We start from the raw sequence: 193738 nt of genomic DNA, 5'->3' as shown, positions 1-193738 counted from the left end.
AGAAGCCACGAACGGGTCGTTCGTGCCGACCGGGACGGGGCCGCGCCCCGACGCTTCAGACCGTGAGACCCACGACGACCGCGGCCGCCCCCAGGCACGCGGCTCCGACGCCGAGGTAGAGCCCGCGCCCGATCCCGTCGGCCCGGAACATCGCGAAGGCGCCGACCCCGAGCCCGGCGACGCCGAGCAGGGCTCCGATGAGGCTGAACAATGGCGTGCTGCCCAGCGCACCCTGTGGCATCACCCGCGGCAGCAGGCCCGACCACGGCGCGAGCGCGACCAGCACCCCGATCGCCCCGAGCACCGTCCCGACCAGGCCCACCCGACCCTCGGTCCGGCGCTCCCACGGCAGCGGGCTCCGGACGGCGGCCGGCGTCCGCGCGCGGGCGGGACCGACGCCCGACGAGCCGTACGAGCCGGTCCCGAACGCCCCGGGCCGCACCGAGTTCGACGGTGGCCGCACCGAGAGCGGCCGGAGCGACGGTTCGGTGGCCGGCCGCTGCCGGGGCACCGCCGCGTCGCGGTCGTCCGCCCGACGGCGGGTGGCGTCCAGCTCCGATCGCCGCACCGGGGTGGTCACCGGCTCGTCGTCGAGGTCCGGCGACGACGGGCGTGGCGACCTGCTGACGTCCGACGGCAGCCGTGTGCCACCGCTGATGTCCGGCGACCCCTGCACCAGGTCCGGCGACGACGGGCGTGGCGACCTGCTGACGTCCGACGGCAGCCGTGTGCCACCGCTGACGTCCGGCGACCCCTGCACCGGCACCGCACCCGTCGTCGGGAACGCCGGGGGGAGGCGGCGGAAGCCGGAGGGCGGCGAGTCGAGCGACCCGCGCTGCTGCATCGGGACGTCGGCGAACTCGGTGGAGGGCGCCGCGTCGGGCGCGCGGTGCCGACCGCCCTCGCGGCGCGGCGGCGTGTAGGTGCTCGGCGGTCCGGGCTCCCCGGCCTCCCGGCCGTAGCCCCGGCCACCGGTGGCCCGGTGACGAGCCTGCTGTGAGTCCTGCGCCGGCATTCCCACCACTCCCCCGAACAGACGTACCAACGCCGCCACGTGCGCGACCCCGACCACTCTGTCAACGCAGGCACCCGCTGCGTTACCGGTTCCACCCACCCGGCCCAGCAGCACTGCCGGACCGGGGGACCCGCGATCGGGAACGCCGACGACACCCCCCGTAAACTGGGCGCATGACGCAGTCCCCCCGGGTTCCCGAGAAGCCGACGCTCGACGGCCTCGAGGACACCTGGGCGCCCGTATGGGAGGAGCAGGGCACCTACGCGTTCGACCGGACGGCGCAGCGCGCGGACGTCTTCTCGATCGACACGCCGCCGCCGACGGTCTCCGGGTCCCTGCACGTCGGGCACGTCTTCAGCTACACCCACACCGACGTGGTCGCGCGCTTCCACCGCATGCGCGGCAAGCAGGTCTTCTACCCCATGGGCTGGGACGACAACGGCCTGCCGACCGAGCGCCGGGTGCAGAACTACTACGGCGTGCGCTGCGAGCCGAGCCTGCCCTACGACCCCGACTTCACGCCGCCGGAGAAGCCGGGCAAGCAGCAGATCGCCATCTCGCGGCGCAACTTCGTCGAGCTGTGCGAGACGCTGACCGCCGAGGACGAGCAGGCGTTCGAGGCGCTGTGGCGCCGCGGCGGCCTGTCGGTCGACTGGTCGCACACCTACCAGACCATCGACGCCCGGGCCCGCGCGATCAGCCAGCGCGCCTTCCTGCGCAACCTCGACCGCGGCGAGGCGTACGTCTCGATGGCCCCGACGCTGTGGGACGTCACGTTCCGCACCGCGGTGGCGCAGGCCGAGCTGGAGGACCGCGAGCACACGGGCGCGTGGCACCGGATCGCCTACCACGGTGTCGACGCGCCGGTGTACATCGAGACCACCCGCCCCGAGCTCATCCCGGCCTGCGTCGCGCTGATCGCCCACCCCGACGACGAGCGCTACCAGCCGCTCTTCGGGACGACGGTGCGTTCCCCGCTGTTCGACGTCGAGGTCCCGGTCCTCGCGCACCCGGCCGCGGAGATGGACCGCGGCGCCGGCATCGCGATGTGCTGCACCTTCGGCGACCTCACCGACGTCCAGTGGTGGCGCGAGCTCGACCTGCCGAACCGCACCGTCATCACCCGCGACGGCCGCCTGCTGCGCGAGACCCCGGAGTGGATCACCTCCGAGCAGGGCCGTCAGCGCTACGAGGAGGTCGCCGGCGCCACGGTCTTCACCGCCAAGGAGAAGATCGTCGCGATGCTCGCGGAGACCGGGGAGCTGGAGGGCGACGTCCGGCCGGTCACCCGTCCGGTGAAGTTCTTCGAGAAGGGCGACAAGCCGCTCGAGATCGTCTCCAGCCGGCAGTGGTACCTGCGCAACGGCGGGCGCGACACCGAGATGCGCGAGGCGATGCTGCGCCGCGGCGACGAGCTGGTCTGGCACCCGGACTACATGCGCCACCGCTACGCCGACTGGGTCCGCGGGCTCAACGGCGACTGGCTGGTCAGCCGTCAGCGCTTCTTCGGCGTGCCGATCCCGGTCTGGTACGCCCTCGACGCGGACGGCGAGGTCCTGCCGGAGCAGGTCCTCACCCCGGACGACGCCGCGCTGCCGATCGACCCGACCACCGACGTGCCGCCCGGCTACACCGCCGACCAGCGGGACGTCCCGGGCGGCTTCACCGGCGACCCGGACGTGCTGGACACCTGGGCGACCTCGTCGCTGACCCCGCAGATCGCGGGCGGCTGGAGCGTCGACGACGACCTCTTCGGCCGCGTCTTCCCGATGGACCTGCGCCCCCAGGGCCACGACATCATCCGCACCTGGCTCTTCTCGACGGTGGTCCGCAGCTCGCTCGAGTTCGGCGAGCTGCCGTGGGCGCACGCCGCGCTCTCGGGCTGGATCCTCGACCCGGACCGCAAGAAGATGTCGAAGTCCAAGGGTAACGTCGTGACGCCGATGGGCCTGCTGGAGGAGTTCGGCTCCGACGCGGTCCGCTACTGGGCGGCCGGCGGGCGGCCCGGCGTCGACACCGCGTTCGACCGCGGGCAGATGAAGGTCGGCCGGCGGCTCGCGATGAAGCTGCTCAACGCCTCGAAGTTCATCCTCGGGGTGGGCGTCCCGGCCGGCGAGCCCGACGTCGGGTCGGTGACGGCGCCGATCGACCGCGCGCTGCTCGCGCGCCTCGCCGGCGTCGTCACGAAGGCCACCGACGCGCTGGAGCGGTTCGACTACGCGGTCGCGCTCGAGGTCACCGAGCAGTTCTTCTGGTTCTTCTGCGACGACTACCTCGAGCTGGTCAAGGCCCGGGCCTACGGCGAGTTCGACGACGCCGGCCGCGACTCCGCGCGGGCCGCGCTCGCGGTCGCGCTGCGCGTGCTGCAGCGGCTGTTCGCGCCGGTGCTGCCGTTCGTGGCCGAGGAGGTCTGGTCGTGGTGGCAGGAGGGCTCGGTGCACCGCGCCGCCTGGCCGACCACCGGTGAACTGCCGACCACGGACGGCGTCGACGAGGGCGTCCTCGACGTCGCCTCCGACGTCATCTCCGGCATCCGCAAGGGCAAGTCCGACCAGAAGCTCTCGATCCGCACCGAGGTCGAGTCGCTGTCGGTGTCCGCCCCGGAGGCACAGCTGGACGCGCTGCGCGTCGTGCTGGGCGACGTGCAGGCGGCGGGGCGGGTGCGGGACGTCGAGCTGGTCGCGTCCGAGGACGGCGAGCTGGTGACGCGCGTGGGCGGACCCGTGGAGACCGTGCAGGCCTGACGGTCCAGGCGGCGGGTGCCCCGCACCCGCCGCCGTGGACCGGGCTCTAGGTCTGGAGCTCGGACTGCGGGGTGATGGCGAAGCGGTACTCGTCGCCCGAGCCGTCCGCCTCGTTCTCCGGGATGCGCTCGACGTCGAGGACCTTGTCGTCCAGCGCGGAGGCGGCCATCGGCTCCAGGAAGATCACGGCGCCGCCGCCCTCGAGGACGGTGTCGTCCGCGGCCGGGTTCGGCGCGACGGAGAGCTCGAGGCCCTCGTCGGCCATGTTCGGCGTGGCCGCGATCCGGAGGCCGGACCCCTCGGGCATCTCGTTGGTCTCCAGGATGTTGGAGATCGCCTCGGCCGCCGTCTCCGTCAGTGCCAGCATGCCCCGTTACCATACGGATCACGGATAGGTCACGCACGTCGTCTTGCGCGCCGTCACACGGGTTGGTCCACCGGCCCGGCGCCCGGTCACGGAGGAGAGCGGCCATGGCACTCCCGGTCCCCGAATCGGCCGCCGGGACGCGGGAGGACATCCTCCGGATGCTCACCGGGGCGCCCGAGGGCCTCTCGGACCGTGAGCTCGCCGAGGCGCTCGCCGAGCTCCATCCCGGCATCGACTACAAGGCCGTGAACCACCAGTGCCGCAAGCTGGTCGGCGTCGGTGCCGTCGAGCGGGTGGGGACGCGGCCGGTGCGCACCCGCCTGCTGCCCGGAGGCCTTCCCGACGACGGGTCCTCGGTCGCGTCGGTCGCGGAGCGCGACGTGCCGCCGGCACCCGACCGGCCCATCCGGGACGACGCCGCGCCCACCGATGACCCTGGTGTGTCCCTCGCGCCGACGACCCCGGGGCTGCCGCCCGTCCAGGCCGGCGTCCTCGCCGCCCTCGCGGACGGGGCCGTGGACCCGGCGGGCCTGACCGACAACGAGATCGCCGCTGCCCTCGCCCCGGCGCATCCCGACGTCGACCCGAAGGCCTTCAACTACCAGTGCCGCAAGCTCGTCAAGGCCGGCCTCGTGGAGCGGACCGCGCGCTCGAAGGACGCCCCGATCCGGACCCGTATCACGGACGCGGGCCGCGAGGAGCTCGCCGGGCTCCCGGAGCCGGAACCGGCCACCGAGCCGGAGCCGGAACCCGCAGCAGAGCCGCAGCCGGAACCCGAGCCGGCCCCGCCCGCCGTCGGGACCGGGCCGTCCCGGCGGCCCCGGCACCGGCCGAAGGCGCCCAGCGACGACGTCGCCCGCATCCGGCGCTCAGAACGCGACGGCGACGACCCCGACGACCCCCCGCTGCGGTTCCTGCCCTTCTCCGCCTCGGCCACCGTCGTGCTGCGCGAGCGGCTGGCCCAGCGCGCCGCGCTGCGAGCGGTTCCGGAGCCGCCGCAGGAGGTCGTGCTGCCGGTCCGGGACGTGCTGCAGGGCTGGTCGCGCACGCAGAACGTGGCCGCGGCGGTGGCGTCGTGGCTCGAACGGCGGGGTGCCACCGTGCGGCGGGTGAGCGGGCAGGGCCCGGCCCTCGACCTGGTGGCGTCCCTGGACGGGGACGACGTGCACGTGGAGGTCACCGGCTGGCCGCCGGACGGGGCCCGGACCCACCCGAGCACCCTCGCCGCCGACTGGTTCCGCGCGGCGGGCTCGGCGGCGGTGCAGCGCCGGCGGGCGCACCCGCGCAGCCGGATCGTGGTCGCGTTGCCGGACACCCGCCGCTATCGCTCCCTCGCCGCCGACGCCGGGCCGGTGCTGGCCGACGCGCGGGCCGAGGTGTGGTTCGTCGACGCCGCGGGACGGGTGCAGCTCTCCTGAGCGGGTTGCCCACGCGTGGGCGCGGGTAGCTCCAGCGGACCACCACACGAAGGAGTCCGAGCATGTCCGCGGACATCACCGAGATGATCCTCGACGACCACGACTGGTTCCGTCGGCAATTCCTGCTCCTCGCGGAGCTGCGCGACCACACCGACCGTCTCGACGAGGCCACGAAGGTCTGGGACGAGCTGGCCCGCCACCTCGAGGTGCACGCCTCCGCCGAGGAGCAGCACTTCTACCCCTCGATGGCCCGCCGCGCCGACGACGAGGACGCGTCGGCCACCGAGGACGCGGTCGGCGACCACGACGAGATCCGCGCCGGCGCCCGCAAGGCCTTCGACGAGACCCCCGGCAGCGAGGCGTGGTGGAACGCCATCGACGAGTGCGACAAGGCGAACAACCACCACATGTCCGAGGAGGAGAGCGACGACCTCGCACCCTTCCGCCGGGTGACGTCGCTGCCGTTCCGCCAGGAGCTGGGCGCCAAGTTCGAGCAGTTCAAGTCCGAGCACGCGCACGCGCGCGGACTCGACTTCGCCGACAAGGACCCGGACGCCTACGTCGAGGCGGTCACGTCCTGACCCGGCTCACCAGCTGACGACGCCGGCCCCCAGGCCGGCGAACGCCGCGCTCACCTGGTCGGGGCCCAGCACGAGCACGCCCGCGGCCGCGAGCGCGGCGACCAGCAGGAGCACGACGAGCACGGGCACCGCCCCGCGCGGTGCCCGTCGCCCGGGTTCCGGCGGGATCGGCTGCGGCGCGGTGTCCGGTCCGCGCCGCGCGACGACCGCGGTGCTCCCCGAGGGCGTCCGGTCGCCGGAGCCGTCCGGGGCCTCGTGGAGGTCGGGCCGCCGCAGCGGTCCGGAGTTCCCGGGCGGGGCGTCGGAGGTGGGCCGCGCCTCGTGCGGACGGGCGTCCGCGAGCGCGGCGTGCCCCTGACCGCCACCGTTCACCACCGGCCGCGGGTGCGCCCCGCCGGCGTGCGTCAGCGGGGCCGCGCCGGTCCCGAACGCCTCGGGCGCACCGGGCAGGTCGGCCGGTTCCCGTTGCGCCTGGACCGGGGTGGACGGGAGCCGCGCGGCGGGGATGGCGGGCAGGTCCGGGCCGTCCGAGAGGCCCGAGAGCTCGGCTTCCTGTTCCGGGCGCTCCTCGGCTCCGACCAGGACCGGGGCATCCTCCCGCGCCGGGCGCGGCAGACCGCCGGGGGGCGTGCGGACGGCGTCCTCCGCCGACGGGGCGGGGCCGCCGGAGGCGCCGGTCGCGAGCGGACCGGACGGGGCGCCCGTCGTCCGCCGGGAGCGGATCGCCTGCGCGCCGGACGCGGCCCGCGCGGCGCGGGGCCGCACCGGCAGCAGGAGGGCGGCCAGGCCGAGGACGCCGTCGGTCGGAGCGCCCGGCAGGGCGAGGGCCGAGTCGGACCCGCCGACGAGGTCCGCGAGCCGGCGGGCCAGCGGGGTGGGCCGGTCGGCGAGCACGTGCACCGTGGCCGGCCCCGCGTCCGGACCCGCGACCCAGTCGATCTCGTCCACGGTCTCCCGGAGCGCGTGCTCCACGAGCTGGTCGAAGACGCCGCGCTCGAGGGTCACGACGTGGCCGTCGGAGGTCACGCGGGCCTCGTCCACGTCGGTGTCGGCCAGCCGGGCGCGGGCGCGGCGGACCTCGCGGCGCAACCGCGCCGCCGTGCCGCGGGCGTCGCCGTCCCCGCGGGCTCCCGGGCGCGGGCCCCCGTGGTCGCCCGTGGCGGGGTCCAGGGAGTGCAGCTGGGCGCGCACGACCCCCAGCAGCAACTGGTCGAGCCGGATGCCGGTGGCGACCGGGCCGCGGGAGCCGACCTCGGCCCCCTCCGCGGTGCGCCGCACGGGCCACGCGGTCAGACCGCCGTCGCGGGCGTCGAGGACCACGGCCCGCCCACCGACCGCGACCTGCGCGGCGATCCGGTCGCCGACCAGCGCCACCGGGCCGGGCAGCCACGTGGGCGCCGGCAGCCCGACGAGCGCCGTGGCCTCGGCGATCTCCTCGAACCGGCGTCGCTCGGTGTCCGGGGGCGTGGCCACGACCAGCCGGCCCGGCCGCTCGTCGCCGTCGAGCAGGGTGGTGAAGGCGTCCGCCAGGCGGTCGACGCCGTCGGCGCCGGCGTTCGGGCCGTCCCCGCTCTCGTCGTCCTCCGAGGGGGCGAGGGACGCCCTGCGGGGGCGCAGCGCGGCGCGGTCGGACCCCGCCGCACCCTCGGCGCCCCCGGGCACCCGGTCCACCTCGACCGCGACCAGCTCCGACGGCGTCACCTCGACCGCCATCACCCAGCTGTCCACCGCAGTCCTCCTCGTCGTTCCCACCCGGTCCCGCCCGGTCCTGCTCGCCTGCGAGCCCGACCCACGGTAGTGCGACCGGCGACCCCGGCCACCACCGGTGACGGCCGGCACGCCCGACGCCCCGCGCACCGGGACGGGCCGCCGAGGTCGGGCGATGGTCGGTGTCACACCCGTCGGGCATGCTGACGCGGTGCACGTGCCGGGCCGCCCGATTCGGGGACGCGCGCGGCCCGGCGGTATGACGCCGGCCGCGGGGAGGGGGACGTCGATGGGCGGAGGCGGCGCATGACGGGGGTGGGCGCGGCTCCGGTCGCCCGGCGGGGCGGGCAGGGAGGGCGGGGCGCCACCGTCGACGTGCACGCCTCGCTGCTGCCGCTGTGGCGCGGCCTCGTGCTCTACCGCGTGGTGGCGCTGGCGTACGCGGTGGCGAACGTCGTGCGCTTCGCCGAGGCCTACGTGCGCCCGGCCCTCGGCGTCGCGGTGGTCGTGTTCATGGCGGCCTGGACCCTGGTGACCTCGGTGGCCTACCTCCGCGGGGCGCGCCGGCTCGCGCTGGTCGACCTGGCGGTCACGGTCGGCACCACGATGACGACGGTCCTCGTCGACGACCCGGCCCGGATCGCCGCCGGGCAACCCGTGATCACCACCGTCTGGTCGGCCGCCGCGGTGCTCGCCGTGGCGGTCGCGTACGGGATCCGGCCCGCCCTGGGGGCGGTCGTGGTGTCGGTGGCGGCGCTGGCCTTCACCCGGCAGGCCCTGGACGCCGCGCTGCTCTCCGACGCCCAGCTGCTGCTCGTGGCCGGGGTCGCGGTGGGGTTCGCGTCGGTCGCGATGCGGCGCTCGGCGCAGCGGCTGCAGGAGGCGATCGCGACGGAGGCCGCGGCCGCGGAGCGCGACCGGCTCGCCCGCGACATCCACGACGGCGTCCTGCAGGTCCTCGCCCTGGTCCGGCGGCGGGGGCCCGAGCTGGGCGACCCGGACCTGGTGCGCGAGGCCGCCGAGCAGGAGGTCTCGCTGCGCCGCCTGATCACGCGGGGGCCGCCCGGCCTCGACGGCCCGGACGACGAGCCGGTCGACCTCGGCGCCGCGATCGGCGCGACCCTGCCGTCGCGGGCCGTGCTCGCGGTGCCGCCGGAGCCCGTCGACGTCCCGGGCGGGCTCGCCCGCTCCGTGGTGGCCGTCGTCCGCGAGGCCGCGGCGAACGCCGACGCCCACGCCGGGCCCGACTGCGGGCTGTGGGTGCTGCTGGAGGACGACGACGAGGCGGTGACGGTCAGCATCCGCGACGACGGGCCCGGCATCCCGGAGGGCCGGCTGGAGGCGGCCCGCGAGGAGGGCCACCTGGGCGTGGCCTCGTCGATCCGCGGGCGCACGGCCGAGCTCGGCGGCACGGCGGATCTGGTGACGGCGCCCGGGCAGGGCACGGAGTGGGAGTTGAGGTTCCCGAGATGACGGAGACACCGACGGCGGTGCGCGTGATGGTGGTGGACGACCACCCGATGTGGCGCGAGGGCGTCGCGCGGGACCTGGGCGAGCGCGGGTTGTACGTCGTGGCGACCGCGGGCGACGGAGCGGCCGCGGTCCGGATCGCGCCCGCGGTCCGGCCCGACGTCGTCGTGATGGACCTGCAGATGCCCCACCTCGACGGGGCCGGGGCCACCGCGGCGATCCTGGCGGCGCTGCCCGGGACGCGGGTCCTCGTGCTGTCCGCGAGCGCTGAGCACGGCGACGTGCTCGGCGCGGTCCGGGCCGGGGCCGCGGGCTACCTGGTGAAGTCCGCGCAGGTCGCCGAGCTCGCCGACGCCGTGCAGCGGACCGCGGACGGGCAGGCCGTGTTCGGGCCCGAGCTCGCGGGCCTGGTGCTGGGCGAGTTCCGCCGGCGGGACGCCGCGGCGAAGCGGGAGCCGCAGCTGCAGGCCTCCGGCGAGCCGGCCCTGACCCCGCGGGAGACCGAGGTGCTGCGCCTCGTCGCCAAGGGCCTCACCGCCCGCCAGATCGCCGACCGGCTGACGCTGTCCCACCGCACCGTGGAGAACCACGTGCAGAACTCGCTGCGGAAGTTGCAGCTGACGAACCGCGTCGAGCTCACGCGGTACGCGATCGAGCAGGGGCTCGACCGGGAGGGCTGACTGACATGTCATCCTTGACATGTCGAGACGAACAGGTCCAGGCTCACCGGTGTCCCTCCGATCCCGAGGAGCCCGCATGACGATCGCCGCCGACCCCGAGACGGCCCCCGACACGCCGCGCGAGGGCCGGTGGGCTCCCCTGGTCGGGCTGGCGTGGGACGTCGGGCTCCCCCTCGTCACCTACTACGTCCTCCACGCGCTCGGGGTCTCCGACTGGTCCGCCCTGCTCGTCGCGACCCTCGCCGCCGGCCTGCGCGTGGCGTGGGTGGCGGTCCGCGCCCGCCGGATCACGTGGTTCGCGGCGCTCATGGTCGTCGTGTTCGGCATCGGCCTGGTGCTGAGCGTCGTCGGCGGGGACGCGCGCTTCCTGATCCTCAAGGACTCCTTCACCACGGGCGGCGTCGGCCTGGTCTTCCTCGTGAGCCTGCTCGGCGTCCGGCCGCTGACCTTCTCGGCGTACCGGACCTGGCAGCCGAGGGAGGCCGCCGAGCTCGACGCGGCCTGGGACTCCGAGCCGGGCATCGGCCGGACGTTCCGGATCTCCGCCGTCGTCTGGGGCGTCGGGCTGCTCGCCGAGGCCGCGCTCCGCGTCCCGCTGGTGTACGCCCTGCCGGTCGACGTCGCGGTCGGTGCCTCCACGGCGCTGCAGGTGGTGACCTTCGTGGGTCTCGGCACCTGGAACGCGGTCTACGCGTACCGCGTCCGGCAGCGCTACGCCGCCTAGGCGTCCCGGGCGTCCCGGCCCTGCGACGCCTCGAGCCGGTCCAGCGACCACGCCGCCCAGGCGGCCACGGCCTCGTACTGGCGCAGTCCGTACTCGCCGGCGAGCCGACCGAACGGCAACGCGTCGGTCCCCTCCTGCTCGTCCAGTTCCGCCATCACCGGGCGGAGACGTGCCACTTCGGCCTCGCAGTACTCCGCGACGCCCTCCAGGTAGCGCCGCGCGTCGCCCGGCTCGAGGGCCTGGACCAGGAACATCCGCAGCACGGTCTCGTTGCGGACCGCGCCCTGCTCCGGCGGGTCGAGCAGCCAGCGCCGCAGCTCCGCGAGGCCGTCCCCGGTCAGGGCGTAGCTCTTCCGGCCGCGCGGCCCGGTGGACTCGACGGCGACGAGGCCCTCGTCGGCCATCCGCACCAGCTCCGGGTAGATGCGGGTGTGGCCCGCGTGCCAGGCGTAGCGGCCGAGGTCGCCCTCGAAGGCCCGGGAGAGGTCGTAACCGCTGGCGGGCGCATCGGAGAGCAGGCCGAGCAGGGCGTGCCGCAGCGACATGCCGGGCACCCTAGGCCGTCCGCGACATGTCAGCAACGACATGTCAATCGGGACAGGCGCGGGCGGCCGGTCGTCAGTTCAGGTGGGCCCGCCACACGCGGGCGGCCCGGTCGAGGTCGGCGCCGCGACGCGGGATGCGCTCGCGCCAGGCGTCGAGGAGGCGGGCGGCGTCGAGGTACTCGCCGCGGTGGCCCATGGTGGCGGCCAGCTCGACCACCTCGTCGGCCGTGACCCCGGGCAGGTGCAGGCGGGTCTCGAGGACCCGGCGCAGCTCCGGCACCCGCCCGGCGGTGCGGTGCACGATCCGCAGGTTGGTCAGCATCCGCACCAGCACGGCCTCGGTGGTGATCGGCACCAGGACGTCCGGGTGGAACGGCACCCCGGGGTTCGCGCCGGTGGCGGCGACGAACAGCGCCCGGCAGTCGGACTCGTCGAGCAGGGTGCCGGTGAACGGGTCGACGTACCAGGCCGAACCCTGCGGGTGGACCAGGAAGTGGCCGGGCATGCCGATCGGCTCGACCGTGAGCCCCGCCCGGCGCCCGACCTCGATCACGACGACGGCGAGCGTGATCGGGATCCCGAGCCGACGCTCGAGCACCTCGACCAGCGAGGAGTTCCGCGGGTCGTAGTAGTCGTCGCGGTTGCCCCGGAAGCCCTCCTCGGTGAACAGCCGCAGGACCAGCTCGTCGATCCCGGACACGCCCTGCGCGAGCCGGTCCAGCTCGGCGAGCGCGGCGTCGGTGTCCGCGTCCGGCCGCGCGAGCCGGGCGATCTCGAGGGCGGCGCGGTCGAGCGGCGGGTCGCCGGCCTCGACGAGCGCGGCGAACCGCGCCACGGCGTCGGCGGTCCCCCGGGGGTCCGGTGGACGCGACCGGTCCTCGGGGTGGTCGGGGGGCACCCGCGCATCCTCCCGCGACGGCGGCCGCTCCGCTCACGCAGGCGTGACGTCGACCGTCCCCGTCGTGCGGTCCCACCGCAGGACACCGTGCTCGAAGGCCTGCGCCCGGCCCGCCGAGGTCCCGAACTCCTCCCCGGTGGGCAGCCCGAGGTCCGAACGCTCCGCGCCCCGGGCCCGCCACGCCCCGAGGAGCGGGCCGGCGACCTGGTGGGTGCCGGTCTCGGGTGACCAGTACAGCGAGCCGTGGGCGAAGTCGGTGAACCGTCCGCGCCCGTCCGCGGTCGGCTGCTCGACCCGGTCCGGGTCGCCCAGGCCGGGCCGGTCCGCCCAGGCCGCGCGGACGTCGGTCCCCCCCGCCGCGACCAGCTTGTTCACCTCCGCGCGGATGGTGTCCATGGCGGCGAAGCCGGCGTTGCCCGGACAGGCGGTGTTGCCCACGTCGCGGTGGGCGAAGACCGCGTCGACGGTCGCGTCGCTGCCCTTGGCGAACTTCGAGGTGCCGCCCCCGTTCGACGTCAGCGTCACCTTCGCCGCCGCGTCCCGGTACATGCCCCCGAGCTTCCAGGCGGCGAGCTTCTCGACGGAGGTCAGCGTGGCCGGGGTGGGGGCGGCGTCGTTCAGGTTGCCCATCATCGCGATGCCGAACGTCTCGCGGTTGAACCCGCCCGCATGGGCGGCGACGACCGGCCGGTCCAGTCCGCCCGCGCGGCCCTCGAAGATCGTCCCGTACTTGTCGACCAGGGCGTTGTAGCCGACGTCGCCCCAGCCGTTCTTCGTGGCGTGGTAGGCGTAGATGCCCCGGACGATCCCGGCGGACTGCTCGGGGGAGTAGTCGTTCGACTCGGCGGTGTGGTGGATCGTCACCGCCTTCGTGGTCGGCGCGTACTCCGGCGGCCACGTCATCATCGACTCGTCGGCGCCCCACTGCGCACGGGTGACGTAGGCCGGGGCGGGCGGGGCCCCGTCCCGGGCGGCCGCGCGCTCGCGGGCCCGCGCGCCGATCGCGGCGTCGTTGCCGGTGCGGCCGGGGTCGATGCGCTGCACCGCGAGGCCCTGCGTCACGGGCTGCCCACCCCGGGACGCGCGCACCTCCACGGCCGTCCGGTCGCCGACCCACACCGGGTCCGTGCCGCCCTGCGAGCCCGCCGTCCGGGCCCGGGACCCGTCCCGCTCGTCGTCGTTCGCGTCCAACGGCAGCCAGGCGCCCCACGCCCCGCTGTCGTCGGTGGACCGGAGCGAGATCGAGTCCGGGTCGGGCCCCGTCCAGGTCACCGCCACCAGCTGCAGCGGCGTGGCCGACCGGGCCACCTGCGTCCCGGTGCCGCTCCGCCCCTGCGCCAGCGGCACCGGGGAGATCGACGGATCGGTCGCGTCCGCGGGGGGCAGGGTCGCCGCCGGGAGCGAGGTGACCGCGAGCGTGCTCGGCGGTGCCTGCTCGGTGACGGCGACCGCGGCCGGGGCCGCCACCGCGAGCGCGGTGAACGCCCCGAGCCCCAGGAGCACCCGGCGGAGCCGGCGGCGCGGCGGCGCCGACGGGGCCACCCGCCGTCGGGAACCACTCGTCGTCGACCACCGCGACGTCATCCGCCGTCCTCCCCTGCACCCGTCCGAACCGCGCCGGGGAGGACTCTGTCACCCACATGCACCTCAGGCGTGCGACGACGCACCACCCGCGTGGGTGATCTTCAGCCGGAGCGGTCCCAGAAGGCGACGTCGGCGTAGGTGGCGACCGAGCGGGTCGTGATGGAGTCCGCCCCGGCGCCGATGGGCCCGGAGACGACCGGGATGAGCTTGGTCAGGTTGAGCACCCCGCGTCGGCCGGCCCGGCTCGCGAGGCGGTAGCCGATGCGGCGGTCCAGCTGCTCGCGCACCTCGGAGGGCAGCCGCCGGAGCCCGGTGAGCAGGGAGACCTCCTGGAGGTCGATCCCGGTGCGCTCCGCGAGCTCGGAACCGTCCGGGCCGAGGACGCACAGCAGGATCGCGGTGCGCACCACCGGGTCGTCGATGTCGTGCCCGCGGGCGCGCGCGATCGAGGCGGCCAGGCGGGTGCAGACCAGGTAGAGCCCGGTGGCGCCGGCGGGCGCGGTGAGCAGCATCGTGGCCGCGCCGCCGAGGCTGGTCAGCAGGCCGGAGCTGGCGGCGAGCCGCACGTGCGAGGAGATCAGCCGCCGCACCGCGGCCTCGACGTCGCCGTCGGCCTCGGCCAGCGCGTCGTCGGCGACCCGCCGGGCGGGGTGCCACGGCCCGGCACCGCCGACCCCGCGGCGCAGGAGCTCCCCGGCGAGCCGCTCACTGCCGCGGTGCTCGCCCGCCGGCAGGGATCCGGGAGCGGGGATGTCGGGGTCCACCACACAGGTCAGCCTGTCACGGATCCCGGGCCCGGAACGGCCGACGGCCCGGCCACCGGGGTCCGGTGACCGGGCCGCCGCCCGGGTGGCGTCAGAGCACGTCCGCGACCAGCGCGTTCCCGCTCAGGTTCCCGTTGAGGATCTCGTTGCACAGGATGTTCGCCGCGTTCAGGCCGCCGATCGGGGCCTGGACGACGGCGGCCACGAGGCCCCCGCTCTCGCTCTGGTTGGCCGCGGTCGCCGCGCCGCCCTGCGCGGAGCAGGTCTGGCTCGGGGCGGGAGCCGGGGCGGGACGCTCGGAGCCCCCGTCGTTCTGGTGCGCGGACGCGAACGGCGCGACGGCGACGAGGCCGGCGGCGACGCCGAGGATCACCACGGCGGGCTTGCGGACGGTCATGTCGTCTCCTTCGAAGGTGTGGTGGTCGGCGCTCAGAGCCCGAGCAGGCCGAGCAGGTCGAGGCCCTCGCCGAGCACCGAGAGGTCGACGACGTTGCCGCTCAGGTTGTCGTTGAGGATCGAGTTGCAGACGATGTTGGCGGCGTTGAGCCCGCCGACCGGCGCCTGCGCGACGGCCCCGACGAGGCCCTCGCTGTCGCCGCGGTTCGCCGCCGCGGCGTCGCCGCCCGCGACCGAGCAGGTCGACGACGGGCCGGCGGGCTGCGGGGCGCCGTGCGACTCGGTGGCCGAGGCGAGCGGGGCGAGGCCGACGAGGCCGGCGGCCACGCCGACTCCTGCGATGCCGAGCTTCGTGATCATGGACGTCTCCGGTGCGCTCGAGGGGGAGCGGTGCCGCCGCAGCGGCGTCGTGCCCTCAACGAGGTCCGGACGGCGCCCGTGACCCTCCGCCACCGGAAGGCGGCAACAGTTCTCCACGTCGTGCTCGGACGGCCGCCCGTGCTCACGTCCGGACACGGACGACACCGCCCGTGATCACCGGTGTGAGGCCGCTGTGACGGACGGTGGATCTCCGACGACCGGTGTGGTCAGTTCGGGTTGGACGCAAGGAGATCGAGTGCCGCTCCGAGGTCGCCGGCCCACGGCTCGTCACGGTCACGCTGCGCGGCCCGTTCGAGTCGCACGTGCTGGGCGGGCGCCCGGCTCCAGGCCACGACCGCCGGGTCGACCCGCGCCCCGTAGTGCGCGTCGATCACCAGCTCCGCGAGGTGGTGGTCCGCACTGGCGGTGTCCTTGTACTCCCAGATGCCCAGCAACCGGGCCGGCCCGTCGCCCAGCCCCGAGGCGTCGTCGAGGAAGGACGTGGCGGTCGCGACGGGGAGGTCGACGAACGGGCCCGGGTGCCGGTCGAGCAGGGCGACCCACAGGGTGTCGACGAAGTCGCGGACCGCGGTGCACTCCGCGGTCGTCCAGGCGTCCCAGAACACCGCGATCCGCGCGAGCACCGAGTGCAGGTCGACCCGGTCGTCGCTCACCACCGCCCGGAGCAGCCACGGAGTGAGGGCCCGCACGTCGTCGGGCGCGCCGATCGTCGTCCCGAGCCCGAGCGCGAGGGAGAGCGGGTCCGCCTCCGCCAGCACCACCGGTCCCTGGCGGGGCGTGCAGCTCTCCAGGACGTCCCGGGCCGGGTGCGCGACGAAGGCGGCCTCGACCTGCCACAACGCCGCTGCCACCTCTGCCTCCACGGCGGGGATTCTGTGGGCTGACCAGGCGACACGCCGCACTGATCGGGCGCTTCCCACCTGATGGTGTCACTCTTCGTGTTCTCGCGTACGGCCGAGCGGGGAACGACGTCGGGGCCCGTCCGGGGTGGCACAGTGGGGGCGTGGAACGCACGCGTACCGATGTCGAGGTCGTGACGACGGCGGGAGCGGTGCGGGGCCGGGCCCGCGACGGACTGCTCTCGTGGCGCGGTCTGCCCTACGCCGCGGCGCCGGTGGGGCCCCGCCGGTGGCGGGCGCCCGCGCCCGTCGAGCCCTGGTCGGGGGTCCGGGACGCCACGGCCTTCGGGCCGGTCCCGCCGCAGGAGCGCACCGGCGAGTTCCTCGGCGCCGGGAAGCACACGCCGATGGACGAGGACTGCCTGACGCTCAACGTCCTCGCGCCCGCCGCACCGTCGGCGGGCCCGCGGCCGGTGATGGTCTGGTTCTACGGCGGCGCCTTCGTGGTCGGCGCGGCGTCGGCGACCACCTACCGCGGCGCGGGGCTGGTCCGTACCGGCGACGTCGTCTACGTCAGCGTGAACTACCGCCTCGGCGCGCTCGGCTACCTGGACTTCTCCGCCCTCTCCACCGACGAGCGCCCGATCGAGGCCAACCTCGGCCTGCGCGACCAGATCGCGGCGCTGGAGTGGGTCCGCGACAACATCGCCGCGTTCGGCGGGGACCCCGACGACGTCACCGTCTTCGGGGAGTCCGCCGGGGCCATCTCGGTGACGACGTTGATGACGGTGCCGTCGGCCCGGGGCCTGTTCCACCGTGCGATCGCGCAGAGCTCCGCCCCCGGGGTCGCGTACTCGCCCGAGCGGGCCGGCGCCTGGGGTGCCCGCTACGTCCGCGAGCTGGAGGTGGTGCTGGGGCGCGGAGGCGATCCGGTCGACCTGCTCGACGCCGCGTCGACCGAGCAGCTCCTGCACGCCGCCCGGCGGTTCCGGCACGTGGCCGACGAGACGCCCGGCGTCCTGCTCACGGCGCCCGTGGTGGACGGCGACCTGCTGCCGGAGGCCCCGCTGGACGCGTTCGCGGCCGGCCGCAGCCACCCGGTCCCCCTGGTCATCGGGACGAACGACACCGAGGGCCGGCTCTTCGAGCTGCCGGGCCTGCGGATGGACCTGATGCTCTCCGACCAGCGGGCCGACGCGGTGTTCGCGGCGACCCAGCCCGACCTGCGCGAGCAGGTCCTCGCCGCCTACCGCGGCACCCCGCACCGCCGGGACCTCGGGGGCGACTACCTGTTCTGGTATCCGTCGGTGCAGGTCATGGAGGCGCACAGCGCGGCGGGGAACGCGGTCTACGCCTACCGCTACGACCTCGCGTCACCGCTGCTGCGGCTCCTCGGCCTCCGCGCGACCCACGGCGCCGAGCTCTACGCCGTGTTCGGTCTCGTGGAGGCGACGGCGGTGCGGGTCATGACGATGCTCGGGGGCCGCCGGGCCCTCCGGGTCGTCTCGCGGAGCCTGCAGCGCGACTGGACGACCTTCGCCCGCACCGGGGCGCCCGCCTCGCACTGGCCCCGCTACTCCGCGGAGGACCGGCTGACCCGGATCGTCGACGCCCACGACCGCATCGAGTCGGACCCGCGCCGCGGCCGCCGGCTCGCCTGGGCGGGATACCGGGGATATCGGTAGCCGGGAGTCCGCCTCCCCACGTCGTCGAGTGCGACGTGGCGCAGGTCCCGGCGCCCCGGGACCTGCCTCCTGTCGCACTCGGCGCCGGGGTGGACGATGGCCGGCGTGCATGAGGTGACCGGCGCGGAACTCTCGCAGCTGCTGGGCGAGGGCGGGACGGTGCGCGAGGTCGCCGCCGACGAACCGGACCTGCACGGCCTGGACCTGTCCGGGGCCACCCTGGAGAACTGCCGGCTCACCGGGGCCGACCTGCGCGGCGCCGTGCTCGACGGGGTCACGGTCCGCGGCGGGTCGCTGGCGGGTGCCCTGCTGATCGACGCCGACCTCACCGACGCGGCGTTCGAGGCCGTGGACCTGTCGCGCGTCCGGCTCACCGGTGCCCTGCTGACCGAGACCCGGTTCACCGACTGCCGGATGATCGGCGCCGACCTCGCGGGGCTGCGCGGGCTCGCCGTGTCCTACCGGTTGGACCGCTCCACCCTCGGCCTCGCGAACCTGCAGGACGTTGTGTGGCGGAAGGTCACGCTGCGCGGGGTGGACCTCTCGGAGGCCGACCTGCGGGGCGCCGACTTGCGCGAGGCGGTGCTCACCGACTGCACCCTGCGCGACGTCGACCTCTCCCACACCCGGCTCGCCGGCGCCGACCTGCGCGGCGCGGACCTCGGCGAGCTCTCGGAGGACGCCCCGCGAACCCTCCGCGGCGCGATCATCAGCGAGGCCCAGGCCGCGGACGTGTGCCGGGCGCTGGGCCTCGTCGTCGGGTAGGTCGTCGGGTAGGGCCCGCTCAGCTACCGCTGCTGCGGGCCCGCTTGAGTCGCCCGTAGAACCGCAGCGTGATCGCCGCGGAGACGATCGTGATCACCAGGAAGACGATCGCGAGGATGATCTCGTCGACCGGCGTGAAGAAGATGACCGCGCAGAACAGCGAGAGCAGCGTCCCGAGGACGCCGATGCCGACGTTGAGCTTCAGCTCGCTCTGCTTCTCCGGGGTGGAGTCGGGGAGAGCGGCGGGGTTCCGGGCCTGCGTCGGGTCCATGGCTGCTCTTATACCCGGCCCGACGCCCCTGGTCACCGGTGACGTGCGAAGCCCGACGCCCGGTTGATCGGACGGGCGACGGCGGCGCGGACCGCCTCCGGTGAGCCGACCACCCGCACGCGGTCGCGGGCGCGCGTGACGGCGGTGTAGAGCAGCTCGCGGGTGAGCAGCGGGGACTCCGCCGGCGGCAGCAGCACCGTCACCCGGGAGTACTGGCTGCCCTGCGCCCGGTGGACGGTCATGGCGTTCACCCCGGACACGTCGCCGAGCAGGGCGGGCGGCAGCTCGAGGGGCACGTCGCCGCGCCCGAACACCGCCACGGTGCGGGCGCCCCGCGCCACGACCACCCCGGTGTCGCCGTTGTAGAGCCCCAGGTCGTAGTCGTTCTCGGTGACCAGCAGCGGCCGGCCCGGCCACCACACCGCGCCGGCCTCGCGGTCGGCGTCGACCCCGCCGTCCTCGTCGAGCCAGCGCTCCACCTGCGCCGCCCAGCGGCTCACGCCGTACGGGCCACGGCGGTGGGCGCACAGCAGGCGGTGCTCCTCGCCGGCGAACAGGGCGGCCCGGGCGTCGCCGTCCCGGGCGGCGGTGGCGACCTCGCGCGCCCCGGCGACGACCTCCTCGCGCAGGCCCTCGAGCCCGGCGGGCTCGCGCTCGGTGAGGTCCACGGACTCGGCGAACTCCAGCGAGGGCGCGGTCCGCAGGCACTCCAGGACCGCGTCGGGGTCATCGGCCCGGATCGCCCGCGCCAGGGCCGCGATGTCGGCGTTGTTGCGGTAGTTCCGGTCGAGCCGCACGACGCCGTTCGGGTCGGGGGTCGCGGTGCACCCGACGGCGGCGAGGGTCTCCGGTTCGGGTCGCACGGGGCCGAGCTCGGGGGCCGAGACCAGGTCGCCGAGCACCGCTCCCGCCTCGACCGGCGCGAGCTGGTCCGGGTCGCCCACCAGGATCACCCGGGCGTCGTCGCGGACCGCCTCGAGCAGGCGGGCCATCAGCGTCAGCGACACCATGGAGGTCTCGTCGACGATCACCACGTCGTGCGGCAACCGCCGGTGCCGGTCGTGCCGGAAGCGGGACGAGGTGTCCGCCCGCGGCCCGAGCAGCCGGTGGATGGTCGAGGCCTCGAGCACGCCCACGCGCTCGCGGTCGGCCGCCGGCAGTGCCTCCGCCGACACCGCCTCCCCGAGGCGGGCGGCGGCCTTGCCGGTGGGCGCCGCGAGCGCGATGCGGCAGGTCGGGTCCTGGTCGCGCAGCACGGCGAGCAGGCGCGACACCGTGGTCGTCTTGCCCGTGCCGGGACCGCCCGCGATCACCGCGGTCCAGCGCAGCGTCGCGACGGCGCACGCCAGCCGCTGGTGGTCGTCGGGCGCCGCGCCCGCGAAGAGCCGGTCGAGCGCGGCGCGGAGCCGGTCGGGGTCGACGGGGGGCGGGGTGGCGACCGCGCGGGCGGTGAGGTCGGCGTGGACCTCGTCCTCCTGGCGGCGGTACCGGTCGAGCCACAGCAGCCCGTCGTCGGTGCGCAGCGGGCCGCCGGGCGCGGTGAGCGGGCTCGCGGCCAGCCGCGCCGCCCAGGCCGCCGGATCGGCGGGCCACGGCAGGTCGGAGGTGTCGTCGAGGGTCCCGTCGTCGGTGAGCACCACCCGGTCGACGTCCGCGAGCTCCAGGCACACCGACCCGGCCCGCAGCGCCCGGACCGTCAGTGCGGCCGCGAGCAGCACCTCCTCGTCGTCCTCCCGCCCGAGCCGCCCGAGGCGGCGGGCCACCGCGGTGTCGGCCGGCGCGAGGACCCCGCGGGTGGTGAAGACGGCCAGCAGGCCGGTGGCACGGGCCGCGAACCGCACGCCCTCCTCGGCGGCGAACTCCACGCTCACGCGGCCACCCCCGCCCCGGACGGGACCCCGGCGAGCAGGTCGGACAGGGCGACCAGGAGCGCGGGCGGCGGCGACCAGCGCAACACCCCGCAGGTGGTGCCGCCGACCACCGGGGTCTCCGGCCCGCACATCCCGCGCAGGAACAGGTAGGCGACGCCGCCGAGGTGGCGCTCGGGGTCGTAGTCGCGGACCCGCCAGCGCAGGAACCGGTGCAGGGCGACCCCGTAGAGGAGGGCCTGCAGCGGGTAGTGCGCCGCGATCATCGCCGCCCGCATCTGCTCCGGGCCGTAGTGCGCGCTGGTCAGCGGGTCCGGGACGCCGGTGGTGGACACCGGGCCGAGCCAGTTCGTCTTGTGGTCGACGATCACGTACCGCCCGTCCGGGTCGCGCAGGACCGCGTCGATGCTGCCGGTGAGGTAGCCGCGCAGCACCGCGGCGGACAGGCCCTCCAGGACCTCGGCGTAGTCGGCGAGCGGGTCGGTCGCCGGCAGGTGCGCGCGGAGCAGCGCGGCCGCGGCCCCGAGGGTCACGGTGCCGGCGCCGGGCCGGTCGCCCCCGGCCAGCGGCAGCTCGAAGTCCAGCTCGGCGAGCCGGTCGCGCGGGAGGACGTCGCCGTAGGCCCACGGCCCGGACGACGCGGTCCCGACCGGGGTGCGCAGCGCCGGCTCCAGGGCGTTCGCGAGCCCGTCCGCGTCCACCCCGGCCAGCGGGCGGCGGGCCAGCGCCTCGCGGGCGGCCTCGGCGAGGGCGGACACGACGGCGGGCGCTGCGGTGTCGACCGTCTCCAGCACGGTGTGCACCAGCACCCCGAACGCGGCGCCGACCGGCAGGTCGGCCATCGGCGACGGCACGGCGGCCACGTCGGGCGCCGGGGTGACCTCGGCCGTCCCGGGCTCGGCCTCGTCGTCCAGCCGCATCTCCTCCGGCTCGGAGGTCGCTGCCTCGGCCGCCTGGGCGGCGTGCGCGTCCGCGGTCAGCGAGGAGTACGACGAGCGCCGCCACGAGAGGTCCAGCTCCCGGTCGAAGCGGGCGGCCGTGAGGCTGCCGTGCTCGCCGGCGTCCGGCATCCACTGCGGCGCCGACCGGCCCTCGACCGGCTCCACCGACAGGTGCGGGCCGGCGAACCCCGCGAGCTCCGCCGCCATGGTGGTGTCGTCGGTGAGGGTCACCACCGGGTCCGGCTCACCGCCCGGTCGCGCCCCGCGCAGCAGCCGGTTGAGCGCCGACGGCGCGGTCTGCGAGGACGGGGCCCACCAGGCGACCACCTGGCTGCGGGCCCGGGTGAGGGCGACGTAGAGCAGCCGGAGGTCCTCGCCGTCGTCCTCCCGGCGCTGCGCGGTGCAGTGCTCCATCCACGCGGGGTCGGCGGGACCGCCCACCGCACGCACCCGCGCGCCGTGCTCGTCGTGGTGGAGGACCTCCTCGGGGGACTCCCGCGTCCACCGGTCCCACCCGAAGGGGACGTAGACCACCGGGAACTCCAGGCCCTTGCACTTGTGCACGGTGAGGATCTGGACGGCGTCCGCGTCGGACTCGAGGCGGCGGGTGCGCTCCGGCCGGGCCTCCCGTCCGGTCCCCGCGGCCTCCGCGATGCGCAGCCGCAGCCACTCGGTGACGGCCACGACGCCGAGCCGGTGCGCGGACCCCTCGGCGTGCAGCACCTCCCCGACGTGGCGGACGTCGGTGAGCAGCCGTTCCCCGCCGGTGGTGGACAGCACGCGGCGGGTGAGGTCGGTCGTCGTCGAGACCGCCTCGAGCAGGGCGGCGACGCCGCGCTCGCGCAGCACCGCGCCCCACCGCCGCAGGTGCTCGCCCACCTCGGCGAGCACCGCGGCGTCCCCGCCGGCCCGGGCGTCGGCGTCCAGGTCGGCGGCCCGCCGGCCGACGAAGCAGGTCAGCGCGGCGGCCCGGACGCGCGTGACCCGCCCGGGCTGCTCCAGGGCCTCGAGCAGGGTCAGCCACTCGCGGGCCGCCCCGGTGGCGAACACGCTCGCCGCGCCGGCCAGCACGGCGGGCACCCCGGTCCCGACGAGCGCGTCGCGGACCAGGTCGGCCTGCGCGTTCGTCCGGACCAGCACGGCGAGGTCGCCGGGCCCCAGCGGGCGGCCGTCCCACGTCGAGTCGGCCGCGAGCAGCACCCCGACGTCGGCCGCGAGGTCGGCGACGACCTTCGCGCGCACCGGGGTGATCTCCGGGAGCCCGGTCCGGTGGTTGGCGCGCAGGCCCGCGCGCGGGAGGACCCGCAGGCGGAACGGGGTCGGGTCGGGGGCGCCCGCGAGCCGGGACCCGGGGTGGGCGGCGTCCACCGGGTGCACGACGATCCGGTCGTCGCCGAGCGCGGCGCCGTCGAACACCCGCGCCAGGGCGGCCAGGAGCCCGGCGTCGCTGCGGTGGTTGACGGCGAGGGTGGCGCGGGTGCCCGCCGTCCGGGCGGCGGCCAGGTAGCTCACGACGTCGGCGCCGCGGAAGGCGTAGATCGCCTGCTTCGGGTCGCCGATGACGGTGAGCGCGACGTGGCCGTGGAAGGCGACCCGCAGGATGTCCCACTGCATCGGGTCGGTGTCCTGGAACTCGTCGACCAGCACCACGCGGTAGCGCTCCCGCAGGCGGGCGCAGGCCACCTCGCCGAGGGTCGGGTCGGTGAGGGCGGCGTGCAGCCGGGTCAGCATGTCGTCGAAGGTGAACAGCCGGCGGCGGCGCTTGCGCCGCTCGACCTCGTCGCGGACCGCGAGCGCGAACCGCGCGCGGACGTCGGCGGCGCCCGTCGTCTCCCCCGCGGCCGGGGCGATCCGCGCGGTCGGGTCGAACACCGCGGCGCGGCCGAGCAGGAGCGCGGTGGCCCGGTCGAAGGGCGGGTCGCCCGCGGCCTCCGGGGCGTACGCGCGGACGTAGAAGTCGTCGACGACCTCGGTGACGACGTCGTCGATCGTCTCGACGAACAGCGCGTCGGCGTCGGTGTCGCCCTCCACGCCCAGCCCGGCCAGCATGTCCTGGCAGAACTGGTGCGTGGTGGCGATGGTCGCGGTGTCGAAGTGCGCGAGGGCGTGGGCGAGACGGTGCCGCCGCGCCGCCCGCTCGGCGTCGTCGACGTCGGTGATCAGGGCCGTGACCCGGTCGCCCGGCGGATCGTCGGACCGCAGCGCGCGCTCCACGGCCACGAACCGTTCCCGCACCCGCTCCCGCAGCTCGCGGGTGGCCTCCCGGCCGAAGGTCACGAGCATCAACTGGTCGAGCGTGGCCCGGCCCTCGGCGACGTAGCGGGCCGCGAGCGCCGCGATCGTGTAGGTCTTGCCGGTCCCCGCGCTCGCCTCGAGCACGGTCGTCCCCGTGGGCAGCGGGCCGCACACGTCGAAGGCCGGCACGTCCGTGGTCGTGGTCATCGGTAGTGCTCCTCCCGCCCGCGCTCGGCCTCGCGCAAGGGCTTCCAGAACCGCACCGCGAGCTCCCCGAACCGGGTCGACTCGACCGCGCCCGCCGGACCGGCGACGTCGTCGAGCGGGCGGTCGGGGCCCCACACCAGCACGTGCGCCGGATCGCCTGCCTCGCCGAAGCGCCCGGACCACTCCCGCCGCGCGGTGTCGAACGCCTGCTTCGTCGTCCGGCGGCCGCGTTCGCCCACGTAGCGCTCGGAGCACTTCGCGAACAGCGGCAGGGGCTCGCGCATCCCCTCGGCGTGCAGCGCGACGAGGTCGGCGAGCACGGCCCGGGCGTACACGGGGTCGAGCCCGGTGATCGTCGCTCGGGCGGTCGGCGAGTCCTGGCCGCCCTTGCCGATGGTGGTCGCCGAGAAGGACCGGTCGGGGTGCGCGGCGGCGAGCGCCACCAGCTGCACCCACGCCGCGGCCCGGTGCTTCGGCGCGAGCCGGGAGAAGCTCACCGCGGCCAGCGTGGAGCCGCGGACCCCGGGGACGGTCCCGACGACGAGCGTGCCGTCGTCGAGCCGGACGGAGACCGTGAGGTCGCGGGCGGGCTCGGCCCACAGCGGCTCGGCCGCCCGCCGCAGCTCCTCGGCCTGGCGGCCCACCGAGCGCAGCAGCCGGACGCCGAGCCGCCCGGGCGGCAGGCTCCCGCGCCGGCGCTCGGCCTCCATGCAGGCGGTGACGTCGTGGCCCGCGAGCCGGTCGGCCAGCAGGCGCTCGCCGATCGCCCACCGCGCGAGGGAGTCCGGCTCGACCGGGAGCGCCTCGTCGGGCTCCTCCTCCTCGCCGTGGGCGACCAGCGCGAGCCGCTGGCGCAGGAACGCCCGGACCGGGTGCTCGACGAACCGCACGAGGTCGGCCAGGTCGACCTCCGCGGCAGGGCGGGCGGGCAGCCGCGACTCCAGGAACACCGGGGCGGCCGTGCGGCCGGAGACCAGCGCCCGGGCGCCGTCGCAGGCGGTCGCGTCGAAGCTGAAGGGTCGCGCGCCCGGACCGGTCGTCCGGAAGTTGGCCGGGGCGAACGGGTGCAGCGGGTGGCGGCGGACGACGTGCTCGCGGGCGGGCCGGCCGCCGACGGTCGCGGTGGCGTCGAGGGTGTCGAGCAGCTCGCCGACCGGGACCGCGGGCGGGCGGGGCGCCCCCGTGCGCTCGTCGGCCCCGGAGTGCACGACGACGAGCCGCTCGGTCGCGGCCATCACGGCATCCAGGAGCAGCTGGCGGTCCTCCGCCGCGGCGTCGCGCTCGCCCACGCGCGGTTCGCGCGCCAGCACGTCGTCGCCGTCGGTGCGCGTGTCGCGGGGGAACACCTGGTCGTCCAGGCCGAGCAGGCAGACCACGCGGTGCGGGACGCTGCGCATCGGCAGCAGGGTGGCGACCGTGAGCGTGCCGGTGCGGAAGTTGGCGCGCGTGGGCCGCCCGGCCAGGTGGTCGGACAGGACGGCCCGCACGTCGTGCAGGGTCAGCGGCGGCGGGTCGGCGGCCCCCGACGACCCGGCCGACCCGCGGACCTCCGCCAGCACCGCCCGGGCCTGGGTGAGCTGCCAGACGTCCGCGGGCACGGTGGCGGTCAGCGCGTCCAGGGCCAGGGTCAGCGCGTCGAGCCACGCCCCGAGCGGCTGCTCGCCGCGCAACCGGCCGAGAACGTCGGCGACCCGGTCGACGAACTCGGCGAGCCGACCCACGAGGTCCGCGTCGCGCGAGTCGACCTCGTCGAGCGGGAGGGCCGAGTCCAGCCACACCTGCTCGTCGCCGGACATCGCGACACCCACGAGCAGGCGGTCGAGCCCCGCCTCCCAGGTGTTCTCCCCGACGCGGCCCAGCTTGTACTCCGCCCGGTGCTCGCGGTCGAGGCCCCACCGGACCCCCGCCCGCCCGACGAGGACCCGCAGCCGCTCGCACGCGTCGTCGTCGAGCGAGAACCGGCGGCGGACGGGCTCGCTCTCCGCGAGGTCGAGCAGCTCGCTCGCGGTGAGCCGCGCGTCGGCGAGGTCGAGCACGGTGCCGAGCACACCGAGCACCGGGTTGACCTGGGTGAGCGACCGGTCGGCGACCCGGACCTGCAGGCGGTGGCCGGGATGCCCGCCGTCCTCCGCGGAGCCGCCGAACGCGGCGGTGACCAGGGGCGCGAACGTCTCGACGTCGGGGCACATGACGACGATGTCGCGGGGCTCGAGGGTGGGGTCGTCGACGAGCAGCCCGAGGACCGCCTCGCGCAGGACCTCGACCTGCCGGTCGGGCCCGTGGCAGGAGTGCACGACGACGCTCCCGTCGGGCGGCAGGTCGACCCCGGCGGGCGCCCGGTCGTGCGCCAGGTCGTCCTGCAGCCGCCCGAGCAGCGTCGCGGGCGCCGGCCCGGGCGCGGGGTGGTACTCCTCGGCGGCGCCGGGCGGCAGGCGCAGCTGCAGCTCGCGGGCGTCGCGCGCCAACGACCGCAGCAGCGGGTGCGCCGCGGTGTCGGCCGTCGGGTCGTCCCGGCGGCGGCCGGCGCCGTGGCCGGTGCCGCGGACGGACTCCCACAGGGCCGGCGACGGGTGCGGCAGCCAGAGGTGGACCTCGCGGTCCGCCGCGAGGGCCTCGAGGACCGCCAGCTCCGTGGTCGACAGGCGGGTCGGGCCGAACACGGACACCCGGGCCGGCAGGTCGGCGGCCGGGGCGCGGGCGGGCACGTCCGGGAGGGTCTCGGCCGGACCGGGCACCCCGAGCCGGTCCCGCAGCCGACGCCAGAGCTCGGGCTGCCACGCGAGGTCCGCCGGGACGTCCTCGTCGTCCTTCGCGGCCCACGCACGCACCATCGCGGGCCGGTGCTCGGCGTACGCGTCGAACAGCCGCGCGAGGTGCCGGGCCGCCGCGAACCGGCGCCCGGCCCGGGTGCCGGCGGTGTCGCCGAGCACGCCGAGGTAGGTGTTCAGCGGGGCGAGCCAGGCCTCGCCCGCGCACGCGTCGATCGTCTCCAGCAGCGGCCAGACCAGCCGGTCCGGCGCCCACAGCTCGTCGTCCGGCAGGTGCCGGGCGGTGCGGACCAGCTCGGCGGGCGGCGGGAACACGACGTTCGCGCAGACCCCGTCGTCACCCGCGCGCGCCCCGAGGTGGTGGGACAGCCGCTGGGCGAGCCAGCGCTCCACCCCGCGCGTGGGCACGGCGACCACGTCGGGGGTGAACGGATCGTCCGGCGGCTCCGCCAGGACGTCCGCCAGCGCCTCCGCGAGGGTGTCCGCCCGTTCCGCGCGGTGGACCTGGAGCGCCATGTCCCGGCACGCTAGCCGCGCCCCCCGACAACCTCGGGGAGGACCCCGGGCACGGCGTGTGCGCCATCAGATGCGCCGTCAAGGGCAGCCGGAGGAGACCTTCACCCGCCACCAGCCCGCGAGGCGCCCCACGACGCCCAGCACCGGGCTCACCTGCCACCGGCAGCACCCGGGCAGGCCCAGGTCGTCGGTGGTGAGGCGGGTCCCGCGGTGGGCGTCCGGGTCGGCGTACATGCGCTCGAGCAGGTCCCGGTTCGCGGCGTGCCGGGCCCGGCGGGCGGTCACGGCCGCGCGGACCGCGTCCAGGCCCGCCACGAGGTCGTCGCGCACGCGCTCCAGCTCGCCCAGGTCCAGCAGCCGCGGACGCTCGGCCACCGGCGCCACCGCCGCCGCGGCCAGCACCTCCGGCGCCCAGTCGGCCTCGAGGACCTGCCGCAGCCGCTCCTGCAGGAACGCGACCTGCTCGCGCAGTCCGCGCCGGGAGGCGACCGTCTCGGGGCCGTCCAGTGCCTCGAGGGCGTCCAGGATCGCGAGTGCGACATCCGGGCGGGGTTCGGTCGACGTCACCGTGCGCTCCTCCCTGACGGGACCCCGGAGAGTGTGCGCCCCCGGCCGACCCGACGCCAGGTCAGGTCCCCGCGAGGTAGTGCACCGCCCGCCAGACCGCCTCGCTGACCTCCCAGCTCGCGACCCCGGGCACCCGCACCGCGAAGAGCACCACCTCCCGCGTCCGCGACCCGGGCACGAGCGGGCCCGGCGGGTCCCCGACGACGGGTGCGACCGGCCCGACCGTGTCCGCGACGACGAGGTCGCCCGCCGTCGTCGGGGACCCGTCCCGGTAGGGCTCCCCGGCGGTCGCCCGCACCTGCCACGGCCCGCTCGTCCGCGCGGCGTCGAGCGCCATCAGCGGCACCCCGACCTCGGCCAGGACCGCGAGCCGCACCGCGACGACCGGGTCGCCGGCCCGCAGCGCCCCGGTGACGACCACCTCGCGGGCGTCCCGCTCCAGCGCCGTCGGCGGCACGGTCGCGTCCAGGCCGGTCTGGCGTTCGAACGCCGGATAGGCCGCGTCGAGCAGGCGCCCTCCCCGCTCACGGATCCGCTCCGCGGCACGGAAGGTCCCGGAGAGCCGGCCCAGCCGCTCCCGGCCCGTCGCGGCGGCGGCGCGCGCGACGGTCGCGGTCGCCGTCCAGAGCTCGAGCTCCCCGAACTCGGCCACCAGATCGGGCGCGATCCGTCCGGCGGAGACGTCAGCCACGGCAGACTGGGATCATGAGCGACTTCAACGAGCAGGTCATCGAGGAGTTCCGTTCCCACGGCGGGCGCGTCGGCGGGCAGTTCGAGGGCGCTCCGCTCCTGCTGCTGCACCACGTAGGCCGCCGCAGCGGCGCCGAGCGACTGTCGCCGATGATGTACCAGCAGGTCGGTGACGCGTGGGCCGTCTTCGCCTCGAAGGCCGGCGCCCCGGACAACCCGGACTGGTACCACAACCTGCTCGCCCGGCCCGACGCCGCGATCGAGGTCGGCGACGGCAGCACGATCGACACCGTCGACGTCCGCGCCCGCGACCTCCCCGCCGAGGAGCGCGACCCGGTCTGGGAGACGCAGAAGCAGCGCTACCCCGGGTTCGCCGACTACGAGTCGAGGACCACCCGCACCATCCCGGTGATGCTCCTGGAACGCCGCTGACCGGCCCTCCCGCCACCCGTGCCCCGGGCCCGGGGACGCCGTGGCTACCGTGAGGTACCCGCCCGTCACCCGGAGCGCCGCCGGAGAGGAGTCACGCCATCGCCCCCCGTCACTCCTCGCGCCCGGCCCGGTCCCGCCCGCGGCGCGCCCCCGCGCTGCTCGCGGCGCTCGGGGTGCTCCTCGCGATGGGCGCGGTCCTGGCGCTGCTGACGACGGGCCGGCCCCAGGTCGTCCCCGCGGCGGCCGCCGCTCCCGCGGCGCCCGTTGCCCCGGTCGCGGCGCCGGTCGCGGCCGGGCCGCCCCCGGCCCCCGTCGTCACCCCCGCCCAGCTCTCCCGGTGCCCGGCCGCAGCCAGCGCCTGTGTCGACCTCGCCGCCCGGACGGCCTGGCTGCAGCGCGACGGCAAGGTCACCGTCGGCCCGGTCCCAATGCTGCCGGGCGCGGAGACCTTCGTCCGGCCTCCCGGACCGACCTCGTCGGCCACCCCGACCGGGTCGTTCCACGTGCAGCGCAAGGACGCGGACGCGGTGAGCTCCGAGTTCGGCGAGCCGATGAACCACGCGGTCTACTTCGCCCCGGGCGGGATCGCCTTCCACGAGGGCAGCCTGACGACGTCGTCGAACGGCTGCATCCACCTCTCCGCGGCCGACGCGACGACGTTCTTCGACCGCCTGCGCATCGGCGACGGGGTCACCGTCTTCTGATCTCCCGGCGCGGTGCGTGCGCGGGCTACCCTCCCGGGCCATCGAGCCGATCACCGCCGCCGACCTCTTGGCCCGCGCCCGCGGACGGGAGCGACACCCCGTCGTCGTGATCGACGGGTTCTCCGGGGCGGGCAAGACGACGCTCGCCCGCGAGCTGGCCGAGGCCGACCCGGGCGTGACCGTCGAGTCGATCGAGACGTTCTACCTCGGCTGGGACGGCCTCGCGGCGGGGCCGCGGCGGGCGTCCGAGCAGCTCGTGGAGCCGCTGCGGCGCGGGGAGGTCCCGGTCGTCTCGCCCTGGGACTGGCGGCGCGACCAGGTGGGCCCGTCCCGACGGTGGGTCGTGTCCGGGCTGCTGGTGCTCGAGGGCGTCGGCGCGGCCGCCCGGCCACTGCGCGACGCGGCGTCGCTGTCGGTGTGGGTCGACGCCACGCCGGCCGAGCGGGACGCCCGCCTGCGGGCCCGGGACGACTGGGCGGACTACGCGCCGCACCGCGCGGGCTTCGAACGACAGGAGCAGGCGCTGGAGGCGGCGGAGGGCACGCGGGCCGCCGTGGACGTGATCGTGCGGCGGGACGGCGGGGAATGGGTACGTTGCCGGATGTGACGGCCGAAACCATCGAAGCCGCGGCCAGCACCGACGCGGACCAGTGGCGCGAGGTCGAGGAGTGGAAGGTACGGGTCCAGTCCTCGAACCCGGTGCTCTCCCCGCTGCGCGACTCCGTCGGGGACGTGCGGGCGGGCCTCCAGGCGGTGCTGCGTCGCATCCCCGGTATCCAGCAGGTCGACGACGGGGTGCACGACGTGCTGCACCAGCTCGCCGCGGCCGGCGCGGGCGCCGGGGCGGCGACACTGCGCCGGGACGCGGTGTTCGCCCGGTTCCGCGACCTCGGCCACGACGTCAGCGACTTCAAGGACATCCGCCGTCTCGACGTCACCGTCGTCCAGGCTGCGATGCCGCGCCTGGACCTGGCCTACCCGGCGTTCGCGGCGGTGCAGGGCGGGACCACGTCGCTGCTCATGACCTCGGGCGCCTCGGCGGCCGCCGGCGGGTCGTCCCTGCTCGGGCTCGGCGGGTTGCCCGGCGTCGCGGTGATCGCGTCGTCCCTGACCGCGGACGCGCTGCTCACGGTCGCGGCCTGCACCCGGGCGGTGGCACACGTCGGCGCCTACTACGGCTACGACGTCACCAAGCGCTCCGAGCAGGTGCTGGCGCTGGCGATCCTCGCCGTCGGGCTGTCCAGCGACGCGGACGCTCCGGAGGCCTACGAGGAGGTCTCCTCGCTGATCACCCAGGCCGCGGAGGGCGGCAGGAAGAAGCGGCGCCAGCGCCAGCTCCGCCGCCTGGCCACCGCGGTGCACCAGCGCCTGCTCTCCCAGATCGGGCAGCGCGAGCTCGCCCAGCTCGTGCCCGTCGTCGGGATCGGGATCGGGGCGGTGCTCTCGGCGCGCCTGCTCGGGCGGGTCGTCGACGCCGCGGAGCACCTCTACCGCGAGCGGTTCCTCTACGAGAAGTACGACGTGCCGTTCGACGCCGAACCCCCCGACTGGGTCGCCGCGGACGCCGCCGCCCACGAAGCGATACTGCCGATTCACCCGCCGTCCATGTGATCTCCACGGCGTCGCCCACCGGCGTCCCTACCGTCCCGTCGCATGACCGCCGCGGCGCCCGGGTGCATGACGGACGGCGACGCGCGCGCGTGGGAGGCCGTCGAGCGCTGGCGGACGGCGACCGTGGCCGGCCCCGGCTGGTGGAGCCGGATGGGTTCCTGGGCGGTCACCGGTCTGCGGCACCTCCCCGGTGCCGGCCTGGTCGACCAGCTGGTCGAGACGAGCGTGGTCGGGGTCGTCGACTCGGTCGTCGGTGAGCCGTTGCGCGACGCCGGCCTCGCCCTCGGGTGGTGGACGGCGGGCCGGGCGGACCGGGTGGTCGCGGTGCTGGTCGCCGCCGGCCACGAGGTCGACGGCCTGGAGGACCTGCGGAGCCTCGACGTCGAGGTGCTGCGCGCGGCTCGCGGCCCGCTCGGTCGGGTCCACGTCGCCGCGGCCGGGCTCCGGGGCGGGCTGACCGGCGCCGCGGCCGGGGCCGCCGCGGGCGCCTCGAGCGCGGCGACCGGGCTGGCCGCGGGGGTCGCCGCCCTGGCCCTGGACAGCGTGCTCACCGCCGCCACCTGCGTGCGGGCCGTCGCGCGGGTCGCGGCCCACTACGGTTACGACACCGCCGAGCCCTCCGAGCGCGAGTTCGCCCTCGCGGTGCTGGCCGCCGGGCTCACCCCGGCCCCACCGGTCGTCGTGAAGCCCCTGCCCGCGATCGGCATTGGTCTCGGGGTGTGGCTGTCCTCCCGCCAGGTCGCCCGGGTCCTCGAGACCGCCGAGCAGCTCTACACCGAGCGGTTCCTGCGGGAGAAGTACGCGCTGGACGAGGCGCCGACCGAGCTGGTGGCGGTGTAGCGGACGCCCGTGAGGGGAGGATCCGGTCGCTCCGGCCGACCGAGGGTTCCCCTCAGGCAGGCGGGGCGGCGGGCAGCGGCAGGACCAGCAGTCGGCGGCCGTCGTCGGGGTGACCGGGCAGGTCGGCGACCCGGTCGGGCACCTCGATGCCGGGCGGCACCTCGTCGCGCAACGGGCCGACGACGAGCAGGTCAGCCCCGTCGGCCCCGTCGGCATGGTCCAGCGCGGGCACGGTGACCACGGAGTCGACCGGGGCCTGGCGCGCCAGCCACGCCGCCGCCCGCCGGTGCGACCACGCCGCCGCCCAGCGTCGTTCCCGCGGCGCCCAGGTCTCGTCGGAGGTGTCCGCGTCGAGCGCCTCGAGCAGCGCGGGCCATTCCGCGAGCCGGGCGGCGAGCGCGTCGGAGCGGCGCAGCTCGCGCTGCTCGACCCGGGCGGCGTCGACCCCTTCCGCCGCGACGGCGTAGCCGTCGACGTCCAGGCGCCGCAGGGCCGCGATCGTGGCCCGCAGCTCGGGCGCCTGCTCGGCGGGCAGGGCACCGTCGGCCAGCCGGGCCAGCACCTCGCCGAGCTCGCGGCGCGCGAGGTCGGCGCTGGGACGGGACGTGAGGCGGCGGCCGGTCGCGACGACCCGGCCCACCGCGGGGAGCGAGTCCGTGGGCGGCCGGACGTCGGCGGGCAGACCGACGAGCAGGCCGCGCAGCCGGCCGACCGCGTCCAGCACGTGCCCGATCCGCCGCCCCAGCTCCTGCAGCGACAGCAACCGGTGCACCATCAGCGCCCGCTGCTCGGCGGGGCGCACGACCCGGCCGAGGGGCGCGAGCGCGTCGGCGACGGTCGCCTCGATCACCCGCAGCCGCAGGTGGTGGGCCACCGCCCGGGCGCCCTCGGCGGTCAGCGGGTCCACGCGGTTGACCGCCAGCGCCGGCAGGGCGGACTCCACCGCCCGCTGCTGGTCGGACTTGAACATCCGCCGCGGCGAGCCACCCGCCGCCAGGAAGTCCGCGTAGGCCTCGAAGGCGTCCGCGGCCGGCCCCGGCTCCAGCGTCTCGTCCGTGACGCGGACCTGGGCCGGGCCGCTGCCGCGGTCGTGCTCGGCGACGTCCCCGACGGTGGCGAGGGCCGCGGCGGCCCGCGACCACGCCGCGGCGGCGCGACCGTCGAGCACCGCGTCCACCGTGGCCCGCGCCCACGCCGCGTCCTCGCCGGCGGGTCCGAGGCCGATAACGGTCTCGTCGATGCGCCGCAGGACCGGGTCCAGGGCGGGCGCGGCGTCCGGAGGGAGCCCGGCGAGGGCGGCGATGAGCGGGCGGGCCATCTCGCGGGCGAGGGAGCCGGCCGGGCCGGCGACGTCGAGCAGCTCCGCGGCGAGCTGCTCGACGTGCGGCTCCGGCGGCAGCTCGGCGGGCGGGGGCAGGACCTGGTGCCGGCGGGCCGGGTCCAGGGTGCGCTCACCGTGCTCGGCGACCAGGAGCCGGCGCAGGGCGGCCAGCTCGGAGGCGTCGAGGGGCGGCGTCGGCCCGGTCGCGGTGGGCGGGTCGAGCGGGTCGTCCGGTCCGAGCAGCTCGGACAGCCACGCGTCCTGCGGCGCGGCCGCCAGCTGGGCGGCGATCTCCTCGACGGTCCCGACGACGCCGGCCGCGACCCGGTGCGGCCGCAGCGGGGTCTCACCGAGCCGCTCGCGCCACGCCTGCGCGTCCGCGGGGGTCGGGGCCAGCACCCGGACCCGGCGTCCGTCGGCGCGCAGCCCGTCGACGAGGGCGGCGCGGTGCTCGTCGTCCAGACCGGTCACGACGAGGCCGTCGGTCCCGGCCAGGCGCTCCAGCACGGCGCGGTGCGGGGGCGGTGGTGGCCCGGGGCGCACGGCGGTGGTGGGCGCCGCCAGACCCGGGGCAGCCGTCGGGGCGGGATCGTCGTCCCCCGTCCCGGGCGCCCGTTCCGCCATCGCCGTCACTCCTGATCCACCTCCGGGGGGCTCAACGGCGCAGCGCCCGCCGCGATTCGGCTCAAGTTCATCATCCGACGGAACCGCGGGGGCCCCTCGCCACCTCAGGAGGGGGTGACGACGATGATCGGAGCCCGAGATGTCCCGAGACCAGGTCGCGGTGGCGGCCTCCCTGATCACCGAGCTCGCCCGCGGGGGTGTCGCGCCGGAGGCCGTGGCGCGGGGTGTGACCCTGCTCGCGGGCCGGGTGCCCGAGGCCGCGCTCGACCCCGGGGCCGACCGCGCCCTCCTCGACGCGGTCGACCCGCTGTGGGACCGCGGGTGGACCCCGCGCGACCTCGTGGAGATCGTCCGGCGCCGGCTGGGGGCCGCTGCGGTGCCGCTGGTCACCGACCTCGTCGCGGCCGACGCCGCACGCCGTCCCGCGACCTTCTCCACCGCCGGGGTCGACGCGCGGCGCTGGTGGGACGCGGACCGCCCCCTGGTCACGGCGTGGCGGACGTCCCGCGGCCTGGACCGCGCGGCGGCGGGCGCGGCCGTGCTGCGCCTCGTCGGGACCCTGCTGGTCCTGCCGCGGCTGCCGGTCGTGCCGGACGGCGGACCCGACACCACCGGCGTGGACCCGAAGGTGCTGGCCCGGGTCCGGGCCCTGCTCGCGAAGGCGGAGTCCACGACGTTCGCCCAGGAGGCGGAGGCCCTCTCGGCCAAGGCCCAGGAGCTGATGGCCCGGCACGCGCTGGCGGCGGCGGTCGTCTCCGAGGGTTCCGGGCCGGTCCCGACGGCGGGGGTGCGCCGGCTCTGGCTCGACGCGCCCTACACGTCGGCGAAGTCCAGCCTGGTCCACCAGGTCGCGGGGGCGAACCGCTGCCGGGCGGTGAGCCTGGACGCGCTGGACCTGGTCACGGTGGTCGGTCACCCCACCGACCTGGACACCGTCGAGCTGCTGGCGACCTCGTTGCTCGTGCAGGCCGGGCGGGCGATGGCGGCTTCGGCGGCCGGCTCGCGCACGCGGTCGTTCCGGCACGCCTTCCTGCTCTCCTACGCGACCCGCATCGGCGAACGGCTGCGGGAGGCGGGGGCGGCCGCCGAGGCCGAGGCACGCGCCGAGAGCGGCGACGCGCTCCTGCCGGTGCTCGCCGCGCGGGGCGAGGCCGTGGAGCGGACGGTCACCGAGCTGTTCCCGCGGCTGACGACGAAGCGGTTCTCGGTGGGCAACGGTGCGGGCTGGCAGGCCGGGCGGGACGCCGCCGACGCCGCGACCCTGCAGGTGGGGCGGGAGGCGCTGCCGGACTGACTGCGACCATCTCCGTCATGGCTGGGTCCAACCGGGAACGCCGCGCGGCCAAGCAGCGCCGCCGCGACCAGCGCCGCGGGGTCACGGCCCGGCCCGCCGACGCCGACCTCGGGCGCGGCCTGCCCGCCGAGACCCTCGAGCGGCTGCTGCGCCGCGCCGCCGCCGACCTCGCCGACGGCCGCGAGGAGGCCCTCACGGAGCTGCGCCACCTGCTCGCGGAGCACCTCGCGCGGCGCCGGCCCGAGATCCTCGCGGCCTGCGACACGGTGCTCACCGGCCTGCCCCCGACCGCGGACGGGGGTCTCGGCGCCGCGCTCGGCGGCGAGCGGCCCGCCTCGTCCTGGGCGGAGACGTCCGGCGTCACCACCGAGGAGGCAGCCGTGGCCACCGTCCGGGTGCTGGCGGCGCACGGGTCACGACCACGCCCTTGACCTGGACCATGGTCGAGGTCCACGGTCGTCCCATGACGCCTGGCGCCGGCGAGCTGTCCGTCGGTGAGGTCGCGGCGCGCAGCGGGGTGGCCGTCTCCGCCCTGCACTTCTACGAGCGCGAGGGCCTGATCGCGAGCCGCCGCACCGCGGGCAACCAGCGGCGGTTCCGCCGCGACGTGCTGCGGCGCATCGCGTTCATCCGGATCGCCCAGCGGGTGGGGGTACCGCTGGCCCAGGTCCGCGAGGCGCTCGACGGCCTCCCGGACTCCCGCACCCCGACCCGCGCCGACTGGGAGCAGCTCTCGGCGACCTGGCGCGCCGAGCTCGACGAGCGGATCCGCCGCCTGACCCAGCTGCGCGACGACTTCAGCGGCTGCATCGGCTGCGGCTGCCTGTCGATCGACCGCTGCCAGATGGTCAACCCGGGCGACCGGCTCGGGGAGGCCGGCCCGGGTCCGCAGGTGCTGCGTTAGCCGAAGCGCCCGGGGTGCAGGGCGCGGGCGAGCACCTCGATGCCCTCCACGAGCCGCGGCCCGGCCCGGACGACGTAGGAGGCGGAGTCGATCGGGACGACCGGCACCCCCGGGTACCGCCGCGCGACCGGGCCGGCCTGCGCCTGCGCCCCGGCGAGGTCGTAGCCGCACGGGCTGACGATCACGACCTCCGGGGGCTCCAGGTCCTCCCAGGCCACCGCCCGGCTGCGCCCGCCGTCCGCGGCGGCCGTCGGGACCGCTCCGGCCCGGCGGACGAGCTCGGGCACCCAGTGCCCGGGCAGGAACGGCGGGTCGGTCCACTCCAGCACCAGGGCGCGGGGACGTGGCTCGCCGGCGAGCGCGGCGTCCACGGCCTCGAGACGTCGACGCAGGTCGGAGAGCAGGGGTACGGCCTCGGCGCCGATCGCGGCGGCGAGGTCGGCAATGCCGGTGAGGACCTCGTCGAAGGTGTGCGGGTCGAACGAGTGGACGACGACGTCGGACAGGCCGATCTCGTCGAGCGCCTCGGCCACGGTGCGGCCGGGCAGCGCGCACACCCCGCACAGGTCCTGGGTGAGGACGACGTCCGGGGCGGCCGCGCGCAGCGCCTCCCGGTCGAGGTCGTACATGGGGAGCCCGGCGGCGGCGCGTTCCCGGACGGTGCGGTCGATCTCGGCGGGGGTCATGCCCTCGTCGAGGGCCGAGCGCACGACGACGGGCGCGGCGAGACCCGGCGGGTGGTCGCACTCGAACGTGACCGCGACCAGGTCGTCCGCGCGCCCGAGGGCGCCCACGATCTCGGTGGTGGCGGGCAGCAGCGACGCGATCCGCATGGTCGTCGACGCTAGGCCCTCCGCCCCCGACCGCGCTCGGGCCAGGTGTAGCGCCGGACGGAAGCACGTCCGCGCGGTGCTCGTCGCTCCGTCTCCTGCGGTGGGACGATCCGGACGTGTCCGACCTCCTGCTCGGTCTCCGGCTCTACGCCCGCGGCGCGGGCATGGTCCTGCGCTCGCCGCGGCTCCTGCGCCTCGGCGCGCTGCCCGCGGTGGTGACGGCGCTGCTCTACGCGGCCGCCCTGGTGGTGCTCGTCCGGTTCTCCGACGACCTGGTCGGTCTGCTCACCGGGTTCGCCGCGGACTGGTCCCCGGGCGCGCGGGGGGTGGCCGAGGTCGTCGTCGGGATCGCCGTGCTGGGGGCCGTCGGTCTGGTGGCGGTGCTGACGTTCGTGGCGGTGACCCTGGCGATCGGCGGGCCGTTCTACGAGAAGCTCTCCGAGATCGTCGACGACACGGTGGGGACGGTGCCCTCCGGGCCGGACCGGTCGTGGGCCGTGGCGCTGCTGCGCGGTGCCCGGGACGGGCTGGCGCTGGTGGCGATGTCGGTGCTGGTCGCAATCCCGCTGTTCGCCGCAGGGTTCCTGCCCGTGGTGGGCCAGACGGTGGTGCCGGTGGTCGCCGCGCTGGTGGGCGGGCGGCTGCTGGTCCTGGAGCTGACCGCTCCGGCCCTCGAGCGGCGCGGGATCGGCTTCGCGGCCCGACGGCGGGTCGTGCGTTCCCGGCGCCTGCTGGGCTGGGCCGTGGGGGTGCCGACCTACCTGCTGTGCCTCGTCCCGCTCGTCGGCATCGTCGCGATCCCGGTCGGGGCGGCCGCCGCGACGCTGGTGGCGCGGGAGATGCGCGGCGAGCCGACCGGTCTGCCGCCCACCCGCCCCGCGCGAGGGGAACCCTCACGCCACTAGAGCGAGGGATCCTTCCCCTCACGGTCGGCGGCGGCGAGCAGCTCGTCCATGACCCGCTCCTCGTCGACGGCCCGCCCGTGCTCGGTCATGACGCGCTGCAGGTCGGGGTCCCAGGGCGTCCGCGGCACCGGGTCGGTGAACCGCCGCAGCCCGGGGGTCACGGCGGCGAGGTAGTCGGGCGCGGTCATGTGCCACGGGACGACACCCAGTGCGGTGAGCCGAGCGGTGATCGCGACACCCGCCGGGTCCAGGTCGCCGTGGTGGCGGACCTCGGCGCCGGCGTCGAGCAGGGCGCGGATCAGGGTGAGCGGCGCCGTCGTCGGGTTGCCGAGGGTGCACAGCATCGGCACCGACAGCCGGCGCTGGACGGCGGCCTCGAGCAGACGCGGGTTCTCGACACCGAGCACGACCGTGCCGGGCGGGACCTCGACCCGTAGGTCCCGGAGGGTCAGCGTCGAGAGGTGGCTGGGCGCGCCGGCCGCGGTGGCGGCCCGGACGGCCGCCGGGACGCCGTCGCCGAGCAGGGGCAGGGCCCAGGTCAGCACCGGCGTCGCCACGAGGTCGCCGGGCAGGCCGGCCTCCTCCCACACGGCCGGGTCGTCCCAGTGGCCCCGTTCCGCCCGCAGGGCGAGAGCCTGGCCGACGAGCCGCCGCTGCGGTGTCCCCCGGTCCAGCGCGTGCGCCCCGTCCAGCACCCGCGCCGCCACCTCGGCCCGGCTGCGCAGCCCCGGCTCGCCGGCCGCGGCGAGCACGCGCGCGACCGTGTCGACGGCCGCCCGCGCCGAGCCGCCGTCGGGAAGGCCCGAGCGGACCGCCGCGATCCAGGCGGAGACCCACGGTCCGTCACCGAGTGCGTCCCGCGCGGCCTCGGCGAGCGCCTCGTCGCGACCCGAGCGCCGGTCGCGGTCGGCGTCGCGGGCCTCGCGTCGGCCCGTCGGTGGACAGCCCGCGGCCGTGAGCAGCGCGAGCAGGTCGGTGCCGTGGCGGTCGAGCGCGCGATCCAGCTGGGCGAGGTCCAGACGGCGGGTCGAGCGGCCCGGCACCAGGTCCCGGAGGCGGGCACGGACGGTCGGCGGGAGTCCGTCGGGGAGCGGGACCCAGCCCCGGTCGTGCAGGCCGCGCCGGTCGAGCGTCGCCGCGACGTGCTGCCAGAGCGGGACGAACTCGGGCTGGAGCAGGACGGGCGGGATCGGCACGAGCGCCTATCGCTCGGGAGTGGCGAGGATGCGGAAGAGCATGGTGTTCACGTCCGTGAGGACCTGGACGTCGACGTGACGGACGAGAGTCTGCAGCCGCGACTTGCGGAGGCTGCTGATCAGCCCCGGGGCCGCCCAACCGTCGCCGACGTCGATCCCGAAGCCGGCGTCGGGCTCGGAGCCGAACACCGGAACGATCACGACGGTCGGCTCGCTGCGGATCTCGTTGTAGACCGTCGACGAGATCACCAGGACCCGCACGCCCGCGTCGGTGTCCCAGAGATCCCCGCGGCGGGCGGCCGGCGGCGACGTGGTCATCGACCGGCGAGCTCGTCGAGATTCCCGTCGGCCCAGGCTTCGGCCCTGCGAACGTGCTCAGGACGGCTGACGAGCCACTCCTCGTGGGCGGCGCATCGACGCCGCATGTCCTCGCCGTCCACGAGGGACTCGATCCAGGCGTTCATCGACTGCGCGTCGCTCTCCGCGTACCGACGGACCATCTCGTAGACCTCGTCGGGGAGCCGGAGCGTGATCGTGCGCGCCATCGGTGCATGCTAGCAGGAGATGCTGTCACGAGATGCGTCTCACCAGCGGCGCCCCTGCCGTGCGTGCTCGTCCGCGACGCGCTCCCCGAGGGCCTCGATCCCCCCACGGATCATGCGCCCGTACCCGTCGTCCGGAAGAGCGCCCGTCGAGGCCCGCGCCCGCTCGAGGTGGTGGACGGCGCTCGGCAGGTCCCCGGCGCGGAGGTAGGCGTCCCCCAGGTTGAGGTGCAGCGACGGGTACATGGCCGCGACGTCGACCGGGGTCTCGTGGTCGGGCGGGATCGCGTCGGCCGCGTCGAGCGCCCGGAGGTCCCACCGGATCTCGTCGGCGACCTCCGGCTCCAGGTCGGCGGCGTAGTGGGCCAGCGCGCACCGGCGGAACGGGTCGGCCTGCACCGCCGGGTCGTGCCACAGCTGCGTCAGCCGGCGCCGTGCCTCGGCGGCCTCCCCGGCGTGTCCCTGCTCGACCGCGGCACCGATCTCCCCCATCACGTCCATGCCGTGCACGGTAGGACCACCCCCCGACACTCACCCTCCACCGACCGCCCGCCCGAGGAGCTCCCGGGCGGCGGTGAACGCCTCGCGCAGCTCGACCGGCTCGACCCGGCCCATCTCCGCGCCGAACGTCAGGTAGAGCCCGGCGAGCCCGGACCACGACCACGCCCCCATGGTGAGCCGGCAGCTCGTCGTCGTAACCGCCTCGACGACCGCTCCGCCGGGCGCGAACTCGGCGACGACCGCCGCGGGCAGGGCGAGGTCGACGTGGCCGAGGCAGGGCCACGGCGCGGGCCGGTCGCCGCGGTCGGGGGTGTGCCGGACGAACTCGACCGGCCCGCCCTCGGGCAGGGGTCGTTCGGCGAAGCCGGAGCCCGTGGGCGGGTGCAGCGTGACCCGGTCCAGCCGGAGGACCCGCCAGCGGCCCGCCCACAGGTCGAAGGCCACGAGGTACCAGCGCGCCGCCCACACCACGAGGTGGTGCGGCTCGACGCGCACGGCCTCGTCGTCGACGTCGAGACGGAGCACCTGCCGTCGGCGGACGGCCGCCCCGACCTCGCGCACCAGCCCCGCCGCGATCGGCTCGGCCGGGAACTCCCACTGGTTGACGACCGGGGTCACGGGCAGCTCGGCGTCGCCCCGGAGCCGGCGGGGCATGACCTGCCGGAGGGTCGAGAGGGCCCGCCGCGCGGACTCCTCGATGCCCAGCAGCGCCGTCGAGGCCGTCTGCAGCGCCACGACCACGGCGACGACCTGGTCCTCGTCGAGCACGACCGGCGGCAGGGCGCCGCCGGGACCGAGCCGGTAGCCCCCGCCGACCCCCTTGACCGGGTCGACGGCATAGCCCATCTCCCGCAGCACCTCGACGTCGCGGCGCAGCGTGCGCTCGGACACCTCCAGCCGCGCGCACAGCTCCGCGCCCGACCGGGTGCGCCCGGTGCCCAGCAGCGACAGCAGCCGGAGGGTCCGCGCCGAGGTGGTGGCCACGGTCCGGAGTCTCCCGGAGAACCGGTCATCCGGCGGCCGGTACGGCGGGCACGGTGCCGACATGACCACGCTCGAGGGCTCGCTGATCGACCACCTGAACCTGCCCGTGACCGACCTCGACGCCGCGATCGCGTTCCACACGGCCGCGCTCGCGCCGCTCGGGATCGTGAGCCTCCTGCACGTCCTGCCCGACCCGCCGTCGGGACAGAAGGCCATGCACGCCTTCGGCGTCGGCGCGAAGCCGTTCTTCTGGGTGATCGAGGCCAGGCGACGGGTCACCTACGACGACGACACCCACCTCGCGTTCACGGCCACCGACCGGGACGTGGTCGCCGCGTTCTCCGCCGCTGCGGTGGACGCCGGGGCCACGGTGCTGCGCGGGCCGGGCGTGTGCCCGGAGTACCACCCGGACTACTACGGCGCCTTCGTCCGCTCCCCGGACGGCGTCAACCTGGAGGCGGTGTGCCACCGGGCGCCGTGACCGCTACAGCAACGTCGGCTGCTCCTCGGCGTCCTCTCCCTCGACCACCGTGACGTCGGGGGTGTAGCGCGCCGCGGGCGGCAGCACCCGGACCGCGCCGTCGCCCTCGAGCGCCACCAGCCGCATCGAGACCAGCAGCCCCAGCACGTCGGCGGCGAAGCGGTCGCGGTCGGCCAGGGCCGCCTTGGACCAGTACCGGCCGTGCTCCGCGACCAGCTCGTCGAGCACCTCGCGCACCGACGTCCACGGGATCGGTTCCGGGTCCTCGGCGGGCCGGAACTGGTACACGAGCTCGCTGACCAGCAGCAACGCGGCGTGTGGCACGGTGCCGCCGGTCGGGAAGGCGATGTCGGAGCACCCGCCGTCGACGTCGAGGGCCGCGAGTCCCTCGGCGCGGGCCTCCACGACCAGGCCGGTGCGCGCCTCGATCCGCCGGCCCTCGTCCCCGGCGCGACGGCGCAGCTCGGCGAACCGGGGCGGGTCGAGGTCCGCGGCCAGGACCACCGGGTCCTCGACCAGCCGGCGCCGTGCCGCCGTCGCCGCCGACCCGCGCTCCCGGGCCCGGTCGACCAGCTCGTCCGGGGTCTCCGCGCCCACGACCGCCCCCGTCGGCAGCAGCGCCATCCGGTCCTGGCGCACCTCCAGCAGCGCGTCGGCGTCCGCGTCGTGCTCGTAGAGGGCGATCCCCCGGTCCAGCTCGCGCAGCATCCCCTGCGCGATCAGCCAGCGCAGCGCCGTGACGAGAGCCCGCCGCGACGCCGCGTCGGTGTCCAGCACGACACCCGCCTCCGCCGCGGCGGAGTGCACGGCGTTGACGAGGTCGCGCAGGCTCGTGCGGTCCGGCCCGGACGTCGTCGCCGCCAGGACCAGCGCCAACGCCGTGTACTCGGCCGAGGTAAACGGCCGCGGCGACGCCGAGGACGTGCGCAGCGGCCGGTCGGTGGGCACGTGCCCGGTCTTGACCAGCCGGGCGGTGTCCGCGGTGACGACGAGCCGGTAGTTCAGTTCCTGGGTGAACCACGCGTCGAGCGCGTCGGCGTGCCGGCGGATCGTCGCGACGAGGTCGGGGTCCGACTCGGCGGTCCGCCACGGGCGGGCGAGCAGCGCCCGCGTCGCCGCGACGAGCTCGCCGTCGCGCTGCGGGTCGGTCACGACGACGGCTCCACCGTCAGCGCCAGGCCCTCCACGCGCAGGGCACCGGCGTGGGTGGGCACCGTCGTGGCCGCGCCCGGGACGCGGCGGACCTCGCAGCGCACGCCGTCCAGCACCACGCTCCCCGTTCCCGACGACGGGTCCGGCCCCAGGTCCGCGACGGCGCGGGTGAGCACCCGCTGCAGCTCGCGCAGCGCCGGTTCGGACAGCCGGGCCGCGAACCCGTCCGCGCCCGCCTCGAGCAGTTCCGCGCGCGCCGCCGCGGCCCGCTTCTCGACCTCCGCCTTGCGCGCGAGCAGGTGGCGGCGCTCCTGCGTGCGGTCCTGCACCCGGGAGGTGCGGCCGCGGCTGGTCGTGTCGCCGCGCTCGCGCAGCGACACCGGCACCGTCGCCACCGGCGCGTCCCACCAGGAGACGGTCGGGTCGACGGGGTCGGTGTCGTCGCTCCCCGCCACGCCGAGGTGCCGCGCCCCGTAGAGCCCGAACGCGGCCGCGGCCAGCTCGTGGGCCCGGGGCGCGGAGGCGTGCGCGAAGAACCCGGCGAGCCGCAGGAAGTCCACCCGCCGCGAGGAGCCCGCCGTCCCGGTGCGGGAGAGGCGGGTGAGGTTCTGGGTCAGGGTGCGGACGGCGTCGACCGCGTCCCGCTCCAGCGTCTGCACCCGGCTCGGCCGGCCCGTCGTGGAGACGAACCACGACGCGAGGTTCTCCCAGTCCGCGGTCGCCGCGCCGGGCTCGCGGCGGACCCGCACCGACGACAGGCCGGCGGCGGCCACCCGGGCCGCGAGGCCGTCCGCGGCGCGCTCCACGATGGTCCCGACGGCGGGTGCGAGGTCGGTGAGCAGCGCGGCGATCGGGCGCGCCGCGCGGTGCAGCGTCTCCAGCCGTTCGCCGACGTAGCCGACGAGCACCTCGGAGAAGAAGGCGAACTCGTCCTCGTCGAGGTCGAACCGGGACTGCCACTGGTTGATGGCGGCGAAGAACTGGGTGATCTCGGCCGAGAAGGCGACGTGCGGGTCGAACACCGCGCGGACCGCCTCCGCGAGCCGGCCGGGCGGGGCGGTCGCGGCGTCGAGCCGGGCGAGCTCCTCCAGCGCGGTCCGCAGCTGGTCGAGCCGGCCCAGCGAGACGTCGCGCACGTCGTCGACCTGCGCCAGGACGCCCTCGACCAGGTCGTGCACCTCCTGGCCGACCCGGGTGATCAGGTAGCGGTCGCGGCGGCGGTAGTAGTAGTCCTCCACCGTCCCGACCTGCCCGACCGAGGCGGACACCTCGAGGTTGCCCCACGTCCGCAGCTGGTCGAGGCGGATCTTGACGGTGGCCTCGTCCAGGTCGTGGCCGGCCTCGGTCAGCCGGGCGGTGACCTCGCCGGGGCTCAGCTCGGCGAAGAACGTGCCCGCGAACACCGCCAGGATCCAGCGGTACTCCGGGGACTCGGTGACGTAGGAGAAGACGACCGGCCGGATCGTGCTGCTCACGCTAGGCACCCGTCCCCCGGGTCGAGCTCCGCTCCGCTGCGTCTCCCACCGACAGCTCGTGGCCGTTCCACCGGTAGTGCACCAGCGCGATCGCCCGCAGCTCCGGGTCACGCAGCACCTCGGTGATCGCGAGCTCGGGCACGTTCGGGTGGGTGCCCCAGAGCCGCTCGGAGGTGACGACGAAGTCCACGTCGAGGTCGACGAGCAGCCCGAAGAGCTTCGCGTGGTTGTCCTCGGAGACCTTCGCGAACGCGTCGTCGAGGAGCACCAGCCGGGGCGCGCCGACCCCGTGCGGGTCGTGGGCGGCGGCGCTCGCGGCGGCGGCGCTGGCCATCGGCAGCACCGTCACCAGCTTCTTCTCGCCCTCGGAGAGCGTGGTGCGCCGGGTCAGGAGCTCGTCGGAACGGCCGGGCCGCCGCAGGTAGATCCGCATCTCGTGCCACGTGCGGTAGTCCAGGACGTCGCCGATCACCGACCGGTAGGACGCCTCCGGGTCCGCCGTCCGGGCCTGCTCGACGAGGCGGCGCACGGCCTCGCGGACCTGGTCGTCCTCCTCGGGCGTGCGCAGGTCCGGGTGCTTGCCGAGCAGCGCCAGCGCGGTCGCGGTCTCGGGTTCGAGGTCGCCGCGCGGGCGCCACTGCAGCCGCACGCCGATGCCCTGGCTGGAGGTGACGCCGCGCAGGATGCGGTTCATCCGCTCCACCAGCTCGCCGGCCGCGAACAGCGCGTCCGCCACCTCGCGGGCGATCCGGCCGTGCAGCAGGTTGCGCAGCGCCTGGTCCTGCTGGGCGGAGAGCAGGCTCGTCGCCCGCCGCCGTTGAACCGCGACGCGGTGCACCATCTGCGCGAGCACCGCACGCGTCGGCCCGGTGACGTGCACCGCCAGCGGGGCACCGTCGGCGCCGCGACGGGACTCGATGTCCCAACCCGACGCCAGCCGGTCCCGGGTCTCGCGCAGTGCCTTCTCCAGCGCGTCCTCGGTGACCGGACGACGGGGCGCCGCGAGCCGGGTGCGCAGCGCGTCGACCAGCTCCGCGGCGCCGTCGACGGTGTCCGGGGTGACGGGGACGGGCCCCTCGGACCAGTCCGCTGCGCCGTCCGCGCCCTCGCCGTCCGGCACGAGCGGGCCGTTCGTCACGGTAGAAGGTGACGAGCCGCCCGTTCGTGTGGAATCGGTGGGTCCGGATCCGTCCGGCCGCTCCGGCCGCTCCGCCGCGGCCAGCAGCCCCGGCACCTCCAGCGCGTCGACCAGGCGGGCCCGCCCACCGAGGGCCGCCTTCTCCCGCTCGGTGAGCGTCTCGCGGGCGGACTCCACGCGGAGCTCGGCCTCGCGGACGGCGACGGTCGCGGTCGTCTGCTCCTCGCGGGCGGACTCCAGCCGGGCGGCGGTCCCCCGCAGGTGCGCGTCGAGCTCCGAGACCCGGGCGGCCACCTTGGCGGGCTCCTCGCCGAGCGCCGACTCGGCGGTCTCCAGCTCGGTGCGCACCGACGCCGCGTGCCCGGCGGCCGCGCGGTGGTCGGCGACGGCGCCCGCCAGGTCGGCGACCTCCCGCTCCCAGCCCGCGACGGCCTCCCGCCACGCGCGGACGCTGCGCCGGACCCGCTCACCCGCCGAGTCCACGGCGGCCAGCGCCCGCTCGGCGTCCGTGACGGCCTCGAGCAGGCCCTCGAGACGCGCGGGGTCGGTCGGCAGGCCCGCCTCGGACGCCTCCTGCTGCAGCCGGGCGGTCGCGTCGTCCGCCCGACGGCGCGCCTCGGCCGCCGCCGCCGCCCGCTCGGCCGCCCGCCCCTGCGCCTCCTGCGCGTAGCGCGCGGCGCCGGTGGCGGCGACCACCGCGTCGTCGACGGTGCGGGTGCCCGGCAGCTCGCGGACCAGACGGCGCAGCGCCTCCGCGTGCTCGTCGAGCGCCTCCGCCACCGTCCGGGCGGCCGCGAGCCGGGCCGCGGCGTCGGCCACCCGGGCGGCCAGCTCGGCCAGCCGGCGCGCCCGGGCCTGCTCCCGCGCGCCGGCGCCGACGTACTCGGCGGCCGGCTTGGTGTGCCGCCCCCGCAGCGGGCCCGCACCGAAGGACCCGTCGTCGGCCACCCAGAGCGCCGCCCCGCCCGGCGCCGTGCCCACCGCGGCCAGCACCCCCGCGACGACCTCGACCGGCACCGCGCCCGTGTCCACCGGGACGAGCCGGGCGCCGAGGCCGGCCGAGGAGGCCGGCCCCGCCGTCACGAGCAGCTCGCCCGCCGCGCCGCGGACCTCCCCGTCGCGCGAGACCCGTGCCGCGAGCAGTCCGGAGGCCTCGAGCGCCGCCTCGAGCCCCGCGCGGGCGTCGTCGTCCAGGTCGTCGGCGAAGTCGACGAGGGAGGCGAAGAGCTCGGCGTCGTCGACCTCCGGGTCGGCGCGCCACGAACCGCGCGGCAGCGGCAGCTCCGCGGCGGCCTCGACCCGGGCGTGCTCGGCGCGCAGCGCGCCCAGCTCGTCGTCGATCTCCCCGACCCCGGCCGACGCCCGGCTGCGCGCCGCCGCCAGGACGCCCGAGGCGTCGTCGGCCTCCCGCCGTGCGGCGCCGACGAGGGCGTCCGCGCGGGCGCGCAGGTCGTCGACCGCGTCCGGCTCCTCCTCCGTCGCTCCGACCGGGAGCCAGCCCGCGGCGCCGCCGGGCTCCGCGGGCGGCACCGCCGCGAGGTGCTCGGCGAACCGGGTCCGCCACGCCGCGACCGCCTCGACGTGCTCGTCGGCCGCGACCCGCGCGGCCCGCCGGGCGACGTCGGCCTGCTCGGCGGCCTCGGCGGCCCGCTCGGCCGACTCCGCGGACTCCGCCTCCGCGCGCTCGGCCCCCGTGCTCTCCCGGTCCGCCGCCGCGGCGCGCTCCCGCAGCTCCCGGACCCGCGTGCGGTGGGCGCGCAGGTCGTCCCCGACACCGACCAGCGCCGTGGGGAGGTCGGCGCCCGGGTCGTCGGCGCCGTCCAGCACGTCGACCGACGTGCCGCTCGCGGTGTCGTCGCGCAGTTCGGTGGCCAGGGTCGGCGGGTCGGGCAACCGCACGGGGGCGGACGCGCCCCGGGCCGCCGTCGCGACCCCGCGCAGGTGCTCGGCCACCCCGGCGAGGTCGGACTCGACCTGCCCCTTCGCGCCGGTCGCGCTCCCGGCGGCCGCCGTCACGCGGGTGAGCGCCCGGCCGCGGACGGCGTCGAGGGTGCCCGCGGCCTCGTCCGCCCGGGCCAGCTCGTCGCGACGGCGGACGAGGTCGGCGTGCGCGGAGTACTCCGGCAGGTTCACGAGGCCCTGCCGCTCGGAGGTCGCGCGGGCGTGCTCGTCGCTCAGCTCGCCGACCACGCGGACGGCGTCGTCGCGGGCCGTGACGGAGCGCTGCGCGGCGGCGCGGTCCCGCTCCACGCGCCTCCCGGCGGTCCGGGCAGCGTCGACGGCGGAGGCGGCGCCCTCCACCGCGGTCATGAGCACGCGGCGGGCGTAGTCGGTGTAGACCTCGACGACCCCGTCGAGCGCCTCCGCCGTCGCCGCCAGGTCGGTGACGTTGCGGCGGTGGTCCTCCAGGTCCTCGAGCGGCTGCGCGGCGTCGTTCACCGCGTCCTCCGGCACCGGGGGCAGGGCCTCGCGCAGGGTGCGCGGCAGGTCGGTGTCGATCCGGTCGCCGACGCGCGGATTCCGCACCTGGTGGAGCAGCCGGAAGTACGCCGTCGGGTCGGTGCCGCCGAAGAAGCGCCGGGCCACCTCGGCGCGGTACTCCGCGGTGGAGGAGAACACCTGCCCGCGGGTGCCGAGCTCGGCCCGCAGCGCCTCGACCGAGAACGGCACGTCGGCCTCGGTGAGGCGGAAGTCGATCCGTGCCCGCCGGTCGGTGGAGAACCACCAGGTGGTGACGCGGTCGGTGGACCGGTTCGCCCGGATGCCGCACCCCACGGTGCGGTACTCGTCCCCTCGCACGAACTCGATCCACAGGTAGCCGGTGCGCTGGGTGTCGTCGTTGTCCGAGAGCATCCAGGAGCGCAGCACCCCGCGCTGCTCGCCGGCCGCGTCGATCTTGCGGACGTCGGCCTCGAGCAGGAACGGCAGGAGCATGTTCATCGCCGTCGACTTGCCCGAGCCGTTGACCCCGCGCAGCAGCAGGCGGCCGCCGCCGAAGTCCAGCACCTCGTCCTGGTACTGGTAGACGTTCAGGATCCCGGCGCGCGACGGCTGCCACCTGGCTGGGGAATCCACCCGGAGGAGGGTACGGAACCGTCCTCAGGAGGCCGCGAAGGGCGACGGGTCGGCGTACGCCGCGAGGGTCTGACGGGCGGCGTCGGCGAAGCGGTGGTCCGCCCCGGCCGCCCCCACGGCGCGGTGCCACACCAGCGCCCGCGCGACGACGGCGGCCCGGCAGGCCAGCGTGCAGGTGGCCACCAGCTCGGCGTGCGGAGCGAGGTCGGAGAACACGTCGAGGTAGGCGTCGCGCACCCGGCGCACCACGGCGTCGTCTGGATCGAGCCCGAGCCTCCGGGCCAGTCCGCCCAGGCCGACGAGCATGCTCGCGAACGGGTGCGCGACGACGGCGTCGCCCCAGTCGTAGAACCGGCCGGAGCGCAACACGTTGTCGGCGTGCAGGTCCTGGTGGTCGACGGTGGCGAGGTCCGCGGCCGGGGCGGTGGACAGCGCCCGGGCCCAGCCGGCGACGGCGGCCCGGCAGGCCCCGCCGTCGGGAAGGCCCGTCGCGGCCACGGCCTCGGCGCACCGCGCGTCGAGGGCGCCCGGCGAGGCGTCCGGCAGCCCGAGCGCGACCAGCTCCGCGCGGTGCGGCGCCATGGCCCGCTGCAGTCGGCCGTACGCCGCGAACGCGTCCGCGAGATCGCCGGGGAGCCGCTCGGGTGGGCGATCGGCGAGCGTGGGCCCGCCGTCGGGAAGGAGGAGCAGGCCGCGGCCCTCGTCGAGGGCGAGAGGGACGAGGACCGCCTCGGGCACCGTCGCGGCGAGCAGCCGGTAGAGGCCGACCTCGGGCCGGGTCGCGGGCGTGGTGACCTTCAGCCACACCGGTCCGCCGTCGGCCGGCAGCCGCAGGACCGAGGCCCACGGCCGCTCCCGCGCCTCGACCGGACCCGTGAGGGTCACCTGGCCGGTCGCCCACGCCAGCTCCGCGGCGAAGCGCTCGTCGACCCCACCCATCGGACACCTCCCGCCGCCCCGGGAGGGATCATGCCCGGGTGCTCGTCGTGCTCCCACCCTCCGAGACGAAGGCGGCCGGGGGTCGCGGGAAGCCGCTGGACCTCGGCGCACTGTCGTTCCCGGCGCTGAACCCGGTGCGCGCCGAGCTCGTCGACGCGCTGGTCGCCCTCGCCGACGACGTCCCGGCGGCCCGCGCGGCCCTCGGGGTCAGCGAGCGCCAGGACGACGAGATCGAGCGCGACGCCGCCCTGCGCACCTCCCGGACGACGCCGGCGCTCTCCCGCTACACCGGTGTGCTCTACGACGCCCTGGACGCGCGGTCCCTGACGACGGGTGCCCGCCGCCGGATCGCGGTGTGCTCGGCCCTGTTCGGCCTCGTCATGGGCACCGACCCCATCCCGGCCTACCGCCTGTCCGCCGACTCCACGCTCCCCGGGCGCGGCGGGCTGCGCACCGTGTGGCGCCCGGTGCTGGGGCCGGTCCTGGCCGGGCTCGACGAGCACGTGGTCGACCTGCGTTCCGGCGGCTACATGGCGCTGGCGCCCGCGCCCGGCGCGACCACGCTCGACGTCGTCTCCGAGGCCGACGACGGGTCGCGGAGCACGGTCAGCCACGCGAACAAGTCGTTCAAGGGGCGTGCGGCCCGGCTGCTCGCCTCGACCCGACGTCGCCCGAAGGACACCGGCGGCGTGCTCGCCGTCCTCGCGGACGCCGGGCTGCGGGTGGAGCAGGCGGGCGAGACGTCCCTGCTGCTCGTCGTCCCGCGCTGACGGTGCACCTCCGGTGCCAGCAATGCGTCACTGCTTGCACCCAGTGCCAGGAAAGGCGGCACCGTCGCGGACGGCTCCCCTAGGGTGGCCCGCCGTGGACAGCCTCGCGCGGGTGGACGACTGGCCGGTCGAGCACGTGGCGATCGCCGTGATCACCGCCGACGGGGTCGCCGCCCACGGACCCACCGACCGCCGCTTCCGGCTCGCCTCGGTGACCAAGCCCCTCGTCGCGGTCGCCGCCTGGCTCGCCGTCGAGGAGGAGGCGATCACCCTCGACGAGGCCGCAGGCCCGGAAGCATCGACCGTCCGCCACCTGCTCGCCCACACGTCCGGCCTGGCGTTCAACGAGCACAAGGTCATGGCCGAGCCCGGGACGCGCCGGCTGTACTCGTCGGCGGGGTTCGAGGTGCTGGCCGACCACGTCACCGCGCGCACCGGCATCGACTTCCCCGACTACCTCCACGACGCCGTCTGCGCGCCGCTCGGGATGTCCTCGACGACCCTCGACGGGTCGGCCGGGCACGGCGCGACCTCGACCGTCGACGACCTGGTGCTCCTCGCCCGCGAGCTGCTCACCCCGTCCCTGCTGGCACCCGAGACGCTCGCCGAGGCGACCTCGGTGCAGTTCCCCGGTCTGGCCGGGGTGCTGCCCGGGCTCGGCTACCAGAAGCCCAACGACTGGGGGCTGGGCGTCGAGCTGCGCGGCCACAAGTCGCCGCACTGGACCGGCGCGGACAGCTCGCCGTCGACCTTCGGCCACTTCGGGCAGTCCGGGACGTTCCTGTGGGTCGACCCGGACGTCGGCGCCGCGTGCGTCGCGCTCACCGACCGCGACTTCGGGGACTGGGCGAAGGAGGCCTGGCCCGCGTTCACCGACGCGGTGCTGGCCGAGCTCCGTTCCTGACGGTGCCGCCTTTCCTGGCACTGGGTGCAAGCAGTGACGCATTGCTTGCACCGACTCAGACCAACCGCTCCCGCAACGCGCCCACCGCGTCGTCCACGACGGCGCGGGCCGCGTCGTAGCCGAACGGCTGGTTGGACAGGACGGCGACGACGAAGCGGCCCTGCGGGTCGAGGACGCCCGCGGTGTGCAGGTCGATCGAGCTCTGGAGGCAGCACAGCCAGCCCTGCTTCGCCGCGGCGCCGCGCTGGTCGGGCGCGAGCAGGCCGAAACCCTGGTCGAAGCCGTCCGAGGCGGTGGTGGGCGCGGCCGACATGGCGCCGAGCACCAGGTCGCGGTCGGCGGGGCCCATCGCCTCCAGCACGTGGCGGAAGACCGTGGTCATGTCGCGGGCGGAGAGCTGCACCTCGCCCCACTGCGACGGGTCGTCGGGCACGGCGGTGTCCTGCAGGTCGAGCCGCTCGACGACCCGGGTGATCCCGGCCTGCCCGCCGAAGCGGGTCCACAGCGCGTTCATCGACGGGTCGTCGCTCGGGCCCAGCGCGGCCCGGACGAGCCGACGGTCGCCGGCGGTCACCGTGACACGGCCCTCGGCGCCCCGGTCCAGCAGGTCGATCGCGGTGAGCAGCTTGGACAGCGACGCCGAGTTCATCGCGTCGTCGGCCTCGTCGTTGAGCGCCAGGGCCCCGGTGGCCCGGTCGAGCACCGCGATCCCGACGTCGGCGCCCCGTCGGGTGACGGTCGCGTCCGCGGCCTCGACCGCGGCCTGCGCCGGGGAGGGGGCGGGCGCAGCGGCGGTCGGTGCCGGGGCGGCGGGGGCGGCGGGAGCCGCCACGGGCGTGGGCGCGGGGGCGACCTGCTCGGTCTCCACCTGCGGGTCGAGCAGGCCGAGCAGGAACGGGCTCCCGACGACGAGCACGGCGACGACGGCCGCGGCCAGCAGCACACCGCGCGAGCGCCGGAACCCGGGTGTGCGCGACGGCGCGAGCAGCCCCCGCCGCGGGCGCGCAGCGCGGCGCCCGGCCTGGCGGGACCGCGCTCGAGTCACGGTCCGATGATGCCCGTGCCGCGATCCGGTCCGCGTCGCGGTCGACGAGGAACGTGAGGGATCGGACAGCAGGGTCATCGGCGTCGCTCAGGCGGCGCTGCGCAGGTCGGACACGACCCGCTCGGTGACCGCACGCTGCACGGCCCACTGGCGGTTCGGTCGGGTCTTGGTGGTCAGGCGCAGCGTCATGCCGGTCTCGGTGACCGACTGCACCCCCAGCACCCTCGGTGGTTCGAGCACGTCGTGGGCGTGGCCGGCCCCGACCGCCTCGCGGGCCGCCGCGGCCGCGACCCGGCCCGCCTGCTCGACGTCGGTCCCGAGGTCGAGCGGGACGTCGACGACCGCGACCGCGTGGTCCTGCGAGGCGTTGCCGACGCGCTCGATGGTGCCGTTGCGGACGTACCAGACGACCCCGGCGTCGTCGCGGACCGACGTCGTCCGCAGCCCGACCCGCTCGATCGTCCCGACGGCGTCGCCGAGGTCGACGTGGTCGCCGACCCCGTACTGGTCCTCGAGCAGCATGAAGATCCCGGAGAGGAAGTCCCGGACCAGGTTCTGCGCCCCGAAGCCGATCGCGAGGCCGAGTACCCCGGCCGACGCCAGGACCGGCGCGAGGTTCACCCCGAACCGCGAGAGCACCATCATGAAGGCGGTCCCGAGGACGAGGATGCTCGCGGCCGACTGCAGCACCGACGCGACCGTGCGGGCGCGCTGGGCACGGCGCGCGGACCCGAACGCCTCGATTCGCGCGGCGTCGCTCGTCCCGCGACGCCGACGCACCAGGGAGAGCAGGCCGGGGACGCCGGCCCCGGTCGCGACGTGGGCGATGACGCGGTTCACGACGAGCCGCACGAGGGCGGCGACCGCGACGATCACGACCACCGAGAACAGGACCGAGATCGTCGAGTCGGCGTCGCGGGAGAGCCACGCCACCCCGGTCCAGGAGTAGACGCGGGCGCACCAGGAGCCGGCGTCGGCGACGCAGTCCGGAGCGGGGATTCCGGGGGCCTGGGCGAGCACTGATCACCTCGGCGTGCAGATCGGGGAGCTTCGGGAGCTGACGTGCAGGCCCCGCCACGGTGCCGGACCACCGCGCGCGCACGAACACCGGGGGTGACCCGGCGTGGTCGGTGGGTGGGCGGGCCCCGACTCGGGTAGTGATTCGGACATGTCGGCCCCCCGCACCAGCTCGCCCCTGCTCGTGGGGGGCGCCGTCGCCGTCGCCGTGCCCGGCGTCGTGATGAGCCTCGGCGGGCTGTCCCTGACCCCACCCGTCGACGCCCTGATCTACGGCCTCGCGATCGTCGGGGCCGCCTTCCTGCTCTCGTGGGCGGCCGAGGCGGCGCAGGTGGACATCTCCGCCGGTCTCGCGATCGCGCTGCTCGCCCTCGTCGCGGTGCTGCCCGAGTACGCCGTGGACTTCGTCTTCACGATCCAGGGCGGCAACGCCTACGCCGAGTTCGGTCCGACCTGCCTGCCACCGGGCTCGACCGAGCAGTCCCCCTGCGGGCTCGCCCTGGCGAACATGACCGGGGCCAACCGGATCCTGGTCGGCGTCGGGTGGGCGCTCGTCGTGCTGCTGGCCGCGATCCGGCTGCGGACCTCCGCCGGGCGCTCCGGGGAGCTCGGCGACGGCGGGACGAATCACCGCGAGGGCCACGCCACCCGGGTCACGCTCAGCCGCACGGACTCGGTGCCGCTGATGTTCCTGCTGCTCGCCACCCTCTACTCGCTGACCCTGCCGCTGCGGGTCAGCATCACGTTCGTCGACCTGGTGGTGCTCGTCGGCATCTTCGTCGCCTACAGCATCCGGGTCGCGCGGGCCCCCGCCGAGGACCCGGACCTCATCGGGCCGTCGGCGTGGATCGGGGAGAAGGCCACCACGCCGCGGCGCACCTGGTACATCGGGCTGTTCGTCCTCGCCGCGGCGATCATCATCGCGTGCGCGGAGCACTTCGCGGACGCGCTGGTCGAGACCGGCACCGAGCTCGGCATCAGCCAGTTCTTCCTGGTGCAGTGGCTCGCCCCGCTGGCCTCCGAGGCGCCCGAGCTGCTGGTCGCCGGCCTCTACGCCTGGCGGCTGAAGACGACGGACGCGCTCGCCACCCTCGTCTCGTCCAAGGTCAACCAGTGGTCGCTGCTCGTGGGCACGCTGCCGCTGGTCTTCGCGCTCGCGGCCGGCTCGTTCAACGGCCTGCCGATCGACGTCGACCAGCGCGAGGAGCTGCTGCTCACCGCCGCCCAGTCGCTGTTCGCGGTGGCCCTGCTGGTGACGCTGTCGATCTCGGTGAAGGGCGCCCTGGCCCTGCTGGGTCTGTTCGTCGCCCAGTTCCTGCTCGCGGCGTTCCTGCCCGCGGCGCTGCAGGAGACCGAGCTGCTGATCCTCTCGGCGGTCTACGTCGTCCTGGCGGTCGTCCTCTTCGTGCGGCAGCGGAAGGCCCTGGTGACGCTGTTCCGCGACGGCCTGCGCACCCCCTACTCCGAGCTCACGAAGGAGAACGCGTGACGAAGCTGGCCGTGATGTGGGTGCACGGCGTCGAGATCGCGGACTCCCGCTTCGCGGACACCTCGATCGCCCTGCTGCGCGAGGAGTTCACCCGCATCGCCGGGGTGGACGCCGACGACGCCCTCGCGCTGCACACGGCGTTCTGGGCCCCGGAGTACGAGCGGCGCCAGGACACCCTGCTGCGCCGCATGGGCGGCGCCCGCGCCGAGGGGGTGTTCGACCTGCTCGACTCGCTCGGCGGCGCCGCCGACCGCGGGTCGGTCGGCGCGCTGCTCGGGCTGGTCGCGTCCGGCCTCGTCCGCAGCCTGCCGGGCACCCCGGACTTCCACTTCCCGACGCTGCGGTGGCTGATCGTGCACTACCTCGGCGACGCGATCAGCTACCAGGCGGGCGCGGTGGACCGGACGCTGTACGACGGCGTCCACCGGCACCTCGCGCAGTGCCTGCACGACCTCGCGGGCGAGGCGGGGACCGATGCCCCGTTGTGCGTGCTGGCCCACTCGCTCGGCACCGTGGTGGCGAGCAACTTCTTCTACGACCTGCAGGTCGCGGGCGGCCTGCACACCTCCGGCTCGGCGGGGGTCTCCCCGGAGGTGGCCGCCGAGCTGGACGACACCCCGCTCGAGCGGGGCGAGACGCTCGGGTGGTTCCACACCCTCGGCTCGCCGCTGGCGCTGTTCGCCCAGCGCCACCCCGACTTCGGGACGCCGCTCACGGTGCCCCACCCGGCGCTCGCGCGGCGCCACCCGCGGGTGGGCGGCGAGTGGATCAACGTCTGGGACCCCGACGACGTCATCTCCTCGCCGCTGCGCCCCCTCAACGACGCCTACGGCGACGCGGTGGCCGAGGACCGGACCGTGCACGTCGCCCCGTGGTGGCTCGGCTGGACCCCGCTGGCGCACCCGTTCTACTGGAACGACGTCCGGGTGATCCGCCCGATCGCGACCCAGCTCGCGATGGCGTGGCACCGGATGCAGGACGACGCCGCGCCCCGCTCCGTCACGGCCGGGTAACGCCCCACCCGTCATCGTCGATCTTCCGTACGCCCTCCGCCGCCGACGCCCGGGAGTCCTCGCCCATGCCGCGCCCACCGACCCCTCGCGAGCCGGGCCGGGTGTCGGTGCAGGTGGCGCGACCCGGGGGCACGACGGGCGACGGCGGGGTGCCGACGAGAGGCCGGCACCGCAGCCCCGACGCGGCCGACGGGGCCCCGGTCCTCGCGGCGGCCTCGCTGGTCGGCCCGCCGCGGCACCGGCGGGCCCGGCCCGGGTCCGCCGACGACGCCGCGGCCGGGCCCGGTGGCCTGCCGGCGCGCTCGCTCGCCCGCGTGGAGGCGGCCCGCGAGGCCGCGTCCCGGACCACCTCGGAGCGTCCGGGCGCGCCGGCCCCGACGAGCCCGACGAGCCCGACGAGCCCGACGAGCCCGACGAGCAAGACGGAGCCGCCCACCGCGCCGGCCGCCCCGACGGCGCCCGTGGTGGCCGCCGCACCGGTCGACGACGAGCCGGCCGAGGAGGCGCTGACCGACCTGGTCGCCCGCCCCGGTCGCAACACGTTGCCCGACGGCCCGGGGACCGGCCCCGCACCGGCCGTCGTCGGGCTGGTGGTCTCGGTCGTCGCCCTCGTCGCGACGCTCGTCACCGCGGTCGCCGCCACCCACGGCGGGACGCACGTGACGCTGCTCGTCGAACTCGGCCTCGCGGTGCTCGGGACGGCGACCGCCGCCCTCGGCCTCGGCCGTCAACGGCAGCGCCGGTCGCTCGCCGCGACCGGCGTGGTCGTGGGGATCGCCGCGGCCGCCGCGGGGGTCCTCCCGCTGCTCACCCTCTGAGCCCGGCGATCTTGCCGCGGAGCAGGTCCCGTTCCCGCTCGTTGCCGCAGCGCGCGACCGCGAGCTCCAGGGCCTCCCGCGCCTCGACGGGGCGCCCGAGGCGGGTGAGCAGTTCACCGCGCACGCTCGGCAGCAGGTGCGAGCCCGCGAGCTCGGCCGAGTCCGCGAGACCGTCGACGATCGGCAGGGCGGCGGCCGGGTCCTGCGCCATCGAGACCGCCACCGCGCGGTTGAGCTCGACCACCGGCGAGGGCGCGAGCCGCCCGAGGGCCTCGTAGAGCAGCACGATGCGCTGCCAGTCGGTGGCCTCGACCGACGGGGCCGTCGCGTGGCAGGCCGCGATGGCGGCCTGCAGGCCGTAGGCGCCGAGGCCCCGTCCGGTTTCCTGGGCCCGGTCGAGCGCGGCGCGCCCGCGACCGATCGCGGCGGCGTCCCAGCGCCGTCGGTCCTGGTCGGCGAGCAGCACGGGCTCGCCGTCGGGCCCGGTCCGTGCCGGGAAGCGCGCGGCGGTGAGCTCGAGCAGCGCGAGCAGGCCGTGGACCTCGGCGTGGTCGGAGACCAGGCGGGCCAGGACCCGGGCGAGACGCCGGGCCTCCGCCGCGAGGTCGAGGCGGATGAGGTCGTCGCCGGAGCTCGCGGACGACCCCTCGGTGAAGATCAGATAGATGACGTGGAGCACCGAGGACAGGCGCTCGCCGCGCTCGGCGGCCGGCGGCACCCCGAACGGCACCCCGGCCGCCCCGAGCGTCTTCTTCGCGCGGGTGATCCTCGCTTGCACCGTCGCGGTGGGCACGAGGAACGCCCGGGCGATCTCGTCGCTGGTGAGGCCACCGACCACCCGCAGGGTCAGCGCCACCCGGGCCTCCCGCGAGAGCACCGGGTGGCACGACACGAAGATCAGCGCCAGGACGTCGTCGTCGATCCGGTCGGGGTCGAAGAGGAGCTCGTCCGCCCCGCCGTCGACCGTGCCCGGCGCGGCGCCGCCCTCGCCCAGCTCGTGGGCGAGGGCGGCGTAGCGCTCGTCGCGTCCGGCGCGGCGTCGGAACGCGTCGATCGCGCGCCGCCGCCCGACCGTGAGCAGCCACGCCCCGGGCTCCCGGGGCACCCCCTCGCGGGGCCACGTCACGAGCGCCTCCGCCAGCGCCTCCTGCGCGACGTCCTCGGCGAGCGCGAAGTCGCCGGTGTAGCGGGCGAGCGCGCCGACGATGCGCGGGGACTCGATGCGCCACACGGCGGCGACGGCCTCCCGCCCCGACCGCCCGGTCCCGACGCTCAGAGCTGGCCCGTCGCCTCGCGCCACGCCCGCTCCTTCTGGATCCACACGTTGTCCTGCGGGAACTCGTCGATCGACGAGACGCGGCGGATCTCGGTCTTGAAGCCCGGCCCGGTGCCCGGCGCGCGCGTCGCCCACGCGACGGCCTCCTCGCGGGAGGCGACGTTGAGCAGGTAGAAGCCGCCGAAGAGCTCCTTGGTCTCCCCGTAGGGGCCGTCGGTGACCACCGGGGGCTCCGAGCCGTGGTCGACGACGACGGTCTCGGCCGGGTCCTCGAGGCCCTCGGCGGCGAGCAGCACCCCGGCCCGGAGCATCTCCTCCTGGAACCGGCCCATCTTCTCGAGCATCTCGTCCATGCTCACGTCGGCCATCGCGGCGTACGCCTCGTCGGTGGCGCGCATGATCAGCATGTACTTCATGGCGGTGTCTCCCTGCCTCGTGCGGGTCCCCGGCGGACCCTGACACCCCCAGGTCGAGCGGCCCGCCCCGGGATCGACACGGCGCCGGAGATTCTTCTCCGACGCCGTGTCGGGCGGGAGGGACCGCCCGCTACGCGGACGCCTTCGCCCGCGCCCGCTCCACCTGCGCCTTGCGGTCCTCGCTCGCCCGGCGGGTGAGCTCGGCGCCCGCCTCCGGGTCGCGCGTGAGGTTCTCGCCGCTCTGCGGGTCGAACACGTGGATCTTGCGGGTGTCGAACCAGAACTCGGACTCGCCGCCCTCCCGGATGCGCGAGGTCGAGTCGATGGACACGATCGCCTGGGTGCGCAGCTGGTCGCCGTCGAGCTCCTGGGCCAGCTCCTTGAGCTTCGCCGCCGCCGCCGGCGACGACTCGTAGGGCAGGTAGGCGTACTGCGAGTCGCCGAGCCACTCGGTCACGTCGACCTGCGCGGTGAACCGGGCGCCCTTCTCGAGGAGCGCCTCGTCGACCAGCGACGCGTCCTCGAAGAACTCCGGCCGGGCCCCGACCAGCACGAGGTCGCGGTCGCCGACCTTCGCCGCCCGCGTCTCGTCCAGCTGGATCGACCCGAACGGCGTGTCCAGCTTCCCGCCGGAGGCCGACGCCGGCAGGAAGTTCATCGGCGGCGAGCCGATGAAGCCGGCGACGAAGAGGTTCGCGGGCTGTTCGTAGAGCTCCCGGGGGGACGCGACCTGCTGGATGATGCCCTTCTTGAGCACGCAGACGCGGTCGCCGAGGGTCATCGCCTCGGTCTGGTCGTGGGTGACGTAGACCGTGGTGATCCCGAGCCGGCGCTGCAGGCGGGCGATCTCGGCGCGCATCTGGCCGCGGAGCTTGGCGTCGAGGTTGGACAGCGGCTCGTCGAAGAGGAACGCGTCCGCCTGCCGCACGATCGCCCGGCCCATCGCGACGCGCTGGCGCTGGCCGCCGGAGAGGTTCGCGGGCTTGCGCTGCAGGTGCTCGTGGAGCTCGAGGATGTTCGCGGACTCCTCGACCTTGCGCCGCACCTCGTCGTCGGGGACCTTCGCCAGCCGCAGCGGGAAGGCGATGTTCTCGTACACCGACAGGTGCGGGTAGAGCGCGTAGTTCTGGAACACCATCGACAGGTTCCGGTCGCGCGGTGCCTTGTCGTTGACGCGCGTCCCGCCGATGACCATGTCGCCGGAGGTGATGTCCTCCAGCCCGACGATCATCCGCAGCAGCGTCGACTTCCCGCACCCCGACGGCCCGACGAGGATCATGAACTCCCCGTCGGCGATGTCCAGCGACACGTCGTTCACGGCGGGGAAGCCGTCGCCGTAGCGCTTGACGATGTGGCTCATCTCGATCGCGGCCATTGGTTATCCCTTCACGGCGCCGTTGGTCAGACCGGCGACGATGCGCCGTTGGAAGATCAGGACGAGGACGACCACGGGGATCGTCACGATGACCGCCGCGGCCGCGATCGGCCCGGTGGGCGACTCGAACTGCGAGGCACCCGTGAACAGGCCCAGCGCGGCCGGCACCGGCCGGGACGCGCTCGTCGAGGTCAGCGAGATGCCGTAGACGAAGTCGTTCCAGGCCAGGAAGAACGCGATGATCGCGGTGGTGAACACCCCGGGCGCCGCGAGCGGCACGATGACCTTGCGGAACGCCTGCCACGGCGTCGCCCCGTCGACCTGCGCCGCCTGCTCCATCTCCCACGGGATCTCGCGGAAGAACGCCGACAGCGTCCAGATCGAGATCGGCAGCGTCAGCGACAGGTACGGCAGGATCAGCCCGAGCCAGGTGTCGTAGAGCCCGATCTCGCGCCACAGGTTGAACAGCGGCGTGACGATCGAGATCACCGGGAAGATCGCGACGGCGAGTGCGGTCGACAGGATGAGCTTCTTCCCCCGGAAGTCGAGCCGTGCGATCGCGTACGCCGCGAACATCGCGAGCAGGCAGGCGAGCGCCGTCGCGATCAGGCAGATCCCGAACGAGTTGCGCAGCGCCGGCAGGAACAGCTCCGCCGCGTCCCCGGTGAGGATGGTGTCGTAGTTCTCCGACGTCGCGGTCGTGGGCAGGAACTGGCCGTTCGAGATGTCCGAGGACGACTTGAACGACAGCGAGACGATCCAGGCGATGGGGAACAGGCAGTACACGACGATCAGCAGGCCGCCGATCCCCCAGCCGATCTTCTCCCGTGTGGACATCGCGCTCACTCCCCTCGGGCCTGGGACAGGTCGACCTTGAAGCCCTTGACGAACAGGGCGCAGATCAGGACGACCGAGATGAACAACAGCACCGACACCGCCGACCCGAGCCCGATCTCCAGGCGCGCGATCGTCTGGCGGTAGGCCAGGAACGAGAGCACCTCGGTGCCGTTCGCGCCCGCCGTCATGACGTACACCGAGTCGAAGACGCGGAAGGCGTCCAGGGTGCGGAACAGCAGCGCGACCATGATCGCGGCCTTCATGTTCGGGATCGTCACCTTGCGCATCCGCTGCCACCAGGTGGCGCCGTCGACCTTGGCGGCCTCCTGGAGCACCTCCGGGACCTGGGCGAGGCCCGCGAGCAGCAGCAGCGAGATGAAGGGCGTGGTCTTCCAGATCTCGGCGAGACAGATCACGAAGATCGCCGAGCCCGGGCTGCCGAACCAGTCGGTGTCCGAGGCGAGCCCGAGGAAGGAGAACCACGAGTTGACGAAGCCGGAGTCCGGCGCGAACGCGAACTGCCACGCGAACGCCGAGACCACCGTGATGACGGCGTAGGGGATGAGGATCGCGGCGCGCAGGATCGGACGCAGTGCCTTGAGCGCCTGCACCATCACCAGCGCGAGGGCGAACCCCAGGACGAGCTCGACCGCCACCGTCACCACCGTGATCAGCACGGTGACGCCGAACGCGTCCCACCAGACCGGGTCGGTGAGGATCACGCCGTAGTTCGACAGCCCGGTGAACGAGCGGTTCGCCGGGTCTGTGAGGCGGTAGTCGAACAGCGACTCGTAGAACGCCTGCAGGATCGGGTAGGCGGTGACGAGCAGCATCACCGCGAAGGCCGGTCCGGCGAGGATCCAGGCGAGGCGGGCCTCGGAGCGCGACTTGTCGCTCGCCGCGTGCTTCGGGGCCGACGGGGCGGCTGGTCGGTCGACGGTGGTCGTCACAGCAGCCTGTCCTTCCGCAGCACGCCGAGGATCAGGTCCTGTGCCGCCTGGTTGGTCGGACCGGGGACGATCGCCTCCGGCGGGTGGAACGTGCGCTGCAGACCGCCGGACACCTCGGCGTAGTACGCGGTCTGCGGGCGCGGCTTGGCCTGGGTCAGCGACTGCAGGATCACCGGCGCCATCGGGTACTTCGCGAGGACGGCCGGGTCGGAGTAGCTGGCGTAGCGCGCCGACGGGTTGCCGTTGCTCTCGAAGTAGTAGGCGGTGTTCTGCGCGCTCGTGATGCAGCCGGTGGCGTCGTAGGCGAGATCGGGGTGCAGGCTCGCGTGCCCGACGCCGAGGTTGATCCCGCCGTACGGCGGCGCGGACGGCAGGTCGGGCCGGGTCTGCGGGAAGAGCGCCCAGCCGTAGTCCGGCGGCACGTTCGGCTGGACCGACCCGTCCTCCACCGCGCTGGTCACCTTCGACCACACGAAGGGCCAGTTGACCATGAACGCGGCCTCGCCGTTCTGCAGCGACTCGGAGTTGGTGTCCTCGTCGCTGGTCGAGAAGGCGGGCACCGCCGCCGGGGAGGTCGCGAGCTTGCGCATGATGCGGGCGGCGTCCACCGCGGGCGGGTCGAGCAGGCCGAGCTGGACGAGCTTGGGGTTCGCCTCGCCCGGGTTCGTGATGATCTGTCCCCCGCCGGAGCGGATGAGGGCGTTGGTCCACACCATGAGCGACTCGGCGCGCCGGCCCTGGGCGGCGACCTTCGTGCCCTTCGCGGCGGCGGCGTCGATGATCTGGTCCCAGGTCACCGGCCGGGACAGGTCGAGGCCCATGTCCGCGACCAGCGACTTGCGGTACCAGAGCAGCTGCGTGTTGGCCCAGAACGGGACCGTCACGAGCTGACCCTGCCAGGACGCGCCCTCGATGGCCGAGGGGACGACGTCGGCGGTCGCGCGCGCGGCCACGGACGGCGGCATCGGGGCGAGGAAGCCCGCCTCGGCGAACTCCGGGATGTAGGGCGGGTCGAGGCTCATGATGTCGATCGACGAGTCGTTGGCCGCCAACCGCCGCACGAGCTCCTGGCGCTGGTCGGAGGACTCGCGCGGGAGCGTCGAGGTCACGATCCGATAGCGCCCGCCCGCGGCGTCGGTGCAGCGCTGTGCGATCTCCGCCTGCCCGCCGTCGTCCGGGTTGATGTACCAGGTCAGGGTGGGCGGACCGGCCGGCCCGCTCGCACACCCGCCCAGCAGGGCCAGCACGGACGCGACCAGCACGGCCGCGGCCGCCCCGGATCGTCTCCGCCGCCACCGTTGGAGGCGCATCACCGTCTCTCCTCGCAGCCGTCGTCCCGCCGTCGTGAAAGCGCTTGCGGTCGAACTTTGGTGACCCAGGTCTCAGGTGTCAAGGGCCCATACGGCACACGGGACCCCTTCCGTCACCCCGTGCACCGGGCCCGGCGCACAGGGCGATGAGCATGATGATCGATCCGGAAGCGCTTGCGGGGCCCTCTAGGCTCAGTGACGTGGTTCACCATGGTGGGCGGGCCGGCGGAGACGGGCGGGCGGGACTCGACGACGTCGCCCGGCTCGCGGGCGTGTCCCTGTCCACCGCCTCCCGGGCGCTCAACAACCACCCGCAGGTCGCCGCGGCCACCCGGGAGCGGGTGCTCGCCGCCGCGGCGGGGCTCGACTACGTGGTCTCGCCGGACGCCTCCCGGCTCGCCGGGCGCAGCTCGCGGGCCCGCGTCGCGGTCGTGGTGCCGCACCTGTCCCGGTGGTTTTTCGGTCGCCTGCTGGAGGGCCTGGAGGTGGGCCTGCGCGACGGCGACCCCGACGGCGGGGCGGGCGTGGACCAGCTGCTGTTCCTGGTCGGCGACGTCGCCGGGCGCCGCGCGTTCTTCGAGGACCTGCCGGCCCGACGGCGCGTCGACGCGGCCGTCGTCGTCGGCTTCGAGGTCGACGAGGTCGAGCAGCGCCGCCTCGAGCTGCTCGGGGTGTCGATCGTGTCCGCCGGTGGCCCGCGCGAGCCGTTCCCGTCCGTGACCGTCGACGACCTGCGTGCCGGACGCCAGGCCGTGGACCACCTCGTGCACCTCGGGCACCGGCGCATCGGGATGCTCGCGACCGCCGACCCCGCCGACCGCGGCCCCGACCTCCGCTCCCGCGCGTACCGGACCGCGCTCACCGACGCCGGCGTGCCCGACGACCCGGACCTCGTCGTCCGGGTCCCGTTCGGGCCGGCGGGCGGGGCCGAGGGGATGGGCCGCCTGCTGGGCCTGCGCCGGCCGCCGACCGCGGTGTTCGCCTACTCCGACGAGGTGGCGGCCGGGGCCGTGCGCGCGGTGCAGCGGGCCGGGCTGCGGGTGCCCGACGACATCTCCGTGGTCGGCATCGACGACCACCCGCTCGCCGGCCTGCTCGACCTGACGACGGTGGCGCAGCCGGTGCACGAGCAGGGCGTCGTCGCCGGGGGGATGGTGCGGGTCCTGCTCGCGGGCGGCGACCCGCCCCCCTCGCAGGTGCTGCCCACCCACCTGGTCCTGCGCGGCTCGACGGCCCCGCCGGGGGCAGCAGGGCGGGCGGAGACGTGAGCGACCCGGAGCTGCGCCTGCGCCGGCCCGGCCCGCAGTTGCTGGGCCTGCCGTGGGAGGTACCGCTGCGCGACTGGGACCCGGCCGAGGTCGCGCTGCGTGAGCTCCCGGTCGGGCCGAGCCGGCACCTCGTGCGCTTCGTCGTCGCCGACGGCGTCCTGTGGGCGCTCAAGGAGCTCCCCGTCCGCCTGGCCGACAAGGAGTACACCGCCCTGCGGCGGATGGAGGCGATGGGACTCCCCGCGGTCCGCGCCGCAGGACTGGTCGTCCGGTCGGTCCCGGAGGACTCGGCGGTGCTGGTCACCCGCTTCCTCACCGGCTCCTGGCAGTACCGCCGGCTGTTCGCCCGCCTGCCCCCGGACCGCGCCGTGCACCGCGCGCGGCTGCTCGACGCGATGGCGGGCCTGCTGGTCGAACTGCACCGCCACGGCGTGTTCTGGGGCGACTGCTCGCTGGCCAACACGCTGTTCTCCCGCGACGGGCAGGCGCTCGCGGCGCAGCTCGTCGACGCCGAGACCACCGAGATCCACGGGTCGCTCTCCGACGGGCAGCGGCAGATGGACCTGGACATCCTCGTCGAGAACGTCGCGTCCGGGCTGATCGACGTCGCGGCCGAGCTGGGCCGGCCCCCGGAGATCGAGCCGCGGCTGATCGAGGAGGCCCTGGGGGTCCCGGAGCGCTACCGGGCGCTGTGGGACGCGCTGCACGCCGAGCCGCAGTTCGCGTTCTCCGACCGCTACCGGGTGGAGAGCACCGTGCGCGGGCTCGAGGAGCTCGGCTTCGTCGTCGACGAGGTCACGCTCGCCCCCGTCGACGGCGGCGGGGTGCGGCTCCGGGTGGGTGTCGGCGACCGCCGCTTCCACGCCCAGCGCCTGCGCGAGCTGACCGGGCTCGACGTCGGGGAGGGGCAGGCCCGGGTCCTGCTCGCGGACCTGCAGGCCCACCGCGGGGCGCTGGCACGCGAGCAGGGGCGGGCGGTGTCCGAGGACGAGGCCGCCCCGAGCTGGCTGCACGACGTCCTGACGCCGGGCATGCGGCGGGCCCACGCGGCCGTCGGGCACGTGGGTACCGCCGTGCAGGCGTGGTGCGACCTGCTGGAGGTGCGGTGGCTGCTCTCCGAGGCCGCCGGGCACGACGTCGGCACCGCGGCCGCGCTGGAGGCCCTCGCCGAGAAGGCCCCCACCGACTCCGCCGCCCGCGCGCTCGTCGCCGACACCGCCCACGACCTCCCGGTGGTCGGGCCCGACCCCTAGTGCGCGGCCAGCCAGACCGCCGTGTCGGCCGGGAGCCGCCCGCCGTCGAGCGGGCCGCTGGCGAGCAGCACGCCGTCGTGGTCGGGCAGGTCGACGGGGTCGGCCGAGAGGTTGACGACGCAGCAGAACGCCGGCGAGCGGCGGAACACCAGCACCTCGTCGCCCGGGGCGGACACCCAGTCCAGGTCGCCCTCCCCCAGCGCCGGGTGCCGACGGCGGGTCGCGAGCGCCGCGCGGGCGAGCTCGAGGAACGAACCGTCCCGCCCGGTCTCGACGTCGACCGCGTAGTCGGCGAACCAGTCCGGCTGCGGCAGCCAGGGGGAGCCCCCGCCGTCGGGACCGAACCCGAACGACGACCCGGCGGCCGTCCACGGGATCGGCACCCGGCACCCGTCCCGGCCGCGGTCGGTGTGGCCGGAGCGCTCCCAGGTCGGGTCCTGCAGGGCCGCCTCGGGGATGTCGTCGACCTGCGGCAGGCCCAGCTCCTGGCCCTGGTACACGTACAGGCCGCCGGGCAGCGCGGAGTAGAGCAGGAACGCGGCCCGGGCCCGGCGGGTGCCGAGCTCGACGTCGACCGGGTCGGACTCGTCGAAGGTGACGTTGCCGTGCCGCTCGACGGCGGGCCGGCCGTAGCGGCTGGGCGTGCGGACCACGTCGTGGTTCTCCAGGACCCACGTCGCCGGGGCGCCGACCGCGTGCAGGTAGCCGGTGGTGACGTCGATCGACTCGCGCAGCGCGGCCGCGTCCCAGGGGGCGACCAGGTAGTCGAAGTTGAACGCCGTGTGCAGCCGCCCCGCCTCGACGTAGCGCGCGAGGCGCTCCGGGCTCGGCGTCCAGGCCTCGGCGACGAACATCCGGGCACCGTCGTAGGAGTCGGCGATGCGCCGCCACGACTCGTAGACGTCGGTGACGGCGTCGCGGTCGACGTAGGGGTGCTGCCCCGGGCCCGCGGAGTAGCCGCCCACGTCGTCCGGGTCGGAGAGGTCGGGCAGGTCGACGTCCTTGACCAGGCCGTGCGCCACGTCGATGCGGAACCCGTCCGCCCCGCGGTCGAACCAGAACCGCAGGACCGCCTCGAACTCGGCGGCGACCTCGTCGTTCTCCCAGTTCACATCGGGCTGGCCGGGCGCGAACAGGTGCAGGTACCACTGGCCGTCCTCGACCCGCGTCCAGGCCGGACCGCCGAAGTGGGAGTTCCAGTTGTTCGGGGGCTCCGCGCCGTCCGGGCCGCGGCCCTCGCGGAACACGAAGCGCTCCCGCGCGGGCGACCCGCGGCCGGCGGCCAGGGCCTCGACGAACCACGCGTGGTGGTCGGAGAGGTGGTTCGGGACGATGTCCGGGATGATCCGCAGCCCGTACTCGTGGGCGTCGGTGATCAGCTTCTCGGCGTCCGCGAGTGTCCCGTAGGCGGGCTCGATCGCGCGGTAGTCCGCGACGTCGTAGCCCGCGTCGACCTGCGGGGACGCGTACCAGGGATTGATCCACAGCGCGTCGACCCCGAGGTCACGCAGGTAGGGCAGGCGGTCGCGCAGGCCGGCGAGGTCGCCGATCCCGTCGCCGTCGCCGTCGGCGAAGCTGCGGATGTAGACCTGGTAGATGACGGCGTCCCGCCACCAGGGACTCTCGGGCGCATCAGGCGTCACGCTGCCCCAGCGTACGGACCCCGCCCCCAGGGACCGCAAGCGCTTGCAGCGACTCGGACCGGGCGATCTTCCCCATCGCGCGGCATGCTGGCGGGCGATGCGACAGCCCGGTCGAGCAGCACGTCTGGCGGCGGCCCACGCGCGCGACGGGTCGACCTGTCTCTGGTGCGGCCGCCCGCTGGACGAGCGCGTCGTCGCGACCACCGACCACGTCATCCCGAAGGTCAAGGGCGGGCCGTCGTGGTTGGAGAACGAGGTCGCGGCCTGCCGGCGGTGCAACGGGGAGCGGGGGCACCGGGGCGCGGTGGACTGGCTCGAGGAGTGCGAACGTCGCGGGTGGGCCCCGGACGTCGACCGACTGGTCCGGGTGCTCGACGACCTCTCCGCCGCCATCGCCGAGCGGGGCGGTCAGCGGCGGGCCCGCCCGCACCTCGACGCCCAGCTCCGCCGTCTGGCGAAGCGGCTCGACCGGGCCGCCTGAGCTCCGACCGGGTGCGGCTGTCAGCCGTACGCCGCGTCGAAGAACGCGAGTTCGAGCTCGACGGCCCGCGCGAACGCCTGCTCGTCGGCGCCCACCCGGTCGACCTCCGCCCGCAGGAACGCCACCCACGCCGCGAACGCCGGCCCGCGGTGCAGCGCGATCCACTCGGCGTACAGCCAGTCGGCGGGTTCGTCGCCCACCCGCTGTGCCCAGTCCAGGTAGAGCCATTCCGCGACGAGCAGCACCGTCATCGCCGTCGCGTAGTCGGCCGAGCGGCGGGAGCCGTCCATCAGCGCGAGGAAGCCCGACGTCGGGGCCAGCGGCTCGGCCGGCGCGTCGACGCCGAGCCGGGCGAGCGCGCGGGCGAAGTAGTCGTCCTCGTCGCCGGCCACGAGCCCGAGCTGGCGCGCCACGACCATCCGCGGCCCGGGCCGGTCGGCCGCGGCCACGGCGGCGCCGAGCAGGGCGACGAACGCGTCGAGGAACAGGGCGTCCTGGGCCAGGTACCGCGCCAGCACGGCGTCGTCGACCGTCCCGGCGCCGAGCTCGTCGACGAACCGGTGCCCGACCGCCGCGTCCCAGACCTCGGCGTGCCGGTGACGGAGTTCAGCGCTCGTGATCATGAGCCCACGGTGTGGCTTCTCTGGCGTCCAGTGCAAGCAGTGACGCATTGCTGGCACCGGGAGGTGCCCCGGACGTGCGACGGCCCGGACACCGCCGTGGGGGCGACGGCGGTGCCCGGGCCGTTCATGCGTCCTCCTCGACGAGGGAGTGTGCGAGGAGGAGAGGTCTCAGCGGTCGAACTGGTCGGGGTCCGGACCCAGCCGCTCGGCGCGCTCGAGCTCGCCGATCGAGGACATCTCCTCGTCGGACAGCTCGAAGTCGAAGAGCTCGAAGTTCTCCTGGATGCGCGACGGCGTCACCGACTTCGGGAAGACGATGTTGCCGAGCTGGACGTGCCAGCGCAGCGTGACCTGCGCGCCGCTCTTGTCGTGCTTCTTCGCGATGCCCTCGATGGTGGGCTCGTCGATCACGCCCTTGCCCTGGCCGATCGGGCTCCAGGCCTCGGTCGCGATGCCGTGGCGCTGGTCGACCGAGCGCATCGCCATCTGCTGCAGGTGCGGGTGCAGCTCGATCTGGTTGACCGCGGGGACGGTCTCGGTCTCGGCGAAGAGCCGCTCGAGGTGGTGCTCCTGGAAGTTCGAGACGCCGATGGAGCGCGTCTTGCCGTCGGCGGCGGCCTCCTCGAAGCCCTTCCACGTGTCGACGTAGAGGTCCTTGCCCGGGAGCGGCCAGTGGATGAGGTACAGGTCCACGTAGTCCAGGCCCAGCTTCTCGAGGCTCTCGTCGAGCGCCTTCTGCGAGTCCAGCCGGCCGTGGTTGGAGTTGTTGCACTTCGTGGTGACGAAGAGGTCCCCGCGGTCGATCCCGGAGTTCCGGATGCCCTCGCCGACCTCGGCCTCGTTGCCGTACATCTGCGCGGTGTCGATGTGGCGGTAGCCGATCTCGAGCGCCTTCTGCACGGTCTCCGCGGTCTCCGACGGGTCGATCTGGAACACCCCGAAGCCGAGCTGCGGGATGGTCGCGCCGCTGTTGAGCGTGATGCCGGGAACGTCGGTCATGACCGGCGGGTACCCGGGTCCGTCGGACTCCGAACGGACCCGGGCCGTCGATCGGGCGGGATCAGGCCGTGGCGAAGGCCCCGAGCGTGGCGTTCGGCTTCACGCCCGCGAACGACCGGTGCCACGTGCGGTAGTACGCGACCTCCTCGTCGCTGCGCAGCTCCCAGCCGTCCTCGACCACCGGCGGCTCGACGCCCTGCGCGTCCTCCTTGGCCTTCTCCTTCTCGACGAGCGCGGCGAGCACGTCGCCCGCGCCGGAGCCGTCGCCGAACTGCTCCTTGCCGCGCCACAGGATGTCGTCGAGGACCATGTCCTGGAACGCCTCGCGCAGCAGCTGCTTCTCGGTCCGTCCCTCGCCCTTGAGCTTCCACTCGGCCGGGATCGCGAGCATCTCCTCCATGACGGTCGCGTCGAGGAACGGCACGCGCGCCTCGAGGCCGTAGTTCATGGTGGTGCGGTCGCAGCGCTGCAGGTTGAGCTCGTGCAGCGTCTCGATGGAGCGCACCAGCTCGGCCTGCAGGGCGTCCGGCGTCGCGAACGCCGGGTCGTCGTGGACGTAGGAGTAGCCCGCGAACAGCTCGTCCGCGCCCTCCCCGGTGAGCACCACCTTGACGTGCTTCACCGCCTCGCGGGCCAGCAGCAGGTTCGGCACCGCCGAGCGCACGAGGGCCGGGTCGAAGTGCTCGATGACCGTGACGGCCTCGTCGAGGGCCTCCTCGAGGTCCTCCGCGGTGGGCACGATCTCGTGGTGGTCGGTCCCGAGGTACTCGGCGACCGCCCGGGCCGCGAGCAGGTCCCCGCTGCCCTCGGTGCCGACCGCGAACGTCGGCAGCGTCTCGCCCTTCTCGGCCGCCACCTTCGCGGCGACCGCCGCGACGATCGCCGAGTCCAGGCCGCCGGAGAGGAACACGCCCACCGGGACGTCGGACATCATGTGCCGGCGGACCGAGTCGGTCAGCACCATGCTCACGTGCGAGAGCACGGCCTCGTCCCAGTCCTTGTCCGGGGCGTAGCGCGCGGGGCGGACGTGCACCGGCACGGCGTCGGCGAAGCGGACCATCGTGCCCTCCGCGACGTCCACCCCGCTGCCGTCCTGGCCCGGGCTCCAGACGTACCCGGGCGGGAACGTCTCGACGAAGGGCTGGTCGGCCTCGTCGAAGGCCCGGAGCTCGGAGGCGAACAGCGTGACGCCGGGCAGCTTGGCCCAGTACAGCGGCTTGATGCCGATCGGGTCGCGGGCGACCACCCCGTGGCCGTCGGTGTGCGCCATCGCGAGCGCGTACATGCCGCGCAGGTCGTGCAGCGCCGCCGACCCGTCGCGCAGGACGAGGCGGAAGGCCGACTCGGTGTCGGAGTCGGTGGCGAACCGCACCTCCGAGAGCGCCTGCCGGATGTCGGAGTGGTTGTAGATCTCCCCGTTGCCGACCACGTGGGCCGAGCCGGTCTCGTCGGCGATGGGCTGCTTGCCGCCCGTCACGTCCATGATCGAGAGCCGCTGGTGGCCGAGCCACGCGTGCTCCAGCTGGACGCGGCCGGAGTCGTCCGGACCGCGGTGGTTGATGCGGGCGAGCATCCGCTCGCACTTGTCGGGGTCGATGTCACCGTACGCAGCAACGATTCCGCACACGAGCGCTCACGCTTCCTTCGTCAGGGTGCCTGACCACTGATACACGGGCCGCACCCGCGCATGCATGTGATCGGGGCGCTCGTCACGCATCGTTAACGGTCAAGGGCGGGTCACCGCCAGGCGAACACCGGCTGCTCGAGCCCGTCGACCCGGGTCGGACGGTCGTGCAGGGCCACCTCGGTGAACTGCAGGAGCACGGCGGCGGTCGGCGCGTGCACGCGGTGCCCGACGATCGGGAGCTGGACCACGGGCCGGTCGGACTCCGGGATCTCCAGGTAGTACGGCTCGACGTCGAGCTCGTCGAGGGTGACGTGGTAGAGCCGGGCCACCTCGTCGGGCGAGGGCACGAGCTCGTCCAGCGCGGCGCCCGTCGTCATGACGACGGGGGTGATGACGAAGCCGGAGCGCGTGGGGTAGTCGTCGAGCAGGCCCGCGACGTCCGTCGTCGGCAGGGCCAGGCCGAGCTCCTCGTCCAGCTCGCGCAGCGCCGCGGTGACCTCGTCCTCCCCGGGGTCCAGCGAGCCGCCGGGCAGGGCGAACTGTCCGGGGTGGTCACGCAGCCGCGACGTGCGGCGGGTCAGCAGGACGCCGGGCCCGCGCTGCGGGTCGTCGAGCACGACGACCGCGACCGCGGCCCGCCGCGGCGGGCGCAGGGCACCGTCCCGGGAGCGGACCTCGGGCAGGTCGGCCGGGTCGACCCGGCGTCGGGACGCCCGGGAGAACGCCTCGACGCGTGCGGCGACGAGCGCCGTGGTCCCGGCACTCCGACCCTCCGTCGCTCCGCTCACCCCCAGAAGATGCCGGTCGGGTCCGCGTCGACGATGTCGAGCAGCGGGGCCGGCGACGAGGCCTTGGTCTCGTCCGGGTAGCGGTGCCAGCGGCCGCCCGAGTCCGGCCAGAGCAGCACCCAGCGCTGGTCGGCGACGTCGAAGCGCAGCTGGGCGATGGGGGCCGTGGACCACTCGGTGTCGAGCTCGGGGAACACCGGGGCTCGCCGGCAGGACAGCGTGATCCGGCCGGCGCGCTCCGAGTAGGAGATCTGCACGGTGTCGCGCTGTGCGTCGGGCACCCGCGCCACGCACCAGCGGCGCACGATCGCACGGTGCTCGTCGGTCACCTGCACGGCGGCCCAGTCCCTTCTCCGGCGAGAGGCTCTCCCGGCCACGCTCCGTATCCCGTGGCCACGGTCTGCAGGGGTCACTGTGACACGACCACCCTCCCGCACGGGAGCCCCGTCTCCCCGTCGGGCCGCTCACGGTCCGTCGTCCCCGGCCCGGCGTCGGACCGCGCGGACCCGGCTGCCACGATCTCGACGTCGGTCACGAGGCGGACACGGAGGACGACCATGGCGGGACGGCGGGTCCTGGCGGGGTGGTGCGTGGTGGGCGCGCTGCTGCTCGCCGGCTGCGGCGGGACGGACGAGGCGGCCGGGCCGCCCCCGGTCGACCCCGCGGTGAAGTCGTACTGCGACACGGTCGTGCGCGTGCAGGCCGAGCAGACCTCGCCGCAGGCCGGGCAGGGCGGCGTGCAGGTGGCCGGCGCCACGGCGCGCCGGCAGGTGGACGCCCTCGTCGCCACCGCCCCGCCCGAGCTCGCGGCGGACTGGCGGACGGTGAAGGACCTCAACGACCGCGCCCTGTCGTCGCTCGACGCCACCCGCGGCGACCCGAACCGCATCGACCGCGCCGCGCTCACCCGCCTCGAGCAGCAGTCCCAGCCCGCGGTGCAGCGCATCAAGGACGTCACCGCCGCCCGCTGCCACGTGACGTTCCGCCCGTCCGCGTAGGTGCCTAGGGTCGGCCCCATGGCCGACCGCGTGAGCCGCTTCCCCGTCGTCGAGCTCGACGACCTCCCCGACGACCTGCGTGAGCGGGTCGGGGCGATCGCCGAGAAGTCGGGCTTCGTGCCGAACATCTTCCGGGGTCTCGGGCACCGGCCCCGGGAGCTGCGGGCGTTCCTGGACTACCACGACGCGCTCATGGACTCCGACGACGGACTGTCCAAGGCCGAGCGCGAGCTCGTCGTCGTCGCGACGTCCGGCGCGAACCACTGCACCTACTGCGTCGTCGCCCACGGGGCGATCCTGCGGCTGCGGACCAAGGACCCCGAGCTCGCCGACCACGTCGGTATCAACCCCTTCGGCGCCGAGCTCTCCGGGCGGCACCGCGCGATCGTCGACCTGGCCCTCGCGCTGGCCGTCGACTCGGCGTCGTTCACCGACGACGACGTCGACGCCGCCCGCGAGGCCGGGCTCTCCGACGACGAGATCTGGGACGTCGGGGCGATCACGGCCCTGTTCGCGGCGTCCAACCGGTTGGCACATCTCACCGCGCTGCGCCCCAACCCGGAGTTCTTCACGATGGGGCGCTCGGGGTAGCCCTGCGGCATGACTTCTGTGGCAGTACTCGGCACCGGGATCATGGGCGCCGGCATGGCGCGCAGCCTCCTGCGCGAGGGGCTCGACGTCACCGTCTGGAACCGCAGCCAGGACAAGGCGAAGCCGCTCGCCGACGACGGCGCCACCGTCGCCGGCACGGCGGCCGAGGCCGTCGCGGACGCCGACGTCGTCGTGACGATGCTGTTCGACGTCGAGCCGGTCCTGGCGGTAATGGCGGACGCGGCCCCGGCGATGCGCGACGGCGCGGTGTGGATGCAGGCCAGCACCGTCGGAATCGAGGGCACCCGCCGCGTCGAGGCGTTCGCGCGGGAGCACGGCCTCGACGTCCTCGACGCGCCCGTGCTCGGCACGAAGGCGCCGGCGGAGAACGGGAAGCTGGTGATCCTCGCGTCCGGGCCGTCGGCGCTGCGGGAGAAGGTCGCGCCGGCGTTCGACGCGATGGGGACCCGGACCCAGTGGGTGAGCGAGACCCTGGGCGACGCGAGCCGGCTCAAGCTCGCCGTCAACGCGTGGATCGGCGTGATGGTCAACGGCACGGCGCAGTCGATCGCGCTCGCCCGCGGTCTCGGCCTGGACCCCCAGCAGTTCCTCGACGCCGTCGACGGCCAGGCGGTCGACTCGCCCTACGTCCAGCTCAAGGGCAAGGCGATGATCACCGGGGACTACACGCCCTCGTTCGAGCTCGACGGCGTCATCAAGGACACCGACCTGATCCGCGACGCGCTCGCCGAGGCCGGGACGGCGACGACGCTCGCGGACGCGGTCGCCGACCGGCTGGCCGCCGCCTCGGCCGCGGGGCACGGCGCCGAGGACATGGCGGCCGTGGTCCACGGCTACGGCACCTGAGTCGACGACCGCCCGGGAACGAACGAAGGGCCCCCTCGCTCGATCTATTCGAGCGAGGGGGCCCTTCGTTCGAGCGCGGGCCCGTCGTCAGGAGCTCCGCGCCGACTTCGCCAGCCCGAGGGCGTAGTCGGGCATCCACTCGCCCGCCTTGGGCGAACCGCGGCACTCGCCGTCGGAGTCGCCGGGCTCCTTCACCCAGAGGAACGCCGCGACCCGCGGGTCGCCGGTGTCGCGGGTCGGCGGCGTGCCGAGCGCACGACCGGGCGGGTTGCACCAGGTCGGCTGCTGCGGGCCGTCGTACGAGCCGTTGCCGTTGCGGCTGGTGTCGATGACGAACCGGGCGCCGCCGAGCTGGTCGGAGACCCGCTTGCCGTAGGCCTCGACGTCCTCGGTGTCCTGGAAGTTGGACACGTTCAGCGCGAACCCGGCCGCCTGCTCCACCCCGGACTTGCGCAGGCCGTCGGCCAGCTTGCCGGTGTCGGTCACGAAGCCGGGGTTGCCCGCGTCGATGTAGACCTCGCCGCCGGCCTGGGAGAGCGTGCGGACCGCGTCGGCGAGCAGCGCCTCGCGACCCTCCTGCTCGCCCTGGCCCTCGCAGTTCGCGAGCGTCTGCGGCAGGGCGTCCGGCTCGAGGACCACGATGGTCTTCGTGCCGCCCAGCCCGGAGGCGAACTGCCCGACCCAGTCCTTGTAGGCACCCTCGTCGGACGCGCCGCCCTGCGAGTAGAGCCCGCAGTCGCGGTTGGGGATGTTGTAGGCGACGAGGACCGGCGTGCGGCCGGCGGCCTTGGCCTGGCCGACCAGGCCCCGCACCTCGTCACCGGTGTTGCCGTCGCTGCCGATCCAGCGGGCCACCGGCTGGCGGGCGATCTTCTCCAGCTCCGTGGCGTCCGCGGTGCGTCCCTGCTTGCGCCACTCGTCGACCTGCTTGGCCGCGGTCGACGCCGGGTCCACCCAGAACTCCGAGGCGGCCGCCGGGACGATCGTCTCGGGTGCCGCCTGCTCGCCGCCGGTACCGCCACCTCCGGAACACCCGGCGAGCGTGAGGGCCGCGATCATCGCGAGCGCGCCCGCGGCGATGTGCCTCCGTCGTGCCGACATCCTGCCGAGCCACCCCCGGTGTCCTCCGTCGCCGCTGGTGTCGCCCAGGGCGGTCGTGTCCTGCCGCTCAGAGTCCCATCCACGTCGATGTGACCCGCTCGCACCCCGGCTCCGGCCGTGGTACCCGTCGGTCTCCGCGCACGGCGGGAGACCGGTTCAGCTCGCCTCGGTCTGTTCCGGCTGCCGGAGCCGGTGCCCGTCGTCCGGTCGTCCCGCGGGCGGGGCGACGGCGGCGAGCGCGACCACCCGGACGGCGACCGTCGACGCGTGCAGCGCGCGCTCGCCCGTCGTCAGGCCGGCGTCGTGTCCGGCCGCATCGTCGCCGCCGACCGGTGAGGACCCGGTGTGCCGGGTCCCGTTCGTGCCGTTCCGGGCCTCGGTGCCGTTGCGCGCCGCACCGTTGGCCGCGGCCCCGTCCGGCGTCGGACGACCCGTGGCCGCCCGACGCTCCAGGGGCGTGATCTCGTTGCGGTGCACCGACGCCGCCTGCTCCACCGGGGCCTCGGGGGCGCTCCCCGGGACGGAGGCGGGACGCAGCCGCGGCCCCTTCGGGCGGGCCGGCTCTGGCCGGGCCTGGTCCGGACGGGGCTCGGGACGCGGCGGGGTCGCGGGCCGCGGGCGACCCGGGGCGGCCTCGGCCGCGGGACGGTCGGTTTGCGGCGGCTGACCGGGGGCCGGTGGCACCGGCTGTCCCGGCTGCTGCGGACCCGGACGGGGCGCGCCGGTCCGGGGGACCGGGGTGGGGCGCTTCGCGGGACCACCGGGCCGCGGCGCCGGCTGGCCGTTCTGCGTCCCCGGGGCGGGCGTCCCCGGCGCGGGCTGACCCGGCACCGGCTGGCCGTTCTGCGTCCCGGGCACCGGCTGGCCCGGCGTCGGCCCGGCGGCGGGGGTCGGACGCGGGCGCGGACCGCCCGGGGCCGGGGCGTCGCCGGACGGCCGGGACGGGGTCGGGCGGGGTCCGGGGGACGCGGGGCGCGGCCCGGGCGAGGGCGTGCCGACGGGCGGCGACACGGGCGGCCCGGCCGCGGCGTCGGGCCCGGGCTCGCCCTGGCGCACCCAGCCCCGCGGGAGGGCGCGGTACCGGTCCCCGGAGCCGCCCGGGTCCCGTCCGCCGACGAGCTCCGTCCGGGGCGCGGGGCCCGGACCGGCGGCGACGCCGGCACCGACCGGCTGACGGTCCCCGGTGCGGATCCAGCCCTCCGGCAGCTTGCCCACCAGGGGCGAGCGGAACGGCGCGGACGCCGGGCCCTCCGCGATCATCGCGTCGAGGGCGGCGCGCTGCAGCGACTCGGTGGTGATGCCGGTGTGGCCCGAGGACGTCCGGGTCGGCTCGGCGGTGATGACGGGCTGCCGGCCGACGACGCGCTCGACGATCCACAGGGCCGGCGGCGCGAGGCACGCGCACAGCGCCACGGCCGGCCACAGCAGGACCGCGGGGGTCGCGTAGCCCATGAAGATCGACGTGACGATGGCGCCGAGCAGCAGCACGGCCCACTGCAGGTGGCGCCGGAACGTGAGGATGTGGTCGGCGCTCGAGGAGAGGCCCTTGGGCGTGACGACGAACTTCGCCGGCAGCCGCAGCAGCGTCGCGATGAGCGAGGCGGCGAAGATCGGCGACGCGAAGATCGACATCAGCATGCCCTTGACGCCCGAGGAGCCCTCGGCCTCGTAGGGGCTGACGTTGTACCGTCGGTTCCGCAGGTAGACCCAGAGCTGGAACGCGGTGGCGTCGACGTAGAGCGCGAGCCAGAGCTGCACGGGCACGACCACGCCCTGCACGCCGAGCGCGAGGAAGAGCACCGCGTTGACCGCGCCGAGGATCCAGCCGATCGCCATCGACGGGTAGAACGTGGTGATCAGGATGTAGTGCAGCGCCCGGCCTGGGGACAGCAGCGGCAGGCGACGCCAGAACTCCGTGAGCAGGACCTCGAACGTCCCCCGGGACCACCGCATCTGCTGGCTGAAGAAGTCGCCCCACGACGACGGGCCCTCGCCGACGGCGAGCACGTCGGGGGTGTAGACGGACTTCCAGCGGGCCTTGGTCTGCGGGTTGCGGCGCACGTGGAACTTCAGGCCGGTCGCCATGTCCTCGGTGACCGAGTCCGAGAGCCCGCCGATGCCCTTGAGCGCGCTGATGCGCATGGCGTTGTTGGTGCCGACGAGCATCGCGGCGTTGTAGCGGTTCGCGGCCCGCTGGATCAGCGAGTGGAACGGGAACTGCTGGGACTCCGCCGCCCGCGTCACGAACGTCTCGTCGTTGGCGTAGCACTGCGGCCCCACGACGAAGGCCACGTCCGGGTCGCGGAAGTAGCCCAGGATGCGCTCGGCGTAGTTCGGCAGCGGCACGTGGTCCGGGTCGACGGACAGGAAGATCTCGTAGGAGTCCCCGTGCTCCGCGACCCAGGCGTTGTAGTTGCCGTGCTTGGTCTTCGCCTTGAAGGCGCCCTTCTTGCGGTTGTACTTCTCGATGCCCTTGCGGGTGAAGTGGTTGACGCCGAGCTCGCGGCACATGGCGCGGACGGCCGGGTCGTCCCCCTCGTCGAGGATCCAGACGTCGAGGATGCCCTGGTAGCGGATGCGCAGGGCCGCCTGCAGTGTCCCGCGGACGACGTCGATGGGTTCCTTGCTGGGCACGATCGTCGTCAGGAAGGCGATGCGCTGGTTCGCGACCGGTGGGACGGGCACCGGGTCGCGGGAGATCACCGAGGCCAGCGACAGGGAGAACACGTTGATCAGGCGCAGCAGCTCCATCAGGCCGATGGAGCCGATGACGACCCAGTTCGCGTAGGTCGCGAAGACCGGGGCGTTCGGGTCGATCCCGGGGCGGTGCGACGGGTGCAGCAGCCAGAGGAAGAAGAGGGCCTCGAACGCGAAGTTCAGGCCGGCGACGAGCAGGGAACGCCAGACGCGGCCGCTGCCGTGGACGGCGTCCACGCCGCGGTAGGAGACGCGGTAGTCGCGGCCGTCGGAGTCCAGCTCGCGGACCGGTCCGGCGAGCTGCGAGAACTCCTGGATGCGACGACCGACGACGAGTTCGCTCTCGTCGACCTCGTCGGCAGGTCTCTCGGCTAGAAGCGTCATCGGCCGTTTCGTCTCGAAGGCAGGGGCCGTGGGGAGCTGTTCGGGGAGCGTCCGTCAGGCCTCGTCGTCGTGGCGTTCGGCGCGCGGTTCCGCTGGTGGAGCCGCCGGCCGGTCGCCGTCCTCCCGTCGTCTGGTCGTCGCCGTGGTGGGTCGTGCGTCCGCCCCGCGCGCCCGGTGTCGGGAGAACGGTACGGGCATCACTGATCGTGCTCGTGACGGGGGACGGTCGAGCACACCCGGACGTTGCCCGGGTGCCGGAAATCGGGTCGGATCACCCGGTGGGGCGCGGCGGGAGATCGTGCCGGGTGAGCTCCAGCCCGCCGTCGTGCACGGACGCCGTCATGAAGGTGCAGGTGGGTTGGCGGCGCCGGTCGGTGGCCGAGCCCGGGTTCACCAGGCGCACGCCGCCGGGTGTCGTGGTGTCCCAGGGGATGTGGCTGTGGCCGAAGACGAGCACGTCGGCGGGGTCGTCGGACCCCGGCCCGAACCACGCGTCGCACCGCTTCTCGCGGCCCCGCGCGTCGCCGGTCTCGTGGATCACCGCGAGCCGCAGGCCCCCGACGACGAGCCGGGCCACCTCCGGCATCCGCGCCCGCAGCTCGGCGCCGTCGTTGTTGCCCCAGCACGCGAGCAGGCGCCGCGACCGGGCCTCGAACGCCTCGAACGTGGCGAGGTCGGTCCAGTCGCCGGCGTGCACGACGAGGTCGGCGGTCGCGACCGCGTCCCACACCGGCTGCGGGATCACCCGGGCGTGGGTGTCCGAGACGAGCACGACCCGGACGGCTCCCGTCACGGCCGCACCAGCGAGTGCAGCGCGACGAAGGCCACCGGCGTGTACGGCCCGACGACGACGGCGGGTCCCTCGGTGACGAGCCAGGTGCGGCTGCCGTCCCCCTCGGCCTCGACCCCGTGGTGCAGGACCAGCCGGACCGGCCCCACCCGCACCCGCCACGACCACGTCCGCGCCGCCTCGTCGACCGCCAGCACGTGGAACGGCACCCGCACCACCCCGACGGCCCGGACCACGCCCTCGAGCCCGGGGACCAGCCGCCGGGACGGCGCACTCACGCCGGTGAGCTGCGGGGCCCAGCGCGGCCAGGCGTCCAGATCGGCGTAGCGCTCCCACGCCTCGTCGGCGGGCAGCGGTCCTCGGGCGGCGACGGTGGTGCGCACGGTCCCGGAGATACCCGCCCGTGCGCTGGCCGCACGTGGTACCGCGACGTACCATCGCCGGCATGATCCGGGACACCGTCCGGTGGGCGGCCACGCACGGGGTCATGCGCGCTGCCGTGGCGCGTCAGGCCCGCCGGGGCAACGCCGACGCGGCCCTGCTGCTCGACCCCGAGCGGCAGGGCGACCCCTTCGCCCACTACGAGCGCCTGCGGGAGCACCGTCCGTTCGCCGAGGGCGCGTTCTCCCGGGTCACGGTGCACCACGCCGTGTGCACCGAGGTCCTGCGCAGCGAGGACTTCGGGGTGGCCGACCGGGACGGCGCCATGCCCGCGCCGGTGCGGCTCGCCCTGCGCCTGGCGGGCCCGCCGGCGCACCCCGGGCCGATCGACCCGCCGTCGATGCTGGCCGTCGACGCCCCGGACCACACCCGCTACCGCCGCCTCGTGACGCGCGCCTTCACCGCGCGGCGCGTCGCGGCGCTGCGCGGGCGCACCGAGGAGATCGCCGACGAGCTGCTGACGGACCTGCAGGACGGGTCCGGCCCGGTGGACCTCGTGCACCGCTACGCGAGCCTGCTGCCGGTGACGGTGATCTCGGAGATGCTGGGGATCCCGACCTCCATGCGCGAGCAGTTCCTCGCCTGGGGGGACGGCGCCGCGGCCGCGCTCGACCTGGGACTGCCGCGCCACCGCTGGCTGTCGGTGCAGTCCAACGTCGCGGCGCTGCACGACTGGATGACCGCCCACCTCCGTCGCCTGCGCGCGGAGCCCGGCGACGACCTGCTCTCCGGCCTGGTCGCCACGACCGACGACGACGGGTCGCAGCTCTCCGAGCACGAGCTCGTCTCGACGGCCCTGCTGGTGCTGGCCGCCGGGTTCGAGACGACCGTGAACCTGATCGCGAACGGCTCCCGCCTGCTCTTCGACCACCCCGGCCAGCGGGAGCGGCTCGCCGCCGATGACTCCCTCTGGCCGAACGCGGTGGACGAGATGCTGCGCGTCGAGTCGCCGGTCTCGCGGACCGCGCGGCGGGCCCGTCGGGACACCGAGGTCGCCGGCCGGGAGGTGCCCGCGGGCGCACTCGTGGTGACGGTGATCGCCGGGGCCAACCGCGACCCGGACGTGTTCGACCGGCCGGACGTGTTCGACGTCGGCCGGGCGAACGCCCGCGACCACGTGGCCTTCTCCAGCGGGATCCACTTCTGCCTGGGCGCGGCGCTGGCGCGCATGGAGGGGGAGGTCGCCCTGCGCGCCCTCTTCGAGCGCTTCCCCGACCTCGCGCCGGCCGGCGAGCCCGTGCGTCGCCCGACCCGCATCCTGCGCGGCTACCAGAGCCTGCCGGTGGTGCCCGGCGCGCCGGCCGGGCGGTCCGTCACACCGTGATCGGCAGCCCGAGCAGGGCGATGCCGGCCGGGGACAGGGCCACGGTGCTCGGCCGCCCGGGCGGCTGGGCGACCAGCCGGGCGAGTCCGGCCCGCAGCAGCCGGTGACCGGCGAACTGGTCGGAGCACGGGCGGCCGTCGACCATGAGGCCCTCGGCCTGGTCCGGACCCATCGTGCAGCGCCCCGCGGCCACCGCCATGAGGATCGCCCGGTCGCGGGGGGTCACGAGCGGTGCCGCGTCCTCCGGCGAGCGCCGCGCGGCCGGGACCGCCGGGGCCACAGGGGCCGCCGGGACCGCGGGCGGCGTCGGGCGGTGCTGGCGGGCGGCGGCGCTGCGGGGGCCGCGGGCGGCGGGGACGGGCACGGCGGACTCCTCGACGAGCAGGCGGAGCTCGGCGGGCGGTGGCAGAGCACTGCGCCGAACGGGCTATGTCGGGTGCATCGCGAGGACGTCCGGCGGCGTTAGGGGATCGCGCCGGACCGTCACCCGTTCGTGTCCGTGGGCCCGGAGGGAAGTTCAGGGTCCGACCCCGAGGTGCGGGGCTCGTCCGGGCGCGAGGGTGGGTCCATGAGCGAGCAGACGGGCACCGACACCAGCACCGACACCCCGCAGGACCTGCCGCCGTCCCCGGCGGACCTGCCCGTGGGCCACGACGACCGCGAGCACATCGTCGGCCTGCTCCAGGACGCGGTGAACCGCGGCCTGATCGACACCCTCGAGTTCGACCGGCGCTCCGGGCTGGCCATCGCCGCCCGCACCCGCCGGGAGCTCAACGCCCTGGTGCTGGACCTGCCCCTCGAGCACCCCGACCGGGCCCGCGCCCGGACCGAGGCCGAGTCCCGGGAGCGCCGCCGGGCCCCGCGCGACCCCTGGGCCGGCGGCGACACCAGCGGCACGGTCACGCTGCACGCCGCGCTCGGGTCGGTGAAGCGCCAGGGGGCGTGGGCGGTCCCGCGGCGCCTGGAGATCGACGGCTGGCTGGGGTCGGCCGAGCTGGACCTGACCGAGGCGGTCATCGACCACGACGTCGTCGAGATCGACGTGGACATGACCCTCGGCTCGGTGGAGCTGCGCCTGCCCGAGAGCGCGAGCGTCTCGCTGGACGCGGTCAGCGCGACCGCGGGCAGCGTCGAGGACAAGCGGCGCACCGGCGCCGCGGCCGGGCGCCCGCACGTCGTGGTGACCGGCAAGGTCGCCTTCGGGTCCGTCGAGGTGAAGGGCCCGAAGTGGTGGCGCTGACCCGACTCAGGTGAAGGCCGACAGGCCGGTGATCTCCCGCCCGACGATCAGCGTCTGGATCGTCTCGGTGCCCTCGAAGGTGTGCACCGACTCGATGTCGGCCATGTGCCGCATGACGTGGTTGTCGAGCAGGATGCCGTTGCCGCCCAGCAGGTCGCGGGCCTCGGAGAGGATCCAGCGCGCCTTCGAGGTGTTGTTCATCTTCGCGAGCCCGGCGATGGTCGGGGAGATGTCGCCCTGCTCGGCGAGCCCGGCGATCTGCATGCAGTAGAGCTGCATGCCGGTCAGCTCGGCGAGCATCTTCACCAGCCGCTGCTGGACGATCTGCAGCGCGGCGAGCGGCTTGCCGAACTGCGTGCGCTCGAGGGTGTAGCGCAGCGCGGCGTCGTAGCCCGCGGTCGCGTGCCCCAGCGCGATCCACGCGCACGTGCCACGCGTGGTCGCGAGGACGCGGCCGGTGTCGCGGAAGGTCTCCGCACCGGGCAGCCGGTCGGACTCGGGGACGCGGACGCCGTCGAGGCGGATGTCGGCCTGCCACACCGACCGCATCGACCCCTTGCGCGGGATCACGGACGCCTCGTAGCCCGGGGTGGTGGTGTCGACGACGAAGCCGTGCACGTCCCCGGAATCGGTGTTGCGGGCCCAGACCACCGTGCGGTGCGCGACCGACCCGTTGCCGATCCACCGCTTCGCCCCGTCGAGGATCCAGTCGTCGCCGTCCCGGCGCGCCGTCGTCTCGAGCGCCACCGAGTCGGACCCGTGGTCGGGCTCCGTCAGACCGAAGGCGCCGATCGTCTCCAGGCGGGCCATCCCCGGCAGGAACCGCGCCCGCTGCTCGTCCGACCCGAGCATGTCGATGGCCTTCATCGCCAGCCCCGACTGCACCGCGAAGAAGGTCGCGAGGCTGCCGTCGCCGCGGGCGAGTTCCATCGCCACCAGACCGCACGACAACGGGTCGAGCCCCGGGCAGCCGTTGCCCTCGATGTCGTCGCCGACGATGCCGAGTGCCGGCAGCTTGTTGATCACGTCCCACGACATCTGCGCCGCGTCCCAGGCCTCCGACGCCGCGGGCAGCACCTCGTGGTCGACGAACCGGCGCACCGCCATGAACGTGTCCCACTGCTTCGGGGTGAAGCGGGAGCGCACCGAGAAGTAGTCCGTGCCCAGCGCCTCGGTCAGCTGGTGCGGCGCTCCCGACGGGTCGGCGGTCGGAGTCTCGATGGCCATGGGGCACGTCCCTTCCCGACGACAGGTCGTGTCCCTCCTGTGCCCGGCGTCATCCCCCAGAAACCTGCGGCTTCCCTGGTACGACGGAAGGACCATAGAGTTGCCGATGTGAAGGAACTCCTCCGGGACCAACGCCTGACCACGGCGCGGCACCTCCGCACGCTCGATCTCGACGCGTGGTCCCGCCCCAGCCTCTGCACCGGGTGGCGCACGCGCGAGGTGCTCGCGCACCTGGTGACGCCGTTCGAGGTCTCGATGCCGCGGATGGCCGTGTCGATGCTCCGGCACCGCGGACCGTCGGGTGCGATGGACGCGTGGGCGAGGACGCTCGGACGGCGGGCGCCGGGTGACCTGGTCGACGTGCTCGAGGCGCACGCGGACTCGACCTTCCACCCGCCGGGCCTCCCCCTCGCCGCGCCGCTCGTCGACGTCCTCGTCCACACCCTCGACATCCGGTGGGCACTGGAGCCGACGCCCGGGGTCGGCCACGTCGACCCGGAGCACGTGCGGCCGGCTCTCGAGTTCCTGACGACGCCGCGCGCGGTCGGCGTCTTCGTGACCCGCGGCCGCCTGGACGGGCTGCGCCTGGAGGCCGACGACCTCGACTTAGGGTGGGGCGACGGCGAGACCGTCCGCGGCCCGGCGCTCGCCCTCGCCGCCGGGGCCTGCGGTCGTGCGCCGGCCTACGACCTGCTCACCGGCGAGGGACTCGAACGCTGGCGGTGACCGCCTCCCGCCCGACCGGGGAGCGGCGGGAGGGGCGGGAGCGACGGGGCACCGCGAGGAGCAGCAGGCCCAGGCCGAGAACCACGCCGTGGGCCACCCGGACCACCGGCGGGGCGAAGAACTGCGGCAGGAACGCGACCATCGCCACGGCGAACACCACGCCCGCCCGGTCGTGCACCGCCACGAGGACCGCCGCCACGGCGAGCGCGACGAGCCCGGTCGCGAACAGCGTGGCCGCCACCGGGGAGAGCCGGATCGCCTCCGCGGTCGTCACGAGCTCCTCGCCGCTCGTGCGCTGCCCGAGGACGTGCAGCGCGAGGGCCTCCGCGCCGTAGTAGGGCAGCACGAGCCCGGTCCCGACCCACCACACGACCTCGGTCCGTCGTCCACGCTCGCGCAGTCCGAGTCCGACCAGCACGAACCCGACCACGGCGGCCAGGTGCGCGACCAGCCACAGCGGCGAGGCGAAGGCCGCCGCGGCGCCTGCGGCCGTGAGGTCGCCCCTCGGGCGCAGGGCGGGGTAGACCACGAACAGCACCCCGGCGACGAGCAGGGGGACCCGACCCGACATCACGACCTCCGACCCGAAGAGAGCAGTGCTCACACAGTCTACGAGTGCGGTGCTCTCGTCAAGAGCATTGCTCTCGGGTCACGGGAGCTCCCTGCCCGCCCCCCTCGGGCGGGCAGGGGTCCGCGTCAGGCGATGTGGCGCCCGGAGATCGAGCGGGAGATGACGAGCTGCTGGATCTGCTCGGTGCCCTCGAAGATGTCGTAGATCTTCGAGTCCCGGTGCATGCGCTCCACCGGGTGCTCCCGCGAGTAGCCGGCCCCACCGAGGATCTGGATCGCCCGCTCCGTGGCCCAGACCGCGACGCGGCCGGCCTTGAGCTTGGACATCGAGCCCTCGCCCGCCTCGAAGGGCACGCCGTTGCGGCCCATCCAGGCGGCCCGCCAGACGAGCAGGCGGGCGGCGTCGATCTCGGTCTTCATGTCCGCGAGGGTGAAGGCGATCGACTGGTTGTCGATGATCGGGCGGCCGAACGTCTCCCGGCCCTTGGCGTACTCCAGCGCGTACTCGTAGGCGGCGCGGGCGATGCCGACGGCCTGCGAGCCGACGGTCGGTCGGGACAGCTCGAAGGTCTGCATGGCCGCGGAGCCCTTGGACTTCTGCCCCTCGCGGGCCTTCGCCAGGCGCTCGTCGAGCTTGTCCTTCCCGCCGAGCAGGCAGGACCCCGGCACCACGACGTCGTCGAGGAAGACGTCCGCGGTGTGCGAGGCCCGCAGGCCCATCTTCTTGATCTTGCGGGTGGACTCCAGGCCCGGCGTGTTCGGCGGGATGACGAAGCCGGCCTGACCCCGCGTCCCCAGCGACGGGTCGACCACCGCCTGGACGACGTGGATGTTCGCGATGCCGCCGTTCGTAGCCCACGCCTTGGCGCCGGAGAGCGTCCACTGGTCCTTGGCCTCGTCGTAGGTGGCCTTGGTCCGCATGGCGCCGACGTCCGAACCGGACTCCGGCTCGGAGGAGCAGAACGCGGCGACCTTGACGTCGTCGGCGTCGCCGTAGCACTGCGGGATCCACTCGACCATCTGCTCGGGCGTGCCCGAGGAGAAGATGCCGGCGACGGCGAGGGTGGTGCCGAAGATGGCCATCCCGATCCCGCCGTCGCCCCAGAACAGCTCCTCGTTGACGATCGGGAGCGACAGCCCGGTCTCGTCGCCCCAGAAGGACGCGAGCGTCTCGAAGTTGTAGAGCTCGATCTTGGCGGCCTCCTGCAGCACCGGCCACGGGGTCGCCTCGCGCTCGTCCCACTCCTGCGCGGCCGGGCGGATGACCTCCTCCGCGAAGCCGTGCGCCCAGTCGCGCAGGTCGGTGTGCTCCTCGGACAGTTCCATCGAGAACGTCATGACTCAGCGCACCTCACGCGGACGGGATCGTGAACATCTTCTGCAGGGCGGTGGCGAACCCGACGTCGCCGGAGACCTTGAGCTTGCGGGTCATGAACAGCGTGATCGGGTTGGCGTTGTTCGTGACGACCTTGAGGAACTCGACCCCGTTCATGAACAGCTCGGTGCGCGGCTCCTCGTCGAGGCTGGTGGAGACGGTGCAGACGCCGTGCTGCATCGCGGTCTGGTAGTCGTCGCTGCCGCCGCCCGGCGCCCCGGTGACGTGCCAGTGCACGACCTGGCGCTTCGAGCTCGCGCCCTTCGACGAGTAGAACTCGCTCATCCGCCCGAAGATCGCGTCGATGACCGGGCGGCGGGCGTCCGAGCTCATGATCGCCTCGAGCTGGGGCTTGCTCGCGCCCTTGACCAGGCGCGCGAAGACCGAGGCGTCCACGTTCTTCGCGCCCTCGGGCTCGGCGAGCGCGTCGCGCATCACGGCCACCAGCTCGTCGGAGGAGAGCTTCTTGAGGTCGACGCTGCGACCCAGCTCGTTGACGTCGATCTTCTCGGCCACGGTCTCCACTCCGGTGTGAGGGAAAGGGAAGGCGGTACCACCGGTCCCGCTTACCCTCGCTACTTTACGCAGGAGTAGATACGATGCAAGTGTGACCACCGGGACGAGACGCCGCCTCGCCCCCGAGGTCCGCCGCCGGCAGGTGCTGGACGCCGCCATCGAGGTCTTCTCCGAGGAGGGGCTGCACGGCGCGTCGATGGACGCGATCGCGGCCCGGGCCGGCGTGTCCAAGCCGTCGGTCTACGCGCACGGCGGCACCAAGGACGAGCTGTTCGCGGCCTGCCTGGCCCGCGAGGCCGACCGCCTGATGAGCACGCTGACCACGGCCGTCCTTCCCGACGCCGGGTCGGGCGGCGCCGACGCCCGGGCACGGCTGCGCCGCGCGCTGCGGGCCTTCTTCCGGGCGGTCACCACGCACCGGCAGGGCTGGACCGTGCTGTACCGGCAGGCCTCGGCGGGGGAGTTCGCCGGGCCGGTGGACGCGGCCCGGCGCGGCATCGTCGCGCGGGCCGCGGAGCTGCTCGCGGCGGAACTGGGCGGCTCGCCGGAGACCGCGCTGCCGGTGGCCCACACGCTCGTCGGGGCGGCGGAGGGCCTGGCGGACTGGTGGCTGGGCGCCGACCACCGCTCCGAGGACCAGGACCCCGCGGACCTGCTCGCCGACATGCTCGTGGCCGTGGTCTGGCCGGGCCTGGACGCGCTGCGCCAGGCCTGACCAGCCCTCGATCCCGCTCTCTAAGGCCGTCTAGAACACGCACGAGACGCACGCAGACGCCACGATGCTCTCCCTACCCGCCACCGCGATCGAGCCCCACCCGCGCGTCCGGATCGGGAGCTCTACGACACCGCGGTCCGCCGGTGGGCGTCCGGTGCGGCGGCGGCGGCCCGCAGACCGCTGAGGCCGACCACCACCGCCAGCAGCGCCAGGACCATCAGACCGGCCTCGCCGCCGAGGAACGTCCCCGCCCCGAAGATCGCCTCCGAGACGGTCGAGAGCACCGGTACCAGCAGGAACGCGACCACCGCGCCCACCACGCAGGCCGCCGCGGTCGCCCCGCCGCCACGGCCGGACGTCAGGCGCAACGACGCCGAGCACGACCCGACGACGATCCCGGCGAGCCCGAGGCCGAACGCCACCGTGTCCACCGCGCTCCCGGAGTGGCCCTGCACCCCGATCGCCACCCACTTCACCGACCAGCACGCAGCGCCGATGACGGCCACCGCGCCCGTGGTCCGGATCCAGCTCAGCCGGTCCATGTCGCCCACCCCTCGTCCGTCGGCGCGTCCGGCCGACCCGACGACCAGCCCACCCCGGGAGGCACGCCGCCGGGCAGGGTCACGGTGTCCCCAACCGGGCGGGACACCGTGACCGTGGCGCCGGGGGGATCCACTCGGTCATGCTCCGGGACGTGTCCTCCGCCGCGGAGCGTCGTCGCTGGCCCTGGGTGGTCGCGGGGGGCGCCCTCGCACTCTCCGTGGCCGGAGCGCCACTGGCGGTCGCGAACGGGGCGACCGCCGGCGTCTCGGACATCTATCTCGGCGACGCGATCACCGGGGCGGTGGTCCCCGCGGCCGGGGCGCTGCTGCTGGCCCACCGGCCCCGTGACCGCATCGGCTGGGTCCTGCTCTCGACCGCCGGTCTCGCGCTCAGCTTCTTCCTCGCCGAGTGGTCGGGCTTCGGGCTGCACACCGCGCCGGGCGCGCTGCCGCTCGCCGCTCTCGCCGGGTGGGTGTCCGAGATCGTCTGGATCCCGTTCCTCGGCCTGCTCACCCTGCTGCCCCTGTGGTTCCCCACCGGCCGCGTCCCCTCCCGGGCGTGGGTGCTGCTGCAGGTCGTCGTCCTGACGTTGTTCGTCCTGCTCCTCGTCGCCTGCGTGCTGCATCCGCGCCTCGAGGACGGGACCCCGAGCCCGGTGACGGGCCACCTGCCCGAGTGGCCCACCGACGTCGTGCGGGGGCTCACCACCGCGCTGGTGTTCAGCGCGGTCGCCTGTCTCGCGAGCCTGCTGGTCCGCTACGTCCGGGCCGAGCGGGCCGACCGCCTGCGGCTGCGCTGGTTCGCCCTCGCCGTGACCCTCGCCGTCGGGGTCACCTTCCTGCCGGGCGTGCCCGAGACGGTGGGCGACGTCCTCAGCGGGATCGCGACGAGCCTCGTCGCGGCCTCCGTGCTCGCCGCGGTGCTGGGCGGTCTGCACGGACTGGACCGGGTGGTGGACCGGTCGCTGGTGTTCGCCGTCACCGCGGCCGCGACCTACCTGCTCTACGTGATCGTGGTGACCTCCGCGGCCGGCGTCCTCCCGGAGACCGCGGGGTTCCTGGGCGTGGCGTCGGTCGCGCTCGCCTTCGCCCCGGCGCGGACGGCGATCGGGCGGGCGGTCGACCGGCTGCTCCACGGCCGGCGCTCCGACCCGCTCGCGGTGCTGGAGGCGGTCGGCAGCCGGCTGGACGACCCGCGGTGGACCGACGACGGCGGCGCCCGGTCGGCCCTCGAGACGGTCCGCGAGGCCCTGCGGGTGCCGGGAGCGGCGATCGTCGGTCCGGACGGCGGCGTCGTCGTCGCCGTCGGGGAGTCCGTGACCGCCGCCCGCCACGAGGTCCCGCTCCGGGCCCGCGGCCGGGTCGTCGGCGTCCTCGCGGTCGCGCTGCGACCCGGTGAGCAGACCCCCGATGCCCGCGACGCCGGGGTGCTCGAGGCCCTGGGCCGGGTGCTGGCCGGCACCCTGGACGCCCGGGCGCTGGCCGCCGACCTCCAGCAGGCGCGCGAGCACCTCGTCCGGGCCGGGGAGGACGAACGACGCCGGCTGCACCATGACCTGCACGACGGACTCGGCCCGGTGCTCTCGCACGCCGTGCTCGCGATCGACGGCCTGCGGCGCGGGATCGGCCCGGCGCAGGCCGACGCCGCGGGGGCCGACGCGCTCAAGAGCACGCTGCAGGACGCCGTCGTCGACCTGCGCCGCCTCGTGCACGGACTGCGGCCGCCCGCGCTCGACGACGTCGGGCTCGTCGCAGCCCTGGGCAAGCACGTGGACCTGCTGGACGGGACCGGCCCCGTGGTGACGCTCGAGGCCCGGGACGTCCCCGAGACCCTCCCGGCCGCCGTCGAGGTGGCGGCGTACCGGGTGGTCACCGAGGCGCTCGCCAACGTCACCCGCCACGCGGGTGCGACCGCGTGCACGGTCGCCCTCGTCGCGACCGCGGCGACGCTGCGCATTGAGGTCTCGGACGACGGCCGGGGCACCGTCACCACGCGGCCGGGAGGCGTCGGCCTGGCGTCGATGCGGCGCCGGGCGGAGGAGCTCGGCGGTGGGTTCGACGTGCGGTCCGCGGCCGGAGGGACCACCGTCGTCGCGACCCTGCCGCTGCACGAGGCGGGGTGACGGCGATGCGCGTCCTCGTCGTCGACGACCATCCGCTCTACCGCTCCGGGCTTCGGACGATGGTCGAACGGGTCGCGGGCTTCGAGTGCGCGGGGGTCGCCGCGTCCGGGGAGGAGGCCCTCGAGCGGTACGCGGCGACGGGGTGCGACGTCGTCCTGCTCGACCTGCGCATGCCCGGCATCGGCGGTCTCGAGACCTGCCGCCGCCTCCTCGCCCACCCGGACCCACCCGCCGTCGTCGTCCTGACGATGGTCGAGGAGGACTCGTCGGTGGTGGCCGCGTTGCGGGCGGGAGCGCGCGGCTACCTGCTCAAGGGCGCGGACGAGGCGGAGATCCTCGCCGCGCTGCGCCTGGTCGCGGCCGGCGGCACGGTCCTCGGTCCGGCCGTGGCCGCGGCGTCGCTCGCCCGCGCACCGGCTGCCGACCGGCCCTTCCCCGAGCTGACCGACCAGGAGCAGCGCGTGCTGGAGCTGCTCGCGGCCGGTCGGCCGACCACGGGGATCGCCGACCAGCTCTCGCTCAGCGCGAAGACGGTCCGCAACTACCTGTCGGCGATCTACGCCAAGCTGCAGGTCGACGACCGCTACGGGGCCATCGCGGTCGCCCGCGAGCGGGGCCTCGGCCGGTGATCGCGATGTCTACGGCCGTCTAGTGCGTCGACGATACTGGCGGATACGCCGCGATCGCCCTGGAACGAAGGACGCGTTCGTGGCTTCTGGATGCACGAACGCGTCGTTCGTTCCGGTGAGGACGACCCGATCTCAGCGCCGCGAGAGCCGTCGCACCGCGCGGCGCACCGGGTTCCGCGGGGCGCCCCCGCCCAGCACGCCGGACGCGCCGTCGGCGATGAGCGACGCGACCGTCTCGGCGGAGTCGGCCCGGTTGGCCCCGATGCCGCCGGACGCGCCGCGCTTGATCCACCCGACGACGTAGGTGCCCGGGCGCCCCTCGACCCGGCCCTCGGTGTGCGGCACCGTGCCCGTCGCCGGGTCGAACGGCAGTCCCGGCACCGGGCGTCCGCGGTGGCCGATGGCCCGGACGACGGTCCCGGTGGCGATCTCGTCTCCCCCGGACACCCGCACCCCGGTCACGTGGTCGGTGCCGAGGATCTCCTCGGGGGCCGCGTGGAAGCGCAGGACGACCCGTCGTCGGGCGTCGGGGGCGGCGGAGGACCGGGGCAGGTCCCGGAGCAGGCTCGCCGTCTCGGTCGGTGCCGCGGCGGCGATCTCGTCGGCGGTCCGCGGGTCGCGGTCGTCCACGACCACCTCGAGGTCGTCCCGGCGCAGGAGGCCGAGCAGCTCGCCGCGGGTCCACGCGGCCTCGCGGGGGCCGCGGCGGCCCAGCAGGACGACCTCGCGCACGGAGCTCGCGCGCAACGCGTCCAGCACCGCCGGGGCCAGCCCGCCCAGGGTGTCCGGGTCGGCGGTCAGGATGCGAGCGACGTCGAGCGCGACGTTGCCGGTGCCGACCACGACGACGCGGGGCCCGGCCAGGTCGACCGTGTCGGCGGCGATCTCCGGGTGGCCGTTGTACCAGCCCACCACCGCCGTGGAGGCGAGGTTGCCGGGCAGCTGGTCGCCGGGGACGCCCAGGTCCCGCGACTCGGCCGCACCCACCGCGTAGACGACGGCGTCGTACCGCCGGGAGAGCTCCTCGACGGTCACGTCCCGGCCGACCTCGACCCCGAGCCGCATCCGTACGCGGTGGTGGTCGTGGTACCGGGCGAAGTGCTCGCCGATCCGCTTGGTCGTCGCGTGGTCCGGCGCGACGCCGAAGCGCACGAGACCGCCGGCCTCGGTGAGCCGGTCGATGATCGTCACGCGCGCCGTCGTGTGCAGCAGGAGGTCCTCGACGGTGTACATCGCCGCCGGGCCGCTGCCGACCACCGCCACGTCGAGCCGCGGGAAGTCCGCCGGCAGCACCCGGTCGAACCGCACCGGGTCCCACGCGTGGAACAGCGGCGACCCCGCGAGCACCGCGGGGGCCTCGCGATCGGCGTAGTACGCGGCGTTGACCTCCGCGTACTCGCGCAGCGGGCCGACCAGGTTCTCCACCGGGAAGACCGCGTCGACCGGGCAGACCTCCGCGCACGCCCCGCAGTCGATGCACGCCCGCGGGTCGACGTAGAGCATGTCCGTCGTCCCGAAGTCCGGCTCGCCCGGCGCGGGGTGGATGCAGTTGACCGGGCAGGCCGAGACGCACGTGGCGTCGACGCAGCACGACTGCGTGATGGCGAACGACACGGCGCGACCTCTTACAGGATGTGCGCGGCGCGGTAGATCGCCCGCGCCGGACGGGTCAGCAGGCCCACCGAACCGAGGAACTCCATGAGCTCCGCGCAGCTCGAGCGCAGCATCGAGCGATGGTGCTCGTTGGCCTTCGCCTCGCGCAGGGCGCGCTGGGGGTCGAGCCCGGCGTTCACGTAGACCTGCTTCGACCACATGCTCGTGACGATGAAGTAGGCGGCGAACGCGACCATCAGGGCCTGCGCCCGACGGCGGACGGGGCCGACGCCCTCGAGCCGCTCCCGGGTCTCCTCGCGGGCGAAGCGCATGTGCCGCGCCTCCTCGACCACGTGGATGTTGTTGATCGTGCGCGCGAAGGGGGCGACGCGCTCGTCGCGCATCCAGTCACGCTGCATGACGTCGAGGACCTCCTCGGCGACGAGGATCGACGCGTAGGCGGCCTCACCGGTGGCGACGGCCTTGAACACGCGACCGCCCTCGATCACGTGCCGCGGCGGGCGGTAGGCGGGCGCGCCCAGCTTCTCGGCGCCCCGCGCGAACATGATCGAGTGCCGGCACTCGTCGGCGATCTCGGTCAGGGCCCACTGGAACGCCGGGTCCGTCGGGTCCTTGGCGTAGAAGTCCCGGATGACCATCTGCTGCAGGATCATCTCGAACCAGATGCCCGTGCTGGCGACCGACGCGGCCTCCTGCCGGGTCAGCGCCGCGCGCTGCGCCTCGGTCATCTCGTCCCAGTAGGCGGTCCCGTAGAGCGTGCTCCACTCCGGGCTGCAGCCGTGGTGCGACGGGTCCAGCGGGGTCTCCCAGTCGACCTCCTGCTGGGGGTCGTAGGACAGCTCACCCGCCGAACGCAGCAGTCTCTCGGCGACGGCGTCCCGGTCCTCGTCCCGGTGTCCGGTGCTCGACTGCTCGACGGTGGTCATGGTGCTCGCGCTCCTCGTACCGGCGGTCACTGTTACCTGCGGTTACCCGTACCAAAGGTAACCGATACACCGTGTCTGCCGACGCGCGAGTGTCTCCGCCGTCACACCGCGACACGCCGATCGGGATTTCTCGCGACGTATCGGAGCTGATCTAGAGAGCGCCATACGCTGCGATCGAGATCCGGCGAGAGCAGCGAGGTGGCCGTGGACCCGGTGCGCAACCCCTTCGCCCCCGGCGCGGGCCAGCGTCCACCCGAGCTGGCGGGACGCGACCGCGAGCTGACGGCCTTCGACGTGGTCCTCGAGCGGGTGGCCCGCGGCCGTCCCGAGCGCAGCCTCGTGCTCACCGGGCTGCGCGGGGTCGGCAAGACGGTGCTGCTCGGCGAGCTGCGCTCCATGGCCGTCCGGGCCGGCTGGGGCGCCGGGAAGATCGAGGCCCGCCCGGACTCGGACCTGCGCCGGCCGCTCTCGGCCGCGCTGCACCGGGCGGTGCGCGACCTCGCCGTCCGCCACCGCGCCCCCGACCGGGTCGAGGAGACCCTCGGCGTCCTGAAGGCGTTCGCGCTCAAGGCCACGCCGTCGGACGCCAAGCTCAAGGACCGCTGGCAGCCCGGGATCGACGCCCCGTCCCTGGCGGGTCGCGCCGACTCCGGGGACATCGAGATCGACCTCGTGGAGCTGTTCGGGGTCGTGGCCGAGCTCGCGGCCGACGTCGGGGTCGGCGTCGCGCTGCTGATCGACGAGATGCAGGACCTGCAGCTCGACGACGTCTCCGCGCTGTGCGCGGCGTGCCACGAGCTCTCCCAGTCCGGCGCGCCCCTCGTCGTCGTGGGCGCCGGCCTGCCGCACCTGCCCGCGGTGCTCTCCGCGTCGAAGTCGTACTCCGAGCGGCTCTTCCGCTACGTGCGCATCGGCCAGCTCGACCGCGCGGACGCCGACTTCGCCCTCACCGCCCCCGCGAAGCGCGAGGACGCCGAGCTGACCCCGGCGGCCCTGGACGCGCTGTACGAGGTCTCCGGCGGCTATCCCTACTTCGTGCAGGCCTACGGGAAGGCCGCGTGGGACGCCGCCGTGCAGAGCCCCATCGACGCCGACGACGTCCGGGTGGCCGCCCCGGAGGCGGGCGCGGAGCTGGCGGTCGGGTTCTTCGGCTCCCGCTACGAGCGCGCCACCCCGGCCGAGCGCGAGTACCTGCAGGGGATGGCCGAGCTGGCCGAGGGCCGCGACGAGGCGGTGCAGACCGCGAAGCTGGCCGCCCACCTGGGCAAGCGCGCCTCGTCGTTGTCACCCGCCCGCGACAGCCTGCTGCGCAAGGGCCTCGTGTTCTCCGCCGAGCGCGGCTGGATCGCCTTCACCGTCCCGCACTTCGGCCGCTTCCTGCTGGGGCGGGACTAGCCCGGTCGAGTGAAGCTGGCCGACGGTCCCGGGGAGCGGTAACGAACGCCCGGCCCCCGACGACACCCCTCACGAGCCCCGTGGCCCTGCCGGACCCCCGACCTGGCAGAGCCACGGGGCTTCTTCATGTCCCCGGCCGGACACGACGCCGACCCCGCGACGACAGGAGGGCGACACGGCGCCTCCCACCCGCCCGGGCGGAACCGGCATCCCCGTACGATTCGCGCGTGTCGGACCCCCGGCTGGAAATCCAGATGCTGCACGACCGTGTGCTGGTGTCCCCCTCGGTCGCCGAGGGCGAGCGCCGCAGCACCGGGGGCATCGTCATCCCGGCGACGGCCTCGGTGTCGAAGCGTCTGGCGTGGGGGGACGTCTACGGGACCGGGAACCACGTGCGGACCGTCAAGGCCGGCGACCGGGTGCTCTACGGCCCGGACGACCACGCCGAGGTGGAGGTCGACGGCCGCACGTTCGTGGTGATGCGGGAGCGTGACGTGCACGCCGTGGCCAGCGAGAACATCGAGCCGACCAGCGGGACGGGGCTGTACCTGTGACCACACCACCTGCGCCGGGTTCCTCCGGGGACACCCGGGTCGAGCCGGGCGGCGACGACGAGGCGACGCGCGCGATGTCGGCCGACTCCGGTGACGGACCGCCGCGCAGCGGCTACGACCCCGACGCGGAGGCGACCGTCCAGATCGCGCCGGTGGCCGGGCCCGACGACCCGCCGTCCACCGGCGGTGGTGGCCGCTCACGGCGCACGGTGCTGATCGCGGGTGCGGCGGTGGTCGGCCTGCTGGTCGTCCTCTACGTCGGCGACCTGCTGATCTCCGCCACGAACGTCCCCCGCGGGGTGACCGTCGCGGGCGTTGAGATCGGCGGCATGAACCGTCTCGCCGCCCAGGAGAAGCTCACCACCGAGCTCGGCCCGCGGGTCGCCCGCCCGATCACCCTGGTCGCGGGCACCGGACCGGGTGCCGGGACCGCGACGCTCGACCCGCGCAGCGCCGGGCTGGACCTCGACGTCGCCGCGACCATCGAGGAGGCCGGCGAGCAGCCGCTCAACCCGGTCACCCGCCTGTCCTCGCTGTTCTCCGACCGCGAGATCGCCCCGATCAGCAAGGGCAACCCGGTCGCGGTCGGCCAGGCGATCGACGCGGCGCGCCCGCAGCTGGACCGGCCGTCGGTGGAGGGCACCGTCCGCTTCGAGGGCGACCGGCCGGTGCCGGTGCCCTCGGTGCCGGGCCACGTGGTCGACAGCCGCACCGCACCCGACGTCGTCCTCGCCCACTGGCTCGACCCGGCGCCGGTCGGGCTGCCCGTCACCGAGCAGCCGGTGTCGGTCACCCAGGAGGGCGTCGACACCGCGCTGCGCGAGGTGGCCACCCCCGCCGTCGCGGGCCCGGCCTACGTCGTCGGCGACGCGAAGAACGCGACCCTCTCGCCGACCGAGATCGGCACCTTCCTGAAGTTCGACCCGGACGGGTCCGGCGGGCTCACCCCCCGGATCGACGTGCCCGCCGCCGAGCGGGCGGTGGACCGCGACCTGGCCGACACCGAGGCCGAGCCCAAGGACGCGACGTTCGCGTTCGAGGGCGCCGCCGCGACCGTCGTCCCCGCGGTCACCGGCCGCACGATCGACTACCCGAAGACCGTGGAGGGGCTCGTCGAGGCGCTCGCCCGTCCGGCCGACGCCTCGCCGCCGACGACGTTCACCCCGCCGCCGGTCCCGCCGGGGGCCACCCCGGCCCCGCCGCCGCCCGCGAGCGGGCGCGCGGTCAACGCGGTCTACACGACGACCCCGCCGAAGGTCACCACCGAGGCGCTGCAGGCGCTCGGCCCGGCCACCGTGATCGGGGAGTTCCAGACCAACGGGTTCGCCGCGGACTCCGGGCAGAACATCAAGCGGGTCGCCGAGATCGTCAACGGTGCCACCGTGAAGCCGGGCGAGACGTTCAGCCTCAACGGGTTCACCGGCCCCCGCGACGCCGGCAAGGGCTTCGTCGAGGCGGGCATCATCGACGACGGCGTGCCCGGGCGCGGCATCGGCGGCGGCATCTCGCAGTTCGCGACGACGCTCTACAACGCCTCCTACTTCGCCGGCCTCGAGCAGATCGAGCACAAGGAGCACAGCTACTACATCAGCCGCTACCCGGCCGGTCGCGAGGCGACGGTGTTCGAGGGCGCGATCGACCTGAAGTTCCGCAACGACGGCGACACCCCGGTGCTCATCCGCACGCAGTGGACCCCGTCGTCGATCAAGGTCCAGCTCTACGGCCAGAAGCGGTACGACGTGACCTCCCAGACCGGTCCGCGCACCAACCCGGTGCCGCCCGGCACGCGGGACCTCTCCGACAACCCGCGGTGCAAGCCGTCCAAGGGCGTCGGTGGCTTCACCATCACCGACACCCGGGTGCTCACCGACGTGCGTACCGGGGAGACGACGTCCGAGCCGCGCACCGTGCGCTACAACCCGGAGCCCGAGATCACCTGCAACAACCGGTGAGCACCGCCGAGGAGTCCGGCGGCGGGCCGGAGCGCGCCGCCCGCCAGGTCCGCGGCGCGCTCGAGGGCCTCGGGCGCAGCGGGGAGGGCGAGGCACCGGCCCGCGGGGTCGAGCTCCTCGGGCGGGTCGGCCTCGTCGCCTACGGCCTGGTGCACCTGCTCGTCGGCGGGATCGCAGTGCAGATCGCGCTCTCCGGCGGCGGGCAGGCCGACCAGCAGGGCGCCCTGGGCGCCATCGCGGCGGAGCCGTTCGGCGTCGTCGTGATCGTGGTGATCGTCCTGGGCCTGCTCGCGTTCGGCGTGTGGCAGGGCCTGGCCGCGGCGACCGGGTTCCGGTGGACGAGCGGGTGGGACCGCACCGAGAAGCGGATCGGCAGCGGCGCCCGCGCGGTGGCGGTGCTCGGCGTGGCGTTCCTCGGGGTGCGGCTGCTGCTCACCGGCTCGTCGGGATCGTCGACCGGCGGCTCGCAGCAGGCCACCGCGGGGGTGCTCGCCCTGCCCGGCGGCCGGATCCTCGTGGGTCTCGCCGCCGTCGTCGTGCTCGTCGCGGCCGGCGCGACGATCTGGACCGGGCTGCAGCGGGGCTTCCTGGAGGAGCTCGACCGGTCCCGCCTGCCCTCGTGGGCCCGCGAGCCGCTCGTCTGGCTCGGCGTCGCCGGCCACGCGCTGCGCGGGCTGGCGTTCGCCGTGATGGGCGTGCTGATCGGCCTCGCCGCACTCACGGCCGACCCGAGCCGCGCGGGCGGGCTCGACGCCGCGCTGAAGACGCTCGCCGGCCAGCCCTACGGCGTCTTCCTGCTCCTGGCCGTGGCCCTGGGCTTCCTGGCCTTCGGGCTGTACCTGTTCGCGGAGGCGCGGGCGCGGCGCGTGTAGGTGCTGCGCTCGTGAGTACTTGTGGTGGCTATGGCCTTCACAAGTACTCACGAGCCGGAGGCACCTACTCGGCGACCTTCGAGATCGCCTGGGCCCAGAGGAAGTACTTGTTCGTGCCCAGGTCGCGCACAGTCTTGATGTTGAACGCGTCCTTGAGGTGCTGCGCGTCGCCCTCGGACACGCCCTTGAGCGCGTCCACCGGCGCGTCGGCGATCTCCGCGGCGCTCTTCGACGCGTAGTCCTTGTCGACCTTGTCCTCGATGCCCGCCATGCCGGGTCCCCTCCTCGTCGTCACGGCGCGGGACGTCCGCGCCCGCAGAGGTCTCTTTACCGCATGACGGTCGGGTCGAATCCCGCCCCGCGCCGACCGAGGAGCGTCTAGTCGACGCCCGATTCGATCGCCGCGCGGTCCAACGCGGACTCGTCGGTGTCGGACTCCGCGCCGCGCCCGGTGATCGCGTCCGCCCGGCCCTGCTCGAGCTCGCCGACGAACGCCGCCTGTCCGGTCAGCTGGCCGAAGGCGGCGTACTGCTCGAGCTTGGTCCGGGAGTCGGCGATGTCGAGGTTGCGCATCGTCAGCTGCCCGATGCGGTCCAGCGGGCCGAACGCCGCGTCCTCGGTGCGCTCCATCGAGAGCTTGTCCGGGTGGTAGGACAGCGACGGGCCCTCGGTGCGGACGATCGTGTAGTCCTCGCCGCGCCGCAGGCGGACGGTGACCGAGCCGGTGACGGTGCGGCCGATCCAGCGCACGATCGACTCGCGCAGCATGATCGACTGCGGGTCCAGCCAGCGGCCCTCGTAGAGCAGCCGGCCGAGCCGGCGGCCCTCGTTGTGGTAGTTCGCGATCGTGTCCTCGTTGTGGATCGCGTTGAGCAGACGCTCGTAGGCGAGGAAGAGCAGGGCCATGCCGGGCGCCTCGTAGATGCCGCGGCTCTTGGCCTCGATGATGCGGTTCTCGATCTGGTCGCTCATGCCGAGCCCGTGGCGGCCACCGATCCCGTTGGCGGCCATCACGAGGTCGACGTTGTTCTCGAACCGCTCCCCGTTGATCGCCACCGGGTAGCCCTGCTCGAACGAGATCGTCACGTCCTCGGGCTCGATCGCCACGGACGGGTCCCAGAACCGCACGCCCATGATCGGCTCGACGACCTCGAGGGACTCGTCGAGGTGCTCCAGGGTCTTCGCCTCGTGCGTGGCGCCCCAGATGTTGGCGTCGGTGGAGTAGGCCTTCTCCTTGCTCGCGCGGTAGGGCAGGTCGTGCTCGGTGAGCCACTGGCTCATCTCGGCCCGCCCGCCGAGCTCGTCGACGAACTGCGCGTCCAGCCACGGCTTGTAGATGCGCAGCTGGGGGTTCGCCAGCAACCCGTAGCGGTAGAACCGCTCGATGTCGTTGCCCTTGTAGGTCGACCCGTCCCCCCAGATGGAGACCCCGTCGTCCTGCATGGCCCGCACCAGCAGCGTGCCCGTCACCGCGCGGCCGAGCGGCGTGGTGTTGAAGTAGACCCGCGAGCCGGACCGGATGTGGAAGGCGCCGCACATCAGGGCGACGAGCCCCTCCTCGACGAGGGGGCCGCGGCAGTCGACCAGGCGTGCGATCTCGGCGCCGTACTCCTTCGCCCGGTCGGGCAGGGTGGCCATGTCGTCCTCGTCGTACTGCCCGAGGTCGGCCGAGTAGGCGCACGGCACGGCTCCGTGGTGGCGCATCCAGGCCACGGCCACGGAGGTGTCCAGGCCCCCGGAGAACGCGATGCCGACACGCTCGCCGACCGGGAGATTCGTCAGGACCTTCGACACGGGTCAGAACCTATCTCCCGGGTCCGTGTGACCCGGGAATCACCCGGACCACCCGTCGTCGGGAACGATTCCCCGTCCCGACGACGGGTGCCGCCGATCAGAACGAGGCGACGTCCAGGTCCATGAGCGAGTTGTCGGCGCCCTCGACGATCGCGCGGCGGGCGGTGAGCTCCGGCAGCACGTTCTTGGCGAAGAAGTGCGCCACCGCGATCTTGCCCTCGTAGAAGGCGGTGTCGCGGGCCGAGGCCCCCCGGTCCAGCGCGGCGATCGCCACGTCGGCCCCGCGCAGCAGCAGGTAGCCGATCAGCATGTCGCCGACCGAGAGCAGGAACCGGACCGCGTGCTGGCCGACCTTGTACAGGTTGGTCACGTCCTCCTGGGAGGAGGTGAGGTAGCCGACCATCGTGCCGAGCATGGCCTGCACGTCGGCGAGGGCGGTCGCGAGCAGCGCCCGGTCCTCCTTGAGCCGGCCGTTGCCGCCCTCGGCCTCCAGGAACGACTGCACCAGTCCGGCCACGTGGACCAGCGCCTGGCCGTTGTCCTTGACGATCTTGCGGAAGAAGAAGTCCTGCGCCTGGATCGCCGTGGTGCCCTCGTAGAGCGAGTCGATCTTGGCGTCGCGGATGTACTGCTCGATCGGGTAGTCCTGCAGGTAGCCCGACCCGCCCAGGGTCTGCAGCGAGCCGATCAGCTGCTCGGACGCGCGCTCGGACCCGACGCCCTTGACGATCGGCAGCAGCAGGTCGTTGACCTTCTCCGCGAGGGCGACGTCCTCGGCGGACACCGCGCCGGCCTCGGCGTCCGGCGCCGCGCCCAGCCGCACGGTGTCCTGGTAGGTCGCGGTGAACGCGTAGACCGCGCGCAGGCCCTCCGCGTACGCCTTCTGCAGCATGAGGCTGCGGCGCACGTCGGGGTGGTTGGTGATCGGCACGCGGGGCGCGGCCTTGTTGGTCTGCTGGGTGAGGTCGGCGCCCTGGATGCGCTCCTTGGCGTAGTCGAGCGCGTTCAGGTAACCGGTCGAGAGGGTGCCGATCGCCTTCGTGCCGACCATCATCCGGGCGTACTCGATGACCTGGAACATCTGGGCGATGCCGTCGTGGACGTCGCCGAGCAGGAAGCCGGTCGCGGGCACGCCGTTCCCGCCGAAGGTGACCTCGCAGGTCGCCGAGGCGTTCAGGCCCATCTTGTGCTCGACGTTCGTCACGAAGGCGCCGTTGCGCTCGCCCGGCTCGCCGGTCTCGGGGTCGAAGTGGAACTTCGGCACCAGGAACAGCGACAGGCCCTTGGTGCCCGGCTTCGCGCCCTCGGGGCGCGCCAGGACCAGGTGCAGGATGTTCTCGACGAGGTCGTCGGAGTCGGCCGAGGTGATGAAGCGCTTGACGCCCTCGATCGACCACGTGCCGTCGCCGTTGTCGCGAGCCTTGGTGCGGCCGGCGCCGACGTCCGAGCCCGCGTCCGGCTCGGTGAGCACCATCGTGGCGCTCCAGGCGCGGTCGACCATGACCTGCGCCCAGTGCTTCTGCTGCTCGGTGCCGTTGCGGTAGATCACCGAGGCGAAGTTCGGGCCGGTCATGTACATGAAGACCGGGGCGTTCGCGCCGAGGATCATCTCCGCGGCCGACCACTGGATCGACGGGGGCACGCCCATGCCGCCGATGGCGTTGTCGGCCGAGAGGCGCCACCACTCGGCGTCCCACATCGCCCGGTAGGACTTCTTGATGCCCTCGTCGAGGTGGGCGGTGTGGGTCTGCGGGTCGAAGCGCACCGGGTTGCGGTCGCCGGACTCGTAGGACTCCGCCAGCGGGCCCTCCGCGAGCGCCGCCGCCTCCTGCAGGAGGGCGCGGGCGGTCTCCTCGTCGGTCTCCGCGAAGGGTCCCTGGCCGAACCGGTCCTGCACGCGCAGCAGCTCGAAGAGGGTGAACTCGATGTCGCGGACGTTGGCCCGGTAGTGGCTCATGACGTGAGAACTCCTGCTCTCCTCGACGAGGACCCGCCCGGTGGCGGCGGGCGGGAGCCGGTGCGTACCGGCGGGTAACTGCAGGCTATTACCGCGCGGTAACCGTGTCGAGGGCAGATCCCTAACAGGCGGGGGTGGGACACTGGCGGGCCGGACGAGGGGGTGGCACGTGGGCGCTCGCACCCGCAGGGCGCTCGAGTCGGTGCGGACCCTGCTCGTGACGTCCGACCCGGGGCTCGCCCGGCTCCGGCTGGCGTCGGTCGCGGTCGCGTCGATGGCGCTGGCCGCCGGGCTCGTGGCCGGCGGCCGGGCCACCCTCGCCCCGGACGAGCCGGTCACGGTCGTGCTGTTCGGCGGCGTGCTGGCGATGATCTCCAACCTCGCGGTCAACGAGAAGACCGTCGCCCGCCAACGCGTCACCACCGCAATGATGGCCCTGCCGGCCCTCGCGTCCACGGTCGCCGGGACCCTGCTCGCGCCCCACCGCGTGGTCGCCGACGTCGTGTTCGTGGCGGTGATGATCGCCGCGGTCTACGTCCGCCGGTTCGGGCCGCGGGGCTTCGCGCTCGGCATGGCCGCGTTCATGCCGTTCTTCTTCACCCAGTTCCTGCAGGCGAAGCCGCCGCAGATCCCGGCGCTGTGCGTGGCCGTCGGGATCGGGCTGGGGTCCACGCTGCTGCTGCGCGGCGTCCTGTTCGCCGAGCGACCCGAGCGCACGCTGCGCCGGCTGGTCGACGCGTTCCGGGCCCGGGCGCACGAGATGGTGCTGCGCGTCGACGAGGTGCTCGCCGAGGCCCAGCGCGGCACCGGGCCGGCGCCCGGGACCCACGAGCACGAGCAGGTGGGCGAGGCCGTCCTGGAGCGCCTCTACCGCGCGCGGCGGCGGCTGAACGAGACCGCGCTGCTCGTGGAGGACCAGCTCGAGCACAGCGCGGCCGACCGGGTGTGGCCCGGGCTGGAGAACGACCTGCTCGCACTCCGGGTCGTGGACGTCGAGCTCGGCCTGGAGCGGCTGGGCGTGGCGACGCGGCGGATGGTGCGCGGCGCGCAGGCCCAGCGGCCGACCGCGCTCGCCCTGACCGCGCTGCGCACCGGCGTCGCGCACCTCGCCCGGGCCACCGACCGGAACGTCGGGCACCGGACGATCCTCGACGAGCTCGCCGACGCCCGCGGCGCCGTCGCCGGCCTGGTGGCCGACACCGGCCCGGGCCTCGAGCGGATGCAGCGCGCCGCCTTCGCGGTGCGCCGGGTGGCCGACTCGGTGGAGTACGCGCAGCGCGACCTCCCCGCCGGGAGACGCAGCGCAGCGGAGCTCGACCCGGGTCGCCGTCCCGGCGAGCCCGTGACCGCGGGCATCGAGCTGCCGGGCGTGCCCCGGGCGGCGGCGAGCCCGGTAGGGATGGCGGCGCAGGCCGCCCCGGACGGTCTCCGCGAGGGCCGCCCGGACCCCGACGACCCGTCGTCGGGAACGGACGACCCGGACCGCGGGCTCCTTCTCACCACCCGGCAGTCCGTGCAGGTGGGCGTGGGCACCACGATCGCGATCGTGCTCGGGGAGCTGCTCGCCCCCACGCGCTGGTACTGGGCGGTGATCGCCTCGTTCGTGGTCTTCGCGAACACGGCCAGCCGGGGCGACCTGCTCTCCCGCGGCTGGGGGCGGGTGCTCGGCACCGTCGGCGGCGTCGCGGCGGGCATGGGCCTCGCCGCCCTCGCGGCCGGGAACCAGATCCTCTCGCTGGTGCTGCTGTTCGGCTGCGCGTTCCTCGCCCTCTACCTGGTGCGCGTCTCGCCGAGCATGCTCGCCTTCTGGATCACCGCCGTGCTCGCGCTCGTGTACGGGCTGATCGGCCAGTTCAGCGTGCAGACGCTGGTCCTGCGCATCGAGGAGACGCTGGTCGGGGTCCTCGCGAGCGTCGTCGCGGCCTTCCTGGTGCTGCCCAAGGGCACGCGCGAGGCCTTCGGCGAGGCCGTGGAGGAGTTCGTCGACACGGCCGACCGGGTGCTCGACGCCGCGGTCGCGACGATCCTCGGACGGGGCGCCGGCACGCCCGCGGCCCTCGAGGGCGCGCGGGACATGGACACCGCCCTCGCGACGCTGCGGGCCCGCACGCGGCCGCTGCTGGTGGACACCCCGCGGCGGCGGGGCCGGTCGAGCCACCGCCGCGCGCTGCGGGTGTTCACCATCGTCGACCACTACGCCCGCTCGCTCGCCCGGACGGCCGCCGACCTGGGCTCCGACCCGACCCCCGGCTGGGGCCCGACGCTGGAGCCGGCGCTGGCCGCGGTGCGCGCGAACCTCGACGGGCTGCGCGACGTCCTGGTCCGCGGGAAGCGGCGCTCGGACGGCGGGCAGGTGCTCGTGCACTCCGCCGAGGAGCTCGTCGACCGGGCCGAGGAGCAGGCCGCGCGCAGCCGGGACCCGGGCCGGCGCAACGACGCGCTCGTGGTGACCCGGCTGCTGCGCCGGGTCGACCAGGCCGTCGTCGCCCTCGCCGTCGACCTCGGGGCCGCCCGGGAGGAGGCCCCGGACGATCAGTCGCCGAGCAGCCGGGTCAGCGCGGGGTTGGCGAACACGCGGTCGGGGTCGTAGTCGTCGCGGACCCGCACGAAGTCGGCGAAGCGCGGGTAGGCGGCGGCCACGTCGACGGCGTCGAAGTCGTGCCGCGTGCCCCAGTGCGGGCGGCCGCCGTGGGCGCGCATCACCGCGGCCGTGCGCGCGAACACGGGACCCGGGTCGGTCCCGCGGGGGACCCGGACGGCGACCCACCCGGTCGCGCGGCCGTGGGCGGGGTGCAGCCAGCCCCGCTCGGCCGGCCCGACCCGCATCCGCACCGGCAGCCCGGTCTCCAGCCCGTCGGCGAGCTGCGGCAGCAGGGCCCGCAGGCTCGCGACGAGCCGCTCGCGCGGGACCGCCCACTCGCTCTGCTCGTAGCGCACCGGCGGCGGGTCGGACAGCACGCGGTGCCCCGGGCCGGTCGCGGACACGGTGCGGGCGAGGCGGGGCACGACCTTGTTCAGCGACGGGGCGAGCCGGGGCAGGGCGCGCTCGACGACGACCGCCCCGCCCAGCGCCGTGCGCCCGGTGGCGCCGGCGCTGGTGACCCCGACGCCGCGCTCCGCCTCCTCCCCGTCGGTCGCCGCGGTGCCCGCCCACCGCGCCAGCGCGGTCGACGACGACGGGAACAGGGCGGCCTCGGCGAGGTCGTGCGCCTCCCAGAAGCCCGGGTCGAGGACCTCGTCGAGGGGCCGCCGGGCCCGGGTCACCGTCAGCGGGGCGGCCGGGACCACGGCGAGCTCGGCGTCCAGGACGACGCCGAGGGCGCCGAGCGCCGTGCGGGCCGCGTCCAGGTCGGCGCGGGGCACGTCGCGGACCTCGCCGCGGCCGTCGACGAGGCGCAGCGCGATCACCTGGTCGGCGATCGAGCCGCGGGTCGAGGCACTGCCGTGCGCGCCGACGGCGAGGGCGCCGCCCAGGGTCGGGGCGCCGAGGTCGAGCGGGACCGGCAGCGCGAGCCCGCGCTCGGCCAGGCTCTCCTGGAGCTCGCCAATCGAGGTCCCGCCTCGCACGCGGACGGTCGCGCCGGCGCCCGCGGGCGCGGCGGAGACGCCGGTGATGCCGGAGAAGGCGGAGGCGTCCAGGTGCACGCCGTCGGTCACCGCGAGGTCGGAGAAGCCGTGCCCGGAGCCGACCGGGCGGACCGTCTGCCCGCGCTGCGCGGCGCGCCGGATCACCCCCGCGACACCGGCGTCGTCGAGGGGCCGCGCGGTCGCGACGGGCCGGCAGCGCTGCCCGCCCGACCAGTTCGTCCACACCCGGGTCACCCTAGGGGGCGACGGCGGGCCCCGGACGCGAGGAACGGCCCGCCGCTGCGCCGGACGCAGCAGACGGGCCGTTCGGATGCGCGCGGGTCAGGCGACGAACCGGCCGATCGCGACGTCGACCGCGTCGCGGGTGGTCGCGCCGACGGTCTCCGCCGCGGACTTCGCGTTGCCGGTGAAGTCGGTGTCGGACGCCGAGCCGGTCAGCTCGCGGGTCTGCTTCGCGAGCTTGCGCGAGGCCCGGCGGGCCCGCCAGCCCAGCGACGGCTTGCCCTCGGTGTCGACCGCGGCCAGGACGAGGCCGCCGAGCAGGCCGAGGTTCTTGAGGAAGTGCTGCTCCTGGGCGGTGCGGTCCTCGCCGTCGTACTCCCAGAACGCGTGGCCGACGACGGTGGTCGGGATGATGCTGGCGGCGAGGGCCAGGGACGCGATCCGGGGGAACTTGCCGAGCGCGAGGAGCACTCCGGCGCCGATCTTGACGCCGGCGTCGATCCGCACCAGCTGGTCGGGCTCGGTGGGCGCCTGCGGCGGGAGCTTGTCGCCGACGGCGTTCTGCGCCTGCTGGATCTTCGGAGCCGCCTTGCCGACGCGCGGCTCCGGGTTGAGCAGGGTGTCGATCCCGCCCTTGATGAAAATCGCGGCCAGCATCGGCCGGGCGAGACGGCGGACGAGCATGTGGGGGACCTCCAGGCGGTCAGGGCTTCCGGCGCTGGGCGGGGCGATACCCCACGCCGTGCGCGGGCACACCTCCCCGGGCACGACGACGGGCCCGCCACCCGCGGACGGCGGGTGGGCGGGCCCGGTCTCGTGCCTGCCGTGCGTGGTGTGCCGGACACCCCCGACGGGTCCGGACCACCGACTCAGCGACGCAGGACGTGCCTGCCGCTCTCCGGCTCGGTGCGCGGACGCCGCCGGCGCTCGGCCCGGCGCCGGAGCTCCTCCTCGGGGGAGGCCGCCGGGCCCAGGTCGTCGAGACCGGGCGGCGGGACGGCGTCGACCGGGGCGAGCCGGCGGCGGCCGGCGTCCTGCGCGGGGAAGGGACCCGAGCCCGGGTGCGGCGCGGGGATCCAGGCCCCGCGGTCCGCGCGGTCCGAGGGCACGTGCCGGTAGCGACCGTCCTCGTAGCGGCGCTCCTCGGACACCTCGTGCGCGACCGATCGGAAGATCGGCTCCGCCTCGAACGGGTCGCCCGGGGTCGACGCGAGCGCGGGCCGCAGCCGCTCCTGGCGCGCCCGCTGGTCGGCCAGGAAGCGCTCCCGCGCCCACTGCTCACGCCGCCGGGGGTCGACCTCCGGGCGCTCCCGGCGCCCGGACGCCCCGACCGGCTCCAGGCGCGCGGGCTCGTCGTACGCCCACGACCCCGTGTCGTCGAGACGCCATCCGCCGCGCACCGTCTCGTCGCGCCAGACCCACATGTTCCCCACCTCCGCCGTTGAACCACACGGTCCTGCTGACGCTGCGACGAACGGCGGCGCCCGTTGCTCGCTCGCGTCTTGAGGGGCAACGGCAGCCCCGGCGCGCACCTTTCGGGCGACGCGCCGAACGAATCGCGACACGCCCGAAGACCCCCTGACCGTGTGTCACTCCAGAGGAGCAGAACCACATCCGTGTCGTTCCCCCGACGGCCCGTCACCCGCGGTCACATCGACGCGCTCGACCGGGCACCCGGGTGAGTCGCCCGCCTCCGCGAGGCGCACACGGCCGGTCGTCCACCCCATCGAGCGGATGCGCACGGTGGTGGCACACCCCATCGAGGCAGGTCGTGCGGCCGCGTCGACACTGCGGCCGCACGCGCCAGCCGGGACGATCGCTCCCGTGAAGTGCGTGGTGACCGGCGCGACCGGCTACATCGGCGGACGGCTCGCCCCGCGTCTCGCGGCCGAGGGCCACGAGGTGCGGTGCGTGGTCCGCACGCCCGCGAAGATGAAGGACATCCCCTGGGCCCAGCAGGACCCGGTCGAGATCGTCGCGGGCGACGTGCTCGACGAGGACTCGATGCGCGCCGCGTGCGCGGGCGCCGACGTCCTGTTCTACCTCGTGCACTCGCTCTCGGAGTCCGGGTTCGCCGAGGTCGACCGGCACGCCGCCCTGATCACCGCCCAGGCCGCGCGCGACGCCGGGATCCGCCGGGTGGTCTACCTCGGCGGCATCCACCCCTCCGGGGTCGAGCTCTCCGAGCACCTCGCCTCCCGGGCGGAGGTCGGCGAGATCTTCCTGCGCTCCGGGGTGCCCACGGCGGTCCTGCAGGCGGCGGTCATCCTCGGGTCGGGCTCGGCGAGCTTCGAGATGCTGCGCTACCTCACCGAGCGCCTGCCGGTGATGCTCACGCCCAGCTGGGTCCACCACCGCGTCCAGCCGATCGCGATCCGCGACGTGCTGCACTACCTGGCCGGCGCGGTCGACCTCCCCTCCGACGTCAACCGGACCTTCGACATCGGCGGACCCGACGTCCTGACCTACCTGCAGATGATGGAGGGCTTCGCCGACGTGGCGGGGCTGCCGCCCCGGCGGATGCTGCCGGTCCCGGTGCTCACGCCCCGGCTGTCGTCGCACTGGGTCAACCTCGTGACCCCCGTGCCCCGCTCCACGGCCGTGCCGCTGATCGACTCGCTGGTGCACGAGGTCGTCGCCGACGAGCACGACATCGACGACCACGTCGCCCCGCCCGAGGGCGGCCTCACCAGCTTCCGCCGGGCGGTCGAGCTCGCCCTCACCCGCATCCGCGAGGGTCAGGTGGAGACCCGGTGGTCCGGGGCCAACGCCCGCTACGCCCCGTCCGACCCGCTGCCCTCCGACCCGCTGCCCTCGGACCCGGAGTGGGCCGGCGGCACCGTCTACACCGACGTCCGGGAGCGGCCGGCCGCCGCGACGGCGGAGACGCTGTGGCAGGTCGTGGTCGGGATCGGGGGCAACCGCGGCTGGTACTCGTTCCCGATGGGCTGGTGGGCCCGCGGGGTCATCGACCGGCTCGTCGGCGGGGTCGGCCTGCGCCGCGGACGCCGGGACGAGGACACGCTCAAGGTCGGCGACGCCCTGGACTGGTGGCGCGTCGAGGAGTGCATCGAGGGCGGCGGGCAGGACGACGCCTCGCCGTCGGTGCCGGACCTCGAGGACGGCGAGTACCTGCTCCGCCTGCGGGCCGAGATGAAGGCGCCCGGGCTGGCGTGGCTGGAGCTGCGGATCGCCCCGCGCCCGGGCGGGTCGCTCTACCGGCAGCGGGCGATCTTCCTGCCGCGCGGACTCGCCGGGCACGCGTACTGGTGGGTGATCGCCCCGTTCCACGTCCTGGTGTTCGGCGGCATGGAGCGGCGGATCGTCGCGGCCGCCGAACTGGCCGAGGGCAGCGGCCCGCTCGCCGCGCCCGACGGCGGACACGGCCCGGTGGCCGTGTGGCGCCGCCGGCGGCGGGACCGGGCGCTGCGCGACGCCGAGAAGGCGCGCAGCCGCGTGGGTGCCTAGGAGGCTGCCGCGTCCAGGCGCTCCGCGGCGGCGCGCGGCAGCTCGAGGGTGCCCGCGCCGCAGTTCTCCTCGAGGTGCTCCAGCGAGGCGGTGCCCGGGATCGGGAGCATCACCGAGCTGCGCTGCAGCAGCCAGGCGAGCGCGACCTGCGCCGGGGTGGCGCCCAGCTCGACGGCCACGTCGTGCGCGGCGTTGCCCTCGTTCGCGAGGTTCCCGGCGTCCGCGGGGGCCCAGGGGATGAACGCGACGCCGTGCTCGGTGCAGTGGCGCAGCTCGGCGTCCGAGGAGCGGTCGACGAGGTTGTAGCGGTTCTGCACCGAGGCCACGTCCACGATCGTCGACGCCGCCTCGATCTGCGCCACCGAGACCTGCGACAGGCCGACGTGGCGGACCTTGCCCTCGCGCTGCAGGTCGGCGAGCAGGCCGTACTGCTCGTCCGCCGCGACGTGCGGGTCGACGCGGTGGAGCTGGAAGAGGTCGATGGTCTCCACGCCGAGGCGGCGCAGGCTCATCTCGCACTCCTGGCGCAGGTAGTCCGGGCGCCCGCAGGGGATCCAGCGGTTGGGCCCGGTGCGCAGCAGCCCGGCCTTCGTCGCGACCCGGACCTCGCGGTAGGGGTAGAGCGCCTCCCGGACGAGCTCCTCGCTGACGTACGGGCCGTACGAGTCGGCGGTGTCGATGAAGTCGACCCCGAGCTCGACCGCGCGCCGGAGCACCGCGATCGCGTTGTCGTGGTCCTTCGGCGGGCCCCAGATGCCCTCGCCGGTGAGGCGCATCGCGCCGTACCCGAGGCGCCGGACGGTGAACTCCCCGCCCAGCGAGAACGTCCCTGCCGCGGCCGCCGGTGACTGCGTCGTCGTCACGTGGCATCTCCTTCCCCGCGTGCTGACGCGGACCGTCAGCGTGTCATCCCCGGCCGTGGCCGGACCGGCACAGTGGGCGATCTCCCACGTCGGGCTCGTCCAGCGGTCATCCGGTTCGCCGACACCACGGCCTCATGTCACATGGTCCGGTGTCATGCGACCGGCTGGAGACGGTTCGTCGGCGAAGCGGGCCGCCACCCGGTCCGCGCTCGCCCGGGCCCGCGCGGTCGTCGCGACGACCCCCAGGACACCGACCACCGCGGTCGCGAGCACGACCACGCCCCACGCCACCGGCAGGCCCGCACCGACCGACGCGGCCGCGGCCACCACCGTCCCGCTGACCGCGACGCCGAACGTGGACCCCACCTGACGGCTGGTGGAGGCGACCGCGGCGGCGACGCCCGCCTGGGCGCGCGGCATGCCGCTGACCGCGGTGTTGGTGATGGGCGGGTTCACCATCCCGAAGCCGACCCCGAACAGGGCGAAGGCGACGAGCAGCACCCACAGCGGCGTCGCCGGCCCGACCTGCGTGAGCACGACGGCGACCACCGTCATGGCCACGCCCGCCGTCACCAACGAGGGGCGCGCGCCCCGGGAGCCGACGAGCCGCCCCGACAGCGGGGCGCAGACCGTCGTCGTGACCGCCGCCGGGAGCAGCACCAGACCGGCGGCGAGCGCGGAGAGGCCCCGCACGTCCTGCAGGTAGAGCGTGGAGAGGAAGAGGAACGACCCGAAGGCAGCGAACGCACAGACGGCGACGACCGTGGCGCCCGAGAACGGGATGCTGGCGAAGAAGCCGAGCTCGAGGAGCGGCTCGCGGCGGCGCCGCTCCCACCACAGCAGGGCGGCGAGCGCGACGAGGGCGACCGCACCCAGCCCGACGATCACCGCGGAGGTCCACCCGAGGCGGGGCGCCTCGATCACGGCGGTCGTCAGCGAACCCAGCAGCACGACGACCAGCGCCTGCCCGACCGGGTCCGGCCGCCGGGCGTGCGCCGCCCGCGAGTCCGGCACGAACCGCGCCGTCAGGGCGATCGCCGCGAGGACGACCGGCACGTTCACCCAGAAGATCGCCCGCCAGCCGACCGTCTCGGTCAGCACCCCGCCGAGCACCGGCCCGAGCCCGAGCGCGATCCCGACCACCGAGCCCCAGATGCCGATCGCCCGCGCCCGTTCGCGCGGGTCGGTGAAGACGTTCGTGACGATGGACAACGCGATCGGGTTGAGCATCGTGCCGCCCGCGCCCTGCACCACCCGCGCGGCGATCAGCCAGCCGACGGTCGGCGCCAGGCTGCAGAGCAGGGAGCCGAGCCCGAAGACCGCGAGGCCCACCTGGAAGGTGCGCCGGCGCCCGACCCGGTCACCGGTCGCGCCCGCGAGCATGAGGAAGCAGGCGAGCACGAGGGTGTAGGCGTCGACGGTCCACTGCAGCCCGGTGATCGACGCCGCGAGATCGGCCCGGATCGCGGGCAGGGCGACGTTGACGATCGTGATGTCCATGGAGACCACGAGCAGGCTCGTGCAACAGATCGCCAGCACGAGCCAGCGGTGCCGGGCACCGCCCCCGAGGTCGTTGGCCATGGCAACGAGCGTAGGCGCCGTCCGCACGGGGGTAGTCCGCGCACCGTGCCGCCGCCTGCCGTCGTGCTGACCACCACCGACTCCGACGACGAGGCGCAGCGCCTGGCGCGCGGTCTCGTCGACGCCCGGCTCGCCGCCTGCGTGCAGATCGTCGGGCCCGTCCGCAGCGTCTTCCGCTGGGAGGGCTCGGTGTCGGTGGAGCCCGAGTACCAGCTCGTCGTCAAGACGACCCGGGTGCCCGAGGTGACCGACTGGATCGTCGCCAACCACTCCTACGACGTGCCCGAGGTGCTCGCCCTGCCCGTCGTCGGGGGCCATGAGACGTACCTGACGTGGGTGGCGGACGAATCGTCCGGTTAGCCTGAGCAACGATGACCGTCACCGAGGCCCCCGCTCTCCGGCAGGGTGACGCCGGCTTCCGGCGCGTCTCGGTCGGGCTGCTCTTCGCGGGCTTCACCACGTTCGCCCTGCTCTACGCGACCCAGCCGCTGCTGCCCCGCCTCGTCGAGGTCTTCGCGATCTCGCCCGGGACCGCGTCGCTGTCGGTGTCGGTGACCACGGGCGGGCTCGCCCTGGCGATCGTCCCGGCGTCCGCGCTCTCGGAGCGGTGGGGACGGCGACCGGTGATGCTGTGGTCGCTGACGGCGGCGGTGCTGCTGGGCCTGGCCGCGACGGTGGCGCCGAGCTTCTGGCTGCTGCTGGTGCTGCGCGCCCTGGAGGGGGTCGCCCTGGCCGGGCTGCCGGCCGTGGGCATGGCGTACCTGGCCGACGAGATCGACGGCGGCCACCTCGGCGCCGTGATGGGGCTCTACATCGCGGGGAACTCGATCGGCGGCTTCGGCGGGCGCATCGTGGTGAGCGCGCTGGGCGACCTCACCGGCTCCTGGCGCCTGGCCCTCGGCGGGATCACCGCGCTCTCCGGGGTGTGCCTGGTCGTCTTCTGGCTGGTCCTCCCGCCCTCGCGCCGGTTCACCCCCGGGCCGGTGGCGCCGTCGACCCTGGTCGCCTCGGCGCGGGCACACCTCGGCGACCCGGTCCTGCGGCGCCTCTTCGCGACCGCCCTGCTGCTCACGGGCACCTTCGTCTGCGCCTACAACTTCGTCGCGTTCCGCCTGCTCGGGCCGCCGTTCTCGCTCTCCGAGCTGCTCGTCGGGTTCGTGTTCGTGCTCTACGCGGTCGGGACCGTGACGTCGTCCGTGGCGGGTCGGGTGTCGGGCCGGTTCGGGGCGCGCACCACCGTGCTGGCGGCCTGCGGGGTCGCCGCCCTGGGGGCGGTCGCCATGCTCGCGCCGGTCCTCGCGCTCGTCGTCGGCGGCCTCGCCCTGCTGACGGTCGGCTTCTTCGCCGGCCACGCGGTCGCGTCGGCGTGGGTGGGCCGCCGGGCGGAGCACGCCCGGGCCCTCGCCTCCGGGATGTACCTGTTCTCGTTCTACGTCGGCTCGTCGGTCGGCGGGACTCTCGGCGGCGTGGTGTTCGGGGCCGGTGGGTGGTCGGCGACGGTGGGCTTCCTCGTCGTGCTGCTCGCGGCGGCGGCGGTCGTGGTGGCGCCGATGGAGCGGGTCGCGGCCGCGTCCGCCCGCTCCGCCCGCTCCGCCCGCTCCGGCGAGCGAAGGGCCCCTTCCGTCGAGTAGACGGGCCGTGGGCGCCCCTCGCCATGGAGCGGGCGTTCCGGCCGTGGGCGCCCACGGCCGGCTCTTCCGAGCGATGGGCCCCGTCGCTCGAAATCGGACTCCGCCGCACGGCACACTCGGGGCATGGACGCCGTCCTCGCGGGAGACAGCACGACGGCCGGCCATGACGACCTCGCGGCCGCCCGCGGCGGGGACGCACCCGCCTTCGACCGGCTGGTCGGACCGCTGCGTCGCGAGTTGCACGCGCACTGCTACCGCATGCTGGGCTCGGTCCACGACGCCGACGACGCCCTGCAGGACGCGCTGCTGCGGGCCTGGCGGGGGATCGGCCGGTTCCAGGGCCGCAGCACGGTGCGCTCGTGGCTCTACACGGTCGCCACCCGCACCTGCCTCGACCTGGCGCAGGCCCGCGGGCGGCGCGCCCTGCCGATGGACCTCGGGCCCTCGTCGCCGGAGCCCGTCGTCGGCGACGCCCCGGCCGAGGTGGCCTGGCTGACGCCGTACCCGGACACCGCGCTCGCCGTCGAGGAACGCGAGTCCGTGGAGCTCGCGTTCGTCGCCGCGCTGCAGCACCTGCCCGGCAACCAGCGGGCGGCGTTGCTGCTCTTCGAGGTGCTCGGGTTCTCCGCCGCCGAGATCGCGACGACGATGGACACCTCGACCGCCTCGGTGAACTCCGCCCTGCAGCGGGCCCGGAAGATCGTCGCGGAGAAGGTCCCACCGGTCTCGCAGGCACGCACGCTCGCCGAGGTCGACGACGCCCGGCTGCGGGCGGTCGTCGCGGGCTACGCGGCGGCCCTCGAGGAGGGCGACGCCGACCGCCTCGTCTCGCTACTCACCGAGGACGTGACGTGGTCGATGCCGCCGCTGCCCGGGTGGTACGCCGGCCTGGCCGCGGTCGACGCGTTCACCCGGGCCGTGCCCCTCGGCGACTGCGGGACCTGGCGGACGCTCGCGACGACCGCGAACGGCCAGCCCGCCCTCGCGCTCTACCTGCGCGGACCCGCCGTCGCGCAGGGTCCGGACGACGAGGCCTACCGCGCCTGGTCGCTGACGGTGCTGACCCTGCGCGGCGACCGCATCGCGGAGCTGACCTCGTTCATCGGCCCGGAGCACTTCACGACGGCGGGTCTCCCGCTCGCGCTCGACTGATCAGTCGCCCGCGTTCGGCTCCAGGTGCTCCTCGGACGCCGCCTCGCCCGCCGGGAAGACCTCGGACACCTCCGGCTGGTCGGGTTCGGTGTTCACCCCGGTCAGCGGGGCGGCCGGGGGAACGACGGTCGACCGGTCGGTCTGGTTCTCGCTGCTCATGACGTGGGTCCTCTCGTGGTGGGTCCACTCGGCTACCCGCACCGTGGCCCACGTCACCTCTCCGACCGGCCGGGTCTCCGGTGGCGGAGAGCCGGCCCACACCCTGGTCGTCGTCGAAAGGATCGGCGCCCCCTCCCGGTTCGCGCTCGACAGCGCCGCGCGCCTGGGAACCCACCTCGTCAACGCCGCGAACGACTCCGCCGTCCTCGCCGCGGCCGCCGAGCTCGGACGGGACGGGCACTGCCGGCCCCTCGTCTCCCACGTCGTCCCTCTCGACGACGTGGTGAAGGCCCACGAACTCGCCGCCGGCGGCAGCGGCAAGGTCGTCGTCACCTTGCCCTGACCGGTCACTCCTCCGGCGCGAACACCCGCAGGAGGTCCGCGAGCAGGCCGTAGTAGCCCACGAGCGCGGTCACCTCCACGAGCCGTTCCTCGCCGAGGACGTCCACCCAGGACCGGTACGTGTCGTCGTCCACCGCGCCGTGGTGGCAGAGCGTCCGGGCGGCGACGTCGACGGTGTGCTCGAGGGGATCGGGCCAGCCGATCTCGGCGTCGGCGGCGAGCCCTGCGAGTTCGTCCTCGGTCAGGCCAGCGCGCCGGGCGATCGGCTCGTGGGCGGCGCGCTCGAAACGGCTGTCGCGCACCCCGGCGACCCGCAGGATCGTCAGCTCCCGCGCGCGGTCGGACAGGGTCCCGCCGTAGCGCAGCGCCGCGCCCAGGGCCTGGAGCGGTTCCCCGACGGCGGGTGCCCGCAGCATCGCGTCGAACGGGCCGCGCAACGACCCGTCGTCGTGCACCAGCCCGCTCCCCGCCCGCGGTCCGCATGCGATGGCGTCGTAGACCCGTCGTCCGGAAGGGTCGAGTTCCTCGGGGCGCAGACGTCGGACGCGGGCCATCCCCACATCGTGCCGCGCCGATCGCGGCGCCTGGCGATCTGCGAGAGGTACGTGAGACAGGTTCCGGGGCGGGTCCGCCTGCCTGACGTACCACTCGCGGATTCGGCGAAGCCGACGTCAGCCCCGGGCGAGGTCGGCGAAGCGGCTGTAGTGCAGCTGGTGCGCGATCGGGATCGTGGCGGTGGGCCCGTTGCGGTGCTTGGCCAGGATGATGTCGGCCTCGCCCGCCCGGGGGTCGTCGCGCTCGAACGCGTCCGGGCGGTTGATCAGCATCACCATGTCCGCGTCCTGCTCGAGCGAACCGGACTCACGCAGGTCGGAGAGCTGAGGCTTCTTGTCCGTGCGCTGCTCGGGACCACGGTTCAGCTGGCTCATCGCGACCAGCGGGATCTCCAGCTCCTTGGCCAGCAGCTTGAGCTGACGGGAGAACTCCGAGACCTCCTGCTGGCGACTCTCGACCTTCTTGCCCGAGGTCATCAGCTGCATGTAGTCGAGGATGATCAGCCGGAGGTCGTGACGCTGCTTGAGCCGCCGGGCCTTGGCGCGGATCTCCATGATCGTCATGTTCGGCGAGTCGTCGATGAACAGCGGCGCCTCGGAGATCTCGCTCATCCGCCGCGCGAGCCGGGTCCAGTCGTCGTCGGTCATCGTGCCTGCGCGCATGTCGGCCAGGCGGATCTTCGCCTCGGCCGAGAGCATGCGCATGACGATCTCGGTGCGGCTCATCTCCAGCGAGAACACGCAGCTCGTGAGGCCGTGCTTGACGCTCGCCGAGCGGGCGAAGTCGAGGCCGAGGGTCGAGTTGTGCGTGGGGACCATCGATCGGCCCGCGAGATACAGGTGCTCGGCGTTGTCCACCTCCACGCAGCGGACCGGCACGGAGTCGATCGGTCGGACGTCGGTGACGTACCGCCGGCTCGTCCGGACGTCGGACGTCGCCCGGCTCCGCTCCTTGTGGACGAGTCGCTTCCGCTCGAGCTGGAAGACCTGCTCGGTGGTGCTGAAGGTGACGAGGTAGGCCGTGCTCGACGCCACGGTCCGCCCTCGCACCGCCTTCGTCGAGACGGAGCACCGGAGGCCCAACGAGCAGACGAGCTCCGCCAGGTCGCGGGCGAGCCGCTCGTGGACGACCGCGAACTGGACCGCACCCGTCGGCAGCACGATGCCGTCCGAGTCGAGGAGGCCCGCGAGGAGAGCACGCCGCTGGGCTTCGGAGGCCCGGAGGTAGGCGGCGGGAATGTGCTTGTCACCCAGCACCCCGAGGGTCCGCAGTCGGCCCTGCACGGTGCCGCCGTCAGGGAGGCGCAGCCCGTAGCGCATCGCAGCGCCGACCTTCGGCGCGAGGAGTCCTTCGGCCTCGATCAGCGCGGCGACCTCCGGGTCCGCGCTGGTGAAGGTAGCGCTGTCCGTCGTGCCGTCGCCGAGCCAGATGCCGAGGGCGTAGGGCGGCACGAGCAGCTCCTGTTCGGGGAGCTGCAGGGCGCGGCACGTGTCCACGGAGTGGTTGAGGCGGGCGTCCGCGGTCGGAGTGCGGAGGGTCGCCGCGATCTCCTCCGTCGTCCGCACGGCGGACGAGACCCGGGGCGAGCGACGGGACGCCCGGGTGTCGGTCAGCCACTGGTGCTGTGCGTCCGCGACGATCACGGTGCCGTCGGAGAACGTGACCTCGTAGCACGGGCGCCCGACCATCACCTCGGTCGCCGCCACGACGCGGGTGGGTCGGCCCTCGGCGTCGACGAGCTCGTCGCCGACGGCGACCTCGCCCATCGTGGTCCAACCCGACGGGGTCGCCAGAGCGGTGTCCAGCGCGAGCGCCTTCCCGATCCCCGGCCGGGCCGCCACGATGATCATCTGCCCGGCGTGCAGACCGTTCGTGACGTCGTCGAGGTCGGCGAAGCCGGTCGGCACGCCAAAGGACACCCCGCCGCGCGAGGCGATGGCGTCGATCTCGTCCATCGTCGGCTGCAGGACGTCCTCGAGGGCCACGTAGTCCTCGGTGACCCGCCGGTCGGTGACCTCGTAGACGGCCGCCTGGGCGCGGTCGACGACGTCGTCGGTGTCCGCGCCGTCGCCGCCGTGGTAGCCGAGCTGGACGATGCGCGTCCCCGCCTCGACCAGGCGCCGCAGGATCGCGCGGTCGGCCACGATCTCGGCGTAGTACGACGCGTTCGCCGCCGTCGGCACGCTCGCGATGAGGGTGTGCAGGTAGGGCGCGCCGCCGACGCGGAGGAGCTCGCCGCGGCGCTCCAGATCGGCCGACACGGTGACCGCGTCGGCCGGCTCACCGCGGCCGTAGAGGTCCAGGACGCACTCGTAGACCGTCTGGTGGGCGGGACGGTAGAAGTCGTCCGGCTTCAGCAGCTCGATGACGTCGGCGATGGCGTCCTTGCTCAGCAGGACCGCCCCGAGCACCGACTGCTCGGCCGCGATGTCCTGCGGCGGCTGGCGGTCGAACTCCGGGCGCCCCTCGCCCTCGCCGGAGCGCGACGACCGCGGGCCGCCGTACCCGCCGTCGCGTCCGCCCGCGCCCCGTTCGTCGAGCACCGCCACCGATTGCTCCTCCCAGGAGTCCCCGACCACTGCCGACCGGAGTCGAACTCACGTTCGCACAGGGCCCCGACAGTCACCGGCGTCCACCGGCCGACGGGCACGCTAGGGCCGTCCGACCGGAGGCCGGTAGGCGGTGGTGTGCACGTCCCTGTTGATGGACTGGGGACCGATGACCATGCACAGGCACCCGAGGTGGGCGCACCTGGGGACAACCTGTTGGCAACTCCTCCGAGATCGCCGTCCTCGCAGGTCAGCGCCGTGTGCACGGTGGGGACAACAAGTGGATCGGCATGTCGCCGCACGATGGTTCCCGGCGTGTCGCGACACGCTCACCCTGCGTCGAGACGACCGGCCGACACCGCGCGGCGGGCGGCCGGATGGCCGCCCGGTGACCTCTCGGCGCTCCGTGACGACCCTGTCCACAGGCCGTGACGACCACCTTGAGTCCTCCCGCCGATCGGCGAGGAGGGCCGACCGGGTCCGGACACACGTCGGGCCCCGCACCGACGACGCGGTGCGGGGCCCGAGGTGGATCAGGCGGGCGGGCGCCTACGTGCCCTGCACGGCCAGCGGGAGCTCGACGCGCACGTCCGGGTGGAGCCGGACGTGCACCGAGTGCGACCCGGTGGTCTTGATGTGGCCCGCGATCTCGACGAGACGCTTGTCGAGGTTCGGCCCGCCCGCGGACTTGACCGCGGACACGATGTCGGCGGGGCTGATCGACCCGAACAGCCGGCCGCCCTCGCCGGCCGCCTTGGCGGCCACCGTGACCTTGCCGAGACCCTGGATCTCGCCGGCGACCTCGCGGGCGTGGTCCAGGTCGCGGATCCGCTTGCCCTCCTGGGTGCGGCGGATCGTCTCGACCTGCTTCATCGCGCCGCGGGTGGCGACGATCGCCAGCCCGCGGGGCAGGAGGAAGTTGCGCCCGTAGCCGTCCTTGACGTCCACGAGGTCGCCCGGGCCGCCGAGGTTGGCGACGTCGGCGGTGAGGATGAGCTTCATCGCGTGGTCCCTTCCCCTAGCGCGCGGTCGACGTGTAGGGCAGCAGCGCCATCTCGCGCGAGTTCTTCACGGCGACGGCGACGTCCCGCTGGTGCTGCGAGCAGTTGCCCGAGACCCGGCGGGCGCGGATCTTGCCGCGGTCCGAGATGTACTTGCGGAGGAGGTTGGTGTCCTTGTAGTCGATCAGCTGGTTCTTGTCCTTGCAGAACGCGCAGACCTTCTTCTTGGGCTTGCGCACCGGCGGCTTCGCCATGGTGTCTCTATCTCCTGGTCGAAATCTGGGGAATCAGAAGGGGGGCTCGTCGTCGTACCCGCCGCCGCCGGACGAACCGGCCGCGGGCGCGGAGGCCCAGGGGTCGTCGGCCGAGCCGGACTGGCCACCGCCGTACCCGCCACCGCCGCCGGAGTAGCCGCCGCCGTTCCCGGCGCCGTAGCCACCCCCGCCGCCACCCTGCCCGCCGCCGGAGCGGCTGGCCTTGGTGACCGACGCGGTCGCGTACCGCAGCGAGGGGCCGACCTCGTCGACCTCCAGCTCGATGACGGTGCGCTTCTCCCCTTCACGGGTCTCGAACGAGCGCTGCTTGAGCCGGCCCTGCACGATCACCCGCGCACCGCGGGTCAGCGACTCGGCGACGTTCTCCGCCGCCTGCCGCCAGATGTTGCAGCGCAGGAACAGGGCTTCCCCGTCCTTCCACTCGCCGCTCTGGCGGTCGAAGGTGCGGGGGGTCGACGCGACGGTGAAGTTCGCGACGGCGGCGCCGGACGGCGTGAACCGCAGCTCCGGGTCGGCGGTGAGGTTGCCGACCACGGTGATGACGGTGTCGCCGGCCATCAGCTCGCGCCGGCCTTGCCCCGGCGCGTCGCGGCGGCCGGGTCGCGGCGCATGACCTTGGTGCGCAGCACCGACTCGTTCAGCGCGAGCTGCCGGTCCATCTCCTTGATGGTCTTCGGCTCGCAGTTGACGTCGAGGACCGCGTAGATGCCCTCGGCGTTCTTCTCGATCTCGTAGGCGAGACGCCGACGGCCCCAGACCTCGACGTTCTCGACCGTGCCGCCGTCGTTGCGGATGACGTTGAGAAACGTCTCCAGCGACGGGGCCACGGTGCGCTCGTCGAGACTCGGCTCGAGGATCACGACCATTTCGTAGTGGCGCACGAGAACCACTCACCTCCCATGGGCTGGCGGCCACGGACGATCCGTGGCAGGAGGGAACTCGGTCCGCCCAGTCTACGGGCGACCCCGTGGACGACGACGGGCGGGCCGGGGAGACCCCGACCCGCCCGTGAGCAGTCCCTCGTGGACCAAGACGCAGCTCAGCGCCGAGTGGTTCCCATCATCTCGGTCTCGTCCGCCTCCACGCGGGCGGCCGGGAAGCCGACCGCGGGGGACTGCGGCGCCTCGCCGTGCACCGCGGTGAGCTCCTCCATGGATGCGACCGTGTAGTAGTCGTCGTCCTTCGGCTCCTTCGCGACGACGGGGGCGACCGGTCCCGGGGCCGGGGAGTTCGAGGCGGCCGCGCTCGCGGCCCGGCGCAGCACCATCGAGCGGACGACGAACGCGGCGACGCCGGCCAGGGCCAGCACCGCGAGCATCACCGGCACGCCCATACCCCCGGACAGGCCGTCGACCGGCAGCGCCTGGACCTGGCTGGCGGTGGTCACGGCGCTGGCGGGGTCGTAGCCGAGGTACGCGGGCGCCCCGGCCTTGAGGCCCGGGAAGGCGGAGCCGAGCAGCTGGCCGGGGTCGTAGGCCGGGAGCCCGGCCGGGGCGGACCCGGGCGCCGCGGCACCGAGGAACGAGGACGGCAGCGCGTTGAACGACGGCGCGAACGCGGGGGCGGCGGCGGCCAGCGCGGCCGGCGGCAGGGCCGGGGCCGGCGGGACCGCGGCGCGCGGCAGGGGCGCGACGGCGGCGGCGGACGGAGCGGCGGCGGCCGACGGGGTCTGCTTCGGCGCCCCGTTGCCGAGGACCGTGGCGCTGCCCTGCTCGAGCGCGCCGGCCAGCGGAGCGGCTTGCGGCACCGCGGAGGCCACACCCGCCGTCACCGGCTCGACGACCTTGACCTGCACCTCGCACAGCAGCCCGGTCAGCGGCCGGGTGATCGACTGCAGCGGCCCGGCCGCCTTGGTGATCGGGACCAGGAAGGGCAGACCCAGCGGCGGGTCCACCTTCACGGAGTCGCCCGGGTTGACCGTGACCGTCTGCCCGCACCGGGCCGGCACGACGTCGCCCGGCGCGGCGGGCGCCGCGGACGCGACGCCCCCACCGAGCAGCAGGGCGCCGGTGAGGACACCTCCGGCCGCAGCGACCGACACCAGACGCGAGAACCGCGCACCCATCAGCAGACCCCTTCTCACACCTACGCTGCCCGGCCGTCGGATCCCTCGGCACGCATGCCCCGTGCGCCGCGGTGGGACCGACGGTCGAGTTCCCCAACGACCCACTGCTCCGGAGGTGACGCGGCGGTCACCGGTCCGTCACGGACGGACGACCGCGCGTGCGGGCCGGCCTGGGCCGGCCGGGCTCACTTCCGCCCGGATCGGGTGGTGACGACGGGTCCGGGGTCGTCGGCGGGCGGGGCGGCGGCGCCGTCCGGGACCGCCGGGAGCCCGCGCCGACGCACGAACCAGCGGGCGTCCGGCGCCCCGTCGAGCACCCCGCCGTCGGGATCGGCCCCCGGGCGCGTCGGGCCGGGCCGCCCGGCCCGCCGCCGGACCGGGTCGAGCTCGGGGCGCAGCACGGTGCGCACGATCAGGACCGCGACCACGACGACGGCGAGGTCGCGCAGCCCCACCGCGGCGTGGAACCACGGCGCCGGGAGGCCCTTGTTGTTCGTGCCGAGGTAGTAGTACATCCGCGGCACCCAGACGAACGCGTCCAGGGCCATCCACGCGAGCAGCGGCTTCCAGCGCGGGTAGGCCAGGACCGCGAGCGGGATCAGCCACAGCGAGTACTGCGGGCTCCACACCTTGTTGGTCAGCAGGAACGCCGCGACGACCAGGAAGGCGACCGACGCGAGCCGGGGCCGCGTCGGGGCACGCCAGACCAACAGCGCGACCGCCGCGCAGGACAGTGCGAAGAGCACCGCGGTCACCGCGTTCAGCACGCTCGGGGTCTGGCCCGGGGCGAGCGTTCCGTCGAAGCCCGCCCAGCCCGTCGACGCCGCCACGATGTTGTAGAGCGAGTCGGGGTCCGCCGCCCGCGTGGAGTTCAGCCGGAAGAACTCCCACCACCCGGCCGGGGCGAGGACCGCGACCGGCGCGTTGACCACCGCCCAGGACGCGACGCCCGTGACCGCCACGGTCCACCACGGACGCATCCGCCCGGCGCGCAGGCACAGCAGCAGCAGCGGGAACAGCAGGAAGAGCGGGTAGAGCTTGGCCGCGGCCCCCAGTCCGAGCGCGAGACCGGCGAGGCCGGGTCGTCGTCGGGACCACGCGAGCATGCCCAGGGTCGCGCCCGCGACGGCGAGCGTGTCGAAGTTGGTGAAGGCGTGGACCGCGACCAGCGGCGACGTCGCGGCGATCGCGGCGTCCCACGGCCGTCCCGGCCGGAGCCGGACCATCGCCCAGATCACGCCGAGCCACGCCAGCGCCAGCCAGAAGGCGGACAGGTCGAAGTACACGACCACCGGCAGGGCCGAGGGCAGCCCGACGGCGAGCCAGCCCGCGGCCAGACGGGCGTTCGCCCACTGGAAGAACCCGGTGAGCACCGGGTACTCCATGTACCGGACCTGCGTGGTGCCGTCCTCGCGCTGGTCGACCCAGGTCGTCACGTACGGCACTCCGCCGGAGTCCAGTCGCTCGGCGGTGTAGAGCGGGACGGTGTCGGAATAGCACATCGCCACGTACTGGCGGCTGTCGCGCCAGTCCAGCTGGAGCTGGCCGGAGTCGTCGGCGTACTGCTGCAGGCACGGCGACTTCGCGAACCAGCCGAGGGCCAGCACGATCGTCGCCAGCAGCAGCACGACCCGCAGCGGGGTGAAGAACGCGGCGCGCCCGACGACGGCGTGGGCCCCCACCGGGCCGCCGATCGCACCGGACGCGGCCCGCACGAACCCGTCGTCGTGCGCGGGCAGCACGCGCGAGGACGCGTCGAGCGACTCCGGGTCGTGCGCGCGACTGCGCGTCGGGGGAGCGTCAGCGGACACGCAGGTCAGCCGCCGCCACGGTCTTCGAAGAAGTCACCGAACGGGTTGTCGTTCCCGTCGCCGTCATCTCCGCCGTCGTTGCCCTGGTTCTGGCCGTCGTTCTGGCCGTCCTGGCCGTTCTGGCCGTTCTGGCCGTCGCCGTTGTTCTGGCCCTGGCCGTCGCCGTAGTTCACGCAGACGCCGTCGACGCAGTACTGGCCGTTGTTCTGGCCGTCCGGGTTGTTCGGGTCGGGCGTCGGCGTGGCGGGCGCGGGCGGGGCCGGCGGCGTGCCGATCGCCTTGAAGTCGGAGAACTGCTCCACCGGCTCGCTGCGCAGGGCCTGGTTCATGAACCGCTGCCAGATCTGGCCCGGCACGCCGCGCCCGTAGATCGGCTTGCCGTTGGACGTCTTGATCGGCGAGTTGTCGTCGGTGCCGACCCAGACCGCCGTCGACATCTGCGGCGTGTAGCCGACCGTCCAGGCGTCGTTGTTCTGGCCCTCCTGGGAGGACTGCACCGTGCCGGTCTTGGTCGCCACCGGGCGCCCGCCGGACAGGCCGATCTGGGAGTGCGAGGCGACGTCGAGCATGGACTCGGTGACGTTGCGCGCGAGCTGCTGGCTCATGCGCTGCTCCACGGCCGGGACCCCGCCGTCGAACAGGATGCGCCCGTCGGCGGTCGTCACGCGGGTGACCATGTGCGGGCGGTGGTACTGCCCGTCCGCGGCGAAGGTCGCGTAGGCCGAGGCCATGTCGCCCGGGCGGACCTCCTTATCGCCGATCGAGATACCGCCGGTCGCGCCCTCGAGCGGCGCCGACACACCCGCCTGGTGGGCGGCGTCGGCGACCTTCTGCGGCCCGACGTCCACACCCAGCTGGTAGAAGACGGTGTTGATCGACAGCGTCATCGCCGTCTTCAGGTCGCAGTTGGCGCAGCTCTCGCCCTCGGAGTTCGCGATCTTCGTGCCGGCGATCTCCCGCGGGGACGACCCGTCGAAGGTCTTGCCCAGTCCGATCGGCGGGTTCTGCTCGAGGCCGGCGAGCAGCACGAACGGCTTGAACGACGACCCGGGCTGGCGCTTGGCCTGCGCGTAGTCGAACCCGGAGCCGTCCTTGCCGCCGTAGTAGGCCTTGATCGCCCCAGTCTGCGGCTCGACCGAGACCAGCGACGTCCGCAGGTTCGCCGGCTGGCCCTGCAGGGTCCTCGCCGCCGCGTCCGCGGCCTGCTGCTGGAGCTTCGGGTCCACGGTCGTCTCGACCTTCAGGCCCTCCTGGTTCACCTGCTGCTCGGTGATGCCGTAGGAGGCGAGCTCGTCCTTGACCGCGGACACGATGTGACCGCGGTCGTTGTCCGGGATGCCGGAGCGCCGCTGCGAGGGCGGGATCGTCGTGGGGAACACGGCGGCCTGGCGGTCGGCGCGGGCGAGCCAGTTCTGGGCGACCATGCCGTCCAGGACGTAGTTCCAGCGCTGCTGCGACCCGCCCCGGTCCACCGCCGGGTCCCACTTCGACGGCGCCTGGATCAGGCCGGCGAGCATGGCGCCCTCGGACGGGTTCAGCGTGGCGACGTCGCGGCCGAAGTAGGCCTGCGACGCCGCCTGGATGCCGTACGCGCCGCGGCCGAAGTAGATCGTGTTCAGGTAGTTCTCGAGGATCTGCTCCTTCGACTGCTCCTGGTTGATCTTCGCCGCGATGACGACCTCGCGGTACTTGCGCCAGTACGAGTACTCGTCGCCCACCAGCACGTTCTTGACGTACTGCTGGGTGATCGTCGAGCCGCCGCCGACCCCGCCCTGCGCCTGATTCCAGGCCGCGCGGGCGATGCCGATGGGGTCGAAGCCGTAGTTGGTGTAGAAGCTGCGGTCCTCCGCGGAGGCCACCGCGTGCTGCACCGGCAGCGGCACCTGGGACAGCGGCACCTTGATCCGGTTGCCCTCGGCCTGGGTGAGGCTCGCGAGCGGCGACCCGTCGGCGTAGGCGATCGTCGCGACCTGGTTGTTCGTCGCGTCGTCCGGGCTGGGGATGCGGAAGAAGACCCAGCCGACCGCGAACGCCAGGATCGGGCCCAGCACCAACAGACCCACCAGGACGTACACCACCCGCCGGATCCGGCGGCCGCGGCGCTTCGGGTCCGGCCCGGCCCCGTCGTCGTCGCCACCTCCACCGCCGCCGCGGGGCGGCGTGCCCGGGGGAGGGGTCCGGGTGCCGGTGCGTCCCGGGGCGGCGGTGCCCTGCACGACGTCGGTCGCCGCGGTCGGCGCGGTCCCGGGTCGGGCGCCCACCCGCGTGCCGCCGGCGGCTCGCGTCGGGGCGGAGGCCGTCGCGGCGGTGGCGAGCGGGCGGGACGCGTCGTGGGTCAGCAGCCGCGGCTCCGGGCGCTGCTCGCCCTGGGGGCGGCGCGGCTCGGCGACCGGAGGACCGACCCGGGTGCCGTCGGGGCCGGCCCCGTGCCCGTTCCCGACGGCGGGTGCGTCCGGGCCGGGCCGTCCGGCCGGCCGCGCCGGGCCGCCCCGGGGCGCCGGGCCCTGCGGGGGGCGGCCGTTCGGCGCGGGCGCCTCCGGCGGGCGTCCGTTCGGGCCCGGGGCGCGGGACGGCGGGACGGCCGACCAGCCGGGCGGGAGGCCCTGCGGCGGGCGCGGGGCCGCGGTGGTGGCGCGCGCGGGGGGCACGGAGCCACCGACGGGACGACGGTCTGCTCGACGGTCGTCGGTCACGTGGCGCCTCCAGGGGACGGCTGGTCCGGCAGCAGGACGAGCCCGGCCACGTCCGCCGTCACGACGTCAGGGCGAGGCCGTACGACGCCGACGGCGGCCCGAGCCCGAGGCGTCGTCCGCTCCCAAGACGTAAGACTGTACGAGGTGGTTCCACCGGCACGTTCGGCAGACCTCCACGACGTGCACGGTGAACTCGCCGGCCGCGTCGTCCAACCGAGCGATCTCCTCGGCCGAACGGGCGGACCCGGACACCGGACCGAGCCGTTCCGAGAACACCCACGAGACGTTCGTGAGCTCCTCCCGGCGGCAGATCGGGCACGGCGTCGTCGTGGCGGTCCCGTGGTACGAGGCGGCCTGCAGCAGGTAGGTCCCGGCGTCGCACGCGTCCTCGACCGAGGAGCGACCGGCGGCCACGTCGGCGAGGTGCGCGCGGCGCTGCAGCGCGTAGTCGACGACCTGCCGCGGGTTCCGCACGCGAACCAGCGTAGCCAGCGCGGGGCGCCCGCGCGCCGGGTGCGTTGTGACGAGATCGTCGGGACCCCGACCGCGATGTATCGGCGCGATATGGTCGACGGTCGGTGGCGTCGGGAGGGAGAGGAGCGGGGAGTGCTCGAGCTGGCGGTCCTCGGTCTCCTGCGTGAGGCGCCGATGCACGGCTACGAGCTGCGCAAACAGCTCCACGCCCGCCTGGGTTCGCTGCGCCCGTTCTCGTGGGGTTCGCTCTACCCGACCCTGCGGCGGCTGCAACGGGCCGCGCTGATCGCGGAGCAGGAGCCGACGGCGGTCGCGGCCGGGACCGCGTGGGGGCGCCAGGGCCGGCGCAGCCGCCGGGTCTACGAGATCACGGCGGAGGGCAAGGACCGGCTCGACGAGCTGCTCGGCGAGGCCGGACCGCAGGCGTACGACGACGACGCGTTCGGCGTGCACCTGGCCTTCTTCTCCCGGACCCCCGCCGAGGTGCGGATGCGCATCCTGGAGGGACGCCGCCGTCGCGTCGAGGAGCGGCGCGACGGACTGCGGTCGACGATGACCCGGGCCGGCGAACAGATCGACCGGTACACCCGCGAGCTGCACCGCATCGGGCTCGACACCACCGAGCGCGAGGTGCGGTGGCTCGACGAGCTCATCGACCACGAGCGGTCGCTCGACCGGGGTACCGACGGACCGACGGGCTGACGACCCGCCGTCGTGAGCAGGACATCGAAACGAAGGAGTACATCCATGGGTCAGGTCCGTGTGGCCGTCGTCGGCGTGGGCAACTGCGCCGCCTCGCTGGTGCAGGGCGTCACGTACTACGCCGAGGCCGACCCGGCCGCCCGCGTGCCGGGTCTCATGCACGTCGACTTCGGCGGCTACCACGTCCGCGACCTCACGTTCGTGGCCGCGTTCGACGTCGACGCCAAGAAGGTCGGGCAGGACCTCGCGGAGGCGATCACGGCCAGCGAGAACAACACGATCAAGATCGCGGACGTGCCGCCGACCGGCGTCATCGTCCAGCGCGGGCACACCTACGACGGCCTGGGCCGCTACTACCGCGAGACGATCACCGAGGCCGACGACGAGCCGGTGGACGTCGTGGCCGCGCTGCGCGAGGCGCGCGCCGACGTGCTCGTCTCCTACCTCCCGGTGGGCTCGGAGGAGGCGGACAAGTTCTACGCGCAGTGCGCGCTGGACGCGGGCGTCGCGTTCGTCAACGCCCTGCCGGTGTTCATCGCCTCCGACCCGGAGTGGGCCCGGAAGTTCACCGAGGCCGGGGTGCCGATCGTCGGCGACGACATCAAGTCCCAGGTCGGGGCCACCATCACCCACCGCGTGCTGGCGAAGCTCTTCGAGGACCGCGGCGTGCACCTCGACCGCACGATGCAGCTCAACGTCGGCGGTAACATGGACTTCAAGAACATGCTCGAGCGCGAGCGCCTGGAGTCCAAGAAGACGTCGAAGACCCAGTCGGTGACCTCGCAGGTCGAGCGCGACATTGGCAAGGACAACGTCCACATCGGCCCGTCGGACCACGTGCCGTGGCTCGACGACCGCAAGTGGGCCTACGTCCGCCTCGAGGGCCGCGCGTTCGGCGACGTGCCGCTGTCGCTGGAGTACAAGCTCGAGGTCTGGGACTCCCCGAACTCGGCCGGCATCATCATCGACGCGGTGCGCGCCGCCAAGATCGCGCTGGACCGGGGCATCGGCGGGCCGCTGCTGGGCGCCTCGTCGTACTTCATGAAGTCCCCGCCCGAGCAGTACCGCGACTCGGTGGCCTACGAGCGGGTCGAGGCGTTCATCCGCGGCGAGGACTGAGCCCGCCCCCCTGTACGCCGTTGAGCGAAGGGCCCGTTCGGTCGAGTAGACGGGCCAGGGGCGCCCCTCGCCAGTCGACTCGACGCCGCGGTCGGTCGAGCGAAGGGCGCCTCCGGTCGAGTAGATCGACCGAAGGGGCCCTTCGCTCGTTCCGCGTCAGACCACGACGACGGCGGGTCGGGGGCGCAGCCGTGCCTGCTCGAGGGCGGCCCGGAGCTTGCGGCGGACCGCCGCCGGGTCGTCCCGCAACTCCTTCGGCGTCACCGGGACGACGATGATCCCGGCGGCGATCATCTCGGCCTGCCGGCGCATCGTCGCGTCGAACGTCGCCAGATCGGCGTGGTGGGCGAACGAGTGGAGCTCGATCGCGAGGGCGACACCGTCGAGGAAGCCGTCCGCGACGAACTTCTCACCGTTCGGCAGGCGGAGCGGGACGTTCCAGCGGATCTCCGCGAACTCGGGCATCGCCCGCACCATCTCGCGGAGCCAACCCTCCGCGGCCGAGCGGATGCCGTCCTCGAGCTCCACGACGACCTGGCGGACGAGGGCCGCCCCACGACAGGAGCCGGCCTCGAGCTCCGCGCGCAGGGCCGCGACGGTGACCATCCGCCGTTGAACCGCCTCGCACAGGAGAGCGCGTACGTCGTCGACCCGCATGAGCCTCCGGGCGGCGTCGATCAGGGCCCGCACCAGTGGCGCGCACCGGATGCCGTCCCGGATCACCGGTCTCGGTGGTATCCGGGCCGTGCGCTCGACGAGGAGGAAGCCCTCGGAACGTCGCCGGCGAGCATGGGGCAGGAGGACGTGGACGTGGTCGTGATCCGGCACCCGGTCGAGGCCGTACAGCCGACAGGCGGCGAGACCGGTGACCATGGCCTCGTCGCCGGCCACGAGCAACGCGGCGACGAGCCGTTGGTGGACCGTCAGGACGCCGCGGACCAGGGCGACGAGGCCCTGGAGCGGATGCCACCACATCCCGCCGGTCTTGCGGCAGCGGAACGCGATGGTGCTCGACGGGACACCGAGCGCGAGAAGAGTTCGGACGAGGATGAGGTTGGACGGGGCGGCGTCGGACACCGCGTTCCAGTCGACCTTGGCACGTTGGGGCACACACAGGCTGACGCAGCCCGCCCCGGTCCGGATCCATCTCCGTCGGCGATGGGCACCGATCGACGGCTCTATTGAGCGAGGGGGCCCTTCGCTCACTCGGGACCGCACGGCGCCGCCGTTGGCGAAGGGCGCCCACGACCCGTCTATCCGACTGATGGGGCCCTTCGCTCGACCGGGGCGACCGGCGGCGACCGGGACGAACGGCGGCCGAGGGCCTACGGGACCACGTTCACCAGACGGCCGGGGACCACGATGACCTTCTTCGGCTCCGCGCCCCCGAGGATCTCGGCGACCTTCTCGTCGGCCAGGGCGGCCGCGCGGATCTCGTCCTCCGACGCCGTGGTCGGCACCGTCATCCGGGAGCGCACCTTGCCCTTGACCTGGATCGGGTAGACGACCGACTCCTCGACCAGCAGGGACTCGTCGGCCACCGGGAACTCCGCGTAGGCCAGCGACCCGGCGTGCCCCAGCTTCGACCACAGTTCCTCGGCCAGGTGCGGGCACAGCGGCGAGAGCATCAGCACCAGCGGCTCGGCCACCGAGCGGGGGCACCCGCCGTCGGGATAGGTCTTCGTCAGGTGGTTCGACAGCTCGATCAGCTTCGCGGCCCCGGTGTTGTAGTGCAGGGCCGGGAAGTCGGTGCGCACGCCGTCGATCGTCCGGTGCAGCAGCCGCAGGGTCTCGTCACCCGGCTCGGCCGAGGACACCCGCAGCGACCCGTCCTGCTCGTCGACCAGCAGCCGCCACACGCGCTGCAGGAAGCGCTGCGACCCGACGACGTCGCGGGTCGACCACGGGCGCGAGGCCTCCATCGGGCCGGTCGACATCTCGTAGAGCCGGAAGGTGTCGGCGCCGTAGGTGGCGCACATCTCGTCCGGGGTCACCACGTTGCGCAGCGACTTGCCCATCTTCCCGTACTCCCGGGACACGGGCTCGCCGTTCCACGTGAATCCGCCGCCCTCGGCCTCCACGACCTCCTCGGCCGGCACGTACACCCCGCGCGCGTCGGTGTAGGCCCACGCCTGGATGTAGCCCTGGTTGAACAGGCGGCGGAACGGCTCGGACGCCGACACGTGGCCGAGGTCGAACAGCACCTTCTGCCAGAACCGCGCGTAGAGCAGGTGCAGCACCGCGTGCTCGACGCCGCCGACGTAGAGGTCGACGCCGCCCGGGTCGGCCGGGCCGAACACGTCGGGACGCGGGCCGAGCCAGAACCGCTCGACGTCGGGGTCGACGAAGCGCTCGGTGTTGGTCGGGTCCAGGTAGCGCAGGTGGTACCAGCACGAGCCGGCCCACTGCGGCATCGTGTTCGTCTCGCGGACGTACTCCGCCCACGCCCGCTCCGGGTCGGAGGCGAGGTCCTCGGAGAACGCCACCCACTCGCCGGCGCGGGCCAGCGGGGACTCCGGGGACGAGTCGCGGTCGTCGGGCGCGAACGTCTTGGGCGCGTACTCGTCCACGTCGGGCAGCAGCACCGGCAGGTCGGAGTCGGGCAGCGCGCGCGGGATCGAGGGCCCGCCGTCGGTCTCGCCGCCGGCCGCGTAGGCCACCGGGAACGGCTCGCCCCAGTAGCGCTGGCGGCTGAACAGCCAGTCGCGCAGCTTGTACTGCACGACCGCCTCGCCGTCGCCCCGCCCGGCCAGCCACGCGATGATCGTCGACTTCGCCTCGTCGACGCCGAGCCCGTCCAGTGAGATCTCGGAGTTCGCGGAGTTGATGGCCGCGCCCGCGCCGGTGTAGGCCTCGCCGTCGAAGTCCTCGGGCGGCTGGACGGTGCGCGTGATCGGCAGGCCGAACACGGTCGCGAAGTCCCAATCGCGCTGGTCCTGGCCGGGCACCGCCATGATCGCGCCGGTGCCGTAGCCCATCAGCACGTAGTCGGCGACGAACACCGGCAGCGGCTCGCCGTTCACGGGGTTCGTCGCCCACGCGCCGGTGAAGACGCCGGTCTTGTCGCGGGCCTCCTGGCGCTCCAGGTCGGACCGCGACGCCACCACGCGGCGGTACCCCGCGACCGCGTCGGCGGGCGTCTCCGCCCCGCTCGTCCAGCGCCCGTCGAGCTCCTCGCCGGTGCCGGGCTGCGGCCAGGCGGCGGGCAGGATCGCGTCCACCAGCGGGTGCTCCGGCGCGAGCACCAGGTACGTCGCGCCGAACAGCGTGTCCGGGCGCGTCGTGAAGACCTCGATCGGCTCCGGGGAGCCGGCCACGGCGAACCGCACCGACGCACCCTGCGAGCGCCCGATCCAGTTGCGCTGCATCGCCTTGACCGACTCCGGCCAGTCGACGCCGTCCAGGTCGTCGGCCAGGCGGTCCGCGTAGGCGGTGATCCGCATCATCCACTGGCGCAGGTTGCGCCGGAAGACCGGGAAGTTGCCGCGCTCGGAGCGCCCGTCGGCGGTGACCTCCTCGTTGGAGAGCACCGTGCCCAGCGCCGGGCACCAGTTCACCGGCGCGTCGGCCAGGTAGGCCAGGCGGTGGCCGTCCAGGACGCGGTCCTGCTCCGGTCGCGTGAGCGCGTCCCACGACCGCCCGTCGGGCAGCCCTCGGGTCCCGGCGGCGAACTCCGCCTCCAGCTCGGCGATCGGCCGCGCCCGGTTCTGCGCGACGTCGAACCACGAGCCGTGGATCTGCAGGAAGATCCACTGCGTCCACCGGTAGAACTCCACGTCCGTGGTCGACACGGACCGCCGCTTGTCGTGCGCCAGCCCCAGACGGCGGATCTGCGCGCGGTAGCGCTCGACGTTCGCCTCGGTGGTGGTCCGCGGGTGCGTCCCGGTCTGCACCGCGTACTGCTCCGCGGGCAGACCGAACGCGTCGAACCCCATCGTGTGCAGCACGGTGCGCCCGGTCATCCGCAGGAACCGGCCGAGCACGTCGGTGCCGATGAAGCCCAGCGGGTGCCCGACGTGCAGCCCCGCACCGCTCGGGTACGGGAACATGTCCATCAGGTAGTACTTCTCGGCCGGGTCCAGCGTCCCGCCGTCGGACAGCGGGCCGGAGGGGTTCGGCGTCTCGAACGTGCCCTCGGCCTCCCACCGGTCCTGCCAGCGGGCCTCGATCTCGTTCGCCAGCGCGGCGGTGTACCGGAACGGGGGCACGGCGGCCCCGGGAGTCTCCCGCCGGGCGACGTCGGGCTGGGCGGTCACGGCGTTCCTCCTGGTCACCACTGGCCTCCGGCGCGATCGACAGCCGGGGCGGGGCCGGGTCCCCGAGGGACCGGCGATACGACGATCGAGCCTACTCTGGGGCCATGGTCGTCCCCGTGCTGGCCGCCGTGCTCATCGTCGCCGCCCTCGCCGTCGGTGTCGTGGGAGTTCTCGCCGCGACGCAGCGGCTGCCCCGCAACCGGGTGATCGGCGTGCGCACCGGCTGGACCATGGCCCGGATCGACGCGTTCCGGCGCGCCAACCGCGTGGCGGCCCCCGCCTTCACCGGCGCCGGCGCGCTGGGCCTCGTCGCGGGCGTCGGGGCCCTGCTCGCTCCCGTGCCGGCCGCCGCGGTGACGCTGCTGGTCGTCGGGGGACTCGGCCTGCTGGTGCTGCTCGGGGTCGGCGGCACCGTCGGCGGCCGCTACGCGGAGGCCGACCGCGTGGCCACCCTCGAGGCGGAGAACCGTCCCGCGCAGCCCTGCTCGATCCCCGTTCCCGACGACGGCTGTGGTCCGGAGGCGTCCTCGTGCGCCGGCTCCTGCGCGATCTGCCCGCGCAGCAGTTCGTAGCTCACCAGCCCCAGGAGCCCGGGCCGCCCTTGAACGGCCCCACCACGTCCGCGGTGATCCACCCCCCGTAGAAGCCGCCGGGCTGCGGGGTGACCCGCTCGCCGTCGAGGGTGATCTCGTCGAACGGGGCGGGGTACAGCGACACGCGGTCGGCGAGCTCCGGGTAGGTCGCGCTGACGTCGCCCTCCGGGTACCACCACCCGACGTCGGACAGGGTCGCCCCGGGCCACGTCGTCCCCCCGTCGCTGCGCTCGCCCAGGATCACGTCGACGTACCGCGCCGTTCCCTTCCACTCACACACCGTCCGCCGCTGCGCCGGGCGCAGCACGCCGTCGGCGAACGCGGTGCGCGGCAGGTAGAACGTCGGCGGGTGGCTGGTCTCGAGGACCCGCACCATGTCGTCGGTGTCGACCACGACCGTGCCCGCCTGTGTGATCACGCACCGGCGCCCGTCCCGCTCCGCCCGCGGCGGTCGCGGGTAGTCCCACACCGACTCCTGGCCGGGCCCCGGGGTGTCACGCGTGATCCGCACGGGGTCCGACGCTACGCCGGACGGCCGGGAGCGGCTCAGTTCCGCGACGGCTCCGACACGTGGGTCGCGAGCAGCGCGAGCGGCACGCCCTGCCGGCGCAGCACCCCGCCCCAGAGGTCGTAGCGGGCCGGAGCGAGGACGTCGTCGGGCAGCGCGGGCACGACGTACCAGTCCCCGCGGGCGATCTCCCCGGCGAGCTGGCCGCGGTCCCACCCGGAGTAGCCGGCGAACACCCGCAGGCCGCGCACCCGCGGGGCGAGGGCCTCCGGGTCGCCGTCGAGGTCCACCAGCGCCACCGGCCCCCGGACCCCGACCACGCCCGCCGTCGCACCCGGGTCCTCCCCGGTCCGCAGCGCGGCCAGGCACAGCGCGGTCTTCTGCTCCACCGGGCCGCCGACGAACACCGCGCTGGGCCGCGAGGTGTGCGGGCCCCAGGTCGGCAGGACGTCGGACACCGCGACCTCGCTGGGCCGGTTGAGGATGACGCCGAGCGTCCCCTCGCGCCGGTGGTCGATCACGAACACGACCGTCCGCGCGAAGTTCGGGTCGGTCAGCGAGGGGGCGGCGACCAGGAGGGCGCCGGCCTCGACGGAGTGGGCCGACCGTTCGGCTGGCTCGTCGCGCGTTCCCTCGGCCACCGCCCCATCGTGGCACCACGGTCGGCCGGCGGTCAGCCCGCCCGCCCGGCTGCGCGGACCTCACACCCGCCTGGCGGACACGGCCGCCGCAGCGCCCTCCCGGCCCTCCCGGCCCGGACCGCGAGCCGCGTAGCGTGCGGTGTCGTGCTCCCGCCCGACCGGTCGCCGGCCCCGCGACCCGAGCGCACCAGCCGTCGGGACCTGGCCGCGCAGCCCGGTTTCCTGCGGCTGCTCGCGATCCGGCTCGGGGCGCAGTTCGGCGACGGCGTCTTCCAGGCCGCGCTGGGCGGGGCGGTGCTGTTCAACCCGGAACGGCAGTCCGACCCCGTCCTCGTCGCGCTCGGACTCGCGGTGGTGCTGCTCCCGTACTCCCTGGTCGGACCCTTCGCGGGCGCACTGCTCGACCGCTGGGACCGCCGCCGCGTCTTCGTCGTCGCGGGCGCGGTGCGCGCGGTGCTCACGCTGGTGACCGCGGCGGTGGTCGCGGCCGGGGTCACCGGCCCGGCGCTCTACCTGGGGGCGCTGACGACGATCGGGGTCAGCCGGTTCGTCCAGGCAGGGCTGTCCGCGGCGTTGCCGCACGTGGTGGCCCCCCGGCGGCTGGTGGCGGCGAACTCGCTGGTCACCACCAGCGGGGCGATGGCCGCGGCCATCGGCGCGGCGTGCTCGTTCGCGCTGACCGGGCTGATCGGCGCCGGCGACGAGCAGTCCGGCATCGCGGCGGCGGCGTCGGTGGTCGGGTCGGTCGTCATCGTGGCCGTGGCCGTCGGGTTCGCCCGCGGCTCGCTGGGCCCCGACGACCCGTCCGAGGCGGCCCAGGCGCTCAAGGCCGTCGCGCTCGGGCTCGCCGACGGTGCCCGCGCCGCCCGCGAGGCGCCCGGCGTCGTGGCCGCGTTCTGGGCGGTCGCCGCACACCGGCTGGCGTTCGGGGTCGCGACGCTCGTGATGCTCCTGCTGATGCGCAACGGCCTGTCCGACTGGGGACCGCTGCAGGCGGGCGTCGCCGGGCTCGGGGAGACCGTCGTCGCCGCGGCCGCGGGGCTGGGGGTCGCGGCCGTCGTGACGCCGTGGCTGACCTCGCGCATCGGCCGGCCGGCGACCGTCCGGGTGATGCTCGTGCTCGCCGCGGTCTCGCTGCTCGCCCTCGGCCTCCCGATGACCCTCCCGACGATCCTCGCCGCGGCCTTCCTGCTCGGGCTCGTCGGCCAGGCGATCAAGCTGTGCTCGGACGCCGCCGTGCAGCGCGAGGTCGACGACGCCCGCCGCGGCCGCGTCTTCGCCCTGTCCGACACCGTCTTCAACGTCACCTACGTCTCGGCCGTCGCCGTCGCGGCCCTCCTCTGCCCGCCCGACGGGCGCTCCGTGGCCCTGGTCGTCATCGCGGCCGGGCTCTACGTGCTGGGGCTGGTCGTCCACGAGATCGCGCTGCGGCGCGGCGTGCCGGTCGGCGACACGCGCGGCCCGGACGGCGGGGCCGCTCAGGGCGGCACCCAGCCCGGGGCGCCCTCGCCGATCACCGCGTCCGCCACCCCGTCGGAATCGGTGTCGGCCAGCAGCACGTCCCAGCGCCCGGCCACCGACGAGGCGTAGGCGTCCTCGGACCGGCCGTCGCCGTCGCGGTCGACGAGCAGCTGGTCGGCCCGGCCGTCGCCGTCGAGGTCGCACACCGTCTCGCGGGTGGCGGCGTCCTGGTCCACCTCCGCGGACCCGCCGTCGGGAACGCCGTCGCCGTCGGTGTCCCGGTCGGCCCGCACCGTGCGCGTCCGACCGCCCCCGTCGACGTACCCGACGTCCACGCGGCCGTCCCAGACGCCGCGCCCGGAGGGATCGGTGAAGGCGCGCTCGGGGCGCCCGTCGTCGTCGAGGTCGAGGACCGCCCGGTCCGCCGTGCCGTCGCCGTCGGTGTCCCACAGGGCGTCGTCCACCCGGCCGTCGCCGTCGAAGTCGAGCGCCACGGCGTCCGGCGCGGCACCGGCCAGGGCCAGGTCGGCCGCCGAGGAGTGCCGGTGGACCGGACCGGTGCCGGTCCCGAACCGATAGGTGATCACACCCCTACCGACGGCGCCCGGCGCCGATCGGTTCCCCGATCAGGACCCGAGGATGCCCTCCGCGCGCGCCCAGGCCAGCAGCTCCGCCTCGGCCTGGTCGCGGTCGAGCGGGCCCTGCTCGAGGCGCACGTCCTTGAGGTGCCGCCAGGCCTTCCCGACGACGGGTCCGGGCTCGACCCCGAGGAGCTCCATGATCGCGTTGCCGTCGAGGTCGGGACGCACCCGCGCGAGGTCCTCCTGCTCGGAGATCCGCGCGATCCGCTCCTCGAGGTCGTCGTAGGTGCGCTGCAGGGCCGCGGCCCGCCGCTTGTTGCGGGTCGTGGAGTCCGAGCGGACCAGCTGGTGCAGCCGGTCGAGCAGCGGTCCCGCGTCGGTCACGTAGCGCCGGACGGCGGAGTCGGTCCACTCGCCCTTGCCGTAGCCGTGGAAGCGCAGGTGCAGGAACACGAGCTGGGAGACGTCGTCGATCAGCTGCTTCGGGTAGCGCAGCTCGCGCAGCCGCTTGCGGGTCATCTTCGCGCCGACCACCTCGTGGTGGTGGAAGCTGACCCGCTGGCCCGGCTCGACCCGCCGCGTGGCGGGCTTGCCGATGTCGTGCAGCAGCGCGGCCAGACGCAGGGTGAGGTCCGGGCCGTCGGTCTCCCGGTCGATCGCCTGCTCCATGACCGTCAGCGAGTGCTCGTAGACGTCCTTGTGCTGCGCGTGCTCGTCGATCTCCAGGCGCATCGCCGGGACCTCCGGCAGCACGACCTCGGCCAGCCCGGTGTCGACCATCAGCTCGATCCCGGCCCGCGGGTGCGCCCCGAGCACCAGCTTGGTCAGCTCGGCCTGGACCCGCTCGGCGGTGATGCGGGCCAGCTGCGAAGCCATCGCCGTCATCGCCTCGTGCACCCGCGGCGCGACCGTGAAGCCGAGCTGGGAGACGAAGCGGGCCGCGCGCAGCAGGCGCAGCGGGTCGTCGTCGAAGGAGCGCTCGGGCTCGATCGGCGTGTCCAGCACGCCGCGCGCCAGCGCCGCGAGCCCGCCGCAGGGGTCGACGAAGGTGCGGTCGGGCAGCGAGACCGCCATCGCGTTCGCGGTGAAGTCCCGCCGCACGAGGTCGCCCTCGACGGTGTCGCCGAACGCGACCACCGGGTTGCGGGACACGCCGTCGTAGGAGTCCGCACGGAAGGTGGTGACCTCGAGCGTCACGCCTTGGCGCGCCAGCCCGATCGTCCCGAACTCGATGCCGGTGTCCCAGACCGCCTCCGCCCAGCCGGAGACGATCTTCTTGACCTGGGCCGGACGGGCGTCCGTGGTGAAGTCCAGGTCGCTCGACAGCCGGCCCAGCAACGCGTCGCGGACGCTGCCACCGACGAGGTAGAGCCGGTGTCCGGCGTCGGCGAAGCGGCGGCCGAGCTCGTCGGCGACGGGCGAGTAGCGCAACAGCTCCACCACCGCAGTCTGACCGGCGTCGAGGCCCTCGTGCTGCTCGTTTCCGGCGTTCCCGACGACGGGTGGGACGGTCTGGGCTCCTCCGGGCACGGCGGGACAGCCTATCGCGGGGTCGGCGTGCACCACCCGGGCGGGCGGCGGGTGCCCGGGCCTCGTCGCCGCCCTTCGGGAGCCCGTCCGCCGTACCATCACGGAATGCCCCCGTCCCCGCGCCGACCCGCCGACCGCCGTCGGCGCGGCCCGCGGCGGCGCATGCGGACGGTCGACGAGTTCTCCGCGGGCGGCCTGGTCGTGGACGTCGAGCACGGCTGCGCCGCGCTGATCGGGCGCCTCGACCGGCGGGGGCGGCTGCTCTGGTCGCTCCCCAAGGGCCACATCGAGGAGGGCGAGACCGCCGAGCAGGCCGCGGTGCGGGAGGTCGAGGAGGAGACCGGCATCATCGCGGCCGTGCAGGCCCCGCTCGGCAGCATCGACTACTGGTTCGTCGCCGAGGACCGCCGGGTGCACAAGACGGTCCAGCACTTCCTGCTCTCGGCGCACGGCGGCGAGCTCTCCGACGAGGACGTCGAGGTCACCGAGGTGGCGTGGGTCCCGCTGACCGAGCTCGGCTCGCGCCTGGCCTACGCCGACGAGCGCCGGCTGGTCCGCCTGGCCGCGGAGATCCTGGAGGAGTCCGCGTGATCGCAGGAGGGGCCCGCCGGACCCTCCTGTACGTCGTGGTCGCCGCGGTCGCGGTGCTCGCGCTGCTGCCCGTCCCCGCCGCGGCCGCGCCGCGGCAGGCACCGACGGGGGGCGTGATTCTGGACGTGGACGCCGCGCCGCGGGTCGTCGGGCCGGAGACCACCGAGGTGACGATCACCGGTCGGGTGGCCAACCGCGGGCCGGTCCCGGTCCGCGACCTGGGGGTCCGCGCCCAGCGGGGGGCCGCGGTCGCGACCGACCGGGAGGTGGACCGGGCCCTGAGCGGGGCGATCTCGCCGGACCCGGCCGGCTCCACGCAGCCGTTCACCCCGGTCGCGGGCGTCCTCGACCCCGGGGAGGAGGTGCCGGTCGCGCTGCGGGTGCCCCTCGCCGCCCTCGCGCTCCCCGGGCCGGGGGTCTTCCCGCTGGTCGTCGAGGTGAACGGCACGCCGGGCACGGGTGCGGCCCCCGCGCGGGTCGCGGCGCTGCGCTTCCTGCTCCCGGTCGCCGGGCTCCCCGGCCGGCCCGCCGCCGTCCCGGCACCGGGGACCGTCTCCCTGCTCTACCCGCTCTCCGACCGGCCCCGCCGCCTGGCCGTGACCCCGGGCAGCCCGACGCTGCTCGCGGACGACTCCCTGGCGGCCTCGTTCGCGCCGGACGGCCGCCTCGGCGGGCTGGTCGCGGCCCTGACCCGCTCCGCGCCGCTCGGGAGCCCCGCCGCGGCCGCCACCTGCCTGGCCGTGGACGCCGACCTCCTCGAGACCGCCCGCGACATGAGCGCCGGCTACCAGGTCACCAGCCCGACCGGCCCGCGCCCCGGGGCGGGCGCCGAGGCCGCCGCGCAGTGGCTCGCGGCGGTGCGCGCCGCCGCCCCGGGCCGCTGCGTGATCGCGCTGCCCTACGCCGACGCCGACCTCCTGGCCACCAGTCGCGGGAACATGAGCGACCTGACGACCTCGGCGCGCACCCTGGGCGAACGGCGGACGGCGGAGCTCCTCGGCGTCGGCCCGGTGCCGGACGCGACCGTGCCGGCGGGCGGCCTGCTCGACGAACGCAGCCTGGCCGACCTCGCGGGCGGCGGCGCACGCGCCCTGGTCGTCGACGGCGCGACGCTCACCGGCGGCGTCCCGCCGGGCGGCACCGGGCGGTTCGCCGGCGGCGACGGCGGCACGCTCGCGGTCGCCACCGACCCGCTCGCGGCCCGGGCCCTCGCCGCGGACCCCGCTCCGGGCGGCGGCACCGCACCCGCCCGCGGTGCCCTCGCGACCCAGGACGCGCTCGCCGTCACGACCCTGCGCTCGCTGGCCGGACCCGACCAGCCGCCTGCGCCGCCCCGTACGACGGTGCTCGCCCCGCCCGCCGACTGGGAGGTCGACCCGGCCGCCGCCGGGGCGCTCCTCGCCGGCCTCACCGAGCTCGCGCGGCGCGGGCTGGTGACCCCGGTCGACGTCGGCACCCTGGTGGCACGGGGAGCGGCGGCCGCCGCCCCGCCGACGGTGGCCCTGGGGCCGGGCGACCGCGTGGCCGTCTCGGACCGGTCCCCGGCCGTGCTGGACGAGATCCGGGCCGTGCGCGACGACCAGCGCGACCTGCTCGCGGCGAGCCGGCAGGACCGCGCCGGGGCCCCGACGCCGTCCGACTACGTGACCCCGCTCACCGGAGCCCTGCTGCGCAGCCTGTCGGCGGCCGGCCGCGGCGACCCGGCCCTGCAGCGGGCCGCCGCCGACGACGTGGCCGCGCAGATGCGGACCCTGCGCTCGATGGTGCGCGTGATCCAGCCCGCGGGGACCTACTCGCTGGGCTCCAGCGACGCACCGCTGCTGCTCACCGTGGAGAACCAGCTGCCGGTGGCGGTCGACGTGACCGTGGCCCTGGCGCCGACGCCCGGGGTGCGGGCCTCCCCGGTACCGGTCCGCCAGGTGCCCGCCTTCGGCAGCTACCAGTTCCAGGTGGCGCTGGACGTCGAGCGGGCCGGCCCGTTCACCATCGACGCGACCGCGCGCACGCCCGGGGGAGAAGCGCTCGGTCCCACGGCTCGTCTGCTGCTCCGATCGACCGCCTACGGCACGATCACGGTGTGGTTGACCGCGTCCGCAGCCGTCGTGCTGGTGACCCTGGCGAGCCTCCGGGTGGCGCTGCGGGTCCGGGCGGCGCGCCGCGACCGGCGGTCCCGGCGCAGGCGTCGGTCCACGACGCCGACCGACGGGGAGCAGCCGACGGACGGGACGGGGACGACCCCGGACGCCGACCGTCCGCTGCAGGCCCGGTGAGCGGCCGCCCGGGGCGCGGGGACCCCGGCTCCGACGCAGCGTCCGACGCCGCCCCGCCCGACCCGGACGAGTACGTGGTCGTCCCGCCGCCCCCGGCGCCGGCGGACGACCGCATGCCGCGTCGCCCGCCACCCGGCAACCCCGAGCACCTCGACCGGGAGGCGCCCGCCGAGGACGCGAGCACGCGTCCGACCACCCGCCCGGGCGCGCCGGCCCGCCCCGGGGCGCCCGGCCCCGTCCCGGGCCCGCCCGCCGGCCCGCCCCCGCTCGGCGGGTCGCACCAGCCCCCCGGCCAACCGGCCGGCCCGCCCCCCGGCGCGCGACCGGGCCCCCCGCCGCACCGTGGCCCCGCCGGCCCCGCCGGCCCCGCCGGCCCACCGCCGGGCCCCCCTGGCCGTCCGATGCCCCGCACGGAGGTCCCCCCGCCCGGTGCGTCGCCCCTCCCCGGGCCGACGCCGGCGCCGGGCCCGGTGCCGCCCGGGACCTCCCGTCCCCCGGACCCGGGTGCGACGCGCCCGCTGGGGGCGCAGCCCCGCGACGCCGCCACCGTGCCCGCCCGGGCGGTGCCGCCCGGTCCCGCCCGGCCGCCGGCGGCCCCCGCCGACGAGGCCACCCGCACCGTCCCGGCCCGTGTCGAGGAGGCCACCACCCGGCTCGCCGCCCTGGCGGACACCGCCGCGGTCCCCGGACGCGGGGCACCCCTCGCGTCGTGGACGGTGGGGGACTCCCGCGACGAGACCGTCCTGCTGCCGCGGCCGCCGCTGGAGCAGGACGCGCCCGCGGTGCCGGCGCCCCGCACGCCGAGCGACGAGCGCGACGACTCGTCGCTGGTGAAAGCCTCGGGCGGGATGGCGGTCGCGACCCTCGTCAGCCGCCTCACGGGCTTCCTGCGCACCCTGGCGCTGGCCGCCACGATCGGCCTCGAGTTCGTCGGCAGCGCCTTCCAGATCGCGAACACCCTCCCGAACATCATCTTCGAGCTGCTGCTCGGCGGCGTCCTGACCAGCGTCGTCATCCCGGTCCTCGTGCGCGCGGCCAAGGAGGACGGCGACGACGGGGACGCGTTCGCGCAGAAGCTCCTCTCCGGGGCCGCCGTGGCACTCGCGGTCGCGACGACGATCGCGGTCGTCGCCGCCCCGGTGCTCGTCCTGCCATACATCGAGAACGAGGCGTACCGCCCGCTCGCGATCGACTTCGCCTACCTGCTGCTGCCGCAGATCTTCTTCTACGGCATGGGGGCCCTGTTCGGGGCGATCCTCAACGCCCGCGCGGTGTTCGGCCCGGCCGCGTGGGCCCCGGTGCTCAACAACGTCGTCGTGCTCGGGGCGCTCGCGGTCTACTGGTTCCTGCCGAGCCCGCCCGACGGCGGGATCTCCACGACGCAGCTGCTGGTCGTCGGGGTGGGCAGCACGCTCGGGATCGTCCTCCAGGCGGCCGTGATGCTCCCGGCCATGCGGCGCACCGGCTTCCGCTGGAGGTGGCGCTTCGGGTGGGACCCGCGGCTGACCGCGTTCGGTGGGCTCGCCGCGTGGGTCGTCGCGTACGTGATCATCTCGCAGGTCGGTCTCACCGCGATCCTGCGCGTCGCCCTCTCCTCCGACCCCGGCGGGCCGTCGGTCTACGCGAACGCCTGGCTGCTCATCCAGGTGCCCTACGGCGTGCTCGGCGTGTCGCTGCTGACCGCCCTGATGCCCCGGATGAGCGCGGCCGCCGCCAACGGGCGCCTGGACCAGGTGGTGGCCGACCTGTCGCTCGGCTCCCGGCTCTCGACGGTGACCCTGCTCCCGGTCAGCGCGATCCTCACCGTCTTCGGCTCGCAGCTCGGCATCGCGATGTTCTCACTCGGCAAGTCCGGCGGCGCGTCGGCGGCGACCCTGGGCGCCACCCTGTCCGCGTCGGCGTTCGGGCTGCTCCCGATGGCGGTCGTGATGCTGCAGCTGCGCGTGTTCTACGCGATGGCCGACGCGCGGACGCCCACGCTGATCATGGTCGTGATGACGGCGGTCAAGGTCCCGCTGGCCTACCTGTGTCCCGTGCTCCTGGCGCCCGACCAGGTGGTCCTCGGCCTGGCCGCGGTCAACGCGTTCGGGTTCGTCGTCGGCTCGGTGGTCGGTGACGTCTGGCTGCGGTCGCGGCTCGGGCGCCTGGACACGCGCCGGGTGCTGCGCACGATGCTGCTCACCGGGCTGGCCTCGGTGATGGCGGTGCTGGTCGCCGTCCTGCTGATCACCCTGCTCGAGCGCCTGCTCCCCGGCAGCGGGGCGGTCGCGAAGGCGTGGCTGACGGTGCTGCTGGGCGGGGCGGTGTCGGTGGGCGTGCTGGCCGTCGCGATGCGGCTGCTGCGGGTCCCGGAGCTCGACCCGGTCGTGTCCCGGCTGCGACGCCTGGTCGGCCGCTGACGGCGCGGGCCGACACCGTTCGGGTTGCCGCGCGGTGAGAGGCGTCGCGCCCGGGCCTCGGGTCCACGACGCGGGCCCGGGTGTCCCGTAGTCTCACCGGGTGGCGTGATCGCGGGACGGCCGTCACGGGTGGGGCGAGCCCGGAGGTGAGGGGTGGACGACGCGATGAGCGCGCGGCGCGCGCCGGGTCCGGCCCCGTCCCGGACCGGCTCGAACGCGGTCGTCGACCCGGCCGAGACGGCGGGCGCCGTGGACCCCGACGCCGAGGCCGGCGCCCTGAAGGCGTCACCCGCGCCGACCGCGCCCGACCCCGACGCCCCGGCCGCCGGGAGCCCCGGGACCGACGGGCCGGACAGCCCCGCGGACCCGCCGGCCGAGTCGTCCCCGTCGTCCCCGTCGTCCCCGTCGTCCCCGTCCAGGTCCGGCCCGGATGCGCCGACCACCGCCGTGCCGCCGGTGCCGGCGTCGCCGGGGACCGGGATCGACGGCCCCACCACGTACCTCCCGGACGGCGCGCGTCGCGGCGGGACCGGGGGGCGCCCGGCGTCCGGCCGGCGGTCCGGCCGCCGCCCGATGCCGCCTCCCGGGCCCCGCACGCCGTCGTCGGGCCCCATCCCGGTCGGTCCGAACGGCGCCCTCGTGCCGGGCACCGTGATCGCGGACCGCTACCGGCTGGTCAGCGAGGTCGGTCGCGACCGGCCCGCCGACGCCGCGCTGTGGAAGGCCCGCGACACGACGCTGGAGCGCGACGTCGCCATGACCCTGCTCGTCGGCGGCTGGCAGGCCGACGTGCGGGCGTCGTCGGCCCTCTCCCGGGCGACCCGCTCGGCGCACTTCGCGCACCGGCACGCCGCCCGCGTCCTGGACGTCATCCAGCCCGGCTCGAGCCGTCTGCCCGCCGGGGTCCTGGGTGCCGCGGTGGCCGAGTGGACCCCCGGCCGCGACCTCGCCGAGCTGGTCGCGGGCGGGCCGCTCTCGCCGAGCGCGGCGCTGCGCGTGGTCGAACCACTGGCGCAGGCCGTGGCCGACGCCCACCGCGCCGGCCTGGTCCTCGGGCTGGACCACCCGCAGCGCGTCCGGGTCACCGCCCGCGCCAACGCCCGCCTGGCGTTCCCCATGCCGCGCGGCGACGCCGAGGTCGACGACGACGTCCGCGGGCTCGGCGCCACCCTCTACCTGCTGCTGACCGGCCGGTGGCCCTCGACCGACGGGACCACCCCGGCCGGGCTGAAGGCCGCACCGCGCACCGGCTCCGGGTCCGTCGCCCCGGTGCGGGACCTGCGCCCGGCCCTGCCCGTCGGGCTCGCGGCCCTGGTCGACCGCACCCTGGACGCCACCGGCGGCATCCGCACCGCCGCGGCCGTGCACGGGCTGATCCGCCAACTGCGCGAGGGCGCCGAGGACGACGGGGTGCTGCTGCCCCTCACCGAGGACGGGGTCCAGCTCGCCGAGGACGACGGCGCGGTGTGGCACCCCGACGACGAGGACTCCGACCGGCCGGACCCGGCCACCCGTCGCAAGCTGCGGATCGGCGTGACGCTGCTGGTCGTGGCGGTGCTCGCGATCGTCGCGTTCGTCGCCTTCCAGGCCGTGTCGCTGCTCGGCGGCGGGCCCTCGTCGGCGCCGCCGCTGGTCATCCCGACCTCCGCCGCGCCGGTGCCCGCACCGGCCGCGCCCTCCGCCGCGCCCGCGGTCCCGCCCGCCCCCGCCGCACCGGCCGGCCCGGTGCAGCTCGCGAGCATCGCGGTCTACGACCCGTCGGGGAACCCGGACAACCCCGACCGGGTGGGCCGCGCGGCCGACAACGACCCCTCGACGACATGGTCGACGTCGGACTACCGCCAGCAGTTCCCGGCGCTGAAGCCCGGGATCGGGCTGATGACGACCTTCCGCGCCCCGAGCCGGCCGGCCCAGGTCGTCGTCCGCTCGCCCAGCCCGGGCACCACGATCGAGATCCGCGCGGCGGCCGCCCCGAACCTCCCGCTGGCGCAGACCCAGCTGCTCGGGACGGGCACGGTCTCCGGCGACACCACGACGATCCCGCTGCAGGCCGGGGCGCCGACCGGCAACCTGCTCGTCTGGGTCACCGGGCTGGCGCAGTCCGACGGCGGCTACAGCAGCGAGATCGCCGAGGTCACGGTGATCGGCGGGAGCTGACGGCGGCCGGTTCTCCCGAACGGCCCCTGTGCCGTCGGCGGGCCGCCTAGCGTCCGCGGACGTGGACGACGAGCGCTCCGACGAGGCGCTGCTGACCGCGCACCTCGCGGGCGAGCCGCTCGCGTTCGACGAGATCGTGCGCCGCCACCGCGACCGCCTCTGGGTCTACGCGCTGCGCATCGTCCGCGACCACCACGACGCCTCCGACGTGGTGCAGGAGGCGCTGCTCTCGGCGTTCCGCCACGCGCCCCGCTGGCGCGGGGAGGCCTCGGTGAGCACCTGGCTGCGCCGCATCGTGCACCACGCCGCCCTCGACCGGCTGCGTCGCCGGCGCCACCGTGCCGCGGTCCCGCTGACCGAGTCCGTCGACGTGCCCCTGCGCCGGGATCCGATCCTGGACCGGGAGCGGGCCCTCGCCGTCGAGGACGCCCTCGGGCGGCTGCCCCTGCCGCAGCGGGCGGCCGTCGTGCTGGTCGACATGGAGGGGATGGCCGTGGCCGAGGCGGCGGCCGTGCTCGGGGTCAAGGAGGGCACCGTGAAGAGCCGTGCGGCCCGCGGGCGCTACCGGCTGGCCCTCCTGCTCGGGCACCTGCGCCCGGACGGCACCGGTCGGGGACCGATCGGGAACGATCCGGGGCCCGGCGACGTCCAAGCCCCCGGAGGCCACGTGCGCAGCCCGGCGGGAGGAGAGCGATGAACGAGCGGGCGCCCCGGGGAGGAGGACCCCCCGGCGACGCGGAGACGGACGCCGCCCTGCGCCACGGCGAGGGCGAGGCGCCGCGTCCCGGTGAGGAGGAGCTGTTCGCGGCTCTCGACCGCACCCGCGCCGACCTCGCCGCCGCCCCCCGCCCCGCGGCGCCCGAGGGGCTCGCGGCCGCCCTGGAGGCCGCCCTCGCCGCCGAGCGGTCGGCCTCCGGTCCCCCGCCCGGCCGGCCCGTGCCCACCCGCCCGGGTCGGCCGCGGCCACCGTCCCGGCCACCGTCCCTGCCGCCGTCCCGGCCACCGGGTCGCCGGCAGGGCACCCGCCGTCGCCTGCTCGCGGGAGGGCTGGTGGCGGTGGCCGTCGCCGCGGTGGTGGCGGGCGTGGTCGGGGTCGCCGGCGTGGGCAGCGGGCAGGGCGCCGGGCCGCGACCCCCGGCTCCGACCGCCGCACCGGCTCCGCCCGGTCCGGACGACCCGCTGGTGCTCTCCACCCGGGACCTCCCGCAGGCCCTGCGCTCGGGTCTGGGCGCCCGCGAGGCGGGCCCGGGGTCCGACCCGGCCGGGCGGGCCGGCTGCCTGGCCGCCCACGGGCTGCCGGCGGGCACCGTCCCGGCCGGCACGCGCGCGGTGGTCCTCGACGGGCGCCCCGGCACCCTCCACGTCCTCACCACCGGGCGCGCGGCGGTGTTCCGGCTGCTCGTCGTCGGTCCCGCCTGCGCCCCGGGCTCGCCGGACACCCTCGCGGACGTCGAGGTCGGTGGGTGAGTGGGCCGGACGACACCCGGTGGGGAATCCTGGGGAGGTGGGCGACGTTTCAGCGGGCGTGAGTGAGCAGACGATCCACGACGTGATCATCGTGGGTTCCGGACCGGCCGGCTACACCGCGGCGACCTATGCGGCCCGGGCGCAGCTCGACGTCGTGGTCTTCGAGGGCAGCCAGTTCGGTGGTGCTCTCATGACGACCACCGAGGTCGAGAACTACCCCGGGTTCGCCGAGGGCATCATGGGCCCGGACCTGATGGACCAGATGCGGCGGCAGGCCGAGCGGTTCGGCGCGGACCTGCGCCCCGCGGACGTCGACGCCCTGGACCTCGCGGCCGACGTGAAGACCGTGACGGTCGGGTCCGAGCAGCACCACGCCCGCTCGGTGATCCTCGCCATGGGCGCGGCCCCGCGCTACGTCGGGGTCCCCGGCGAGGAGAAGCTGCTGGGCCACGGCGTCAGCGCCTGTGCGACCTGTGACGGCTTCTTCTTCCGCGACCACGACATCGTGGTGGTCGGCGGCGGCGACTCGGCGATGGAGGAGGCCACCTTCCTCACCCGCTTCGCCCGATCGGTGACGATCGTGCACCGCCGCGAGGAGTTCCGGGCCTCCGGGATCATGCTGGAGCGGGCCCGCGCGAACGACAAGATCCGCTTCCGGACGAACGCCGTGGTCACCGAGGTGCTCGGCGACACGGCCGTCACCGGTGTGCGGGTCCGCGACGTCGTCACCGGCGAGGAGGACACCCTGGACGCGACCGGGATGTTCGTCGCGATCGGGCACGACCCGCGCTCCGCGCTCCTCACCGGGCAGGTCGACACCGACGACGAGGGCTACGTCCTCGTCGACCACCCGAGCACGTACACGAACCTGCCGGGTGTGTTCGCCTGCGGAGACCTCACGGACAAGACCTACCAGCAGGCCGTCACGGCCGCGGGCAGCGGCTGCACGGCCTCGATCGACGCCGAGCGCTGGCTCGCCGAGAACCCGGCCACCGCGACGCCGGCGACGTCGCCCAAACCCGGCGCCGGCACCGAGCTCGACCCGGAGCTGGACGCCGTCCCGGCGTCCTGACCCCGACCCCTCAGACCCCATCCGTCCCCGTCACGAAGGAGCCCCCATGGGCAGCCCGATCAACGTCACCGACTCCACGTTCTCGGACGAGGTGCTCAACAGCGACAAGCCCGTCGTCGTCGACTTCTGGGCCACCTGGTGCGGGCCGTGCAAGATGGTCGCCCCGGTGCTCGAGGAGATCGCCCAGGAGCACGGCGACAAGATCACCGTGGCCAAGCTGGACATCGACCAGAACCAGGCCACGGCGCGTGACTACCAGGTCATGTCGATCCCCACGATGATCGTGTTCCAGGGCGGCAAGCCGGTGAAGCAGATCGTGGGCGCGAAGCCGAAGGCCGCGCTGCTCGACGACCTCTCCGACGTGCTCGCCTGAGTCGGCACGACGCACCACCGACGCCGGGTCCGGACCCCGTCCGGGCCCGGCGTCGTCGTTCCCGAACCCGAACCGTGACCCTCCGGCGCGGGCCCGATGCCGGGTGCGCGCGGGGCGACAGGGCACAATGAGGTCCGAGTGAGTCGGTGCCCGCCGGGACCGGCCCCTCGGCAGGCACCGGACTTCGACGGGAGCGACCGTATGCAGCTGCTCAGCCGCGGCGACACCGGTCCGGCGGTCGCCGAGGTCCGCGCAGCGCTCGAGGCCCTGGGCCTGCTCGAGCCCGCGGACGCCGCGCACTCCGTGTTCGACGCCGCGCTGTTCGACTCCGCGCTCGAGGACGCCGTCCGCGCCTTCCAGCAGAACCGCGGGCTGATCACGGACGGCGTCGTCGGGACCGCGACCTACCGCGCGCTGCGGGACGCCCGCTGGTCGCTGGGCGACCGCATGCTCTGCCTGCAGACCACGAACATGATGACCGGCGACGACGTGTTCGCCCTCCAGGAGCGCCTGCTCGAGCTCGGCTACGACTCCGGCCGCGCCGACGGCGCCTTCGGCCGGCAGACCGAGCAGGCGCTGCGCAGCTTCCAGCGTGACTACGGGATGGCCCCGGACGGCATCTGCGGGCCCCGCACGCTGCGCCACCTCGGCTACCTCGGCCGCAAGGTCACCGGTGGCCGCCCCGGCCTGCTGCGCGAGCAGGAGCGGCTGCACAAGGCCGGGCCGCGGCTCTCCGGCAAGCGCATCGTGATCGATCCGGGTCACGGCGGGTCGCACCCGGGCGGAGCCGTCGGCGACGTCACCGAGGCCGGCCTGGTCTCCGACATCGCCCGCCGTCTCGAGGGCCGCATGTCGGCCGCGGGCATGGAGGCGCTGCTCTCCCACGGCCCGCAGGACTGCCCGACCGACGCCGAACGCGCCGGCTTCGCGAACTCCGCCGGCGCCGACGTCGTGCTCTCGCTGCACATCGACGCCAACCCCAGCCCGGCCGCGAACGGGCTCGCCGCCTTCCACTTCGGCACCGGGACCGGCGCCACGTCCACCGTGGGCGAGGCCCTGGCGGGCTACATCCACCGCGAGCTGCTCGCCCGCACCCGGATGACCGACTGCGGCGTGCACCCGCGTCCGTGGGAGCTCCTGCGGCTGACCCGGATGCCCGCGGTGCGCGTCGAGATCGGCTACCTGACCAACGACTCGGACCGCCACCGCCTGCTCGACCCGGCGTTCCGCGACGTCGTCGCCGAGGGGATCCTCGTGGCGGTCAAGCGGCTCTACCTGCTGGGGCAGAACGACAAGCCGACCGGCACGTTCACCTTCTCCGACATCCTGCAGCGCGAAGAGGGCAGCCCGATCGGTGCCTGACGGCCCGTGAGCACTCCTGGCCGCCATGGCGACCGGAAGTGCTCACGAGGCGAGGCCACCTACCGCGGCACCGGGGCGCCCACCGGAGCGGCGGGCGCCGTCGTCACCGTCACCGAGCCGAGCAGCTGCGCGATCGCGGCCTCGACGTCCTCCTTCCAGGAGAACCCGGTGCGCATCTCGAGGCGCAGGCGCGGCCAGCGGTGGTGCGGGGCGACGGTCTTGAAGCCGACCGCCCGCAGGAACGCCGCGGGCAGCACGCAGGTCGGGCCGTCCTCGGCCGTGCGGCCGTGCGCCTCGCCGCGGGGCCGGTCGGCGGCGTCCCCGAAGGCCTCCAGGGCCTTCACACCGCGCCGGGAGAGGTCGCGGACGACGTCCTGCACCAGCAACCGCCCGATCCCGACCTCGGCGAAGTCGGGTACGACGTGCACGCCGCACAGCAGCACCGCGTCGGCGCCGACCGGGGCGGTGGGGAACGCGGCGGCCCGGGGCACGGCGGCCGGCGGCGCGTAGAAGGCGTAACCGGCGGGGACGCCGTCCACGTGGGCGATCCGGCCGCACGACCCCCACTCGAGCAGGACCCCGGAGACCCACGCCTCCTTCTCCAGCTCGAGCGTGCCGAACTCCTCGGCCTGGCTCCCCAGGTGCGGCGGGAGCTCCCAGTAGACGCACCGACGGCTGCCCTTGGGCAGCTCCTCGATGTTGTCGAGGGTGATCCCGACACACTCTCGCGACACCGACACTCCCGTCTGCCTCCACCGGCGGCCCGATCGGGCGGGACCTCGAGCCCCGCATCCACACCGGCCCTGGCATGCGTACTCTCCTGCGCCGCCCCCGACAATACGGGCGGCCCGGGTCGGGTGATCGGCTGCGGGTGACGGGCGCCGGGCGGTCGTCGGGACGCGACGTGACGACGCTCGCCCCGGGTCACGCGAACCGGCGCGTAGAGTCACGACGATCCTGTCGCGGAGATGATCACGGAGAGTCGCTGATGACGCCGACGCCCCCCGTCCCCCGTCCCGACGCCCTCCCCGGGGCCGGCGCGGCGGCGGCAGCGGGCGCGGCGGTCGGCACCGTGTCGACCGGCTCCACCGGCGACCCGCACTCCGACCGGTACGCGGCCCGCACCGCCGGCATGACGGCCTCGGAGATCCGGGCGCTGTTCGCCGTCGCCAGCCGGCCGGAGGTGGTGTCCCTCGCGGGCGGGATGCCGAACCTGGCCGCGCTCCCGCTGGACTCGCTCGCCCGAGAGGTCGGCGGGCTCATCGCCGCCGAGGGGCAGAGCGCGCTGCAGTACGGGTCCGCGCAGGGCGTCCCGGTGTTGCGCGAGCAGATCGGCGAGGTCATGGCCTTCGAGGCCGGGTCGACCTCGGCCACCGGCGGGTTCGCCCCGGACGACGTGGTGGTCACGGTCGGCTCCCAGTCGGCGCTGGACATGCTGACCCGCCTGTTCGTCGACCCGGGGGACGTCGTGCTCGCGGAGTCGCCCTCGTACGTGGGCGCGCTGGGCTCGTTCGCCGCCTACCAGGCCGAGGTCCGCCACGTCGCCATGGACGACGACGGGCTGGTGCCCGCGGCCCTGGAGGAGGCCCTGCAGCGCCTGGCCGCCGAGGGCAGGCGCGCGAAGTTCCTCTACACGGTGCCGAACTTCCACAACCCGGTCGGCGTCTCGCTGGCCGCCGAGCGCCGGCCGGAGATCGTGGAGACGTGCCGGCGCCACGGCGTGCTGATCGTGGAGGACAACCCGTACGGCCTGTTGGGCTTCGACGGGCAGACCTACCCCTCGTTGCGGTCGCTCGACCCGGACAACGTGGTGTACCTGGGGTCGTTCTCCAAGATCTTCGCCTCCGGGCTCCGCGTCGGGTGGGCGCTGGCGCCGCACGGCATCAAGGACAAGCTCGTGCTGGCCGCCGAGTCGGCCACGCTCTGCCCGCCGGCGTTCACCCAGCTCGTCGTCTCGCGCTACCTCGCCACCCACGACTGGCGCAGCCTGGTCAAGTCCTTCCGCGAGATGTACCGCGAGCGCTGCGACGCCATGCTGGGCGCACTCGAGGTCCACCTGCCCGAGGGCTGCCGCTGGACGCGGCCCCGCGGCGGCTTCTTCGTCTGGGCCACGGTCCCCGAGGGCGTGGACACGCGCGCGATGCTGCCGCGTGCGATCACGGCGCGGGTCGCGTACGCCTCCGGGACCGGGTTCCACGCCGACGGGTCCGGGGCCCGGCACATGCGGCTCTCGTTCTGCTACCCGCCGCCGGAACGGATCACCGAGGGCGTCCGCCGCCTGGCCGGGGTCCTGGAGGGCGAGCTGGAGGTGCTGCGCACCTTCGGGCTGTCCGGCCCGGGTGCGCGCCCCACCGCGGGCCCGCCCGGCCCGCAGGCGCCGGCGGTCGACACCGCCTGAGGCGTCCCGACGGCGGGTCGGTGCGGGCTGGCTAGGGTCCTCGCGTGTCCACGTCAGCCGCACCGCCCGTCCCGACGTCCGAGCGGACGGTCGCCGTCCTCGCCGGGGGCCTCTCCCACGAGCGGGACGTGTCGCTGCGCTCCGGACGGCGGATCGCCACCGTGCTGCGCGACGCCGGCGCGACCGTGGACGAGTGGGACACCGACGCGGCCCTGCTCGGACGGCTGGCCTCGACACGCCCGGACGCGGTGGTGATCGCCCTGCACGGTGGCGAGGGCGAGAACGGCGCCGTGCAGAGCGTGCTGGAGCTGATGGGCGTCCCGTTCGTGGGCACGCAGGGACGCGCGTGCCGGCGTGCCCACGACAAGCCGAGCGCGAAGGCGGAGCTCGTGCGGGCCGGGATCGCCACCCCGGAGTGGGTCGCCCTGCCGCACACCACGTTCCGCGAGCTCGGGGCCGCTGCGGTCCTCGACGCGCTGGTCGCACGGCTCGGACTGCCGCTGATGCTCAAGCCCGACCAGGGCGGGTCCGCCCTCGGCGCCCAGGTGGTCCGGGACGCCTCCGAGCTGCCCTCGGCGATGGTCGGAGCGCTGGCCTACTCCGAGACCGTGCTCGTGGAGCGCTTCGTCGAGGGCGTCGAGGTGGCGGTGTCGGTCGTCGAGGACGGGGACGGTCCGGTCGCGCTGCCCGCCGTCGAGGTCGTCCCGGAGAGCGGCGTCTACGACTACACCGCCCGCTACACCGCCGGCCTGACCCGGTTCCACTGCCCGGCCCGGCTCGACGCCGCCGTGGCGCGTCGCGTCGCCGAGACCGCGGTCGCCGCCCACCGCGCCCTCGGGCTGCGGGACCTCTCGCGGACGGACGCCATCGTCGACGCCGACGGCGGGGTGGCGGTGCTCGAGGTGAACGTGTCGCCGGGTCTGACCGAGACCTCGTTGTTGCCGCGGGCCATCGAGGCTGCGGGCCGCGACCTCGGCGAGGTCTTCGGCCGGCTGGTGGACCGCGCCGCGTTCCGGGACGTGGAGCTCTCCCCGCGTCCGTGACCGCAGCGGCGATCTCAGGGCGCCCTGAGATCGCCGCTGAGCGCCCGGACGATCAGGTCTGGGGCGGGGAGCCCGGGAGCCCCTTCAGGTCCATCAGCGACGCGATGCGCTCCAGATCGTCGACGGAACCGAACTCGACGACGATCCGTCCCTTGCGCTGGCCCAGCTCGACCTTGACCCGGGTGTCGTACGCGTCGGAGAGCCGCTCGGCGAGGTCCTGCAGCCCGGGGGCGTGCAGTTTGCGGGTGGGGGAGCGGCGCCGGGCGGCGGTCGGCTCGTCGCCGCGGGCGAGGGTCACGGCCTCCTCGGCCGCGCGCACGGACAGGCCCTCGGCGACGATCCGCGCCGCGAGTTCCTCCTGGGCGCCGGCGTCCTCCATGCCGAGCAGGGCGCGCGCGTGTCCGGCGGACAGCACCCCGGCCGCGACCCGACGCTGCACGGCGACCGGGAGCCGCAGCAGCCGGATCGTGTTGGTGATCGCCGGCCGACTCCGGCCGATGCGGTCCGCGAGCTGCTCGTGCGTCACGTCGAACTCGGTCAGCAGCTGCTGGTAGGCGGCCGCCTCCTCCAGCGGGTTGAGCTGGACGCGGTGAATGTTCTCGAGGAGCGCGTCGCGCAGGAGGTCGTCGTCGGAGGTCTTCCGGACGATCGCCGGGATGTGGGTGAGCCCGGCGCGCTGCGCGGCCCGCCAGCGCCGCTCGCCCATGACGAGCTCGTGGGTGAGCTCGACGCCGGCCTCACCTGGCACCGGCGTCTCGAGCTCGCGGACGACGATCGGCTGCAGGAGCCCGAACTCCCGCACGGAGTGCTCGAGCTCGGCGAGGGCCTCCTCGTCGAAGACGGTCCGCGGCTGGCGCGGGTTGGCCCGGATGCCGTCGACCCGCACCTCGCGGTAGACCGCACCCGCGACCGAGCCGCCGTCGACCGCCGGCGGGTCCACCGACTCCGGGTCGGCGGGGGCGTCCGGACGGCTGCGTTGGCCGATGACGACGTCGGCGGCGCGCGTGCCCACCTCGGGTCGCGCGTCGGGGCCCGGCTCGGGTGGTCCGGTGGGGATCAGGGCGGCGAGACCGCGTCCGAGGCCGCCGCGGCGCTCCGTCATGCCCGCTCTCCCGCGCTCGCGCCGGCACGGCGGTCGGCGACGGCGGCCCGCATCGCGAACTCGCGGGCCGCGTCGAGGTAGCTCATCGCCCCGCGGGATCCGGGGTCGTAGGTGAGGACGGTCTGCCCGAAGCCGGGTGCCTCGCTCACCTTCACGCTGCGCGGGATCACGGTGCGCAGGACCAGGTCGCCGAAGTGGTTGCGCACCTCGTGGGTCACCTGGTCGGCCAGCTTCGTGCGGCCGTCGTACATGGTGAGCAGGATCGTGGAGACGTGCAGCCGCGGGTTGAGGTGCGACTGCACCAGCCCGATGTTGTTGAGCAGCTGGCTCAGCCCCTCCAGCGCGTAGTACTCGCACTGGATCGGGATCAGCACCTCGGGCGCGGCCACCATCGCGTTCAACGTGAGCAGCCCGAGCGACGGCGGGCAGTCCACCAGGACGTAGTCCACGTCGAGCGCGTCCAGGGCCTCGGTCGAGAGAGCCTGCCGGAGCCGCGACTCGCGGTTCATCATCGACACGAGCTCGATCTCCGCACCCGCGAGGTCGATCGTCGCCGGGACGCACAGCAGGTCCTCGGATCGGTCGCACACCTGGGCGGCCTGGTCGAGCGTGAGCTCCCCGATGAGGACCTCGTAGATCGAGGGGACACCGCTGCGGTGGTCGACCCCGAGCGCCGTGCTCGCGTTGCCCTGCGGATCGAGGTCCACGACCAGGACCCGGGCCCCGTGCAGCGCGAGGGCCGCGGCCAGGTTGACCGTGCTCGTCGTCTTGCCGACCCCGCCCTTCTGGTTGGCCACCGTGATGATGCGGCGCCGCGACGGCCGCGGCATGCGGTGGTCCTCGGGGTGCAGCACCCGTGCCGCCCGGGCGGCCTCCTCCGCGATCGGGGTCATCCCACCCCCGTCGCCGTGCAGGACCTCGCCCGCGCCGAGCACGCCGGCGCCGACCGTGGAGACCGCCTCGCTCACGGCCTCCCGGACCTTCTCGGCGCTCGCCCGGTCCGGTCGCGGCCGTGTTTCACGTGGAACGGCCTGTCCTTTGGTCACGAGGATCGATCCTTCCTGCCGCGGCTCCGCCGTCCTCCGGCGGGGCCCGAGCCGGCGGTGTCGTTCCGGTCGGTCCTGGCCCGCCGCTCCGTCCGATGTACCACCACGATGTGCGTGAGGGCGTCTCCCGCGCCGCGCGTGACGACCTCGACGTCCCCACCGCCCGCGGCCCGGAGCTCGGCGGCGTCCCGGCGCACCTCGTCCTGCGCGCTGGCGCCCTTGAGCGCCACCAGTCTCCCACCCGGCCGGACGAGGGGGAGCGTCCAGGCCGCCAGTCGACCCATCGGCGCAACGGCCCGCGCGGTCACGACGTCGGACTCGCCCACCGCCCTCCGCGTCTCCCGCTCCTCGGCCCGCCCTCGGACCACGGTGACGTCGAGATCGAGCGCCGCGGCCGTCTCCTCGAGCCACGCGACCCGCCGGGCCATCGGCTCGAGCAACGTGATCCGCAGGTCCGGCCGGGCCAGCGCCAGCGGGATTCCGGGCAGCCCCGCGCCCGAGCCGACGTCCACGACCGAGGAGCCCTCGGGAACGACGTGACCGACCCAGGCGGAGTTGACCAGGTGCCGGTCCCACAGCCGGGGGAGCTCGCGGGGTCCGATGACGCCCTGTTCCCGTCCCGGACCCGCCAGGAGCTCCGCGTACCGACGGGCCCGGGAAAGGGCCTCACCGAAGAGCTCGACCGCCTCCGGTGTCGGGGAGGACGGTCCGTCCACCTGGTCCTGCTTCTCGACGCTCACGACCGCGCGCCTGTTCCACGTGGAACAGGGCCCGCCGTGCCGGTCATCCCCGACCGGGCAGGACGACCACGCGGCGGCGGGGCTCCTCGCCCTCGCTCTCGCTGTGGACGCCGTCGACCGCGGCCACGGCGTCGTGCACGATCTTCCGCTCGAACGGCGTCATCGGGCGGAGCTTCTGGCTCTCGCCGGAGTCGCGCACCTCCTCGGCCGTCCGGCGCCCGAGGTCGGTCAGCTCCGACCGGCGGTTCGAGCGCCAGCCGGCGATGTCCAGCATCAGCCGGTTCCGCGTCCCCGTCGACTGCTGCACGGCGAGCCTGGTCAGCTCCTGCAGCGCCTCCAGGACGTCGCCCCGCTGCCCGACGAGCTTCTCGAGGTCCTTACCGCCGTCGATGCTCACGATCGCCCGGCCGGCCTCGACGTCGAGGTCGATGTCCCCGTCGAAGTCGAGGATGTCGAGCAACCGCTCGAGGTAGTCCCCGGCGATGTCGCCCTCGCGCACGAGGACGTCCTGCGTCGCGGTCTCGCCCTCGGCGGGCCCGGCGGCCCCGGCGTCACCGCCGGTCCTGCCGTCCGACTCCAGGGTCTCGGACACGGCCTGTCTCCTCTCGCCGGGCCGCGTCGTGCGGCCCTCCGGTCCGACCGGCCGATCCTCATGGGGCGAGGGACGGCGGGCGGGGGTGGTCGATGCGCTGTCCGGCGCCCGTCCGCACGACGGAGGGCGCCCGGTCGTCAGCGGCGCTTCTTGGACTTCTTGCCCGGGCGGGACGAGGCCAGCTGCCCGGACCCGCGACCGTTCTTCGACGCCGAGCCGTTCTTGCCGGCCGGGGAGTTGACCTTGCCGGGCGCCGCCCGGCCGCTGCTCTTGCCGGTGACCGGACGGGCCCCGGGTCGCGGCTTCGACGGCGCGGCCTCGGCGACCGGCTCCTCGACCGGCTCGTCCGTCGGCTCGTCCACCGCAGCGGAGGCCGGGGCGTTCGCGGCCGCACGCTTCGGCTTCTGGCCGGGCTTCGGGGCGAGGAGGTCACGCTGGGCCGCGGCCTGCGCCCGCTGCTCCTCCTCCTCGCGGGCGATCTTGCCGTAGACCAGGTACTGCTGGGTCAGCGTCCAGGAGTTGTTGGCCAGCCAGTACAGCAGGATCGCGATCGGGAAGAAGACACCGAAGACGAGCACACCGAGCGGGAAGAGCCACATCGTCAGCTTCTGCATGATCGCCGCCTGCGGGTTGGCGGCGGCGGCCGGCGATTGGTGGGCCGCGGAGACGCGGGCGGTGAAGTGGGTGGCGACGCTCGCGATGATCATCAGGGGCAGCGCCACCGGGATGACGTGGGCGTTGAACGTGCCGCCGAGCGAGAGGGAGCCGACGGCCGCGAGGTTGCCGCTGATCGCGTCGGACAACTTGGCGCCGAAGATGGTGGCGTTGTCGAACGACTGGATGTCGGCGTAGCTGAAGACGTAGTTGTACGCGTAGTCCAGCCGGAAGCCGCGCAGCACGTGGAACAGACCGATGAAGACAGGTACCTGCACGAGGACCGGCAGGCAGCCACCCAGCGGATTGACGCCGTGCTCCTTCTGGAGCTTCTGCATCTCCTCCGCGAGCTTCTGGCGGTCGTTCTTGTACTTCTCCTGCAGCTTCTTGATCTGCGGCTGGAACTCCTGCATCTTCCGCATCGAGCGGACCTGGCTGACGAACGGCTTGAACAGCAGCGCGCGCAGCGTGAAGACCAGGAAGATCACGGCCAGGGCCCAGGCGAACCCGTTGTCGGCGCCGAAGAGGAAGCCGAACACCTTGTGCCAGAACCACAGGATGCCCGAGACCGGGTAGTAGATGAAGTTCAGCACGACGCTTGCTCCTCGCTGGCGGGGGCCGCGGCTCCCTCGGGGGCGGTGCGACCGGCGTCCGGGGTCTCCGGTCGGCGACGACGGCGCGGGGGCACGGGGTCCAGGCCACCAGGGTGCCAGGGCGCGCACTTGAGCAGGCGCACCACGGCGAGATCGGAGCCCAGGAGGACTCCGTGGACCCGGACGGCCTCGACCGCGTAGGCGCTGCACGTCGGGTGGAACCGACAGTGCGGCGGGAACATCGGGGAGATCCAGCGGCGGTAGACGCCCAGCAGGGCGATCACGACGCGTGCCGCGGGACCGGGACGGCGGGCGTGCGGCGGCTCCGGGGACTCCCGGACACCGGCCTCGCTCACGTCGTCTCCCTCGGAGTGGAACACCGCCTCGTCGCGCTCCATGGTGCCCGTGGCGGCGACCCGGGGCGAGGTGCCCGGCGCGGCTGCCGTCGTCGGGGCCGTCACGCGCCCGCCTCCGGTCCGACCACGTGCAGCCGCGGGACGAGCCCGAGGCGCCGCAGGGCGGCGTCGAGGTCGTCCGCGAGCTCCGCCGACGACGACCCGGCCGCGGCGGGATGGGCGCGCACCACGAGGGCCGTGTCCCCCGGGAGCACCGCCAGACGGTCCGCCACCAGGTGCCGGAGCCGTCGCGTGAGGCGGTGCCGCTCCACCGAGTTGCCCACCGAGCGCCCGACCACGAAGCCGGCGCGGGCCGGTGCCGTGGGGTCGGTGCCCGTCAGCGCGTGCACCGACAGCCGCCGGCGACCGGCCTTGCGGCCGCGACGCAGGACGACCCGGAAGTCGACGGGTCGCCGGACGCGGTGTGCCCGGGGCAGCACGCGGGCACCGACCGGAGGCCGCGGCCGGTCAGGCGGACAGCGCGGCGCGGCCCTTGCGGCGACGGTTCGCCAGCACGGCACGGCCGGCGCGCGTCGACATGCGCAGCCGGAAGCCGTGGGTCTTGGACCGACGACGGTTGTTCGGCTGGAACGTGCGCTTGCCCTTGGCCACGACTGAGAACTCCTGCGTCGGCTCACCCCGGATCGAGGGGGAGCGCGGGTGTACCCGGGGCACGTCGCGATGCCCGGGGCGCATGCCCTGGGACGACGGACCCGGATCCGGTCGTGACCAGCGTAGCCCAGCACCGCCGACCCGACCCGACCCGGCCCCGCCGCGCCCCGGTCCGCGGGGCCGGGCATGATCTCCGGCGCACGGTCGCCGTCGCGGGCACGTCGCCGCGACGGGGAGGTTGTGGGCCCGGACGCGGCCTTGTTAGCGTCCTGCACCCCGGACGGCCGGCGTGAGCCCAGGGGTTCGGAACCGGTGTACCGACCGGCCACGGGTGCCAGCAGGTGGGGGAGCGGGCCGTGCCGTCGCGCGCGGCACGGCGGGGACCTCGGTGACGGGGGTCCGTGCCGTCGACGGGTCGATCGTCGTGCACAGTTGTGGACAAGCCTGTGGACGCGCGCGCCCGGGACGACCAGTGCCGGGACAGGGGAGGCTCACCGATGACGGACCAGCTCTCCGACCTCGACGAGACCTGGTCCCGCGTCGTCGCCGAGCTCGCCGGGCCGCGGACCGACGGGACCGCCCTCTCCGCGCAGCAGCGGGCGTGGATCCGGGTGACCCGGCCGCTCGGGCTGCTCGACGACACCGCTCTGCTGGCCGCGCCGAGCGAGTTCGCCAAGGAGGCCATCGAGCGGGCGCTGCGCGACCCGATCGTCGATGCACTGTCCCGCCAGATCGGCCGGCCGGTGCAGCTCGCGGTCCGGGTGGACCACAGCGGCCGCGGGGGCGACGGGGCCGCGGCCGGCCCGGAGACCTCCCCCCTGCCCCGGCTCTCGGCCCCGCAGTACGCCGGCGACGGCTACGCGCCGGACCCGCCCGACGACGGCGGGCCGGACACCGGCTACCTGACCGGCGGCGAGCGCTCGCACCGTGCGGACGCGATCGCCGCCGCGGCGGGCGTCGGCCGGGTGACGCACAACCCGGACCGGTCACACCCGGAGGAGGAGGTCGACGAGGTCCGGGACGGTCTCGCGGCGGTCCACGAGATCTGGAGCCCGCCGGGCCGGTCCGCCGCGAGCGGTCGCCCGGAGCCCGAGGCCCCCGGCGACGGTGCGCGGGGTGCCCCGCGCTCGCAGACCAAGCTGAACGAGAAGTACCTGTTCGACACCTTCGTCATCGGGGCCTCGAACCGCTTCGCGCACGCGGCGGCGGTGGCGGTGGCCGAGGCGCCCGCGCGGGCCTACAACCCGCTGTTCGTCTGGGGCGACTCCGGACTCGGCAAGACCCACCTGCTCCACGCCGTCGGCCACTACGCCCAGCGGCTCTTCTCCGGCATGCGCGTGCGGTACGTGTCGACCGAGGAGTTCACGAACGACTTCATCAACTCCCTGCGCGACGACCGCAAGGTGGCCTTCCAGCGGCGCTACCGCGACGTCGACGTGCTCCTCGTGGACGACATCCAGTTCCTCGAGGGCAAGGAGGGGACGCAGGAGGAGTTCTTCCACACCTTCAACACCCTCCACAACGCCAACAAGCAGATCGTCGTGTCCTCCGACCGGCCACCCAAGCGGCTGGAGACCCTGGAGGACCGGCTGCGCACCCGCTTCGAGTGGGGCCTGATCACCGACATCCAGCCGCCCGAGCTCGAGACGCGGATCGCGATCCTGCGCAAGAAGGCGGCCGGCGAGCGGATGGCGGCCCCGCCGGAGGTCCTGGAGTTCATCGCGGACCGGATCGAGCGCAACATCCGCGAGCTCGAGGGCGCGCTCATCCGCGTCACCGCGTTCGCGTCGCTCAACCGCCAGCCGATCGACCTGCAGCTCGCCGAGATCGTGCTGCGCGACCTCATCCCGGACTCCCGGCAGTCCGAGATCACCGCGCCCACGATCATGGCGGTGACCGCGGAGTTCTACGGCGTCTCGATCGACGACCTCACCGGCCCGGGCAAGACCAAGGCGCTCGCGCTCGCCCGGCAGATCGCCATGTACCTCTGCCGCGAGCTGACCGACCTCTCGCTGCCGCGGATCGGCCAGATGTTCGGCAATCGCGACCACACGACCGTCATGCACGCGGACAAGAAGATCCGCAAGGAGATGGCGGAGCGCCGCCGGACCTACGAGCAGGTCCAGGAGCTCACCGCGCGCATCAAGCAGCGCGCCCGCAGCTGAGCGCTCCTCGGCGTCTCCGCACGCCGAGTGCCGCGTGGGACAGGTCCCGTGGCCGCGGGACCTGCCCGGTGCCGCACTCGCGCGCCGTCGAGCCCTCCCGACGGCGGGCCGACGCGCGGCAGCCACCGCCCCGCCCCGAGCGGTCGGCGAGCACGGTGCGGAGCCGGGACCCGTACCCAGCGTGAGCAGAATCCGGACATCCGACGCAGCAGGGATGACGGATCACCCTCGACCGGCGTCACCGCTCGTCCGGCGCCCGCACCCCGACGGCCGCCCGGCGTGCCCTGGTAGCACACGGCGATCGTTCGACTCCCGATCGACCCACAGCTGGGGACAAGTCTGTGGACAGCCGTGGAGAACGGGTGGACGGAGGCGTGAGCGGAAGGGGCTGCCCGCACTCCGTCCACCTGACACGCCGATCCGTCCCCGGATCGGGGGATGGACGACCGTCCTCGCTCCACACCACCTCGGGCCGCCCGACCTGCGCCGACGGCGGTCCTCCACAGCGCCCACAGGACCTACTGTCACTGCTGTTCTCTCTCTATAGGAGAACTACAGAAGAACAGGGCCTGGGGAGGGACGCGGCCGACGGTGCTGCACAGGGGCGGAGTGTCGGACCCCCCTGGCAGGCTCTACCGTGACGACCTGCCCGGATCCGGGGTCGCACGCACGCCTCACGACGTCAGGAGAGCACCGATGAAGTTCCGCGTGGAGCGCGACGCCTTCGCCGACGCGGTGGCCTTCGTCGCGCGCAGCCTGCCCAGCCGCGCGCCCGTGCCGGTCCTCGGCGGTGTCCTGCTCGACGCGTCCGACGACGGGACGCTCACCGTCTCCGGGTTCGACTACGAGGTCTCCGCCAGGGTCGAGGTCCCGGCGATGATCGGCGACGGCGGCCGGGCGCTCGTCTCGGGCCGGCTCCTGGCCGACATCACCCGCTCGCTGCCGCCGCACCCGATCGACCTCACCGTCGACGGGCCCCGCGCCTCGCTGTCGTGCGGCAACGCGCGCTTCAGCCTCCCGACGATGTCCGCCGAGGACTACCCGCAGCTGCCGGAGATGCCGCCCGTGGTCGGCGAGCTCGCCCCCGAGGTGTTCGCCCGGGCGGTGTCGCAGGTGGCGGTCGCCGCCGGCCGCGACGACACGCTGCCGATGCTCACCGGCATCCGGGTGGAGATCGACGGCTCGTCGCTGACGATGGCGGCCACCGACCGGTTCCGGCTCGCGGTCCGGGAGTTCACGTGGGAGCCCGGCGAGGACACCGCCGCCTCCGACGGCGAGCCGACCGCGATCCTCGCCCCGGCCCGCACCCTGTCCGAGGCGGCGAAGACCCTCACCTCGGCGGGCGGGACGATCGAGCTCGCGCTCGGGCGCGGGGACGGGCTGCTCGGCCTGGCCGGCGGCGGACGGCGGTCCACCACCCGCCTGCTCGACGCGGAGTTCCCCCGCTACCGCCAGCTGCTGCCCAAGGAGCACACCTCGGCCGCCGTCCTGGAGGTGGCGCCGCTGGTCGACGCGATCAAGCGCGTCTCGCTGGTCGCCGAGCGCGGCACCCAGGTACGCCTCGAGTTCGACGAGGGCTCGCTGCGCCTGACCGCCGGCGGCGACGACGAGGGGAGCGCCGAGGAGCAGCTGCCGTGCTCGTTCGCCGGCGAGCCGCTGACGATCGCGTTCAACCCGGGCTATCTCCTCGACGGCCTCGGTGCCCTCGGCTCGGACCACGCCCACCTGTCGTTCACCACGCCCAGCCGGCCGGCGCTGCTGCGCCCCGCCGGGGCTCCGGGGGAGAACGACGCGGCCGCCGCCGGGGAGGTCGCCGCCGACGAGGCGTCGACCACCGCCGTGGAGCCCGGGCCCGGGGGCGACGCCGAGCTGCCGGAGCCCCGCCCGGGGTACCTGTACCTGCTGATGCCGGTACGCCTGCCCGGCTGATCCCCGCCGCGCCCGGGACGCCCGGGCCGATCGGGGGTACGGGGTTCGGAGGTGGACGGACCGGGTCGGGAGTCGCAGCGGAGCTCGACCCATCGACGGGACGACGACAGGGGAGCGATCGCGGTGCAGCTGGGAATGGTCGGGCTGGGGCGGATGGGCGGCAACATGGCCGAGCGGCTCCGGGCCGCCGGTCACGAGGTCGTCGGGTACGCGAACGACGGGTCCGGGGACGTGCAGTCCCTCGACGAGCTGGTGAAGGCCCTCGGCGCACCGCGGACGGTGTGGCTGATGGTGCCCTCGGGCAACGCCACGCACTCCACGGTCGACCGCCTCGCCGAGCTGCTCGAGCCCGGTGACCTGGTGGTCGACGGCGGCAACAGCCGCTTCAGCGACGACGCGGTGCACGCCGAGCGGCTGGGCGCCCACGACGTCCACTACGTCGACTGCGGCGTCTCCGGCGGGGTCTGGGGGCGCACCGAGGGCTACGGGCTCATGGCCGGCGGCGAGGACGCCGACATCGAGCGCCTCATGCCGGTGTTCGACGCGCTGCGGCCGGAGGGTCCCCGCGAGGAGGGCTTCGCGCACGCCGGCCCGGTCGGCGCCGGGCACTACGCGAAGATGGTGCACAACGGCGTCGAGTACGGCCTGATGCAGGCCTACGCCGAGGGCTACGAACTCCTCAGCGCCGGTGGCCCGGTCACCGACGTCGGGGCCGTGATGAAGGCCTGGAGCCGCGGCACGGTGGTGCGCAGCTGGCTGCTCGACCTCATGGTCCTGGCCCTGGAGGCCGACCCGCACCTCGACCAGATCACGGGGTACGCCGAGGACTCCGGCGAGGGCCGGTGGACGGTCGACGAGGCGATCGTGCACGCGGTGCCGCTGCCGGTGATCTCGGCCGCGCTGTTCGCCCGGTTCGCCTCGCGACAGGTCGACTCCCCCGCGATGAAGGCCGTCGCCGCGCTCCGGGCCCAGTTCGGCGGCCACGCGGTGCACAAGGCGGGCGAGGCCGCGAACGAGCCGCCGACCGGGGGCTGACCCGCGACCCATGTACGTGCGGGAGCTGTCGGTCACCGACTTCCGGTCGTGGGCGCAGGCCGACCTGACGTTCGCGCCGGGGGTGTCGGTGCTGGTCGGGGCGAACGGCCAGGGGAAGACGAACCTCGTCGAGGCCGTCGGGTACCTGGCCACCCTGGGCTCGCACCGGGTGTCGTCCGACGCGCCGCTCGTGCGTCGCGGGGCGGCCGCGGCCTCGGTCCGGGCGACGGTGGTCAACGCCGGGCGGGAGCTGACCGTCCAGGTCGAGATCCAGCCCGGCAAGGCCAACCGCGCCCGCGTCAACCGCTCGCCGGTGCCGCGGGCCCGGGAGATCCTCGGCATCGTGCGCACCGTCGTGTTCGCGCCCGAGGACCTCGCCCTGGTCCGCGGCGACCCCGGTGAGCGGCGGGGCTTCCTCGACGAGCTCCTGGTGGCCCGCGCGCCGCGGTGGGCCGGCGTGCGGGCGGAGTACGACAAGGTGCTCCGCCAGCGTTCCGCCCTGCTCAAGACCGCCCGCCACGCCCGCGGCGACACCGGCACGCTCGACGTGTGGGACGCCCACCTGGCCCGGGCCGGGGCGGCGCTCACGGCCGGCCGGGTCCAGCTCGCCGCCGCGCTCGCGCCGCACGTCACGGCCGCCTACGCCGACGTCGCACCGGAGTCGGTGCCGGTGGGGGCGCGGTACCGCTCGCGGGTCGAGGCGGTCGACGCGCTGGCGGGCACGGTCGGCCCCGGCCCCGACGACGGGTGGCAGGACGTCACCGGCGGCGCCGCCCACGCCGAGCTGGCCGCGAAGGTGGAGTCCGCGCTGCTCGCAGAGATCGGACGCCGTCGCGACCAGGAGATCGAGCGCGGCGTGTGCCTGGTCGGCCCGCACCGCGACGAGCTCGACCTGACGCTCGGCGAGGGTCCGGCGAAGGGCTACGCCAGCCACGGCGAGTCGTGGGCGCTGGCCCTGGCCCTCCGGCTCGGGGGGTTCGAGCTGCTGCGGGGCGAGGGCAGCGAGCCCATCCTCGTCCTGGACGACGTCTTCGCCGAGCTCGACGCCCGCCGCCGCGAGGCCCTCGCCCGCACGGCCGCGCGGGCCGAGCAGGTGCTGGTGACGGCCGCGGTGGACGACGACGTCCCGGCGGTGCTGAGCGGTTCACGCTACGTCATCGAGGACGGCACGGTGCGTGACGAGCTGGCGTCGTGACGGGCGACCGGGGGTGGGCACTGGTGATCCGAATCGGTGAAGACGACGGCGAAGCTGGGGACAGACCTGTGGATGCTGTGGACAACTCGGGGTCCGGACGGTCCGGTCGGCCGCCGCGGCGCCCGGATCCGGCAGATGACCTGCAGGGGCTGTTCGACGTCGCCGGCCCCGCCGTCCACACCCCACCCACGGAGCGCGACCCGGTCGCGTTGCCGCCCGCGCGCCTCGGTCCGCGGCGCACCCCGGACGGCAGCCGGGCGGCGACGCAGGGTGCCCGCCCGGACGACCACATCGAGCCCCCGGACGCCGACCCGATGGAGTCGGAGCGCCCGGACTCCACAGATCCCGCGGACCCCGCGGCGCCCCGCGGCGCCGACATCGCCCGGGCCGCGCTCGAGGCCGCCCGCGCGCAGCAGGCCGAACGCGGCATCACGCGGGGCCGTCCCCGGCGCACCGTCCGCCGGGACTCCGGGGAGGCGACCCGGCGGCGCCGCCGCGGCTGGTCCGGCGCCGACGCCGACGACCGCGACCCGCAGCGGCTCGGCCGGATCGCGTCCCGGCTCTCCACGCAGCGCGGATGGGCGCCGAAGCTCGCCGACGGCTCGGTGTTCGGCCGGTGGGCCGAGCTGGTCGGGCCGGAGGTCGCCGAGCACGCCACGCCCACCGCCCTGCGCGACGGCGAGCTCACCGTCCAGGCCGACTCCACGGCCTGGGCCACCCAGCTGCGGCTGCTGCAGCGCCAGCTGCTCGCGCGGATCGCCGCCGGCCTCGGACCCGACGTCGTGAAGGCCATGCGCATCCACGGTCCGTCGGCCCCCAGCTGGCGCCGCGGACCGCGGCACGTGTCGGGTCGCGGACCCCGCGACACGTACGGCTGACCCGCCTGCGCCCTCTCAGCGCCCGTTGACCGCGCCCAGACGCCCGGCGAGCGCCCGGTCCGCCGTCGGGACCCTCCCCCGTCGTCGTCAGGCGCTCTGCGACGCGCTGAACATGCCATCCGGCCCCTTCCCGTACGAGCGGGGACGTAGACTGGATGGCGACGTCCGGGCGATCTCTCGCCCGCGCTGGAGGTAGGGAGACACCGACGCCCGTGGCTGCCGCGAAGAGCAACAACGAGTACAGCGCCTCGTCCATCACCGTCCTCGAGGGTCTCGAGGCGGTCCGCAAGCGGCCCGGCATGTACATCGGGTCAACGGGCGAGCGCGGTCTGCACCACCTGATCTGGGAGGTCGTGGACAACTCCGTCGACGAGGCCATGGCCGGCTACGCCACGGCGGTCTCGGTCACCCTGCAGGCCGACGGCGGTATCTCGGTGGTCGACGACGGGCGCGGCATCCCGGTCGACATGCACCCGGTGGAGAAGAAGCCCGCCGTCGAGATGGTGCTGACCATGCTGCACGCGGGCGGCAAGTTCGACGACAAGTCCTACGCGGTCTCCGGCGGTCTGCACGGCGTAGGCGTCTCGGTGGTCAACGCGCTGTCCACCCAGCTCGACGTCGAGGTGCACACCAAGGGCAAGATCTGGACCCAGCACTACGAGAAGGCCCGCCCGGGCACACTCACCGAGGTCGGCCCCACGAAGAAGTCCGGTACCACGATCACGTTCTGGGCCGACCCGGACATCTTCGAGACCACGACGTACAACTTCGAGACGATCTCCCGTCGGCTGCAGGAGATGGCCTTCCTCAACAAGGGGCTGACCATCAACCTGCGCGACGAGCGCAAGCCCGAGGGCGAGGCCACGGGCGACGGTCTCGACGACGTGCCCGACGCCGAGGGCTACGTCGCGAAGGTCAAGGAGCGGACCTTCCACTACCCCGGCGGCCTCGAGGACTTCGTCGCCTTCATCAACAACTCGAAGGACCCGATCCACAAGAAGCCGGTCGGCTTCACCGCCGAGGGCACCGGCCACCAGGTCGAGATCGCGATGCAGTGGAACTCCGGCTACTCGGAGTCGGTCTACACCTTCTGCAACACGATCAACACGACCGAGGGCGGCACCCACGAGGAGGGCTTCCGCTCCGCGCTGACCACCACGGTCAACCGGTACGCCCGCGACAAGAAGCTGATCAAGGAGAAGGACCCGGCGCTCACCGGCGACGACATCCGCGAGGGTCTCGCCGCGATCGTCTCGGTCAAGGTCGCCGAGCCCCAGTTCGAGGGCCAGACCAAGACCAAGCTCGGCAACACCGAGGTGAAGTCGTTCGTCCAGCGCGTGTGCAACGAGCACCTCGCGGACTGGTTCGAGCGCAACCCGGCCGACGCGAAGACCATCATCAACAAGGCCGTCGGGTCGGCCCAGGCGCGGATGGCCGCACGCAAGGCCCGGGAGCTGGTGCGGCGCAAGACCGCCGGCGACCTCGGTGGCCTGCCCGGCAAGCTGGCCGACTGCCGGTCCAACGACCCGTCGCGCAGCGAGGTCTACATCGTCGAGGGCGACTCGGCGGGCGGCTCGGCGAAGTCCGGCCGCGACTCGATGTTCCAGGCGATCCTGCCGATCCGCGGCAAGATCATCAACGTCGAGAAGGCCCGGATCGACCGCGTCCTCAAGAACAACGAGGTCCAGTCGATCATCACCGCGCTCGGCACCGGCATCCACGACGAGTTCGACCTCGCCAAGCTCCGGTACCACAAGATCGTGCTGATGGCCGACGCCGACGTCGACGGCCAGCACATCCGGACGCTGCTGCTGACGCTGCTGTTCCGCTTCATGCGCCCGCTGATCGAGAACGGCCACGTCTTCCTCGCGATGCCGCCGCTGTACAAGATCAAGTGGGGCGGACGGAACGCCGAGCCGGAGTTCGCGTACTCCGACCGCGAGCGGGACGCGCTGCTCGAGGCGGGCCGCGCGGCCGGCAAGAAGGTCAACAAGGACGAGGGCATCCAGCGCTACAAGGGCCTCGGCGAGATGAACGCCAAGGAGCTGTGGGAGACCACCATGGACCCCTCGACGCGCCTGATGATGCAGGTGACCCTGGACGACGCGGCCACCGCGGACGAGCTGTTCAGCGTCCTGATGGGCGAGGACGTCGAGTCCCGCCGCTCGTTCATCACCCGCAACGCGAAGGACGTCCGCTTCCTCGACGTGTAGTGCAGGTCCGAGGTTCCACGGGAAACGTCGGCGCTACCCTCCTCACCGCGCGTCCGTCCGGGTGTGCGGTGAGGAGGTGCACGGCGCAGTGGGTGCGACCGAGCGATTGAGCCGGACCCTCCGGGCCGCGGCCTCCCACGCGTGGTTCCTCGAGGACGAGGTCGGCGGGCTCGCGGAGTTCATCGGGCCCGGCGCGGTGTGCGTCGACGTCGGGGCGGAGTACGGGCTCTACACCTGGACCCTCGCCGGGCTCGTCGGCCCGGCCGGGCAGGTCCACGCCGTCGAGCCCCAGCCGGCGCTCGCCGCGTTCGTGGGCGCGGCCCGCCGGGTGCTGCGGGCCGGGCACGTCTCCGTGCACCGCCTCGCGCTCGGAGCCGAGGCCGGCGGCGGGGTCCTCTCCCTCCCGCGGCGGCGCCGGCTGCCGGTGCACGGCCGTGCGTTCCTCACGACGGGTGCGGTCGGCCTGGGCTCGAACGCGGAGTTCCGGCGGCACGACGAGGTGCCGGTCGAGGTCGGCACCCTGGACGACCTGGTGGCCGAGCTGGAGCTCGAGCGTCTCGACCTGGTCAAGGTCGACATCGAGGGCGCCGAGGCGAGCCTGCTCGCCGGCGCGCACAAGACGCTGGAGAGCTTCCGCCCCGTGGTGATGCTGGAGCTCGAGGACCGGCACCTGGGCCGCTTCGGCGCCACCGTGGCCGAGGTGGTCGACGACCTGGTGGCCCGGGACTACACGCCCCGCACCTGGGAGCCGGGGCGGGGGCGGTGGGTGCCGCGCCGTCCGGACGACCCCCGGCGCAACGTCCTCTTCCTCCCGGCGGAACGGGTCTTGACCATCCCTTGACCGACGCCGTACCACTGGTCGACCTGGCACCGACGCCCCGGGAGGCAGCCATGGTCGACGGTCCGGCCCTCCGGGTCCCCCGCAAGGTCGCCGCCGCGAGCCTCGTCGGCACGACCATCGAGTGGTTCGACTTCTTCATCTACGGGACCGCGGCGGCCCTGGTGTTCAACCGGGTCTTCTTCCCGTCCATCGACCCCGCCCTGGGGACGATCGCGGCGTTGGGCACGTTCGCGTCCGGCTTCATCGCCCGGCCGATCGGCGGTGCCCTGTTCGCGCACTTCGGCGACCGCGTCGGACGCAAGCCGATGCTCGTGTACTCGCTGCTGCTCATGGGCGCGGCGACCGTGTGCATCGGCCTGCTGCCCGGCTACGCGACGATCGGCGTGGCGGCGCCGGTGCTGCTGGTCCTCCTGCGCTTCTGCCAGGGGCTCGGCGTCGGCGGCGAGTGGGGCGGGGCGGCGCTGATGGCCGTCGAGAACGCCCCGGACCACCGGCGCGGCTTCTACGGCAGCTGGCCCCAGGTCGGCGTCCCGCTCGGCCTGGTCCTCGGCACCGGCTCGTTCCTGATCCTCGACCTCACCGTCAGCGAGGCCTCGTTCCTGGCCTGGGGCTGGCGGATCCCGTTCCTCGCCAGCGCCCTGCTCATCCTGGTCGGGATGTGGATCCGGCTCACGGTCGCCGAGAGCCCGGTCTTCCGGGCCGACGCGGAGCGCCGCGAGGCGAGCCGCCTCCCCGTGCTCGAGGTGCTGCGCGAGCACCCGCGGATCATCTTCCTCGCGGCCGGCTCCTTCCTCGCCACGAACGCCACGTTCTACGTGAGCTCCGTCTGGCTGGTGTCCTACGCGACCACCGAGCTCGGGTACGAGCGCTCCACGATCCTGGGCGCCAACACGTTCCTGTCCGCCTCGGACATCCCGATGATCCTGCTGCTCGGGCTCCTGTCCGACCGGGTCGGGCGGCGGCCGTTGTTCCTGGTCGGCATGGCGGTCCTGGCGATCACCGCGGTGCCGTACTTCCTGCTCGTGGGCACCGGGAACATCTGGCTGTTCATCCTGGGCGGCCTCGTCGTCCAGGCGTGCCGCAGCGCGGTGTACGGCCCGCAGTCCGCGTACTTCGCCGAACAATTCCCGACCCACCTGCGCTACAGCGGGGCGTCGCTGGCCTACCAGCTCGCCTCGATCCTCGGGGGGATCGCCCCGGCGGTGTGCGGACTGCTCGTGCTCTGGACCGGCAGCCTGATGTCGGTCGCGGCCTACGTCGCCGCGATGGCCCTCGTCTCGCTCGCGTGCTCGTGGGCGATGACCGAGACGCTGCGCCGCGACCTCGTCTCCGTTCCCGACGACGGCGCCGGGGCCGCGGTCCGCTCCTGACCCTCCGTCACCGGCCCGCACCGCACCTGACCGGCCACGACCTGTGCGGGGCGCCCACGAGATCGTCCGCGCGCTCGGTAGAATCGGGTGGTCGGGACCGGCGTGTCGGCTCCCGGCGGGACGGGCTCGCCCCTGACGAGTTCGACGCGGTGACCAGCCGTGTTCCGGGGGCGCCCAGAGTGGAGTGGACACCGCGTGACCGAGACGACGCTGCCTCCGGATTCCGGCGACCGGATCGAGCCGGTCGACATCCAGCAGGAGATGCAGCGCTCCTACATCGACTACGCCATGAGCGTGATCGTGGGGCGCGCCCTGCCGCTGGTGGAGGACGGCCTCAAGCCGGTGCACCGCCGTGTCCTCTACTCGATGTACGACTCGGGCTTCCGCCCCGACCGCAGCTACGTCAAGTGCGCGCGCGTCGTCGGCGACGTCATGGGCAACTACCACCCGCACGGCGACTCGGCCATCTACGACGCCCTGGTCCGCCTGGCCCAGCCGTGGTCGATGCGGTACCCGCTGATCGACGGCCAGGGCAACTTCGGCTCGCCGGGCAACGACCCCGCGGCCGCGATGAGGTACTGCGTCGTCGGCGACACCCGTGTCCGTCGCGCGACGGGTGGCAGCCCCCGCATCGCCGACCTCGCGCCGGACGCCGCACCGAACTCCGACACCCCGATCGACGAGAAGCTGCTCGACCGCAATGGCGATCCGGTCCGCGCGGAGGCGTTCTTCCACTCCGGCTCGCACCCGACCCTGACGATCGCCACGCGTGAGGGCTACGAGCTCACCGGCACGCACAACCACCCGGTGCTCTGCCTGGTCGACGTCGCAGGCATCCCGACGCTGCTGTGGAAGCTCGCCGCGGAGATCCGCCCCGGCGACCGCGTGGCGATGGCGCGCACCCCCGCGTTCGACCCCGGCGGTCCGGAGTGGAGCGAGGCCGCGGCGGCGATCGTCCTGGGCGCGTTCGTCGCCGAGGGCTTCGTCTCCGAACGCCGCGCCGGCTTCAACAACATCGACCCCGAGTACTTCGGCCTCGTCCTCGCCGCCTACGACACCGCCGTCGGCGGGCGTCGGTACGTCTCCTCCCGCACCATCGCCTCCGGCTCCGAGCTTCGCGAGATCGACGTGCACGACCTCGGCGAGGTCCGCACCAGCGTGCTCGCCGAGCTCGCCGGGCAGCGCAGCGCGCAGAAGCGGGTGCCGGAGTTCATCTGGCGGGGTGGCGCCGCACGCAAGCGGTTCTTCCTGCAGTCGCTGTTCACCGGCGACGGCTCGTGCTCGGCGCTCCCGCGCAACACGGTGCAGGTGTCGTACTCGACGCGCAGCGAGCAGCTCGCGAAGGACGTCCAGAACCTGCTCCTCGAGTTCGGCGTGGTCAGCAAGCGCTACCTCCACGCCGTCGGCGAGTGGAAGGTCGTCGTCACCAACCGCCGGGACGCCCGCCTGTTCGCCACGCGGATCGGCTTCCTCGGCGCCAAGCAGGAGAAGATCGCCGGCATCCTCGGGCCGGAGGCCCGGGCGACGCGGGCGATGGGCTCGGACCACGTTCCCGGGCTCGGTGCCTTCCTCCGCGCCCACGGGACGACGGACCGCCGCAAGCAGCAGTGGCTCGACAAGCACAACCTCGACCGGATCGAGCGCTGGGACCTCGGGCGGGAGGAGATCCTGGCGCACGTCGACGACCCGGACGCGCGCACGATCGCCGAGGAGCTCGCCGACGGGCGCTTCTACTACGCCGAGGTCGCCTCCGTGGCCGACGCGGGCGTGCAGGACGTCTACAGCGTGCGGGTGGACTCCGACGACCACGCCTTCCTCACCGACGGCTTCGTCAGTCACAACACCGAATGCCGGCTCACGCCGCTCGCGATGTCGATGCTCGCCGACATCGACGAGGAGACCGTCGACTTCGTCGACAACTACGACGGCCGCACCCAGGAGCCGGCGGTCCTCCCCGGCCGCGTGCCGAACCTGCTGATCAACGGCTCCGCCGGCATCGCGGTCGGCATGGCGACGAACATGCCGCCGCACAACCTGCGCGAGGTCGCCGACGGCGCCACCTGGGCGCTGGACCACCCGGAGGCCTCCGAGGAGGAGACCCTCGAGGCGCTCATGGAGCGCATCAAGGGCCCGGACTTCCCGACGGCGGGTCTGGTGGTCGGCAAGGACGGCATCGAGTCCGCCTACCGCACCGGCCGCGGCTCCATCCGCATGCGGGCCGTCGTGGAGGTCGAGGAGGACACGAAGGGGCGCACCACCCTCGTCGTCACCGAGCTGCCCTACCAGGTCAACCCGGACAACCTCATCGAGTCGATCGCGACGATGGTCCGCGAGGGTCGCGTCACCGGCATCGCCGAGATCAACGACGAGTCCTCGGACCGCGTCGGCCGGCGCATCGTCATCACCCTGCGCCGCGACGCGGTGGCCAAGGTGGTGCTGAACAACCTCTACAAGCACTCGCAGCTGCAGTTCAGCTTCGGCGTCAACATGCTGACGATCGTCGACGGCGTGCCGCGCACGCTGCGGCTCGACCAGCTGATCCGCCACTGGATCCGGCACCAGATCGAGGTCATCGTCCGGCGCACGCGCTACCGCCTGCGCAAGGCCGAGGAGCGGGCCCACATCCTGCGCGGCCTCGCGAAGGCGCTGGACGCACTGGACGAGGTCATCGCGCTGATCCGCGCCTCGGAGACCGTCGACCTCGCGCGCACCGGCCTCATGGAGCTCCTCGAGGTCGACGAGATCCAGGCGCAGGCGATCCTGGACATGCAGCTGCGGCGCCTGGCCGCCCTCGAGCGCCAGAAGATCATCGACGAGCTGGCCGAGATCGAGGAGACGATCCGCGACCTGCAGGACATCCTCGACCGGCCCGAGCGCCAGCGGCAGATCGTCCGCGACGAGCTCGGCGAGATCGTCGAGAAGTACGGGGACGACCGCCTGACCCGGCTCGTGGGGTACGACGGCGAGGTCGCCGACGAGGACCTCATCGCGGTCGAGGACGTCGTCGTCACCATCACGCGCACCGGCTACGCGAAGCGCACCAAGACCGACCTCTACCGCGCCCAGAAGCGCGGCGGGCGGGGCGTGCAGGGCGCGACGCTCAAGCAGGACGACATCGTCGCCCACTTCTTCGTGTGCTCCACGCACGACTGGCTGCTGTTCTTCACCAACAAGGGCCGCGTGTACCGGGCGAAGGCCTACGAACTGCCCGAGGCGACGCGCAACGCCCGCGGGCAGCACGTCGCGAACCTCCTCGCGTTCCAGCCCGAGGAGCAGATCGCGCAGGTCATGCAGATCACGAACTACGAGGCCGCGCCGTACCTGGTGCTCGCCACCAAGAGCGGGCTGGTGAAGAAGTCGAAGCTGACCGACTTCGACTCCAACCGCACCGGCGGCCTGATCGGCATCAACCTGCGCGACGGCGACGAACTCGTCGGCGCGGTGCTCTGCTCCGGCGACGACGACCTCCTGCTCGTCTCCGCCGAGGGCCAGTCGATCCGCTTCTCGGCCACCGACGAGGTGCTGCGCCCGATGGGCCGAGCCACGTCCGGCGTCATGGGCATGCGGTTCAACTCCGGGGACGAGCTGCTCTCCCTCGGCGTCGTGCGCGACGGGACGTTCCTGCTGGTCGCGACCGGCGGCGGGTACGCGAAGCGCACCCCGATCGAGGACTACCCGGTGCAGGGCCGCGGCGGGAAGGGCGTGCTGACGCTGCAGTACGACCGGCGGCGCGGCACCCTGGTCGGCGCACTGATCGTCGAGCTGGAGGACGAGCTGTACGCGATCACCTCGAGCGGTGGGGTCATCCGGACGACGGCCAAGGAGGTTCGCAAGGCGGGCCGCCAGACCAAGGGCGTCCGGCTGATGAACCTGGGCGAGAACGCGACGCTGCTGGCCGTGGCCCGCAACGCCGAGAACGCCACCGACCCCGACTCCGGGGGCCCGGACCAGGCGCCCGACACGCTGCTGTGACCCGCCCGGCGCCAGACGATCCGACGACGGAACGAGCGACGTGAGCACACCGACACCGGACGAGAGCACGGGCAAGGCCTCCGGGCCCGCGCCCGGGGCCGCCGAGGACACCGTGGTGACCTCCGCGGCCTCCGAGGAGCGCCCCTCGACGGCCTCGGGGGGCTCCGGTGGGCAGCAGCCCGCCGGGGGCCCGCCGCCGCCGTGGCAGCGCTCCGGGGCGCGGGGCGAGCCGGCGGAGGGACCCGCATCCCCCTCGCCGCAGCGGCCCCCGACGGGCCCGGTGCCGACCGGCGGAGCCCCGACCCCGGCCGCCGGGACCCCCGCGCCCGCGACACCCGCCGCCGGGACGCCCGCGCCCGGTGGCCCCGGCCCCGGGACACCGGCGGCGGGGACCGCCCGCCCCGGCCGGCCGGAGCCGGGACGCTCGTCGACGGCGCTGATCGACGCCCCGACCAACCAGCTCTCCCCGGAGCAGCTCGGCATGCGCACCGGCGGGCGGCCCGAGCCGGAGCCGGACTTCGACGCCCTCGACGAGGACGACGCCCCGAGTGCGCGTCCCTCGCGCGGCAAGGTCCCGCGGCGGGCGAGCCTGCAGGTCAAGCGGTTCGACCCGTGGTCGGTCCTGAAGCTCGCGCTCGTGCTCGGCGTCGCGCTGTTCTTCGTCTGGATGTTCGCGGTCGGTGTCCTCTACGCCGTCCTCGACGGCATGGGCGTCTGGGCGCAGCTCAACGGCACCTACTCCGACCTCACCTCGGACACCGGCGGGACCGGCGGCCAGCTGATCACCGCGGGTGGGGTGTTCGGCGTGGCGGCGATCATCGGGGTCGTGAACACGATCCTGTTCACCGCGCTCGCGAGCGTCTCGGCGTTCATCTACAACATCTCCGCGGACGTCGCGGGCGGCATCGAGGTCACGCTCTCCGAGCGCGACTAGGTGCCACCCCGGTGGCGGGGCGCCCGGACACCCTCCGGTAACCTCGTCACCGTTCGGGCCCATAGCTCAGTTGGTTAGAGCGCGTCGCTGATAACGACGAGGTCGATGGTTCAAATCCATCTGGGCCCACTCCCACCTCACGACGAAGGGCCCCGGAGCGTCTGCTCCGGGGCCCTTCGTCGTTCACGGGAGCGGTGGCGATCAGCCGGAGAAGGCGGCCGCGGTGCTGCCGTTCTTGCCGCGGGCCTCCCAGGCCTCCACGACGTTGTTCGGGACGCGTCCGCGGTCGGACACCTCGAAGCCCTCGGTCCGGGCCCACTCGCGGATCTGCTTGGAGGTCTCGCGGTCGTACCCGCCGGGCGAGGTGGCCCGCGGGGTGCCGGTGCCGGCTCCGCCGGAGGCACGCCGGCGGCCGCCACCGGTCGCGGCGCGGCGCCCCCCGGTGCGACGGGCGGCGGCGACGTACTGCGCGAGAGCGTCCCGCAGTTCGGCGCTGTTCTTGTCGTCGAGGTCGATCTCGTAGGTCACACCGTCGAGCGCGAACTCGACGGTCGTGATGTCCTCGGACTCCTCACCGGTCAGGTCGTCCACCAACGTGACGACGGTCTTCTGGGCCATCTGGCGGTACTCCTCGGCTCGCGGGGGAAATGCGACCGGAAACTGATCCGGTGTGTATTCACGCTATCAAGAATTCCCACGAACGCGAGCACCCGGGGTGATGTCACCCGACGGTGGCGCAGAAATGCGTCCCACGCCACTGTCGAGATGCGACGAGTGCGTCAGTTCCGCTTCGGCAGTCGGAGTCCGGTGAATTCGCGGGTCCGTGCCGTGAGGGCCTCCTCGGTGGGCAGGCGCTCCATGCTGCTCGCCCCGTAGAAGCCGTGACAGGTCCGGGCACGCTCGAGCACGTAGGCGGCGTCCTCGGGAGCGGCGACCGGTCCGCCGTGGACGAGCACCAGGACGTCGTCGCGGACCTCCCGCGCGGCGGCCGCCCAGTCGTCGGTCAGGGCCACGCAGTCGTCGAGCGACTTCGCGGTCTCGGCCCCGATCGACCCGCCCGTCGTCAGGCCCATGTGGCAGACGACGACGTCCGCGCCGGCCCGCGTCATCGCCCGCGCGTCGTCGGCGGAGAAGACGTACGGCGTGGTGAGCAGGTCGTGGGCCCGCGCGGCCGCGACGAGGTCGACCTCGTGGCCGTACCCCATCCCGGTCTCCTCCAGATTCGCCCGGAAGGTCCCGTCGATGAGCCCGACGGTCGGGAAGTTCTGGATGCCGGCGAATCCGAGGTCGGCGAGTTCGCGCAGGAATCGGTCCCGCAGCAGGAACGGATCGGTCCCGTTGACGCCCGCGAGCACCGGGGTGTCCCGGACCACCGGCAGGACCTCGGCGGCCATCTCGACGACGATGTCGTTGGCGTTGCCGTACGCGAGCAGACCGGCGAGTGACCCGCGGCCGGCCATTCGATAGCGGCCCGAGTTGTAGATGACGATGAGGTCGATGCCGCCCGCCTCCTCGCACCGGGCCGACAATCCCGTTCCGGCGCCGCCGCCGACGACCGGTTCGCCGCGGTCGACCTTGTCCCGCAGCCGCTCCAGGATCTCCTCGCGCCTCATGCCTCTCCGCTCTTCTGGTCGTGTCCGGTGAGCTCGTGCAGGTTCTGCACGAGCGTCCGGGCGAACTCCGGGTCGTTCACGTGCAGATCGGTCTCGATCAGCCGCCGGTCGGTGGTCGCGTGCAGTTCCGCGCGCAGGGTCTCGACGAGGGCCTCGGTCGCCGCGGGGTCGGCGAAGGGGCCGCCCTCGACGTCGAGGGCCGACACCCCCCTCGTCGGGACGACGAGCCGGACCGGCCCCTCGCACGCGTTCAGGGCGCCGGCGAGGAAGCGTGCCGCCGACCGGCACTCGTCGGGCGTGGTGCGCATCAGGGTCACCTGGGCGTTGTGCTCGTAGAGCGTCCGGTCGCGGTAGTGCTCGGGCACCGTGTCCGGCGCGCCGAAGTTGACCATGTCGAGGGCCCCGACGCTGCCGACCCACGGGACCCGCCGTCGGGCGATCGCCCCGAGCCGGTCACGGTCCGCGGCCATGATGCCGCCCGCGACCAGGTCGGCGATCTCGGTCGTGGAGACGTCCACGACCGCCGAGATCAGCCCGTCGTCGACGAGCTTCTCCATCGCCCGCCCGCCGGTGCCGGTGGCGTGGAAGACCAGGCAGTCAAACTCGTCGGAGACCTGCTCGGTGACCGCCGTGACGCACGGCGTGGTCACACCGAACATCGTCAGGCCGAGGGCCGGACGGTCCACGGTGTCGACCGGCGGGGCCGACAGCGCCCCGGCCAGGGCGTGCGCGGCGTTGGACAGCACGACCCGGCTGATCCGGTTGAGCCCCGCCACGTCGGTCACGGAGTACATGAGCGTGATGTCCGACGACCCGACGTAGGGCGCGGTGTTCCCGGACGCCACGGTCGAGACGACGATCTTGGGGACGCCGACCGGGAGCCGCTGCAGGGCGGGCGTGACGAGGGCGGTGCCGCCGGAGCCCCCGAGCGCGAGCACGCCGTCCGGCCGGCGCGGCGGCAGCCACCGCTCCAGCGCCTCGGCCATCGCGGCCACCGAGGTCCCGCGGTCGCCCGTGAAGGCCTCCGGGCCGGCGACCTCGCGCGGGGTCACGTCGGCCCGCCGCGCGCCCGGGTCGGAGGTCCCGACGTCGACGGTGGTCACCTCGTGGCCCGCGGCGCGGACCAGGTCGGCGACGTGCGTGAGCTCGTCGCCCTTCGTGTCGAACGTGCCCACCACGTAGGCGTGCGCCATGGAAGGACCTCCTGACCTCGGTGTCGTGCCCGGAGTCCTATCGCACTCGGCGCTCCCGTGCGGCTGCTAGCGTGGGTGCGGTGAAGAAGCTGGTCGTGCTCGCCGCAGCGGCGTACGGGGTGGTCCACCTCGTCCGGCGCAAGCAGCAGGAACGTCCGGCCGCGGAGGTCTGGCGCGAGGCGACCCGCGCCTCGTAGGCCCTCCACCAGGGGACATAGCTCAATTGGCAGAGCACCGCCTTTGCAAGGCGGGGGTTAGGGGTTCGATTCCCCTTGTCTCCACCCCGTCGCCCCGCGCAGCACCGCGAGGGCCCCTGACTCGTCGAGGCCGGAGACGGCCGCCTGCAGCCACAGGCCGTTCACGACGGCGGCCAGGACGTCCCCCCGGCGGGGCGTGACCCGCTCGGCGAGGCCGCGCAGCGCCGCGTCCCAGCGGTCGACCTCCGTACGCAGGTCGTCGCGCCGGGCGGCCAGCAGGAACAGGTCGTACTCGGCGACCAGTGCCGCGCGGCCCGACGAGGCGATGAGCGCCGCCAGCCCGCCGAGGGTCGACACCGCCTCGAGCTCCGCGAGGTAGCGGTCGTTCACCTCCCGCAGCGTGCTGACGAGCAGGTCGTCCACCGACGCGAAGTGGTACATGACCGCGCTGGCCGGCACGCCCGCCTCGTCCGCGACCCGGCGCTGGCTGATCCCGGCGAGCCCGTCGCGGGCGATCACCCGCAGCGTGGCGTCCAACAGTTCCCGACGGCGGGTCGCGCCGCGGCGGCGCCGGCCGTCGGTGATGGTCTCAGGCACGGTGGACGCCACCGAGCTCCAGGGCGAGCACCCCGGCGATCACCAGGCCGATCCCGCCGACCTGCACCCACGTGAGCGACTCGCCCAGGAACAGCGCGCCGATCACCGCGATCGCCGCGACCCCGGTCGCGGCCCAGATCCCGTACGCGACCCCGACGGGCAGGCCGCGGGAGAGCGCCTGCGAGAGCGAGAAGAACGCGACGCCGTAGCCGACCACCACGACGACGGAGGGGATCAGCCGGCTGAAACCCTCCGAGACCTTGAGCGACACGGTCGCCGCGACCTCCGCCACGATCGCGACCGCCAACCACACCCACACGACGACCTCCTGGAGCGACTGCTCCACAAACTACCGGAGCGATCGCTCAGGAAGGTCGTGCGCGTCGTCACGCCGTCCGGCGCATCCGCAGTCCGCCGAGGGCGGTGAGCGCGACGATCACGGCGATCCCGAGGAAGCCGCCGCCCAGCCCGAAGCCGGCCGCGATCAGGCCGGTGAGGAACGGGCCGCCCGCCTCGCCGAACTCGCGCCCGATCTCGGCCGAGCCCATCGTCTGCCCGAGCCGCTCGGTCGGGCTCGACGCCGCCAGCACCGCGAACGCCACCGGCGTGATCACGGCCGTGCCCGCGCCGATGACGACCGCGGCGACCAGCAGCCCCACGAGGTGCCCGACGACGGCGGGCAGGGCCAGGCCGAGGGCCGTGAGCAGGGTCCCGACGACGAGCGCGGTGCGGTCCGGCATGCGGCCGGCGTCGCGCAGCCGCCCGACCACGGGTTGGGAGACGGCCGCGACGACCGCGAGCACCGAGACCGCCGCCCCCGTGGCGACCGGCGACAGGCCGTCGGCCGCGCCGACCAGCGGGAGGAAGCCGACACCGCAGGAGAGCGCCGCGGCGCTGGAGGCCAGCGCGAGGGTCGGGGGCAGGAAGCCGGGATCGGCCAGGCCGCGCAGCGCCTGGCCCAGTCCCTGGCGCCGCCGGGGGAGGGGTGGCGGCGACGGCACGACGACGACCGCCCACACGAACACCGCGACCGCGAGCACCGTCAGGACCGTGAACAGCACCGGATAGCCCCCGAGGGCCACCAGGACGCCGCCCAGCAGCGGGCCCGCCGTGTAGCCCAGACCCTTCCACGCCCCGTAGCTGCCGAAGGCCCGGCCCTGCCCGCGCTGCGGGGCGATCCGCCCGATGAGCGCCCCGGCCGACGGTGAGAACGCCGCGGCCGCGGCGCCCTGCGCGAACCGGGCGACACCGAGCAGGGCGGGGTTCCCGACGAGCACGAACGCGGCGGAGGCGACCGCGAACGCGAACAGCCCGCCGAGCAGCACCGGACGCAGCCCGACGTGGTCGGCGAGCGCCCCGAACACCGGCTTGAGCACGATCTCGGCGCCGTCGTAGAGGGCGAGCAGGATGCCGAGCGTCAGCAGCTGCTCGTCGAGGTCGCCGGTGAAGCCGAGGTTGGCCGCGATGCCGTGCGAGCCGAACGCCGTCACGAACCCGGCCGCGTAGAGCGGGACGAGCGCGGCCCGGGGTGCCGACGATGAGGTGCCGGTCGACCCGTGCGCGCCGTCGCTCACGGGCCCATCACACCAGGCCCGTCACCTCAGGCCGAACCCTGTGGCTGTGCGATGTTCACCAGCCAGGTGATCCCGAAGCGGTCGCGGCACTGCCCGAACTCGTCGCCCCACATCTGCTTCTCCAGCGCGACGTCGACGGTGCCGCCGTCGGCGAGCTTGTCGAAGTAGCCGCGCAGCTCGTCGCCCTGGTCGCCCGACAGGCTGATCGACACGGACGCGCCGTGCGGCGGGTCCATGCCGGGCGGGGTGTCCGAGCCCATGAGGACGAAGCCGCTCGGGGTCTCCAGCTGGCCGTGCATGACCTTGGTGGCCTCCGGGCCGTCGCTGCCCATGTCGCCGAAGGTCATGACGTTCAGCGTCCCGCCGAAGACGTCCCGGTAGAACTCCATGGCGTCGCGGGCGGAGTCGTCGAAGTGCAGGTACGGGTTGAGGTGGGTGCCCATGGACCGATGTTAGCCAGGTCACAGTCCGCGACGGAGGGCGGACGCGGCGTCGCCGGGGTGAACGACGCGGGAACGGCGGCCGGGACGACGACGGTGGCGGAGACCGGCGACGGTCCGGTCGAGGCCTGCCGCAGCAGCGCGAACTCGACCGCGGCGGCTGCGAGCACGAGGACGACCGCCACCACCACCAGGACGGTCGTGCTCCCGCGTCTCACGGTCCGGATTGTGCCCGATGGTCACCTTTGCGCGCGTGCGGGAACCGGTCGGTACGTGCCGAACGACCAGGTGTTGCCCTCCGGGTCGACGACGGCGAACTCCCGGGAGCCGTAGTCCTGGTCGGTCAGGCCCATCGTCACGTCGCCGCCGGCCGCCACGACCCGGGCGTGGTGGGCGTCCGGGTCCTCGAGGACGAGGTAGAGCACGGCGCGGCCGGTGTCGAACGGGTCGTCGGGCCGGCGCGGACCGAGCAGGATCGCCCCGTCGCCCCAGAACAGCTCGGCGTGCCCCGGGGAGACGTGCCCGGCCGTGAGGCCGAGGACGTCGGTGAGGTGGGCGGCGAGGGCGGGGACGTCGGCGCTGCGCAGGGTGGGGATCAACATGCGGCGATCGTGGCCCGGCCGGCCGGTGCCCGTCTTGGACGTCGGGGACATGCCCGTCAGCCGCGGACGACCTCCGCCGGGTCGACCGCCACCCCGGCCCACTCCGCCACGTACGCGCGCGGCGAGCAGCCGGCGAGGGCGGCGAACTCGCGGTCGAGGTGGGCGTGGTCGGCGAACCCGCACGCGGCCGCGATGTCGGCGATCCGCGGCGGGGACGGCCGGATGCTCCCCGGGGGCGGCACCAGCAGGTCGGCCGCACGTCGGAAGCGCAGCACGCGGCCCGCCGTCGTCGGGGACAGCCCGACCTGGGCGGTGAACCGCCGCGTCAGGTGCCGCCGGCTCCACCCGACGTCGGCCGCGATCCCGCCCACCGGGGCCCGGCCGGCCGATCGCTCCAGCAGTGACCAGGCGCGCCAGACCTCCGGGTCCGCGCCCCGCGCGCGGTCCAGCCGCCGGACGAGGGCGTCGACGACCGCGTCCAGTCGCACGGACCAGTCGGGCAGGGCGGCGAGCCGCGCGGGCAGGCGCCCCCAGTCCGGGTCGAGCGCATCGAGGGGCACGGCGCCGGGCAGCGACGTGCCGAACAGCCGCAGCGCCCCGACCGGCGTGAGGTCGGCCTGGATGCCGCGCTGGCGCCCGTGGAACTCGGTCAGCGCCGTGGCGTCGGTCAGGCCGCCGACGAAGGCGCCGAGAGCGTTCCCGTCGACGCGCAGCGGGTCGCCGAACCCCACGACGAGCGTGCACGTCGCGGCCGGCGCCTGCCGTCGCCGGACCGGGGCGTCGGCGGACTCGTCGTAGGCCACCAGCCGGCGCACGACACCGCGCAGGGCGGACGGCACCGGGGCGAGACGGAACACGGGAGGAGATGATGCCGCTACGGTGCGCCGCGTGTCCGCCCCCGAGCCGGTCCGCGACGCGGTCCGCCGCGCCCAGGAGTGCCAGCCGACGCTGAACGCCTTCGTCACGATCGGCGCGGACCTCCCGCCGGTACCGACGGGCGAGGCCCCGCTGCGGGGCCTGCCGATCGCGGTCAAGGACGACGTCGGGGCGGCCGGACAGGTCGCGGGCACGGGGAGCCGGGCCTTCACGACGCCCCGGACCGCCGACGACCCGTTCATGGCCGCGGTGCGGCGCGCCGGGCTCGTCCCGATCGGTCGCACCACGCTGCCCGAGCTCGCGGCGTTCGGCGTCACCGACTCGGCGGCGCACGGCAGCACCCGCAACCCGCTCGCCCTCGGGCACACCCCGGGCGGGTCGTCGGGCGGGTCGGCCGCGGCGGTGGCGGCGGGCGTCGTGGACCTCGCGACCGCGGGCGACGGGGCCGGCTCGATCCGCATCCCGGCGGCCTGCTGCGGGCTGCCCGGGTTCAAGCCGACCACCGGGACGATGCCGGGGTCCTGGACCGAGGAGCCGGACGACCCGTCGTCGCCGCTCCCCGGCGGCTGGTGCGGGCTCGCGACGACGGGCTGCCTCACCCGGGACCTGGCCCTGGCGGCATCGTTCTACGACGCGGTCGGCCGCTTCGACGAGCCGCTGCGACCGGCGCTCGACGCCGAGCCGGGACGCCTGCGGATCGGCGTGTCGGTGGATCCGCTGCCCCTCGCCCCGGCGGTGCCGCTGGACCCGCACGTCGGGGGCGCGGTCCGGCTGGTCGCCGACCGGCTCGCGGCCGCGGGCCACCGCGTCCGGCCGGTGCGCATCCGGGCCGACCGGGCGCAGGCCGCCGCGCTCGCCGTCACCACCCGCATCCTGCGCGGGCTGGCCGCCGCCGCCGCCGCGGCCGACCACCCCGAGCGGCTCGAGCCCCGCATCCGCGACCTCGTGCGCGCCGGGTCGCTGATCGGGGACCGGGCGGCCGTCGCCGCCGTGGCGCACGGCCGCCGGCTCGGCGGGCGGCTGCTCGACCAGCTCGGCGTGGACGTCCTGCTCACCCCGACGATGCGGGGGCCGGCGCCGCGGGTGGACCGCTGGGGCGGCCCCGGGCGCAACGGGCTGCGCACGCTCGTCTCGATGGGCCGCTTCTACGCGCACACCCCGCTCTACAACCACACCGGGCAGCCCGCGGTCTCCCTGCCGGTCGACACGGGCGAGCGTCTCCCCATGGCCGTGCAACTCGCCGCCGCACCCGGGCAGGACGCGCTGCTGATGTCCCTGGCGGGTCAGGTGCTCGCGGCGCACTCCGCGGGGTGGGACTCGCAGTAGGGCGTCATGCCGGGGAAGCGCCCGCGGTGGTCGGCGACCCAGCGGTACACCCGCTCCTGGAGCCCCGCGGTCGCCCGGTACACCGTCGACGGGACGCGCGTGCCCGTGACCGTGTCGAGCAGGGCGTTGACCGCGGCCGCCCCGCCGTGGCGGACGCCGTCGGGACCCCGGTACTGCACGGCGTCGGCGCAGGTCGCGGCGTCCGTCCCGATCGACTCGGGCACGCCCGGCTCCTGGTAGGGGCGCATCTCGACCCGACCGCGACGGTCGAGGGCACGGGCCCAGCCGACGCTGCGGGTGCAGAAACCGCACCTGCCGTCGAAAACCAACAAACCGTCAGCCATGACTCCTAGGATAGGTTGCCGACATGAGCAGGCGTGTGGTGATCATCGGCGCCGGGTTCGGCGGCATCGGGGCGGCCATCGAGCTGCGGGCCCACGGCTACACGGACGTCACGATCCTCGATGCCGCCGACGGCATCGGCGGGACGTGGCTCGCGAACACCTATCCGGGCGCCGCGTGCGACGTGCCGAGTCACCTGTACTCGTACTCCTTCGCCCAGCGGCGGACCTGGTCGCGGCTGTGCTCCCCGCAGTCGGAGATCCTCGCGTACCTGCGGGCCGTGGCCCGGGAGCACGGGGTCGACGGTCTCGTGCGGCCGAACACGAAGGTCACCGCCTGCGCGTGGGACGACGACGCCCGCCTCTGGCGGGTCACGACCGAGGCCGGCGACGAGTACACCGCCGACGCCGTCGTCATCGCGACCGGCCAGCTCGCGCAGCCCTCGATCCCCGGCATCCCCGGGCGGGAGGACTTCGCGGGCCGGGAGTTCCACTCCGCCGAGTGGGACCACGAGCACGACCTCACCGGCCGGCGCGTCGCCGTGATCGGCACCGGGGCGAGCGCCGTGCAGTTCGTCCCGGAGATCGCCCCCGTCGTCGGGAGGCTGTCGGTGTTCCAGCGGACCGGCAACTGGTTCCTGCCCCGCAAGAACCTGCGCTACCCGCGTTCGGTGCGGGCGCTGCTGAAGGTCCCCGGCGTGCAGCGGGTGCGCCGGTGGGGCCTGAAGCGGCTCTACCTGGAGTCGTTGACGGCCTCGATCCGCAACCCCCGCACCGTGGGGCCGGTGCTGCGCCTGAAGTCCCAGATCTTCATGCGCCACCAGCTGCGCGACCCCGAGGTGCGCCGGAAGGTGTGGCCGGACTACACCTTCGGGTGCAAGCGGGTGCTGTTCAGCTCGTACTGGCTGCCGGCCCTGCAGCGCGAGAACGTCGAGGTCGTCACGGACTCCGTCGAGCGCATCGAGCCGGAGGGCGTCCGGACCAAGGACGGCCGGCTGCACGAGGTCGACACCATCATCTGGGGCACGGGCTTCCGGACGACGAGCTTCATGTTCCCGATGGAGGTGACCGGACGCGACGGCCGGTCGCTGCGCGCGGAGTGGGCGAGCGGCCCGCACGCGCACCTGGGGATGACGGTGCCGGGCTTCCCGAACCTGTTCGTCATGTACGGCCCGAACACGAACACCTCGGGCGGGTCGATCATCGTCTACCTGGAGGCGCAGGCCCGGTACGTGCGCACCGCGCTCGAGGAGGCCGACCGGCGCGGCGCCGCGGCGGCCGAGGTCCGCCCCGACGTGGAGGCGGCCTCGGACGCCGAGGTGCAGGCCCGGTTCGGGGGCACGGCCTGGCAGGCGTGCGACTCCTGGTACCGCGACGAGTCCGGCCGCATCATCACCAACTGGCCGGGCTACATGATCGAGTACGAGAAGGCCACCGAGGCGATCGACCCGGACGAGTACGTGTGGCTGGAGCAGAAGGTGGCGCGCTGACCGGTCACATGCGGGGCTGGCCGTTGGAGGCGCCCAGCCCGCCGTCGACCGGGACGTGGGCGCCGGAGACGAAGCGGGCGTCGTCGCTCGCGAGGAAGGCGATGACGTCGCCGACCTCGGCCGGCTCGGCGGGCCGGCCGAACGGGATGCGGTCGCGGAACTTCGCCATGACCTCGTCGTCCGCGCGGACGCCCTCGCTCATCTCGGTGGCGGTGAGCGAGGGGTGCACGGCGTTGACGCGGACGCCGTCGGCGCCGTGGTCGAGGGCCATCGCGTTGGTCAGGTTGACCACGGCACCCTTGGCGGCGTTGTAGGCGGCCATGCCCCAGTCGCCGCCGGTGCCGGACACGGACCCGACGTTGACGATGCTGCCGCGGGTGGCCCGCAGGTGGTCGATCGCCGCCTTGGAGGCGTGGAAGACGCCGTCGACGTCGGTGGCCATCACCTCGCGCCAGGTGGCGGCGTCGAGGTCGGCGACGGTGCCCGGCCGGGCGATCGCGGCGTTGTTGACCAGCGTGTCGAGCCGGCCGAACTCGCGGGCGACCTCGTCGATCAGGTGCGTGATCGCCTGCTCGTCGGAGGTGTCGCACGTCCGCGCGACGACCGTCGAGCCCGCGGGGGCGTCCGCGACGGTCGTGTCGAGCTTGTCCTGCGAGCGCCCGGCGACGACGACGGTGGCGCCGTCCGCGGCGAAGCGGTGGGCGGCGGCGGCCCCGATCCCGGACCCCCCGCCGGTGACGATGACGACCTTGCCGGTGAAGCGACCCATGCCGGCGGGTCCCCGGCCGTCCGCGGGGCGGAACGCGGGCGCCGGTCACACGGCCCGTCCACAGGAGTTGTCCACAGTGGGGACCGAATGACACCCGTGTAGTTCATCCACAGGCGGCGTCCACAGTGTGGATGACACCGCTGTCGTTCGCGCCGGCGGCGCGCGGTCGGGCTACTGTCGCGCCGGTGAGGCGACGCGTGACCATCGAGCTCAAGTCCCCGGCCGAGATCGAGCTGATGCGCGAGGCCGGGCGGGTCGTCGCCCGGTGCCTGGCCGCCGTGCAGGACGCGAGCGCCCCCGGCGTGACCCTGAAGGAGCTGGACACGGTCGCGCACGACGTCATGAACGACCACGGCGCCAAGCCCGCGTTCCTCGACTACCACCCCCGGTTCGCCCCCTCGCCCTACCCGGGCGTCATCTGCGCGAGCGTCAACGACGCGGTCGTGCACGCGATCCCGGGCTCCTACCGGCTGGCCGACGGCGACCTGGTCAGCATCGACATCGGCGCCTTCGTCGACGGCTGGTGCGGTGACGCGGCCGTCAGCTACGTCGTGGGGACGGCCGATCCCGAGGACCTCGCGCTGATCGAGACCACGACGGAGGCCCTCCACGCCGGCATCGCCGCGGCCCGCCGCGGCAACACGCTCGGCGACGTCGGGGCGGCGATCGCCGGGGTCGCGCGGCCACGGGGCTACGGGATGCTCGCCGACCACGGCGGCCACGGGATCGGGCGCGCGATGCACGAGCAGCCGCACGTGCCCAACGAGGGCCGGCGGGGCAAGGGCCTCAAGCTCCAGCCGGGGCTCGTCATCGCCATCGAGCCGATGCTGCACCGGGGCGGGGAGGACGACTACCGGCACGACCCGGACGGCTGGACGCTCCGCACCGCCGACGGCAGCCGCGCCGCGCACGTCGAGCACACCGTCGCCATCACGAAGGACGGGCCGCGGGTCCTCACCGAGCCGTGAGCCCGGGCTGGTTCCACGTCCGGCCCGTCGCGCGGGGCGTGTGGCTCCTCGCCGAGCCGTCGCACGTCAACTCCTGGCTGGTCGCCGGGGACGACCGGGCGGTGCTGGTCGACTCGGGCCTCGGGATCGTGCCGATCCGGCCGGTCGTGGAGACCCTCTGCGCCCTGCCGGTCGACGTGGTGAACACCCACCGGCACCTCGACCACGTCGGCGGCAACGGCGAGTTCCCGCGGGTCTCGGCCTTCCCGTCGGCGACGACGACGGGGGTCGACCGGGCCGAGCGCGCGTCCTACCTGAGCTGGATGCGCGAGGTCCTCGCTGCCGCGGCGGCGTACCGGCCGCTCGACGACCGGTACTTCCACCTGCTCTCCGCCGACTCGGACCCCCGGCCGCTCCCCGACGGCATCGAGCGCTGGGTCGACCCCGGCCCGCCGTCGGGACCCGAGCCCTCCCCGCTGCGCGACGGCGACGTCGTGGAGCTCGGCGGCCGCACCCTGACCGTCCTGCACACGCCCGGCCACAGTCCGGACTCGATCTGCCTGCTCGACGACCGCGACGGCGTGCTGTTCGCCGGCGACACCGTCAACACCGGGCCGGTCTACGCCCAGGCCGCGGAGTGCGACCTCGCCGCCTTCGCCCGCTCCACCGCCCGCCTCGCGGCGCTGGCGTCGGACGTCTCGCTCGTCGCCATGGCGCACTTCGGCCGCGGGGTGGCGGAGCCGGCGTACCTCCACGAAATCGCGTCGGCGTTCCACCGGCTCGCGAGCGGTGACCCGACGGTGTCCTACCGGCCCGCCCGCGACTGCGAGGGCGACGAGGTCCGCGAGGCCGTGTTCGACGCCTGCTCGGTGTACCTGCCGGTCGTCGAGTGAGCCGTCACGACTGCGTGGCGCCCGCCCGCTCCCGGTGCGCGGACTCCCAGTCGGAGTCGTCGCGCCCGGTGTCCTGACCCGACCTGGACTGCGGACGGCGACGGACCCCGCGGCTCTCCACCCGGTGCAGCTGCCCCTCGCCGTCGCGACCCCAGTGTGTGCCGTGCGAGTCGGTGAAGCGCATCTCGGGAACGGCCGGGGCGGAGTACAGCTCCTCGCGCGACACCTCGTCGGCCCCGAAGGGCAGCGACCGCACGGCGTCGTGGTGCGGCGGCAGCAGCGCGAGCTCCACCGAGTGCTGGTCGTCGCTGGAGGGCAGCGAGAACAGGCAGCGCACGTTGAACACCGGCGAGTCTCCGCCGTTGTGCACGCAGAGCACGTAGTCCTCGTCGCGGTCGTGGTTCGCGCCGTCGTCGAGCCAGGACGCGACGCCCTGCGCCTGCTGCTCCTGGCGCACCTCCACGGAGTCCTTGCGGTTCAGGAGCATGATCCAGACGTAGGCGGCGAAACCGAGGAGCGATCCGGCACTGCCGATCGCGGACACCCACTGGGCGATGGTCTGGGAGCTCATGGGCGAGCAGGTGCCCAGCGCGCGGCCGATCTACCCACCGCTCGCCGACGCGCCCCGCATCCGGTCCTGCCCTAGTCTCCGCAGCCATGCCGACGACCAGCGCGGGCCCGCCCGCCCCCACCCCGCCCGGGGCCGACGCGACGCCCGGCACCGTCGTGCGCTGGACCTTCGACGTGCTCAACACCCACCACGCCGCGCCGCTGCGCGCGGTGTGGACCGACGAGACCCGGGAGCGCATGCCGGGCGCCACCTACCGCGGCGCGGACGAGATCGAGGCCTACTTCTCCGGCCTGTTCGCCGCGGTGCCCGACCTCACCCTGACGATGCAGTCGATGGTCGAGCAGGGCGAGGAGGTGTTCGTGCGCTGGACCCTCACCGGCACGCACACCGGGGCCGCGCTCGAGGGGATCGAGCCGACCGGGAAGCGGCTCGACATCGACGGCGTCGACCACTTCACCGTGCGCGACGGGGTGATCGTGTCGAACTTCGTGATCTACGACCAGATGCAGTTCGCGCGTCAGCTCGGGTTGTTGCCCGCGGACGGGTCCCGGCTCGACGTCGGGCTCAAGTGGGGGCACAACCTGCTCGCGCGCCTGCGGGGCTGAGCCCTACTCGACCTTCTTGCGTGTGCGCCCGTGTGTGCCGCCGCGCCCGCGGAACTCGACGCCCGCGTCGACGAGCAGCCGACGGACGCGGCCGATGCTGTAGCCGGTCTCGGCGCAGATCTCACGGATGCTGGCGCCCTTCTGGTAGCGCTTCAGCAGCTCGCCGGACAGCTTCTCGCGCTCGCTCCCGGTCACCCGCTGGTTGCGCGCCAGGTCGGGGGTCTTCGTCATGGCGGCATTCTCACCGAGCGTGGCCGTCGAGCGCCAGAACTCTTTGACACTGAGCTGACAAACGGTCGAGATAGGCGTCCGAACGACGCTTCGTGCTCACCGTTCGCGCAAAGGGGTGACCCTTCGTGTCAGCGTTCGGTCGGCGGGGCCGAGCGGTAGGCGGGGTACTGCCGACCGCGCGGCGTGACGTCGTCGGCCGACTCGGCGCCCCAGACGGTCCAGCCCGGCCGCGGGTAGCGGGCGAACATCTCCAGGTACGGCCCCGGCGAGCACTCCTCGATCACCTCGTAGGCCTCGTCCGGCTTGCGGGAGTGCTCCCGCTTCACCGTCTCGATCATGTTCACCTGACGCCGGGCCGGCGGCAGGGTCCGCATCGACCCGCGCACACCGAACAGGATGAGCTCGGTGACGTTGCGGAAGTAGAACCCGACCCCGCGTCCGTCGGGGCCGCCGTCCTTGCGGCGCTTGGCCCAGACGAGGTTCGAGACGTACCGGAAGCCCCAGCCCTGCATGACGGCGAGCCCCTCGGGCAGCAGGGCGTTCGGCACCCAGAGGTAGAGGTGCGCGTTGTCGGCCACGACGTCGGCGACGGGGAGGGCCGCGATCTCGGCGGCCGTCATCGTGTCGTAGCGGTCGAGCCGGCGGTGCTCGGGTGCGACCTTGCCGGTGCGGTTGGAGAACCGCCACGGCGGGTCCGCGTACACGCACGGCCAGCCGCCCTCGACCGTCGGCAGCGGGACGGCCTCGACCGGGGCGACGTCGGCGCGCAGCGGGTCGGCGCGGCGGGGGGCGCGGTCGAGCGGGGGAGCGGTCACGGGCGGCACGGTAGCGAGGGGGTCCGACACTCTCGGGGCGTCGCTCATCCGGACCACCCCTCGAGCACCGGCTGGTCGTCGCGCAGGACCGGCAGGGTGCTCCCTCCCGTCGACCCGGACCCGTCGTCGGGAACCCAGCAGCGGGCGCTGATCGCGACGGCGAGCAGCGGGCACCCCCCGGCGTCGCCGCGGGTCATGCGCGACTCCAGCTTGCCCAGGTGCGTCGTCGTGGACGTGGAGAAGCGGCTGCGCACCTGCTCGTCGGACTGGCCGGCCGCCCGGGAGAGGCGGCGGGCCAGCTCGCGCAGGTCGTCGTGGGTGCGCGTGAGCAGGACCGCCCCGTCGATCAGTCCGGCGTCGTAGAGGCTGCGGTAGGCGCCGATGTCACGGTCGAGGTTGCCGTCCTTCGCGTTCCACTCCACGTCGAGCGCGACCCGTCCCTTGACGTTGTCGACTTTGTACCCCTCGTTGCGCACCTCGTCGGTGCGCTCGACGATCTCGTGCTCCCCGGCCGGGGCCCACGGCTGGACCTGCAGCACCGACCGGACCACGGTGTCGACGCGACCCTCCCGCCAGCCCCGCCCGCGCAGGTCGGCGTTGAGCCGGGCGGCGAGCTTGGACTCGTTGCCCCCGGCCTCGATGAGGTCGACGGTGCCGAGGGTGAAGGCGGCCAGGACCGCGCACAGCTCGGCGAACTCCTGCGGCGCGGTCGCGGCCAGGATCGCGGCGGCGTTGCGGGTCTCCCGCAGCTCGAAGCGCCCGGAGAGCTCCGCGAGCACGGCGAGTGAGCCGCCGGGCACCGCCTGCGACCAGCTGTGCGTGAGCTCCACGGTCGGACAGTGTCCCAGGTGGGCCGTTCGCTACGTTCCCCGAGGACGCGCGGAGGACGGAGGGCCGGATGACCACGACGCCGGCCCGCGGACTCGCCCGACCCGTCGTCGCGACGGCGGGTGCGGCGCCGGTCGCGTGGCGGGAGGTCCTCGCGATCGCCGCGGCGGTCGGCGCCCTGCTCGCCGTCCTGTCCACCCGTTACGGGCTCTTCGGCGACGAGTACTACTTCCTGTCCGCGGGGGCGCGGCCGAGCGCGGGGTACGCCGACCAGCCGCCGATGCTGCCCCTGCTCGCGGCGCTGCTCGACCACCTCGCGCCCGGCGACCTGTTCGTCCTGCGCCTCCCCGCGACGCTGCTGACCGCCGCCGGCACGGTGCTCGCCGCGCTGATCGCCGCGGAGCTGGGCGGCGGACGGCGGGCGCAGGTGCTCGCGACCGCGGCGACCGCGATCAGCCCCTACCTGCTCGAGACCGGGCACCTGCTCGCCACCTCGACCGTCGACCCGTTCTGCTGGGCCGTTGTGTTGTGGTTGCTGGTGCGCTGGATCCGCCTCGACCGCGCCGGGACCCCCGACGACCGGCTGCTGCTCTGGCTCGGCCTCGTCGTCGCGGTGGCCCTGTTCGACAAGGTGCTCATCCCGGTGCTCCTCGTGTCGGTCGCGGTCGGGGTGTGGATCGCGGGTCCTCGGCGGCTGTTCGGCCGACCGCTGCTGTGGATCGGGCTGGCGGCCGCCGCCGCGACCACCGTCCCGACCCTGATCTGGCAGGCGCAGCACGGCTGGCCGCAGCTGCGGATGGGTTCGGTGGTGGCCGGGGAGTCGTCGCTGTTCGGGGACCGGTGGCAGTTCCTCCCGCGGGCCCTGTACTACGCCGGGCTCGCGCCGGGCGCAGTGCTCGTGGTGGTCGGGGGATGGGCGCTGCTGCGGTACGCGCCGTTCCGGCCGTGGCGGGCGCTCGGCTGGGCGGCGCTGCTGGTCACGGCGCTGCTGCTCGCGGCGGGCGGTCGCCCGTACTACCTGTCCGGGCTGTACGCCCTGCTGCTGGCGGCCGGGGCGGTGGCGGCCTGCGCGCTGCCGGCCGAGCGGGGTCGCTGGTGGCGCTGGACGCTGCGGCCCACCGTCGTCGTGGTGAGTGCGGTACTCACCCTGCTGTGGGTGCTGCCCGTCGGGCCGTCCTCCTGGAGAGCGGCCCACGAGTTCGCGACGATGGGTCAGGTCGGGTGGGGCGACCTGGCCGCCGGCGTCGCGCGCCAGTACCGGGCAGTGCCGCCGGGAACGGCGGTCGTCGCGTACTCGTACTGGTACGCCAGCGCACTGGAACGGGAGGGACCGGCCCACGGGCTCTCCGCGCCCGTCCACTCCCCCCATCGCGGCTTCGGGTACTTCGAGGTCCCGCCCGGGTCCGTGGACGCCCTGCTCGTGGGCGACGTGCGGTGGGCGGAGCAGTTCTGTGCCCGGTTGGTGCCCCTGCCGACGTACGTCGGGCCGCGGGTCACGCCGGTGAACGACCGGGTCCCGCTGGCTCTGTGCACGCCCTCCCGTCCGTGGGCGGAGGCGTGGCCGTCCCTGCGGTACCTGGACTGACCGGGGCGTGACTGTCGGGGGTTCGTACTAGTGTTCGAATCGTGACGGTGACCGAGCAGGGTGTCGGGGTGGGGTCGTTCGACGACCCGCTGCCCCCGGTCCCGCTCGGGAACCCCGCGGACTGCGTCGGGCAGGACGTCGAGCGGGGGCTTCTCGCGTGGCAGGCGCGGTTGAACCACACCGCCTGGCGGCGGCTGCGGTGGCTGTGGCACACCGCGCGGGCTCGGGCGGACCTGCTGGTGCGTGGGGAGCCGGACGCGCGGGCGGTCGCGGTGGCGGTGGGGTGGTCGGTGTCGATGGCCGCCGCGCGCCTGGAGCTGGCCGAGGGGGCGTTGGAACGGCTGCCGCGGCTCGGGGAGGCGATGCGGGTCGGGGACCTGGAGGAGCCCAAGGCCGGCAAGTTCGTCGTCGGGCTGCGCGACGTCACCGACGCCCAGGCCCGGACGGTGGTGGATCGGCTGGTCGACCAGGCCCCGCGGTTGGGGGTGTGGGAGCTCGAGCAGGCGATCGCCGCGGCGGTCAAGGACGTCGACCCGCTAGGGGCGGAGAACCGGCGCAACGCCGCGGTGGCCCGCGCGCGGGTGACCGCGCGGACCGCACCGTCGGGAGCGGTGGAGATCCACGGCTGGGATCTGGACCCCGTCCTGGCGGTGCCCGCCTACGAGCGGGTGGAGGCGCTGGCCGAGGAGGTCGCGCGCCGACTCACGGCGGCGGGGCAGGACGTGGCGGTGGGGCGGGTGACCGCGCAGGTGTTCATGCGGCTGCTGCACGGCTGCCCGGCCGGAGCCGACGACCTCGCGATCGTCGAGTACGTCACCGCCGAACTGACCACCCCACCCCCGTACGACCCCGACGACGGCACCGGCCCCGACGACGACCCGGACGACGACACCGGCCCCGACGACCCAGACGGCCCCGACGACGGCGGGCCTGGCGACGGTGGGTCGGACGGGCCCGATGCGGACGGCGGCCCCGGCGATGAGCCCGACAGTGACGACGGCCCCGGTTCTGGCGACGGCCCCGGACTGGACGGCCCCGGCCCGCGCGGTGCGGACGAGCCGGACGACCGCCGGGAGGACAGCCGGGACCGTGGGCCGGACCTCGACGACCTCGACCTCGGACGGGGCCCCGGCCAGCGCTCCGGCGTCGCTGCCTCGCAGGGCGGCTCGGACGGCTCGATTGGTGCCGGTGGCTCCACCGACGGTGGACCGGGCGGTGCCGATCGCCCCGCCGGACACCGGCCGGACCTCGACATCCCGGGCCACACGCCCCACACCAACGCAGGAAGCACGAGGACGACCCAGAGCAGCCGGCGTGCGGAGGACCAGCTGGACCTCGACCACGGCGCGGCCCCCGACCAGCCCGACCAGCCGGACCGGCCGGAGGACCCGGACCCCCCGCCGCCACGAGGGTGGCATCCCGGCGACCCACCACCCGACCCGCCGCCCCCGCAGACTCCCGACCCACCAACCGGCGGGCGGTGGACCCTACGCGGACTGAGCTTCGCCCCGCGGACCCTGCGTCTGCCGCTGGCGACCGTGCTCGGCCTGTCCTGGGCCCACGGCCGCCTACCCCTGGGCGCCCTGACCGGCCTCGACGCCCACCACCTCGCCTGGGCCCGCACGTGC

The 193738-nt window shown here is 74.7% G+C and carries 180 protein-coding genes and 2 tRNA genes; 80 read left to right on the top strand and 102 right to left on the bottom strand.

Annotation, left to right across the window (positions count from 1 at the left end):
• Positions 1 to 55: 55 nt before the first annotated feature.
• A complete protein-coding gene (locus WCD74_RS20205; RefSeq protein WP_337696671.1) occupies positions 56 to 1015 on the bottom strand; it encodes a hypothetical protein in 960 nt (319 codons plus the stop codon).
• A 173-nt stretch (positions 1016 to 1188) separates the two neighbouring features.
• On the opposite strand from WCD74_RS20205, the gene valS reads away from it, so the two are divergent.
• Positions 1189 to 3759 carry a valine--tRNA ligase gene (gene valS, locus WCD74_RS20200; protein ID WP_337696670.1) on the top strand — a complete coding sequence of 857 codons (2571 nt, stop codon included), beginning with the start codon at positions 1189 to 1191 and terminating at the stop codon, positions 3757 to 3759.
• Positions 3760 to 3805: 46 nt separating this feature from the next.
• Here the strand turns inward: valS and WCD74_RS20195 are convergent, their stop codons facing one another.
• Positions 3806 to 4126, bottom strand: coding sequence for an adhesin (locus WCD74_RS20195; RefSeq protein ID WP_337696669.1), 321 nt, complete (start codon positions 4124 to 4126; stop codon positions 3806 to 3808).
• 104 nt (positions 4127 to 4230) lie between these two features.
• On the opposite strand from WCD74_RS20195, the gene WCD74_RS20190 reads away from it, so the two are divergent.
• Complete coding sequence (locus WCD74_RS20190) at positions 4231 to 5544, top strand: MarR family transcriptional regulator (RefSeq protein ID WP_337696668.1); 1314 nt, start codon at positions 4231 to 4233, stop codon at positions 5542 to 5544.
• Between the two features lie 62 nt (positions 5545 to 5606).
• The gene (locus WCD74_RS20185; RefSeq protein ID WP_337696667.1) at positions 5607 to 6125 is read left to right on the top strand and encodes a hemerythrin domain-containing protein; all 519 of its coding nucleotides are present in this window, start codon (positions 5607 to 5609) and stop codon (positions 6123 to 6125) included.
• 6 nt (positions 6126 to 6131) lie between these two features.
• Here the strand turns inward: WCD74_RS20185 and WCD74_RS20180 are convergent, their stop codons facing one another.
• Positions 6132 to 7853 (bottom strand): hypothetical protein, encoded by a 1722-nt coding sequence (locus WCD74_RS20180; RefSeq protein ID WP_337696666.1) that lies wholly within the window; start codon positions 7851 to 7853, stop codon positions 6132 to 6134.
• A 285-nt stretch (positions 7854 to 8138) separates the two neighbouring features.
• On the opposite strand from WCD74_RS20180, the gene macS reads away from it, so the two are divergent.
• From macS to WCD74_RS20165, 3 genes are all read left to right on the top strand, one after another.
• Positions 8139 to 9305 carry a MacS family sensor histidine kinase gene (gene macS, locus WCD74_RS20175; protein WP_337696665.1) on the top strand — a complete coding sequence of 389 codons (1167 nt, stop codon included), beginning with the start codon at positions 8139 to 8141 and terminating at the stop codon, positions 9303 to 9305.
• Positions 9302 to 9982 (top strand): response regulator, encoded by a 681-nt coding sequence (locus WCD74_RS20170; protein WP_337696664.1) that lies wholly within the window; start codon positions 9302 to 9304, stop codon positions 9980 to 9982. The genes macS and WCD74_RS20170 overlap by 4 nt, the downstream gene beginning before the upstream one ends.
• 76 nt (positions 9983 to 10058) lie before the next feature.
• Positions 10059 to 10706 carry a VC0807 family protein gene (locus WCD74_RS20165; RefSeq protein ID WP_337696663.1) on the top strand — a complete coding sequence of 216 codons (648 nt, stop codon included), beginning with the start codon at positions 10059 to 10061 and terminating at the stop codon, positions 10704 to 10706.
• Here the strand turns inward: WCD74_RS20165 and WCD74_RS20160 are convergent.
• The 7 genes from WCD74_RS20160 to WCD74_RS20130 all read right to left on the bottom strand — a co-directional run bounded on the left by WCD74_RS20160 (position 10703) and on the right by WCD74_RS20130 (position 16137).
• Entirely contained in the window at positions 10703 to 11251 is a 549-nt protein-coding gene (locus WCD74_RS20160) for a PadR family transcriptional regulator (protein ID WP_337696662.1), read from the bottom strand. The two genes, WCD74_RS20165 and WCD74_RS20160, sit on opposite strands and share 4 nt — an antisense overlap.
• Positions 11252 to 11324: 73 nt before the next feature.
• Positions 11325 to 12149, bottom strand: coding sequence for a SirB1 family protein (locus WCD74_RS20155; protein ID WP_337696661.1), 825 nt, complete (start codon positions 12147 to 12149; stop codon positions 11325 to 11327).
• A gap of 33 nt (positions 12150 to 12182) precedes the next feature.
• Positions 12183 to 13733, bottom strand: coding sequence for an N-acetylmuramoyl-L-alanine amidase (locus WCD74_RS20150; protein ID WP_337696660.1), 1551 nt, complete (start codon positions 13731 to 13733; stop codon positions 12183 to 12185).
• Positions 13734 to 13834: 101 nt separating this feature from the next.
• Complete coding sequence (locus WCD74_RS20145) at positions 13835 to 14500, bottom strand: hypothetical protein (RefSeq protein ID WP_337696659.1); 666 nt, start codon at positions 14498 to 14500, stop codon at positions 13835 to 13837.
• An 88-nt stretch (positions 14501 to 14588) separates the two neighbouring features.
• Positions 14589 to 14894, bottom strand: coding sequence for a hypothetical protein (locus WCD74_RS20140; protein WP_337696658.1), 306 nt, complete (start codon positions 14892 to 14894; stop codon positions 14589 to 14591).
• 32 nt (positions 14895 to 14926) lie between these two features.
• Positions 14927 to 15253: a hypothetical protein gene (locus WCD74_RS20135; RefSeq protein WP_337696657.1), complete on the bottom strand. Its 327-nt coding sequence runs from the start codon at positions 15251 to 15253 to the stop codon at positions 14927 to 14929.
• A gap of 227 nt (positions 15254 to 15480) precedes the next feature.
• Positions 15481 to 16137 carry a hypothetical protein gene (locus WCD74_RS20130; RefSeq protein ID WP_337696656.1) on the bottom strand — a complete coding sequence of 219 codons (657 nt, stop codon included), beginning with the start codon at positions 16135 to 16137 and terminating at the stop codon, positions 15481 to 15483.
• 140 nt (positions 16138 to 16277) lie between these two features.
• Here WCD74_RS20130 and WCD74_RS20125 point away from each other — a divergent pair, with 140 nt between their 5' ends.
• Positions 16278 to 17798, top strand: a complete 1521-nt coding sequence (locus tag WCD74_RS20125; RefSeq protein ID WP_337696655.1) for a carboxylesterase/lipase family protein — start codon at positions 16278 to 16280, stop codon at positions 17796 to 17798.
• Between the two features lie 105 nt (positions 17799 to 17903).
• On the top strand, positions 17904 to 18563 hold the full coding sequence (locus tag WCD74_RS20120; protein WP_337696654.1) for a pentapeptide repeat-containing protein: 660 nt from the start codon (positions 17904 to 17906) through the stop codon (positions 18561 to 18563).
• A 19-nt stretch (positions 18564 to 18582) separates the two neighbouring features.
• Here the strand turns inward: WCD74_RS20120 and WCD74_RS20115 are convergent, their stop codons facing one another.
• The 6 genes from WCD74_RS20115 to WCD74_RS20090 all read right to left on the bottom strand — a co-directional run bounded on the left by WCD74_RS20115 (position 18583) and on the right by WCD74_RS20090 (position 28627).
• Positions 18583 to 18834 carry a hypothetical protein gene (locus WCD74_RS20115; RefSeq protein ID WP_337696653.1) on the bottom strand — a complete coding sequence of 84 codons (252 nt, stop codon included), beginning with the start codon at positions 18832 to 18834 and terminating at the stop codon, positions 18583 to 18585.
• A 32-nt stretch (positions 18835 to 18866) separates the two neighbouring features.
• Entirely contained in the window at positions 18867 to 20705 is a 1839-nt protein-coding gene (recD, locus tag WCD74_RS20110; RefSeq protein ID WP_337696652.1) for an exodeoxyribonuclease V subunit alpha, read from the bottom strand.
• The gene (locus WCD74_RS20105) at positions 20702 to 24085 is read right to left on the bottom strand and encodes a UvrD-helicase domain-containing protein (protein ID WP_337696651.1); all 3384 of its coding nucleotides are present in this window, start codon (positions 24083 to 24085) and stop codon (positions 20702 to 20704) included. Before WCD74_RS20105 ends, recD begins: the two co-directional genes overlap by 4 nt.
• Positions 24082 to 27369, bottom strand: a complete 3288-nt coding sequence (gene recC / locus WCD74_RS20100; RefSeq protein ID WP_337696650.1) for an exodeoxyribonuclease V subunit gamma — start codon at positions 27367 to 27369, stop codon at positions 24082 to 24084. Before recC ends, WCD74_RS20105 begins: the two co-directional genes overlap by 4 nt.
• 78 nt (positions 27370 to 27447) lie before the next feature.
• The gene (locus tag WCD74_RS20095) at positions 27448 to 27936 is read right to left on the bottom strand and encodes a hypothetical protein (RefSeq protein ID WP_337696649.1); all 489 of its coding nucleotides are present in this window, start codon (positions 27934 to 27936) and stop codon (positions 27448 to 27450) included.
• Positions 27937 to 27997: 61 nt separating this feature from the next.
• Positions 27998 to 28627, bottom strand: coding sequence for a hypothetical protein (locus tag WCD74_RS20090; protein ID WP_337696648.1), 630 nt, complete (start codon positions 28625 to 28627; stop codon positions 27998 to 28000).
• A gap of 14 nt (positions 28628 to 28641) precedes the next feature.
• On the opposite strand from WCD74_RS20090, the gene WCD74_RS20085 reads away from it, so the two are divergent.
• The 5 genes from WCD74_RS20085 (at position 28642) to WCD74_RS20065 (ending at position 32213) form a co-directional block, all read left to right on the top strand.
• Entirely contained in the window at positions 28642 to 29058 is a 417-nt protein-coding gene (locus WCD74_RS20085; protein WP_337696647.1) for a nitroreductase family deazaflavin-dependent oxidoreductase, read from the top strand.
• A gap of 185 nt (positions 29059 to 29243) precedes the next feature.
• A complete protein-coding gene (locus WCD74_RS20080) occupies positions 29244 to 29762 on the top strand; it encodes a L,D-transpeptidase (protein WP_337696646.1) in 519 nt (172 codons plus the stop codon).
• Positions 29763 to 29778: 16 nt separating this feature from the next.
• Positions 29779 to 30369 carry a nucleoside/nucleotide kinase family protein gene (locus WCD74_RS20075; protein WP_337696645.1) on the top strand — a complete coding sequence of 197 codons (591 nt, stop codon included), beginning with the start codon at positions 29779 to 29781 and terminating at the stop codon, positions 30367 to 30369.
• Complete coding sequence (locus WCD74_RS20070; protein ID WP_337696644.1) at positions 30366 to 31373, top strand: EcsC family protein; 1008 nt, start codon at positions 30366 to 30368, stop codon at positions 31371 to 31373. Before WCD74_RS20075 ends, WCD74_RS20070 begins: the two co-directional genes overlap by 4 nt.
• A 42-nt stretch (positions 31374 to 31415) precedes the next feature.
• Positions 31416 to 32213, top strand: a complete 798-nt coding sequence (locus WCD74_RS20065) for an EcsC family protein (protein WP_337696643.1) — start codon at positions 31416 to 31418, stop codon at positions 32211 to 32213.
• A gap of 52 nt (positions 32214 to 32265) precedes the next feature.
• On the opposite strand, the gene WCD74_RS20060 is transcribed toward WCD74_RS20065, so the two are convergent.
• Positions 32266 to 34158, bottom strand: a complete 1893-nt coding sequence (locus WCD74_RS20060; RefSeq protein ID WP_337696642.1) for a hypothetical protein — start codon at positions 34156 to 34158, stop codon at positions 32266 to 32268.
• A gap of 139 nt (positions 34159 to 34297) precedes the next feature.
• On the opposite strand from WCD74_RS20060, the gene WCD74_RS20055 reads away from it, so the two are divergent.
• Genes WCD74_RS20055 through soxR form a run of 3 tightly spaced genes read left to right on the top strand, consistent with a single transcriptional unit; the run spans position 34298 to position 36356 of the window.
• Positions 34298 to 35452: a DUF2786 domain-containing protein gene (locus WCD74_RS20055; protein ID WP_337696641.1), complete on the top strand. Its 1155-nt coding sequence runs from the start codon at positions 34298 to 34300 to the stop codon at positions 35450 to 35452.
• A gap of 17 nt (positions 35453 to 35469) precedes the next feature.
• Positions 35470 to 35883 (top strand): hypothetical protein, encoded by a 414-nt coding sequence (locus tag WCD74_RS20050; RefSeq protein WP_337696640.1) that lies wholly within the window; start codon positions 35470 to 35472, stop codon positions 35881 to 35883.
• 32 nt (positions 35884 to 35915) lie between these two features.
• A complete protein-coding gene (gene soxR / locus WCD74_RS20045; protein WP_337696639.1) occupies positions 35916 to 36356 on the top strand; it encodes a redox-sensitive transcriptional activator SoxR in 441 nt (146 codons plus the stop codon).
• Here soxR and WCD74_RS20040 read toward each other — a convergent pair.
• Positions 36353 to 37189 (bottom strand): ABC transporter substrate-binding protein, encoded by an 837-nt coding sequence (locus tag WCD74_RS20040; protein ID WP_337696638.1) that lies wholly within the window; start codon positions 37187 to 37189, stop codon positions 36353 to 36355. The two genes, soxR and WCD74_RS20040, sit on opposite strands and share 4 nt — an antisense overlap.
• 116 nt (positions 37190 to 37305) lie before the next feature.
• Here WCD74_RS20040 and WCD74_RS20035 point away from each other — a divergent pair, with 116 nt between their 5' ends.
• Entirely contained in the window at positions 37306 to 38094 is a 789-nt protein-coding gene (locus tag WCD74_RS20035) for an EI24 domain-containing protein (RefSeq protein WP_337696637.1), read from the top strand.
• On the opposite strand, the gene WCD74_RS20030 is transcribed toward WCD74_RS20035, so the two are convergent.
• From WCD74_RS20030 to WCD74_RS20010, 5 genes are read right to left on the bottom strand one after another with little or no spacing between them, the layout of a single operon-like run.
• A complete protein-coding gene (locus WCD74_RS20030; RefSeq protein WP_337696636.1) occupies positions 38091 to 39290 on the bottom strand; it encodes a DUF2399 domain-containing protein in 1200 nt (399 codons plus the stop codon). The genes WCD74_RS20035 and WCD74_RS20030 overlap by 4 nt on opposite strands.
• A 6-nt stretch (positions 39291 to 39296) precedes the next feature.
• Entirely contained in the window at positions 39297 to 39608 is a 312-nt protein-coding gene (locus WCD74_RS20025) for a type II toxin-antitoxin system PemK/MazF family toxin (RefSeq protein ID WP_337696635.1), read from the bottom strand.
• Positions 39605 to 39835: an Arc family DNA-binding protein gene (locus WCD74_RS20020; protein WP_337696634.1), complete on the bottom strand. Its 231-nt coding sequence runs from the start codon at positions 39833 to 39835 to the stop codon at positions 39605 to 39607. The genes WCD74_RS20025 and WCD74_RS20020 overlap by 4 nt, the downstream gene beginning before the upstream one ends.
• A 39-nt stretch (positions 39836 to 39874) precedes the next feature.
• A complete protein-coding gene (locus tag WCD74_RS20015; RefSeq protein WP_337696633.1) occupies positions 39875 to 40333 on the bottom strand; it encodes a hypothetical protein in 459 nt (152 codons plus the stop codon).
• A gap of 30 nt (positions 40334 to 40363) precedes the next feature.
• Entirely contained in the window at positions 40364 to 41317 is a 954-nt protein-coding gene (locus WCD74_RS20010) for a helix-turn-helix transcriptional regulator (RefSeq protein ID WP_337696632.1), read from the bottom strand.
• A 61-nt stretch (positions 41318 to 41378) separates the two neighbouring features.
• On the opposite strand from WCD74_RS20010, the gene WCD74_RS20005 reads away from it, so the two are divergent.
• Positions 41379 to 41798: a VOC family protein gene (locus WCD74_RS20005; protein ID WP_337696631.1), complete on the top strand. Its 420-nt coding sequence runs from the start codon at positions 41379 to 41381 to the stop codon at positions 41796 to 41798.
• A 3-nt stretch (positions 41799 to 41801) separates the two neighbouring features.
• On the opposite strand, the gene WCD74_RS20000 is transcribed toward WCD74_RS20005, so the two are convergent.
• Genes WCD74_RS20000 through WCD74_RS19985 form a run of 4 tightly spaced genes read right to left on the bottom strand, consistent with a single transcriptional unit; the run spans position 41802 to position 49577 of the window.
• A complete protein-coding gene (locus WCD74_RS20000) occupies positions 41802 to 42950 on the bottom strand; it encodes a TIGR02678 family protein (protein ID WP_337696630.1) in 1149 nt (382 codons plus the stop codon).
• The gene (locus WCD74_RS19995; RefSeq protein ID WP_337696629.1) at positions 42947 to 44425 is read right to left on the bottom strand and encodes a TIGR02677 family protein; all 1479 of its coding nucleotides are present in this window, start codon (positions 44423 to 44425) and stop codon (positions 42947 to 42949) included. Before WCD74_RS19995 ends, WCD74_RS20000 begins: the two co-directional genes overlap by 4 nt.
• Before the next feature lies 1 nt (position 44426).
• Positions 44427 to 48638, bottom strand: a complete 4212-nt coding sequence (locus WCD74_RS19990) for an SbcC/MukB-like Walker B domain-containing protein (RefSeq protein WP_337696628.1) — start codon at positions 48636 to 48638, stop codon at positions 44427 to 44429.
• A gap of 24 nt (positions 48639 to 48662) precedes the next feature.
• The gene (locus WCD74_RS19985) at positions 48663 to 49577 is read right to left on the bottom strand and encodes an aminoglycoside phosphotransferase family protein (RefSeq protein WP_337696627.1); all 915 of its coding nucleotides are present in this window, start codon (positions 49575 to 49577) and stop codon (positions 48663 to 48665) included.
• 38 nt (positions 49578 to 49615) lie between these two features.
• Between WCD74_RS19985 and WCD74_RS19980 the strand changes: the two genes are divergently transcribed.
• Positions 49616 to 50347, top strand: a complete 732-nt coding sequence (locus WCD74_RS19980) for a YaaA family protein (protein ID WP_337696626.1) — start codon at positions 49616 to 49618, stop codon at positions 50345 to 50347.
• Between the two features lie 94 nt (positions 50348 to 50441).
• Complete coding sequence (locus WCD74_RS19975; protein ID WP_337696625.1) at positions 50442 to 51251, top strand: serine hydrolase domain-containing protein; 810 nt, start codon at positions 50442 to 50444, stop codon at positions 51249 to 51251.
• Positions 51252 to 51306: 55 nt separating this feature from the next.
• Here WCD74_RS19975 and WCD74_RS19970 read toward each other — a convergent pair whose 3' ends face one another.
• Both WCD74_RS19970 and WCD74_RS19965 read right to left on the bottom strand, forming a co-directional pair.
• Complete coding sequence (locus tag WCD74_RS19970) at positions 51307 to 52296, bottom strand: serine hydrolase (protein WP_337696624.1); 990 nt, start codon at positions 52294 to 52296, stop codon at positions 51307 to 51309.
• 87 nt (positions 52297 to 52383) lie between these two features.
• Positions 52384 to 53316, bottom strand: coding sequence for a mechanosensitive ion channel family protein (locus WCD74_RS19965; protein ID WP_337696623.1), 933 nt, complete (start codon positions 53314 to 53316; stop codon positions 52384 to 52386).
• Positions 53317 to 53464: 148 nt separating this feature from the next.
• Between WCD74_RS19965 and WCD74_RS19960 the strand changes: the two genes are divergently transcribed.
• From WCD74_RS19960 to WCD74_RS19950, 3 genes are all read left to right on the top strand, one after another.
• Positions 53465 to 54802 (top strand): sodium/calcium exchanger protein, encoded by a 1338-nt coding sequence (locus tag WCD74_RS19960; protein WP_337696622.1) that lies wholly within the window; start codon positions 53465 to 53467, stop codon positions 54800 to 54802.
• Positions 54799 to 55815: a hypothetical protein gene (locus WCD74_RS19955; RefSeq protein ID WP_337696621.1), complete on the top strand. Its 1017-nt coding sequence runs from the start codon at positions 54799 to 54801 to the stop codon at positions 55813 to 55815. Before WCD74_RS19960 ends, WCD74_RS19955 begins: the two co-directional genes overlap by 4 nt.
• A 65-nt stretch (positions 55816 to 55880) precedes the next feature.
• Positions 55881 to 56633 (top strand): hypothetical protein, encoded by a 753-nt coding sequence (locus WCD74_RS19950; protein ID WP_337696620.1) that lies wholly within the window; start codon positions 55881 to 55883, stop codon positions 56631 to 56633.
• Here the strand turns inward: WCD74_RS19950 and WCD74_RS19945 are convergent.
• The 6 genes from WCD74_RS19945 to WCD74_RS19920 all read right to left on the bottom strand — a co-directional run bounded on the left by WCD74_RS19945 (position 56623) and on the right by WCD74_RS19920 (position 62797).
• On the bottom strand, positions 56623 to 57909 hold the full coding sequence (locus tag WCD74_RS19945; protein WP_373696104.1) for an RNA polymerase sigma factor: 1287 nt from the start codon (positions 57907 to 57909) through the stop codon (positions 56623 to 56625). The genes WCD74_RS19950 and WCD74_RS19945 overlap by 11 nt on opposite strands.
• Entirely contained in the window at positions 57906 to 58325 is a 420-nt protein-coding gene (locus WCD74_RS19940; RefSeq protein ID WP_337696618.1) for a YciI family protein, read from the bottom strand. The genes WCD74_RS19945 and WCD74_RS19940 overlap by 4 nt, the downstream gene beginning before the upstream one ends.
• Positions 58326 to 58455: 130 nt before the next feature.
• Positions 58456 to 59700 carry an ABC transporter ATP-binding protein gene (locus WCD74_RS19935; protein ID WP_337696617.1) on the bottom strand — a complete coding sequence of 415 codons (1245 nt, stop codon included), beginning with the start codon at positions 59698 to 59700 and terminating at the stop codon, positions 58456 to 58458.
• 3 nt (positions 59701 to 59703) lie between these two features.
• On the bottom strand, positions 59704 to 60537 hold the full coding sequence (locus WCD74_RS19930; RefSeq protein ID WP_337696616.1) for a carbohydrate ABC transporter permease: 834 nt from the start codon (positions 60535 to 60537) through the stop codon (positions 59704 to 59706).
• Between the two features lie 5 nt (positions 60538 to 60542).
• Positions 60543 to 61487 carry a carbohydrate ABC transporter permease gene (locus WCD74_RS19925; RefSeq protein ID WP_337696615.1) on the bottom strand — a complete coding sequence of 315 codons (945 nt, stop codon included), beginning with the start codon at positions 61485 to 61487 and terminating at the stop codon, positions 60543 to 60545.
• On the bottom strand, positions 61484 to 62797 hold the full coding sequence (locus WCD74_RS19920) for an extracellular solute-binding protein (protein ID WP_337696675.1): 1314 nt from the start codon (positions 62795 to 62797) through the stop codon (positions 61484 to 61486). The genes WCD74_RS19925 and WCD74_RS19920 overlap by 4 nt, the downstream gene beginning before the upstream one ends.
• 200 nt (positions 62798 to 62997) lie before the next feature.
• Between WCD74_RS19920 and WCD74_RS19915 the strand changes: the two genes are divergently transcribed.
• Together WCD74_RS19915 and WCD74_RS19910 are read left to right on the top strand one after the other, a co-directional pair.
• A complete protein-coding gene (locus WCD74_RS19915) occupies positions 62998 to 64065 on the top strand; it encodes a LacI family DNA-binding transcriptional regulator (protein ID WP_337696614.1) in 1068 nt (355 codons plus the stop codon).
• Positions 64062 to 65318 (top strand): DUF4032 domain-containing protein, encoded by a 1257-nt coding sequence (locus WCD74_RS19910; protein ID WP_337696613.1) that lies wholly within the window; start codon positions 64062 to 64064, stop codon positions 65316 to 65318. Before WCD74_RS19915 ends, WCD74_RS19910 begins: the two co-directional genes overlap by 4 nt.
• On the opposite strand, the gene WCD74_RS19905 is transcribed toward WCD74_RS19910, so the two are convergent.
• Complete coding sequence (locus WCD74_RS19905) at positions 65315 to 66961, bottom strand: glycoside hydrolase family 13 protein (protein ID WP_337696612.1); 1647 nt, start codon at positions 66959 to 66961, stop codon at positions 65315 to 65317. The genes WCD74_RS19910 and WCD74_RS19905 overlap by 4 nt on opposite strands.
• A 97-nt stretch (positions 66962 to 67058) precedes the next feature.
• On the opposite strand from WCD74_RS19905, the gene WCD74_RS19900 reads away from it, so the two are divergent.
• Positions 67059 to 67442 (top strand): HNH endonuclease, encoded by a 384-nt coding sequence (locus WCD74_RS19900; RefSeq protein WP_337696611.1) that lies wholly within the window; start codon positions 67059 to 67061, stop codon positions 67440 to 67442.
• Positions 67443 to 67462: 20 nt separating this feature from the next.
• On the opposite strand, the gene WCD74_RS19895 is transcribed toward WCD74_RS19900, so the two are convergent.
• From WCD74_RS19895 to WCD74_RS19875, 5 genes are all read right to left on the bottom strand, one after another.
• Positions 67463 to 68065 carry a TenA family protein gene (locus WCD74_RS19895; RefSeq protein ID WP_337696610.1) on the bottom strand — a complete coding sequence of 201 codons (603 nt, stop codon included), beginning with the start codon at positions 68063 to 68065 and terminating at the stop codon, positions 67463 to 67465.
• A gap of 168 nt (positions 68066 to 68233) precedes the next feature.
• On the bottom strand, positions 68234 to 69064 hold the full coding sequence (locus WCD74_RS19890; protein ID WP_337696609.1) for an aldo/keto reductase: 831 nt from the start codon (positions 69062 to 69064) through the stop codon (positions 68234 to 68236).
• Between the two features lie 61 nt (positions 69065 to 69125).
• Entirely contained in the window at positions 69126 to 70691 is a 1566-nt protein-coding gene (asnB, locus tag WCD74_RS19885) for an asparagine synthase (glutamine-hydrolyzing) (RefSeq protein WP_337696608.1), read from the bottom strand.
• Between the two features lie 110 nt (positions 70692 to 70801).
• Positions 70802 to 71479, bottom strand: a complete 678-nt coding sequence (locus WCD74_RS19880; protein ID WP_337696607.1) for an NUDIX hydrolase — start codon at positions 71477 to 71479, stop codon at positions 70802 to 70804.
• Positions 71476 to 71814: a DUF3024 domain-containing protein gene (locus WCD74_RS19875; RefSeq protein ID WP_337696606.1), complete on the bottom strand. Its 339-nt coding sequence runs from the start codon at positions 71812 to 71814 to the stop codon at positions 71476 to 71478. Before WCD74_RS19875 ends, WCD74_RS19880 begins: the two co-directional genes overlap by 4 nt.
• 222 nt (positions 71815 to 72036) lie before the next feature.
• Here WCD74_RS19875 and WCD74_RS19870 point away from each other — a divergent pair, with 222 nt between their 5' ends.
• The 3 genes from WCD74_RS19870 to WCD74_RS19860 are packed head-to-tail and all read left to right on the top strand — an operon-like array spanning position 72037 to position 73935.
• Positions 72037 to 72477 carry a hypothetical protein gene (locus WCD74_RS19870; RefSeq protein WP_337696605.1) on the top strand — a complete coding sequence of 147 codons (441 nt, stop codon included), beginning with the start codon at positions 72037 to 72039 and terminating at the stop codon, positions 72475 to 72477.
• An 18-nt stretch (positions 72478 to 72495) separates the two neighbouring features.
• The gene (locus tag WCD74_RS19865; RefSeq protein WP_337696604.1) at positions 72496 to 73068 is read left to right on the top strand and encodes a peroxidase-related enzyme; all 573 of its coding nucleotides are present in this window, start codon (positions 72496 to 72498) and stop codon (positions 73066 to 73068) included.
• A gap of 9 nt (positions 73069 to 73077) precedes the next feature.
• Positions 73078 to 73935, top strand: a complete 858-nt coding sequence (locus tag WCD74_RS19860; RefSeq protein ID WP_337696603.1) for an NAD(P)-dependent oxidoreductase — start codon at positions 73078 to 73080, stop codon at positions 73933 to 73935.
• Positions 73936 to 74022: 87 nt separating this feature from the next.
• On the opposite strand, the gene WCD74_RS19855 is transcribed toward WCD74_RS19860, so the two are convergent.
• From WCD74_RS19855 to WCD74_RS19840, 4 genes are all read right to left on the bottom strand, one after another.
• The gene (locus WCD74_RS19855) at positions 74023 to 75036 is read right to left on the bottom strand and encodes a glycoside hydrolase family 6 protein (protein WP_337696602.1); all 1014 of its coding nucleotides are present in this window, start codon (positions 75034 to 75036) and stop codon (positions 74023 to 74025) included.
• A 156-nt stretch (positions 75037 to 75192) separates the two neighbouring features.
• Positions 75193 to 78117: a glycosyltransferase family 2 protein gene (locus WCD74_RS19850; RefSeq protein ID WP_337696601.1), complete on the bottom strand. Its 2925-nt coding sequence runs from the start codon at positions 78115 to 78117 to the stop codon at positions 75193 to 75195.
• 271 nt (positions 78118 to 78388) lie between these two features.
• Positions 78389 to 78910 carry a metallophosphoesterase family protein gene (locus WCD74_RS19845; protein ID WP_337696600.1) on the bottom strand — a complete coding sequence of 174 codons (522 nt, stop codon included), beginning with the start codon at positions 78908 to 78910 and terminating at the stop codon, positions 78389 to 78391.
• Positions 78907 to 79290: an SRPBCC family protein gene (locus WCD74_RS19840; protein WP_337696599.1), complete on the bottom strand. Its 384-nt coding sequence runs from the start codon at positions 79288 to 79290 to the stop codon at positions 78907 to 78909. The genes WCD74_RS19845 and WCD74_RS19840 overlap by 4 nt, the downstream gene beginning before the upstream one ends.
• A 62-nt stretch (positions 79291 to 79352) precedes the next feature.
• Between WCD74_RS19840 and WCD74_RS19835 the strand changes: the two genes are divergently transcribed.
• The gene (locus WCD74_RS19835; protein ID WP_337696598.1) at positions 79353 to 80672 is read left to right on the top strand and encodes a cytochrome P450; all 1320 of its coding nucleotides are present in this window, start codon (positions 79353 to 79355) and stop codon (positions 80670 to 80672) included.
• On the opposite strand, the gene WCD74_RS19830 is transcribed toward WCD74_RS19835, so the two are convergent.
• Positions 80662 to 81036 carry a hypothetical protein gene (locus WCD74_RS19830; protein WP_337696597.1) on the bottom strand — a complete coding sequence of 125 codons (375 nt, stop codon included), beginning with the start codon at positions 81034 to 81036 and terminating at the stop codon, positions 80662 to 80664. The genes WCD74_RS19835 and WCD74_RS19830 overlap by 11 nt on opposite strands.
• Before the next feature lie 204 nt (positions 81037 to 81240).
• Here WCD74_RS19830 and WCD74_RS19825 point away from each other — a divergent pair, with 204 nt between their 5' ends.
• The gene (locus tag WCD74_RS19825) at positions 81241 to 81912 is read left to right on the top strand and encodes a DUF1707 SHOCT-like domain-containing protein (protein ID WP_337696596.1); all 672 of its coding nucleotides are present in this window, start codon (positions 81241 to 81243) and stop codon (positions 81910 to 81912) included.
• 6 nt (positions 81913 to 81918) lie between these two features.
• On the opposite strand, the gene WCD74_RS19820 is transcribed toward WCD74_RS19825, so the two are convergent.
• Complete coding sequence (locus WCD74_RS19820) at positions 81919 to 83139, bottom strand: acyl-CoA dehydrogenase family protein (RefSeq protein ID WP_337696595.1); 1221 nt, start codon at positions 83137 to 83139, stop codon at positions 81919 to 81921.
• 108 nt (positions 83140 to 83247) lie between these two features.
• Between WCD74_RS19820 and WCD74_RS19815 the strand changes: the two genes are divergently transcribed.
• A complete protein-coding gene (locus tag WCD74_RS19815) occupies positions 83248 to 83865 on the top strand; it encodes a maleylpyruvate isomerase family mycothiol-dependent enzyme (RefSeq protein WP_337696594.1) in 618 nt (205 codons plus the stop codon).
• Here the strand turns inward: WCD74_RS19815 and WCD74_RS19810 are convergent.
• The 3 genes from WCD74_RS19810 to WCD74_RS19800 form a co-directional block, all read right to left on the bottom strand.
• The gene (locus WCD74_RS19810) at positions 83834 to 84469 is read right to left on the bottom strand and encodes a hypothetical protein (RefSeq protein WP_337696593.1); all 636 of its coding nucleotides are present in this window, start codon (positions 84467 to 84469) and stop codon (positions 83834 to 83836) included. The two genes, WCD74_RS19815 and WCD74_RS19810, sit on opposite strands and share 32 nt — an antisense overlap.
• A gap of 92 nt (positions 84470 to 84561) precedes the next feature.
• Positions 84562 to 85773, bottom strand: a complete 1212-nt coding sequence (locus tag WCD74_RS19805; RefSeq protein WP_337696592.1) for an acyl-CoA dehydrogenase family protein — start codon at positions 85771 to 85773, stop codon at positions 84562 to 84564.
• A 13-nt stretch (positions 85774 to 85786) separates the two neighbouring features.
• A complete protein-coding gene (locus WCD74_RS19800) occupies positions 85787 to 86326 on the bottom strand; it encodes an SCP2 sterol-binding domain-containing protein (RefSeq protein ID WP_337696591.1) in 540 nt (179 codons plus the stop codon).
• Between the two features lie 91 nt (positions 86327 to 86417).
• Here WCD74_RS19800 and WCD74_RS19795 point away from each other — a divergent pair, with 91 nt between their 5' ends.
• Positions 86418 to 87041, top strand: a complete 624-nt coding sequence (locus tag WCD74_RS19795; RefSeq protein ID WP_337696590.1) for a TetR/AcrR family transcriptional regulator — start codon at positions 86418 to 86420, stop codon at positions 87039 to 87041.
• 122 nt (positions 87042 to 87163) lie between these two features.
• On the opposite strand, the gene WCD74_RS19790 is transcribed toward WCD74_RS19795, so the two are convergent.
• Complete coding sequence (locus WCD74_RS19790) at positions 87164 to 87583, bottom strand: hypothetical protein (protein ID WP_337696589.1); 420 nt, start codon at positions 87581 to 87583, stop codon at positions 87164 to 87166.
• 152 nt (positions 87584 to 87735) lie between these two features.
• Here WCD74_RS19790 and WCD74_RS19785 point away from each other — a divergent pair, with 152 nt between their 5' ends.
• Together WCD74_RS19785 and WCD74_RS19780 are read left to right on the top strand one after the other, a co-directional pair.
• On the top strand, positions 87736 to 89706 hold the full coding sequence (locus tag WCD74_RS19785; protein WP_337696588.1) for an ATP-binding protein: 1971 nt from the start codon (positions 87736 to 87738) through the stop codon (positions 89704 to 89706).
• A 5-nt stretch (positions 89707 to 89711) separates the two neighbouring features.
• A complete protein-coding gene (locus WCD74_RS19780) occupies positions 89712 to 90335 on the top strand; it encodes a response regulator (RefSeq protein WP_337696587.1) in 624 nt (207 codons plus the stop codon).
• 132 nt (positions 90336 to 90467) lie between these two features.
• On the opposite strand, the gene WCD74_RS19775 is transcribed toward WCD74_RS19780, so the two are convergent.
• Positions 90468 to 91949 (bottom strand): FAD-dependent oxidoreductase, encoded by a 1482-nt coding sequence (locus WCD74_RS19775; protein WP_337696586.1) that lies wholly within the window; start codon positions 91947 to 91949, stop codon positions 90468 to 90470.
• An 11-nt stretch (positions 91950 to 91960) separates the two neighbouring features.
• Positions 91961 to 92875 (bottom strand): AurF N-oxygenase family protein, encoded by a 915-nt coding sequence (locus WCD74_RS19770; RefSeq protein ID WP_337696585.1) that lies wholly within the window; start codon positions 92873 to 92875, stop codon positions 91961 to 91963.
• A gap of 204 nt (positions 92876 to 93079) precedes the next feature.
• Here WCD74_RS19770 and WCD74_RS19765 point away from each other — a divergent pair, with 204 nt between their 5' ends.
• From WCD74_RS19765 to WCD74_RS19750, 4 genes are all read left to right on the top strand, one after another.
• Positions 93080 to 94270: an ATP-binding protein gene (locus tag WCD74_RS19765; RefSeq protein ID WP_337696584.1), complete on the top strand. Its 1191-nt coding sequence runs from the start codon at positions 93080 to 93082 to the stop codon at positions 94268 to 94270.
• 227 nt (positions 94271 to 94497) lie between these two features.
• Positions 94498 to 94824, top strand: coding sequence for a GroES family chaperonin (locus WCD74_RS19760; RefSeq protein ID WP_286050981.1), 327 nt, complete (start codon positions 94498 to 94500; stop codon positions 94822 to 94824).
• A complete protein-coding gene (locus WCD74_RS19755) occupies positions 94821 to 96776 on the top strand; it encodes a VanW family protein (protein WP_337696583.1) in 1956 nt (651 codons plus the stop codon). Before WCD74_RS19760 ends, WCD74_RS19755 begins: the two co-directional genes overlap by 4 nt.
• Complete coding sequence (locus tag WCD74_RS19750; RefSeq protein WP_337696582.1) at positions 96773 to 97648, top strand: DUF1206 domain-containing protein; 876 nt, start codon at positions 96773 to 96775, stop codon at positions 97646 to 97648. Before WCD74_RS19755 ends, WCD74_RS19750 begins: the two co-directional genes overlap by 4 nt.
• A gap of 64 nt (positions 97649 to 97712) precedes the next feature.
• Here WCD74_RS19750 and WCD74_RS19745 read toward each other — a convergent pair whose 3' ends face one another.
• The 3 genes from WCD74_RS19745 to WCD74_RS19735 all read right to left on the bottom strand — a co-directional run bounded on the left by WCD74_RS19745 (position 97713) and on the right by WCD74_RS19735 (position 101399).
• A complete protein-coding gene (locus tag WCD74_RS19745) occupies positions 97713 to 97919 on the bottom strand; it encodes a hypothetical protein (protein ID WP_286050978.1) in 207 nt (68 codons plus the stop codon).
• A gap of 107 nt (positions 97920 to 98026) precedes the next feature.
• A complete protein-coding gene (argG, locus tag WCD74_RS19740; protein ID WP_337696581.1) occupies positions 98027 to 99442 on the bottom strand; it encodes an argininosuccinate synthase in 1416 nt (471 codons plus the stop codon).
• Between the two features lie 97 nt (positions 99443 to 99539).
• Positions 99540 to 101399, bottom strand: coding sequence for an acyl-CoA dehydrogenase (locus tag WCD74_RS19735; protein ID WP_337696580.1), 1860 nt, complete (start codon positions 101397 to 101399; stop codon positions 99540 to 99542).
• 169 nt (positions 101400 to 101568) lie between these two features.
• On the opposite strand from WCD74_RS19735, the gene WCD74_RS19730 reads away from it, so the two are divergent.
• Positions 101569 to 103989, top strand: a complete 2421-nt coding sequence (locus WCD74_RS19730; RefSeq protein WP_337696579.1) for an FUSC family protein — start codon at positions 101569 to 101571, stop codon at positions 103987 to 103989.
• Here WCD74_RS19730 and WCD74_RS19725 read toward each other — a convergent pair.
• The 3 genes from WCD74_RS19725 to WCD74_RS19715 all read right to left on the bottom strand — a co-directional run bounded on the left by WCD74_RS19725 (position 103932) and on the right by WCD74_RS19715 (position 106633).
• Positions 103932 to 105212 carry a D-arabinono-1,4-lactone oxidase gene (locus tag WCD74_RS19725; RefSeq protein ID WP_337696578.1) on the bottom strand — a complete coding sequence of 427 codons (1281 nt, stop codon included), beginning with the start codon at positions 105210 to 105212 and terminating at the stop codon, positions 103932 to 103934. The genes WCD74_RS19730 and WCD74_RS19725 overlap by 58 nt on opposite strands.
• 96 nt (positions 105213 to 105308) lie before the next feature.
• On the bottom strand, positions 105309 to 105893 hold the full coding sequence (locus WCD74_RS19720) for a DoxX family protein (protein WP_337696577.1): 585 nt from the start codon (positions 105891 to 105893) through the stop codon (positions 105309 to 105311).
• Positions 105894 to 106078: 185 nt separating this feature from the next.
• On the bottom strand, positions 106079 to 106633 hold the full coding sequence (locus WCD74_RS19715; RefSeq protein ID WP_337696576.1) for a hypothetical protein: 555 nt from the start codon (positions 106631 to 106633) through the stop codon (positions 106079 to 106081).
• A gap of 400 nt (positions 106634 to 107033) precedes the next feature.
• Between WCD74_RS19715 and WCD74_RS19710 the strand changes: the two genes are divergently transcribed.
• Positions 107034 to 108677, top strand: a complete 1644-nt coding sequence (locus WCD74_RS19710; RefSeq protein WP_337696575.1) for an SDR family oxidoreductase — start codon at positions 107034 to 107036, stop codon at positions 108675 to 108677.
• Here WCD74_RS19710 and WCD74_RS19705 read toward each other — a convergent pair.
• Both WCD74_RS19705 and WCD74_RS19700 read right to left on the bottom strand, forming a co-directional pair.
• Positions 108674 to 109540: an aldo/keto reductase gene (locus WCD74_RS19705; RefSeq protein WP_337696574.1), complete on the bottom strand. Its 867-nt coding sequence runs from the start codon at positions 109538 to 109540 to the stop codon at positions 108674 to 108676. The genes WCD74_RS19710 and WCD74_RS19705 overlap by 4 nt on opposite strands.
• Before the next feature lie 132 nt (positions 109541 to 109672).
• The gene (locus WCD74_RS19700) at positions 109673 to 111121 is read right to left on the bottom strand and encodes an MFS transporter (protein WP_337696573.1); all 1449 of its coding nucleotides are present in this window, start codon (positions 111119 to 111121) and stop codon (positions 109673 to 109675) included.
• A gap of 63 nt (positions 111122 to 111184) precedes the next feature.
• Between WCD74_RS19700 and cutA the strand changes: the two genes are divergently transcribed.
• From cutA to WCD74_RS19685, 3 genes are all read left to right on the top strand, one after another.
• Positions 111185 to 111481: a divalent-cation tolerance protein CutA gene (cutA, locus tag WCD74_RS19695; RefSeq protein WP_337696572.1), complete on the top strand. Its 297-nt coding sequence runs from the start codon at positions 111185 to 111187 to the stop codon at positions 111479 to 111481.
• A gap of 11 nt (positions 111482 to 111492) precedes the next feature.
• The gene (locus tag WCD74_RS19690) at positions 111493 to 112752 is read left to right on the top strand and encodes an MFS transporter (protein ID WP_337696571.1); all 1260 of its coding nucleotides are present in this window, start codon (positions 111493 to 111495) and stop codon (positions 112750 to 112752) included.
• Between the two features lie 123 nt (positions 112753 to 112875).
• Positions 112876 to 113904 (top strand): sigma-70 family RNA polymerase sigma factor, encoded by a 1029-nt coding sequence (locus WCD74_RS19685; protein ID WP_337696570.1) that lies wholly within the window; start codon positions 112876 to 112878, stop codon positions 113902 to 113904.
• Here WCD74_RS19685 and WCD74_RS19680 read toward each other — a convergent pair whose 3' ends face one another.
• Positions 113905 to 114063: a hypothetical protein gene (locus WCD74_RS19680; protein ID WP_337696569.1), complete on the bottom strand. Its 159-nt coding sequence runs from the start codon at positions 114061 to 114063 to the stop codon at positions 113905 to 113907.
• On the opposite strand from WCD74_RS19680, the gene WCD74_RS19675 reads away from it, so the two are divergent.
• Complete coding sequence (locus WCD74_RS19675) at positions 114062 to 114406, top strand: zinc-binding dehydrogenase (protein ID WP_337696568.1); 345 nt, start codon at positions 114062 to 114064, stop codon at positions 114404 to 114406. The genes WCD74_RS19680 and WCD74_RS19675 overlap by 2 nt on opposite strands.
• A 4-nt stretch (positions 114407 to 114410) precedes the next feature.
• Here the strand turns inward: WCD74_RS19675 and WCD74_RS19670 are convergent, their stop codons facing one another.
• The 10 genes from WCD74_RS19670 to WCD74_RS19625 all read right to left on the bottom strand — a co-directional run bounded on the left by WCD74_RS19670 (position 114411) and on the right by WCD74_RS19625 (position 125828).
• Entirely contained in the window at positions 114411 to 114959 is a 549-nt protein-coding gene (locus WCD74_RS19670) for a carboxymuconolactone decarboxylase family protein (RefSeq protein WP_337696567.1), read from the bottom strand.
• A gap of 117 nt (positions 114960 to 115076) precedes the next feature.
• Entirely contained in the window at positions 115077 to 117509 is a 2433-nt protein-coding gene (dnaB, locus tag WCD74_RS19665; RefSeq protein ID WP_444876346.1) for a replicative DNA helicase, read from the bottom strand.
• Between the two features lie 549 nt (positions 117510 to 118058).
• Positions 118059 to 118511: a 50S ribosomal protein L9 gene (gene rplI / locus WCD74_RS19660; RefSeq protein WP_337696566.1), complete on the bottom strand. Its 453-nt coding sequence runs from the start codon at positions 118509 to 118511 to the stop codon at positions 118059 to 118061.
• 16 nt (positions 118512 to 118527) lie between these two features.
• On the bottom strand, positions 118528 to 118764 hold the full coding sequence (gene rpsR / locus WCD74_RS19655) for a 30S ribosomal protein S18 (RefSeq protein ID WP_018330393.1): 237 nt from the start codon (positions 118762 to 118764) through the stop codon (positions 118528 to 118530).
• Between the two features lie 33 nt (positions 118765 to 118797).
• Entirely contained in the window at positions 118798 to 119343 is a 546-nt protein-coding gene (locus WCD74_RS19650) for a single-stranded DNA-binding protein (RefSeq protein WP_337696565.1), read from the bottom strand.
• A complete protein-coding gene (rpsF, locus tag WCD74_RS19645; RefSeq protein WP_337696564.1) occupies positions 119343 to 119675 on the bottom strand; it encodes a 30S ribosomal protein S6 in 333 nt (110 codons plus the stop codon). Before rpsF ends, WCD74_RS19650 begins: the two co-directional genes overlap by 1 nt.
• A gap of 149 nt (positions 119676 to 119824) precedes the next feature.
• Complete coding sequence (locus WCD74_RS19640) at positions 119825 to 120850, bottom strand: hypothetical protein (protein ID WP_337696563.1); 1026 nt, start codon at positions 120848 to 120850, stop codon at positions 119825 to 119827.
• A gap of 185 nt (positions 120851 to 121035) precedes the next feature.
• The gene (locus tag WCD74_RS19635) at positions 121036 to 122661 is read right to left on the bottom strand and encodes a glycosyltransferase family 87 protein (RefSeq protein WP_337696562.1); all 1626 of its coding nucleotides are present in this window, start codon (positions 122659 to 122661) and stop codon (positions 121036 to 121038) included.
• Between the two features lie 5 nt (positions 122662 to 122666).
• Positions 122667 to 125309, bottom strand: a complete 2643-nt coding sequence (locus WCD74_RS19630; RefSeq protein ID WP_337696561.1) for a transglycosylase domain-containing protein — start codon at positions 125307 to 125309, stop codon at positions 122667 to 122669.
• Between the two features lie 111 nt (positions 125310 to 125420).
• Positions 125421 to 125828, bottom strand: a complete 408-nt coding sequence (locus WCD74_RS19625) for a DUF5318 family protein (protein ID WP_337696560.1) — start codon at positions 125826 to 125828, stop codon at positions 125421 to 125423.
• A 132-nt stretch (positions 125829 to 125960) separates the two neighbouring features.
• On the opposite strand from WCD74_RS19625, the gene WCD74_RS19620 reads away from it, so the two are divergent.
• Both WCD74_RS19620 and WCD74_RS19615 read left to right on the top strand, forming a co-directional pair.
• Positions 125961 to 126530 carry a PadR family transcriptional regulator gene (locus WCD74_RS19620; RefSeq protein ID WP_337696559.1) on the top strand — a complete coding sequence of 190 codons (570 nt, stop codon included), beginning with the start codon at positions 125961 to 125963 and terminating at the stop codon, positions 126528 to 126530.
• A gap of 45 nt (positions 126531 to 126575) precedes the next feature.
• Entirely contained in the window at positions 126576 to 127649 is a 1074-nt protein-coding gene (locus WCD74_RS19615) for an inositol-3-phosphate synthase (RefSeq protein ID WP_337696558.1), read from the top strand.
• A 156-nt stretch (positions 127650 to 127805) separates the two neighbouring features.
• Here WCD74_RS19615 and WCD74_RS19610 read toward each other — a convergent pair whose 3' ends face one another.
• Together WCD74_RS19610 and WCD74_RS19605 are read right to left on the bottom strand one after the other, a co-directional pair.
• A complete protein-coding gene (locus WCD74_RS19610) occupies positions 127806 to 128759 on the bottom strand; it encodes a putative endonuclease domain-containing protein (protein WP_337696557.1) in 954 nt (317 codons plus the stop codon).
• 215 nt (positions 128760 to 128974) lie between these two features.
• Entirely contained in the window at positions 128975 to 131905 is a 2931-nt protein-coding gene (locus WCD74_RS19605; protein ID WP_337696556.1) for a leucine--tRNA ligase, read from the bottom strand.
• A gap of 104 nt (positions 131906 to 132009) precedes the next feature.
• Between WCD74_RS19605 and WCD74_RS19600 the strand changes: the two genes are divergently transcribed.
• Entirely contained in the window at positions 132010 to 132477 is a 468-nt protein-coding gene (locus WCD74_RS19600) for an SdpI family protein (RefSeq protein WP_337696555.1), read from the top strand.
• A gap of 1 nt (position 132478) precedes the next feature.
• Here the strand turns inward: WCD74_RS19600 and WCD74_RS19595 are convergent, their stop codons facing one another.
• On the bottom strand, positions 132479 to 133009 hold the full coding sequence (locus WCD74_RS19595) for a DUF427 domain-containing protein (protein ID WP_337696554.1): 531 nt from the start codon (positions 133007 to 133009) through the stop codon (positions 132479 to 132481).
• A 35-nt stretch (positions 133010 to 133044) separates the two neighbouring features.
• Complete coding sequence (locus WCD74_RS19590; protein WP_337696553.1) at positions 133045 to 133647, bottom strand: YqgE/AlgH family protein; 603 nt, start codon at positions 133645 to 133647, stop codon at positions 133045 to 133047.
• 144 nt (positions 133648 to 133791) lie between these two features.
• Between WCD74_RS19590 and WCD74_RS19585 the strand changes: the two genes are divergently transcribed.
• Positions 133792 to 135237, top strand: coding sequence for an MFS transporter (locus WCD74_RS19585; protein ID WP_337696552.1), 1446 nt, complete (start codon positions 133792 to 133794; stop codon positions 135235 to 135237).
• On the opposite strand, the gene WCD74_RS19580 is transcribed toward WCD74_RS19585, so the two are convergent.
• Entirely contained in the window at positions 135126 to 135695 is a 570-nt protein-coding gene (locus WCD74_RS19580; protein WP_337696551.1) for a hypothetical protein, read from the bottom strand. The two genes, WCD74_RS19585 and WCD74_RS19580, sit on opposite strands and share 112 nt — an antisense overlap.
• 39 nt (positions 135696 to 135734) lie before the next feature.
• Positions 135735 to 137132: a CCA tRNA nucleotidyltransferase gene (locus tag WCD74_RS19575; RefSeq protein WP_337696673.1), complete on the bottom strand. Its 1398-nt coding sequence runs from the start codon at positions 137130 to 137132 to the stop codon at positions 135735 to 135737.
• A 192-nt stretch (positions 137133 to 137324) separates the two neighbouring features.
• Between WCD74_RS19575 and WCD74_RS19570 the strand changes: the two genes are divergently transcribed.
• From WCD74_RS19570 to WCD74_RS19530, 9 genes are all read left to right on the top strand, one after another.
• A complete protein-coding gene (locus WCD74_RS19570; RefSeq protein WP_337696550.1) occupies positions 137325 to 137810 on the top strand; it encodes an NUDIX hydrolase in 486 nt (161 codons plus the stop codon).
• Complete coding sequence (locus tag WCD74_RS19565) at positions 137807 to 140080, top strand: hypothetical protein (protein ID WP_337696549.1); 2274 nt, start codon at positions 137807 to 137809, stop codon at positions 140078 to 140080. The genes WCD74_RS19570 and WCD74_RS19565 overlap by 4 nt, the downstream gene beginning before the upstream one ends.
• Before the next feature lie 401 nt (positions 140081 to 140481).
• Entirely contained in the window at positions 140482 to 142479 is a 1998-nt protein-coding gene (gene murJ / locus WCD74_RS19560) for a murein biosynthesis integral membrane protein MurJ (protein ID WP_337696548.1), read from the top strand.
• 165 nt (positions 142480 to 142644) lie between these two features.
• A complete protein-coding gene (locus tag WCD74_RS19555) occupies positions 142645 to 144636 on the top strand; it encodes a protein kinase family protein (RefSeq protein WP_337696547.1) in 1992 nt (663 codons plus the stop codon).
• Between the two features lie 61 nt (positions 144637 to 144697).
• Positions 144698 to 145333 carry an RNA polymerase sigma factor SigM gene (gene sigM, locus WCD74_RS19550; RefSeq protein WP_337696546.1) on the top strand — a complete coding sequence of 212 codons (636 nt, stop codon included), beginning with the start codon at positions 144698 to 144700 and terminating at the stop codon, positions 145331 to 145333.
• The gene (locus WCD74_RS19545) at positions 145330 to 146103 is read left to right on the top strand and encodes an RsmA family anti-sigma factor (protein WP_337696545.1); all 774 of its coding nucleotides are present in this window, start codon (positions 145330 to 145332) and stop codon (positions 146101 to 146103) included. The genes sigM and WCD74_RS19545 overlap by 4 nt, the downstream gene beginning before the upstream one ends.
• A gap of 58 nt (positions 146104 to 146161) precedes the next feature.
• Positions 146162 to 147175, top strand: a complete 1014-nt coding sequence (gene trxB, locus WCD74_RS19540; protein WP_337696544.1) for a thioredoxin-disulfide reductase — start codon at positions 146162 to 146164, stop codon at positions 147173 to 147175.
• A 46-nt stretch (positions 147176 to 147221) separates the two neighbouring features.
• A complete protein-coding gene (gene trxA / locus WCD74_RS19535) occupies positions 147222 to 147548 on the top strand; it encodes a thioredoxin (protein WP_337696543.1) in 327 nt (108 codons plus the stop codon).
• Positions 147549 to 147749: 201 nt separating this feature from the next.
• Entirely contained in the window at positions 147750 to 148910 is a 1161-nt protein-coding gene (locus tag WCD74_RS19530; RefSeq protein ID WP_337696542.1) for an N-acetylmuramoyl-L-alanine amidase, read from the top strand.
• Between the two features lie 59 nt (positions 148911 to 148969).
• On the opposite strand, the gene WCD74_RS19525 is transcribed toward WCD74_RS19530, so the two are convergent.
• A complete protein-coding gene (locus tag WCD74_RS19525; protein ID WP_337696541.1) occupies positions 148970 to 149644 on the bottom strand; it encodes a GNAT family N-acetyltransferase in 675 nt (224 codons plus the stop codon).
• Between the two features lie 254 nt (positions 149645 to 149898).
• Here WCD74_RS19525 and WCD74_RS19520 point away from each other — a divergent pair, with 254 nt between their 5' ends.
• Both WCD74_RS19520 and WCD74_RS19515 read left to right on the top strand, forming a co-directional pair.
• A complete protein-coding gene (locus WCD74_RS19520) occupies positions 149899 to 151308 on the top strand; it encodes an aminotransferase-like domain-containing protein (RefSeq protein WP_337696540.1) in 1410 nt (469 codons plus the stop codon).
• A 44-nt stretch (positions 151309 to 151352) separates the two neighbouring features.
• On the top strand, positions 151353 to 152351 hold the full coding sequence (locus WCD74_RS19515) for a D-alanine--D-alanine ligase family protein (protein WP_337696539.1): 999 nt from the start codon (positions 151353 to 151355) through the stop codon (positions 152349 to 152351).
• Between the two features lie 52 nt (positions 152352 to 152403).
• Here the strand turns inward: WCD74_RS19515 and WCD74_RS19510 are convergent, their stop codons facing one another.
• The 8 genes from WCD74_RS19510 to rpmH form a co-directional block, all read right to left on the bottom strand.
• Positions 152404 to 153453, bottom strand: coding sequence for a ParB/RepB/Spo0J family partition protein (locus WCD74_RS19510; RefSeq protein ID WP_337696538.1), 1050 nt, complete (start codon positions 153451 to 153453; stop codon positions 152404 to 152406).
• Positions 153450 to 154346: a ParA family protein gene (locus tag WCD74_RS19505; RefSeq protein ID WP_337696672.1), complete on the bottom strand. Its 897-nt coding sequence runs from the start codon at positions 154344 to 154346 to the stop codon at positions 153450 to 153452. Before WCD74_RS19505 ends, WCD74_RS19510 begins: the two co-directional genes overlap by 4 nt.
• A gap of 149 nt (positions 154347 to 154495) precedes the next feature.
• Positions 154496 to 155239, bottom strand: a complete 744-nt coding sequence (gene rsmG / locus WCD74_RS19500; RefSeq protein WP_337696537.1) for a 16S rRNA (guanine(527)-N(7))-methyltransferase RsmG — start codon at positions 155237 to 155239, stop codon at positions 154496 to 154498.
• Between the two features lie 43 nt (positions 155240 to 155282).
• A complete protein-coding gene (locus WCD74_RS19495) occupies positions 155283 to 155831 on the bottom strand; it encodes a Jag family protein (RefSeq protein ID WP_337696536.1) in 549 nt (182 codons plus the stop codon).
• 137 nt (positions 155832 to 155968) lie between these two features.
• Positions 155969 to 157078, bottom strand: coding sequence for a membrane protein insertase YidC (gene yidC, locus WCD74_RS19490; RefSeq protein ID WP_337696535.1), 1110 nt, complete (start codon positions 157076 to 157078; stop codon positions 155969 to 155971).
• Positions 157072 to 157539, bottom strand: coding sequence for a membrane protein insertion efficiency factor YidD (yidD, locus tag WCD74_RS19485; protein ID WP_337696534.1), 468 nt, complete (start codon positions 157537 to 157539; stop codon positions 157072 to 157074). The genes yidC and yidD overlap by 7 nt, the downstream gene beginning before the upstream one ends.
• Positions 157536 to 157913: a ribonuclease P protein component gene (gene rnpA / locus WCD74_RS19480; protein WP_337696533.1), complete on the bottom strand. Its 378-nt coding sequence runs from the start codon at positions 157911 to 157913 to the stop codon at positions 157536 to 157538. Before rnpA ends, yidD begins: the two co-directional genes overlap by 4 nt.
• 28 nt (positions 157914 to 157941) lie before the next feature.
• Positions 157942 to 158085, bottom strand: a complete 144-nt coding sequence (gene rpmH / locus WCD74_RS19475; RefSeq protein ID WP_230750295.1) for a 50S ribosomal protein L34 — start codon at positions 158083 to 158085, stop codon at positions 157942 to 157944.
• A 497-nt stretch (positions 158086 to 158582) separates the two neighbouring features.
• On the opposite strand from rpmH, the gene dnaA reads away from it, so the two are divergent.
• The 11 genes from dnaA (at position 158583) to WCD74_RS19420 (ending at position 174746) form a co-directional block, all read left to right on the top strand.
• Positions 158583 to 160250: a chromosomal replication initiator protein DnaA gene (gene dnaA, locus WCD74_RS19470; protein WP_337696532.1), complete on the top strand. Its 1668-nt coding sequence runs from the start codon at positions 158583 to 158585 to the stop codon at positions 160248 to 160250.
• A 696-nt stretch (positions 160251 to 160946) separates the two neighbouring features.
• Positions 160947 to 162179, top strand: coding sequence for a DNA polymerase III subunit beta (gene dnaN, locus WCD74_RS19465; protein ID WP_337696531.1), 1233 nt, complete (start codon positions 160947 to 160949; stop codon positions 162177 to 162179).
• Positions 162180 to 162302: 123 nt separating this feature from the next.
• A complete protein-coding gene (gnd, locus tag WCD74_RS19460) occupies positions 162303 to 163214 on the top strand; it encodes a phosphogluconate dehydrogenase (NAD(+)-dependent, decarboxylating) (protein WP_337696530.1) in 912 nt (303 codons plus the stop codon).
• 10 nt (positions 163215 to 163224) lie between these two features.
• The gene (gene recF, locus WCD74_RS19455; protein WP_337696529.1) at positions 163225 to 164409 is read left to right on the top strand and encodes a DNA replication/repair protein RecF; all 1185 of its coding nucleotides are present in this window, start codon (positions 163225 to 163227) and stop codon (positions 164407 to 164409) included.
• Between the two features lie 68 nt (positions 164410 to 164477).
• Positions 164478 to 165287: a DciA family protein gene (locus WCD74_RS19450; RefSeq protein ID WP_337696528.1), complete on the top strand. Its 810-nt coding sequence runs from the start codon at positions 164478 to 164480 to the stop codon at positions 165285 to 165287.
• Positions 165288 to 165499: 212 nt separating this feature from the next.
• Positions 165500 to 167500: a DNA topoisomerase (ATP-hydrolyzing) subunit B gene (gyrB, locus tag WCD74_RS19445; RefSeq protein ID WP_337696527.1), complete on the top strand. Its 2001-nt coding sequence runs from the start codon at positions 165500 to 165502 to the stop codon at positions 167498 to 167500.
• Positions 167501 to 167606: 106 nt separating this feature from the next.
• Positions 167607 to 168341: an FkbM family methyltransferase gene (locus WCD74_RS19440; RefSeq protein WP_337696526.1), complete on the top strand. Its 735-nt coding sequence runs from the start codon at positions 167607 to 167609 to the stop codon at positions 168339 to 168341.
• Between the two features lie 50 nt (positions 168342 to 168391).
• Positions 168392 to 169711 (top strand): MFS transporter, encoded by a 1320-nt coding sequence (locus WCD74_RS19435; protein ID WP_337696525.1) that lies wholly within the window; start codon positions 168392 to 168394, stop codon positions 169709 to 169711.
• Positions 169712 to 169906: 195 nt separating this feature from the next.
• On the top strand, positions 169907 to 173683 hold the full coding sequence (gyrA, locus tag WCD74_RS19430) for an intein-containing DNA gyrase subunit A (RefSeq protein WP_337696524.1): 3777 nt from the start codon (positions 169907 to 169909) through the stop codon (positions 173681 to 173683).
• Positions 173684 to 173723: 40 nt separating this feature from the next.
• A complete protein-coding gene (locus WCD74_RS19425; protein WP_337696523.1) occupies positions 173724 to 174617 on the top strand; it encodes a DUF3566 domain-containing protein in 894 nt (297 codons plus the stop codon).
• 55 nt (positions 174618 to 174672) lie between these two features.
• Positions 174673 to 174746: transfer RNA gene (locus tag WCD74_RS19420), tRNA-Ile, on the top strand.
• Between the two features lie 72 nt (positions 174747 to 174818).
• Here the strand turns inward: WCD74_RS19420 and WCD74_RS19415 are convergent.
• From WCD74_RS19415 to WCD74_RS19405, 3 genes are all read right to left on the bottom strand, one after another.
• A complete protein-coding gene (locus WCD74_RS19415) occupies positions 174819 to 175235 on the bottom strand; it encodes a histone-like nucleoid-structuring protein Lsr2 (protein WP_337696522.1) in 417 nt (138 codons plus the stop codon).
• Positions 175236 to 175396: 161 nt separating this feature from the next.
• Positions 175397 to 176230 (bottom strand): phosphoenolpyruvate hydrolase family protein, encoded by an 834-nt coding sequence (locus WCD74_RS19410; RefSeq protein ID WP_337696521.1) that lies wholly within the window; start codon positions 176228 to 176230, stop codon positions 175397 to 175399.
• Positions 176227 to 177423, bottom strand: a complete 1197-nt coding sequence (locus WCD74_RS19405) for a Tm-1-like ATP-binding domain-containing protein (protein ID WP_337696520.1) — start codon at positions 177421 to 177423, stop codon at positions 176227 to 176229. The genes WCD74_RS19410 and WCD74_RS19405 overlap by 4 nt, the downstream gene beginning before the upstream one ends.
• An 80-nt stretch (positions 177424 to 177503) precedes the next feature.
• On the opposite strand from WCD74_RS19405, the gene WCD74_RS19400 reads away from it, so the two are divergent.
• Positions 177504 to 177620: a DLW-39 family protein gene (locus tag WCD74_RS19400; protein WP_286050895.1), complete on the top strand. Its 117-nt coding sequence runs from the start codon at positions 177504 to 177506 to the stop codon at positions 177618 to 177620.
• Positions 177621 to 177631: 11 nt separating this feature from the next.
• Positions 177632 to 177704 (top strand) — tRNA-Ala (locus WCD74_RS19395).
• Here WCD74_RS19395 and WCD74_RS19390 read toward each other — a convergent pair.
• From WCD74_RS19390 to WCD74_RS19365, 6 genes are all read right to left on the bottom strand, one after another.
• Positions 177678 to 178217 (bottom strand): TetR/AcrR family transcriptional regulator, encoded by a 540-nt coding sequence (locus tag WCD74_RS19390; protein ID WP_337696519.1) that lies wholly within the window; start codon positions 178215 to 178217, stop codon positions 177678 to 177680. The two genes, WCD74_RS19395 and WCD74_RS19390, sit on opposite strands and share 27 nt — an antisense overlap.
• Positions 178210 to 178536: a DMT family transporter gene (locus WCD74_RS19385; RefSeq protein ID WP_337696518.1), complete on the bottom strand. Its 327-nt coding sequence runs from the start codon at positions 178534 to 178536 to the stop codon at positions 178210 to 178212. Before WCD74_RS19385 ends, WCD74_RS19390 begins: the two co-directional genes overlap by 8 nt.
• A 67-nt stretch (positions 178537 to 178603) precedes the next feature.
• On the bottom strand, positions 178604 to 179791 hold the full coding sequence (locus tag WCD74_RS19380; protein ID WP_337696517.1) for an MFS transporter: 1188 nt from the start codon (positions 179789 to 179791) through the stop codon (positions 178604 to 178606).
• Positions 179792 to 179817: 26 nt separating this feature from the next.
• On the bottom strand, positions 179818 to 180234 hold the full coding sequence (locus tag WCD74_RS19375; RefSeq protein WP_337696516.1) for a VOC family protein: 417 nt from the start codon (positions 180232 to 180234) through the stop codon (positions 179818 to 179820).
• A 236-nt stretch (positions 180235 to 180470) separates the two neighbouring features.
• The gene (locus WCD74_RS19370; RefSeq protein WP_337696515.1) at positions 180471 to 180833 is read right to left on the bottom strand and encodes a VOC family protein; all 363 of its coding nucleotides are present in this window, start codon (positions 180831 to 180833) and stop codon (positions 180471 to 180473) included.
• A gap of 56 nt (positions 180834 to 180889) precedes the next feature.
• Positions 180890 to 181690 carry a helix-turn-helix domain-containing protein gene (locus WCD74_RS19365; protein ID WP_337696514.1) on the bottom strand — a complete coding sequence of 267 codons (801 nt, stop codon included), beginning with the start codon at positions 181688 to 181690 and terminating at the stop codon, positions 180890 to 180892.
• A gap of 31 nt (positions 181691 to 181721) precedes the next feature.
• On the opposite strand from WCD74_RS19365, the gene WCD74_RS19360 reads away from it, so the two are divergent.
• The gene (locus WCD74_RS19360) at positions 181722 to 183035 is read left to right on the top strand and encodes an amidase (protein WP_337696513.1); all 1314 of its coding nucleotides are present in this window, start codon (positions 181722 to 181724) and stop codon (positions 183033 to 183035) included.
• On the opposite strand, the gene WCD74_RS19355 is transcribed toward WCD74_RS19360, so the two are convergent.
• Entirely contained in the window at positions 182993 to 183379 is a 387-nt protein-coding gene (locus WCD74_RS19355; protein WP_337696512.1) for a thiol-disulfide oxidoreductase DCC family protein, read from the bottom strand. The two genes, WCD74_RS19360 and WCD74_RS19355, sit on opposite strands and share 43 nt — an antisense overlap.
• A 23-nt stretch (positions 183380 to 183402) precedes the next feature.
• On the opposite strand from WCD74_RS19355, the gene WCD74_RS19350 reads away from it, so the two are divergent.
• The gene (locus tag WCD74_RS19350; protein WP_337696511.1) at positions 183403 to 184866 is read left to right on the top strand and encodes a flavin-containing monooxygenase; all 1464 of its coding nucleotides are present in this window, start codon (positions 183403 to 183405) and stop codon (positions 184864 to 184866) included.
• 4 nt (positions 184867 to 184870) lie between these two features.
• Here the strand turns inward: WCD74_RS19350 and budC are convergent, their stop codons facing one another.
• The gene (gene budC, locus WCD74_RS19345; RefSeq protein ID WP_337696510.1) at positions 184871 to 185635 is read right to left on the bottom strand and encodes a meso-2,3-butanediol dehydrogenase; all 765 of its coding nucleotides are present in this window, start codon (positions 185633 to 185635) and stop codon (positions 184871 to 184873) included.
• 185 nt (positions 185636 to 185820) lie between these two features.
• Between budC and map the strand changes: the two genes are divergently transcribed.
• A complete protein-coding gene (gene map / locus WCD74_RS19340; protein ID WP_337696509.1) occupies positions 185821 to 186603 on the top strand; it encodes a type I methionyl aminopeptidase in 783 nt (260 codons plus the stop codon).
• A complete protein-coding gene (locus WCD74_RS19335; RefSeq protein WP_337696508.1) occupies positions 186600 to 187475 on the top strand; it encodes an MBL fold metallo-hydrolase in 876 nt (291 codons plus the stop codon). Before map ends, WCD74_RS19335 begins: the two co-directional genes overlap by 4 nt.
• 4 nt (positions 187476 to 187479) lie before the next feature.
• Here the strand turns inward: WCD74_RS19335 and WCD74_RS19330 are convergent, their stop codons facing one another.
• Positions 187480 to 188046, bottom strand: a complete 567-nt coding sequence (locus tag WCD74_RS19330) for a hypothetical protein (RefSeq protein WP_337696507.1) — start codon at positions 188044 to 188046, stop codon at positions 187480 to 187482.
• A gap of 86 nt (positions 188047 to 188132) precedes the next feature.
• Between WCD74_RS19330 and WCD74_RS19325 the strand changes: the two genes are divergently transcribed.
• Entirely contained in the window at positions 188133 to 188651 is a 519-nt protein-coding gene (locus tag WCD74_RS19325) for an ester cyclase (RefSeq protein ID WP_337696506.1), read from the top strand.
• Between the two features lie 3 nt (positions 188652 to 188654).
• On the opposite strand, the gene WCD74_RS19320 is transcribed toward WCD74_RS19325, so the two are convergent.
• The 3 genes from WCD74_RS19320 to WCD74_RS19310 form a co-directional block, all read right to left on the bottom strand.
• Positions 188655 to 188882: a helix-turn-helix domain-containing protein gene (locus WCD74_RS19320; protein ID WP_337696505.1), complete on the bottom strand. Its 228-nt coding sequence runs from the start codon at positions 188880 to 188882 to the stop codon at positions 188655 to 188657.
• A gap of 128 nt (positions 188883 to 189010) precedes the next feature.
• On the bottom strand, positions 189011 to 189697 hold the full coding sequence (locus WCD74_RS19315; RefSeq protein WP_337696504.1) for an MT-A70 family methyltransferase: 687 nt from the start codon (positions 189695 to 189697) through the stop codon (positions 189011 to 189013).
• A gap of 44 nt (positions 189698 to 189741) precedes the next feature.
• Positions 189742 to 190527, bottom strand: a complete 786-nt coding sequence (locus WCD74_RS19310) for a BglII/BstYI family type II restriction endonuclease (RefSeq protein WP_337696503.1) — start codon at positions 190525 to 190527, stop codon at positions 189742 to 189744.
• A 68-nt stretch (positions 190528 to 190595) separates the two neighbouring features.
• On the opposite strand from WCD74_RS19310, the gene WCD74_RS19305 reads away from it, so the two are divergent.
• On the top strand, positions 190596 to 192110 hold the full coding sequence (locus tag WCD74_RS19305; protein ID WP_337696502.1) for a glycosyltransferase family 39 protein: 1515 nt from the start codon (positions 190596 to 190598) through the stop codon (positions 192108 to 192110).
• Between the two features lie 41 nt (positions 192111 to 192151).
• Positions 192152 to 193738, top strand: a 1587-nt coding sequence (locus tag WCD74_RS19300) for a DUF222 domain-containing protein (protein ID WP_337696501.1), incomplete at its 3' end; no start/stop codon positions are given.

The organism is Actinomycetospora aurantiaca (assembly GCF_037401875.1).
GTDB classification, from domain to species: domain Bacteria; phylum Actinomycetota; class Actinomycetes; order Mycobacteriales; family Pseudonocardiaceae; genus Actinomycetospora; species Actinomycetospora aurantiaca.
Note: the sequence above shows the minus strand (reverse complement) of the source record. Positions and strands in the feature narration are given on the sequence as shown.

Coding starts and splice junctions, on each gene's coding strand:
- WCD74_RS19650 (WP_337696565.1), bottom strand. CDS start 119,343: ATGGCCGGCGACACCGTCATCACCGTGGTCGGCAACCTCACCGCCGAC.
- soxR (WP_337696639.1), top strand. CDS start 35,916: ATGACGCCTGGCGCCGGCGAGCTGTCCGTCGGTGAGGTCGCGGCGCGC.
- murJ (WP_337696548.1), top strand. CDS start 140,482: ATGCCCCGCACGGAGGTCCCCCCGCCCGGTGCGTCGCCCCTCCCCGGG.
- WCD74_RS19700 (WP_337696573.1), bottom strand. CDS start 111,121: ATGGCCAACGACCTCGGGGGCGGTGCCCGGCACCGCTGGCTCGTGCTG.
- WCD74_RS19530 (WP_337696542.1), top strand. CDS start 147,750: ATGCAGCTGCTCAGCCGCGGCGACACCGGTCCGGCGGTCGCCGAGGTC.
- WCD74_RS20025 (WP_337696635.1), bottom strand. CDS start 39,608: ATGACCACGTCGCCGCCGGCCGCCCGCCGCGGGGATCTCTGGGACACC.
- WCD74_RS20150 (WP_337696660.1), bottom strand. CDS start 13,733: ATGACGTCGCGGTGGTCGACGACGAGTGGTTCCCGACGGCGGGTGGCC.
- WCD74_RS19555 (WP_337696547.1), top strand. CDS start 142,645: ATGAGCGCGCGGCGCGCGCCGGGTCCGGCCCCGTCCCGGACCGGCTCG.
- WCD74_RS19735 (WP_337696580.1), bottom strand. CDS start 101,399: ATGAGCCACTACCGGGCCAACGTCCGCGACATCGAGTTCACCCTCTTC.
- valS (WP_337696670.1), top strand. CDS start 1,189: ATGACGCAGTCCCCCCGGGTTCCCGAGAAGCCGACGCTCGACGGCCTC.
- WCD74_RS19935 (WP_337696617.1), bottom strand. CDS start 59,700: ATGGCCGCGATCGAGATGAGCCACATCGTCAAGCGCTACGGCGACGGC.
- WCD74_RS19895 (WP_337696610.1), bottom strand. CDS start 68,065: ATGATCACGAGCGCTGAACTCCGTCACCGGCACGCCGAGGTCTGGGAC.
- WCD74_RS19985 (WP_337696627.1), bottom strand. CDS start 49,577: ATGGGTGGGGTCGACGAGCGCTTCGCCGCGGAGCTGGCGTGGGCGACC.
- WCD74_RS19435 (WP_337696525.1), top strand. CDS start 168,392: ATGGTCGACGGTCCGGCCCTCCGGGTCCCCCGCAAGGTCGCCGCCGCG.
- rpsR (WP_018330393.1), bottom strand. CDS start 118,764: ATGGCGAAGCCGCCGGTGCGCAAGCCCAAGAAGAAGGTCTGCGCGTTC.
- WCD74_RS19950 (WP_337696620.1), top strand. CDS start 55,881: ATGCCGCGCCCACCGACCCCTCGCGAGCCGGGCCGGGTGTCGGTGCAG.
- dnaN (WP_337696531.1), top strand. CDS start 160,947: ATGAAGTTCCGCGTGGAGCGCGACGCCTTCGCCGACGCGGTGGCCTTC.
- WCD74_RS20060 (WP_337696642.1), bottom strand. CDS start 34,158: ATGGCGGAACGGGCGCCCGGGACGGGGGACGACGATCCCGCCCCGACG.
- WCD74_RS19770 (WP_337696585.1), bottom strand. CDS start 92,875: ATGACCACCGTCGAGCAGTCGAGCACCGGACACCGGGACGAGGACCGG.
- WCD74_RS19320 (WP_337696505.1), bottom strand. CDS start 188,882: ATGACGAAGACCCCCGACCTGGCGCGCAACCAGCGGGTGACCGGGAGC.
- recF (WP_337696529.1), top strand. CDS start 163,225: ATGTACGTGCGGGAGCTGTCGGTCACCGACTTCCGGTCGTGGGCGCAG.
- WCD74_RS19890 (WP_337696609.1), bottom strand. CDS start 69,064: ATGACCGACGTTCCCGGCATCACGCTCAACAGCGGCGCGACCATCCCG.
- WCD74_RS19720 (WP_337696577.1), bottom strand. CDS start 105,893: ATGCTCGTCCGCCGTCTCGCCCGGCCGATGCTGGCCGCGATTTTCATC.
- WCD74_RS20195 (WP_337696669.1), bottom strand. CDS start 4,126: ATGCTGGCACTGACGGAGACGGCGGCCGAGGCGATCTCCAACATCCTG.
- WCD74_RS19860 (WP_337696603.1), top strand. CDS start 73,078: ATGACTTCTGTGGCAGTACTCGGCACCGGGATCATGGGCGCCGGCATG.
- WCD74_RS19350 (WP_337696511.1), top strand. CDS start 183,403: ATGAGCAGGCGTGTGGTGATCATCGGCGCCGGGTTCGGCGGCATCGGG.
- WCD74_RS19505 (WP_337696672.1), bottom strand. CDS start 154,346: ATGACCCCGATCGCGGAGGAGGCCGCCCGGGCGGCACGGGTGCTGCAC.
- WCD74_RS20190 (WP_337696668.1), top strand. CDS start 4,231: ATGGCACTCCCGGTCCCCGAATCGGCCGCCGGGACGCGGGAGGACATC.
- WCD74_RS20040 (WP_337696638.1), bottom strand. CDS start 37,189: ATGCGGATCGCGTCGCTGCTGCCCGCCACCACCGAGATCGTGGGCGCC.
- rplI (WP_337696566.1), bottom strand. CDS start 118,511: ATGAAGCTCATCCTCACCGCCGACGTCGCCAACCTCGGCGGCCCGGGC.
- WCD74_RS20080 (WP_337696646.1), top strand. CDS start 29,244: ATGGGCGCGGTCCTGGCGCTGCTGACGACGGGCCGGCCCCAGGTCGTC.
- WCD74_RS20165 (WP_337696663.1), top strand. CDS start 10,059: ATGACGATCGCCGCCGACCCCGAGACGGCCCCCGACACGCCGCGCGAG.
- WCD74_RS19355 (WP_337696512.1), bottom strand. CDS start 183,379: ATGGCTGACGGTTTGTTGGTTTTCGACGGCAGGTGCGGTTTCTGCACC.
- WCD74_RS19690 (WP_337696571.1), top strand. CDS start 111,493: ATGACCGTCACCGAGGCCCCCGCTCTCCGGCAGGGTGACGCCGGCTTC.
- WCD74_RS19855 (WP_337696602.1), bottom strand. CDS start 75,036: ATGTCGGCACGACGGAGGCACATCGCCGCGGGCGCGCTCGCGATGATC.
- WCD74_RS20005 (WP_337696631.1), top strand. CDS start 41,379: ATGACCACGCTCGAGGGCTCGCTGATCGACCACCTGAACCTGCCCGTG.
- WCD74_RS19940 (WP_337696618.1), bottom strand. CDS start 58,325: ATGAAGTACATGCTGATCATGCGCGCCACCGACGAGGCGTACGCCGCG.
- WCD74_RS20105 (WP_337696651.1), bottom strand. CDS start 24,085: ATGACCACGACCACGGACGTGCCGGCCTTCGACGTGTGCGGCCCGCTG.
- WCD74_RS19325 (WP_337696506.1), top strand. CDS start 188,133: ATGCCGACGACCAGCGCGGGCCCGCCCGCCCCCACCCCGCCCGGGGCC.
- WCD74_RS19545 (WP_337696545.1), top strand. CDS start 145,330: ATGAACGAGCGGGCGCCCCGGGGAGGAGGACCCCCCGGCGACGCGGAG.
- WCD74_RS19780 (WP_337696587.1), top strand. CDS start 89,712: ATGCGCGTCCTCGTCGTCGACGACCATCCGCTCTACCGCTCCGGGCTT.
- WCD74_RS19865 (WP_337696604.1), top strand. CDS start 72,496: ATGGCCGACCGCGTGAGCCGCTTCCCCGTCGTCGAGCTCGACGACCTC.
- WCD74_RS19570 (WP_337696550.1), top strand. CDS start 137,325: ATGCCCCCGTCCCCGCGCCGACCCGCCGACCGCCGTCGGCGCGGCCCG.
- WCD74_RS19370 (WP_337696515.1), bottom strand. CDS start 180,833: ATGTTGATCCCCACCCTGCGCAGCGCCGACGTCCCCGCCCTCGCCGCC.
- WCD74_RS19410 (WP_337696521.1), bottom strand. CDS start 176,230: ATGAGGCGCGAGGAGATCCTGGAGCGGCTGCGGGACAAGGTCGACCGC.
- WCD74_RS19615 (WP_337696558.1), top strand. CDS start 126,576: ATGGGTCAGGTCCGTGTGGCCGTCGTCGGCGTGGGCAACTGCGCCGCC.
- WCD74_RS19685 (WP_337696570.1), top strand. CDS start 112,876: ATGGACGCCGTCCTCGCGGGAGACAGCACGACGGCCGGCCATGACGAC.
- WCD74_RS20055 (WP_337696641.1), top strand. CDS start 34,298: ATGTCCCGAGACCAGGTCGCGGTGGCGGCCTCCCTGATCACCGAGCTC.
- WCD74_RS19415 (WP_337696522.1), bottom strand. CDS start 175,235: ATGGCCCAGAAGACCGTCGTCACGTTGGTGGACGACCTGACCGGTGAG.
- WCD74_RS19745 (WP_286050978.1), bottom strand. CDS start 97,919: ATGGCGGGCATCGAGGACAAGGTCGACAAGGACTACGCGTCGAAGAGC.
- WCD74_RS20205 (WP_337696671.1), bottom strand. CDS start 1,015: ATGCCGGCGCAGGACTCACAGCAGGCTCGTCACCGGGCCACCGGTGGC.
- WCD74_RS20185 (WP_337696667.1), top strand. CDS start 5,607: ATGTCCGCGGACATCACCGAGATGATCCTCGACGACCACGACTGGTTC.
- WCD74_RS19715 (WP_337696576.1), bottom strand. CDS start 106,633: ATGTGGGTCTGGCGCGACGAGACGGTGCGCGGCGGATGGCGTCTCGAC.
- WCD74_RS20140 (WP_337696658.1), bottom strand. CDS start 14,894: ATGACCGTCCGCAAGCCCGCCGTGGTGATCCTCGGCGTCGCCGCCGGC.
- dnaA (WP_337696532.1), top strand. CDS start 158,583: ATGACGGACCAGCTCTCCGACCTCGACGAGACCTGGTCCCGCGTCGTC.
- WCD74_RS19920 (WP_337696675.1), bottom strand. CDS start 62,797: ATGCGCCTCCAACGGTGGCGGCGGAGACGATCCGGGGCGGCCGCGGCC.
- WCD74_RS19930 (WP_337696616.1), bottom strand. CDS start 60,537: ATGTCCACACGGGAGAAGATCGGCTGGGGGATCGGCGGCCTGCTGATC.
- WCD74_RS19600 (WP_337696555.1), top strand. CDS start 132,010: ATGGTCGTCCCCGTGCTGGCCGCCGTGCTCATCGTCGCCGCCCTCGCC.
- WCD74_RS19520 (WP_337696540.1), top strand. CDS start 149,899: ATGACGCCGACGCCCCCCGTCCCCCGTCCCGACGCCCTCCCCGGGGCC.
- WCD74_RS19825 (WP_337696596.1), top strand. CDS start 81,241: ATGAGCGAGCAGACGGGCACCGACACCAGCACCGACACCCCGCAGGAC.
- WCD74_RS20115 (WP_337696653.1), bottom strand. CDS start 18,834: ATGGACCCGACGCAGGCCCGGAACCCCGCCGCTCTCCCCGACTCCACC.
- trxA (WP_337696543.1), top strand. CDS start 147,222: ATGGGCAGCCCGATCAACGTCACCGACTCCACGTTCTCGGACGAGGTG.
- WCD74_RS19850 (WP_337696601.1), bottom strand. CDS start 78,117: ATGACGCTTCTAGCCGAGAGACCTGCCGACGAGGTCGACGAGAGCGAA.
- WCD74_RS19375 (WP_337696516.1), bottom strand. CDS start 180,234: ATGGGCACCCACCTCAACCCGTACCTGCACTTCGACGACTCCGCCCGC.
- WCD74_RS19680 (WP_337696569.1), bottom strand. CDS start 114,063: ATGAGCAGCGAGAACCAGACCGACCGGTCGACCGTCGTTCCCCCGGCC.
- WCD74_RS19675 (WP_337696568.1), top strand. CDS start 114,062: ATGACGTGGGTCCTCTCGTGGTGGGTCCACTCGGCTACCCGCACCGTG.
- WCD74_RS20085 (WP_337696647.1), top strand. CDS start 28,642: ATGAGCGACTTCAACGAGCAGGTCATCGAGGAGTTCCGTTCCCACGGC.
- WCD74_RS19900 (WP_337696611.1), top strand. CDS start 67,059: ATGCGACAGCCCGGTCGAGCAGCACGTCTGGCGGCGGCCCACGCGCGC.
- budC (WP_337696510.1), bottom strand. CDS start 185,635: ATGGGTCGCTTCACCGGCAAGGTCGTCATCGTCACCGGCGGGGGGTCC.
- WCD74_RS19670 (WP_337696567.1), bottom strand. CDS start 114,959: ATGGCCCGCGTCCGACGTCTGCGCCCCGAGGAACTCGACCCTTCCGGA.
- WCD74_RS19835 (WP_337696598.1), top strand. CDS start 79,353: ATGATCCGGGACACCGTCCGGTGGGCGGCCACGCACGGGGTCATGCGC.
- WCD74_RS19960 (WP_337696622.1), top strand. CDS start 53,465: ATGTCGGCCCCCCGCACCAGCTCGCCCCTGCTCGTGGGGGGCGCCGTC.
- WCD74_RS19405 (WP_337696520.1), bottom strand. CDS start 177,423: ATGGCGCACGCCTACGTGGTGGGCACGTTCGACACGAAGGGCGACGAG.
- WCD74_RS19330 (WP_337696507.1), bottom strand. CDS start 188,046: ATGAGCTCCCAGACCATCGCCCAGTGGGTGTCCGCGATCGGCAGTGCC.
- WCD74_RS20050 (WP_337696640.1), top strand. CDS start 35,470: ATGGCTGGGTCCAACCGGGAACGCCGCGCGGCCAAGCAGCGCCGCCGC.
- WCD74_RS19790 (WP_337696589.1), bottom strand. CDS start 87,583: ATGGACCGGCTGAGCTGGATCCGGACCACGGGCGCGGTGGCCGTCATC.
- WCD74_RS19820 (WP_337696595.1), bottom strand. CDS start 83,139: ATGGCCATCGAGACTCCGACCGCCGACCCGTCGGGAGCGCCGCACCAG.
- WCD74_RS20135 (WP_337696657.1), bottom strand. CDS start 15,253: ATGATCACGAAGCTCGGCATCGCAGGAGTCGGCGTGGCCGCCGGCCTC.
- WCD74_RS19305 (WP_337696502.1), top strand. CDS start 190,596: ATGACCACGACGCCGGCCCGCGGACTCGCCCGACCCGTCGTCGCGACG.
- WCD74_RS20170 (WP_337696664.1), top strand. CDS start 9,302: ATGACGGAGACACCGACGGCGGTGCGCGTGATGGTGGTGGACGACCAC.
- WCD74_RS19870 (WP_337696605.1), top strand. CDS start 72,037: ATGGCGGGACGGCGGGTCCTGGCGGGGTGGTGCGTGGTGGGCGCGCTG.
- WCD74_RS19510 (WP_337696538.1), bottom strand. CDS start 153,453: ATGACGGAGCGCCGCGGCGGCCTCGGACGCGGTCTCGCCGCCCTGATC.
- WCD74_RS20020 (WP_337696634.1), bottom strand. CDS start 39,835: ATGGCGCGCACGATCACGCTCCGGCTCCCCGACGAGGTCTACGAGATG.
- macS (WP_337696665.1), top strand. CDS start 8,139: ATGACGGGGGTGGGCGCGGCTCCGGTCGCCCGGCGGGGCGGGCAGGGA.
- WCD74_RS20065 (WP_337696643.1), top strand. CDS start 31,416: ATGACCGCCGCGGCGCCCGGGTGCATGACGGACGGCGACGCGCGCGCG.
- WCD74_RS20160 (WP_337696662.1), bottom strand. CDS start 11,251: ATGTCGCTGCGGCACGCCCTGCTCGGCCTGCTCTCCGATGCGCCCGCC.
- WCD74_RS19805 (WP_337696592.1), bottom strand. CDS start 85,773: ATGACGTTCTCGATGGAACTGTCCGAGGAGCACACCGACCTGCGCGAC.
- WCD74_RS20015 (WP_337696633.1), bottom strand. CDS start 40,333: ATGGACGTGATGGGGGAGATCGGTGCCGCGGTCGAGCAGGGACACGCC.
- WCD74_RS19640 (WP_337696563.1), bottom strand. CDS start 120,850: ATGGGTGCGCGGTTCTCGCGTCTGGTGTCGGTCGCTGCGGCCGGAGGT.
- recC (WP_337696650.1), bottom strand. CDS start 27,369: ATGGCGCTCCAGGTCCACCGCGCGGAACGGGCGGACACCCTCGCGGAG.